Below are 223,871 nucleotides of genomic sequence, written 5' to 3'. Positions count from 1 at the left end.
TAGCCGCCTGGGTGGTCCTGCTGGCCACGTGGCTCGGTTGGCTGGTGGTGCGGAGGTGAGGCACCAGCTCGTCAGGAAGTGTGCCGCCGGTCGGAGGACTGGTCGGCGGGGGTTCTGGGTACCGGGATCCGGTATGGACCAGCACGTACTTGCGCAGCGCTTCGCGACCCTGACCACCGCTCACCTGGCCGATGCCTGTCTGCGGGCCCGGCTTCCCGTCCGGTGTGTGCCGTTGCGCCCGGTCGTTCCGGGGATGCGGCTGGCGGGACGGGTCGTGCCGGCCCGGCATGTCGGTAGTGTCGACGTCTTTCTGGAGGCTCTCGAGGCTGCTGAGCCGGGGGATGTGCTGGTCGCCGACAACGGCGGGCGGCTGGATGAGGCGTGTGTGGGGGATCTGGTGGTGCTGGAGGCGCAGGCCGCCGGGCTGAGTGGTCTGGTCGTCTGGGGGCTGCACCGCGACACCACCGACATCCGGGCGATCGGCCTGCCGCTGTTCAGTCTCGGGGCCACCCCGACCGGGCCACAGCGGCTCGACCCCCGCCCGGCTGACGCCCTGACGGCCGCCACGGTCGGTGAGTGGCCGGTGAGTGGCGAGGATCTGGCGCTGGCCGACGACGACGGCGTCCTGCTGCTGCCCGCCGCGCAGGCCGCCGAGTTGTTCACCCTTGCCGAGACGATCCGCGACACCGAGCGCCGCCAGGCCGACCTGATCCGGGCCGGATCCCCGCTGCGGGCCCAACTCGGCTTCGCCGACTACCTCGCCGCGCGGCGCCGCGACCCCGCCCTGACGTTCCGCGAGCACTTGCGCGCGACGGGCGGGGCCATCGAGGAGTGAGTGTGCTCCGGGCTCAGCCCTTCAGGAACGCCGCCACGGTCGAGCTGAAGAGCTCCGGGTCGTCCAGCCAGGGGTAGTGGCCCGCGCCGGGCTGCACGAACAGCTCGGCCGAGGGGAGCAGCGCTGCGGTCTCGGCGGCGACGGACGGTCGCGGGGCGCCGTCCAACTCGCCTGCCAGCACCAGTACTCGGGCGTCGAGGGCGGCGACGGCGGCCTTGGCCGCGGCCGGGTCGAAGGCGCCCTCCGACGGGTAGAGATCGGCGGCCTCGTCGTTGCCCAGGTCGTCGGTGGAGCGGGCGTGCTCCTGCGCGGTGGTGTCCCAACGGCCGTAGTGGAACGGGGAGATGGCGTCCCACTGCTCGTCGGTGGCGTTGTCCGGGTCGGCCAGGATCGCTTCCATCGCGGCCTGAGCGGCCGGGTACCACGGCTCGGCGGCGCGCAGGGCGCGGGCCTGTGCGCGGTGCTCCTCGGTGAACTGGAGGCCGATTGCCCGCGCACGGGCGGTGACCAGCGTCAGGGTGCGCAGGCGCTGCGGGTACCGGGCGGCGTAGAGGAGCGCGAGGTCGCCGCCGGCCGAGTGCGCGATGACGTCGGCGGTCTCCAGGCCGAGGTGCGCACGCAGGGCCTCGACGTCGTCGACCTGCCGGTCGCAGCGGTACGTCGCCGGGTCGGCGGGGGTCGCGGAGTCACCGGTGCCGCGCAGGTCGAGCAGCACCAGCTGCCGGTGCTCGGACAGCCCGCCCAGGTCGCCGAGATACGCGGAGGCGACCATCGGCCCGCCGGGTACGACGAGCAGGGGCTCGCCCTCGCCCAGGAGGTGGTAGGCGAGTTCGGTGCCGTCGGGCGCGCTGAAGGTGGGCATGGGCGTCATCCTGGACAGGGGCGGACGGTCGGGGCAACCGATTTACCGCCACGGCGGGGCGCCCCCCAAAGAAGGATGAGGGGCGCCCCGCCGTACGCGTCAGCCGGCCGTTGGCGGGCGGCGGTCGAGGATGGTCGAACGATCCGTCATGGGGACTACATATATCGTCAACCGTCATATGCAGTCCAGGGGTCGCGCGAACTCGCCTGCCAAGAGCGGTGATTGAGCCGGCCTTGCCCGCTTTCGTCATCCCCCCAGCAGGGCCGAGACCTCCGCGCCGGTGGGCAGTGACGCTTGGGCGCCGGGGCGGGTGGCCGCGAGGGCACCGGCTGCGCAGCCCTGCCGCAGGGCTTGCGGCAGCGGGAGGCCCGCGCCGAGGGCGAGGGCCAGTGCGCCGCAGAAGGCGTCGCCCGCGCCGACGGTGTCCACGGCCGCGACGGCGAACCCCGGCTCGCGGTAGCTGCGTTGGGCGTCGACCGCCAGTGCCCCGGCTGCGCCGAGCGTGACCACGACCGTGGCCGGGCCGCGCGCACGCAGCGCCGCCGGGTCGGCGCCCAGCCCGGCTGCCTCGCTCTCGTTGACCACCAACACGTCGACACAGCTCAGCAGTTGGCCGAGCAGGCGGTCGGTCTGCGGGCCGGGAGCGGGCAGCGGCGCGGCGTTGAGCACGGCGAGGGCCCCAGCCGCGCGGGCCGCGTGGGCGGCGGCGAGGACGGTGGGCAGCGGCACCTCCAGCTGGAGCAGCACGGTGTCACCGGGCCCGGCGAGCCGCCCGCCGGTGAGCCGCTCCAGAGTCGGTACGTCCAGCCGGGCGTTGGCCCCGGGGGAGAGGGTGATGGTGTTCTCGCCGTCGTCCTGCACCACGATCAGCGCCAACCCCGAGGGAACACCGTCCAGTTGGCCCACCGCGCGGTCGTCGACCCCCTCGGCGGCAAGCCCTGCCCGCAGCTCGATGCCGAACGCGTCGTCGCCGACCAGCCCGACCATCCGCACCCGCCCGCCGAGCCGGGCAGCGGCCACCGCCTGGTTCGCGCCCTTGCCGCCCGCCCCGCGCACCACGTCCGCCCCGGCGACCGTCTCGCCGGGAGCGGCGAGCCGTGGCACCGCCACCGAGAGGTCCATGTTCAGGCTGCCCACCACGATCAGTTCCCCGGCCATCGCTCACCACCGCTGTCCTCGTCGCCGTCCGTCCTCTGCCGCAGCCCAGCGTACGAGTGGCTGGGTGGCGTGAGCCTGTGCCACGATGCGGGCTCGGCGACGGTTTGCACGGATGGGGGACTCGATGAGGGACGGACTGGCGGCGGCTGCCCGCGCGGCGTTCGACGGTGGGCGGGAGCTCAGTGGACGGGAGCTCAGCGGGGTGGAGCGGCTGCGCGGGGGCAGCAAGAAGGGTGTCTACCGGCTGGCGTTCGAGAACGGCCGGACGGCGATCGCGTACCTGTGGAGCGCCGAGGAGAACTTCTGGCCGGGCGGCACCGGCGAGGACTCGGACCCGCTCTCGCACGCCTCCGGCCTCGCACTGTTCGAGGCCGCGCACGCGAAACTGACCGGGCTCGGCCTCCGCACACCCGAGCTGTACCTCGCCGACCGTACCGGCAGCTTCCTCCCCGCAGACCTCGCGATCGTCGAGGACGTGCCCGGCGAGAACCTGGAGGCGCTGCTCGACCGCGATCCGGCCGCCGCCGAGCCGGTGTTGGCGCGGCTCGGTGAGCTGCTCGGGGTGCTGGCGCGGCACACCTCGCCGACCCCGGGCAAGCTCGCCTGGCTGGCCGACTCCCCGACGGGGGAAGGGCGTTCGTGCGAGGCGATGGTGCTCGACCGGGCGTTCGTCGACCTTGCCGAGGCAGCCGGGCGGGACGCCCGGATCGCCGCCGCCCGGCCCCGGCTGGCCGAGAGCCTGCACCGGCTGGCCGAGGCGGTGCGGCCGCGCGCGGAACACGCGGTCGTGCACGGCGAACTGGGGCCTGACCACGTGCTGGTGGACGCCGCCGGGCAGCCGGTGCTGATCGACATCGAAGGGCTGATGCACTTCGACGTCGAGTGGGAGCACGCCTTCCTGCGCATCCGCTTCCACGAGCACCACGCCCGCCTGGTCGACCCCGCCCGCCCCCTGGACGAGGACCGGCTCGCCCTCTACACCCTGGCGATGCGGCTCTCCCTGGTGGCCGGGCCGCTGCGCCTGCTCGACGGTGGCTTCCCCGACCGCGCGCTGATGGCGGAGATCGCCGAGCACAACCTGCGTGAGGCGCTGCTGCTGGTCTGAGCGGCCGCGATCGGTCAGGTCCTAGCGGAGGCGGGCCAGCAAGTGGGCGTCGAGGAAGCCGCGTTCGGAGGTCGGGTCGTGGATCAGCCGGGCGAGGACGAAGAGCCCCGCCTCGGCCAGCAGCCCGGCGAACCGGTCCACCGGCCAGCTGTAGGCGGGCGTCACCTTGTGGTCGAACCGCACCGGCTCGGGGCCGTCGGTCGCGAAGAACGAGGCCAGGAGCAGGCCCCCCGGCGCCAGGACGCGGACCTGTTCGGCGAGCAGCGCGGGCAGTTCCCCGGGAGGGGTGTGAATCGTCGAGTAGTGGGCCAGCACGCCGCCCAGCGTGCGGTCCTCGACCGGCAGGGCCTCCATCCGCGCCTCGTCGAACCGCAGCGCCGGATGGGCCTGCCGGGCGTGGTCGACCATGGCCGGGGAGAGGTCGAGCCCGAAGGCGTCCAGCCCCATCTCGTGCAGCATGGCCGTCAGGTGTCCGGGCCCGCATCCGACGTCGGCCGCCCGCAGGTTCCCCGTCCCGCGCACCAGCTCGGCGAAGCTGCCGAGCATGGCCCGCGCGAACGGCTGCGTCTCCAACCGGTTGGCGAACAGTGAGGCGTACAGCTCGACGACTCCGTCGTAGGCCGCCCTGGTCTCGTCCTGGTGCTCCGTCACGGGGTGGAAGCTAGCATCCACCCCGTCCCAGGGGGCGGTCAGGCCGGGCTGCCGTGTTCGATCTGGTGGATGAGGCGCTTGAGGTGGGCGACCTCGTCCTTGAGGGCCTGGTCGCCGGCGGGGGTGAGGGACGCCCAGGTGCGCGGGCGGCGGCCTTCGTAGCCCTTCTCGATCTCGACCAGCCCGGCCTTCTCCAGGACGGTGAGGTGCTGGCCGAGGTTCCCGGCGGTGAGGTCGAGGGTGGTCCGCAGGAAGCCGAACTCGGCGCGGCGGGCCTGGTGGACGACGGTGAGGATGCCGAGCCGGACGCGTTGGTGGACGACGTCGTCGAGGCCGTTGGCCGGGTGCTGGTCCATGGGGCCCATGAGGTCGGTCATGAGGTGCTGCGGCGCCGAGGCGACTGGGTCAGGGCGAAACCGAGGCTGCCGAGCAGGAGGAACGCCCCGGGGACGGCCAGCCGGGGGAGAGCCGACCAGGGTGAGGTGGCGTCGATGCCCGCCCAGCCGGTGTCGATCGGCGCCAGCTCGACGAGCAGGTAGACCAGGGTGAAGAGCAGCAGGGCACGGTTGCGCTCCAGCCAGGACAGCACCAGCAGCGGCAGCCCGACGCACGCGGCCCCGCCGGTGAGTTGCATGAGGGAGGTCGACAGCCCGCTGCCGGGGGAGACCTGCATGCCCCAGATGTGGACCGGGGCGCCGGGCGCCCCCTCCTGGGTGCCCCAGAACGCGGTGGCGGCCAGCAGGACGGCGATGCCGACCCCGGCCAGGACGTACGGCCGGATCGGTGTGCCGACGCCCCGGTTGCGGGAGCGGCGGGTGTAGAAGTACGCGGTCGCGGCGTAGGCGAGGGTGAGCCCGAGCACCCAGTAGAGCGGCGACCCCTGCTTGGTGAGCGTGCAGCCGATGCCCGCGTCCGCGCCTGTCGAGGCGAGGTCCGGAAGGCAGTTGACGGTCCGGATGCTGAAGGTGAGGCGGCCGACGACGATCGCGCCCAGGGTGAGCGCACCCATGAGCAGCAGCGGGAACCAGGCGTCGCGCTGGGCGGCGCGGACCTTGCGGGTCAGATCGCCGAGCGCGGCCAGGACTTCGTGAGGGGTGCCGTGCGACGGCACCGACGCATCTGTCATGCAGTCAGCTTTGCATTACAGACCAGTCGTGGCAAGAGACTGCGGGAGATCAACCTGAGGACTGGACCCGGTCGAACTGGGCGAGGGCCTCGGCGGGGTCCGGGCTCACGAGGCGTTCCAGACCAGCCGTCGTGATCTCCGCCCACCGGCCGGCCCGTGCCCACATCCGCTCCTCGAAGGCGCGGACGGCCTCGTCCAGATCTCCGGGGCCGGTGGCGATGGACTCGGCGAGTTCGGCGCCCTCCAGCATCGCGAGGTTGGCGCCCGCTCCCAACGGGGGCATCAGATGGGCGGCGTCGCCCAGGAGCGTCACCCCGGAGACGTGCGCCCAGCTGTGGCCGACGGGCAGGACGTGGAAGGGGCGGTGGACGAAAGCGGTGCCGTGGCGGAGGAGTTCGAGGACGGGAGCGGCCCAGCCGTCGAACAGGGCCAGCAGGCTCGACCGCACGGCCTCGGCGTCGGCCAGGTCCAGATCCGCGTGCCAGTCCAGCGGCGCGCGGAACTTGGCGTACACCTTGACGTGGCCGCCGCTGTTGCGTTGGGCGACGACGGCCCGGTTCGCGCCGTACACCGCCACGGAGCCGTCGCCGATCAGCCGGGCGAGGTCGGGGTGGCGGGTGCCGACGTCGTCCAGGGAGGTCTCGACCGAGGTGACGCCGGTGTAGTGCGGCGTCACCGGCGAGACGGCCGGGCGGACCCGGGACCAGGCACCGTCCGCGCCGACCACGAGGTCGAACGTCTCTTCTCGCCCGTCGGCGAAACGGACCAGTACGCCGTCCCGGGCCCCCGGCACCACATGCGTCACGCCCCGGCCCCACTGGACGTCGAGCGGGCCGAGCAGCAGGTCACGGAGTTGCCGACGGTCGATCTCGGGGTTGGCCCGGTCGTCCGGACGGGGTCGCCAGTCGCGCAGGACCGTCCCGTCCGTGTCCAGGATGCGCATGGCCTGCCCCTCGGGGCGGGAGAGCGCCTCGAACTCCGCCAGCAGCCCCGCCTTCTCCAGCGCGAGCTGGCCCAGCCCTTCGTGCAGGTCCAGCGTGCCGCCCGGGGGTCGGGCGTCGGGGGCGGGGTCGCGTTCGAGGACGGTGACGGGGTGGCCGTGGCGGTGCAGGACGCGGGCGAAAGCAAGGCCGCCGGGGCCGCTTCCAACTGCGGCGATACGGTGTCTCATGTCGATACACTGTATTGGTCACTACGATGTATCGCAACAGAACAGAACGGTGTGACCATGACTGTGTGGGACCGGCCGGAGCCGCCGACTCGCCCCGCGCCGCTCGATCGGGAGCGGATCGTCGCCGCCGCCGTCGCGCTGGCGGACGAGGGCGGGCTGGAGGCGGTGTCGGTGCGCAAGGTCGCCGCCCGGCTGGACGCGGGCCCGATGCGGCTGTACGGATACATCTCCACCAAGCAGGAGCTGTTCGACCTCATGACGGACGAGGTCCACGCCGAGATCCTCCCCGAGGAGCAGCCCGGTGGCCCCGGTGACTGGCGGGAGGCGCTGCTCGTCCTCGCCCACCGCACCAGGCTGGCCGCCCTCCGGCACGAGTGGCTGGCCGACCTCCTCGGTGGCCGCCCGACCCTCGGCCCGAACGGCCTCGCCGTGACCGAGGCCAAGCTGGCCGCCCTCGACGGCCTCGCCGACATCGACACTGTCATGCGCGCCGTGGAGACCGTCAGCGCCTACGTCACCGGCGCGATCAGGCGCGAGATCGCGAACCTGCGGGCCGAGCACGCGACGGGCCTGTCCAAGCAGGACTGGCGGCGCGCCTCCGGCCCGCACGTGACGAGGATGTTGGCCACGGGCCGCTTCCCGGCGCTGGCCAAGGCCGTGCACGACGGCACGGACGTGGACGCCGAGGCATCCTTCGCGACCGGCCTGGACTGGGTGCTCGACGCCGTGGCCGCGAAGCTCAGTCGGCCGCCGGCGCGGCACTAGCGGTAGTCGTCCTCGTCGAGCTCGACCACCCGGGCCTGCTCGGCGCGGTCGGCCTCGTTGGCCGTGTCGGGGTCGAGGCCGTTCAGCTTGTCGTCGCGGCGCTGGGAGACGTCGGTGTGCTGCTCGGCGGCGTCGGCCTCGGGGGCCTCGACGTCGAACTCCGCCGGTTCCTCGTCCTCGAAGGTGTCAGGGTCGGTCGGGTCGACGGACATGGGGCCTCCTCGGCGCCGTGCGGCTGCGGACGTACCGGAACGTATCGGTCCCGGAGTCCGGTGCGCCGCAGGCGCGCTGAGGTGCCCTGCGAGGGTGCTGCGCTGATGCGGTGTGTGCTGATGTGGCGTCAGGTGTCAGCTGTCAGGAGCGGACGAGGCGGGCGATCGCGTCGTTGGCTTCCTTGAGCTTGAGGGTCGCCTCGTCGCCGCCTTCGGCGACGGCGCGGCTGACGCAGTGCGCGAGGTGCTCCTCCAGCAGCTGGAGGGCGAAGGACTGCAACGCGCGGGTGCTGGCGGAGACCTGGGTCAGGATGTCGATGCAGTAGGTGTCGCTCTCGACCATCCGCTGCAGGCCCCGGATCTGGCCCTCGATGCGGCGCAGACGCTTGAGGACGTCGTCCTTGTTGTTGGTGTAGCTGACCATGGCCCTCTCCTCTGCCGGGACGCGGGGGCGGCATCCTATGTCACCTTACTGTACCGGGGGGTGGTATCCGAGAGTGCGGAACGCGGTGCGGCTGGGCAAGTGCGGTCAGCGCGCCGAGCGCCAGCAGGCCCGCGCCGATGGCCAGCCCGGCCGCCGTGCCGCCGGGGCCGTCGGAGAGCGCCCCCGCGAGCACCGGGCCCAGGCACTGCCCTAGGGCGAAGGCGGTGGTCAGGCCCGCCAGCGCCGCCGTCCAGAGCGGTTGCGGCAGGCTGTCACGGGCGGCGGCGGTCATCGCGGTGACGACGGAGAGGAAGGCGACGCCGAACAGCAACGCCGACAGCACACCGACCGGCAGCGCCTGGCTGACCAGCGGCAGCGCGGCGCCGAGCGCCGTCACGCCGATCACCAGCGCCCCGCCCCGGCCGCCCGGAAGCCGGGCGAGCACCGGGCTCCAGGCGAGCGCGCCGAGCACGGCGGCCGCACCGAGCAGCACCCAGAAGGTGGTGACCCGGCCGTCGGTGGCCCCGCCCTGGCGTAGGTAGGCCACGATGAAGGTCATGTACGCGATGTACCCGGCGCCGTAGAGCCCGTACGCGGCGAGCAGCGGGAGCAGACCGCGCACCGGCCAGCGGACCGGCGTGCCGGCGGGGGAGCGGCCGGCGGCCTGGGCGGCGCCGGGCAGGCAGGCGGGGGAGACCGCCAGCGCCAGGGCGGCGAGCACCAGCCAGGCGGTGCGCCAGTGGGTGCCGTCCAGGAAGAGCGGCACGGTGAGGCCGGAGACGACGATGCCGAGGCCGCCGCCCGCGAAGTAGAGGCCGAGCAGCAGGGTCGCCCGGCGGGGCGGGGCGTCGGCCCCGAGCCGGGCGGTGAGCGCGCCGCCGACCACCAGGGCCACCGCGCCGCCGACCCCGGCGGCCAGCCGCACGGCCAGCAGGTACGGCACCGAGCTGCCGACGGCGGTCGCGGCGAGCGCGGCGACGGTGACGGCGAGCCCGCCGAGCAGTGCGCGGCGTTCGCCGAGGCGGGCCACCAGCAGGGGTGTGGCGAGTGCGCCGAGCAGGTAGCCGAGGGCGTTCGCCGTGCTCAGCGCGCCTGCGGTGGCGAGTGACCAGTGCAGTGAGCTGCGCATCGCGGGCAGCAGCAGCGCATACGCGAAACGGCCCAAGCCCAGGGACACGGCCGGGACGGCAGCCAGTCCGAGAGCTCGGGCCATCGCCCGCCGCGCCGTGACCGGGGAGGGGTCGGCCGTTTCGGTGGTGGCCATCGCTCCTCCTCGGCATCCCGTCGGGTGGGCCGCCGGGTGGCGTACGGCCGGGCCCGTCGGAGTACGGGGGGACTCCTCCGGGCCCGGCCGGCTTCAGGGGGTCGGGTGTCCGGTCGGGACACCCGGGTGGGGCGTGGGCGTTGGCGTGGGCGTCAGGCGGAGACGAGCCCGGTCAGCTCGTAGCCCGCCTCGTCGACGGCGGCCGCGACCTCGGCCTGCGCCAGCGGCTGCTCGCTGTCGACGGTGACGTGCCCGGTGGCGAGGTCGACGGTCACGTTGGTGACGCCGCTGATCTTGCTGACCTCGGCCGTCACGGACCCGACGCAGTGCCCGCAGGTCATCCCGGTCACCACGAACACCTCGCGGACGCCGGAGACCGCGGCCTCGTCGGCCGGGGCCGTCCCGCAGGAACTGCCGCCGCAGCAGCCACCGGTCGACTCGTCGTTCTCGATCAGGAGGTTCTCGCTCATCTGCTGCTCCCTTGGCGGAGGTGGTACAGGCCCGCGGCCGACCCGCGTTCTTCTACGAAGGTACCATACCCCCCTATGGTTTATCTGACACTGTGTGTGAGAGCTCGGGGACAGTGGGAGCAGGGTGGGGTACGGGCCTCGGCCTCAGCCGAGGACGGGCCCGCAGGTCATGAAGTACGGCAGCGCGGCCGCCGCCAGACCGAGCAGCAGGATGCCGCAGTGCGCGACGGGGTGCAGCGGTGCGCTCGGCCGCAGCAGCCGCCGCAGCCTGGTCAGCACCGCCGCACTGCCGGCCGCGAAGGCGGAGCGCGGCACCCCGCCCGCCGCGACCTCGCACATCGCATCCGCCAGGGCCCGCGCGGAGCTGCTCCGCAGGGCGCGGTCGTCGCAGGCCATCTCCAGCAGCTCGGCGGTGCTCTCGCGGGCCGCGCGCGCCAGCGGCAGCCCGCGGAAGGCGCGGGCGAAGGCCTCGGTGGCGGCGGTGGCGAGGTGGTGGCGGCCGGTCAGGTGGGCCCGCTCGTGCGCCAGAACGGCCTGGAGCTGCGCGGTGCTGAGGGTGCGCAGCGCGCCGCTGGTGAGCACCACCCGGGGGCGGCGGCCGGGCAGGCAGTAGGCGGCGGGGGTGTCGTGGTCGAGCACGACGGCGCGCAGCTCGGGCGCCGGGCGCCCGACCAGGTCGAGGAGTTCGGCGTGCCGACGCCTGCGGCGGCGGGCTGAGGTGGTGACGGCGACGAAGCAGGCGGCCGGCCAGATCGCGGTGAGACCGATCGGCAGCAGCAGCCCGGCGCCCTCCGCGCCGTGGACGGGCGGCTCGCCGTCGGGGCCGTTCAGCCACTCCTCGGCGGCGCCGAGCAGCCCGTGCAGGTGCTGGCCGGAGGCGGTGACGTGGTACCAGGCGAGGGCGAGCGTGACGACGAAGGAGACCATCAGGGCCTGCCAGACCAGGATGGCGGTCTTGGGTGCCCGCAGGGCCCACTTGGCCCGCGCGAGCGGGCCGGGCACCGCGCAGCCGATGAGTGCCGCGTACCCGGCCAGCACGACGGAACCGATCACACCTGCTCGCCGGGCGTGAGGTCGCCGGGGGTGAGGGAGCGCAGGGCCTGGCGCAGGGCCTCCTGCTCGTCCGGGGTGATCCCCTCCACGAAGTGGGCCAGTGCGCTGGAGCGGTTGGCGCTGACGCCGAGTGCGTCCTGCATCAGGGCGGCGGTGTACGACTCGCGGCTGCGGGTGGGCTCGTAGAGCCAGGCGCGGCGCTCCTTCTCCCGGCGCAGCAGGCCCTTGCGGTACAGGATGTCGGCCACGGTCATGACGGTGGTGTAGGCGAGCGGGCGCTGCCGGTTGAGATCGTCGACGACCTCGCGGACGGTCGCCGGACGGCCCCATGTCCACAGGCGGTCCATGATCTCGGCTTCGAGCTCTCCCAGTCGTCGCACTCCCGCTCCCCCCAACGCGTCGCGTACCGCTGTCCGGGCCCATGGTAGCCCGTTCGAGCGATACCGGGGAAGGCGTGGTGAATCCGCCGTCATACCTCAGGGGGGTAAGGTATCAAAGCAGACGATTAGCATCATGCCTGGTCAGAGGCCATGTCTGTGTGCGGACCTGACGAACGTGCAGCGGAGCAGGCCGCCTCGACGGCTGTGCGCCCGCATCCTGACCCGTATGACCACCTTCGCCGAGGCCGATCCGGCCGCCTCCCCGAACGCCCCCGGCGCCGCGGCCGCAGCCGCTCCGCGCCGGGCGCTCGACCCGCAGACCCGCGCCGTGCACCCGGCCGTCCCGCCACTGGAGGGCGGCCGCCCGCTCAGCCCGCCGCTCTACCAGACCTCCGGGTTCGCCTTCGACAGCGCGGACGCGATCGCCGAGGCGATGGCCGGGCCCGAGGGCGCCTACGTCTACACCCGCCGCGCCAACCCCACCACCCGTGCGCTGGAGACCGCGATCGCCGACCTGGAGGGCGGCGCGGCCGCGATCGCCACCGGCTCCGGGATGGGTGCGATCAGCTCCGTGCTGCTCTCGCTGCTGCGCCCCGGTGACCACGTCATCGCCCAACGCTGCCTCTACGGCGGCACGTACGCGATCCTCACCGACCTCGCGGAGCGCTTCGGCATCGAGGTCACCTACATCGCCGCGGAGGACCCGGCGGAGGTCACGGCCGCGCTGCGCCCGCGCTCCCGGCTGCTCTACCTGGAGACCATCGCCAACCCGATGACGCAGGTCAGCGACCTGCCCGCGCTGTTCGCGGCGGGCCGGGCGGCGGGCCTGCTCGGGGTGGTCGACAACTCGCTGGCCTCGCCGCTGCTCTGCCGCCCGATCGAGCACGGCGCCGACATCGTCGTGCACTCCACCACCAAGTACCTGGGCGGGCACTCGGACGTGATCGGCGGCGCGGTGGTCTTCGCCGACCCCGAGCTGCACCGGTCGGTCTGGGCGCGGGCGGTCGAACTCGGCTCCACCGCCGACCCGTTCGCGGCCTGGCTGACGCTGCGCGGCATGCAGACCCTGCCGCTGCGGATGCGCCAGCACTGCGCCAACGCCGCCCACCTCGCCGGGCGGCTGGCCGCGCACCCGGCCGTCGCGGCGGTGCACTGGCCCGGCCTGGCCGGGCATCCGACCCACGAGACCGCCACTCGGGTGCTCGACGGCTACGGGGGCGTACTCGCCTTCGACCTGGCGGGCGGCCGGGAGGCGGGGCGGCGCTTCGTCGAGGGAGTCCGGCTGGCCTCGCTGGCGCTCTCGCTCGGCGGCGTCGAGACGCTCGTGACGCACCCGGCGAGCACCTCCCACCGGGAGTACGGCGAGGCCGAGTTGGCGGCCGCCGGGATAGCCGCCGGCACCGTCAGGGTGGCCGTCGGGGTGGAGCACCCCGAGGACCTCTGGGCGGACTTCGAGCAGGCGCTCGATGGTGTTTCGGTGCGGCTCTGACACAGTATCGAGGCCCGCTAGATTTGGCTTGACCAAAGAAACGGGCCAGCCATATGTTGAATCCGGCCTTGAGGACTTCGGGCAGACACAGACAAGGGGCAGCAATGCACTACTTCGAGGACTTCGAAGCCGGAGACGTGCACGACCTCGGCACGGTCTCGCTCACCGAGCAGGAGATCATCGACTTCGGCACCCGCTGGGACCCGCAGCCGTTCCACACCGACCCCGAGCTGGCCGCCGCCTCCGCGTACGGATCGCTGATCGCCAGCGGCTGGCAGACCGCCTCGATGTTCATGCGGCGCTACGTCGACGGGCTGCTCGCCGACAGCGCCTGCGTCGGCTCGCCCGGCGTCGACGAGATCCGCTACCTGAAGCCCGTCCGCCCGGGGGAGGTGCTCCGGGCCAAGGTCTACATCCTCGGCTCCAAGCCCTCCTTCGGCCGGCCGGACACCGGCATCGTCCAGCCGCGCTGCCAGCTGGAGGCCGAGGACGGCAGCGTCGTCTTCAGCATGATCCTGCACAGCATTTTCGTCCGTCGCACCAGCCGTGCCTTCGGCCGGTCGCTCGACCCGTGTCACCCGTAACCCCCGTACCGCCAGCCGTACTTGTCACGCACCATCACCCGACACAGAGGGGCCTCCCGTGGAAGCCGTATCCCGTACCGCCCAGTGGACCGCCGCTGCGCGCGCCCTGGAATCCGAGCGGGAGAACCCGCTGTTCGTCGACCCGTACGCCCGCACCGTCGCCGCCGGGATCGGCTTCGACCTGCTGGAGCGCTACGCCGGGGCCGGGACGGTGGAGTTCCTCGCCATCCGCACCGCCTACCTGGACGCGGCGATCGGCAAGGCCGTGACGGAGCAGGGCATCCGGCAGATCGTCTTCGTCGCCTCCGGCATGGACACCCGCCCCTTCCGGCTGGAGTGGCCGGACAGCGTCACCGTCTTCGAGCTGGACCGGCCCGCGCTGCTCGCCGCCAAGGCCGGGCTGCTGGCCGAGGCCGAGCTGCCCGCCGGGGTCTCCCGCCACCCCGTCGCCGTCGACCTCGCCGGGGAGTGGGCCGGCTCGCTCGCCGAGGCGGGCTGGCAGGCCGACGTCCCGACGCTCTGGGTCGTCGAGGGGCTGCTCTTCTTCCTGCCCGAGGACGCGGTGCGCCGCCTGCTCGGCACCGTCTGCGAGCTGACCGGCACCGGCAGCGTGCTGCTCGGCGACGTCGCCAGCCGGGTCTCGCTGCAGAACCCGCTGGCCCGCCCCTTCCTGAACGCCCTGAAGGCGGACGACTCGGCCTGGCTCTTCGGCACCGACGAGCCCGAGAAGTTCCTCACCGAGTGCGGCTGGATCGTCCGCGAGGTCAAGCAGCCGGGCGAGCCGGGCGCGGAGTTCGGCCGCTGGCCGTACGCGGTGGTCAACCGCGACGTGCCCCGGGTGCCGCGCTCCTTCCTGTTCACGGCCGACGTCCCGCAGCGCTGATCCCACCACCTCCCGGAGGCACCCCTCATGACCGAGACGATCACCGAATTCCACCAGCGCGTCATCACCGACGCGGGCGCCGCCGTCCGTGGCCTGACCGTCGCCCTCGGCGAGCGGCTCGGCCTCTACCGTGCGCTCAACGGCGCCGGGCGCCTGACCATCGCGCAGTTCGCCGAGAAGGCCGACATCCAGGAGATGTACGCCCGCGAGTGGCTGCACGCCCAGGTCAGCGCCGATTACGTCACCCACGACGCCGAGACCGACACCTTCTGGCTGACCGACACCCAGGCCGCCGTGCTCGGCGACGAGGACAGCCCGGTCTACGCCGCTGCCTTCTTCACCGCGATCAAGGCCCTGTACGCGACCGAGGACCTGCTCGTCGAGGCGTACCGCAACGGCGGCGGCGTCGGCTGGGCCGACCACCACGCGAGCCTCGACTCCGGTATGGGCAGCTACTTCCTGCCCGGCTACCGCGCCAACCTGGTCTCCAAGTGGATCCCCGCCCTGGAGGGCATGGCGGAGCTGCTGGCCGAGGGCGGCAAGGTCGCCGACATCGGCTGCGGGGTCGGCTACTCGACCCTGCTGATGGCCGAGGCCTTCCCGAACGCGACCTTCTACGGCTACGACTACTCCGAGGAGGCGATCTCGCAGGCCAAGGAGGTCGCCGAGAAGGCCGGGATGGGCGACCGCGTCCACTTCGAGGTCGCGCCCGCCGAGGGCTACCCCGGCGAGGACTACGACCTGATCACCTTCTTCAACGTGGTGCACGACCTCGGTGACCCGGAGACGGCCGCCCGCGAGGTCCACCGCGCGCTCGCGCCGAACGGCACCTGGATGATCGTCGAGCCCAACGCCCACGAGGCCGTCGGCGACAACACCACCCCCGCCGGGCGGCTGTTCATGAGCCTCTCCGCCGTGATGTGCCTGCCCGTCGCCGCCGCCCAGCGCGGCCCGTACGCACTGGGCAACCACTCCGGCGAGCACGCCCTGCGCGCGATCGCCGAGAAGGCCGGCTTCACCCGCTGGCGGCGTGCCACCGACTCCGCCGTCAGCGCCGTGTTCGAGGCCCGTCCCTGACCCGGTCGCCCCGCCGACCCGACCACACTTCCCCCGGAGGCACTCATGTCCGCCGCCACGCTCGAAGTCACCGACCGGTTCCGCGAGTTGCTCGACCGGCTGACGCAGAAGTCCATCGACGACTACTACAACCCGTACCAGCGCTTCGTCTGGCCCGACAGCCTGCCCGACGACGCCTGGTGGATGAGCCCGGACCTCATCTCGGTGTACGGCACCCCCCTCTTCGACAGTTACGACGAGCAGACCCTGAAGGCCCTCTCCAAGTGGGAGAGCATCAACTTCTACAGCCTCAACGTGCACGGCATCCGCGAGCTGCTGATCGAGGTCGTGGACCGCATCCACACCCCGCACTTCGACGTCGCCTCGGACTTCTTCCACCACTTCATCGGTGAGGAGAACGAGCACATGTGGTTCTTCGCCGAGTTCTGCAAGCGCTACGGCAAGAAGCTCTACAAGGGCGCGGCGCTGAAGTCGGCACCCACCGAGAAGTTCGAGCCCGAGGTGGAGAACTTCCTCGTCTTCGCCCGCATCCTCTTCTTCGAGGAGATGGTCGACTTCTACAACACCCGGATGTCCCAGGACACTTCGCTCAGCGAGACGATCCGCCAGGTCAACCGCATCCACCACGAGGACGAATCCCGGCACATCGCCTTCGGGCGCGAGCTGGTCTCGCACCTGCACGGGCGGATGAAGGCGGCCGTCAGCGCCGAGCGGCTGCGCGAGGTCGAGGTGTACCTGAAGCGCTACATCGTCTTCAGCCTGCACTCCTTCTACAACCCGCACGTCTACCGCGACGCCGGGCTCGCCAACCCTCTGGAGGTGCGCGAGACGCTGATCGCCGCCGAGGGCCGCCGAGCCGCCGAGCGCAAGGTCATCCGCAAGCCGATGGCCTTCTTCCTCAAGTCCGGCATCTTCGCCGACGACACCCTCCCGGTCTGACGCCGCGTCAACTCCGGTTGCCGAACTGCCGAACCACGAGGTGAACATGAGCCCCAACCCCACCGCCCCACTGGACACCACCATCGAGCGTAACGGCCTCTCCGCCCTCGGCCCCGAGGCGACGGCGCTGCTGCGCCTGCTGGACGACACCTTTGCCGGCTGGGGCATCGACGCCGGTGCGCTCTCGATGACCATGCCGCCGGTGCTGCCCGCCGCCGAGCTGAAGAAGCTCGACTACTACGACAACTTCCCGCACCAGGCGATCCTCGCCGCACCGCTCGACCTCGCCGCCCGCGAGAGCGCGCCGTTCGACGAGGAGGCGGGCGCCTTCCCGCACCAGGCCCTGGAGCCCGCCGCGCTCGGCCTGCCCTCCGCCGCCTGCTACGGCATCTACCTGCACCACGCGGGTACCCAGCTGGCCGCCGACACGCTCGTGACGGTCGTCGGCCGGTGCTTCCGCAAGGAGACGCACTACGAGAACCTGCGGCGCCTGCTCGGCTTCCACATGCGGGAGATCGTCGCGATGGGCTCCCGCGAGCACGTCGAGGAGCACCTGCGGCGCTCCACCGAGAAGATCACCGCGTTCGCCGAGGCGCTGGAGCTGCCGCTGCGCAAGGAGGCCGCCACCGACCCGTTCTACGACCGTGGCGGCGCCCGCCTGCTGCTCCAGCAACTCTCGCCAGTCAAGCACGAGTTCCTCTACGAGGACCTGGCGATTGCCTCCGTCAACGTGCACCGGAACTTCTTCGGCGAGCGCTGCGACATCACCATGGCGGAGACCGGTGACCCGATCTTCACCAGCTGCGTCGCCTTCGGCCTGGAGCGCTGGCTCTCCGCCCTCACCCGGCGGCACGGCAGCTGGGAGGCTGCCACCAGTGCCGTCGCCTGGGCCAGGTCGGCGGTCTGACCATGGAGGAAGGCGCCGTCCCTGACCGCGCCCCGAGCTGGGCCAACCTCGGCATGGACATCGTCTCCGCGCAGCGCGTCCGAAAGATCATCGAGGAGAACGGCGAGCCCTTCCTCGGTCGGATGCTCACCGAACGCGAGCTGGCGGACTGCCGGACAGACGGTGGCCTCCACCTGCTCACCGTCTGTGGCCGGATAGCCGCCAAGGAGGCCGCGTTCAAGACCCTGCGGGTCACCGGCCGGGCGCTTCCGTGGCTCGACATCAAGATCCGCCGTGGCTCCGGCGGCTGGCCGCTGGTGGAGCTCACCGGCCGGGCCGCGGCGCTGGCCGCCGAAGCCGGGATCGAGAGCATCTCGGTGAGCATCAGCCACGACGTGGACTACGCCGTCGCCGTGGGCGCGCCCGTCCTGAGCAGCGCACCGGCGATCTGACGCACCGTCCCCGAGCAGACGCAGACCCATTTATCATCCGCACACCGTCTACGAAGGAGCAACTGTCATGAGCACCGATCTGCAGCAGGTCAAGGCCTGGATCCTCAAGCGTCACCCCGAGCGGGACGACATCGACCCGGACCTCGACCTGATTGAGAACCGACTGATCGACTCGCTGTCGTTCGTCGAGTTCGTCTTCCTGCTGGAGCAGGTCAGTGGCAACCCGATCGACATGGACACCCTGGAGGTCGACGACCTCCGGAGCCTGTCCAGCATCGAGGCCCGGTTCTTCGCCGCGGCCGTCACCGGCTGACCGAGCCCCCCGCCGTTCCGGGCGGTCCTCCGGGGCCGCCCGGCGGCAGCGCCGCCAACCCGACCACCACCCGAAGGGCCCGCACACATGTCACGTCGTCTGTTCACCTCGGAGTCGGTGACCGAGGGTCACCCCGACAAGATCGCCGACCAGATCAGCGACTCGATCCTCGACGCGCTGCTCCAGGGTGACCCGACCTCCCGGGTGGCCGTCGAGACCCTGGTGACCACCGGCCAGGTCCACATCGCCGGCGAGGTCACCACCTCCACCTACGCCGACATCGCCACCCTGGTGCGCGACACCGTCCTGCGGATCGGCTACGACTCGTCGAAGAAGGGCTTCGACGGCGCGTCGTGCGGCGTCTCGGTCTCGATCGGCGCGCAGTCCCCGGACATCGCGCAGGGCGTCGACACCGCCATCGAGTCCCGGCTCGACGGCGCCTCCCAGAGGGACGACTTCGACGACCTCGACAGGCAGGGCGCCGGCGACCAGGGCCTGATGTTCGGCTACGCCTGCGACGACACCCCCGAGCTGATGCCACTGCCGATCACGCTGGCGCACCGCCTCGCCGAGCGCCTCACCCAGGTCCGCAAGGACGGCACCATGCCGTACCTGCGCCCGGACGGCAAGACCCAGGTCACCATCGAGTACGACGGCGACAAGGCCGTCCGCCTCGACACCGTCGTCGTCTCCACCCAGCACGCCGCCGACATCGACCTGGAGACGCTGCTCGCCCCCGACGTCGAGCAGTTCGTCGTCCGGCCGATCGTCGAGGCCCTGGAGCTGGACACCGAGGGCTACCGCCTGCTGGTCAACCCGACCGGCCGCTTCGAGATCGGCGGTCCGATGGGCGACGCCGGGCTCACCGGCCGCAAGATCATCGTCGACACCTACGGCGGCATGGCCCGCCACGGCGGCGGCGCCTTCTCCGGCAAGGACCCGTCCAAGGTCGACCGCTCGGCCGCCTACGCGATGCGCTGGGTTGCCAAGAACATCGTCGCCGCCGGGCTCGCCCGCCGCGCCGAGGTCCAGGTCGCCTACGCCATCGGCAAGGCCGCCCCCGTCGGCCTCTTCGTCGAGACCTTCGGCACCGAGACCGTGCCGGTGCTCGACATCCAGAAGGCCGTGCTGGAGGTCTTCGACCTCCGCCCTGCCGCCATCGTCCGCGACCTCGACCTGCTGCGGCCCATCTACTCCCAGACCTCCGCCTACGGCCACTTCGGCCGCGAGCTGCCGGACTTCACCTGGGAGCGCACCGACCGCGCGGACAAGCTCCGCCAGGCCGTCGGCGCCTGACGCCACGCCCCGGGTGCGGGGAGCCGTCGCCGTAGCGCGGCTCCCCGCACCCCTGCCCGGCCGCTCGCGCCGGGCCGCACGCCGGGCCGAGCGCCGCCGTTCCCGGCCGAGCGCACCCGCTGCCGCCGCTGCACCCGACGCCGCCGTCTTCCGGCCGTGCCGCGATCTCCGAGACTCAACTCTCGCAACTCAACTTCCGCCCGCTGACCGGGCGTTGCAGCGGCATGCCCGGAGGGCCCGGTGGGGCCGGACCCCGGTGGGCGGTCCGACGACACGAACCGAGACGAGGACCAGCATGCGTATAGCCATCACCGGGTCGATCGCCACCGACCATCTCATGGCGTTCCCCGGCCGCTTCGCCGAGCAGTTGATGCCCGACCAGCTGGCGACGGTGTCGCTCTCCTTCCTGGTCGACGACCTCGAAGTACGGCGCGGCGGGGTCGCGGCCAACATCGCACTCGGCCTCGGTCGGCTCGGCCTCGCCCCGGTGCTGGTGGGAGCGGTCGGCCCGGACTTCGGTGCCTACGACGGCTGGCTCCGGCAGCACGGCGTCGACACCGCCTCCGTCCGCGTCTCGACCGAGCGCCAGACAGCGCGCTTCATGTGCACCACGGATCTCGACCGCAACCAGATCGCCTCCTTCTACGCCGGGGCGATGAGTGAGGCCCGGGAGATCGAACTCGCGCCCGTCGCAGCCCGGTCGGGCGGCCTGGATCTCGTCCTGGTCTCGCCCAACGACCCGGCCGCGATGGTGCGGCACACCGAGGAGTGCCGGGCCCTGGGCCGCCCCTTCGCCGCCGACCCCGGGCAGCAGATCGCCCGGATGGACGGCGCCGACCTGCGCTGCCTGGTCGACGGGGCATGGGTGCTCTTCACCAACGAGTACGAGGCCGCCCTGCTCTGCAAGCACACCGACCGCACCCGGGAGGAGATCCTCGACGGCGTCGGCACCTGGATCACCACCCTCGGCGCCGACGGCATCCGGATCGAACGCTCCGGAGAGGAGCCGCTGATGGTCGCCGCAGTGCCGGTGGCCGACCCCGTCGAGCCGACCGGCCTCGGCGACGCCTTCCGGGCCGGCTTCCTGGCCGCCACCGCTTGGGGCCTCGACATGCAGCGGGCAGCGCAACTGGGGTGTGCGTTGGCAGCTGTGACGCTACGTCAGATCGGTCCGCAGGGTGATGAGTTGGACTTCCCGGTGCTGCTAGCGGAGATCCGCGCCGCCTACGGCGACCAGGCGGCCGACGAACTCGCCCCACACCTCGACGCGTTGGTTGGAGAGCAGCGATGAGCCGGAGTGACGCTCTGCGTGAAGCGCTTGCCACGCGTGTGGTGGTTGCTGATGGTGCGATGGGCACCATGTTGCAGGCGCAGGATCCGAGTATGGAGGACTTCGAGCAGCTCGAGGGCTGTAACGAGGTGTTGAATGTGACGCGGCCGGACATTGTGCGGTCGGTGCATGACGCGTATTTCGCGGTGGGCGTGGACTGTGTGGAGACGAACACGTTCGGGGCGAACTTCGCGGCGCTGGGGGAGTACGACATCCCGGGGCGGATCTTCGAGTTGTCGGAGGCGGGGGCGCGGATCGCGCGGGAGGCGGCGGATGCGTTCACTGCGGTGGATGGGCGTGGGCGGTGGGTGCTGGGGTCGATCGGGCCGGGGACGAAGCTGCCGACGCTCGGGCATGCGGAGTATGCGGTGCTGCGGGACGGGTTCGAGGAGAACGCGGCGGGTCTGATCGCGGGTGGCGCGGATGCGTTGCTGGTGGAGACGTCGCAGGACTTGTTGCAGACGAAGGCGGCGATCCTGGGGTCGAAGCGGGCGATCGCCGCGGCGGGGCTTGATCTGCCGGTGTTCGTGCAGGTGACGGTGGAGACGACCGGCACGATGCTGCTGGGCTCGGAGATCGGCGCTGCTTTGACGGCGTTGGAGCCGCTGGGGGTGGACTTCATCGGGCTGAACTGCGCGACGGGTCCGGCGGAGATGAGCGAGCACCTGCGCTACCTCGCCAAGAACGCCCGGATCGGGTTGTCGTGCATGCCGAACGCGGGGTTGCCGTTGCTGGGCAAGAACGGCGCGCATTATCCGTTGTCGCCGGCGGAGCTGGCGGACGCGCATGACACGTTCACCCGCGAGTACGGCCTGTCGCTGGTCGGTGGTTGCTGCGGCACGACGCCGGAGCACCTGCGGGCGGTGGTGGAGCGGGTCCAGGGGCGTCCGGTCGTCGCACGGACCCCGCAGCCGGAGCCGTCGGCGGCGTCGCTGTACCAGGCGGTGCCGTTCCGGCAGGACACCTCCTACCTGGCGATCGGTGAGCGGACGAACGCCAACGGGTCGAAGAAGTTCCGGGACTCGATGCTGGCGGGGGACTGGCAGGCGTGTGTGGAGATCGCCCGGGACCAGATCCGGGACGGCTCGCACCTGCTGGACCTGTGCGTCGATTATGTCGGCCGGGACGGCGTCGCGGACATGCGCGAGGTCGCCGGACGCCTGGCGACCGCCTCCACCTTGCCGATCGTGCTGGACTCCACCGAGGTGGACGTGCTGCGCGCGGGGTTGGAGAAGCTGGGTGGGCGGGCGGTGCTGAACTCGGTGAACTACGAGGACGGCAACGCCGAGGATTCGAGGTTCGCGCGGATCGCCTCACTCGCCAGGGAGCATGGTGCGGGTCTGATCGCGTTGACGATCGACGAGGAGGGGCAGGCCCGCACCGCCGCGAAGAAGGTGGAGATCGCCGAGCGGCTGATCACCGAACTCACTCAGGACTACGGGATCGACGAGGGCTCGATCCTGGTGGACTGCCTGGCGTTCACCCTCGGCACCGGGCAGGAGGAGTCGCGGCGCGACGGCATCGAGACGATCGAGGCGATCCGGGAGCTGAAGGCCCGCCACCCGAAGGTGCAGACGACGCTGGGCCTGTCGAACATTTCGTTCGGACTGTCGCCGGCGGCGCGTCAGGTGATCAACTCGGTGTTCCTGCACGAGTGTGTGCAGGCGGGGCTGGATTCGGCGATCGTGCACGCGTCGAAGATCCTGCCGATCGCCCGCATCCCGCAGGAGCAGCGCGAGGTGGCGCTGGACCTGGTGTATGACCGCCGGGCGGAGGGTTACGACCCGCTGCAGAGGCTGTTGCAGTTGTTCGAGGGCGTGAGCACCGCGTCCAGTGCGGCGTCGAAGGCGGAGGAGCTGGCGGCGCTGCCGCTGGAGGAACGGTTGCAGCGCCGGATCGTGGACGGTGAGCGCAAGGGCCTGGAGGCGGACCTGGACGAGGCCCTCACGACCCGTACGGCGTTGGACATCGTCAACACCACCCTGTTGGCGGGGATGAAGGTGGTGGGTGAGCTGTTCGGGTCGGGGCAGATGCAGCTGCCGTTCGTCCTGCAGTCGGCGGAGGTGATGAAGACGGCGGTGGCGCACCTGGAGCCGCACATGGAGAAGTCCGACGACGAGGGCAAGGGCACCATCGTGCTGGCCACCGTCAAGGGTGACGTCCACGACATCGGCAAGAACCTCGTCGACATCATTCTCTCCAACAACGGCTACACCGTCGTCAACCTCGGCATCAAGCAGCCCGTTTCGGCGATCCTGGACGCGGCGGTCGAGCACCGCGCGGACGTGATCGGCATGTCCGGGCTGCTCGTCAAGTCGACGGTGATCATGAAGGAGAACCTCCAGGAGCTCAACCAGCGCAACCTCGCCGCCGACTACCCCGTCATCCTCGGCGGCGCGGCGCTGACCCGCGCCTACGTCGAACAGGACCTCCACGAAATCTACGAAGGCGAAGTCCGCTACGCCCGCGACGCCTTCGAAGGACTGCGCCTGATGGACGCGTTGATCGCGGTCAAGCGTGGTGTGCCGGGTGCGGTGCTGCCGGAGTTGCGGCAGCGGCGGCACGCGAAGGTGGAGGTCGAGGAGGTGGAGGAGGAGAACCTCGGGCAGATCCGCTCCGATGTGTCGGTGGGTAACCGGGTGCCGGAGCCGCCGTTCTGGGGGGACCGGATCGTCAAGGGGATTCCGTTCGCGGACTACTCCTCCTGGCTGGACGAGGATGCGCTGTTCAAGGGGCAGTGGGGTCTGAAGGCGGCCCGCAGCGGCGGCCCCAGCTACGAGGAGTTGGTGGAGACGGAGGGGCGTCCGCGGTTGCGGATGTGGCTGGACCGGTTGCAGACCGAGGGCTGGCTTGAGGCGGCCGTGGTCTACGGGTACTACCCGGCGGCGTCCAAGGGCGACGACCTGATCGTGTATGCGGAGGACGGCAGTGAGCGGACCAGGTTCACGTTCCCGCGTCAGCGCCGGGGCCGCAGGCTGTGCCTGGCGGACTTCTTCCGTCCGGAGGAGAGCGGCGAGAAGGACGTGCTGGGTCTTCAGGTCGTCACGATGGGCAACCGGATCTCGGAGGCCGCGAACGAGCTGTTCGCGGCCGACGCCTACCGCGACTACCTGGAGCTGCACGGCCTGTCCGTGCAACTCGCCGAAGCCCTCGCGGAGTTCTGGCACGCCCGGGTCCGCTTCGAGCTCGGGTTCGGCAACGAGGACCCGCAGGACGTGAAGGACATGTTCGCGCTCAAGTACCGGGGCGCACGGTTCTCCCTGGGCTACGGGGCCTGCCCCGAACTCGAGGACCGCGCCAAGATCGCCGCCCTGCTGAAGCCCGAACGGATCGGCGTCGTCCTCTCCGAGGAGTTCCAGCTCCACCCCGAGCAGTCCACCGACGCCATCGTCATCCACCACCCCGAAGCCAAGTACTTCAACGCCCGCTGACCTGGCTCGAGCACCATGAAGAGGAGGCGCGTCGTGTCCGACGAAGTCATGAAGGACTACAAATGCCTGCGGGCGCAGCTGAGTTCAGGCGAGCCGACGTACTCCTTCGAGTTCTTCCCGCCGAAGACCCCCGCAGGGGAGGCCTCCCTCTGGCAGACCATCCGCCGGGTCGAGGCGGTCGCCCCCGCCTTCGTCTCCGTGACCTACGGCGCCGGCGGCTCCTCGCGGGGCCGGACGATCGAGACGGTCGAGCGGATCGCCGACGAGACGACGCTGCGCCCGGTTGCGCACCTCACCGCCGTCGGTCACTCGGTCTCGGAACTCCGTTCTTTCATACGCCAGTTGGCTGACTCAGGAATCCGTGACGTCCTTGCTCTGCGCGGCGACCCGCCCGGTGACCCGGGTGGCCCGTGGGCCCGGCACCCGGAGGGCTTCGAGCACGCCGCCGATCTCGTCCGGCTGGTGAAGGAGTGTGGGGACTTCACGGTGGGCGTCGCTGCCTTCCCCGAGCGGCATCCGCGCTCGGGCAGCTGGGACGACGACATCCGACACTTCGTCGACAAGTGCCGCGCGGGGGCCGACTACGCCATCACGCAGATGTTCTTCCGTGCGGAGGACTACCTGCGGCTGCGGGACAGGGTGGCAGCCGCCGGGTGCGACACCCCGATCATCCCGGAGATCATGCCCGCGACCAGCTATGCCCAGATCGCCCGTTTCGCCGAACTGAGCAATGCGACCCTCCCGCCCGAGCTGACGGCCCAACTCGCAGCCGCCGCAGGTGACTCGCAGGCCGGCCACCGGATCGGCGTCGAGCACGCGACCGCGCTGGCGAGCCGCCTGCTGGCGGAGGGCGCGCCCGGACTGCACTTCATCACCCTCAACAGGACGCCCGCCGCCCTGGAGATCTACCGCGATCTGGGCCTGCCTCGCGCTGCCCATCTCGCCTGTCCCGACCGGGCCGCGCTCAGCGCCGCGGCCTGAACACCCCTTCTCGACAATGGAGTTCCCGTTGACCACCGCTTTTGACTACAAGGTTGCCGACATCTCCCTCGCCGCCTTCGGCCGCAAGGAGATCGACCTGGCCGAGCACGAGATGCCCGGTCTGATGTCGATCCGCAAGGAGTACGCGGCGTCGCAGCCGCTCGCGGGCGCCCGGATCGTGGGCTCGCTGCACATGACCATCCAGACCGCAGTGCTGATCGAGACCCTGGTCGCGCTCGGTGCCGAGGTCCGCTGGGTCTCCTGCAACATCTTCTCGACCCAGGACCACGCCGCCGCTGCCATCGCGGCCGCCGGCATCCCCGTCTTCGCCTGGAAGGGGGAGACGCTGGAGGAGTACTGGTGGTGCACCGAGCAGGCCTTCACCTGGCCGAACGGCGAGGGCCCGAACATGATCCTGGACGACGGCGGTGACGCCACCCTGCTCGTCCACAAGGGCCTGGAGTACCAGCAGGCGGGTGCCGTGCCGGACCCGTCGACGGCGGAGAACGAGGAGCTGGCCATCGTGCTGAAGCTCCTCCGGGGCAGCACGATCGACTGGGTCAAGCTCGCCGCCGACATCAAGGGTGTCACGGAGGAGACCACGACGGGTGTGCACCGTCTGTACGAGATGCACCGCGACGGCAAGCTGATGTTCCCGGCGATCAACGTCAACGACGCTGTCACCAAGTCGAAGTTCGACAACAAGTACGGCTGCCGTCACTCGTTGATCGACGGCATCAACCGTGGCACGGACGTGCTGATCGGCGGCAAGGTCGCCGTCGTCTTCGGCTACGGCGACGTGGGCAAGGGCTGTGCGGAGTCGCTGCGCGGCCAGGGTGCCCGGGTCATCGTCACGGAGATCGACCCGATCTGTGCGCTGCAGGCGGCGATGGACGGCTACCAGGTCACGACCCTGGACGAGGTCGTCTCGATCGCGGACATCTTCATCACCACGACGGGCAACAAGGACATCATCCTTGCTGCGGACATGGAGAAGATGAAGCACCAGGCGATCGTCGGCAACATCGGTCACTTCGACAACGAGATCGACATCGCGGGTCTGTCGAAGCTGCCGGGCATCGTGCGCACCGAGGTGAAGCCGCAGGTCCACGAGTGGCGCTTCGCGGATGGTCACACGATCATCATGCTGTCCGAGGGTCGTCTGCTGAACCTGGGCAACGCGACGGGTCACCCGTCGTTCGTGATGTCGAACTCCTTCGCGAACCAGACGATCGCGCAGATCGAGCTGTTCACGAAGACCTCGCAGTACCCGGTCGGCGTCTACGTCCTGCCGAAGCACCTGGACGAGAAGGTGGCCCGTCTGCACCTGGACGCGCTGGGCGTGAAGCTCACCGTCCTGTCCAAGGACCAAGCCACCTACATCGGCGTCCCGGTCGAGGGCCCGTACAAGCCCGAGCAGTACCGCTACTGACGGACAGTCGGACACTCACCAGAAGGAGGTCAGCAGTGATCACCGTCGTCGACACCCGCGACCCACAGCTCCCCGGGCGGTTGCTGCTGACCGAGCGGGACGAGTTGCTGCCGCTGCTGCGGCGCACGCCCCACGCGTACTTCGACCGCCCAACGGCCTGCCCGGGGTGGACCGTCCGCGAGGTGCTGGCGCACTGTGGGGCGGCACTGGTCCGGATCGTGGAGGGCAGGCTGCCCGCCTTCACCCCGGCGCACAACGCGGCCGACGTGCTGGAGCGCGTCGACTGGCCGCTGGAGCGGGTGTTGGACGAGCTGGACGAGGCGATGGTCACGGCCGGCCCGGCGATCGCCGCAGCGGACGGGGAGTTGGACGTCATCGCGCTCGGCGAGTGGGTGCACGCCGGTGACGTCCGCGACGCGCTCGAGGAGCCGGGGGCCTACCAAGGCGCGGGTCTGGAGGACGCGTTGACCCTCCTCGCGACCGCCAGCCGGGTCCGCCTGACACCCAGGGTGCACGCCACCACCCGGCTCGGCGGCATGACCTTCGGCAACCTGGTGGAAGGCCGCCCGCCGGCCGAGTTGGAGACCGACCCGGGTACGTTGATCCGCCTCTACGCGGGCCGCTGTCCCGAGCCGTCCCGCTACCGCCTCTCCGGCGCGACGGCGCCGGAGCTGGTCATCTACCGCTAGGGCCGCGCCCGGCAGGGTCTGCCCCCTCGGCGCAGCTCAGGGGAGGTACCACTCCTGGGAGGTGTTGCCGGGGGTGCAGGTGTTCATGGTGAGCTGGTTGCCTCGCCCGTTGTCGGTGAGGCACGACTGCCCGAGGTAGTCCTTGATGTAGGAGGAGCCCGACACCTTGGCGCCGCTGATGGTGAAGGACGTGGTCCCGGCGCCACCGGCGATGAGCACCATGCCGGTGCCGCCGTAGAAGGGCATGCCGAGCCCGGGGTCGTTCAGGTTGCAGACGTTGAGGCGGTTCCAGTAGTCCGGCTGCGACAGGACCCAGCCGAACTCGGTGTGCCCGCCCATCACCACCTTGACCCCTCCCGCCGGGTCGTCCTGGGCCAGGCCGACCTTGAGCCCGTCGCCGACGTTGGTGATCGCGCCCCAGCCGTCCCCGCCGCACCCGGCGGGGACGGTCTGCACGGGTGGCGGGGTCGAGGTTGGTGAACTGGGCGCCGGCTTGGGGCTGTTCTGGGGTGGGGTGACGACGGGCGGCGAGGAGTGGACCGGGGTCGGGGACGTGACCGGCGCCGGGTTGACGGGGTTCGGTTTGACGGGAGTGGTACCGCCTCCGCCGCCGCCCTGCACGGTGCCGCCGCCGGTCGTACCGCCGCCGGTCGTACCGCCGCCGTGCGCGGCGCCGCCGCCCGTGGTTCCGCCACCCTGGGTGCCGCCGCCGCCCTGGATGATGGTGATGCTGCCACCGGGCTGGGTGCCCGGCGCGGCTGCCGCGCCCGGGGTGGTCGGGCTGAGGGTGGAGGGCGTGATCGCGGCGCTCGTCGTGGGGGAGCCCGAGGTGGGTGTGCTGCTGACGTGCGGGCTGGAGACGGTGACGGCCGGTGGCTGCACGGCTGCGTTCGCGTCGGTCTGGAAGGGGGCGTGATCGATGAGCAGCGCCGATCCGGCGCCGACCGTGATGATGCAGGGGACGAGGATGGGCACCAGGAACCGGCGCCGCGCGTGCCGGGGGCGGGCATGGGCGACGGTCGGGGCGTCGGCTTCGGCCTCGGCTTCCTTCGCCGGCCGGAAGGGCGCGGGGATCGCGAAGCCGACCGCTGCGGCGCGGGCGGCGGCGGCCATCGCGAGGGCGTCGGCGAAGCGGTGTGCCGGGTCCTTGGCGAGCGCGGTGGCGACGAAGTTGCGGACCGGCTCGGGGAAGGTGTCGGGGAGGTCGGGTGCGGGCTCACGGACGTGCTTGAGGACGACTTCGAGCACCGTCTCACCGGTGAACGGGAGCTGTCCGGTGAGCATTTCGTAGCAGACGACGCCGATGGCGTAGAGGTCGGAGGCGCCGGTGACGGCCTTGCCCTCGGCCTGTTCGGGCGCGCAGTAGAGGGCGGTGCCGAGCACCGAATGGGAGGCGGTGATCGTGGTGGCGGCCATCGCCCGTGCGATGCCGAAGTCCGTGACGGTGAGACGGCCGTTGTCACGGAGCATCAGGTTGGCGGGCTTGATGTCGCGGTGCACGATGCCTTGCAGGTGGGCGGCGTGCAGGGCTTCGAGCGCCTGGGCGGCGACGTCGAGCGCCGTGCCGATCGGTGCGGGCCCGGCCGTCGTGAGGATCTCGTTCAGCGCTCTGCCGTCGATGAGTTCCATGACGATGTAGGCGAGCTGCTGACCGGACTCGCCGGGGCTCTCGCCGTAGTCGTGGATGTCGACGATGCCGGGGTGGCTGATCGTGGCGAGCACGCTGGCCTCACGGCGGAAGCGCCGGGCGAAGGTGTCGTCGTTGAGCAGCGAGGGCAGCAGGATCTTGACGGCGACCTGCCGCGCCAGCACGCTGTCGTCGGCCTTCCAGACGTCGCCCATGGCGCCGCTGCCGATCCGCTCGCTGAGCGTGTACCGGCTTCCGAGTACGGTGCCCCGACCCCACATGTCCATCCCCCGAGTTCATGTCCGGCCCGACCGGGCATACGTGCCCAGTCCTAGCCAAGTGTGGACCGGCCGACGGCCGGTGTGGAGACCTTTTCTAGAAAATCTTTCCAGTTTCGGCGATCAAGGGGTACGCCATTCCTGGGCGGTGTTGCCGGGCGTACAGGTGTTCATGGTGAGCCGGTTGCCCGCGCCGTTGTCGGTGAGGCACGACTGCCCGAGGTAGTCCTTGATGTAGACGGCTCCCGACACGTTCGTGGTTTCGATGGTGAGGGAGACGACTCCGGCACCGCCGGCGATCAGTTGGATGCCGTCGCCGCCGTAGTAGGACCAGCCGATCGCGGGATCGCCGAGGTTGCAGGCGTGGAACTGGTGCCAGGAGTCGGGGTGCGAGTGCACCCAGCCGAACTCGGTGTGCCCGCCCATGACCACGGGGACGTCCGCCCCGGGACTGTCGCTCGCCAGGCCGACCTTGAGGCCGTCGCCGACGTTGACGATCGAACCCCAGCCGTCGCCGCCGCAGTTCGCCGGCCGGGCCGGGCCGGGGACGGGTTGGTTCACGGGGGAGGAGGAGTGCGTCGGAGCAGGCGAGTTGACGGGGGCTCCGCCACCGCCCGGCGTGCTGCCGCCGTTTCCGGATCCTGAGCCACCTCCTGAGCCTGAGCCTGAGCCGGTTCCGGTGCCTGAGCCACCCGAACCGGTGCCGGTGCCCGAGCCGCCGCCGTTCGTTCCGCCGTTCGCGCCGCCGGTCTGGGGCGGGTTGGGCGCGCCGTTGCCGCCGCCGACGATGACGGTGTAACCCGGTGCGGGCGTGCCGGCGGCCGGGCTCGACGGAGCGGTGCTGCCTCCGGGCGAGTTGGCCGTCGTGGGTGTGCCGCTGCCGCCGTTGCTGCCGGTGGTCGGGCCGGGGACGGAGGCGGAGACCGAGACGGACGGCGAGGAGCCCGCCTTCGCGTCGGCCTGGAAGGGCGCCCGGTCGACCAGCAGGGCCGTCCCGGCGCCGGCCGTGATCACGCACGGGATGATGAGCGGGACGAGCAGGCGCCGCCGCACCCGCTGCGGGCGGGTCTCGGCAGTATCGGCCGCCTGCTCGGCTTTCGAGGCCTTCGGGGCCTTCAAGGTCGTCGCGGGCCGGAGCGGGATGGTCGCGGGTGTTCCCGCGGCGATGGCGCGGGCGGCGGTGGCCATCGCGAGGGCGTCGGGGAAGCGGTGCTCGGGGTCCTTGGCGAGCGCGACGGCGACGAAGTCGCGTACGGGCTGCGGGAAGGTGTCGGGGAGGTCGGGCGCGGGGTCGCGGACGTGCTTGAGGACGACTTCGAGCACCGTCTCGCCGGTGAACGGGACCTGCCCGGTGAGCATTTCGTAGCAGACGACGCCCATCGCGTAGAGGTCGGAGGCGCCGGTGACGAGCTTGCCCTCGGCCTGCTCGGGGGCGACGTACAGGGCGGTGCCGAGTACGGAGTGCGAGGCGGTGATGGTGGTGGCGGCCATCGCGCGGGCGATTCCGAAGTCGGTGACGGTGAGGCGGCCGTCGTCGCGGAGCATCAGGTTGGCGGGCTTGATGTCGCGGTGCACGATGCCCTGGAGGTGGGCGGCGTGCAGGGCTTCGAGGGCCTGCGCGGCGATGTCGAGCACCGTCTCGGCGGGGGCGGGGCCGTTGGCGGTCAGGAAGTCGTTCAGTGGCCGCCCGTCGATGAGCTCCATGACGATGTAGGCGACCCTGGGGCCGTCCTCACCGCTGTTCTCGCCGTAGTCGTGGATGTCGACGATCCCGGGGTGCCGCAGCGCGGCGAGCACGCTCGCCTCGCGGCGGAACCGCCGGGCGAACATCTCGTCGTCGAGCAGCGCCGGGAGCAGCACCTTGACGGCGACCTGCCGCGCCAGCACGCTGTCGTCGGCCTTCCAGACGTCGCCCATGGCGCCGCCGCCGATCCGCTCGCTGAGCGTGTAGCGGCCTCCGAGCACGGTGCCCCGACCCCACATGTCATCCCCCATGTCATGCCCGAATCAGACCGACCGCAGGCCGTCTGGCGGTGCACCAGTCTGCCAGAGGGGTGTCATGGCGCGTACTTCGGCCTCGAAGCACTGCGGGAGCTGGGACTTGACCCGGTGACAGGCCGGGAGCACCGGCGGCCGTTCTGGAACATCTTTCCAGTTCAGCGGAGTGCTGAGGCGGGGTCGCCGCCCCCGCCGGAGGTGGGTGACAGCCCACGGAGAGCCGCCCACCAGACGCTGTGCGGGGCCGCGACGTGCAGGGTGAGCTCCTGGGCGACCGCGGGGGAGAGCCGGGCCACCAGGCGCAGCTCCAGGTGGTTGAGGGCCGCCTGGTGGCGGCCCCATCGGTGCAGGGCGGCGTCCTGGACGAGCAGGGCCGCGACCTCGGCGCAGTGCAGGGCCGGGTCGAGCACGGCGGCGGTGTGGAGGTGCCGCAGGGCGGTGTCCAGGGTGCTCGCGTGCTGGTCGCGCGGGTCCTGCCCGGCGAGGATGGCGAGGGCGAGGCGGTAGTGGGCCACCGCGTCGCGCGGGTGCGCGGCCAGGTGCTGCTGGAGCGCTTCGGTGGCGGCGGTGTAGTCCTGCGCCCGCAGGGCTGCCGTCCCGGTGGTGAGGTGCTGCACGGCGGTATCGGTATCCATCGACCTGGTCCCCCCGACCTTGTCACGGATCAGTGCCGCCGGATCGGGATTCGTCCGGCGGTCGGTTGAATTAACCCGCCAACTGCCCTCCGGTGCAAGTCGCCTGGCGAGAGCGGAGAGCACGTCTCCGTAACGGGTGCGGCGGGGCGAACCCTGCCGGGCGCGGCACTAGACCCGGACGACCTGGAAGGCCTCCGCGAGCCGGCCGGGCGGCAGGCCGCCGTCGCTGGCGTGCTCGGCCTGCCAGCTGCGCAGCAGGGCCGCGAGGTCGTCCAGGTGGGCGGTCTGCGAGGTGTGCTGGCCGAGGGCGGCGAGCTTGCGGGGGAACTGCTCGGTGACGTCCACCCAGTGGTTGGGGGTCGGGCCGGTCATCAGCCAGAGCTCGGGGACCTCCCAGATCTCCAGCCCCTCCTCCTTGAGCAGGGTGGGGTGGGCGAAGGGGTTGCGGGCGTCGGGGTAGACGGCGCGCAGGGCGGCCTCGCCGGCGGCGCGGTGGTCGGGGTGGAGGTCGGGCATCCGGCCCCAGTTGATCTCGGGGCTGGGGAAGATCATCACCTGCGGGCGGGTCTGCCGGATGACCCGGGCCAGATCCCGGCGGAGGTCCATGCAGGGTTCGAGCCGGCCGTCGGGGTAGGAGAGGAACCTGACATCGTCCACGCCGCATATCTTCGCGGCCATCCGCTGCTCGGCGCGGCGCAGCGGCGAGATGGTCTGGCGGGGGAGGGCCTTGTCGAAGCCGCCGTTGTCGCCGTCGGTGAGGACGCAGTAGACGACCTCGGTGCCCTGGTCGGTCCACTGGAGCACCGTCCCGGCGGCGCAGAACTCGATGTCGTCGGGGTGGGCGGTCACCACGAGTACCCGCTCCGGGCGCTCGGTCGCGGCGAGGCCCGGTGCGTGCGGCGGGGTGGCGGGCGTCATGGGATGTCCTCTCGGGGGTGGTTCGGCACTGCCCGGCCAGCATCACGCGGGCGCGGGAGTGGTCACAACCGGTGACGAAGGCGGGTGCGCGCCATGGCGACGGTGCGCCAACTCCTGGACCGGAAAAATATCATGCCTGTAAAGTAATTTGGCCAGACCAAAACTTGACGGAGTGTCCGGAGCGGGGCCAGAGCGGCGGCCGACGGGCCGTTTCCGGGAGGTGGCGTCCCCACGCCAAGGCGCGCATGCGCCTGCTCCCGGCCGGGTGCGAGCTGCTCCGGGCTGGCAGCATGGCTGGGGCGAAGCGAGCAGACCCGGGCCGGCCCGCCCTGCGGACTTCGTCACCTTCGGTAGCGCCCCGGCCCCGGCGGCCGGCCCCAGCGCGACGACCGGCTCTTCCACCACGACCCCAGGTGAGTGCGCCAGACCCCACTCGCACCCTGCACCGCCACGAGAAGGAGGTCCCACCCGTGACCGCCGCAGCATGGATCACCGCGACCCCGCCCACCCCCAACGGAGAACTCCACGTCGGCCACCTCGCCGGGCCCTACGTCGCGGCCGACGTACTGCGCCGCTTCCTGCGGGCCGACGGCGAGCCCTGCCGCCTCACCTCCGGCCTCGACGACCACGACAGCGTCGTCGAGCTGTGCGCCCTCACCCAGGGCCGCAAGGCCGAGGAGGTCGCCGACGGCTACGGCGAGGCCATCACCGTCGACTGGCGCCGGGCCGGGGTCGAGTTCGACCAGGTCGTCCACCCCCGGGCCGAGCCGGGCCACCTGGCCCAGGTCGGCGCGCTCTTCCGGGAGTTGCACGCCGAGGGCGTGATCGTGCCGCGCAGCCGCCTGCTGCCCCACTGCGCGCCCTGCGACCGCCTGCTGCACGGCGCGTACGTGCGCGGTGGCTGCCCCTCCTGCGGGGCGCCCGCGCAGGGCAACCTCTGCCGCTCCTGCGCCCGGCCCAACGACTGCGGCGACCTGCTCGACCCGCACTGCGTGCTCTGCGGCACCCCTGCCGGGCTGCGCCAGTGCCGCCGCCTCTACCTGCCGCTGGAGAACTTCCGCAAGGAGCTGACGGAGTACTGGGCGAGCGTGCCGATGCCGCCCCGGCTCGCCGTGCTCTGCGACCGCCTCCGCCACGACGGGCTGCCCGAGGCCGCCGTCAGCCACCCCGCCGACTGGGGCGTCGAGGTGCCCGTCGAGGGCTTCGCCGACCAGCGGATCGACCCCCGCTTCGAGCTCGCCGCCGGACGGCTGCGCCAGCAGGAGGACGGTGGACTCGCCGCCGGGCCGGTGGAGTTCTTCGGCTTCGACCGGGCGTACGTGCACCTCGCGCTGATCCCGGCCGTGCTGCTCGCGCGCGGCGCGGCGCTGCCCACCGGCTTCCAGGTCAACGAGCAGTATCGGCTGGACGGCCGCCGCTTCTCCACCGGCGCCCGGCACGCTGTCTGGGCCCTGGACGCGCTCACCGAGGCGGGCTCCGACACGCTGCGCCGGCATGTCCTCTCGGACCGCCCCGACGGCCGCCCGGCCGACTTCCGCCCCGCCGAGCTGGACGCCACCCGCGAGCACCTGCACGCGAGTTGGAACCGCTGGCTGACCGGCCTGTTCAGCGCGCTGCGGGAGGACTGCGACGGCCTGCGGCCGCAGGAGCCGGCCGGTGGCGCGGGCTGGGAGCAGCTCTGTGAACGGCTCGACCGGGCGGTGCAGGACCTGCGCTGCGCGTACGGGCCGGCGGGCTTCGCGCCCCGGCGGGCGGTTGCGCTGCTGGACGAAGTCGTGCGGCTGGCGCAGGACTTCCACGCCGTCAACGCCCACGAGCGGGACCGGCCCAGCGGCGCCTCCCGCTACCGTGCGGCGCTCACCGCCGAGTTGGCGATCGCCTCGGCGCTGACCGCCTGGGCCTGGCCGGTGATGCCCGAGGGCGCGGCCCGGCTGGCCGAGGCGCTCGGGCTGACCCCGGGCGGCCCGGTCTCGGCGGCCGCCCTGACACCGCCGCCGCCCGGCACCCGGCTGGTGCCGCCCACCGGCCCGGTGTTCGGGTTCTGAGACCGGCCCCGCACCACCCCCGCTGTTCCACGTCGGGCGCCCGCTGCCACGGCAGCCGGCGCCCGACGGGCTGTCCCCGTACGTGACCGATCTGCCCCGACGAGCACGAGGAGCGTGTCCAGGTGAGGAACCTGACTGTCCAACCGACGTACGTGTCGTCCCTGCCCGGCGTGAACCGGCCCGCTCCGGCCAGGCCCTCGCTGAGCCGGGGCGGCGCGCGGGTCCGGCGGGTGGCGATGCTGAGCGTGCACACCTCCCCGCTGCACCAGCCGGGCACCGGCGACGCGGGCGGGATGAACGTCTACGTCCTGGAGCTGGCCCGCAGACTGGCCTGCCTCGGCACCGAGGTGGACGTGTTCACCCGCCGCACCTCGCTGGAGCTGCCCGAGGTGGTGGAGGCGGCCCCCGGCGTGCGGGTGCGGCACGTGGCCGCCGGACCGCCGGGCCCGCTCGCCAAGGAACGGCTGCCCGCCCTGCTGCCCGCATTCGCGGAACAGGTGGTCCGGGCCGGGCGGGAGGACGGCCGGGGACGCTACGACGTCGTCCACTCGCACTACTGGCTCTCCGGCCAGGCCGGGCGGGAGATCGCCCAGCGCTGGGACGTGCCGCTGGTGCACACCATGCACACCATGGCGAAGGTCAAGAACGCCGCGCTGGCCGAGGGCGACACCCCCGAGCCGCTGATCCGGGTGCTCGGTGAGATGGGCCTGGCCGACACCGCCGACCGGCTGATCGCCAACACGGCCGCCGAGCAGGGCGAGTTGGTACGCCACTACGGCGCGCAGACCGAGCGGACGGCCGTCGTGCACCCGGGCGTCTGCCTGGACAACTTCCGTCCGCTGGACGGCCGCGCCGCCGCCCGCCGCCGCCTCGGCCTCCCGGCCGGTGCTCTGGTGGTGCTCTTCGCCGGGCGGATACAGCCGCTCAAGGCGCCCGACGTGCTGCTGCACGCCGTCGCCGAACTGCTGCGGCTGCGGCCCGGGTTGCGGGGGCGGCTGTTGGTGCCGGTGATCGGCGGGCTGAGCGGCGCGGGCGCGGCGTACCCCGATCGGTGCCGGCGGCTGGCGGAGGAGCTCGGCGTGGCCGACAGTGTCAGCTTCCGCCCGCCGGTCCGCCAGGCGGACCTGGCCGACTGGTACCGTGCGGCGGACGTGCTCACGGTGCCCTCGCACAGCGAGTCCTTCGGGCTGGTCGCGCTGGAGGCGCAGGCCTGCGGAACTCCCGTGCTGGCGGCGGCGGTCGGCGGTCTCCCGGTGGCCGTCCGGGACGGTGTGACGGGGCTGATGGTGCAGGGTCACGACCCGGCCGCGTACGCGCGCGCGCTCTGTCGGTTCGCCGACGACCCGCGCTGGGTCGGGCAGTTGGGCCTGGCGGCCGTCCGCCACGCCGCAGGCTTCGGCTGGGAGGCCTGCGCCCGCGCCACCGAGCGGGTCTACGCCGAGACCCGGACAGCCCGTTGGGCCGCGCGGCACCTGGTGGGCGCAGCCGCTTCGTAGACTGTGTCAACTCCCCTTCCGCTGGCACATCCACGCCATGGCCGGGGGGCGACGGGCCAGGTGCTGGAGATCGGCCCCGGCGCGGGCAAGGATCGGAGCAGCGCCCGGTACCGACGGCACGAGGCCGGGCACCGCGACCTCCTGGAGGAAGAGCATGCCTGCGTCCCCGTGCGCCAGCCCCGCCCACTCGCCCGCTGCGGGCGACATCCTGTGGCCCCCGCCCGCGCCGCCCGTGCCGTCCAAGGGCTGACCGGCGCCTCCGTGCACCCGCCCGTCCCGTACCGCACCCTCGGAGGACCAGCGTGACGACAGCTGTACGACCCACCCCCACCACCGCCCGGCGGACGACCCCCCACGGTCGGCGCCACGGCCACCCCGTGCTCCGGCAGAGCGCACCGCCGCAGCCCCCGGCCGACGGCGGCCAGGCCCTGGCGGGCGGCCCCGGCTGCGCCCTCCCGCCGCTGCACATCCTCGCCTTCGACCCGCAGGACCTGCCGCCGGGCCGCCGCTCCGGCATCCCGGCGGCCGATCTCGCCGAGCACCACGCCCAGCTCGCCACCCTGCGCCGCGCGGCGGCCGCGGGCGACGCCCGGCTGTTCGGCGTCACCTCGACGGCGGCGACGTTGCTGCTCGTCCGGCACCGCCCCCGGCCGGTGGTGGACCGCCTGCTGACCCGGCTGGAGATCTGGGGTTCGCTGGGCCTCCAGTCCGAGCAGGACAGCTCACTGCTCGGGCTGCTCTACACCCCCGACGCGCCCAACCTGGAGCGCCGGGTGGAGAAGTCCCGCGCGGGCCTGGCCCGGCTGGGCATCAACCGAACCTGGCGGTTCGACGCCGGGGCGCTGTAGCGGCCTCAGGACAGGGGGCCTCAGGCCAGGGCGGTCGGCTGCTTGCGGCAGTCGGGGCACTCGCCGTGGAAGACGATCTCGGTCTCGGCCGTCAGCCAGCCGCGCAGGCCCTTCTTCGGCGGCTCGGGCACGGCGGTCACCACGTTGGCGACCCGGCCGCAGCGGCTGCACAGGGCGTGCTGGTGCGGCTCCCCGGCGAGCTCGAAGACGGCAGGACGGCCGGGGCGTTCGAACTTGCGGACGAGTCCGGTCTCCATGAAGTGCCGCAGCATCTCGTACACCGCCTGGCTGGTCAGTGTCCCCAGCCGGACCCGGGCGAGCTCGGTGATCGACTCGACGTCGAGGTGCTCGCCGGAGGTGAGGATCTGCAGGACCTCCATCCGGGGCCCGGTGACCCGCAGACCCACGTCACGGAGCCGCTGCACGACTGCGTCGCGCTCCGTGGCCACACTCCCGCGCTCCATCAAACCGCCAACTGCTTCGGACGAACGGCCAAAGTCTTTGGCCGAGGTCAAGTTTACGCACCTGGCCGCCCGAGCAGGGGCGACCGCCTCAGTCGAGCCAGCCGAGCTTTGCGGCGCGGACGCCGGCCTCGAAGCGGCTGGTGGTGCCCAGCTCCTGCATCACCTCGGCGAGCACCCGGCTGAGGGTCCGTAGGGAGATGCCGAGCGAGCGGGCGATCCGCTCGTCCTTCATGCCGGCGCCCAGCATCCGGATCGCGGCGTGCTGCTGCTCCGTCAGGCGGTGGCCGCCCCGGCGCTGCTCGGTGTCCCGGCCGAAGACGGCCGAGGTGTGCCAGCAGTACTCGTACAGCGCGAGGTAGGACCGCACCAGGGCCGGGCCCCGGGCCAGCAGGGCGCCGGCCTGGGGCCGCTCGGGGTCGATCGGCAGGAGGGCGAACCGGCGGTCGCTGAGGATCATGTTGAGCGGCACGACGGGGGAGAGCCGCACCTCGACGCCGAGTTCGGTCTGCTGGGCGAAGAAGTCGGCGAGGGCCGGGACGGCGGCGAAGCGCTGCTGGTAGATCGCCCGGACGTGGGCGCCCGAGCCGACCAGGCGGCGGTCGCGCTCCAGGGCCTCGTGCAGGAACTCGCCGGTCGGCAGGGCGCCGGGGTGCATCGAGGCGATCTCGTGCTTGACGGTGTCGGAGAGGTCCTCCAGCGCCTGCGAGATCCGCCGGGGGCTGGTCAGCAGCTCGACCTCGATCTCGGCGTTGGTGGCGCCGCCGCCGCGCATGTAGCGGCCGGCGAGGTCCTCGATCGCGGTGTAGCGCTCCTCCGCGCGCTGCTGGCGGGCGCGCATGTCCTGCTGCTCGTAGGAGAGCATCCGCAGCAGGGCGATCTCGGGGTCGACCACGGCGATGGTGGTCGGTTCGTCGTCGGGGCCGGGCTCGGCGATCAGGCCGAGCTGGAGCAGCTCGACCCAGCAGCTCTGGGCGTCCTGGTCGGTCATCCCGAGGTCGGCGGTGAGTTCCCCGAAGTTGCAGGCCCCACGGGTGCGCAGCTCCTGGTAGAGCTCCAGGGCCTGTTCGGACGAGTTGCCGTTGGCCGTCCTGGACACCCCGAACACCGTCCCCCATGAATTGTCCACGCACTTCCGGCCCCGACCTTTTCACATTCGGGCGGTCGGACCAGGGCGGACGCCGGTGATGTGAGCTGGATCACGTCCGTTTCGCGGTGGTACGGGGGGATTCAGCGGCGGCGGCAGAGCAGGAAGACGCTCTCCGTCCGGGCGTCCAGCGGGTGGCTGTCCCGCAGGCCGATCCGGAAGCCCGCCGCGCGCAGCTCGGCGCAGAGCCGCTCCGGGTCGACGATCCACTTGCGGGTGGCGTGCACCCGCCGCAGGCCGCCGCCGGAGCCGTTCGGGCGGGTGAAGTACGTGATCTCCTCGCGATCAGCCTCGGCGTCGAAGTGCTGACGGGCGATCACCATGTCGTCGGCGGCGCCGTACCGGGGCACCCGGAAGACCCAGTTGCGGGTCGGGTCGGCCGTGAGCCCGGCGGGTCTGTGCACGGTGTAGTCGAGGGCCAGCGTGCCGCCGGGGTGGAGATGGGCGGCGATCTCGGCGAGCAGGGCGGGCCGGGCCGCCGGGCGGACGGCGGAGATCATCGCCCCGGCCAGCATCACGAAGCCGTAGCTGCTGCGGAGTTGGAGCCCCTCCAGCTCGGCGCGGGTGGCGGTCACCGAGTCCCGGGCAAGCGGTCCGCTGCGCAGTGCCCAGGAGCGCAGGCGGCCCAGACAGGACTCGTCGCGGTCCACCGCCTCGACCTGGAAGCCGTGGTGGGCGAACGGCACCGCCAGTCGGCCGGCCCCGCAGCCGAGGTCGAGCACCGGCCCGCCGGTGGCCCGTGCGGCCCGCAGGTACCCGAGGATGTCCGCGCTGTGCGGGCTGAGCAGGAAGTCCTGCAGCCAGCCGGTCTCCTGGTGGGCGGGGGCGACGGACTCCAGGCCGGGCAGCCAGTCGGGCGCACGGTACTCGGGTGCGCGGTACCCGGGCGCGGCGCGGTTGTGCGCGGGGTGGTTGTGCGCTGGGTGTCGGCGGTCCTCGGGCAGGGCGGACGGGACTGCCCCGGACAGGCTGATGGCGGCCATGGCTCCTCCAGGTGTACTCGGAACACCTGGAATCCTTGCCGCCGCGCCCCGGCGGCAGCCAGCGGACGGCGGGGCGGCCACCTGCGATGGCGTGCGGACGCCACCTGACATACTGCCGAACCCGCAGGTGGGAGGGGGTTTCCGGGCCGACCGGCGGAAGGCCGGACGGTCGTACCCCGTCAGGTCCGCGACACTGTGTCAGGTCGATGTCAGGTCGCGCGGCAGCGGGCCGGGGAGGGTCAGACCGCCCGGTGCAGGCGCAGCACGGCCGGGCCGCCGTCCTCGTCGGTGGTCGCGGCGGCCGGTACGGTCTCGGGGGTGAAGCCCTGGCCGGCGTAGAAGGGATACATCGGGTCCTCCGGGCCGTAGACGGCGACCCACTGCTCGGCTGCGCCGCGCTCGCGCTGCTGCCGGGTGACGGCGTCGATCAGCGCGGCGCCGACCTCCTTGTGGTCGGGGCTGGTGCAGAGGGTATAGACCTCTCCCGATCCGACGGTGGTGATGCCGCCCGCGCCGGCGCCTGCGAGTTCACCCTCCGTACGGGCGATTAGCCAGCCGAGCCAGCCGTCGCCCGCGCCGGTCGCGCCTATCTCGGCGGAAATGCGCTCCACCGCGCAGTAACGGGCGATCAGCCGCTCCGTGCGGTACCCGCCGAGGAACTCGGCGTAGTTCTCCCGCCAGGCCCGTGCGAGGAGCATGGAGATCTCTGCTGCCTCGGCCGCGACGGCGGGCCGCAGTTCCAGCATGTCGTCCATCACACATCCCTTGTATTTCGACGCCTGGGCTCTGCGGGCCGCTCGGGTGGCGCCGGGCCGTCGGGAGTCAGTAAAGCGAGTATATTCACCCGGATCAAGATCGACGTGAGAACCGCGATATTTCGATTCCGACTGTTGCCAGTGCCATCGGCCGTGGTCGGAAATGGCGTGCTTTGCGTTTCGCCGGTGTTGCCCTATGTTGCCGCACCGCGAAATTACTAAGGAATATGGTAGATGGATCTGCCGCTATTCCGGCCGGTGCACGCCAAAGGGGCGCGGTACCCCGCGCCCCTTGAGTCGTGCCCTTTGACCGTGCGTAGGCTGGCCCGTGCGTAGGCGGTCCAGTCGGTGCCGTCACCCGGCCTGGTTGTCGGGCAGCGCGGCGAAGCTGCGCAGCCGCAGGCTGTTGGAGACCACGAAGACCGAGGAGAAGGCCATCGCGGCCCCCGCGATCATCGGGTTGAGCAGCCCGGCGGCGGCCAGCGGCAGGGCCGCCACGTTGTAGGCGAAGGCCCAGAACAGGTTGCTCTTGATGGTCGAGAGCGTCTTGCGGGAGAGCCGGATGGCGTCGGCGGCGACCCGCAGGTCACCCCGGACGAGCGTCAGGTCGGCGGCCTCGATCGCCGCGTCCGTGCCGGTGCCCATCGCCAGGCCGAGATCGGCCTGGGCCAGCGCCGCCGCGTCGTTGACGCCGTCGCCGACCATCGCGACCCGGCGGCCCTCGGCCTGCAGCCGCCTGACCACGTCGACCTTGTCGGCGGGCAGCACCTCGGCGATGACCTCCTCGATGCCGACCTCGTCGGCCACCGTCCGGGCCACGGCCGCGTTGTCACCCGTCAGCAGCACCGGCGTGAGCCCCAGGCTGCGCAGCTGCCGGATGGCGGCGGCGGAGGTCGGCTTGACCACGTCCGAGACCACCAGCACCCCGCGCGCCTTCCCGTCCCAGCCGACCGCGACGGCGGTGCGCCCGGCCGCCTCGGCGGCGGCCTTCGCGGCCGTCAGATCAGCGTCCAGCGGCTGGCTCCACTCCTCCAACAACCTTGTGCGGCCGACGAGTACGGCGTGCGTGACGCCCCCCTCGCCCATGACCACGCCCTGCACGCCGAGGCCCTCGACATTGCTGAAGCCGTCCACCTTGGGCAGCTCCCCGACCCGCTGGGTGGCGCCCTTGGCGATCGCCTGGGCGATCGGGTGCTCGGAGGCGTCCTCCAGCGCACCGGCGAGGCGCAGGATCTGCTCCTCGCTCTCCCCGGTCGCCGCGACGACCTCGACCAGCGACATCTGGCCGGTCGTCACCGTGCCGGTCTTGTCCAGCACCACGGTGTCGATGCCCTGGCTCGACTCCAGCACCTCGGGCCCCTTGATCAGGATGCCCAGCTGCGCACCGCGCCCGGTGCCGACCATCAGTGCGGTCGGCGTGGCCAGCCCGAGGGCGCAGGGGCAGGCGATGATCAGGACGGCGACGGCCGCCGTGAACGCCGCGCTGATGCCCGCGCCGGTGCCCAGCCAGAAGCCGAGGGTCGCCACGGCGAGCGCGATGACTACGGGTACGAAGATCCCCGAGACCTTGTCGGCGAGCCGCTGCACCTCCGCCTTGCCGTTCTGCGCGTCCTCCACCAGCCGTGCCATCTGGGCGAGTTGGGTGTCCGAACCGACCCGGGTGGCCCGTACCAGCAGCCGCCCGCCCGCGTTGACCGTCGCCCCGGTGACGCTGTCGCCCGGCGAGACCTCGACCGGCACCGACTCGCCCGTCAGCATGCTCGCGTCGATCGCCGAGGTGCCCTCGGTGATCACCCCGTCGGTCGCGACCTTCTCGCCGGGCCGCACCACGAAGACGTCGCCGACGCTCAACTGCCCGACCGGCACCCGCTCCTCGCGCCCGTCCCGCAGGACGGCCACGTCCTTGGAGCCGAGCTCCAGCAGTGCCCGCAGCGCGGAGCCGGCCTTCCGCTTCGAGCGCACCTCGAAGTACCGCCCGGCCAGGATGAAGGTGGTGACGCCCGCCGCCGCCTCCAGGTAGATGTTGCCCGCGCCGTCGCTGCGCCCGATGGTCAGCTCGAAGGGGTGCCGCATGCCCGGCGTCCCCGCCGTGCCGAGGAAGAGCGCGTACAGCGACCAGCCCATCGCGGCCAGCGTGCCGACCGAGATCAGGGTGTCCATGGTCGCCGCGCCGTGCCGCAGGTTCTTCCAGGCGGCCCGGTGGAACGGCCAGGCCCCGTACGTGACGACGGGCGCGGCCAGGGTGAGCGAGAGCCACTGCCAGTACTCGAACTGGAGCGCCGGGACCATCGCCAGCAGGATCACCGGGACGGACAGCACGATCGAGGTGACCAGCCGCTCGCGCAGCGTCCTGGTCGGGTCCTCGCCCGGACCGTCCGCCGCCGTCTCGGCGGGGGCGCCGTCGGCGGCCGGGGGCGGCGGCAGGAAGGCCTGGTAGCCGATCTTCTCCACCTCGGCGACGAGGTCCGCCGGCGCGACCGTGCCGGCGTAGCTGACCTTGGCCTTCTCGGTGGCGTAGTTGACGGTGGCGGTGACGCCCTCCATCTTGTTCAGCCGCTTCTCGATCCGGGCCGCGCAGGAGGCGCAGGTCATCCCGGCGATCTCCAGCTCGATCTGCTCGCCGCTCGTCCGGTCGGGCAGGGTGGTGTCCTGGGTAGCGGAGCTCATCGCCCCTCCTCACAAGGTGTGGTGGTCGGCTCGGTCAGTGGTGGTGGGCGGTCTCGGACGCCGCCGGGGCCGGGCCGGTCGGCTCGACCGCATGGGCGGTGAAGGAGGCGGTGTGCACGGTGTCGCCGTGCTTGAAGTCCATGAACAGCCGGTAGTCGCCGCCGCTCGGCACGGTCGCGTAGAAGGTGATGCCGGGGCCGGACGGGGTGTGGCCGTCACCGGGAGCGCCCTCGGGGTGCACGTGCAGGTAGGCGAGGTCGCCGTCGCGCAGCGCGACCAGGTGCCCGTACGCGGCGAGGTAGGGCTGGAGGTCGGTGACGGGCTTGCCGTCCTGGCTGACCGTGAGGGTCAGCTTCGATGTCCGCCCGGCCTCCAGCTTGCCGTCCAAGGTGACGGTGTATCCGTTGATTTCCGACACGGTCGAGGCGACCGGGAGAGGCGCGGGCCGGTAGTCACCGGCGGCCGAGAGGTCGGCGCCGAGGGTCATCGCCTTGTCGGCGCCGGCCGGTTCGAAGTCGGTGAACATCCGGTACTGGCCCGGGGTCGGCAGCGTCAGCGGGAAGTGCCAGGTGCCGTCCGCGTCCCTGGTCGGGTGCACGTGCTGGAAGTCGGTGAGGTCCCGGCGGACCACGATCAGGTGCAGGTCCTTGTCGTGGGTCGGGGTGAAGCCGGTGACGGGCTTGCCGTCCGGGCCGTGGATGACGAAGGCGAGATCCTGCGGCTGCCCGGCCGTGAAGCTGCGGGTGACGGGTTCGAGGGTGTAGCCGTGCTGGGAGATCATCAGTCCTCCTGGGACGTCCTCGCTGGTGGGAGCGTTGCCGGCCGGCTCGTCATGGCCGGCGTGGTCGGCCTGGCCCGGCTGGTCGGCCATCTGCATCGCGGCGTGTGCGGCAGGCCGGGCCGTGCCGCCGACCGGGCCGACGGCGTGGCCGATGCCGGCCGCCCCGCCGAGCACGACGGCAAGGCCCAGGGCGAAGGTGGCGAGTTTGGCAGGGGTGTTCAAGGCGGGCTCTCCTCGGTTCTCGGTCCGGCGCGGCTTCTCGGTCCGACGCTGTTTCTCGGTCCGGCGCTGGGTGGGCTTCAGGAACGCAGCAGGCGGGCTATCGCGGCGGAGGCCTCTCTGAGCTTGGCGTCCGCCACCGGGCCGCCGGCCGAGGCGGCCTCCGCGATGCAGTGGTTCATGTGCTCGTCCAGCAGGCCCAGCGCGACGGCCTGCAGCGCCTTCGTGGTCGCCGAGACCTGGGTGAGGATGTCGATGCAGTAGGTGTCGCTCTCGACCATCCGCTGGAGGCCGCGGATCTGTCCTTCGACGCGGCGCAGGCGCTTGGTGTAGTCGCCCTTGGAACCGATGTAGCCGGCCATGCCGTGGCCTCCGATCTTCTCGGCTGATCTCTCGGCGTATGGGTAGAACGTACCCCTGGGGGGTATCAATCGCAAGTACCCCCCAGGGGTTTAGGTCACCGACTTGTGAAGCCGTGCCGAGCCCGTGGATCGAGTGCTATGTTCCTTCGCAGATACCTGGCAGATACCCCCAACCGGTATGGAGTACCTGATGTCTTCTCCCGGCGCACCCGCCAACTCCCGTAACAGGGCCGCGCTCTGGCTCATCGCTGCGGCCCAGTTCATGGTCATCATGGACACCTCGATCATCGGCGTGGCCCTGCCGAAGATGCAGGGTGACCTCGGCTTCACCCAGGGCAACCTCTCCTGGGTCTTCAACGCGTACGTCGTCGCCTTCGGCGGGCTGCTGCTGCTCGGCGGCCGCCTCTCCGACCTCTTCGGCGCCCGCAAGCTCTTCAGCACCGGCTGGGCGATCCTCGCCGTCGGCTCGCTGACCGCCGGTCTCGCCGGGAACGTCACCGTCGAGCTGGTCGGCCGCGCCGTCCAGGGCGCCGGCGCCGCGCTGATCGCGCCCGCCGCGCTGACCCTGCTGATGATGCTCTTCGGGCACGACCCCAAGGAGCTGACCCGCGCCTTCGCCCTGTACGGCGCGGCGGCCCCGGCCGGCGGCACCGCCGGTGTCTTCCTCGGCGGCGCGATCACCGAGTACATCAGCTGGCCCTGGGTCTTCTACATCAACATCCCGGTCGCCGTGATCGCGCTGCTCGCCACGCCCAAGGTGATGCCCGCCGCAGGCCGCCGCAGCGGCCGGGTCGACGTGATCGGCGCGCTCACCGTGACGCTCGGCCTGGCCGCCGCCGTGTACGCCATCGTCCGCGCGCCCGAGGCGGGCTGGGCGTCGGCGCAGACGCTGCTGGTGCTCGCGGCCGCCGTGCTGCTGCTGGTCGTGTTCGTCGCCATCCAGTCCAAGCGGGACGAGCCGCTGATGCGCCTCGCGATCTTCCGCGCGCCGAACCTCGCCGGGGCCAACGTCGCCCAGCTGCTGCTGGCCGGAGCCTGGATCCCGATGTGGTTCTTCCTCAACCTCTACCTCCAGCAGGTGCTCGGCCTCGGCGCCTTCCCGTCCGGCGCGGCGCTGCTGCCGATGACCGTCGCCATCATGCTCATCATGATCACCACGGCGCCGAAGCTGATCGCGAAGTTCGGGCCCAAGCCGCTGATCGTCGCAGGCCTGTTCATCCTCGCCGCCGGGCTCTTCTGGCTCTCCTTCGCCCGCCCCGACGGCAACTTCTGGGTCGACGTGCTGCCCGCCTCGCTGGTCGCCGCGATCGGCATGGCCGTCGCCTTCATCCCCTCCCTCGGCACCGCCATCTCCAGCGCCCGCCCCGAGGAGGGCGGCCTCGCCTCCGGCATCGTCAACACCAGCTACCAGGTCGGCTCCGCGCTCGGCCTCGCCGCGATGACGGCCGTCGCCGCCTCCTACGGCGCGGACAAGCTCGGTGACACCGGCTCGCTCACCGAGGGCTTCTCCGCCGCGTTCGTCGGCGCGGCGGCCATCGCCGTGGTCGGCGGACTGCTCGCCGCCGTCATGCTGCGCACTCCGAAGCCGACGGCCGCCGAGGTCGACGCGGCCTCCGAGCCCGCGACAGTCTGACGCGACCGGCCGGACAGGGGCGCGGGGAACCTGCGCGAGATCGGAAGCGACCGCCCGGTGCCTTCCGTCTTCGCGCAGCTCCCCGCGCCCCTGGTGGTGCACCGGCATCCCCCGGCTAGGGTGGCCCGGGACGGAAGGAGTGGGGGAGTGCGAGGTTTCGGGCAGTTGGAGGCCGAGATCATGGAGCGGCTCTGGGCGTGGGGGCGCCCGGCGAGTGTCCGGGAAGTCGTCGACGACCTCAACCGCACCCGGCCGGTGGCGTACACCACGGTCAACACCGTCGCGGACATCCTCTACACCAAGGGGTGGCTGCGGCGGCACAAGGAGGGGCGGGCCTGGATCTACCAGCCCACCCGCTCGCGCGAGGCCCACAGCGCCGACCTGATGCGCGAGGCGCTCGGCGAGAGTGGCGACGAGCAGGCCGCGCTGCTGCTCTTCGTCGAGAGCATCGACGACGACCAGGCCCGGGTGCTGCGCGCGCTGCTGGACCGGGGGCGGCCGGAGTGAGCGTCCCGCTGCTCCTGCTGGCCTTCGTGCTCGCCGTCGGCTGGGTGCTGCCGGGCCGGCTCGCCGCCACCCGGTGGGCGGCCCGCGCACCCCGGGCCGCGATCGCCAGCTGGGCGGCGCTGATCGCCGCCTGTGCGGTGGGCGTCGCGATGGCGGTGCACTGGGCCGTGACACCCGAGCATCACGGCGAGGCCCCGATGAGCTGGCTGCTGCGGCCGGGCGCCGCGAGCGAAGGCTTGACCGGCCACGGCGAGGCACTGGCGCTCGGGCTGGCCGCGCTGGCCGTCCCGGGTGTCGTGGTGGCGGCCGGCTGGCAGCGTGCGGCGCGGGCCCGAACCCGGCACCGGGAGGCGCTGGAGCTGGTCGCGCGACCCGGCGGCGACGGCTGGTGGGTGCTCGAGGGTGACCGCCCGGCGGCCTGGTGCGTGCCGGGCCGGGGCGGACGGGTCGTGCTGACCCGGGCGGCGGCGGAGCAGCTCTCGCCCGAGCGCCGGGCGGCCGTGCTCGCCCACGAGCGTGCCCATCTGGCCGGGCGCCACCACCTGTTGACGGTGGGCGCCACGGCGCTCGGCCGCGCCCTGCCCTGGCTCCCGGCGGCGAAGGCGGCCGCAGCCCAGGTGCCGCTGCTGGTGGAGATGGCGGCGGACGACGTCGCGCTGCGCCGCTGCGAGCCGAGGCTGCTGGCGGAGGCGCTCTGCGTGGTGGCGGCCGGCCGGGCGCCGGTGGGCGGGCTGGGTGCGGGCGGGCACGCGGTGGTGGCGCGGGTGCAGCGGCTGCTGGCGCCGGGGCGCGGGCTGCCGGTGGCGGCCCGGGGGTTGTGGTGGGTGCTGGCGGTGCTGCTCCCGGCGGTGCCGGTGCTGGTGGGCTGCGGGCCGTAGGACGGGGATTCGCCCGGGGTGGGTGTGCTTTCCGGCGATTCATCTACTAAGTTAATTGGAAGATGGCTCGCCGTCGCTCACAGCCGCACCCTGCTCACACCTGCCCCCTGCCCGAAGGAGCCCGCCCGATGGGAAACCGCCGAAAGCCGAGCCCGCCCGGCCGGGCCCGGCTCGCCGTGGTGACGGTCGCCGTCGCGGGTGGCGGCCTGCTCGCCCCGGCCGCCGCGCAGGCCGAGCCGACCCCCTCGCCGGCCGAGGTCAAGGCCCAGGTCGAGCAGCTCAACGAGCAGGCCGAGGCCTCGATCGAGCAGTACAACGGCCTCCAGGAGAAGCAGCAGCAACTCCAGGGAGAAGCAGGCCGGTTGCAGGACAGAGTGGCGCGCGGGCAGGACGAGATCAACCAGATCCGGACCCGCCTGGGCAGCCTGGCGGCGGAGCAGTACCGCACCGGCGGCCTCGACCCGACCCTGCGGCTGATGCTGACGGCCGACCCGGCCGCCTACCTCGGCGGCGCGGCCCTGCAGAGCCTGGCGGCCGGCTCCCAGGCCGACGCACTGCGCGAACTCGCCGCCCAGCAGCGCCGCCTGGACCAGCAGCGCTCGGAGGCTGCCGAGGCGCTGGCACAGCTGGAGAGCGGCAACACCCGGCTGGCCGCTGAGAAGCAGGGCATCCAGGCCCGGCTCGCCGAGGCCAACGCCCTGCTCGGCCGCCTCTCCGCCGCCGACCGGGCCAAGGTCAACGCCCAGGACGCCGAGGCCCGTTCGTCCCGCTCGGCCACCCGGGAGACGTACACCGGTCCGGCGACCGGCCGCGCGGCGAGTGTGCTCCAGTTCGCCTACGCCCAGCTGGGCAAGCCCTACCGGTGGGGCGCGACCGGTCCGGACTCGTACGACTGCTCCGGCCTGACCGGCGCCGCCTGGCGGGCCGGCGGCGTCGGCCTGCCCCGGGTGTCGCAGGACCAGTGGAACGCCGGGCGGCATGTCGCGCGGGCCGATCTCCAGCCGGGCGACCTAGTGTTCTTCTTCGGAGACCTGCACCACGTCGGCATCTACATCGGTGACGGCCGGATGATCCACGCCCCGCGCACCGGGAAGAACATCGAGATCACCCCGATCGCGTACATGCCGTACATGGGCGCCGTCCGGCCCTGACCGTGCGCGTCGGGCCCGCGCCGCGCCCGTGCCGACTGGTAGATGTGTCAGGGCCCGCCCGACAGCGCCGAGGAGGCCGCCGCCGATGCACGCCGTACTGCATGCACTCTCCATCACCGGGTCGATGACCTGGGAGATCACCTGGGCCCTGGTGCTCGGATTCGTGCTGTCGGCCGTCGTACAGGCCGTCGTGCGCCGGTCCACCGTCGTCCGGCTGCTCGGCGACGACCGGCCCCGGACGCTGGCGATCGCCTCGGCCCTCGGCGCCGCGTCCTCCTCCTGCTCGTACGCGGCCGTGGCACTCGCCCGCTCGCTCTTCCGCAAGGGCGCCGACTTCACCGCTGCGATGGCCTTCGAGATCGCCTCCACCAATCTGGTGGTCGAACTCGGCGTGATCCTGGCCCTGTTGATGGGCTGGCAGTTCACGGCGGCGGAGTTCGTCGGCGGGCCGGTGATGATCGTGGTGCTGGCGGTGCTGTTCCGCCTCCTGCTGCGCGGGCCCCTGCTGCGGCGGGCCCGCGAGCAGGCCGAGCGCGGTCTCGCCGGGTCGATGGAGGGCCACGCGGCGATGGACATGTCGGTGCAGCGGCAGGGCTCGTTCGCCCGGCGGCTGTTCTCGGGCGAGGGCTTCACCTCCGTCGCCCACGTCTTCGTGATGGAGTGGGCCGCGATCCTGCGCGATCTGGTGGTCGGTCTGCTGATCGCCGGGGCGATCGCCGCCTGGGTGCCGGACACCTTCTGGCAGGCCTTCTTCTTCGCCGACCACCCGCTGGCCGCCAAGATCTGGGGCCCGCTGATCGGGCCGCTGGTCGCCGTCGCCTCCTTCGTCTGCTCGATCGGCAACGTGCCGCTGGCGGTGGTGCTCTGGAAGGGCGGCATCAGCTTCGGCGGGGTGGTGGCGTTCATCTTCGCCGACCTGCTGATCCTGCCGATCCTCAACATCTACCGGAAGTACTACGGCCTGCGGATGGCCGCCTTCCTGCTCGGCACCTTCTACCTCGCGATGGTGGTCGCCGGGTACGTGGTGGAGTTCGCCTTCGGCGGCCTCGGCCTGATCCCGGACCAGGCCGACGCGAAGATCCCGACGGAGGGGGTGACGTGGAACTACACCAGTTGGCTCAACATCGCCTTCCTGCTGCTCGCCGCCACCCTGGTGTGGCGCTTCCTGCGGACCGGCGGCCGGGAGATGCTCCGGATGATGGGCGGCTCACCGGAGGCCGACGCTGCGCACGACGCGCACGGCGGTCACCACAGCACCGGCAGCTCCTCCACGCCGTAGACGAGCTGCTGCTCACGGAAGCGCAACTCTTCGACCGGGACGGCCAGTTCGATGCCCGGCAGCCGCCGGAGCAGGGTCTCCAGGGCGATCTGGATCTCGACGTGCGCGAGCCGGTGACCGAGACAGCGGTGGGCGCCGAAGCCGAAGGCGAGGTGCTGGGCGGCGCCCCGGCCGAGGTCGAGATCGTCGGGGGAGGGGAAGGCGGCGGCGTCGCGGTTGGCGGTCGGGAGCATGCAGAGCACGCCCTCCCCGGCACTGATCCGGCGCCCGCCCAGGGTGGTGTCCTCGGTGGCCACCCGGGAGATGCCGCTGTGCGCGACGGAGAGGTAGCGCAGCAGTTCGTCGGTGGCCTGCTTCGTCAACTCCGGCTCGCGCCGCAGCCGCTGCCACTGGTCGGGGTTGCGGAGCAGCGCGAGCACCGAGAGGGCGATCATGTTGGCGGTGGTCTCGTAGCCGGCGAGCAGCAGCAGCTGGCCGATCCCGGCGATCTCCGGCCGGCTCAGCTCGCCCTCGGCGGCGAGCCGCCCGATCAGCCCGGTCTCCGGGCCGACGGCCCCCGCCAGCTCCTCCAGATATCCGAGAAGTTCCTCTGCCGCCCGGCGCTGGTCGCCGAACCGGCCGCCGTGGTCGACCAGCAGCCGGGCCCGTTCGTCGAAGAAGGCGTGGTCCTCGTACGGGACGCCGAGCGCCAGGCAGATCACCCGGGACGGGATCGGCAGGGCGTACTCGGCGACCAGATCGGCGGGGCCCGGTCTGCTCGCCATCCGGTCCGCCAACTCCTCTGCGGTGCACCGGATCTGCGGCCGCAGCGCCTCCACCCGGGCGGTCCGGAAGTCGGCCGAGATCAGCCGTTGCAGCCGGGTGTGGCCGCCCGCGTCCAGCCCGTGCAGGGCCGGGTTGTGGATCATCAGCGCCTTGTAGCCGGCGGTGGGGAAGGGGAAGCCCGGCCGGTGCGGGTCGGCGCTGAACCGCTGGTCGCCGAGCACCGTCCGGACGTCCCGGTACCCGGTGACCAGCCAGGGGTACGAACCGTCCCAGAGGGTGACCCGGCCCACCGGCACCGCCGCGTAGTCGGGCGGCGGGGCGAGCGGGCACTTGCCCCGCAGCGCAGGGAAGGCGGGGAGGGCCGTCCGGGCGGCGGGGGAGGTCAGCGGCGCCGGGGTGGCGTGATTGGCGGTGCCGCTACTGGCGGTGGCGCGACTGGCGGTCAGCGGGATCACTCTCCTGGCGTGGGTGGTGGGTCGGACAGGCCTCGGACCTCCGCCCGCATCGGCCCGTCCGGGCACATGACCACACCGAAGAACGTGCTGCTGGGCAGCTCTCGGTAGAGCAGCCCGTAGGAAGGAAGCAGCAGTTCGAGCAGTGCCACCATCTCGCGGAAGGAGAACTGCTGGCCGAGGCAGGCTCGGGCGCCGAGCCCGAAGGGGTAGAAGCTCCCCTGGCGGGTCGGGCGGCGGCCCGGCTCGATGAACCTCCAGGGGTCGAACTGCTCCGGCGCGGGCCAGAGTTCCGGATCACGATGGGTCAGGTACGGGCAGACCAGCACGTGGCTGCCCGCCTCGACGTGAAAGCCGTCGAGGGTGTCGTCCACTGCCGCGTGGCGCGGGATCAGCCAGACCGCCGGGTGCAGCCGGAGGGTCTCGTTGATCAACGCGTTGATCATCTCGCGGCGCTCGGTCTCCGACCCGGAGCGACACACGGCCACTGCGCGCGTCCGCACCTCGGGGTTCTGTTCGAGTCGGAGGAAGAGCCAGGCCAGCGTCTTCGCGGTGGTCTCGTGACCCGCCACCAGCAGGTTGACCAGCTCGTCGCGGATCAGCCGGTCGGTGTACTCGGGCCTGGTCCTGGCCGCCTCCAGCAGCAGGTGCAGCAGCCCGGTCTGCTCCGGAGCCAGCCCGTCACGGCTCTGCTCGCGCGCGGTGGTGATCGCCCGAGCGCAGGTGGCGTCGATCTGGGCCAGGGCCTGCTCCACCCTCGCCGAGTCGGCCGGCGCGGTCGCGGTGAGGGCCGACAGAGTGGCCACCACGACGTTGATGTTGTCGAGCTCGTGGTGCGTCCGCTCATCGAGGGGCAGGCCGGTGAGCGTCCGCCAGATCGTGTCGAGGGCGAAGAACTGCATGTCACCGGCGACGTCGGTCGCCTCGCCCGTGCGGGCCAGCTCCGCCCAGCGGCGCTCGGTGCGCCGGGCCGCGTCGGCGATCCGCTGCTCCCAGCGGCGGAGCCCGATCTGGGTGAACTGGCTCTGCAGCAGCTTCCGTTGCTGCCGCCAGGGCTCCCCGGCGGCGGAGATCACCCCGTCGCCGAGCAGCACCCCGGCGCGGTGCGACTGCTTGACGTACCCGTCGTTGTGCTGGCCCAGCACGTGCTGCACCTGCTCCGGCCCGGTCACCAGCACGGTACGCCGGGGGCCGAGGGTGAAGGCGCTCAGCGGCCCGAGTTCGCGGGCCCGGGTGAGCAGTTCGACCAACGGGCCGCCGCTCGCCTGCCACTCGGCGACCACCTCGGGGGGCAGCTCCGGCAGGGCGGTGGGCCCCTGCGGTGGGCTCGGCGGGCGCTGTCCGGCGAGGCGGTCGGCTGCCGTGGTCATAGGGGTCTCCCCAGGTAGGCCCCGGTCCGCGCCTCGACATGGCGTGACAGGGCGATGACGTGACTCACCGGATTCTATTCGATACGGTGAGCAACAGGTGATCTTCCCTGGCTCGGTGACCAACTGCCGGGTGGCAGTGACAACGGAGGTAGCGGGTGGGCGGGATGCCCGAGGAGACGGTCGACTACGTGGACGAGGACGACCGCCTGGTCGGCGCCGGGCCGCGCGGAGGGGCCGCCGAGCTCGGCCTGTACTACCGGGTGTCCGCGACCGTCTGCCACGACCCGCAGGGCCGCGTGCTGGCCTACCGGCGGCGGCCCGACGCGGCCGTCTACCCGGGCCACCACGACGTGCTGATCGGCGGCTCCGTCCGCGCGGGGGAGACGTACCGGGAGGCAGCCTCCCGGGAGTTGGCGGAGGAGCTCGGGATCGACGTCGCACCGGGCGAGGTGTTCCGCGCCCGGCACGACTCCCCGGCGGGCCCCTGCTGGCTCGCCGTGCACCGGGTCGAACTCACCGGCGAGCCGCTCCGACCCGACCCGGCCGAGATCGCCTGGTGCGGGTACCTGCCGGTGGCCGGGGTGCTGGCGGGGGAGCTCCGGCCGTTCGTGCCCGCCGGGCGGCGGGCACTTGAGCGGCTGACCCGCAGAGACGGTCGGTAGCAGTACCCGGGGGGAGGCGCGCGCCGGACGGTCCGCGCCGTCAGCGGCCGATTCGCGCAAGCCCCGCGCCCTGTGGGCGGGGGGCCGGCCCCACGTACGTCCCACGGAAGGCACCGATGCTCACCACCCTGCTGCTGCCCGCCCCCCGCGCCACCCGGGAGGGCACCGCCGCGCTGCGCTGCCGCGACCGGCTGGCCCGGCGGGTCGCCGAACGCGTCGGGCCCGACGGGCTGCTGGACGCACCCTGCGAGAGCCGGGTGCTGGAGTCGGCGCTCCTGCTGCACCTGCTCACGGTCGAGGAGGGCCCGGCCGCCGCCCGCGACGGGCTGGTGCGGTATCTGAAGACCACCCTCGACGTCAGCCCGCCGGACGCGATCCAGACCGCCGCCGCCCGTGCCGCGCTGGGGGAGGCCGTCCCCGGCGACCGCTACGCCGTCGCGGCACTGGCCTCCTTCGACCACTTCACTGCCGCCCGCAAGCGGGTGATGTTCGAGACGCTGCTGGCCGAGCTCGGCGCCGCCGACTTCCGGCCCGTGCCGCCCGAGGCCTTCCGGGTGGACGGGCAACAGAGCTGGCTCCGGCTGGAGATGGCCGCACTCAAGGTGATGTCCGCCCACGGAAACGGCCACCCGGAGGCCGTCCGCGCCGAGGACTGGGCGGCCCTCGAACCCGCGCTCGGCCCCGGCCGGGTCTGGGAGGCCAACCACCTCGCCCGGCTGATCGGGCTGATCGCGCTGCGCAGGTGCCCGGGGTACCGCCCGGCCGTCCGCCGGGCGCTCGCCCGGGTCACCGCCGATCTCCGGCCGGACGGCGGGCTGCCGTTCATCACCGGGATGGACGTCTTCGCCACCGCCATCGGCGGGTTGGCGTTGGCGGGCACCACCCGCCCGGCCCGGCTGCTCGCGGAGATGGCCGAAGCGCTGGCCGCCCAGCAGCACCCGGACGGCGGCTTCGGCTTCACCCGGGGCGTGGCGCAGAGCGACGTGGACGACACCTCGTACGCCGTCGAGTTCCTGCGGCACGGTGTGCACCCCGGCTCGGGCCGGGTGGTCGCGGCGGCCGAGAACTACCTGCTGGCCCAGCGCAATCCGGACGGCGGCTTCCCCACCTTCGCCCGTGGCACGCAGTCCGAGATCGCGATGACGGCCGCCGCGGTCAACGCCCTCGCGCCGAACCCGGCCCACCGGGAGGTGGTCGGCCGGGCGGTGCGGTTCATCGCCGGGCACCAGCAGCCGCAGGGCGCGTCGGCACTGCTGGAGCGGAGTTGGAGCCGCAACGTCAGCAACGCGGTCTTCCGGACGGTGCTGGCCTGTGACGCCGCACCGGCCGGCATGGACGGGCTCAAGCAGCACCTGCTGGCCCAGCTCGTCCTCGGGCAGGGCGGCGACGGCGGCTGGGGCCACCAGCCGGGCGACCCGAGCGACCCGATCAGCACGGCGTACGCGGTGATCGCGCTGAGCCGCAGCCCCCGGTATGCCGAGCGGATGAACCGTGCACTCGGCTATCTGATGAACTGCCAGCAGCCGGACGGCGGTTACCGCAGCAGGCCGGACCAGGCCGGGCCGCGCCCGCTGCTGTACGACGCCCCGGCGCTGGCCGACGTCTGCGTCCTGCTGGCGTTCGCGCACGCGATCGGGCCCCGCGACTGAGTGTTGCTCCGGTGCCGCCGCCCGGGTGACGGCGTTCACTCGTTGGGGGCCGGAGGGTAGGTCGGCTTGTGGCGGGCGGCGCGGGCGCGGTTCGATCGCCGTCTGCCCGGCCACGGTCCGGACGGCTCTGGAAGGGAGCAGCCAGTCGTGCGCCAATCGCCCGCCCCCGCTGTCGTGCCGGGAGCCCTGCCAGTGATCGGCCACGCCCGCCAACTGCTCGGGCACCGGCTCGCGTTCCTCGAATCCCTGCGCGAGTACGGCGATGTGGTGACGATCCGGGTCGGGCCGGGCCGGGCCTACGTGGTCAACGACCCCGCCCTGGTGCGCGAGGTGCTGACCAGGCGGGCCGCGGAGTTCGGGCTGAGCCCGCAGTTCCGGGTGATGAAACGAATCATCGGCAACGGCCTGCTCGCCACCGACGGCACCTTCCACCGCCGCCAGCGCAGGCTGATCCTGCCGGCCTTCCACCACTCGCGGATCGCCGGTTACGCGCAGTCCATGAGCTCTCTCGCCGAAGAGCGGCTCGGCCGCTGGCGTGACGGCGAAGTGGTCGACGTGGACCGGGAGTTCGGCGAGCTGGCGACGGAGATTGCCGTCCGCTGCCTGTTCTCCGAGGGCGTCGACCAGGAGGGCGTCGCGGAGGTGGTGACCGCGCTGCCGCACCTGATGAGCTGGGCCGGGAGCCGGGGCCTCGACCCGACCGGGCTGCTGGCCCGGCTGCCGACCCCGCTGAACCGGCGCTTCCGCCGCAGCATGGCCGGCCTCGACGAGCTGCTCGGCGGCATCATCGCGCGCCGCCGCGCCGACGGGCCTGGCCCGGAGGGCGACTTGCTGGCCATGCTGCTCTCGGCGCAGGACGCCGAGACCGGTGCCCGGATGCCGGACCAGCAGGTGCACGACGAGGCGATGTCCTTCCTGGTCGCGGGGACGGAGTCGGTCTCCCGTACGCTCGCCTGGAGCGTCTACCTGCTGGCCCGCAACCCGGAGGTGCGGGAGCGGCTGCAGCACGAGGTCGACACCGAACTCGGCGGCCGGACGGCCGGGTTCGAGGACCTCCCGCGCCTGCGCTACACCCGGATGGTGCTGCACGAGGCCCTCCGGCTCTACCCCCCGGGGTACCTGATCTCGCGGGCCGCGAAGGTCGACACCGAGCTGGGCGGCCGCCGCATCCCGGCGGGCGGCGTGGTGATGTTCTCCTACTACGCCCTCCAGCGTGACCCGGCCCGCTTCCCCGATCCGGAGCGGTGCGACCCGGAGCGCTGGCACCCCGACCGGCCCGAAGCCGCCTCGCAGGAGGCCTTCCTCCCGTTCGGGCTGGGAGCGCACGGTTGCCTGGGGGAGGGCTTTGCCTGGACCGAACTGGCGATCGTGCTCGCCTCGTTGGCGGCCCGCTTCGACCTCGAACCGGTCTCGCCCGAGCCTGTCACCCCGGTGCCGACCTTCTCGCTGACCCTCGACGGGCTGCGGATGTCGGTCCGGGAGCGCCGCGGGCCCGCCCTGCACCACCCCGTGCCCCCTGTCGCCCGCACCCGCACCTGACTGACGGAGACGAGATGTCGTTCGAGGAACTCAAGGCCCTGCTGCTGGAGATCGGCTGCCCCGAGGACTGCATCGAGCCGGACTCGGTCCGCGAAGAGGCGGGGCTCGACTCGCTGGCCGTCGCCGAACTCGTGCTCGTACTGCGGCGGGAGAAGGGCGTGCTGGTCACCGAGGAGGAGATCCACGCCGTCACCACGCTCGGTGAGCTCGCCGAACTCCTCGCCGAACTCCGCGCCGAACTCCCCGGCGAACGCCGGGCGGTGGCCTCTTGAACCCGGCCGAGATCGGCGTCACCGGGGTCGGCCTGCTGACCCCGGCGGGCGACGGCCGCGAGGCGGTCTGGGAGCGGGTCTGCAAGGGGCTGCCCACGGCCACCCTGGTGCCCGGCCCGGGGCCCGCCCATCTCGCCTGCCACGCACCGGCCTTCGACCCCGACCGGCTCGGCCGGGCCCGCGCCCGCAGGCCGGACCGGGCCACCGCGCTCGCCCTGCTCGCCGTCCGCGAAGCGCTGGCCGACGCCGCCCTGGACGCGGCCGACTGGGACGGCGCCCGAGTCGCCGTGGTGGTCGGCTCCGGCCTGGCGGGCGCCCACACCTACGAGACCGAGCACCGCACGCTGCTGACCGGCGGGCCCGAGGAGCTGTCCGCACTGGCCTTCCCCAGCGTCTTCGGCAACTCGCTCTCGGCCCAGCTCTCCATCGAACTCGGCGTCACCGGGGCCTCGTTCACCGTCAACACGGCCTGCGCCTCGGGTGCGACGGCGATCGGCCTGGCCGTCGACCTGCTGCGGCTCGGCCGCTGCGACATCGCCGTCACCGGTGGTTCGGACGCCGCGATCACGCCGTACTACGTCGCCGGGTTCGACCGCGTCCGTGCGCTGTCGCACCGCTTCGACGACCCGTCGGGTGCGCTGCGGCCCTTCGACGCGGGCCGGGACGGGTTCGTGATCGGGGAGGGCGCGGGGGCGCTGGTCCTGGAGCGCGTCCCTGATGCGCGGGCGCGCGGCGCCCGAGTCCGGGCCCGGCTGCTCGGGCACGGTGCCTCCTCGGACGCGCACCACGTCGTGAAGCCCCGGCCGGACGGCGCCGGGCTGCACGCGGCGGTGCGCGCCGCACTGGCCGACGCCGGTGCGGCAGCCGTCGACGTCGCCCACGTCAACCCGCACGGCACCGGCACGCCGCTCGGCGACCTGGTCGAGGCGACCGTGCTGGCCGGGCTGCTGCCGCACGGCCCCTCGGTGAGCGCGACCAAGGCCGTCACCGGCCATCTGCTGGGCGCCGCCGGGGCGGTGGAGGCGGTGCTCACCGTGCTCGCCGTCGAGACCGGCCTGGCCCCGCCGACCGCCAACCTGACCACCCCCGGGCCGGGCATCGACCTCGACCTCCCGACCACGGCCCGCCCCGGCCGCATCCCCCTCGCGCTGTCCACCTCCGTCGGCTTCGGCGGCCAGAACGCCGTACTCGCCATCGCCCCGAGCTGACGCCCGCGCAGGCCCCTGGCGCCCGCCCGCCCCTAGAGAGGCCCCCATGACCCCTGTGATGAAGAGCGAGTCGAGCACCGGGTCGGCCACCTCCCCGGCCGCCGAGTCGGCCGCCGCGCCGCCCGCGCTCTCCGTGCAGGACCGGATCGTGCTGGAGCTGGCCCGTCGCGGACCGGACCCGGCGATGCACCTCGGGCTGGTGCTGCTGCTGGACGGCGAGCCGCCGAGCCTCGGGCGGCTCGCGGAGGAGCTGGCACCCCGGCTGGCGAACCTGCCCGAACTGACCTTCCGGCTCGGCGGCTCGGCCCGCCGCCCGCGCTGGGAGCCGGACCCGGCCTTTGACCTCGCGCGGCACCTGCACGAGCTGCCCGGCCAGCCCGCCATCGACGGCGGCGACGGCACCGACGGCGGCGGGCGGGACGCCGTACTGACGGCGCTGCTCGACCTGCCGCTGCACAGGGACCGACCGCTCTGGGGCATCTGGCTGGTCCGGCGGCCCGGCGGCTTCGCCCTCTGCTACCGCGCGCACCACGCCTTCCAGGACGGTCTGGCCGCCGTCGAGACGGTTGAACGGCTCTTCGGGCCCCCGGCGCGTCAGAAGCAGCCGCGTTCCAGCGCGGCGGCCGAGCCGGACCGGCCGCCGCGTTGGAACGCCGACCTGCTGCGCGAGTTGCTGCCGCCCGTCCGCCGCACCGCCAGGTGGTCGGCGCTGGCGAGCCCGCCGAGCGGCGAGCGCGCCGCGTACACGGCCGACGTCGACCTCGCCCGCCTGCACCGGATCAGCCGGGCGACGCGGGCGAACGTGAACCAGATCTGCCTGGCGGTGCTGGCCGCCGCGCTGCGCGCCTGGCACCCCGCCGACTGGTCGGCCCCGGGGCCGGGTCTGTGCGCGACGCTCGCGGTCAGCGTCCGGGCGGCCGACCACCCCTACCGGCTGCTCGGCAACTGCAGCGGCGTCGCGCGCGTCCCGCTGCCCTGCCCGGAGGCCTCACCGCTCGGGCGGCTGCGGCTCCTCCAGGAGCAGGTGACCTTCGCGCGCTTCGCCGAACTGGGCCGCCGGCACCGGGTGCTGTACCAGCGGATGCCCTACTGGTGCGGCAGCCTCAGCCTGAGCCGCAGCATCGACCCGCGCTTCACGCCGCTCACGCTGGCGGACGTACGCCTGCGCAGGGAGCTGGAGTTCGCGGGGGCGCCGGTCGGCGCCGTACTGCCGCTGCCGGTCTCGGTGCCGGGGCAGCCGCTCTTCGTCGCGTGGACGACGCACCGGCGGCGGCTGTACACGACCTTCCTGGCGGATGCCGGCGTGCCGGGAGCCGGGGCACTGCCGGGTCTGTGGGAGCAGGAGCTCGACGCGCTGGCGGCCGAGGCGGAGGCCGCCCGAATTCCCGGGCCCCGGCAGTAAGTTCAGCCCAGCTCGCTGAGCGGCGGTGCGTACACGGTGCCGAGCGGCTCCGGGCCGACGTACCGCTGGCAGGTGCACGGTGCGGGGGCGTAGCCGGTGGGGTTGCGGTCGGCGTCCCAGCCGGTGGGTGCCTGGACGACCTCGTGGCAGCGGCCCTCGCGGTCGTGCTTGGCGAGGTGGTGCTCACAGCCGCAGACCGGGTCGGCCGGGCGGTCGCGTGCCTCCAGTGCGGCCTGGCGCTTCTCGGTGGCCTCGATGACGGCCATCTTCCGCTGGTGCCTGTCCTGTTGGCCCCGCCGGATGACGTCCCGGGCCCAGCCGCCACCTGTGAGCACAGCCGGTATCAGCGCCCATATCCAGCCGCCCATGCCACTCTCCCCTTGCCCCGTGTCGGACCGATCAGCACGCAGCTTGATCGACACGTAAACGTACCGCACCGGGGACCGGCTGGTCAGCGGGCGTGCGGCAACGATCCGGGCAGGTGACGGCGGGTCAGCTGTTCGTCACCTGCCGGAAAACCATCGTTCAGGGCTCTTCCATGACCATGTGATGTATGCAATGGTACATGTCACACTCCCCACCGTGTGCACGACAGAACGGGCACCCAGCCCGGCTCCCGTCACGTCATGCGGTCCGCACCTCCAGGCTGCGCACCCCATGGCGCAGCCAGACCGGCCGGGAGGCCCCCCACATGAAATCCGCCCCCACGCGGCACGATTTCGCGAGAGTGCTGATAGCACTCCTCGCGTGCTGCCTCGGTTTCGGCCTGTTCGCGCCGGCGGCGCAGGCCAGTGCCCTCGTCCCGCTCTCCGGTGGCAAGGCTCCCAAGCCCGCCCCCGCCGCCCGCCCCGGGCTCGCTCCGCAGCCCGCCGCCGGGACGGTGGCCGCGCTGGCCACGCCCGAGGAGGGCAAGCCGACCAGCAAGGCCGACGCCGCCGCGCACCGCGCCCCGCTCCAGCCTTCGGTCACCCATCAGTCGGCCGCCAAGGCCAACGGTCTGGCCGCCGCTGCTGCGGCCGCCGGCTGCACCGCCGCAGACTTCGGCGGCCGCAGTGGCAGCGCGCTCGTCCAGCAGGTCACGGCCTCCAGCCTGGACTGCATCAACTCCCTGTTCCCGCTGAAGGGTTCGGACGCCCACGCGGTGTTCCAGGAGTCCCAGATGGTCACCGTGGCGAACGCTCTGCGCGACGCCTCGGCCAGCTACCCGGGTGACGACAGCACCTCTGTCGGCCAGCTCGTGCTCTTCCTGCGGGCCGGCTACTTCGTCCAGTGGTACGACGCCGCCGACGTGGGCACCTACGGCACCGCGCTGCAGACCGCCATCCGTGGCGCGCTGGACGCGTTCTTCGCCTCCTCGCACTCCCGCGACGTCACCGAGGCGAACGGCGCGACCCTCGCCGAGGCCGTCACGCTGATCGACAGCGCGCAGCAGAACGCGCGTTACCTGTACGTCGTCAAGCGCCAGCTGGCGAGCTACAACAGCTCGTGGAACACCTCCTGGTCGATGAAGGCCTCGCTCAACAACGTCTACACCGTGCTGTGGCGCGGCCACCAGAACGCGGACTTCCTGCCCGCCGTCCAGGCCGACCCGAGCATCCTCACCGCACTGCACGACTTCCCGGTCACCAACAGTGCGCAGCTCGGCACCGACGTCGACTACCTGGTCTCCAACTCCGGTCTGGAGCTCGGCCGCTTCCTCCAGCACCCGGAGCTGCTCAGCACCGTCCAGCCGCTGGTGAAGGACCTGATGAACCGGTCCTCCAGCACCGGCCCGTCCTCGACCCTCTGGGTCAACTCCGCCAGTGAGGCGTACTCCTACGACCTGGCGAACTGCTCGCTCTACGGCATCTGCGACCTGCCGGCCCAGCTCAAGGCCTCGGTGCTGACCACCAAGTTCGTCTGCAGCCCGAGCATCACGATCATCGCCCAGACGATGACGGCCGACCAGCTGACCGCGACCTGCACCAGCCTGACCGGCGAGGACGCGTTCTTCCACAACATCGTCCGTGACAACGGCCCGGTGGCGAACGACCACAACACCAACATCGAGGTCGTGGTCTTCAACTCCAGCTCGGACTACCAGAAGTACGCGGGCATCATCTACGACATGAGCACCGACAACGGTGGCATGTACCTGGAGGGTGACCCGTCCTCGGTCACCAACCAGCCGCGCTTCGTGGCCTACCACGCCGAGTGGGTACCGGACTTCTCGATCTGGAACCTCAACCACGAGTACACCCACTACCTCGACGGCCGCTTCGACATGGCGGGCGACTTCAACGCCGGTGTCAGCACCCCGACCATCTGGTGGATCGAGGGCTTCGCGGAGTACGAGTCCTACGCCTACCGCAACGTCACCTACACCGACGCGATCACCCAGGCGGGCCTCGGCACCTACAAGCTGAGCACCCTCTTCGGCACCACGTACGAGAACACCGACCAGACCCGGACCTACAACTGGGGCTACCTGGCCGTGCGTTACATGCTCCAGTCGCACCGCGCGGACGTCGACACCATGCTCGGCTACTTCCGGGCTGGCAACTGGGCGGCCGCCCAGACGCTCTTCAACACCACCATCGGCACCCGCTACGACGCCGACTGGGCGACCTTCCTGGCCGCCTGCGCCAAGGGCAACTGCGGCAGCCTCGGCCAGACCAACCAGCCGCCGACGGCCGGTATGGCCGCCGTCGTCAACGGTCTGACGGTCAACTTCACCGACGCCTCGAAGGACTCGGACGGCACCATCGCCTCCCGCGCCTGGGACTTCGGTGACGGCACCACCTCGACCGCCGCCAACCCGTCGAAGACCTACGCGAAGGCGGGCACCTACACCGTCAAGCTGACCGTCACCGACAACCAGGGCGCCACCGCGTCGGCCACCCAGGCCTTCACCGTGGCGGGCACCGCGCAGTGCACCGACCCCGACACCCGGGTGCTCGGCAAGAACTGCAGCCGCAGCAACCTCGCGGCCACCACCGGGAACTACAGCTACATGTACCTGTACCTCCCGGCCGGCGTCTCCACCCTGAAGATCAACTCTTCGGGCGGCACCGGCAACGCGGACCTGTACTACAGCAACAGCGGCTGGGCCACCACGAGCAACTACACCACGGCCTCGGTCCGGACGGGCAACACCGAGTCGCTCACCATCAAGAACCCCCCGGCGGGCGCGACCTACATCAGCCTCTACGCCAAGACGAGCTTCAGCGGAGTCACGCTGACCACGTCCTACTGACCGTAGGCGGCAGACAGTAGAAAGGCGGTGCGGAGGGGCCGAGGCCCCTCCGCACCGCCTTTTCCGACAGCTCTCCCAGCTAGTCAGCCGTGCGGGCGGTGACCAGGCCGGTCTCGTAGGCCGTGATCACCGCCTGGGCGCGGTCGCGGACGCGGAGCTTGGCGAACAGCGCGGTGATGTGGTTCTTCACGGTGGAGACGCTCAAGTCCAGCTCGGCGGCGATCGCGGTGTTGTCCAGGCCGGCGGCGATCAGGCGCCAGATCTCCACCTCGCGGGGCGTCAGCCCCTCGGCCGCAGGTGCGGCGGCGGTGGCGCGGGCGGGCTGCGGGGCCCGGACGTAGGCGGCGATCAGGCTGGTGAGCAGGCGCGGTGCGACAGCCGCCTCACCCGCGTGGACGGTGCGGATCGCGGCCGTCAGCTCCTCCGGCGAGACGTCCTTGGGCAGGAAGCCCGAGGCCCCCGCGCGCAGGGCGGCCACCACGTACTCGTCCAGGTCGAAGGTGCTCAGCGCGAGCACCCGGCAGCCCGGCAGCTCCTCGGTCAGCCGGGCGGTGGCCGCGACACCGTCCAGCACCGGCATCCGGATGTCCATCACCACCACGTCCGGCCGCAGCTCGTGGGCGAGCGTGACGGCCCGCTCGCCGTTCTCCGCCTCGCCCACCACCGCGAAGCCGGGGTCGGGTGTGAGGATCAGTGCGAGGCCGCGCCGGACCAGCGGCTGGTCGTCCGCGATCAGCACGGTGATCCGTTCGGTCATGCTCGGTGCCCCTCGGGTCAGGCGGTGGGTGTGGTCTCGAGTGGGAGTCGCCCGCAGACCAGGTAGCCGCCGGCCGGCAGCGGACCGGCCGTCAGGCTGCCGCCGTGCAGGGCGACGCGTTCGCGCATCCCGAGCAGACCGTACCCGGCCTGCCCGGACACCCCGCCAGGGGGTGGTGCGGCCGGGCCGCCCGCGCCGTCGTCCCGCACCTCCACCAGCAGCTCGTCCGGCCGGTAGGTGAGCTCGACCACCGCCCGAGCCCGGCCGGCGTGCTTGCGGGTGTTGGTGAGGCCCTCCTGGACGATCCGGTACACAGTCAGGCCCTGTGTCGGCTCCAGCGGCCGGGCCTCGCCGACCACCCGCAGGTCGGTCGGCAGCCCGGCCCGGACCGAGTCCTCGACCAACCGGCCGAGCTCGCCGACCCCGGGCTGCGGGGCTTCGGGTGCTTGTGGCGCCGCCGGGGTGCCGGGGCCGCCGCCCGGCGCCGACTCGTCGCCCGCCCGCAGCACACCGAGCAACTGGCGCATCTCGCGCAGCGCGAGGCGGCCGGAGGACTCCAGGGTGACCAGGGCCTCCCGGACCACCTCGGAGTCGCGGTCGAGGTTGGCTCGGGCTCCGCCCGCCATCAGCTGCATGGTGGTGATGTGGTGCGCCACGATGTCGTGCAGCTCGCGGGCGATCCGGCGGCGCTCCTCGGCCAGCGCGCGCTCGGCGAGCAGCCGGCGGTTGGCCTCCAGCTGCTGCTGCCAGCGCCGCGCCGCCACCGCCGCGACGGCCACCAGCGCGGGCGCCACCGAGTTGCTGAGCGCCTCCGGCCAGGTCAGCGCCCGCCCGTGGGTCTGGGTCAGCACCGTCGCCAGGGCTGTCCCGCCAGTGGCTGCGACCCCGACCGCGGGAAGGCAGAACCGGACGGCCGAGTAGAGGGCCACGGCCGGCACCGCTCCGAAGTGGGTCAGCTGCGGCTCCGACAGGTTGAACCCCGCCGAGAGCAGCAGCACCGCGCCGAGTACCGCTGCCGGCCACCGGCGCCGGACCAGCAGCGGCACCGCTGCCAGCATCAGCAGCAGGTAGCCGGACACGCTGACCGGCAGGCCCTCGCGGGAGTTGCCGAGCGAGTACCCCAGCAGGTCGACGGCCGCAACGCCGACGGCCACCAGGGCGTCGGAACGCGTCCACGGAGCCTTGTCCACTGTTCCCGTCTCCCGTTCTTCTTGCTCGGCGTCGGTCCAGTGTCCCAGGGCCCGGGTGGCCCGAGCCGCGCCGGGAGGTGGGGTTCCGACCGGGACCAGGGTCCTGGTCGGCCGCCCGCACCCGGTGCCCGGGGCCTGGCGGCGGATCATCCGTGGCCAGGACGCGAGCAGGGGTGCCCGGCTGATGGTCTTGAAGTGGCCCGGGACGACCCGGTGCCACCCCGTGCAATTGGAGGACCACCGTGATCAGCGCCCTCACCGGGTACGCGACCCGGAACCCCTGGAAAGTCATCCTCGTCTGGGTCGTGCTCGGCTTCACGCTGACCGGCGTGAGCGGGGCACTGATGTACCGCGTCACGCAGAACCAGACCGGCGACTTCCTGCCCCGCAGCTACGACTCGGCGGCCGCGCTGCGGATCGCCGAGGACAGTTTCGGTGTCAAGCCCGACGCCGACGCCGTCACCCTGCTGGTCGCCCGCACCGACGGCGCCCCGCTCGGGGAGGGCGACCAGCAGCGGATCGCCGCCACCGCCGAGAAGCTGGCCCGGCAGCGGGTCGCCACCCCCAGCGCGGCGGACGGCGCCCCGGCCTTCCTCGGCGAGGACTACTCGCAGACCCCCACCCTCACCCCGGTGATGCTCGCCCCCGACGGCCGCTTCCAACTGCTCTCCGCCGGCCTGGTCGGCAACGCCACCGACCCGGCCCTCCAGCGCACCTTCAAGGTCTTCCGTGACTCGGCCCGCACCGAGTTCGGCGCCCAGGGCCTGCGTACGGGCTTCACCGGCGGGCTCGCCGACATGGTGGACGCCACCGACGCGGACGGACTCACCACGAAGATCAGCGGAACGCTGGTGCTGGCTCTGATCGTGCTGCTCAACGTGCTGGTCTTCCGGGGCGTGCTGGCCGCGGTGCTGCCGCTGATCGCCGTCACCCTGATCGGTGGCGCCGCCGCCGGGGCCGTGGTCGGCACCGCGCTGCTCACCGGCATCAAGCTCGACCCGAGTACGCCCTCGCTGATCCAGGTGGTGTTGCTCGGCATCGGCACCGACTACCTGATCTTCCTGCTCTTCCGCTTCCGCGAGCGGCTGCGGGCCCGGCCGGAGGCCGACCGCAAGGAGGTCGCCGCCGAGACGGCCGGCCGGGTCGGCACCGCGATCACCTCGGCCGCGCTGACGATCGTCGCCGCCTTCGCCACCCTCGGGGTGGCCAGCTTCGGACAGTTCCGGGTGCTCGGCCCGGCGATCGCCGTCTCCGTCCTGGTGATGCTGCTAGGCAGCCTCACCCTGATGCCCGCGCTGCTCGCCGCCTGCGGGCGGAAGATGTTCTGGCCCTCCCGCGCGCTGCACCTCGAACCTCGCCCCGGCCTCGCCGCCCGCCTCGGCACCCTGACCAGCCGGCGCCCGGTCGCCGCCGCCCTGGGCTCCTTCGCGCTGCTCGCGCTGCTCGCCGCCGGCCTGATCGGCATCAGGATGGACTACGGCTTCGGCGCGGACGGTCCGAAGACCGCCGCCACCGCGACTGCCGCCGAGATCTCCCGGGCCCTCCCGGCCGGGGTCTCCGACCCCACCACGGTCTACGTGACGGCCGGGGCCGACGGCTCCGCCCTCGATGCGGGCCGGCTCGACGGACTGGGACGGGCGCTCGGTGCGGTCACCGGGGTCGGCCGGGTCGGTGCCACCACCCTCGCCCCGGACCACCGGGCCGCCCGGATCGACCTCTACCTGGCCGCCGACCCGCAGTCCCAGCAGGCCCGCGACGTGGTCGCCGGCCCGCTGCGCGCCGCCGTCGCGGCCCACACCCCCGCCGGGCTCACCGCCCACGTCGGCGGCACGGCCGCGATCTTCGTGGACGTGGCCACCGCCGTCGACCACGACCTGCGGATCGTCTTCCCGGTCGCCGCCGCCCTGATCGCGCTGATCCTCTTCATGCTGCTGCGCAGCCTGCTCGCCCCGGTCGTCCTGCTGGTCTCGGTCGGCCTCTGCTTCGCTGCCACGCTCGGGGCTTCGGCCCTGGTCTTCCAACACGCCGCCGGCCGCCCCGGCGTGGCCTTCACCCTGCCGCTGGTCCTCTTCCTCTTCGTCGTGGCCCTCGGCACCGACTACAACATCCTGATCACCGACCGGATCCGGGAGGAGATGGCCCACCCCGGCCCGGCCCGCGCCGCCGTGGCCCGCGCCGTCCGCCACACGGCCCCCGCCATCGCGACCGCCGGTCTCGTCCTGGCCGGCTCCTTCGCCACCCTCGGTGCCACCCCGGCCAGCCGCCAGGTCGGCTTCGCCACCGCCCTGGGCATCCTGCTCTCCGCGTTCCTCATCTCGATGGTCCTGGTCCCAGCCCTGGCCGCGCTGCTCGGCCGCAGCCTCTGGTGGCCACTGCGGCCGTGCCTCGCGCCGGAGCCGGTGGCTGCCGACCGCTACCGCGAGCCGGTCAGCTCGGGCCGGCAGTAGGCGGTCCTGGCCCGGTCCGGAGGTGGTCGGCTCCGGTCCGGGCCCAGGCCGTCCTGACCGCGCGGCACTAGCCCCGGGGCAGCACCATGGACTGCACCGTCGGCAGGTGGCGCCAGTCGCTGGAGACGATGCTCGCGTGCGCGGCGGCCAACTTCGCCGTCCGGGCGGCGGCCTGGTCGGCCGTCGGGTCGGTCGCGCTGATCGCGGGTGCGACGTTCTGGGCGTCCGTCATCACCAGCAGGTAGTGCCGGGTGTCGTACCAGGAGGTGTCGATCCCGCCGCCGAGGTACGCCGAGGCGTCACCGTCGAAGACCACGAACCACGGCCGGATGCTCGTCTCGCTGTACGCGGCGCGCGGGTCACCGGCGGCGGCGTTGTGCACCACGGGGAAGACCTGTGCCTGCCCCGCCTTCCCGGCCGCCGTCAGGTCGCGCAGGTGGCGGGCGTACTCGACGTCCGTGTGCAGGGAGTCGAACGGGTTGCCCTCCTCCACCGTGCCCGGTATCACGTCGACCAGCACCCGGCCCGAAAGGGCGGACCGGCTGGGCCAGTTGCCCGCCTTGGCGGCGTCGTCCAGGGTCGCGTACGAGCCGCCGCCGGGCTTGGCCAGCAGATCGGCGGGGCGGAAGACCTTGCTGCCCAGGTGGGCGGCGATCACCGAGTCCAGCTGGGTCGGGCCGAGCCCGAGGTTGGCCGAGAAGCCCTGCTTGAGCTCCAACTTCACCACCAGCGGCCCGGCCTGCGGATGCGCACCGAGCCAGACCCGGATGTCGTCGAAGCAGCTCTCCAGGTCCTTGTTCGCCCCGCCGGAGTACAGCTGGGCGGTGCTGCTCGCGTCGACGCAGTTGTTGCTGTTGCCGAGCGGGTTGGCGTGGCTGACCTTCCACTCCTTGGTGAACACGTCCGTCCAGACGTCGAGTTCGACCATGCCGGTGCCGGTGTCGAGGGCCTGCGCGAGGTACGGGAAGGCGGCCGGGTCGTACGTGTTGTGGAGCCCCACGGTGGTCGCCGAGGCGAACGGCAGCGCCCCGGTGCCGCCGGCCGTCGCCTCCTGGGCGGGGAACGCGAACGCGGCTGCGGCCACGGCGAGCAGGGCGGCGGCGAAGGTACGACGGACGGTCAACTGAGTCTCCTGTGGCATGTCGGCTCGGCGCCCCGGATGGCGGCCGCAGACAGCAGCATGCGCCATCCGGGCGGATTCGAAGTGACATGACAAGAAACTCTGCTGACCGATTGTCAGCGGAGCAGCAGGATCGGTCTTACTTCAGTAGCCGGGAGAGCCTGCGGTCGGCCAGGACCTTGCCGCCGGTCTGGCAGGTCGGGCAGTACTGGAGCGAGGACTCAGCGAAGACCACCGAGCGGACGGTGTCCCCGCACCGGGGGCAGGTCTCGCCCGCCCGGCCGTGCACGGCCAGGCCCGCCTTCTTCTCGGCCTTGAGGGTGTCGGCCGCCGCGCCCCGGGCCCGGTCGAGCGCCGCGCCGAGCACCTCGCGGACGGCGGCGTAGAGCCGGGCCAGCTGCTCGGCGTCCAGCGCGGAGGCCAGCGCGTAGGGGGAGAGCCGGGCGGCGTGCAGGATCTCGTCCGAGTAGGCGTTGCCGACCCCCGCGAGCGACGTCTGGTCCGTCAGGAAGTTCTTGAGCCGGTGCCGGGCCGGGCCCGCGAGAGCGGCCAGCAGCTCAAGCGTGAAGGAGTCGGCCAGCGGGTCGGCGCCGAGCCTGGCGACCCCGGGCACGAGCTGTGGGTCGTCGACGACGTACGCGGCCAGGCGCTTGGTGGTGCCCTGCTCGGTGACGTCGAAACCCGAGCCGTCGTCGAGCAGCAGCCGCAGCGCGAGCGGCCCACGGCCCGCCCGCAGCGGCTTAGAGCGGGCGGGGAAGGAGTCGTGCGGCCGGATCCAGCCGGCGCGGGCGAGGTGCAGCACCAGGTGCGGGCCGCCGTCCGTGCTCAGGTCGAGGAACTTGCCGTGTCGCCCGACGCCGCTGACGGGCCGTCCGTACAGCGCGGTCACCGGGGGGTCGAAGGTCTTCAGCACCTGGAACGACAGCACCTCGACCCGCTCGACCGACCGGCCCGCGCAGGCGGCGGCCATCCGCTCGGCCAGGGCTTGGACCTCGGGCAACTCGGGCACACCACCAGTATGCCCAGCGGCCCGGCAGCCGCGCCGCCGTCAGCCGATGGCGCGGGCGAGGCGTTCGACGCCCTCGGTGAGCTGGGCCGGGCTCTGGGCGAAGGCGTAGCAGAGCCGCAGGAAGGAGCCGGGCGGCTCGGCGGCGAAGTACGGCCGTCCGGCGGTGACGGCGACGCCGGCCCGGAGCGCGGCGGCGGTGACGGCGGCCTCGTCCATGCCTTCGGGCAGGCGCAGCCAGAGGTGGTAGCCGCCGAGGCCCGGCCGGTCGGGCGAGGAGTCGGGCAGCAGCTCGGGCAGGGTGCGCCGGAGTGCGGCGACGGTGGTCTGCCGCCGCTCCCGGAGGGCCTCGGCGAGGGTGCGCAGATGGCGCGGCCAGGCGGGGGAGCTGACCAGCTCCAGCGCGGTCTCCTGGAGCGGGCGGGGCACGAAGAAGCTGTCCACCGACTGCACGGCGCGCAGCCGGGCCAGCGCGGGGCCGCGCGCGGTGAGGGCACCGACCCGCAGGCTCGGCGAGGAGGGCTTGGTGAGCGAGCGGACGTGCACCACGACGCCGTCCGGGTCGTCGGCGGCCAGCGGGGCGGGCAGCGGCGGGGCGTCCGCGTGCACCAGGCGGCGGGCGAAGTCGTCCTCGACGACGAACGCCCCGGCCGCGCGGGCGATCCGCAGCACCTCGCGCCGCCGCTCGGGCGCGAGCACGGCGCCGGTCGGGTTCTGGAAGAGCGGCTGGCAGACCAGCACCCGGGCGCGGGTGGCGTCGAAGGCGTCCGCGAGCAGGTCCGTCCGCAGGCCGTCGGCGTCCACCGGCACCGGCACCGGGCGCAGCCCGGCGGCGCGGGCGACGGCCAGCGTGCCCGGGTAGGTGGGGGATTCGACCAGCACGGGTGCGCCGGTCGCGGCGAGCGAGCGCAGCGCGGTGGTGAGGGCGCTCTGGCCGCCGGCGCAGACCAGCACGTCCGAGGTGCTGACGTGGCCGCCGATGTCGCGGGCGAACCAGGCGCGCAGCTCCGGCAGCCCGTCGACCGGCGGGCGCTCCCAGGCGCCGGGGCGGCGTCCGGCGCGGGCGAGCGCGGCGGCGAGGGCGCGTTCGGGCTGGAGCGAGGGGTGCAGGTAGCCGCTGTTGAGGTCGATCACGTCCGGCGGCTGCACCGTGAGGGCGGAGAGCACGCCGGAGCTGTCGGTGCTGCGGGCCGGTGGCTGCCCGGCCTCGGCGCTGAGCGCGACCTCCTGCCAGGAGAGGTCCGCCGGCGCGGCGGCGGAGGCGACCCGCGGCCCGGCCCGGAAGACCCCGGCGCCGGGGCGGGAGACCACGGCGCCCTCGGCGGCCAGGACGGCGATCGCCCGGGAGACCGTCACCGGGCTCACCTGGTGCCGCTCCATCAACGCCCGGCTCGACGGCAACTTCTCACCCACCGAGTAGCGGTTGAGCTCGGCCCTGAGGATGGCTGCCAGCTCGGCCACACTGCTACGCTCACCCATGACAGCACAAGATAGCGCTACTCTGCCGAAGTCGATAGCAGTGCCCCGGACCGACCGCCCCCGTGGTCTCGGCGGCACCGGGCTCGCCGCCCTCGCGGTGCTCTCCTTCTCCTTCAGCTTCCCCGCCGCCTCCTGGGCCCTCCAGGGCTTCGGCCCGTGGACCAGCACCGCCCTGCGCGGCCTGATCGCCGCCGTGACGGCCGCGATCTGCCTGCGGGTCGGCCGGACCCCACTGCCGGAACGCCGCCACTGGCCGGGCCTGCTCGTGGTCGCAGCGGGCTGCGTGCTCGGCTTCCCGCTGTTCACCACCCTCGCCGTCCAGGCCTCCTCCACCTCCCACACCGCCGTGGTGGTCGGCCTGCTCCCGCTCGGCACGGCGACGGTCGCCGCCCTGCGGACGGGCGTCCGCCCGGCCCGCCGGTTCTGGTACGCGGCGCTCGGCGGCGCGGCCGCCGTACTCGTCTTCACCGTGCAGCAGAGCCACGGCGGCTTCTCGCTCGCCGACCTCTACCTGCTCGCCGCACTGCTGGTCTGCGCGGCGGGCTACGCCGAAGGCGGCCGCCTCGCCCGCGAGATGCCGGGCTGGCAGGTCATAGCCTGGGGCGTCCTCGCCGCCCTGCCGGTGATGCTGCCCGCCGCCGCACTCGCCCTCGCCGCCGAACCGGCCCACCCCACCTGGCACGCCGTCACCGGCCTCGCCTACCAGGGCCTGATCTCCCAGTTCGGCGGCTTCGTGCTCTGGTACCGGGGGATGGCCCTGATCGGCATCCCGAAGGCCAGCCAACTCCAGCTCGCCCAACCGCTGCTCACCCTCGTCTGGGCCGTCCTCCTGCTCGGCGAGCCGTTCTCGCTGGCGGCCCCCCTCACCGCCGCCGCCGTCCTCGCCAGCATCGCCATCACCCAGCGGAGCTAGTGGCGAGCCGAGGCTCCGGCACGGCGGTCGCCACGACGCGGCGGCGGCGGGTCGGCAGCAGCAAGGTCGGGTGGGAGATGCTCCACGCCGCGCCCGCGCAGATCAGTGCCTTGATGCGGGCACCGGTCCGGCCGGTGAAAACACTGGAGGTGACCTGGTCGTCCTCGGTCACGCGCTGGAGCATCCCGTCGCGGCGCCCGAGGCTGATGCACTGGGCGGAGTAGCCGATCGTGGTCCCGGGCACCTTGCGGCCGGTCAGGCGGGCGGCGAGGGCGTCGGCGGCCAGCCACGCCATCGGGGTCGCCGTGGCGCAGGACATCCGCAGCGGCTTGCCGCCCGCCCCTTCGGCGAGCGCGGCGTCGCCGACGGCGTACACGTCGGGGTGCGAGACCGAGCGCATGGTGGCGTCGACGACGATCCGCCCGGTGTCGGACACCTCCAGGCTGGTGGCGGCCGCGATCGGGTGCACGGCGAACCCCGCGGTCCAGACGGTCACGTCGGCGGGGATCTCCTCGCCGGTGGCGGTGACCACCCGGTCGGCCTCGACGCGGGTGATGTCGGCCCGCTCGTGGACGGTGACGCCGAGCCGGTCGAAGGCGCCGCGCAGGTGGCGCTGCGCCTTGTCGCTGAGCCAGCCGCCGACGCCGCCCCGGGCGGCGATCGCGACCCTGAGGTGCGGGTGCGCCTCGGCGATCTCGGCGGCCGCCTCGATGCCGGTCAGGCCGCCGCCCGCGACCAGTACGGCCGCGCCCGGCCCCAACTCGCCCAGCCGCGCCCGCAGTCGCAGGGCGGCCTGCTTGCCGGAGACGTCGTGGGCGTGCTCGCCGACCCCGGGGATGCCGTGGTCGGCGTTGGTGCTCCCCAGGGCGTACACCAGGGTGTCGTAGTGGAGGGTCTCGGTGCCGAGCGTCTCGGTGCCGAGCGTCTCGGCGCCGTGCTCGGTGGTGAGGTCGACCGTCCTGCCGTCCACGTCGACCGCAGTGACCCACGCCGTCCGGACCTGCACGCCGGTGCCCGCGTAGAGGTCGCGCAGCGGACGGGCCGGCAGGTCCTGCCCGCTGGCGAGCTGGTGCAGACGGATCCGCTCGACGAAGTCGGGGTCGCTGTTGACCACGGTGATCTCGACGTCGTCGCGGTGCAGCCGCTTGGCCAGGCGGCCGGCGGCGGTGGCTCCGGCGTACCCGGCTCCGAGGACGACAATGCGGTGCTTCATGGCTCGCTCCTATCCGGTTGGGTTCACCTCCTGAACCGGACAGCCCGTCGATCCCTGACAGGAAGCGGCTGTGACGTGGGTCACCAGATCTCCGCGAGGGGCCGGCGCGGCCCGGCGCCCGCCCACCGGCGCGTGATGCGCTCCAACTTGTCGGGGTTGACCTGGATGTTGATCGCCCCGATGCCGTCGGGGGTCGCTCCGAGGCAGATCACGCCGAGCACCTGCTCGCCGGCCGCGATCAGCACGGCGGGCCCGCCGTTGACGACGACGGCATGGAGGGCGACGCTGCCGCCGGTGACGGCCCGCTTGGCGGCGCTCGGCCGGAACAGACCGCGCAGGTACCGGGCGATGCCGAGCGCACCGACGACCGGAGTCCGGCGGGCCTGGACCTTGGCGCCGCCGTCGGCCACGCTGACCGCGTCGTCGGTGAGCAGCCGGATCAGCGGCTCGGTGTCACCGCTGAGGGCCGCGGCGAGGAACTCCTCGACGACCTTCCGCGCGGCGGCCGCGTCGATCTCGGTACGGGCCCGCTCGGTGGTGAGGTGCAGCTTGGCGCGCCGGTGGATCTGCTGGCAGTTCGACTCGGTGAGGTCGAGGATCTCCGCGATCTCGCGGTGCGCGTACCCGAACGCCTCGCGCAGCACGTACACCGCGCGCTCGTTGGGCGTCAGCCGCTCCATCAGGGTGAGCACGGCGATGGAGACCGACTCGCGCTGCTCGACGGTCTCGGCCGGACCGAGCATCAGGTCCCCGGCCAGCACCGGCTCGGGGAGCCACTGCCCCACGTAGGTCTCCCGCCTGGCCCGCGCCGAGGTGAGCTGATTGAGGCACAGGTTGGTGAGCACCTTCGTCAGCCACGCCTCGGGCGTCTGGATCAGGCTCCGGTCCGCCGCGTGCCACCGCAGGTACGTGTCCTGCACCGCGTCCTCGGCGTCACCGGCGGACCCGAGCAGCCGGTAGGCGATCGCCTCCAGACGGCCCCTGGAGCTCTCGAACAGATCGGCCTCGTACGTGCGGAGCGACATCGCGTCATGATCGTCCATCCACGCGGAGCCCGTCCACCCGCCGACCGTGCCCGGGTCAGCTGACGCCGGCCTGCTGGCAGGCGGTGGCCAGCTCGGGGGTGCAGATGTCGGCTGCCTTGTAGAGGCCGCCGCGGATGACGGTGTCGGAGACGGTCTGCTTGGTGACGACGATCGGGGTGAGCAGCATGGAGGGGATCTGGGCGTCGCCGCTCTGCGTCAGGGAGCTGGCGACGGCGGTGATGTCGAGGCCGTTGAGCAGGTAGACGGCGATGTCGGCCGCCGCGTCGGCCTCGGGCTTGTACGGCTTGTAGATGGTGAAGGCCTGGTCGCCGCTGAGCACGCGCCGGATGGCGTCGACGGAGGCGTCCTGGCCGCCGACCGGGATCTTCATCCCGTTGGCCTTGAGGGTGTCGACGATCGAGGCGGCCATGCCGTCGTTGGCGGAGTAGACGGCCTGGATGTTCTCCTTGCCGAGCGCGTGGATGGCCTCGTTCATCTTCTGCGCGGCCACCTCCGGCTTCCAGTCGCCGGACTGCTCGTAGCCGATGGCCTTGACCTTGCCGTCCAGGGAGTGGTGCGCCCCGGTCTTGAACATCGCGGCGTTGGGGTCGCTCTCGGCGCCGTTGATCATGACGACCTGGGCGTCCTGGGCCTTCGGGCCGATGGCTTCGAGCAGGGCGTGGCCCTGGAGTTCGCCGGTGCGCTGGTTGTCGAAGGAGACGTACGCGGCGACGTTCCCGGCGGCGAGCCGGTCGTAGGCGATGACCTTGGCGCCCTGGCGGGCCGCGGCGTCGACCCAGGAGGCGGTGCTCTTGGCGTTGACCGGGTCGAGCAGGATCACCTTGACGCCCTTGGCGAGCAGCGCGTCGAACTGCTCCCGCTGGGTGTGCTCCTCGCCGTTGGCGTTGGCGTAGTCGACGGTGCACTTGGTGCAGAGGCCCGCGATGGACTTCTCGATCAGCGGCTTGTCGAAGGACTCGTACCGGGTGGACGAGGCCTTCTCCGGCAGCAGCAGGCCGATGGTCTTGTTGCCGGTGGCGGAGGCGCCCGGCGTGCTGCCGCCGCCCTGTCCGCAGGCGGCCAGTGCCAGTGCCATCGCCACGGCCGTGCTGCCGACGAGGGTGCGACGCGTCATCGCGTTCATGGTGGGTGGTGCCTCCCTGACTGCGCCGCAACGTTGCGGCTGAGGGGAGGGAGTCAAGCGCCAGCACCGACTTGGCGTCAACAATTAAAGCATTCTCCCGGATACCGCTCCCAAGTCGTTACGTACTAAAAGGCTTTTCCACCCCTGAAGCCGCAAGCTGGGCTGTGACATTGACAACTCTTCAACGCAGTGGAGATGGCTCGCCCAAGGGTGGTCCGACTACGAACCAGATTTCTCGGTGCGCACCACCAGACAGACGCCGCCCACCACGATCGCGCCGCCGACCAGGATCGGCCAGGTCAGCGGCTCGGCCAGGATCAGCCAGCCGAGAAAGACCGCGACCACCGGGTTCACGTACGCGTACGTCGAGACCAGCGGCAGCGGCGCGTGCTGGAGCAGCCAGGCGTACGCGGTGAAGGCGATCAGCGAGCCGAAGACGACCAGGTACGCCAGCGCGACCCAGGAGCGGGTCGAGACGTCGGCGAGGTCCAGCGTCTGCGGCTCGCCGCGCAGGGCGGCCAGAGCGAGGCAGCCGAGGCCGCCCGCGAGCATCTCGTACGCGCTGGCGACCAGGGCGTTGCCCGGCATCGGGAGCTTCGAGGCGGAGAAGGAGCCGCCCGACCACATCACCGTCGCGCCGAGCACCAGCAGCACGCCCGACAGCCGGGTCTCGCCGCTCAGGCCCGGCACCGTCAGCACCGCGAGCCCGGCCAGCCCGACCAGCACTCCGGCGACGGTCGCGCCGGGCGTGCGCTGGCCGGTCAGCCGGCGCAGCACCACCACCCAGAGCGGCACGGCCGCGACCAGCAGCGCCGCCAGCCCGGACGGCACCGAGCGCTCGGCCAGCACCACCAGACCGTTGCCGCCGACCAGCAGCATCAGGCCGACCAGCGCGGCCGAGCCCAGCTCGCGCCGCGTCACCCGGAGCACCCCGGGCCCCTGCCGCCAGGCCAGCAGGCCGGCCAGCAGCAGGCCCGCCGTGACGAACCGGGCCGCCGCCGAGAGGAACGGCGGCATCGTCTCGACCACGACCCGGATGGCCAGGTAGGTCGAGCCCCACACCACGTACACGATGCCGAGCGCCGCCCAGGCGGCCCCGGAGGTCCGGCCCGGACCGGAGGTGATCGCGCTGACGGGCGGTCTGGAGGTGGACTGGTCCGACCCGGCTGTCATCTGTCTCTCCTGTTGTTGGTCCTGTACACAGTCTTGCAGGCCGTATGGCACCACACCGGGGCCGTCCGGCGCGACAGCGGGGACGGTCCCAGTTGGGGCGCCCACCTCCACCGGGTGCTGCCGAGCGGCTGAACCGCCGGGCCTGCGCCGCCCGGCGCGCGCCGACCCGGCGGCCGGAGGTGGTAGACCCGTCCGGTGGAGTGGTTCTCGGCACCCGACTACTGGCTCGGACGGCTGCTCTTCCAGCGGCTGACGGCGGCCGTCTACCTGCTCGGCTTCCTGGCCGCCGCCCGGCAGTTCCGCGCGCTGATCGGCGAGCACGGCATGCTGCCGGTGCCGCGCTTCCTCGCCCGCACACCGCGCCGCGCCGCCCCCTCGCTGTTCCGGCTGCACTACTCCGACCGCGCCTTCGCCGCCGTCAGCTGGACGGGCGCGGCGCTCGCCGCCGCCGTGCTGGCCGGGGCGGCCGAGCTGCTGCCGCTCGGCGCGGCGATGGCGCTCTGGGGGCTGCTCTGGCTGCTCTACCTCTCGATCGTCAACGTCGGCCAGACCTGGTACTCCTTCGGCTGGGAGTCGCTGCTGCTGGAGGCGGGCGTGCTGGCCGCCCTGCTCGGCAACGGGCGGGTCGGGCCGCCGGTGCTGGTGCTCTGGCTGGTGCGCTGGCTGCACTTCCGGGTCGAGTTCGGCGCCGGGATGATCAAGCTGCGCGGTGACAGCTGCTGGCGCCGCCTCACCTGCACCCGCTACCACCACGAGACCCAGCCGATGCCCGGCCCGCTCAGCTGGTTCTTCCACCACCTTCCGGCCCCGCTGCACCGGGTCGAGGTGGCGGCCAACCACGTCGTACAACTGCTCGTCCCGTTCGGCCTGTTCCTGCCGCAGCCCGCCGCGAGCGTGGCCGCCGCCGCGATGGTCGCCACCCAGCTCTGGCTGGTCCTCTCGGGCAACTTCGCCTGGCTCAACTGGCTCACCATCGCGCTCGGCCTCTCCGTCGTCTCGGCCGACGCGGCCGGCACCGTCCTGCCGCTCCCGGCCGCGCCCGCCCGCCACCCCGCCCCGCTCTGGTACGAGGTGACGGTGTGTGCGTTCACCGCCCTGATCGCCGTCCTCAGCTACTGGCCGGCCCGCAACCTGCTCTCCCGCCGCCAGCAGATGAACCGTTCGTTCAACCGCCTGCACCTGGTCAACGCGTACGGCGCATTCGGCTCGGTCAGCCGCGTCCGGCTCGAAGTGGTGGTCGAGGGCAGCGCGGCGTCGGTGCTCTCCGAACACACCGTCTGGCGGGAGTACGGCTTCCGGGGCAAACCCGGAGACCTGTGCCGGATGCCCCGGCAGTACGCCCCCTACCACCTCCGCCTCGACTGGCTGATGTGGTTCGCCGGGATCTCCCCTTCGTACGCCCGGCCCTGGTTCACCGCCTTCGCCGCCCGGCTGCTCGTCAACGACCCGCCGACGCTTCGGCTGTTGAAGCACAACCCCTTCCCGTACGTGCCGCCCGTGCACGTCCGCGCGCGGGTCTACCGCTACCGGTTCACCAGCCCGCGCGTGTTGCGCGAGACCGGCGCGTGGTGGGAGCGCACGCTGGTCCGGGAGTTCCTCGCGCCCGTCACACTCCACCAGCTCGGCCGTCTGCTCGACTCCAGTACGTACCCGGAGGGTCCTTGAACCGAGCCACGGCAGGCCGCAGCGGACAGGTTGCGTGCACCCCTCGAACGCCCACCCGTATCCTGGGCGCGGCCCGCAGCCTTCCCGCCCGCGCCGCCCCAGTAGCCAGTCAAGCCCCTGCCACCCTGCCTGCCTCTCCTGCCACGAAGCGGACTTCACCATGACAGTGAGCTACCTGAACGACACCGACCCCGAGGCAGTCGACCCGGCGGACGGCCCCCGCGAAGCCCTCGGCCGTTTCGCCGAACTCGGCGGCTTCACCCTCACCGTCGAGACCAACCCCTGGTACGCCGCCGCCGAGGCCGTCACCGGCCCCGAGGACGCCCGCTCCGCCTCGACGCTGCTCGCCGAGCTCCGCAGCCTCGACGTCGCCGCGACCCGAGCCGCCGTCACCGCCTTGGCCCCCGAGGGCTCCCTCGGCGATCTCGACACGCTCGTCGCCCTCGGCCTCGTCACCGGCGTGCTCCAGCGCATCCACGGCACCGCCGCGCGCCTGCACCCCGATGCGTACGACGCCGACCTCGACGCGCTCGTCGCCGCCACCGCGGGAAGCCGCTGGCGCAAGGAGCAGGGCGTCAAGCTCTCCTGGCTCCAGCGCCGCGCGCTCCGCGGCCTGGCCAAGCGCCTCACCGTCGGAAAGCGCGGCCGCCGGGCCGACGTGCACGAGGCACTCTCCGCCGCCGTCGCCGAACGCGCCGACTGGACCGCCCTGGCGGGCGCCACCCGCCCGGCCGTCCCCACCGACGCCACCCGCCTCGCCGAGGCCGCCCAGGCCGTCGACGCCCTCGCCCAGGCCGCCCGCGCGCTCGGCCGCCTCCTCCCCGGCCACGACCTGGAGGCCACCCCGCTCGCCGACCTCGCCGACCTCATCGACCGCCTCGCGGCCGACGAGGGCACCCTCTACCGCCTCCCCACCCTCCGCGAACTCCGCGCCACCCTCGCCGGTCACGGACTCGACCCCCTCGTTGCGGAGCTGACTGGCCGTCAGGCCGACCGTGAGACTGCGCTCGCCGCGTACGACCGCGAGTTCGCCCCGGCGGCGGAAGCCCCGGCCCCGGCCCCGGCCGCCGTGCCGGCCCAGGCGGCCAGCCCGGAGGCTGTGCCGGAAGCTGCGCCGGAGCCCGTCGAGGAGGTCGCTGCGGAGGTCGTTGCGGAGCCCGTCGCGGACGCGATCCCCGAGCCCGAGCCCGTCGCTGTCGTGGAGCCGGAGCCGGAGCCGGAGCCGGAGCCGGAACTCGTCGTCGAGCCCGAGATCGTCGTCGTGCCCGAGGCTGTCGTCGAGCCCGTCGCAGTAGCAGTCGCCGCTGTCGAGCCCGAGGCTGAGCCCGAGCCCGAGCTGGTTGCTGTGGTGGCCGACGCTCCTGCGGCCGCCGAGCGGCCCAAGCGCGTACGCCGCCCCAAGAAGCCCGAGATCATCCCGGGCCGCGCGGTCACCGCGTACAGCGCCGCCGAGCTGGCCGCCCTGGTCCGCTGGATCGACACCGACGGAGACACCCGCACCGAGGACGAACTCCTCCGCGCGGCCATGAAGGAGCTCGGCTTCGCCCGCCTGGGCCCCCGCATCAAGGAGGCCCTCAGCGCCGCCATCGCCGACGCCCGCAGCTGACCCCGTCGGGTCCACCCTGCACCACGAGCCGCCCCGCCTCCCTCCCGGAGGCGGGGCGGCTCCGTCGTTTTCCTGACCGCTCCTCAGAACTAGAATAGTTTTCTAGAAAAATGCTTCACGGCGACTGCGTGGCGAACCATACTGGGCGGGAGGGCCCGAGGGTCACGACGTGTCACCATGGAGTTCACCGATGCCGACAGAAGTCACACTCACCCTGACCCCGGCGGAGGCTGCCTCCGGTGTCACCAAGGTCGTCAGCCTGCCGTCGGGCTCGCGGACCGTCCGGTTGCCCCCGGTGCGCGACGCCGACGTGATCCGGGTGGCCACCGAAGAGGGCGAGGTACTGCTCCGCATCCGTGTGTACTCCGGACCGCCCCGGCCGAGCCGGCTCGGCGGCCTCGGCCGGCCGCTCCTCGGCCTGGGCGTCATCGGGTTGAGCATCTTCATCGGTGTGGCACTGTCCGACCACGACAGCTCCTCCTCGTCGGACGCGTATGTGCCTCCCGCCCACACCTACACGACTCCGGCCGCCGCTTACACGCCCCCAGCCCCCGCCTACACGGCACCGACGCCCGCGTATTCGCCCTCTGCCTATACGCCCCCCGCCCAGGCCTACTCGCCTCCCGCATACAGTCCTGCGCCATCGACCGCCAAGCCCCACCTCACCGGCACCTGCCTCAACGGCACCCTCGTGGACTCGACCACCGCGCAGCGGGTGAACGACGTCAGCGAGGTCGCGTGCTCCGCCCCCGACGCCCACTACCAGGTGATCCGGGCCTTCCCTGCAACAGCCGACATGAGCAGGTGCGCAAGCGTTTCCGGCACCCAGTACTCCTTCTCCTCGAAGGAGCTCTTGAACGGCGCGGTCATCTGGTCCTACGTGTACTGCCTGGTCGGTCTCGGTTCCTACGCGCGCTGAGAAGGTGCCCCTGTGAGCTGGTTTCGTCGGAAGCGCCGGCCCCGGTCGCAACCTGGGGAGTGCTCCTTCTGCGGACGATGGACGGACCGTCTGAGCCAGGCCGGCGCATCGTGGAGATGTGACTCGTGCCTGCGCCGCCTGTTCGCCGACGATCGCGAGCCCGATCCCGAGCCGCACCCGAACTGCCCGCTCGGCAAGGTCGGCTGCACGGGCTACCACCGCGACGACGAGCTCTTCGGACTGTGAGCCGTCGCCGTCCCGGGTTGCGCCGGGCGGGTGAGACGGGGTGGCGGGAGGTCGGAAACGGGGTCGGCGAGCCTAGCATCAGGACGTGTACGTCCAATCCTGATGGAGGAAAGATGAGCTCACGGCAGACGGTTCAGATCGCTTCGGCATGCGTGAACGGCGCGCAGCAGAGCCCGCTGGTGACAGCGGTTCAGTCGGGGTCGAGCTTCGAGGTGAAGGGGTATCTCTCCAGCCCGAAGCTCATGCAGAGTTGGACCATGGCGGTGGTCGACTCCGACAGTGCGACCAAGATGGTCCGCTCCATGAGCTTCTCGATGGCGATCGGCGGCAAGCAGCTGGGGCTCGCCCGTGGCAGCGTCGGTGCGCCCGTTCTCCTGAAGTCCTACGACCCGGCCGACTCGAGCCAGCAGTGGTCCACCGTCTTCGGCAGGCGGAGCGGACAGATCAGCCTCGGACTACCTGGCGACCGCCCGACCTGCCTCGATCTCTTCCAGTCGAACACCAGCGACGGGACGCCGCTCAAGCTCTACGACATGAACTGGCCCAGCACGGCGAACCAGGGCTGGAACCTGCGGTTGGTGGAGGACCTGCCCGGCTCCCAGCTGCCGCAGCAGTACGTGATCGTCGACACCGTCATGCGGCTGGCCCAGGACAACCCGCTGGTGCGGGCGAACCTCCTCGCGAACCCCGCGCAGCTGCTCGCCGACGCGGGCTATCCACTCCAGATCGAGCAGCAGCGGTCCTTCAACCGCTTCTTCCGTGAGCGGGAAGGGCTGGTGGCGGCCCTCACCGACGGCGCGTCACCGGAGGCCGTGGCCGGTTGGCAGTGCCGGATCTGCGAGATCGGTGCGTGGACCTTCATGTTCATCCTGGTGAGCATGGGCGCGGCAGCGCTCGCGTTCCTCACCCCGGAGGCGGCTGTCGTCGTCGCGCTCGCGACGTACGCCGGGGTCACGGCCGTACGTGCGCTGGCCTTCATCCAAGTTGTCGTCGCTGTCGGCGAGTTCACCATCGACTCCGTGCTCTCCAAGCTCTGCAGCTGGATGGGCGTCTGCCCGTAGCGCACTCTCCGGGCTCGCTCCGCCGTGGCGTGTGGCACGATGCCGGGATGATCTCCAGCTGGCGCATACCCGCCGTCGTTCCCGCAGGTCGGATGGCGCGGGGCGGGCAGCCGGTGCTCGGCCTTGCCGGCGGCCTGGAGCTGCGGCCCTGGCGCACCGATGACGTCGATGCGCTGGTGGAGGCCGGTCAGGACCCGGCGATCCGGCAGTGGAATCTCCTGGTCGTGGAGACGTCGGAGGAGGCCCGCGCCAGGATCGAGCGCATGCATCGGCGGTGGCAGGACGAGCGCGGGGCGATCTGGGCCGTCGCCCGGCCGGACGGCGGCCGGGCCGTCGGGCTCGTCGGGTTGAACGACATCGATCTCGAAGGCGGCAGCGCCGAAGTCGTCTACTGGCTGCTGCCGTCGGCGCGTGGCGGCGGCGTCGTGGTCGAGGCCACGAAGCGCGTCAGCCGGTGGGCGCTGGACGAACTCGGTCTGCACCGGCTGCGGTTGTGCCACTCGGTGCTCAACCCCGCCTCCTGCCGGGTGGCGGCCAGGGCCGGATACACCGCCGAGGGCACCATGCGCAGCGCGCTGCTGCACGCGGACGGCTGGCACGACCAGCACCTGCACGCCCTCGTCCAGGGCGACGCCTGAACCCCCAGCCTGAGCCTCCGGCCGCTACGCCTGGCTCGGCCAGTGCTGCAGGGTGAGGTGGAGGGCGGCGACGGTCTGCTCCCAGGAGGCCTGGACCGGGCGGGAGTGGGCGAAGCCGTTGGCGGCTTCGAGCGTGACGAAGCCGTGGAAGGTGCTGCGCATCATCCGGGCGGCGTCGGTGAGATCGGGCTCGGCGAGGCCGTAGGCGCGCAGGACGGCATAACAGACCTCGGCGGCCCGTAGGTGGCTGCTGAGGTCCAGGTCGGTGGCGGCGAGGTCGATCCGGACCTGGCCTGCGGCGTAGCGGCCGGGGTGGGCGAGGGCGTAGTCGCGGTAGGCGTCGGCGAAGGCGGTCAGGGCGTCCCGGCCGGAGCGTCCGGCGACGGCCAGGGTGATGCGTTCGGTGGACTCGGTGGCGGCCAGGACGGCGATCCGCGTCCGCAGGTCCTGGAGGTTCCGGATGTGCGAGTAGAGGCTGGCGTCCTTGACGCCGAAGCCGCGCGCGACTGCGGAGACCGTCACGTTGTCGAAGCCGATGGTGTCGGCGAGTTCGGCGGCGGCCAGGACCACCCGCTCGGTTGTCAGACCTGCACGAGCCACGGGTGTGCCTCCTAGGAACCTAGAGCAATTAATGTTTTGCCTAATATACCTAGGCAGGTTAGCGTCGACCACATGAAGCCACTGACCGAGACAGACATCCGGGCGTCGTTCGTCAACTGCTCGAAGGGGGAGGCCCAGCGCCTCGCCGTACCGCGTGACCTGGCCGAGCTCCCCTGGCCGGATCTGGACTTCGTGGGTTGGCGCGACCCGGGCGCGCCCGACCGCAGTTACCTGGTCGCCGAGCGCGACGGCCGCCTGGTGGGCGTGACGCTGCGCTCCGCCAGCCAGAGCCGGGGGTTCCTGCACCGCAGCATGTGCAGTCTCTGCCTGACCACCCACCCCGGCAGCGGGGTCTCGCTGCTGGCCGCCCGCAAGGCCGGCCAGGCCGGTCGGGACGGCAACACCGTCGGCCTGCACATGTGCACCGACCTGGCCTGTTCGCTCTACGTGCGCGGCCTCAAGTCGCCCCAGGCGGGCAACCGGCTGGAGGAGTCGCTCAGCCTGGAGGAGCAGATCGAGCGCACCCGGGAGAAGCTGTTCGGCTTCCTCGACAAGCTCTACGTCTGAGCGGGGTCGGCGGCCGCCGGTCGCAGCCCCAGGTAGCTCCAGCTCACCCCGGGCCGGTCGTGCGGGTCCGCCCGCTCGCTGAGGTGCAGCAGGTCGAGCCCGTGGTCACGGGCCAGTCGCACGGTCTCGTCCGCCGAGACGTCGAACATCCGACGCCCGGCCGGGACGGGGCCGTGCCGCAGCGAGAGGACCAACCGGCCGCCGGGGGCGAGCAGTTCGCGCAGCGCTGCCATCGCCGAGCCGCGCTGCTCCGCGTCCAGGTGCATCCAGACCGCCGTCAGCAGGATCAGGTCGAAGGACCGGCCCGCCTCGCGGAGCGTCCGCAGCCCGGGGAGCGAGTCGTCGACCCATTCGACCGCCTGGTCGGCGTGGATCTGCCGGGCCAGGGCGCGGAGTTCGCCGGTCGGCTCGACGGCGACGACCTGGTGCCCGAGTCGGGCCAGCGCGGCGGCGTCCCGTCCGCTGCCCGCGCCGACATCCAGCACTGCTGAGGGTCGGGTGGGGAACAGGTGCAGCACGTCGCGGTGCACCTCGGCGAGGGTGACGCTCTCGTACTGCTCCGCGAGTGCGTCGGCGGCCTCGGCGTAACCGGCTGTGCTGGCAAGTGTGTTCGGATCGATCATCCGGACAGCCTAGTGCCGCGCCCGGCAGCTCTACTCGCCGATGTCCTCGGACCACAATTCCGGCTGCCGGTCGATGAATTCGGCCATCATCGTGGCGCACTCCGGGTCGTCCAGCACCGTCACCTGCACGCCGTGCTCGGCCAGCCAGTCGTGGCCGCCGACGAACGTCCGGGCCTCGCCCACGACCAACCTGCCGATCCCGAACTGCCGTACCAGGCCCGAGCAGTACCAGCACGGCGAGAGCGTCGTCACCATCGTCGTCCGCCCGTACCCGCGCAGCCGCCCGGCTGCCCGGAAGGCAGCGGTCTCCGCGTGCAGCGACGGATCGCCGTCCTGCACCCGCCGGTTGTGCCCGCGCCCGAGCACCTCGCCGTCCGGCCCGAAGAGCGCCGCACCGATCGGGATGCCGCCCTCCGCCAGCCCGGCTCGGGCCTCCTGGACCGCCACCGCGAGCATCCGCTCAGCCACCGAACGCTCCATCGGAACTCCTCCCACCGACCCGACCGGACCTGCCCCGCCGACCTTTCGGAAGGTACCCCACTCAGGCGGCCCGGACAGCGGCCTGCCGCCGGGTCGTCAGCTGGTGGACGAGTAGGGCGGCGGCCGCGCCGACGACGTAGCAGAGCAGGTCGGCCGGGTTGAAGGTGGTGCCGAGGACGAGCCGGGCGGCGGTGCTGTGCGCGGAGAGCTCGGCGGGTACGGGGCTGAGCTGGGCGAACTCGACGGCCCAGCTCAGCCCGAGGGCGACGGCGGCGGCCGTGCGGGGCCGCACCCGGGGTACGGCGAGCACGACCAGGGTGTGGAGCAGCACGGTGTAGAGGGCGTCCCCGGCGTACTTGGTGAAGTCGCCCCCGGCCGCCGCCCGGAGGGTGAGGGCGGTGGCGATGGTGAGGGCACCGGCGCCCGCTGCGGCGAGCCGTCGGCGGCCCAGGGCGGCTGTTCCTTGGTCGTCCATGATCGTCACCCTAAGACCGACCGGCGAACGGAAAACGCCCGGCCGCCCGTGACGTGGGTGTCACGGGCGGCCGGGGCGGTTGCTGCTACAGCGGTCAGACGTTGACCGAGTGAGCGCGGAGGTACGCGATCGGGTCGATGTCCGAGCCGTAGTTCGGGGTGGTGCGGATCTCGAAGTGCAGGTGCGGGCCGGTCACGTTGCCGGTCGCGCCGGAGAGGCCGATCTGCTGCCCGGCGGTCACCGACTGCCCGGCGGACACGCCGATCGAGGACAGGTGCGCGTACTGGGCGTACTTGCCGTCGGCGAGCTTGATGATGATCTGGTTGCCGTACGCGCCGCCGTTCCCGGCGGAGACGACGGTGCCGTTGCCGACGGCCCGGAGGCTGGTGCCGACGGAGGCGGCGAAGTCGACGCCGGTGTGGTGGCCGCTGGCCCACATGGTGCCGGGCACGCCGTACGCCTCGTTGATGTGCGGGTTGGCCACCGGGGCGGTGAAGCCCGAGGTGCTGGCGACGGCGGCCGGGGCGGGGGCGGCCTTGGCGGCGGTCTGGGTGCTCGCCTTGGTGCTGTACGAGACCGTGGTGGTGGCGGGCTTGGCCGGCTTCGCGGGCTTGGCGGCCTGCGGCGCGGCGGCGGGGGCCGGGGTGGCGGGCTTGGCAGGGGCCGGGGCGGCGGCCGGGGTGGCCTTGGCGCCGACGGTGAGCTGCTGGCCGGCGAAGATCAGGTTCGGGTTGCCGCCGACGACGGTGCGGTTGTCGTCGTAGAGCTTGTGCCAGCCGCCGTCCACGTGCTGGGCGTCGGCGATCTTCGACAGGCTGTCGCCGCCGACCACCTTGTACGTGGCCGGAGCCGCAGTGGCGGGCGCAGCGGCCGGAGCGGCGGCGGCGGGTGCGGCCGCCGGGGTGGCGGCGTGCGTCGGCACCGTGACGGCGTCGGCGCTGGTGCGGAAGGAGTGCGGGGCGGCCGGGGCCTGGTCCGCGTGGGCGGAGGCGGCGCCGATCAGGGGGAGGGCGAGCGCCGAGGCGGCGAGCGCCGTGGTGATGCCGATACGGGTCAGACGAGTACGGCCGTGGTTGCCCAGTGCGGACATGGGTCAGTTCCTCTCCGACGCCGGCGAGGTGAGCTGTCGGGTTCGGGCTGGAGTTGCCCGGCCGCAAGCGCGGCTTCACCCCAAGCCGGCCGGACAGTGTCCGGTCGGCAACTTACCTGGGTCCCCCGCTCCTGCCGTTACAGAGCTCAGTGGTGTCCGACGGGTGCCGGCAGGACTAGGCGTTGCACCCGTTGGGCCTGCTCGGTCAGTGGCCGGGCAGTCGCTGAAGCAAAACTCATTGCCCGTCGGGAAGCAAGGTTGGTGGTCGAACAAGGGCCCAAAGGCCGGGAATTCGATGACGCTGCGAACAGGGGATCAAGCCGTGCGTGTGCGCACCGACCGCGCACGGTGACCACTGCTCGCCGAGCGGTGAGTTCGGCGCCAGGCCGCGCCCGTGTGGTCACGGAGCGCAGCCGTCAGGCGTCCGCGCGGTGACCCTGCTCACTCTTGTTGCGCATGCGTCAATTCAGGAGAGGTCGAAGCCCGTGAGGAAGGCGGCGAGTGCGGCCTCGTCGCCGAAGGTCTCCAGCTGCCCGGGGGAGCGGCGCTGCCAGAGCAGAAGGAGCAGGTCGGAGGCGGTGCCCCGGACGGCTGCCGCGCCCTTGCCGTGCTCGTGGGTGACGGCCCAGGCGCCGTCCACCGCGCGGACGGACCACTCGCCGGGGCCGTCGGTGGCGTGCAGGTGGAACCCGGCCGCGGGGAGTCCGGTGGGCAGCTCGTCGGCGGTGAAGTACGCGAAGAACTCGTCCACGCCGTCCCGGGCGAGCGCCTGCTCGACCGGTTCGTCCCGGCCGGCGGCGGCGAGCGCGTCCCAGCAGTGGACGGCCGTCTCCTGGGCCATCCGCCGCTGGATGAAGCCGACGTCCTTCCTGCTAGCCCAGGTCCAGCGCGGCAACGCGGGGTCGAGCACCTCCAGCGCCGCGGCGCAGGTCTCGACACCCTCGGCGAACCACTCGACGAGCTCGGCGTCGTCCGGGAGCGGCGCATGCTCGAACGTCGACGGGTCGGCGAGCGCCTGCTCGGCCATGGCCGTCCAGAAGCGGTGCACCCGGCCGGTGTGCCGCAGCAGCTCGGCGACCGTCCAGTCGGGGCAGCTGGGCACCTGAAGGTCGAGCCGGCCGGCGGCGGCCTCGGCCATCCGCGCGCCGTCGCGGCGCAGGGCGTGCATGTACTCGGTCTGATCCATGGTCAGTGACGGTAGCCGCCGCCGGGCAGGGGGACCATCGGTATCCCCGGCGGCGCCGTCGTAGGCTGCCGGGTATGCGAGATTTCGGGACGGGGATCAGCTGCCTGCTCAAGGGGCAACGCTGGGTGGCACGGCACGGCCGGTGGTGGGGCTTCGGGATGATCCCGGCGCTGATCACGATGGTCGGGTACGTCGCGGCGCTCGCCGCGCTGGCCGTGTGGTCCGGTGACCTGGCCGACTGGGCGACGCCGTTCGCCGACGGCTGGGGCTCCCCCTGGCAGGGGCTGCTGCGCGGGGTGCTGACGGCGGCGCTGATCGGTGGCGGGGCGCTGCTGGCGGCCGTCACCTTCACGGCGGTGACGCTGCTGGTCGGCCAGCCGTTCTACGAGTCGCTCTGCGCGAAGGTGGACGAGACCGAGGGTGGGGCTCCGGCCGCCCCCGAGGTGCCGCTCTGGCGTGAGCTGCTGGTCTCGGCCAGGGACAGCATGTCCGTGCTGGTGCGGGTGGTGGGCTTCGGGCTGGTGCTGTTCGCCTGTGGCTTCATCCCGGTGCTCGGGCAGACCGTGGTACCTGTGGTCGGGGTAGGCATTTCGGGGTATTTTCTGGCGGTCGAGCTGACGGCGGTCGGTCTCCAGCGGCGCGGTTTCGCCCAGCGTGAGCGGCTGCGGATGCTGCGCGGTCGGCTCGGGCTGACGCTCGGTTTCGGGGCGCCGCTCGTCCTGCTCTTCCTGGTGCCGATGGTGACGGTGCTGCTGATGCCGGGCGCGGTGGCCGGGGCGACGCTGCTGGCGCGCGAGCTGGCGCCCGTACCGACCGAGGGCCCCGAACTCGATGCGGAGGTAGGGGTCGAGGATGAGGATGAGGCGCGGATTTCTAGGTAAATAGTACCAAGCAGGGCAATTTGACACCCGGTCAGCCAATGCGCCATAAAATGCGCATGAGCGCACCGGGTGTTACCGCGAAGGTCGAATCCGTACCCGGGCCGAACCCGGCGGAGCCGGAGTTCTGGCGGCTCCCGGCCGCCGACCAGGCCGCCGAGTTCGCCCGGCTCCGCGCGCTGGAGCGCCCGGCCTTCTGCACCGACCCCCGCACCGGCAAGGGCTTCCATGCGCTCGTCCGGCACGCTGACGTGGTCGAGGCCAGCCGCACCCCGGCCGTCTTCGTCAGCGAGCCCGGCGTCACCACCCCCGAACCCGCCCGCTGGGTCCGGACGCTGTTCGGCGACTCGATGGTCAACCTGGACGACCCGCGCCACGCCGACCTCCGGCGGATCGTCTCCCGCGCCTTCACCCCGCGGCTGATCGCCAAGGTCGAGGACGACATCCGGGAGATCTCCGCCCGGATCGTCGACGACCTCACCGCCCGGCGCCCCGAGGACTTCGTCACCGCCGTCGCCGCCGAACTCCCCTACCAGGTCATCTGCACCATGATGGGCATCCCCGAGCGGCAGCGCCGCGAGATCCTCCGGCAGATCGACCACGCCTCCGAGAACACCGGCGTGGCCCGCAGCCGCCTCCGGGTGCCAGGCCGCGGCCTGCGGGCGCTGGCCCGGATGCAGGGCGTGATCGCCGCCCTCGGCCGCGAGCGCCGCCGCCACCCCGCCGACGACCTGATCTCCGCCCTCGTCACCGCCGACGTGGACGGCCGCCGCCTCGGCTCCCGCGAGCTGGGTGCCTTCTTCTCCCTCCTCCTGGTCGCCGGGGTCGAGACCACCCGCAACGCCCTCGCCCACGGCCTGCACCTGCTCACCACCCACCCCGAGCAGCGGGCCCTGCTCACCGCCGACCTCGACGCCCGGCTCGGCGGGGCGGTCGAGGAGATCCTCCGGTACGCCACGCCGATCATCCAGTTCCGCCGCACCCTCGCCACCGACCACGAGCTCAACGGCGCCCCGCTCGCCAAGGGCGACAAGGTGGTGCTCTTCTTCGGCTCGGCCAACCGCGACGAGGCCGTCTTCCCCGACCCCGACACCTTCGACATCACCCGCTCGCCCAACCCCCACCTCGGCTTCGGCGGCGGCGGCCCGCACTTCTGCCTCGGCGCCCACCTCGCCCGCCAGGAGATGAAGGTGCTGCTGCGCGAACTGCTCACCCGCCTCCCCGACATCCGCTCCACCGGCGAGCCCGTGCTCGTCCCGTCCAGCTTCGACAACCGCGTCCGCTCGCTGCCCTGCGCCTTCTGAGCCACCCCGTTCCGACCCGCCGTGCGCGGCGAGCGCCAGCGGCGAACCGTACGGTTCGGCCGCGCCGGTTGTCCGTTCCGGCGCGGGCCGGGAGCGGGCGGGGCCCGTAGCTTTCCGGGAACACCACGTCCCCCCGGAGAGGCGGCCCCTCGTGTCCGAATGGCTCATCCACGACTACCGCGAGGACGATCTCGCCTCCGTCGTCCACCTCATCGACACCACGGCGGGCAGCGGGCAGGAGTCGGTCTTCTCGCTGGCCGAGTGCATCACCGCCCTGACCTCGCGTCAGCCCGCCGTGGTCGCCGTCAGCCAGGGTGCACCTATCGGCGCGGCCCTGGCCCACCTCGCCGGGGACAGGGCCTGGGTGATGCGGATAGCCATCGCCCCGGGTTGGCGGGGCCGGGGCCTGGCCAGCGCGCTGCTGCGCGAGCTGGAGCGGCGGCTGCTCGACCGGCGGGTCCGCCGGATCGCGTACGTGCTGCCCGAGGAGGAGCTGCTCGGCGAGGGCCTGCGCAACGCCGGCTACACCCGCCGCCCGGCCGTCGCCTACTTCGAGAAGGCCGAGCCGCCGACCGGGCCCGGCGCCAACCTGCTGGCGGAGCTCGGCGGGCGGCTGCTGCCCGGCGACCTCTGGGACAAGGTCGCCGGCATGGAGGCCGAGAAGAACCTGATCGAGCGTCGGATCGTCCGCCCGCTCGCCGAGCCCGAGCGGGCCGCCCGGCACGGCGTCCGGCCGCCGCGCGCCATCGCCCTCTTCGGCCCGCCCGGCACCGGCAAGACCACCTTCGCCCGCGCCGTCGCCTCCCGCCTCGGCTGGCCGTTCGTCGAACTCCTGCCCTCCCGCCTCGCGGACGAGGGCAATCTCGCGGCCGCGCTGCGCACCGCGTTCGCCCGGATCGCCGAACTCGAACGGGTGCTGGTCTTCATAGACGAGGTCGAGGAGATCGCCCCGATGCGCGGCGCCGGGGCCTCCGGCGGGATGCACGGCGTCACCAACGAACTGCTCAAGCTGATCCCGGGCTTCCGCGAGGGGGAGGAACGGCTGCTGGTCTGCGCCACCAACTCCATCCGCTCCCTCGACTCCGCCTTCCTGCGCCACGGCCGCTTCGACTACCTCGTCCCGATCGGCACCCCGGATGCGGCCGCCCGCACCGCCATCTGGTCCCGCTACGCCGCCACCCGCGCCGACGTCGACCTGCCCGCCCTGGTCGCCGCCAGCGAGTACTACACCCCCGCCGACATCGAACACGCCGCCCGGACAGCCGCCCAGGCCGCCTTCGAACGCGACCTCGCCGACGCCACCCCCCACGGCGTAGGCGCCACGACGGCCGACTACCTCGCCGCGATCTCCCACTGCCGCCCGACGGTGACCCCCGAACTGGTCGAGGCCTTCACCGCCGACATCTCCTCCCACGCCCGGGTCTGACGAAGGCTCACCGGGCACCGAGCGTGCGGTCAGGCCGGGTCGCGGAGCAGCTCGGTGGTGGCCAGGTCGAAGCCGAAAGGCGCGGGGACCGGCACCCGGTCACCGAACCGGCCGTTCCAGCGCCGGTGGTAACTGCCGCCGGCCGGGTCGGAGAAGAGCGTGATCTCGCCGTCGCGCGGGTCGATCAGCAGGTACAGCGGGATGTTCATGAGCGGGTAGTCGCGGACCTTGCCGATCAGGTCGTTCTCCGGGTTCGACGGGGAGACGATTTCCACGGCGATCGCCGCCAGCTCCGCCGGGACCTCGTTGCCGCCGCGTTCGACCACCGTGATCGGGATGTACGTCAGGTCCGGGTTGCGCAGCTTGCCGATGTTCGGCGATGCCAGATCGGTGTTCTCGCTCGGCATCAGGTCGGTCGGCCGGTGCGCGTCGAACTGCTCGCGGACGACCAGCAGGTTGCGCTGATGGACGACCGACGGGCCCGCCATCATGATGATCTCGTCGCCGGAAACTTCGATCTTCCAGCCGGATGGTGGAGTCAGCGTCTGGGCGTACTCCAGGAGCTGGGCATGACGGTCGGGGAGCCGGTACTCGGTCATGGCTCCATCCTTCCATCGCGCCGCCGACGGTGTGACGGACCCGCCTGCCCCGGGGCAGGCGGGCCCGTCGGTCCTGGCGGCTACTTCGTCATTGCTGTGGGGCGGGTGCCGACGGCGTCGCGGATCTGTTCGCCGAGGCCGCCGTCGCGGCGGGCGCAGTTGGCGCAGCAGAAGAATTTGCCGGAGACCTCGACGCCGTGGCCGACGATCCGGACCTCGCAGTACTCGCAGCGAGGTGCCAGCTTCTCCATCGCGCACTCGAAGCTGTCGAAGGTGTAGGTGTCGCCCGAGACCGTCCGGATCTCGAAGGACAGCCAGTAGTCGTTCTTGCACACCACACAGACCGCCATGGGCCGTGCCCCGCTCTCTTCAGTCGATGGCCCGGCCTCTGGCGGGCCGGGCGCTTCCGAGTCTTCGGTGGGCCCGGCGCCCCGGCAACAGGCACGCGTCCGAACGGTTAACCGCACGGCCCGCGGGCGGAGACGCGGGCGGACAATGGGAGGGGAGCCTCGGGAAGGGGCTGATCATGATCGTGCGGGTTTGGGAGGCCGAGGTGCAGCCCCGGCGGGCGGAGGAGTTCTGGGCCAGGTTGGTGGGGGAGGCGGTGCCGGGGCTGGCGGGGGTGGACGGGTTCCTCGGGGCGGAGCTGTGGCGGGGGGTGACCGAGGGTGACCATCGGGTCCTGATGGTGACGCGCTGGCGGGACGAGGCGGCCGTCCGGGCCTATGCCGGGCCGATGTGGCGGATCAGGCCGGTCTGGGCGGAGGGGGAGTTCGAGGCCCTGGAGCACCCGCCGCGCGTCTCGCACTTCACGCCGTTGGACGCGGCCGGTTGACGGAGGTGGGGATGCCCCGGTCGGCCTTGACCTGCTTCATCGTGAGGTGCGAGTTCACCTGGGCGATGCCGGGGAGCCCGGACAGCACGTCGGTGATGAAGCGCTCGTACGCCGCGATGTCGGCGACGGCGATCCGCAGCAGGTAGTCCGGGTCGCCGAAGAGGCGGTGGGCCTCGACCACCTCGGGCAGGTCGGCGACCCGGCGCTCGAACTCGGACACGGTCTGCTGGTCCTCGTGCCGCATCACGATGGTCACGAACGGCTGGAAGCCCCGGCCGAGCGCAGCCCCGTCCAGCAGCGCGCGGTAGCCCCGGATGACGCCGTCCTGTTCGAGCTGCCGTACGCGGCGCAGGCAGGGGGAGGGGGTCAGATCCACCCGGGTGGCGAGTTCTGCGTTGGTCAGGCGGCCGTCCTGCTGGAGCTCGTGGAGGATTCTGCGGTCGATGCGGTCCATGGCGCAACATTCTGCCGCAGCGGCGGCCCGGCGAGCACGAAGTGGCCATCGGCTGCTGCCCTCTTCCGGCTACTTTCGGTCACTGCACAGCAAGACCCGAGAGAACGAGGCCATGGACCCGCATTCACTGCTGCTCTTCCTGGGGGTGGACCTGCTCCTGGTCTGCACCCCGGGCCCCGACTGGTTGTACATCGCCGCGCGCGGTCTCGGCCAGGGCCGCCGGGCAGCACTCACCGCCGTCGTGGGCGTCTGCGCCGGGTACGCCGTGCACACCGCGCTCTCCGCCGCCGGGCTGGCCGCCGCGCTGCGCGCCGTACCCGCCGCCCTGCCGGCCCTGCGCTGGACGGGCGCCGCCTACCTGGCCGTGCTCGCCGTCACCATGCTGCTCAGCCTGCGCCGCAGCGGCGGCGTCCTGCCCCAGGCGCGGCCGCAGCCCACCGCGACGGTGCTGCGGCAGAGCCTGCTGACCGCGCTGCTCAACCCGAAGGGCCTGCTGCTCTACCTCTCGCTCGTCCCCCAGTTCGTCGACCCGGCGGCCGGGCTGCCCGTCAGCGGGCAGGTCGCGACCCTCGGGGCACTCAACGTGCTGAGCTGCGCCGTGGTCTACGGCGCGGTGGCGGTGGCCGTGAGCCGGGTCGGCGGCTCGCTGGCCGGCACCCCGAAGGCGGCCCGCCGGATGACCACCGTCTCGGCCGTCCTGCTCCTGCTCGTCGCAGGCGTGACGGCCGGGGCCTGACGGCCGGGGCCTGACCCGCCGCAGCGGGCCAGGCCCCGGACTCCCGGACTCCCGGGGTTACGAGCCCAGCGCCCGGTCGACCAGCGGGCCCGCCGCGCCGGTGTAGGCAGCCGGGTCGCAGAGCGCGGCCAGCTCCTCACGGCTCATGACGCCGGCCAGCTCGGTGGCGTCACGGAGCAGCTCGGCCAGTGGGCGGTGTTCGGCGGCGGAGCGGGCCGAGACCTCGGTGAGCAGCCGCCGCGCGGGGCCGCGCCCGAGCAGCGGGGCGAGGACGGCGGCGAGCCGCTCGGAGACGATCTGCCCGTCGGTGAGCTTGAGGTTGGCCGCCATCCGGTCCGGCCGCACCTCCAGCCCCTCGGTCAGTTCGACGGCCGTGGCCGCCGCGCCGCCGGCCAGCCGCAGGCACTCCCGCAGCAGCAGCCACTCGGCGTGCCAGGCGCCGCCCGAGCGCTCGTCCTCGGCCAGCAGGCACTGGGTCAACCCGGCTGCCATCACCGGGACCTGGAGTGCCGCACTGCGGATCAGCGTCGCCAGCACGGGGTTGCGCTTGTGCGGCATCGCCGAGGAGGTGCCGCGCCCGGCGGCGGTGCCGGCCGGCTCGGCGACCTCGCCGATCTCCGTCCGGGTGAGCGTCTGCACGTCGATCGCGATCTTGCCGAGCGCCCCGGCGGTGAAGCCGAGGGCGGCGCCGAGATCGGCGATCGGGGTGCGCAGGGCGTGCCACGGCAGACCGGGCCGGGCCAGGCCGGTCTCGACGGCGTACGCCTCGACCAGCTGGTCGAGGTAGGCGCCCGGGTCGGTGTGCCCGCCGTCGATCCGGCCGTACTCGAGGTACCCGGCCAGGGTGCCCGCCGCGCCGCCGAGCGAGACCGGCAGCCCGGCCTCGACGACGGCGAGGCGGTGGTCGGCGTCCAGGACGAGCTGGCGCCAGCCGGCCGCCTTCAGGCCGAAGGTGGTCGGCACCGCCTGGAGGGCGAGGGTCCGTCCGGCGACCGCTGTGTTGCGGTGCCGGGCGGCGAGCCGGGCCAGCGCGCCGGCCGTCCGGGCCAGGTCGGTCCGGACGATGCCGAGCACCCGGGAGGCGACCAGCATGGCGCCGGTGTCGAAGATGTCCTGGCTGGTCGAGCCCCGGTGGACGTACTCGGCGGAGCGTTCGTCCTCCGCCGCCACCAGCCGGGTGAAGGCCTGGACGAGGCCGACCACCGGGTTGGCCGTCTCGCGCGAGGCCAGCGCGAGCGCGCGGACGTCGAGCAGTTCGGCCCGTGCCATGCCGCTGATCACCTCGGCCGAGGCCTTCGGCACCGTCCCCAGCCGGGCCTGGGCCCGAGCCAGGGCGGCCTCCGCGTCGAGCATCGCCTGCACCCAGGCGCTGTCGCTGACGGCGGCCTCGGCATCCGTACCGGCCCGGACGGGGGACAGCAGCCCGCTGTCCCCCGCACGGTCGAGTCGGGAGGTCAAACGATCACCCCGGTGAGCTCCTCCTCCGAGTACGGCGGCCGGACGTCCGCCGGGACGTGCGCCACCGGCTGGAGGGCCAGTGCGGCGCGCGCTATCGAGTCCGAGTCGCCGAGGGTGACGGAGTCGACGCCGGGGCGGATGCCCGCCGCGGTGACCCAGTGCACCGCCTCGGTGGGGACGCCGTAGGCGAAGCGGCGCGGGTGCGCCCGGCCCTTGGCGTCGAGCATCCGGTACGGGCGCTCGGTGACGGCCAGGCCGCCGGTCTCGTAGCTGGTGCCGCCGAAGCCGTCGATCCGGAAGGTGGTGGCCTGCTCGGTCTTGAGCAGGTGCAGCAGCAGCGGGTCGGCGGTGCGGCGCAGGTCGGGCTCGGGCAGCCGGGCCTCGATCAGCACCGTCGAGCGGACGGCCGGGCCGGGCACGGCGTCGGAGGCCATCACGTACGTGCCGTCGTTGATGTCGATCCGGATGACGGTCTGCGGGCCGGTGAGCTCCAGCACCCCGGCCTCGATCAGGGCGATCATCTCCTCGATCCGGGAGACCGGCGGGCCGATCGAGAGGAAGGCGTTGAGCGGGGTGTACCAGCCCTCCAGGTCGTCCCGGTGCGAGGTGCCCTCCAGGCCGCCGTGGTCGACGGCGAGCCGGATCTCGTTGCGCAGGTCGCGCAGCACGTCCAGGGCGGCCTTCAGCGGGCCGGTGACGTTGCCCGCGTGGGCCGCCTGGACGTCCCGGGCGAGGTGGTCCAGCAGCCAGGCCCGGAAGTCCGAGCGGTCGGTGAAGACCCGGTCGCCGTACGGGCGGGAGAGCCGCTCCCAGGACCAGCGCTCGTCCGGGGCGATCTCGAACTCGTCGAGCAGCGCGTCGAGTTCCGGGTCGAGGTCGGCCGCGAGGTAGCGCTCCACGAGCTCCTCGGCCTCGGCCGTGCGGCCGTAGGAGACCAGCAGTGCGCGGTAGTAGACGCTCTCCACCTCGCGGGTGATCAGCGGCCAGAGATCCAGGCTGAACTGCACCGGGTCGTCCGAGCCCGTCCGCTTGCGCAGCACCGAGATGTACTCGGCGGTGAGCAGCTTGGGGTAGTAACGCCCGTACGCGCCCTTCTCGTTGTCGCCACGCGCGTGGTACGGCACACCTCGGCGCGAGCTCGCATACAGCTTGGGCTCGAAGCCCGACGGACGGTACGTCAGCCGGCCGCCCGCGCGGACGAAGTGGCCGCCGCGGCCGGCCGTCAGCAGGGCCATGTGGTCGAAGAAGTTCAGGCCGAGGCCCCGGATCAGCACGTTCTCGGCGGGCTTGATGTCGGCCAGGTCGAGGTCGGCCGGGTTGGCGGGGGTGACGTACGTGAGGTGGTGGATGCGCGAGAGCGCCGCCGTCCGCTCCTCGCGCGGGGTGAGCCGGGCCGGCACGTGGCCCTGGGCCAGCACGATGGCGTCCAGCTCGTTGAGCCGGGTGCCGTCCTCCAGCCGGACGCCCTGCGGGCCGCCGGTCACGCCGTGCACGTCGGACATGGCGACGGCGCGACTGCGGTGCACCAGGATCACCACGTGCTCGGGGGCGCGCTCCACGATTCGGAGGAAGCTCGCGTTGAGGTAGCTGCCGTAGAACGCCCGGCTCGGGTAGGTGTTGGGGCCCAGATCGCGCGCCTCGGCCAGCGTGACGTCGTCGGCCTCGCCCCGGCCGCCCGGCTCCAGCAGGCTCTTGGCCCACTCGTGGAGGCTCGGCCCGTGCTCGATCGGGCCGTCGATCTGCACACTGTCGTCCGTGTAGACGGTGATCTGGGAGGCGACGGTGTTCATCAGGAGGTGACGCGACTGTTGCGGCCGCCACACCGCCCCGGCGCCGGGCGCCTCGGGGTCGACCACGTGCACGGTCACCTGGGGGTGGCTGGGGGAGTGCCGCTCGTTGGCGCAGAGCCGCTCGAGGACGGAGAGTCCCCGAGGGCCCGCGCCCACGATGCAGATCTCGATCTGACGCTTGCTCATTGATGCCCTTTCGATCCCGCCGGGTCGGCGTGGTCTCGGCTCGGGAGTTGTGCTGCTGGCTGGAGCATCCCAGCGCTTTCGGGCATGTTTGAGTGCACTATCGCCTGGTTCGTCAGCTCTGCGGCCGGTTCGCCACGAGTTCGTCAGGTCCCGCGCGGTCCTCAGGCCGTGGCGAGCAGTCGGCGGCCGAGCGCCGTCGCCACCCCGACCACCCGGCGGGTCTGCGCGTCGACGGCCGCGATGCTCTCCGCGCAGGCGTCGCCCGGCTCCTCCTCCGGCGTCTGGGTCGACGTCTGGGCCGGGGCCCGGCGCAGGGTCGGGACGATGACGGCGCCCCAGTGGTAGAAGGCGTTGTCCAGCGCGGGCAGCCCGGCCTCGTACCCCGCGTGCGGCCCGGCCGCGCAGACGAACGAGGAGACGACCTTGCCCCGGCAGCAGATCTCGCCCGTGGTGTCGAGGAACCGCCGCAGCTGGGCCGCCGGCTGGCCGAAGCCGCTCGGGGTGCCGAACAGCGCGGCGTCGGCCCACTCCAGGTCGGCCAGCGAGGCGGTCGGGATGTCGGCGGTGGCCTCCGCGTGGGCGGCCCAGGCCGGATCGGCCGCGACCAGCCCGGGGGGCGCCAGCTCCGCGACCCGGCGCAGCCGCACCCGGGCGCCCGCCCGCTCGGCCGCCGTGACGGCGGCCTGGGCGAGCCGGTGGACGCTTCCGTTGGACGAGTAGTAGATGACGGCGACATTGATCACTGCGGCTGCTCCCGGGCTCGGGGCCGCCCGCTCCGGGGGACGGCGGTCATGGTCAGGATGCGAGCGGCTCGCGGCAGCGGCCATCGCGCAGCGCCGACTCAGTCAGCTCGGCGCCCCTGGAGAGCGAAACCGGGCCTGTCCTCACAGCAGTTGCTCGACGACCTCGCGGCAGCCCCCGCACCCCGTGGTGGCCCTGGTCAGGCGGGCGACCTCGGGGAGGTCGGCGGCGCCGGAGCCGGTGATCTCGGCCTTGGTGACGGCGTTGCAGTGGCAGACCACGGCGTCGTCCGGCAGGTCGGCCGGGTGCTGTGCCTCGGCGGGGGCGGCGGTCGGGAAGAGCAGCAGGCGGCGGTCGCGCGGCACCGTGCCCTGGCGGTCGTAGAGCCCGGTGACGGTGCCCAGGGTCGCGCTCTCGCCGACCATCACCGCGCCGATCACCTTGCAGTCCCGGACGACGACCTTCTGGTAGATGTGCCGCCGGGTGTCCTGGTAGACCACCACGTCGATGTCGTCCTCCGTGCCGTCGGCCGAGATGTGGCCCATGCTGGCGAGGTCGATGCCGGTGGTCTTCAGCCGCGTCACCACCCGGCTCTCCAGGTACGGCCGTTCGCCCGGCCGGCCCGCGATCGTCCGGGCCGCCACCCGGGCCTGCTCCCAGGCGGGTTGGACGAGGCCGTGCACCGTGCCCCGGTGTTCGGCGCAGTCGCCGACGGCGAACACCAGCGGGTCGGTGGTGCGCATCGAGTCGTCGACCAGGACGCCCCGCCCCACCGCCAGCCCGGCGGCCGAGGCGAGCCCGGTCTCCGGCCGCATGCCGGTGGCGAGCACGAGCAGGTCACCGGGGACGAACCCGCCGTCCTCGCACTCGACCCCCTGGAAGCGGCTGCGGCCCGCCACCGCCAGCACGGCGGTGTCCAGCCGGACCGTCACGCCGACCGCCCGGGTGGCACCGAGCAGAGCGCGGGCCGCGCCCTCGTCCAACTGACGCTCCATCAGCATCGGCCCGAACTGGAGCACTTCGGCCCGGTGCCCGCGCTGCACCAGGCCGCGCGCCGCCTCCAGGCCGAGCACCCCGCCGCCGAGCACCAGCGCCCGCGCCGGGCGGCCCCGGCTCGCGGCGGCCTCGGCGGCGAGCCGGAGGATCTCGCGGCAGTCGTCCAGCGTCCGCAGGGCGACCACACCGGTGAGCAACTCGCCGTCGTCCCGGGTGAGTTGCTTGACCGGCGGCAGGGCGGCCGAGCCGCCGGTGGCCAGCACGAGCGCGTCGTAGGGGGTGCTGCTGCCGTCGGTGGCGGTCACCCGCCGGGCCGCCCGGTCGATCCCGGTGACGCAGACTCCGGCGCGCACGGTGACGGAGGGGGCGTCGAGGGCGGCGTCCGCCAGCCGGATGCTCTCCTCGTCGGCCTTTCCGGCGATCAGGTTGCTCAGCAGCACCCGGTTGTAGGGGGCGTGCGGCTCGGCGCCGAACACCGTGATGTCCAAGCCGGGCTTCAGGGACAGGAGTTCCGAGACCACCCGGCTGCCGGCCAGGCCGTGGCCGACGACCACCACGCGCGTCATGCGATCCGCTCCAGCCGGACGGCCGAGAGCTTGAACTCCGGCATCTTGGAGACCGGGTCGAGCGCCGCGCCGACGACCGAGTTGGCCCGGCCCCGGCCGCCCCAGTGGAAGGGCATGAAGAGCGTGTCGGGGCGGATCGCCGGGGTGAGCCTGGCGATGCCCTCGGCGCTGCCACGGCGGCTGGTCACCCGCACGTGGTCGCCGTCGGCTATCCCCAACCAGTCGCCGAGATCGGGGTGGAGCTCCACGAAGGGCTCGGGTGCCGCCTCCGTGAGAGTCGGCACCCTGCGCGTCTGCGCGCCGCTCTGGTAGTGCTGCATCACGCGTCCTGTCGTCAGGTGGAGCGGGTAGTCCTCGTCCGGCTCCTCGGTCGAGGGCCGGTGCTCGACAGGGAAGAAGCGGGCCCGGCCGTCCGGGTGCGCGAAGCCGTCCAGGAACATCCGGGGCGTGCTGCCGCCCTCCGCCGGGGCGGGCCAGAAGACACCGTCCTCGGCGTCGATCCGCTCGTAGCTGATGCCCGAGTAGTCGGCCGGTGCGCCGCGCGTCGCCCGCCGCAACTCCTCGAAGACGGCCCGGGGTTCGGCGTCGAACCGGGCCTTGCTGCCGAGCCGCTCCGCCAGCTCGGCGAGCACGTCCAGATCCGTCCGCACCCCGGGCGGCGGCGGGCGCAGCCGTTTGCGGTGCTGCACCCGGCCCTCCAGGTTCGTCATGGTGCCCTCCTCCTCCGCCCACTGGGCGACCGGCAGCACGACGTCGGCGAGCGCGGCCGTCTCGCTCAGCACCAGGTCGAACACCACCAGCAGGTCGAGCGAGCGCAGCCGCTCCTCGACCCGGCGGGCGTTCGGCGCGGAGACCACCGGGTTGCTGCCCAGGACGAACAGCCCGCGCGCGCCCTCCCCGGTGCCGAGCGCGTCCAGCATCTCGTACGCGCTGCGCCCCGGGCCGGGCAGCGAATCGGCGGGGACGCCCCAGATCGCGGCCATCTCCTCGCGGGCCTGCGGGTCGTCGAGTCTGCGGTAGCCGGGCAGCTGGTCGGCCTTCTGGCCGTGTTCGCGGCCGCCCTGGCCGTTGCCCTGGCCGGTCAGGCAGCCGTAGCCGGAGCCGGGGGTGCCGGGCAGGCCGAGGGCGAGCGCCAGGTTGATGACGGCCGAGACGGTGTCGGTGCCCTTGCTGTGCTGTTCCGCGCCGCGCGCGGTGAGGATGATCGCGGAGCCGGCGTTGCCCAGCAGCTGCACGGCCCGGCGCTGCTGCGGCACCGGCACTCCGGTGATCCGCTCGACCCGCTCGGGCCAGTAGTCGGCGACCGTCCGCCGTGCCTGGTCGAAGCCCGTGGTGCGGTTGGCGATGTACGCCTCGTCCAGGTAGCCGAGCGCGATGGCGATGTGCAGCAGGCCGTTGGCCAGCGCCAGGTCGGTGCCGGGCAGGGGTTGCAGGTGCAGGGTGGCCTGTGCGGCGGTGGGGGTGCGGCGCGGGTCGACGACGATCAGCGAGCCGCCCGCCTGCCGCTGGGCGACGAGGTACTGGGCGAGCGGCGGCATCGTCTCGGCGGGGTTGGCGCCGAAGAGCATCAGCGCCCCGGCCCCGGCGAGGTCGGCGATCGGGAAGGGCAGGCCCCGGTCGAGGCCGAAGGCGCGCATCCCGCCCGCCGCGGCCGAGGCCATGCAGAACCGGCCGTTGTAGTCGATCGCGGAGGTGCCGAGCCCGACCCGGGCGAACTTGCCGAGCTGGTAGGCCTTCTCGTTGGTCAGACCGCCGCCGCCGAAGATGGCGACCGCGTCCGGCCCGTGGTCGCGCCGGAGTTCGACGCAGCGCTCGGTCACCAGGCCGAGTGCCTCCTCCCAACCGGCCTCCTGGAGCCTCCCGTGGCGCCGCACCAGCGGCGTGGTCAGCCGGGAGGGCGAGTCGAGCAGCTCGACGGGAGGTCCAGCCCTTCTGGCAGAGCCCGCCCCGGTTGGTGGGGAAGTCCCGGGGCTGCACGGTGACGGCCCCGGCCGCGTCGGTCTCCAGCCACATGCCGCACTGCAGCGCGCAGTACGGGCAGTGCGTGGCAGTGCGGTCGGTCGCCGGGGCCCGCCCGCCCGTAGCCGTGGTTGTGGCTCTGGCCGTGGCCCTGGTCTGTCCTGCCTGGCTCATCGTGTGCCCGCCCGTCGTCGTGCCCGCATCCGCACCGTGAAACTGCCGGTGCGGCGCGGTCGCGGCAACGACGGGCCGGGCACTTCGTCAGCTCGACGGCCGGTCGGTCGGGGCCGGCCCGGTCAGCCCAGGGCGGAGTTGCTGCGGTAGGCGCGGACGTAGTCGACCGCCATGACGGCGGGGAAGACCGTCGTGGCGTCCGGCGGGCCGGGGAAGTCGCCGCCCACGGCCAGGTCGAGGACGAGGTAGAACGGCTGGTCGAAGACCCAGCGCGAGCCCGCCTCGCTCTGCAGCACGGTGTGGTGCACCTGCCCGTCGACCAGGAAGTTCACCCGGTCTACGTGGCGCTCGGCGGCGTACACGTGGTAGTCGTCGCAGAACCGCCCGCCCCCGGGGAGGGAGTACGCGGTGACCCGGTCGAAGCCGCCGGGCCCGTGCAGCGCCGAGTGCACCGTGCCCGGCTCCGCGCCGGTGTTCTCCATGACGTCGATCTCGCCCGCGTTCGGCCAGCCGAGCAGGTCGGTGCGGGTGCCGAGGGCCCAGAAGGCCGGCCAGAGCCCCTCCCCGCAGGGGATCTTGATCCGGGCCTCGATCCGGCCCGTCCCCGCGCTGAAGTGCCCGGCGGTGTTCAGCCGCGCCGAGGTGTACCGACAGGGCCCGTACCAGCAGGGCAGCCCGGCGGCGTCGTCCGCGCGGGCGGTCAGCAGCAGGTGACCCGCGCCGTCCAGGCCGGCATTGGCGGTGCCGGTGGTGTAGTACTCCAGCTCGTTGTTGCCGTGCCCGAGCCCGTCCGTGTCGTGGTTCCAGCGCCACCGGTCGGGCGCGGTCCCGGCCGCGCCCGTGAACTCGTCCGACCAGACCAGCGTCCAGTAGGGGGCCGGGGCCGCCTGGGCGGGCGGAGTGTGCGCGAGCAGCGCCAGGGCGAGCCCCAGCGCACCGAGCGCGGCGGTGCACCGGCGGCGGATCGTCGGCATGGCGGCTCGCTCCCCTTGGTCGGACGTACACCGAGCTGTCTACCCCCGGCGGTGATCCTCCGTTCGCAGGTTGACGATCAATCAGTCGTCCGGCCGTCACCCGTACGACCGATCGGCTCAGTTACACTCCGACGGTATGACGCATGAAGGGTGGGGGGCCCTGCCGGTCGAACCGCTGCCGGTCGAATCGTTCAGCAACCATTACATCGTCTGCGGCGGCAACGCCCTGGCCCACCGGCTCGTCCGCGAGCTGGTCGAACAGTACGAAGTGCCCGTGGTCGTGGTGTTGCCCGAACTGACCCGTGACCACGCTCCGCAGATAGCGGTACTGCCCGGGGTCGCCGCCGTGCTGGAGTACGGCACCGTGACGGCGGCAGCCCTGAGCGCCGCCGGCATCGGGACGGCGCGCGGCATCGCACTGGTCGACGGCTCCGACCAGGACAACATCCACGCCGCCCTCGCGGCCCAGACCCGGAACCCGGGCATCCGGATCGTGCTCCGGATGTTCAACCACCGGCTCGGCGAGCACATCGGGCGGCTGCTGCCGAACTGCGCCGCGCTCTCCGGCTCCGCCACCGCCGCCCCGGCCTTCGCCAACGGCGCGCTCAGCCGACCCAACTCCGTCCGGGTGGGGGACCGTTACCTCTACGTCGCGTACGACGGCGAGATCCAGTCCAGCCAGATCTGCGTGGTCGCCGACCGGATCGACCAGCAGGACATCGGGCGGCTCCGGCTGCTGCCCGAAACCGCGGGCCGGGCCGCCGAGTTCATCGCGCTGGCCCGCCGCACCGCCTCCGACGGCCCGGTCGGCTTCGGTCAGGGCCCGGACGCACTACTGCTCGACACTCCCGGCGGTGTCGCCGCCCTGCAGGCCCTGAGAAACGAGCCACCGATCGCCATCGCCTGGCGGCATAGGGTCAGTTGGGCCCTCCAGGACACCCTGCGGTACTTCACCAGCGCCCGGCTGCGGCTGTTGCTGATCACCGCGCTGGTCGCCGTGCTCGCCTCGGCCGGGGTGATCTGGTACCTCGACGGCCGGTTCGGCTGGGCGGTCTACCTCACCCTGCTCGACATGGCCGGCGCCGCCCAGCCCGACGCACCGGGCGACCCGGGCGGCGGCGGGGTCTGGCAGCGCGTCGCCCAAGTTGTCATCACCTTCTGCGGCATCACCTTCGTGCCGGTCGCCACCGCGATCGTCGTCGACGCCCTGGCCACCGGCCGCCGTGGCCTGCCCAAGGCCCCCGGCGCGGGCACCCGGGACCACGTCGTGGTGGTCGGCCTCGGCAACGTCGGCACCCGTGTCGCCACCCTGATCCGCGAGGCCGGGGTGCCGGTCGTCTGCGTCGAACGCGACCCGCAGGCCCGGGGCGTCGCGGCCGTCCGGGCCCTCGGCCTCCCGGTGCTGGTCGGTGACGCACCGCTGGAGAGCCAGCTGTTACGGGCCCGGGTGCAGCACTGCCGCGCACTGGTCGCCCTCACCGCCGACGACGCGACCAACCTGGAGGCGGCGCTCGAAGCCCGCGCCCTCCGGTCCGAAGTCCGCATCGTGGTCCGGCTGTTCGACGACGACTTCGCCCAGCACGTGTACGCCACCCTCGGTAACGTCGTCTCCCGCTCGGTCTCCTACCTCTCCGCCCCCGCCTTCGCCGCCGCCCTGATGGGCCGTGAGGTGCTCGGCACCCTCTCGGTCTACCGACACGTCCTGATGATCGCCGAACTCGCCGCCGACGAGGGCTCCGGCCTGCTCGGCCGCAACCTCCACGACGTCGAGGACGGCGGCGGCGTCCGGGTGATAGCCGTCCGCCTGGCCCGCCGCCCCGACGACTACCAGTGGAACTACGCCGACCGCTCCCGCCCCCTCACCCTCGGCGACCACATCGTCGTCGCCGCCACCCGCAGCGGCCTCGCCCGCCTCAGCAGCCCCCCACCGGAGGAGCCGGAAGTGGAGGCGGCGGCGTCCTAGGCCGGCCGCGCCCAGCGGCCGGGCCGGTGGCGGAATACTGCAGAGATGTGTCATTGCGGACGGACCTCCGGCAGGCGAGAGTAGCGGGCACGGACGGTCCGGCCGAGACCTTCGTCCGCACCCTCAAGTCCCCCTGCCCCCCGAAGGAACGATGCCCTCATGGAACACCGCAGACTCGGCGTGAACGGCCCCGAGGTCTCCGCTCTCGGCCTCGGGTGCATGGGCATGTCGGGCGTCTATGGCCCCGAGACCGGCGACGCGGACGAGTCCGGCTATGTCGAGGTGATCCATCGCGCACTCGATCTCGGCTGCACCTTTCTCGACACTGCCGACATGTACGGCAGCGGCAGGAACGAGCGCCTGGTCGGCCGTGCCCTGGCGGGCGCGCGCCGTGACGGGGTGGTCCTGGCCACCAAGTTCGGCTTCCACACCGCCACCGACGGCGTCAGCACGATCCGCAACGACGCGGCCTACGTCCGCGAGGCTGTGGACGCCTCACTGACCCGCCTCGGGGTCGAGCACATCGACCTGTACTACATGCACCGCCGCAACCCCGAGGTGCCGGTCGAGGAGTCGGTCGGCGCCATGGCGGAGCTCGTGCAGGCCGGGAAGGTGAGGCACCTGGGGCTGTCCGAGGTCAGTGCCGCGACGCTGCGCGCGGCCCACGCCGTCCATCCGATCTCGGCGCTGCAGAGCGAGTACTCCCTGTTCACCCGTGGCATCGAGGCGGAGATCATCCCGGCGGCGCGCGAACTGGGTATTGCGATCGTCCCGTTCTCCCCGGTCGGCCGGGGGCTGCTCACCGGGACGATCACAACCTTGGACGGCATGTCCCCGGACGACTTCCGCCGCCAGAACCCGCGGTTCCAGGGCGACAACCTCGACGCGAACCTGAAGCTCGTCGCCGAACTGCGCGCGATCGCCGGGGAGAGCGGGCACAGCGCCGTCCAACTCGCCTTGGCCTGGCTGCTGGCCCAGGGCCCGGACATCGTCCCGATCCCCGGGACCAAGCGGATCACCTACCTGGAGGAGAACACGGCCGCCGCCGGGATCGAGCTGACGGCCGGGCAGATCGCCCGCATCGAGGCGGCCGTCCCCGAAAGCGCCGTCATCGGCGAACGGTATGCAGCATCCGGGCGGGCCCACCTCGAACGCTGAGGCGACATCAGCGGTCCGGCAAGCGGGAAGGGGGCGCGGGGCTTGCCCCGCACCCCCTGTGGTCAACGCCTGCGTGCCGTCAACGGTTCTGGAACTCCGGGGGGCGCTTCTCGGCGAAGGCGGCCATGCCCTCCTTCTGGTCCGCGGTGGCGAAGGCGGCGTGGAAGAGGCGGCGTTCGAAGCGGACGCCCTCGGCGAGGGTGGATTCGAAGGCGCGGTTGACCGACTCCTTCATCATCACGGCGGCGGGGGTGGACATGCCGGCGATGGTCTCGGCCACGGCGAGGGCCTCGGTCATCAGGTCGGCGGCGGGGACGATGCGGGAGACCAGGCCGGCGCGCTCGGCCTCCTCCGCGCCCATCATCCGGCCGGTCAGGCACAGCTCCATGGCCTTGGCCTTGCCGACCGCGCGGGTCAGCCGCTGGGAGCCGCCGATGCCGGGGATGACGCCGAGCTTGATCTCGGGCTGGCCGAACTTCGCCGTGTCGGCGGCGAGCAGCACGTCACAGAGCATCGCCAACTCGCAGCCCCCGCCCAGCGCGTAGCCCGAGACGGCGGCGATGACGGGCTTGCGCAGCTGGCCGAGGCGGTCCCAGGGGCCGAGCCAGTCGTCGAGGTAGACCTCGGGGAAGCTGTTGCCCTGCATCTCCTTGATGTCGGCCCCGGCGGCGAACGCCTTCTCCGAGCCGGTGATCACCATCGCGCCGATCTCCCGGTCGCGGTCGAACGCGGTGGCGGCGGCCACCACCTCGTTCATCACCTGCGTGTTCAGCGCGTTGAGCGCCTCCGGCCGGTTGAGCGTGATCAGCCCGACCCGCCCCTTGCGCTCGACCAGAATCGTCGCGTACTCAGCCATGAACCGTGCTCCATCCTTGCCGGACATCTGACGCCGCCTACGATCTACGACAGACGGCCCCTCGCGCCAGTCTCAGCAGCCGAGACGGTGGTCACCCGGCGGCGGAGAGCCGCAGCTCGCCGTCGCCCAGCGGGGCGAAGAAGCGTTCGACCGCCTCGGGTGTGACCTCGGCCAGGGTCGCGGGCGACCAGCGCGGGTTGCGGTCCTTGTCGATGACCTGGGCGCGGATGCCCTCGGGCAGGTCGGGGGTGGTGAGGGCCGTGACCGAGAGGCGGTACTCCTGGTCGAGGGTCTCGGCCAGGGTGGTGTGCGTACGGGCGCGCCGCAGCGCCGCGAGGGTGACCTTGAGCGCGGTGGGCGACTTGCCGAGGATCTGCTCGGCCGCCTCCTTGGCCTCGGGCAGGCCGTACGAGTGGAGCCGGTCGACGATCTCCTCGACGCTGTCGGCCGCGTAGCAGGCGTCGATCCAGTCCCGCTGACCGCTGAGGGTGGAGGCGGGAGCGGCGGCCGTCAGGCCGGGCAGCTCGGCGAGCGGGTCGGCCGCGCCGACGAGGGCGGGCAGGGCGGCGGAGGGTACGAAGTGGTCGGCGAAGCCGCAGTGCAGGGCGTCGGCGGCGTCCATGGTGGCGGCGGTGAGGGCGAGGTGGGTGCCGAGCTCGCCGGGGGCGTGGGCGAGCAGGTGGCTGCCGCCGACGTCGGGCATCAGGCCGATCCTGGTCTCGGGCATGCCGATGGCGGAGCGCTCGGTGACGACCCGGACGCTCCCGTGGGCGGAGAGCCCGACGCCGCCGCCCATCGTGACGCCGTCCATCACCGCCAGGTAGGGCTTGGGGTAGCGGGAGATCAGGTGGTTGAGCCGGTACTCGTCCCGGAAGAACGCGCGGGCGCCCGCCCCGCCCGCCTTGGCGTCGTCGTGCAGCGCTCGGATGTCGGCCCCGGCGCACAGCCCGCGCTCGCCCGCCCCCGTCAGCACGACGGCGGTGACGGCCTCGTCCACGGCCCAGGCGTCGAGCGCCTCCCTGACCGCCTGCACCATGCCGTGGGTGAGCGCGTTCATGGCCTTCGGCCGGTCCAGGACGATCCGCCCGATGGAGCCGTCGATGTGCAGCTGTACGTCGGTGGGCATCGGCCGTTCCCGTCCCTCAGAGGGCATATGCCCGTCGCGTGATCTCCCGGACACCGTACTCGGCCCGCTGCGAGGATCTGCACCCAGAGCCCGTCCACGAACGGAGTTGGGAGACACCTGTGTTCCGGAGCCCACCCGGCGCGCCCCGCCCGCACGTCCCGACGCCCGAGGAGTGGATCGCGAGCTTCGGCCGCCGGTTCGCGATGCTCGCCGAGCCGCCCGCCGAGTGGCGGCTGCTGGTCGGTACCTCCAGCCAGGACGACTTCGTCCGCGAGTTGCAGGTGCAGTACATCGCGGCGAACCGCCGGACGCACGCGATGGTGCTCACGGCCCAACCCCTCCCCGCGAACGCCCGGTACCCGGCGGAGACGACGCTGGCCGGCACGATGGTGAACTTCGCCGACAACGCGAGCCCCCGGCAGGGCCACTTCCGCTGGCAGGACTTCGAGGGGGAGACGACGCCGGCCTCGCTCCTGGTGGACGGGAGCGAGGTCGAGGGGTCGAGGTTCGCGTTCGGGGGCTTCTTCGGCACCATGGTGACGGTCGGCGAGGACGAGCAGATCGTCGTCTGCGGCCGGGAGGAGGCCGAGGACACGGCCCGCTCCCTGGTGCTCGGCACGACGTTGCGCGGCGAGGTCTGGCCGCGTCCCCTGTGGGCTACTTGACGGAGCCTGCGGTGAGGCCGGAGACGACCTGGCGTTCGATGAAGGCGAAGAGGATGACGACGGGGAGGATGGCGACGACTGATCCGGCGAAGAGGTAGTTCCACTGGACGGTGTAGTTGCCGATGAAGTTGTTGATGCCGACGGTGAGGGGTTGGCTGTCGGGGACGGTGGTGAGGCGCAGTCCCATGACGAATTCGTTCCAGGCGGAGATGAAGGTGAAGATCACGGCGGTGACGATGCCGGGCATGGCGAGGGGGATGGTGACGCGGCGTAGTGCGCCGAGTCGGCCGAGGCCGTCGATCTGGGCGGCTTCCTCGAGTTCGACGGGGATGGAGGAGATGTAGGCGGTGAGGATCCAGATTGCGAACGCGAGGTTGAAGGCGGCGTTGCAGATGATCAGGGTCCAGACGGAGTTGAGCATGTGGAACTGGTAGAACTCGCGGTAGAGGCCGACGAGGAGTGAGGTCGGCTGGAACATCTGGGTGACGAGGACGAGCAGCAGGAAGGCGCGGCGTCCGCGGAAGCGCATCCGGGCGGTGTAGTAGGCGGCGGGGAGGGCGACCAGTAGGACGAGGAGGGTGGAGCCGCCGGCGACCAGGAGGGTGACCTGGAGGTTGGTGCCGAGGGTGGAGTCGCGCCAGACGTTGATGAGGTTGGACCAGGCGAAGTGCTTGGGGAGGTAGGTGGCGTCGCGCAGTTCGTCGGCGGGGCGCAGCGCGGTGACGACCATCTCCAGGTAGGGGAGCAGGAAGAGCGCGGCGAGCAGCCAGGCGACCGCGGTGATGACCAGCGTGCGGGGGCTGAACGAACGGGTCCTGGGCGTCAGGGGCTTGGGCGTCAGGGGCTTGGTGGTCATCAGCTCTCCTCGTTCCAGCGGCTGACCTTCAGGAAGGCCAGGACCATGACGACGATCAACGCGAAGTTGACGACGGACATCGCGGCGGATTCGCCGATGTCGGTGTTCATCAGCTGGAACGCGAAGACCGTTGTGGTCGCGGTGGCGCTGTCCGGGCCGCCCTGGGTGGTGCCCCAGATGACGGGGAAGGAGTTGAAGACGTTGATCAGGTTGATGACCAGGCCGACCAGCAGGGCCGGGCGCAGTAGCGGCAGGGTGATCAGCCGGTAGGTCTGCCAGCCGGTGGTGCCGTCGACCTTCGCCGCCTCGTACACCTCGCCCGGGACGGTCTGGAGACCGGCCAGCAGCGTGTAGGTGGTGAAGGGGAGGGACACGAAGACGGCGATCAGGATCATCCAGGGCTTGGCGCCGGACGGGTCGCCGAGCCAGTCCCTGGGGGCGTCGATCAGGCCGAGGTCGGTCATCGCGGTGTTGAGGACACCGGCGGTGCGGTCGAGCATCCACTTGAAGCCGATGGAGGTCATCAGCACGGACGCCGCCCAGGGGGCGATCAGCGCCCAGCGGGTGAGCCGGCGGCCGGGGAACTGCTGGTTGAACAGCTGCGCCAGGGCCAGTGAGAGCACCATGGTGAGGGCCACCACGGCGACCGTCCAGACGACCGTCCAGCCGAGCACGCTGTAGAAGTCGGGTTCGCCGAAGAGCTTGGTGTACTTGTCGAACCCGGCCGAGCCACGGACGAAACCACTGGTGCTGATCCGCAGGAACGAGGTGTGCACCATCTCGTAGACGGGCCAGAGGACCACGAGCAGGATCAGGATCACGGCGGGGGCGATCCAGGGGAGCGGGCCGAGCCGGGCGAGGCCGGAGCGCCGGGGCCCTGGTGCGCCGGTTTTGAGCGACAAGGTCGTGCCTTTCCTTGGGGCTGCGGGAGGTGGGCGGCCGCACCGTCGGGGCCGCCCACCTCCCGCACTGAGAACAGGGACTACTTGTCGGCGGCCGCTGCCTCGGCCTTCTTCTGGAGGTCGCCGAGCACCTTGGCCGGGTCACCGGAGACGGCGGTGCCGCCGCTCTTCTTGATCTCGGCGGAGACGGCGTCCCAGCTGGTGTCGCCCAGCGGGTAGAAGGTGGCGGTGGGCAGCAGGGTGAAGAACGGCGCCAGGTCCTTGTGCTTGCCGTTGCTGTTCATCTCGGCGAGCGTGTCCTTGGTGACGGGCATCAGGTTGTAGAGCTCGTCGAACTTGAGCGTGTTCTCCTTGGAGTACGCGAAGTCGAGGAACTTCTTGATCTCGTCCTTGTGGCCGTTCTTGTTGAAGGCCATCATCCAGTCGGCCACGCCGAGGGTGTTCTTGAGCGGGCCGGTCTTGCCGGGGATGGCGGTGGCGGCGTAGTCGACCTTGCCGTCGGTGGCCTTCTTGATCAGCGAGGGGTGGCCGTTGAGCATGGCGGCCTTGCCGGCGGCGAAGTCCGCGAAGGCGGTCTTGCGGTCGGTGGTGGCCGGGTTCGCGTAGGTGAGGCCCGGGTCGACGAGGTTGGCCTTCAGCCAGCTGAAGGTGTCGATGTCGGCCTGGCTGTTGAGCGTGTACTTGCCGGAGGCGTCGGTGTAGCCGCCGCCGTTGCCGAGCTCCCACATCATCGACTCGCCCTGGGCCTCCTCGGGGCCGAGCGGCAGCGCGTACGGCGTCACACCGGGGACCTTGGCCTTGATCAGCGCGGCGTCGGCCTTGACGTCGTCCCAGGTCTTCGGCGCGTCGGTGATGCCGGCCTGCGCGAAGATCGCCTTGTTGTAGAAGAAGGCACGGGCGGAGGAGACGAACGGGATGCCGTACTGGGTGCCGCTGACCTGGCCGGCCTTGGCGAAGGTGTCGATGAAGTTGGCCTGGGTGGCGGGGGACAGCACGTCGCTCGCGGGGTAGAGCAGCTTGTCGGTGACCTTGTCCGCGTAGCCGCCGGTCTGCAGGATGTCCGGCACGTTGCCGCTCTGGATCATCGTCTTGACCTGCTTGTCGATGTCGTTCCAGTTCACGACCTGCAGATCGACCTTGATGTTCGGGTTGGCGGTCTGGAAGCCCTTGACCACGTCGCCCCAGTACGCCTGCGAGGAGTTGGCCGCCGTGTCGCCGTAGTCGGCCGCGACGAGCTTGAGCGTGACGGGGCCGCCCTTGGAGCCCGCGTCGTCCTTGCTGCTGCCACTGCCGCCGCTGCTGCCGCAGGCGGTGAGGGCGAGCATGCCGACGGCACAGACTGCGGAGAGGTTGAGGAGCTTCTTGTTCATCGTGTACCGCCCTTGACGTGGCCGAGCTGCCTGCGACAGCGCTCCGGCGTGGAGGTGGGGGAGGCCGCGGCACTGCCATCGGCCTGGTGCTCAAAGGTGCGTGACGGTTCGTGAGTTGGGCCGGGCGAGTGTGTGCCCCGGGGACGGACCCAGAGTGCACCTCACGCGAACAGAGGTCTACACCAGTTATTGAAGTGCGGGGGTTCGTTGCACCCCGTGCAACCCCAAAACGGTCAAGGCGCCCATAATGTCGCTTGGTACGTACCAACTCGGCCAACTCCGTCAGATCCGGCCGCACCCCGGACATGCCACCGCCCCCGCTCCCGGAACGGGGGCGAGGGCGGTCTGCGGATGAACGCCGGGCGCGGCGGTCAGAGGTCGGTCATGGCGCCGAGGCCGAGGGTGCGCAGCGTGTGGTCGGCCATCCGGCGGTGGCCGACGGCGTTGGGGTGGGCGGGGTCGTCGAGCCAGGAGAGCGGATCGGCGGCGCCGAAGTGGGCCAGCCAGTGGGCCTCGTGGTCGACCAGGACGGCGCCGGTGTCGGCGGCGATCTCGCGGACGGCCTGGCAGTAGGCGGGCAGTTCGGGGCGGGCCTCGCGGCCGCTCCAACTGGTCAGTACAGGCGTGTGCAGCACGATCCGGGCGTCGGGCGTCCTGGCGATGATGGCGCGCATCGACTCGTGGAACTCGTCGAGCCCGGCCAGCCCCGCGCGGGCGTCGTTGGTGCCCAGCGAGATGGACAGGACGTCGGGGGAGAACCGGCCGATCAGGTGGTCGTACGAGCCGAGCACGTCGACCGCACGCCAGGCCGACACCCCGGAGTTGACCACCAGGTCGGTCAGCCGGTCGAGCTGCCAGCGGACGCGCTCGTGCACGTGCTCCACCCACCCACGGGCGCCGTAGGTGTGCAGCACCGCCTGGGTGATGCTGTCTCCGGTCATCACCCAGGTCATCGGCTCGCTGGACAGCTCGATCACGTCGTCATCCCCCTGCAGGTGGTCGTACGGTTCCGCAACCGGACGATCATAAGCTGCGGCCGTTCGCAGCTCACGGGACGATGCGGCCCGTCACCTCGCCGAAGCCGACGACCGTGCCGTTCGGGCCCGGGGCGGTGGCGGTGATCGTGACGGTGTCCTCGTTCTCCAGGAAGGTGCGGGTGGTGCCGTCGGGGAGCTCGACGGGGTTCTCACCGTTCCAGGTGAGCTCGATCAGGGCGCCTCGGGTCTCGACCTCGGCGCCGCTGACGGTGCCGGAGGCGTAGAGGTCGCCGGGGCGCAGGTTCGCGCCGTTGACCGTCATGTGGGCCAGCTGCTGGGCGGCGGTCCAGTACATGGCGGCGAACGGCGGCCGGGAGATGACGTGGCCGTTGAGGCTGACCTCGAGGGAGATGTCGAGGCCCCAGGCCTCGGCCTCGCGGTCGTCCAGGTAGGGGAGCGGCTCGACGTCGCGGGCCGGCGGTGCGACCCGGGCGGCCTCCAGGGCGTCCAGCGGGACGACCCAGGGGGAGACCGAGGTGGCGAACGACTTGCCGAGGAAGGGGCCGAGCGGGACGTACTCCCAGGCCTGGATGTCGCGCGCGGACCAGTCGTTGAGCAGCAGGACGCCGAAGACGTGCTCGCGGAAGGCCTCCAGCGGCACCGAGCTGCCGAGCGCGGTGCCGGCGCCCACCACGAAGCCGACCTCGGCCTCGATGTCGAGGCGGCGGGACGGGCCGAAGGAGGGTGCCGGGTCGGTGGGGGCCTTGCGCTGGCCGTGCGGGCGGATCACCGGGGTGCCGGAGACCACGACCGTGCCGGCCCGGCCGTGGTAGCCGATCGGCAGGTGCTTCCAGTTGGGCGTCAGCGGCTCGGAGCCGGGGCGGAAGATCTTGCCCAGGTTGGTCGCGTGGTGCTCGGAGGCGTAGAAGTCGACGTAGTCGGCGACCTCGAACGGCAGGTGCAGCTCGACCGAGCCGCGCTCCAGCAGGCAGGGGCTGACGGCGGCGCGGTGGCTCTCGTCGGTCAGCCACTCGGTGAGCGAGGCGCGCACCGAGCTCCAGACCGGGCGCCCGGCCGCCAGCAGCGGGTTGAGGGTGTCGGCGTCGAGCAGGGTGGAGGGCGCCCCGACGGCCCGCGCGGCAGCCCCCGCGTCCAGCACGAAGTCGCCGACCGCAACGCCGATCCGGCGGCGGCCCGGCTGGTCGGGCGCGGTGAAGACGCCGTACGGCAGGTTGTGCAGGCCGTACGGCGAATCCTGCGCGGAGGCGAGCCAGCTGGTCAATGGTTCTCCAGGTGCGGAAGCAGGCCGAGTTCGGCCAGGTCGGCGAGCGGTTCGGCGATGCTACAGGTGCCGAAGGCGGTGAACGAAGCGCGGGCGGCAGTGATCTGAGCATCCGTCAGATCCAGTGCGGCGGCGGCGAGTACCTTGCCCGAGCGCTCGGCGAGCAGCTCGGCGGCCGACGACGGATCGGCGGCGGCGAGCAGCACGTTGAGGAAGCCGTGGTGCTCGAAACCGGTCTGCCCGTCGGTGTGCCGGACGGCGTTGTGCAGCCCGGCCGTGCACTTGTACGGCAGCCCGCGCTCGGCGCAGCCAGTCACGAAGGCGGCCAGCTCGGCGACGGTCGGGAAGGCGTCCGCGGTCAGGCCGCCGGTGCGGTACTTGGCCCGGTAGGGCGTGCCGGCGAGCACGTCCAGGGCGGCCGACAGGCCGTCGCCGCGCGGGAGTTCGACCGATCCGGGGACGCCCGGCGGCAGCTGGGCGTCGAGCGCGGCGACGGCCGCCCGGACGTCCGGGAGGGCCGCGATCTCGACCCCGGCCAGCTCCAGGCCGTGCCCGAGTGCCGGGGCGAGCTGGTCGCTGCCCCCCGGCAGGACCAGCGCGACCCGCAGCCCGGGGGCGGCGAGCTGCGCGAGCTCGCCGAGGCGGCCCGCCCCGCAGAGGAACGGGCCGACGAACTCCGCGTACCGGGAGGCCCGGTGGGCCAGGTGCGCGGGCACGGCCTGCGGCAGCGGCAGGTCTCCCGGCGGGAAGACCGCCGCGTCGTCGAACAGGCCCCGGAAGAGCCCGAGGGGCAGGGCGGTGCTCACCGCTGCGGCCCCCGCCCCGACCAGGTCCAGGCGTAGCCCGGGTCCTCGCTCGAAGTGGCGCCCTCGCCGAGCTCCAGCGGCTTGAAGGTGTCCACCATGACGGCGAGTTCGTCGAAGAACTCCGCACCGATCGACCGCTCGTACGCCCCCGGCTGCGGGCCGTGGGTGTGCCCGCCCGGGTGCAGCGAGATCGAGCCCTGGGCGATGCCCGAACCCCGGCGCGCCTCGTAGTTGCCGCCGCAGTAGAACATCACCTCGTCGCTGTCCACGTTGGAGTGGTAGTACGGCACCGGGATGGACAGCGGGTGGTAGTCCACCTTGCGCGGCACGAAGTTGCAGATCACGAAGTTGTTGCCCTCGAAGACCTGGTGGGCCGGCGGCGGCTGGTGGATCCGGCCGGTGATCGGCTCGTAGTCGCTGATGTTGAGCACGTACGGGTAGAGGCAGCCGTCCCAGCCGACCACGTCGAACGGGTGGTGCGGCACGGTGTACCGGGTGCCGACCACACCGCCGGGGCCGGAGCCCCGGTGCTTGACGAGGATGTCCACGTCCTCGCCCTCGACCAGCAGCGGGCCGACCGGGCCGCGCAGGTCCCGCTCGCAGTACGGCGCGTGCTCCAGGAGCTGGCCGTACTTGGAGAGGAAGCGGCGGGCCGGGGTGATGTGGCTGTTGGCCTCGATGCAGTACGCGCGCAGCGGGGCGTCGCCCCCCGGCACCCAGCGGTGGGTGGTGGCCCGGGGGATGACCACGTAGTCGCCCTGGCCGACCTCCAGCGAGCCGAAGACCGTCTCCAGCACAGCCTCGCCCGACTCGACGTAGACGCACTCGTCACCGAGCCCGTTGCGGTAGAGCTCGCTCGGGGCGCCCGCCGCGACGTAGCTGATCCGCACGTCCCCGTTGCCGAGCAGCAGCCGGCGGCCGGTGACGGCGTCGGTGCTCTTCCACAGCTCGGCCGGGAAGAGCTCGTGCAGCTTGAGGTGCCGGGGCAGCAGCGGCAGGTTCGGCGTGGTCGCCTGCTCCGGCAGCTCCCAGACCCGGGCGTCCACGACCGAGGACGGGATGCCACGGTGGTAGAGCAGCGAGGAGTCCGAGAAGAACCCCTCCTCGCCCATCAGCTCCTCGTAGTACAGCCCACCCTCGGGAGTGCGGTGCTGCGTGTGCCGCTTGGGCGGGATGCTGCCCAGCTGGCGGTAGTGCGCCATGGTCGACCTCTCCTCGGTCTGGCTGGCCGGCTGTCAGAGGTTGCCGCGCCGGTCCTGCTCGCGCTCCAGCGACTCGAACAGCGCCTTGAAGTTGCCCTTGCCGAAACCGAGTGAACCATGCCGCTCGATGAACTCGAAGAACACCGTCGGCCGGTCGCCCTGGGGCTTGGTGAAGATCTGCAGCAGGTAGCCGTCCTCGTCGCGGTCGACCAGGATCGCGCGCTTCTTCAGCTCCTCGACCGGCACCCGCACCTCGCCGATGCGCTTGCGCAGCTCCGGGTCGTCGTAGTACGAGTCGGGGGTGTTGAGGAACTCCACGCCGTTGGCGCGCAGGATGTCGACGGTGGTGAGGATGTCGTTGGTGGCGAGCGCCATGTGCTGGCAGCCGGGGCCGCCGTAGAACTCCAGGTACTCGTCGATCTGCGACTTCTTCTTCGCGATCGCGGGCTCGTTCAGCGGGAACTTGACCCGGTGGTTGCCGCTCGCGACGACCTTGCTCATCAGGGCGGAGTACTCGGTGGCGATGTCGTCGCCGACGAACTCGGCCATGTTCACGAAGCCCATGACGCGGTTGTAGAAGCTGACCCACTCGTCCATCTTGCCGATCTCGACGTTGCCGACGGCGTGGTCGAGGGCCTGGAACAGCCGCTTGGGCGCACCGGCCGGGCGCGTCACCTTCGTCTCGGCGACGACGTAGCCCGGCAGGTAGGGGCCGTGGTAGCGGGACCGGTCGATCAGGGTGTGGCGGGTCTCGCCGTAGGTGCCGATCGCGGCGCGGCGCACGGTGCCGTTCTCGTCGGAGACGTCGTTCGGCTCCTCCAGGATGCGGGCGCCCTGGGCGCGGGCGTGCTCGATGCACTTGTCGACGTCCGGCACCTCCAGCGCCAGGTCGACGACGCCGTCGCCGTGGCGGCGGTGGTGGTCCAGCAGCTCGCTGTCCGGGGAGACCCCGCCCTTGATCACGAAGCGGCAGGAGCCGGAGCGCAGCACGAAGGCCTTGCGGTCACGGCGGCCGGTCTCCGGGCCCGAGTAGGCGACCAGGTCCATGCCGAAGACGGTCTGGTAGTAGTGCGAGGTCTGGGTGGCGTTGCCCACCACGAACACGATCGCGTCCTGCGCGATGACCGGGAAGGGGTCACCGGCGGCGTCGTGCTCGACCAGGCCCACCAGGCGGCGCAGCTGCTCCGCGTCGAGGCCGGCTTCGAGCTCCTCGGGGGTCAGTTCAACGGCGTTGGTGGTCATCGGTGGTCCCTCCACGTTGAGGCTTCCGCGGTGCCCTGGGGTAGGTGACGCGGTTGAGTGCTGAGCTTGGCCCTGTCGGACTGATTGGGCAACAGCTGGCTTCTGGACTGCTCAATGTGTACAAGGTGAGCAGGTCGGGCCGGTTGGGGCTGGTCATAATGTCCAGTGATCCTCCCCGGTGTGTGCGAACTGCCCGAACCATCTGGTGAACCATTCGGCGGCCAGTTCGCCGACCGCCTCCAGGGCCCGCGGCTCCTCGAAGAGGTGACCGGCGCCGGGCACGACGGCGAGGCTGTTCTCGCAGCGCAGCTGCGCGCGGGCCTCCCGGTTGAGCTCCAGCACCCCCACGTCCGCCCCGCCGACGATCAGCAGGGTCGGGGCCCGGACGTGCGCCAGCCAGGGCCCGGCCAGATCCGGGCGGCCGCCCCGGGAGACCACTGCCGCGACCGGCGAACCGGGCTCCGCCGCCGCCCGCAGCGCGGCGGCCGCGCCGGTGCTCGCCCCGAAGCAGCCGACCGGGCCGTCGAGGTCGCCCAGGCCGTCCAGGCTTCGGAAGGCGGCGCCGAGCCGCTCGGCGAGCAGCTCGACGTCGAAGACCTTGCGGCGGTCCGGCTCCTCGGCGGGCGTCAGCAGGTCCAGCAGCAGGGTGGCTAGGCCCGCCCGCTGGAGCGTGGCGGCGACCTCGCGGTTGCGCGGGCTGCGCCTGCTGCTGCCGCTGCCGTGCGCGAACACCACCGTACCGGAGGCATTCTGAGGCACCGTCAGATCAGCGGGGAGGGCGATGCCGCCTGGGACCTCGACCGTGACGGCCCGGGTGGTGGGGGCGGGGGCGCTGTGGGCCAGGCAGGCGAGCACCTCGGCGTCGGAGGTCTGGCCGAAGTCGGCGTAGAACTGGCCGATCGCCCAGAACCGGGCCGGGGTCAGCGGGCAGACCAGCTCGTCCGCCGCCCCCGCCATCGTCCGCTCCCAGTCGGAGGGCGCCACGGGCACGGCCAGCACCACCCGGCCCGCCCCCCGGGCTCGGACGATCCGGCAGGCCGCCAGCGCCGTCGAACCCGTGGCGAGCCCGTCGTCGACCACGATCACCGTACGGCCGCGCAGCTCGACGGCCGGCCGGCCCCGGCGGTACCGCCCGGCCCGGCGGGCCAGCTCGGTGCGCTCGCTCCGCTCCACCTCGGCGAACTGCGCGGACGTCACGCCTGCACCCCGGATCACCCGCTCGTTGCGGACCAGTGCGTCGCCCTCGCCGATCGCCCCCATGGCCAGCTCCGGCTGCCCGGGGCAGCCGAGCTTGCGGACGACGCAGATGTCCAGCGGCGCGGCGAGCACTTCGGCGACCTCGGCGGCCACCGGCACCCCGCCACGCGGCAGCCCCACCACGACGGCGTCGCTGCCGCGCAGGTGGGTGAGCTCGGCGGCGAGGCGGCGGCCCGCGTCGGCGCGGTCGGTGAAGTTCATGGCGCACGTTCCTTCGGAGAGTGCCCCTCCTGTCTCCACGGTACTGACACGACGGTCTCCGGGCGGGCGTGGGCTGGGGCGTGTGGGACATGGACGTGACCGGACGCCCGTGTGTCCGGGACGTCGGGCGGCCGACTGTTGGGAGCCGAAGCACTTTCGAGTACGAAGGAGGCCGCAGTGCCTGCCAAGCGAAACAACCGCGACTCCCACGGGCTGTTCACCCTGGGGGAGCCGGTCACCGGGTGGACGGTGACGACCGCGTTGCCGGTCACCTACGAGGTGACCTTCACTCCGGGGGTGCTCTCCCCGGCCAACCCGGCGCTGGCCGCCGCCGGGGCCTTCCCGGGCCGCCGGCTGGTGGTGGTCGAGGCCACCGTCCACGAGCTGTACGGCGACCGCCTCCGGGCGTACTTCGAGGCCCGGGGGCTCGCGTACGAGCTCTGTGTGCTGCCCGCGCACGAGCAGGTCAAGACGATGGACTCGGTCTTCCGGGTCGCCGAGGCGATGGAGCGCTTCGGGCTCGCCCGGCGGGGTGAACCCGTCATCGCGATGGGCGGCGGCGTGCTGATGGACGTCGTCGGCCTGGCGTGCAGCCTCTACCGGCGGTCGACCCCGTTCGTCCGGGTGCCGACCACGCTGATCGGCCTGGTGGACGCCGGCGTCGGCGCCAAGACCGGCGTCAACTTCGGCAGCCACAAGAACCGGCTCGGCACCTACCACCCCGCCGCCGCCACCCTGCTCGACCCGGCGTTCCTCGCCACGCTCGACCCGCGCCACCTGAGCAACGGCCTGGCGGAGATCCTCAAGATCGCCCTGATCAAGGACCGCCGCCTGTTCGACCTGCTGGAGCGGCACGGCGAGGAGCTGATCGCCCAGCGCTTCCAGGGGCCGACCCCGGCCGCCGAAGTGCTCGTCCGGGCCGTGCACGGGATGCTCCAGGAGCTCCAGCCCAACCTGTGGGAGCACCGGTTGGAGCGCTCGATGGACTACGGCCACTCGTTCAGCCCGACCGTGGAGATGCGGGCGCTGCCCGAGCTGCTGCACGGAGAGGCGGTCTGCGTCGACATGGCGCTGACCACGGTGCTCGCCCAGCGGAGGGGACTGGTCGAGCCCGGCGAACGGGACCGCATCCTCGCCCTGATGCGGCGGCTGGGGCTGCCCGTCTGGCACCCGCTGATGGAGCCGGAGACGCTCGGTGAAGCCCTCACCGACACCGTCCGCCACCGCGACGGCAGGCAGCGGCTGCCGCTGCCCGTCGGGATCGGCGGCGGCTGCTTCGCCGACGACCTCACCGCGAGCGAACTCGCGGCGAGCGCCGATGAGTTGCGGGAGCTGTCATGCGCCACGCGGTGATCGTCGCCGACACCCGGCAGCCCGCCGACGTGCACGGCGTGCACGGTACCCGGGGCCTGACCCAGTGGGCCTGCCTGGCCCGCCGGGCCGGGCTCCGGGGCGGCTGGGAGGCCGTCGAGTGGGCCCGGATCCCGCCCGGCGGCGTCAGTGGGGAGCACCTGCACACCCGCACCGAAGAGGTCTACGTCCTGCTCGGGGGGCAGGGCGAGATCACCCTCGACGGCAGGCCCACCCGGGTCACGGCCGGGGACGCCGTCCTCACCGGGCTCGGCACCACCCACGGCCTGCGCAACACCGGTACCGAAGCCCTGGAATGGCTGGTGATCGAGATGCCCGCCGCACCCAACGCCCCCGCCCCTGCCCCCGTGCTGCGGCACGCCGTCATCACCAACCTGCGGAGGGTCGGCCCGGTCGACCCCGGGGTGGTCTTCACCGGCCCGCTGCGGCGGCTCGAGGTCGTCCGGCTCGCCCCCGGCGAGAAGGCCGTTCTGGAGACCGACGGCGTCGAGCACACCGTCTTCGTGACCACCGGCTCCGGCCGGGCCGCCACCGGAGACGTCCGCGTCCCGCTGATGCCCGGCCGGGCGCTCACCCTGCCGCTCGGCACCGGCGCCGCACTGACCGCCGGGCTCGACGGCCTCGAGTACGTCCATGCCGTACTCGCCGTCACGGAAAGGGAGTCGACATGATCGTCGCCGACATCGCGCACGCCGTGGTGCACCTCGGGCCGGGCACCCAGCGGATCCGCACCCGGTGCCTGGCCCGCCGGGGCATGCTGCACAGCGAGTGCGAGGCGGTCGACCACGTCCGCCTCAGCCCCGGCGCCTGCTACGAGCTCACCGGCCGCAGTGGCACCGAGGCCGCCTGGTACGTCCTCCGGGGCCCCGTCGCCCTGATCGACTGCCCCGTCCAGCCCCAGCGCACCCTCACCGAGGGCGACCTCCTGCTGGCCCCCGACGGCGCAGCCGTCCACCTGCACGGCGGTCCGCTTGGCGCGGAGCTGCTCTGTCTCACCGTCCTGCCGGCCGGGGTCAGCAGCGAACTGCCGCCGCGAAAGCCCGACTTGAACGGGAGTGGCCGCCCCTGCGGTGGTTGATGTGAGGGAGGATCGGGATGGCTTCGTACGATCTCGACCGTGAGCTGCAAGCGGGCAGCGTCCACTTCCCCGTGCGGGTCCGGAGCGGCGTGACCGGGTGGGACGAACTCGCGCGTGAGCTGGCCGGGTTGGAGGCCGACCTGTACGTGATCGTGACCGACCGGGCCGTCCCCGAGGGGCTGGCCCGGCGGGTCGGGGGGCTGCGGTTGCGGGTGCCCGGCGGGGCGACGCTGCAGACCGTGGAGCGGCTGGCCGAACGGATCGTCCAAGGCGGTGCCACCCGCCGGACGGTCCTAGTGGCGGTGGGAGGCGAGGAGCTCGGAGCGGCCGCCGGGGTGCTGGCCGCGCTGCTGTTCCAGGGGGTGCGGCTGGTCCGGGTGCCGACCTCGCTGGGGGCGCTCTGCGGGGAGGCGCTTTCGCTCAGCCGACGGCTCCCGGCAGAGATGCTGGGACTGCACCACGCCCCCACCCTGGTCTGGGGCCAGCTCGACCTGCTCGCCGAGGAGCCGGCTGACGAGCTGCGGGCCGGTCTGACGACGGTCGTGCGGCACGTACTGGCCGTCTGCCCCGCCCACTACGACCGGCTCGCCGCCGTCCTGAACCCCGAGGCGGCGTACGGGCCGCGCGAGCTGGCCGCGTTCGTCGCGCTGTGCGTCGACGCCCGCGCAGCCGTCGTCGCGTACGACCCGTTGGAGCGCGGCCCGGCCAGGGCGTTGGCGTACGGGCGCAGCCTCGGCCGCGCCGTGCGGGCGCTCACCGGCGAGGCCCTGCGCCCCGGCTGCGCCGACGCTCTCGGCCTGCTCGCCGCCGCCCGCATTGCGGCCCACCTGGGCCTGCTCGATGCGGCGGACGAGCGGGCCCACCAGGAGCTGCTGCTGCGCGCCGGCCTGCCCGTCGCACTGCCGGTCGTCCTGCCCGCCGGGGTGGACCCGGCGGCGCTGCCCGCCGCCGTCCGGGCCGCGTTGGCGGTGGGCGGCGAGGACGGGCTGCTGCTGCTCGCCGGGCTCGGCCGCCCGCACGTCGCGGACGGCAGCCTGCTCACCCGGGTCGGCGCCGACACCCTGCGGGCCGGGCTGGAGGTCCTGCGCCCGGGACAGCAGGGCGGTGTCCCGGGCCGTGTCCCGGGTGCGGTCCCGGGAAGCCGGACCGCGCCGGTCCTGGCTCCGGCCGACCGCTGAGGGGCCGAGGACAGGACCGGGCTCCCGTGCGACCGGGACAGCGGGCGGGCGACCGTGGTGGAGAAGCAACGGACCAGCGAGGAGCACCAGATGTCCAGCACCGCGATCACCGCCCTCCACCGGGGCCGCGCCGTCGACCCGGGCTCGGTGCTCACCGGCCCGCTGTGCGGCGTCGGACTCTCCTGGCTGGAGCCGGGGATGAGCATCTGGCTCGACGCCGACGACGTCGAGCACACCGTCTACGTCACCGCCGGCGGCGGCTACGCCACCACCGAGGACGAGGGCGTCGAGGAGGAGGACGTCGTCGACGTCCCGCTCGCCGAGGGCACCGCCCTCACCCTGCCGCTCGGCGGCCAGGCCACCCTGGTCGCCGGCGAGGAGGGCCTGGAGTACTTCCACGCCGTCCTGACCGTCACCCGAGGAGGTGCACGATGATCGTCACCACCGCCACCGCGTCCGCCATGGTCGTCCTCGGCCGGGGCAGCGAACGCACCCGCGTCCTCTGTCTGGCCCGTCGCGACCTCCTGCACAGCGACTGCGAGGCCTTCGAGCACGTCCGGCTCAGCCCCGGTGCCCAGCACCGCCGGGCCGCCCGCCCGGGGACGGAGACCGCCTGGTTCGTGCTGCGCGGCCCGGTCGTCGCCGAGCAGAGCCCCGACCCCGTCCAGCACCTGGCCGACGCCGGTGACCTGCTGCTCGTCGGCGGTGGACAGGACCTCGACCTGCAGGCCGGCCCGCTCGGCGCCGAGCTGCTCTGTCTCACCCTGGCCACCGCCCCGGCCCACCGGGCCGGCGCCCGGCAGCCCCGCACCCGAAGGACCACCCGGCCATGACCGTCGCCACGACCACCGGAGCCACCTCCCCGATCCCGATGATGACCGCACTGCGGATCGAGGCCCCGCACCGCGTCCGCCTCGCCGAGGTGCCGCGCCCGGTGCCCGCACCCGGCAGTGTGCTGGTCCGCATCGCCCTGGTCGGCCTCTGCGGCACCGATCTGGAGCTGCTGCACGGCACCGCCTCCTACCTGATCGACGGCCGCGCCCGCTACCCGCTGGTGATCGGCCACGAGTGGACGGGCACCGTCGTCACCGGCGGCGCCGAATTCGCCGCCGGGGAGAGGGTGGTGGGCCACACGATGCTGCACTGCGGCTACTGCCGGATGTGCCTGCGCGGCCGCCGCGCGCTCTGCGAGCGGCTCCGCGAGGTCGGCCTCTACGGTCACCAGGGCGCCGCCGCCGAGTACCTGGTGATGCCCGAAGGTTCGCTCTCCCGGGTGCCCGACGCGGTGTCGGACGAGGCCGCCGCCCTGGTCGAGCCCGCCGTCACCGTGGTCGGCGGCCTGGAGCAGGCCCGCTGTCGGCTCGCCGACCGCGTGGCGGTGATCGGCACCGGCACCATGGGCCTGCTCGCCGTCCAACTCGCCGCCCGCCTGGGCAGGTTCGTCGACGCGATCGGGATCGACCAGGCCGGCCTCGACCTCGCCCTCCGGTGCGGCGCCCGCCAGGCGCTGCGGCCGGAGGAGGCGCGGCCCGGCAACTACTCGCTGGTCGTCGAGGCCAGCGGAGCGCCCACCGCCTTCCGGCACGGGCTCGACCTGCTGGAGTCCGGGGGCCGGCTCGCCGTGATCGGCGTCGCGGGCCGGCCCGTCGAGGGCTTCGTCCCGGGCGAGTTGGCGCTGCGCGGGCTGGAGGTGATCGGCGTCCGGCACGGACTCGACCACTACGACCGGACGCTGCGCCTCTTCGAGGACGGCGTGCTCGACGCCGGCCCGCTGATCGCCGGGGTGTTCCGGCACACCTTCGGGCCGAAGACCTTCGACCTGCTGCAGAGCGGTCGCAGCGGCCCGCCCAAGATCCTCATCGACTTCGGAGGTCTCCGATGATCCTCGTACCCGCAGCCATTCCCGAGCGGGCGCCGTGCTTCCGGCGGCTGATCGACCCGCAGATGTTCCCGCAGGCCCAGGGCGGGGTGACGATCGAGGCGCTGCCCGCCGGGGCGGTGGCCGAGGAGGCCACCGGCGCCGAGTCGGTGACGGTGCTGCTGGCGGGCCGGGCCGGCTGGGGCGGGCGGGTGCTCGCCCCCGGCTCGGGCCTCTACCACCCGCCGGGCAGCCGGTACGGGCTGAGCGCCGGGGTCTCCCCGGCGGTGGTGCTCACCGTGCACGCCCGGCCCGCGCTGGCCCCGGTGGAGGACGCGGTGTCGGTGCCGCTGGCCCGCCGCCGCGAGCGCGGCACGCTCAACCGGGCGGGCGGCTTCGCCGGGATGTCGGTGCACTGGATGGCCACCACCGGGACGGTCGGCTCGCGCCAACTGGCTCTCGCCACCTCGACGTTCACCCCGGACGGCAGCCACGACCTGCACCGGCACCCGGACGCGGACGAGTTCTTCCTCGTGCTGTCCGGCGGCGGTGACCACCTCACCCAGGGCGGCCGCGTCCGGCTCGCCCAGGGCGATCTGGCGTACGTGCCGGCCGGGGAGTGGCACGGCTTCCGGACCAGGCGGGGTGTCACCACCGTCGCGCTGTACGGCTACCTCGGAGCGGGCAGTCTGGAGCAGGCCGGGTACCAGGTGCAGGAGGCCGCCTGATGGCCGCCGTCGTCACCGGTGCCAGCTCGGGGATCGGCCGGGCCACGGCCGTCGCGCTCGCGGCGGCCGGGCACACCGTCGCGATCGGCTACCGCACCGACCGGGCCGGCGCCGAGCGCACCGCCGAACTCGCCGGTCAGGGCCTGGTGTTCGCACTGGACCTGGCCGACCCGGCCGCCGCCGCCGAGGCGGTCGGCCGGGCCGCCGACCGGCTCGGCAGACTCGACGTGCTCGTCAACTGCGCCGGGGTGAACCGCCGTTCGTCCGTCCTGACGGAGACGCTCGCCGACTGGCAGCGCATCCTCACCGTCGACCTCACCGGCCCGTTCGCCTGCGCCCAGGAGGCGGCTCGCCGGATGGTCGCCCAGGGCACCGGCGGGCGGATCGTCAACGTCACCTCGGTGCACGAGTACGTGCCGATCCTCGGCGGCGCCGCCTACTGCGCGGCCAAGGGCGGCCTCGGCGAGCTGACCAAGGTGCTGGCCCTGGAGCTGGCCCCGCACGGGATCACGGTCAACGCCGTCAGCCCGGGGGAGACGGCGACACCGATGAACGGCGTGGCCGACGGGCAGGACGCCGCCGCCATCGCCCGCCCGGCCATCCCCGTCGGCCGCCCGGGGCGGGCGGCCGAGGTCGCCGCCGCCGTCGTCCACCTCGCCGCCCCCGAGGCGGCCTACACCACCGGCATCACCCTCACCGTCGACGGCGGCCTCGCCCTGACGGCCGCCGTCGCCAACCAGCAGTACGCCGCCTACCGACACCCCCAGGAGTGAAGCCATGACCGGCATCCCCGGCGCGCTCGCCGTGCACCACGTCGCGTACACCGTGCCCGACCTGGACCAGGCCGTCGACTTCTTCACCGAGGTGCTCGGCGCCCGACTCCTCTACCGGATAGGCCCGGTGGAGGACACCGAGGGCGACTGGATGGCCCGCCAGCTCGGCGTCGACCGGGCCGCCTCGGCCCAGATCGCGATGCTGCGGCTCGGCCCGGTCACCAACCTGGAGCTCTTCGAGTACCGCGCCCCCGGCCAGCGCCGCACCCTGCCCCGCAACAGCGACTGGGGCGGCCACCACCTCGCCATCGCGGTCGAGGACGTCGACGCCGCCGTGGCGTACCTGCGGGCGCAGCCGGGCGTCGAGGTGCTCGGCGAGCCGCAGACCATCACCGACGGCGGCCCGATCGACGGCGACCGCTGGGTGTACTTCCGCACCCCCTGGGGCCTGCAACTGGAGGTGCTGGCGATGCCGCCCGGCATGCCGTACGAGCGCACGACCGACGCCCGCCTCTACTCGCCCACCATGCCCTGGAGTTGACCATGTCCACCGCAGCCAGTGCCATCACCGCCACCGCCGCCGTGGTCAGGAGCGCGGGTGCGCCGTTCACCCTGGAGACCGTACGCCTGGACGCGCCGCGCCCGGACGAGGTGCTGGTCAGGGTGCTCGCGGCCGGGGTCTGCCACACCGACCTGAGCGTCCGGGCCGGTCTCACCCCCGGGCCGCTGCCCGCCGTGCTCGGCCACGAAGGCGCCGGGGTGGTCGAGGCGGTCGGCAGCGCGGTGACGCGGGTGCGCCCCGGGCAGCGGGTGGTGCTGACCTTCGACTCCTGCGGCGGCTGCCCGTCCTGCCACGCCGGGCTCCCGGTGCGCTGCGACCACTGGCCGGAGCTCAACCTCTTCGGCGGCAGCCGCCTGGACGGCTCGGCCACCCTGCGGGCTGCCGACGGCACGCCGTTGCACGGGCACTTCTTCGGTCAGTCCTCCTTCGCGACGTACGCGCTCGCCACCGAACGCAACGCCGTCCCGGTGCCGGACGACGTGTCGCCCGAGCTGCTCGCGCCGCTCGGCTGCGGGGTGCAGACCGGCGCCGGTGCGGTGCTGCTGGTGCTGCGGCCCGAACCGGGTGACACCCTGGCCGTCTTCGGGGCGGGCGCGGTCGGCCTCGCCGCCGTGCTGGCGGCGCGGCTCACGCCCGCCACGGCCGTCGTCGCGGTGGACGTGCAACCCGCCCGGCTCGCGCTCGCGCTGGAGCTCGGCGCGACGGCCGTGGTCGACGCCCGCACGGAGGACCCGGTCGCCGCGATCGCCGCCCTGACCGGCGGTCGGGGCGCCGAACGCACCCTGGAGACCAGCGGCAACCTGCGCGCGCTGCGGCAGGCCGTCGACTCGCTCGCCGTCGGCGGCACCTGCGGGGTGGTCGGCGCCCCGCCGGCGGGCAGCGAGGTCGCCCTCGACGTCCCCGCGCTGCTCGGCCGGGCGCCCAGGATCGTCGGTGTCAACCAGGGATCGGCCGTCCCCGCGCGCTTCCTGCCCGCGCTGGCCGCCCTGCACCGGGCGGGGCGGCTGCCGGTCGACCGACTGGTCCGGGTCTACCCCTTCGCCGAGATCGAGCGGGCGGCCGAGGCGGCCCGCTCCGGCGAGGTGGTCAAGCCCGTCCTGCTGATGCCGTGAGCCCGTCTGATGCCGTGAGCCCGTCGGGGCCGATTCGGTCCGGGGCCGCCCGACCCCCGTGCGGGCGGCCCCCGACCTCCTTCCCGGAGCGGCTCGGGTGCACCGAGCCTGACAGAAGCCGCTTTCCGACCGCTTACCGACCGCTTACCTCGCGGCCCGGGGGCTGGTCAGTGCCGGGCGAAGTCCTCCAGCGAGACGGTGAACTCCTGGGCCTCGGCCCTGTACCGCACGCAGTACTGGCGCGGGTACCAGCCCGGCTGCTGCCAGGCCGACGGCTGCTTGATGTCCGAGCACTCGGACTGCGCCGAGCCCGCCTCGGCCTGGTGCAGCGCCCGCAGGGTGACCATCGGCTCCAGGAAGGTGATCCGGGCGTCGTACGCGCCGTAGATCATCGTCCGGACGAACGGGACGCCGTGCCACTCGGGGGCGGTCGGGTCCTGGAGGTGGTTGCCCATGGCGGTCTCGGCGATGCCCTTGTCGACGTAGTCGGCCGGGAGGTACTCGGTCGCGATCGGCTCGGTCGCGGTCTTGAAGTCCTCGCAGTTGATCAGGATGCCGCACCGGCCGGCCCGGATGGCGTCCCGCTCGCTCTTCGGTCGCAGGTAGAAGTGGACGTCGAAGTGCGGCGTGTCGAAGACCCCGGGCGGTCCGTGCCCCATCGGGCTCCAGTTGACCAGCGCCCACTCCAGCGGCATGCCGGGCAGCGACAGCAGCGCGGGCGGCAGGTCGAGGACGTGCTCGTGCCCGCCCGTGCACTCCTTCATGTCGTCGATCGTGCCGTCGCCGTCGACGTCGAAGCAGTGGTGCCGGTCTGTCGGCTCCGTCGGCAGGTTGTCGAGCGCGCTGCGGGTGAACACCGCCCCGACCGCGACCGGCCGCTTGCCGTCCAGCTCCGCGTACGTCCGCAGGGTGCCCGAGCCGAGCGGCTGCGCGGCGCCGTACGAGATGCCGTCCGGAGCGGCCGGAGCGGGCGCGGCCCGAGTGGGGGAGGCCAGCGGCAGGAGGAGGGCGGCGAGTGCGAGCGTGCAGGCCCGTCGGATCGTCAGTGCCATGGCAGAACCTCTCAGTTCGTCCCGGTTCACCCCCGCCTGTCAGCATGTCACACTAAGTCATAAATCCATCACTGGTAGTGTCGGCCAGGTGGATGACCAGCAGAGTGACACCCGGCCGGTACGTGTACTGATCGTCGACGATCACCCGCTGTTCCGGGAGGGGCTCAAAGCCGCGCTGGAGAGTGCCGACGGCGTGTTGGTGGTCGGCGAGGCGGAGACCGTCGCGGCCGTCGCGGATGCTGTCGACCAGTGCCTGCCGGACGTGGTCGTGATGGACCTCTCGCTGCCCGACGGCTCCGGCCTCGACGCGGCCAGGCAGCTCGCGGGGCGGGTGCCGACCGCGCCCGTCCTGATGCTCACCATGGCCGACGACGACGGCAGCCTGCTCGCCGCCCTCCAGGCCGGGGCACGCGGCTACCTGGTCAAGGGCGCCGGGCGCGACGAGGTGCTGCACGCCGTCCGCACCGTCGCGGCGGGCGGCGCCGTCTTCGGCGCCGAGATCGCCACCCGGATCACCTCCCTGCTGGCCGGCACCCGGCTGCGCGAGGCCGGGCAGCTCTTCCCCTCGCTCACCGCCCGGGAGGCCGAGGTGCTCGGGCTGGTCGCCCGGGGCTTCGACAACCACCGGATCGCCCGCGAGCTTTTCGTCGCCGAGAAGACCGTCCGCAACCACGTCACGCACATCTTCGAGAAGCTCCACGTCGCCACCCGCGCCGAGGCCGTCGCCCGAGCCCGCGACATGGGCCTCGGCGACAGCTGAGCCCGATTGTCACGGACCGGGACAGGACCTCCAACCCTCGCCCCTGGGACAGCGGGCGACGCACGATGGGCCCGCCACGAGGTCCCAGGAGGGTCGCCATGAGCCAGACCGCCCCGCCCCGCGCTCCCGTCGCCGCCGCCGCGCGCGCCACCCCCGCCGGCCGGGCCCGACAGCGGTGGGCGCTGGCCGCCTGCGGGCTGAGCCTGCTGAGCGGCCTGGCCTGGGCCGTGATGGCCGTGGCCCACCCCCACGCCAGCTACCTGTACTTCTACTACGGGGGTCAGCTCGGCCTCGCCCAGTGCTTCGCGCTGCTCGGGGCCGCGATGCTGATCGCCCGGAAGGCGGGCCTGCTCGGCGTCCTCTTCCTGGCCGCCGGCCTGCTGAAGTCGCTCGGCCTGGCGATCGCGCTGGCGGCGCTGCTGACCGGGGCCGGCGGAGCGGTCCTCGACGCGACCGCCGCCGTCCGCACCGCGTTCGAGCTCGTCAACACCTTCCTGGTCATGGCCTACTCCCTCTGGCTGCCCGACTGGCAGCTGCCTCGGGGCCCGGCGAGGATGTTCGCCGTGGTCACCGGCCTCGCCGCGGTGCCGCTGGGCTACTTCGGGGCGGTCGGCGGCCGATTCTGGTTCGACCTTCCCAACCCCATGACGGGCGGGGCCTGGGACAGCATCGAGAACGGGCTCAGCAAGGTCCTCGGTGACCCGCAGGCGTACATCAGCACCGGGCTGCACATCTTCACCGGCATCATCGCCGTCAACCTGCTGGTCGCGCTGGTCCGGTGGTACCGCTCGCCCGGTCCGCACCCGCGGATGGCCGCGCTGCTGCTGCCGTACGTGGCCTGGGCCGTCACGGTCACCCTCCCGTGGTACCTGGAGGTCCGGACCGAGTGGGTCCTGAACCTCCTGCCGCTGATCGGCCCTGCCGTCGCCGTCCCCTGCCTGGTGCTGGCCTACCAGCGGGACAGGTCGCTGTCGCTGGACAGGTCCACGCTCCGCTGGCTCGGCGCCTGCACCTTCAGCGCCTCGCTGTACCTCGTGGTCTTCGCCGCCGTGTACGTGGTGCACGAGCTCTCCCCGGGGATCAGCCGGGGGGCGGCCTGGTGGTGGAGCGTGATGGGCGCCCTGGCCGTCGGCATCCTGCTGCGCCCGGCCGCCGCCCGGGTCTTCCGGGCCGTCGACCGGTACTACTACGGCGACCGCGCCCGGCCCTACCAGGTCGCCCGAAGCCTCGCCGAGCACCTGCGGCAGACCGTCGACCCCGCCGACACGCCGACCCTGCTCTGCGAGACCGTCGTCGGCTCGCTCGGGATGCCTGCCGCCGCCGTCCGGGTCGAGAGCCGGACGGGGCTGCGGCAGCTCGCCGCGCTCGGAGCCCACGACCGCGAGGGCGAGAGCTTCCCGCTCACGTACGAGGGCGTGCCCATCGGCGACCTGCACGTCTCGCCCCGCACCGGGCAGCCCGCACTGGACCGGCAGGACCGCGAGGTGCTCCAGCTGCTCGCCGACCAGGCCTCGCCCGCGATCGCCTCGCTGCGCCTCTACGAGGACCTCCAGGCCAGCCGGAAGCAGCTCGTGCTCGCCCGCGAGGAGGAGCGGCGGCGCCTGCGGCACGACCTGCACGACGGCCTCGGCCCGGCGCTCTCCGGGCTGCGCCTCCAGGTGGACGCGGTGGTGGCCGGGGTGCCCGGCGGCTCGGCCGCCGCAGCGCCGCTCGCGGGCGTCTCGGCCGGGATCGGCCAGGCGATCAGCGAGCTGCGGCGGATCACCGACGGCCTCTCGCCCGCCGCCCTGGGCAGCGAGGGCCTGGCCGGCGCGCTGCGGCAGCTGGCCGACCGCCTGAACGCCAGCACCGTCCGGATCTCCCTCGATGTCACCCCCAACCCGCTGCCGCCGCTCCCGGCGGCCGTCGAGGTGGCGATCTACCGGATCAGCGGCGAGGCGCTCAACAACGTCGTCCGCCACTCCGGTGCCACGGACGTCCGGCTGGTGGTCCGGGTGGACGACCAGGACGTCACGGTCGAGGCGCAGGACAACGGCGCGGGCTTCCCGGTGCACGCCGACGGCGTGGGCGTCGGCCTGCGGTCGATGGCCGAGCGCGCGGAGGAGCTCGGCGGCCGCTTCAGCGCCGCGAACGACCTCCAGGGCGCCGTCGTCCGCGCGGTCTTCCCCCGGCCCGCCTAGGGCCTGTCTGGCGTAACCGGGTGTCCCGGGAGAAGTTGGGACGACGGGCTCATGTGGTCGGGACGGTGCCGGGGCGATAGTCGAGGCATCGAACGGTTCCCCAAGTTTGGAGACACGATGGGATCGATATCCGCACGGAAGGGCGTGGCGGTCGCCGGTGCGCTGGCCGTGGCCGGAGCGGCAGTGCGTTGGGTGCGCTGCCAGCTCGGAGCGCCGGTCTCGCTGTCGGGCGGCGGCGCGGGCAGTGACCCGAAGCCGGTCCAGGGGCAGCCCTCAGCCCCGGTGATGCAGTTCGGTGAGACGCCGCCGCCCAAGCACTGAGCCCTTTACTTCCCCCCTGAAGGCCCGGCCGGTACGGAATCTCCGTACCGGCCGGGCCGTTGTGTGCAGTCGCTACATCGGGCCCATGCCGCCCATCCCGGTGACGTCCATGACGGCGCCGGGGGCGACGGTGAAGGGCCGCATCATGCCGTCGTCCTCGTGGTCGAGGATGTGGCAGTGGTACATGAACCTGCCGGTGGCGCCGGTGAACTGGCCGGCCACCCGGACGAGTTCGCCGGGCCAGATCTTGATGACGTCCTTCCAGCCCTGGTCGGCGGGGACGATCGGGGTTTCGGCGTCCCAGGTGACGGGCTTGCCGATGGTCGTGCCGCCTTCGGCCTGCTGGAAGGCCGAGACGTCGCAGGCGGCCCTGGTCAGGGCCTGGAAGCGGATCAGGTGGATGTGCACCGGGTGCAGGGCGATGCTCAGGTTGATGATCGTCCACTGCTCCCAGGAGTCCTGCCGGACACGCCAGTTGAGCGTGTCGTTGAAGTCGGCGGAGAGCCTGCGATAGGTCCGGACGGGGCCGGTGCCCTGCTGCACCTGGACGTAGCCGTCCCGCACCGTCCCGGCCGGCGGCACCTCGGAGTCCGGCACCTCCGCCATCTCCCAGAGCTGGAACACCCCGGCGGGCGAGCGGCCGAGCATCAGCACCCGGTGGTTGTGCTCGGGCAGCGTCTGGTGGGAGAGCCGCTGGTACGACTGCGCCAGCACGGCGGGCAGGGTGAACGGGTCGGGGTCGGGCTCCGCGTCCGGCGCGACCCGGAACTCCAGCACCTCGGGGTCGGGCAGCCGGTTGGCCGGGTTGGGCACGCCGACCGGGTCGGTGTCGCCGATCGGCTGGCCGTCGTAGGGCTGCGGGGCGGAGTTGACCAGGCGCAGCGTGCGGCCCCCCAGCGCGCGGAAGTCGACCAGCAGGTCGGCCCGTTCGGCGGGGGAGAGGGTCAGGCCCTGCGGGGAGAGCGGGGTCGGTGCGCCGAGCAGGCCGCTGTCGGTGCCGATCTGCCAGGCCGCGTCGGGCACCCGCTGCCCGGTCTCGTCCACCAGGTGCAGGCGGTAGGCGCGGGAGCTGGAGGTGTTCAGCAGGCGGAAGCGGTACCAGCGCTGCCGGACGTCGTGGTGCGGCCAGATGCCGCCGTTGACGAGGGTGTAGCGGCCGGCGAAGGGCAGCGGCCCGACGGTCTTGAACAGCAGCTGCCCGGTCGGGGTGCCGTCCGGCGCGGTGGCCAGATTCCGGTCGCAGAGCACCAGCGGCACCTCGAACTCGTCGCTCGGCAGCCCGAGCCCGTCCTCCTCCTCGTCCCGGACGAGGTAGAGGCCGGCCAGCCCGGCGTTGACGTTGAGCCGGGTGATGCCCATCGCGTGGTCGTGGTACCAGAGGGCCGTCGCGGGCTGGTCGTTCGGGTACTCGGAGAGCTGCGACTCCCCGGCCAGGATCGCGTTGTCCGTCCAGCCGTCGTGGCCGGCGCCGGTCACCGCGCCGTGCAGGTGGGTGACGGCCCAGGCGGGCAGGGCGGCGGCCTTCGGGTCGAGCAGCGCCGGGTCGATGCCCGGCACGTTCTCGGCGGGCGGCGCGGTGATCGCCGGGAGCCTGCCGACCTGCGCCGGGTAGGGGGTGGTGATCCCGTTCTCCCAGGCGACGCGCAGCCGCTGCCCGCGCCGGACTTCGACGGTCGGGCCGGGGAAGCTGCCCTCGTACGTCCACATCGGGGTGGGCGGCAGCTCGGAGTGCAGCTGCACCTCGGCGGAGGTCAGCCGGACGGTCAGCTCGGGGCCGGGCCGCAGGGTCGGCGGGATGCGCAGCGGGTCGGCGAACTTGGTGAGGTCGGCAGGGTCGGTAGGTGCGGTCATGACAGGCTCCCTGAAAGGTGGCAGTAACCCCCTCAGGATCGGCGGGCCGACGTCCCGGGTGCATGGGGTCACGGTCCCGGAGCCGCGCACGCCGAAGGGCGCGGTACCGGCGTACCGCGCCCCCCGACGAGCCTGCCGGCAGCCGCCGCTACGGCTGCATCTCGTACGCGCCCGAGAGCGCCTCGACCTGGGCCCAGACCCGGGCCGCGCGGTCGGTGTCCGCGACGGGGCGGCGGACGTTGGCGAGCGCCCAGGCGGCCTGCTCCTCGGTGGTCGAGGTCTTGCCGTGCAGCTCCGTCGCGTGGGCGGAGAAGTCCCGGACCAGGATGTCGAAGACGTGGTCCAGCAGGTCGGCGTCCAGGCCGGTCAGCTCGGCCTGCTCCAGCACCAGCTGGCCGTAGACGACCAGCGCGAAGAGCTGGCCGATCTCCAGCAGGAAGTCGAGGTCGGCCTGCTGCGCCTCGCTCGGTGCGTGGGTGAGCAGCAGGGTGCAGAGGCCGTCGGCCTGCTCGCGGAAGCGGGCGACGTTCGGCAGGTGGGCGTGCTTGTCGTACGCGGTGCGCCAGTCGTGGAAGCGGATCGCGCCGAGGCCGCGGGCCGGGCCCTGCTGGAAGAGGAAGGTGTCGTCGGTGGCGTCCAGCCGGCTCGGTACGGCCGGGTACTCGGCCGGGGCGAACAGGTAGTTGGCCATGAACTTGAGGATCAGTGCCAGGTTGACGTGCACCGTGCCCTCGAGCTTGGGCAGGCCCCGGATGTCGCGCGCGGCCTTGTCGAAGTAGGTGTCCGCCTCGAAGCCCTTGGCCGCGATGACGTCCCACATCAGGTCGATGACCTTCTCGCCCTCGGTGGTGACCTTCATCTTGGTCATCGGGTTGAAGAGCAGGTAGCGGCGGTCCTCGGGCGAGGCGGTGCGGAAGTAGTCCACGGCCCGGTCGCTGAACAGCTTCATCGCCGTCAGGCGGGTGTAGGCATCCGTCAACTCCCGCCGCACGTGCGGGAAGTCGGTGACCTTCTGGCCGTAGAGCTCGCGGTTGTGGGCGTGCGTGACGGCCTCGTACATCGCGTGCTCGCAGATGCCGATGGAGGCGGTGCAGAGGTTGAACTTGCCGACGTTGACGGTGTTCAGCGCGGCGTCGAAGGCGGGCTTGCCGGTGTGCAGCACGTCCTCGGCGCGGACGGGGTAGTCGTCCAGGCGGAACTCGCTGACGTACATCTGCGCGTTCACGACGTTCTTCACCAGGTGGTACGCCTCGTGCCGGCTGTCGGCGGCGAAGAAGACGTAGCCCTCGGGGCCATCGACGTCCGAGCGGCGGCCGAAGACCGAGACCAGGCCGGCCACGTTGCCGTTGCCGATGTAGTACTTCGAGCCGTTGGCCGTGAAGGTCATCTTGCCGTCGGCGCCCTCGCCGGCCGGGGTGAGGATCATGTCGGTCGAGTAGATGTCGGCGCCGTGGCTGCGCTCGGACAGCCCGAAGGCCATCACGTGACCCTCCGACAGGAGCTTGGCGGCGCGAGCCCTGACGGCCTCGTTCTCGCTCTGCCAGACCGGGCCGAGGCCCAGGATGGTGACCTGCCAGGTGTACCAGTAGCCCAGGCCGTAGAAGCCGAGGATCTCGTTCAGCTCGGCGATCCGCGCGGTGTCCCAGCGCTTCTGGGGGTCGGCGGAGGAGGGCGTCAGGAACTCGGCGAACAGGCCCTCCTTCGCGGCGAACTCCAGGAAGTCCCCGTACCAGGCGCGGTCGATGTAGGTGTCGATCAGCGCCTTCTTGCCCCGGGACTCGAACCAGTCGACGGTGGCGCGCAGCAGGCGGCGGGTGGTGTCGTCGAACTGCGCGGGGTCGTAGGTGCGCGGGTTGAAGAGCAACGTAACTCCTGGGGAGAGAGGGTCAGTTGGATTGTTCGGCCGAGGTGGCGAGGCGGCGCAGGGTGGCGAGCACGTCGTCCAGCCAGGCCAGCGTCATCCGCTCGTACTCGATGCCGCCGCGGAGAACGACGTGCTGCAACTCCTGCTGCGCGTCGAGGTGTTCGAGATCGGGGAAGTCGCGCTGCTCGCCGCTGAGATAGCGGGTCAGCAGGGCGGCGTGGGCCTCCCGGTGCCGCTCGACCTCGGAGATCAGGGCGCCCGGGTCGTCGAAGGCGGCCGCCCGGATCTTGACGGCCAGCTCGTGCCGCACGGTCTCCGGCTCCACGGGCTCGCGCAGCCAGCCGGCCAGCGCCTCCCGGCCCGGCCCGGCGGCCTCGTAGACCTTCTTGTCCGGCCGCCCGCCCTGCGCGATCTCCTCGACCGCGACCCAGCCGTCGGCCTCCATCCGGCGCAGCACGCGGTAGATCTGCTGGTGTGTCGCCGTCCAGAACCGCCCGATCGACCGGTCGAACCGCCGCGCCAGCTCGTACCCGGAGCCGGGCTGTTCCAGCAGGGAGACGAGGATCGCGTGTTCGAGGGCCATACCGGCATCCTCCTATGCAACGAGTTGCATAGGCAATGACAGGCGGTGAGATGCGAGTCACTTCACACGTGTGACCGTCAGCGATAGTTGGCGGAGGCCACAGGCGTGCGCGCAGATGACCGGGTGGCTTGGCAGCGCTAGTTGGCGGTTCCTGTCAGCGGTAGTTGGCGGACGTTCTTCGTATTGATTACGAACCGTAGTCACTTGACCGGGTAGGAGTGGCGAGCGCTTTGGCGTGATCGTCCCAGAGCGTGTCGTTGACCGTGTCCGCGGGCTCACTCCCGAAGGTTCTTCGACCAGTCACCCTTGAAACGATAAGCACGGCCGTCACCGGCCTGCTTCAGCCCGTCCGGGACGACGTCCCCGTGGTACGGATACTGTTCCGTCACCGCCGCCAGCAGGAACTCCAGGAAGCCGCCCTCGAACAGGTCCCACTCCCGCATCGAGTGGAACTTGGCAGCGACCAGCCACCGGTCCGGGTCCGGGCCACGCATCAGCCAGAAGAAATGGTCCGAGTTGTAGTTGTTGCCCCACTTCAGCAAGCCTCCCTCGGCCGGGAACAGCGGATACGGGCACTCGTCGAAGTCCCCGTCCCGGTAGACCTCGGCCAGCCAGGCGCAGTATCCGTAGGGCTCCGTCGTGTTGTACAGGAACCCCTCAAAGCCGAGCGGCTGCCCGATCTGGGGACTGGGCGCTTCCGATGGTGTGTAGATGTGTAGCTCGTCCATGATGCTGACCATCCCGTACCGGTCGGCGAACGCCCGGTAGTCCGCGGGCAGCTGGAAACCGAGCGCCTCGGGCCCCAGCTCCCACGGGACCGGGACCACGCCGTCCGCAGGCGGCGGCCCGATCACCGCGCCGAGCCGGTCCAGCATCTCCTCGATGTTCACGTCCACGCCTGTCAGCCGCCCCTTCTTGCCGGAGGCTATCCGTTTCCGGTGACACCGGAGGCAGTAGGGCCCAGCCCCGCAGTGTCCTGGCACCCGAGCTGTCTACTCGGGTTCTTCTCCTTCTGCGGGAATCGTCCAACGCAGCAGGGTGGTGGTGCCGCGCTGTTCGAGAGTGACTGCGTAGACCTGATTCCAGGCTCGTTCGCCGTGGTGGCGCATGGAGTGGTCGCCGGGATCCCAGCCCAGGCCCAGGACCTGACATCCGCCGATCTCAATCTGTCCGGCGAGCAGGGGGTGAGTCTGGCCGGCCCGGTCGAGGAGGTGGAAGTGGGTGTGCGCGTCCACGGAGACCACCAGGCCGATTCGGGGCCCATCCGCCAACCAGCTCTGGAGCTGACTGGCGAACTCGTGGGCTTCGCGTAGGGGGAGGTCGAGGCGCCCGTAGGGCCCCTCGACCTCGTACTGGGGTGTCCGTTCGCCGCCGAAGCGGGCGTGGGCCTCGTCCTCGTACTTCCCCCAGTACGTGACGTCGGCGAGTCCGTCTATCGACTCACCCGGCAGCCCGACGAACGAGTCGAGGGCGCGGGCGTCCCCGAGGACCATGCCGCACCGGTCGATCGGCAGGTCACCGAGTCGGATCGGCTCTCCGTCGGGGTCGCCCGGCCAGGGCACGCCGAGGTCGACCTCCAGGACCGTGACGACCGGCCCGTCGTACGACTCCCCCGTTTCGGCGCGCACCTTCAGCGGCCGGTCGGCAGCGGCCGGCACCGCGACCGCCTCGCAGGACCAATCCCGGCTCGGGCCGTCCGCAGGCTCGTGCAGGTGGCCGCCACCTTGCTTCGCCGCGGCCAGTGCCCGCACGGACAACGGGTCGCCGAGCTCGGACCAGTGATCGATCCAGCCAGCCATGCCCAGGACCAGCACACCGGATGGCGCGGTGACGACTCCCAGGTCGACAGAGGTTTCACTCATCCGCTGATTCAACCAAGGCGGACTGTCACTGACAGCGACGGGAACCCTGATCGCCAACTATCGCTGACAACCGCCAACTATCGCCGACAGTCACAACACGGACGGCCTCGGGCGGCCCTGTGCGGCAAGGTGGTGCCGTGACTGGTGATGCGGAGATCCTTCGGTGGCGGATGCACGCGCAGTTCGGGCCGTCCGGGGGCGGGGTGGCGGAGATCGCCCGGCGGGTGGTCGGGGTGCAGGCGCAGGACGCGGGGGCGGTGCGGCTGGGGCTGCGGGCGCGCGGGCTGCGGGACGAGGAGGCGGTGGGGCGGGCGGCTGCGGCGGGGGAGGCGGTGAGCAGCTGGCTGATGCGCGGCACGCTGCACCTCGTCGCGGCGGCGGACCTGCGGCCGATGGTGGCGCTGTTCGGGGAGCGCAACGCGGCGGCGTACGCGGGCCGGAGGCGGCAACTCGGGCTGACGGAGGAGGTCTGCCGCCGGGCTCTGGCGGCGCTGCCGGAGGTGCTCGCGGACGGGCCGCTCGGCCGCGCGCAGCTGATCGCGGAGCTGAACGAGCGCGGCGCCGGGGTCGACCCGAAGGGGCAGGCCCCGGCGCACCTGGTGATGCTCGCGGCGGCCCGGGGCCTGCTCCACCGGGGTGCGGACGTGGGCCCGCGCGAGCCCGGGTACGTGCTGACCGGGCCGGGCGCGGCGGAGCCTATGGAGCTCGGGGAGCTGGTGGAGCGGTACGTCGCCGCGTTCGGCCCGGCCGGGCCGGAGGACTTCGCGGGGTGGTCGGCACTGCCGCTGACGCGGGCGCGCCGGGAGTTCGAGCGGGCCGCGCTGCGGGAGGTCGCGCCCGGCCAGTACGTCGCGGCGGGCACGGCGGGTGCGGCGGAGCCTCCGCCCGGACCGCCGCTGGTCCGGCTGCTCGGTGCGTACGACGGCTACCTGCTCGGCTACCGCGACCGGGCGCTGATGCTGGACCAGCGGTTCGCCAAGCGGATCAACGCCGGGGGCGGGCAGATCCGGCCCGCCGTGGTGGCGGACGGGCGGGTGCTGGGCACCTGGCGGCGGGCGGGCGCCGAGCTGGTGGTCGAGCCGTTCGCCCCGCTCCCCGCTCCGGTGCGGTCCGCGCTGGCGGCGGAGGCGGCCGAGCTGGGCTGCTTCCTGGGCTCCGGCTCGACCCTGCGGGTGGCCGCGCCCTGACGGACCCGAGGCTCCGCGCAAACCCGTGCCACAAAAGGGGACGAAGTGTTATTTATGGCACAGAATGGGTAGTGGGCATGCGCCTGCCACGTTACTGAGGTTGAGGAGGTGGTCCCGGTGTCGACCCAGCTTCCGATGAGCATGGAGCACCACCCGGACATCATCGAACTGCGTGACCGGGCCGAGCGAGCGGTGTCAACACCGCGGGCGCAGGCCGTCGAGGCGCTGGCCATCAGCGCCGGTCTCTTCCTGGCTGTCTCACCCTGGGTGGTCGGCTACACCGCCTTCTCCACCCTGACCGTCTGCAACCTGATCCTCGGTCTCGCCTACACCGTCCTGATGGCCGGGTACGGCTCCGCCTACGAGCGCACCCACGCTCGGGCCTGGGCTGCCACGCTGATCGGCGCCTGGACCGTCATCGCTCCGTGGGCCATCAACGGCGGAGCGCACGTGCGGCGGACCATCCTGACGAACACGATCACCGGCGGAGTGATGGTCTGCCTCGCCATGGCCGCCGTCGGGATGACGATGACGATGGCCGGCCTCCGTCGCTCCCGGGCGGGCGGATAGCCGCTCCGGGCCGAGCGGAAGACAGGCGCTACCCCTTCTGAGGCCGCGTCATCCGCAGGACGTCGAGTGCGTCGTCCAACTGGGCCGCTGTCAGCAGGCCTTGGTCCAGGTACCCGCGCTCCAGCACCACCTGCCGGATGGTCTTCCGCTCGGCCAGTGCCTGCTTCGCCACCGTCGCGGCCTCCTCGTAGCCGATGAACCGGTTCAGTGGGGTGACGACGGAGGGCGAGGACTCGGCGTACTCGCGGGCCCGCTCCACGTTGGCGGTGATGCCGTCGACCGTGCGGTCGGCCAGCAGCCGGGCGGCGGCGGCGAGCAGGCGGACGGACTCCAGCACGTTGCGCGCGATCACCGGCAGCATCACGTTGAGCTCGAAGTTGCCGCTCGCCCCCGCGAGGGTCACCGTCGCGTCGTTGCCGACGACCTGGGCGGCGACCATCAGGACAACCTCCGGCAGCACCGGGTTGACCTTGCCGGGCATGATCGAGGAGCCGGGCTGGAGATCCGGCAGGTTGATCTCGCCGAGGCCGGTGCGGGGGCCGGAGCCCATCCAGCGCAGGTCGTTGGCGATCTTCGTGAAGCCGACCGCGACGGTGCGCAGCTGCCCGCTCAGCTCCACCAGGCCGTCCCGGGCGCCCTGCGCCTCGAAGTGGTCCCGAGCCTCGGTCAGCGGCAGGCCCGTCGTCGCCGCGACCTCGGCGATCACGGCGGCGGAGAAGCCGGGCGGGGTGTTGATGCCGGTGCCGACGGCGGTGCCGCCCAGCGGCAGCTCGGCGACCCGGGGCAGCGTGCTCCGCAGCCGCTCGACGCCGTACCGGACCTGCGCCGCGTACCCGCCGAACTCCTGCCCGAGCGTGACGGGCGTGGCGTCCATCAGGTGCGTACGCCCCGACTTCACCACCTCGGCGAACTCCGCCGCCTTGGCCTCCAGCGCCTCGGCGAGGTGCTCCAGCGCCGGGACGAGTTCACCCGTGACGGCCGCCGTGGCGGCGATGTGGATCGAGGAGGGGAAGACGTCGTTCGAGGACTGGCTCGCGTTGACGTGATCGTTCGGGTGCACCGGGCGGCCGAGCCGCTCGGTGGCGAGCGTCGCGATCACCTCGTTGGCGTTCATGTTGGACGAGGTGCCCGAGCCGGTCTGGAAGACGTCGACCGGGAACTCCTCGTCCCAACGGCCCGCCGCGACCTCCTCGGCCGCCGACCGGATGGCCTCCGCGGTCTCCGCGTCCAGCACCCCGAGCCGGCCGTTGACCACCGCGGCCGCTGCCTTGATCCGGGCCAGCGCCGCGATGTGGGCGGGCTCCAGCCGCTGCCCCGAGACGGGGAAGTTCTGCACGGCCCGCTGCGTCTGGGCCTGCCACTTCGCCCGGACGGGCACCCGCACCTCGCCCATCGAGTCGTGCTCGACCCGGTACTCCTGCTCGTCGCTCATGATCGGTCGCACCTCCTGAGCACCAGAGCCGCGCAGCCGTCACGGCTATTCCCGCCCTGGGCCGGCCGGGTGCCCGGAGGTCAGACCGGCTTGGCCTCGGAGCTCGGGCTGCCGCTCGGGTCGGCCGGCCGGACGGTGTGGGTGGTGACGGCCGGAGGAAGGCCCAGGCCCGCGCGGACGGCCTTGGTGAGGGCGTCGTCCGGGTGGTCGATCGCCTCACCGATCTCGGCGATCAGAGTGGCGTTGTCGGTGGAGCGGTAGGCCGACTGCCAGTGCGGCAGGGACTGCCGCAGGTCCGCCAGCAGGCCCGCGACCGGATCGGCCGAGCCGTGGCTCCAGCTCGCCTCCGACAGCTGCCGGATCTCCTCGGCGAGCCCGTCGGCGACCAGCTCCGCCCAGGCGCGGTACGCCTGCGGATGGTCGGAGACCCGCCCGTCCGGCTGCTTGTCGAGTGCGATCTCCACGTGGTGCAGCGCCTGGAGGTAGGCCAGCTGCTCGCCGGTCAGCGTCGATCCGTCCCGCCGGAGACTGCCCGTCAGCCGGGCGTCGCCGCTGACGAAGATGCAGGTCGCCGTGTGGACGTCCAGCTGCTTCCAGCTCGTCTCGTCCGGGTAGAAGAAGTGCAGGTCGACGCTGTCGGGCAGCGCCTCGCGGTCCATCGCGTACGAGTCGACGAGGTCGGCGCAGCCCTTGTCGGCCTGCTTGATCAGCTCGGCCTTCCCGGGGTAGCCGACGGAGCCGATCGCGGCCGAGCCGAAGACCTCGCCGTCGTGCGCGAGCGAGCAGGGCTGCGTGGTCACCTGGGTGACGCTGGTCGGGTCGTGGTCGAGCCGGTCGAAGCAGTCACCCGGCCTGAGCTCGAAGACACTGACCGACCCGGCGGGGCCGCCGGCCGGCCCGAGCGGGTCGAACCGGTGGGAGCCGGTGCCCGGGTGGGCGATCAGCAGGCCGGCGGTGAGCACCACGCCTACCACCGGCCAGACCACGCCTGCCACGATGCCGGCGATCGCCATGCCCCGGCCCTTCTGGTTGCGCTGCGGGATCTGCCGGAGCGCGGCGATGCCGAAGGCGATGGCGGCGACCCACAGGAAGCAGGCGATGCCGAGCAGGCCGGTGACGAGCGAGGTGATGGCGTACCCGTTGTAGCCGGTGGGCGGACCGGGCGGCGCCTGCCAGTACGGGTACCCGGCCGGCTGCGGGTAGCCCGGGGCCACCGGGTATCCGCCGGGGGCCGGGTACCCGGCGGGTATCGAGTCGGCGGGCACGGCGCCGAGCTGCTCGCCGCCGGGGGGCGGGGTGCGGACGGCCCACGGGTCGTCGGAGGCCGGCTGCGGCGCCACGGCGGGCTTGTCCAGGCTGAAGGCCGGCGCGGGGCCGGGCTGCCCGCCCTGCCCGTCCGCGTCCTCGTCCGACGGCATCGAGATCCCCTCCCAGGGTGCGTGGCCACCGCACACAGCTGTTCGGCAGACGCGCGACTCTAACCGATCGTGGCCGGGCTGCGCCTCTGCGTTTCGCCGTTCGTCGTGCCGTTCGTCGTGCCGTGGGGAGGGCGGGGCGCGGGGCTCAGAACCGCTGGTTCACCAGCGCCTGACGGTCGGTGGTCGCGACCGCCGTGTTGATCAGGGCAACCACCCCGAAGACCAGGGACAGCGTGTGCCGGTCGATCACCCAGAGGCCGACGGTGGCGCTCGCGAACACCAGGAACTTGACCGTCAGGACACCCGACAGCGGCACCTGGAAGCGGGCCTTGGGTGCGGCGAACATCCCCCAGACCACCGCCGCCAGCACCGGCGTGCCGAGCCCCAGCAGCAGGTGGACGCCCACGTTGCTGCCGGTGCTGAAGCCCCACCAGCAGAGCGCGGCCAGGGCGGCGACCTCCAGGATGAAGGCCAGCCCCTCGTTGAAGATGTGCAGTGGCTTCGGAAGTCTCATGAGTCCATGGTTCCCGCCAACGCCGCTGTGACACCACTCATTTGATTCGCCGACAGATCCGGCCGGTCGTGGCGCCCGGCGGCGGCCCCGGCCGGACGGCAGGATGGCCCCATGACGGAGAACACGGACGCGGCCGCCCGCTACGAGGAGATCGCCGAGGAGCTGGCGCCGCGCGGCGCCCGGCGGTCACAGATGTTCGGCATGCCCTGCCTCAAGGACCCGGCCGGAAAGGCCTTCGCGGGCCTCCACCAGGGCGAGCTGGTCTGCCGCCTGGGCCGCGACGCCCCGGCCTTCGAGGAGGCGATGCGCCTCCCGGGTGCCCACCTCTTCGACCCGGCCGGTGGCCGCCCGATGAAGGACTGGGTCTGTGTGCCGCACGCCTCGGCCGCCCACTGGGACAACCTCGCCGAAGCAGCCCTCGCGGCCAAGCGGTAGCCCCGAGCGGCAGCCCCGGGGGTAGCCCTCAGGCAGGTTCGCCGGGGTCGTGGGTGATCACGTCTCCCGGCTGGCACTGCAGGACCTCGCAGATCCTCGACAGCGTCGAGAAGCGGATGGCCTTGGCCCGGTCGTTCTTGAGCACGGAGAGGTTGACGACGGTGATGCCCACCTGAGCGGACAGCTCGGTCAGTGTCATGCCGCGCTCGGCGAGCAGGCGGTCGAGGTGGACCCGGATCGCGTGCGGTTCCTCTTCGGGCATCAGATGGTCCCTTCGAGGTCCTCTCGCATGCGCACACCCTCGCGCATGATCTTCCCCATGATCACCGCGGCGAGGCCGGGGAGGACGAGCACCAGTGGTCCGGAGAGCGTCGGCCCGGAGCCTACCGTCGGCGCCATGCTCCCGACGAGCCAGGACTGCGACCAGCCGACGACGAGGGCGGCCAGCGGCGTGCCGGCGGTGATGAACCAGCCGAGCACGGAGAGCCGCTGCGCCACCGCGTCGGTGAACGGCCCCTGCAGCAGAACGGCCTTGAGCAGCCGGGAGAAGAGCAGCAGCGCGAGCGCACCGAACAGCAGCCAGGGCAGCTCGCCGCCGAGGTCGGCGACGCGCTGCCCCGCCGACGGACTCTCCTGGCAGAGCCGTGTCGCAGTGCTGGACATCGTCACGCCCGTGCCCGCCGACAGCTGGTCCGCCAGGGTGGCGTTGCGCCAGAAGTCGGTCTGCGCGCAGACTGCCCCGTCGTCGAGCAGGTGTGCGCCGGCCGTGCCGACGAAAGTCAGCCCGCTGAGCACTGCCAGCGCAAAGGTCACCGAGGCCAGAGCCCTCGTGAGTCGCGTGTTCATTGCTTCCCTCCCCATCGACTTTCGATATGCCGAAGGTACAGGGGCATATCGATATTCGACAAGTCGGGCCCTGGTCGGGGTTGCGGTCGGGGTTGCGGTCGGGGTTGCGGTCGCGGGGTGGCGCGGGTCAGCCGTGGTACTTGGCGACGATCTTGGAGAAGGCGTACGCGGACTGGCCGATCCCGCTGCAGCTGTCGCCGGCGGACTCGCCGGAGCCGCACGGGCGGTCGCGGTTGACGGCCCAGAAGGTGAACCGGGCCAGGTGGTGGGTGGTGGCGTAGTTGAGCATGGTGGTGAAGTCCGCGGTGGAGACCGACTCGTCGGCCTCGTCGGTGGCGCCGTTCATCGAGGAGATCCCGATGTGGCGGTAGGCGGTCGCCGAGTCGTAGCCGTACGCGGAGGCCACCACGCCCTTGAGGCCGTCGGCCGCCTTGGTGGTCACCGAGCCCATCGAGCCGCTGTGGCTGCCGAAGTCGAACGGCATGATCGTCCAGCCGTCGACGGCGACGCCGGTCGCTGCGCCCTTCTTCACCAGGTCGGTGCCGCTGGAGTCCGGGCCGGTGGGGGTGGTGCCGAAGGTGACGTACGCCTTGATGCCGGGGTTGGCGGCCTTCACGGTCTTCAGCGCGCTGACCACCCGCTGGCGCACCGTCGCGCTCGCCACCTCGGTGTTCTCGATGTCTATGTCGATCGCCTTGAGCCTGTAGGCGTCGATCACCTTCTGGTACGCGCCGGCCAGGGCGGACGCCGAACTGCACTTCTCGCCCAGCTTGTTGCCGCTCCAGCCGCCGAAGGAGACCACCACGTCGCCACCGGCCGCCCGGATGCTGTTGATCGCGGACTGGTCGCTGCCGCCGGTCAGCGCCCGGGTGCCGTCCCACTTGGGGTTGCAGCCGCCGTCGCTGAGCATGAAGGCGAGCGTCAGCTGCTTGGCGCCGCTTGCCGCCATGATGTCCGTCGGCTTCTGCGGGTTGCCCCAACCGAGGTACTCGTACGGGGCGTTGAGGCCGACCGGGTCCGTGGTGGCGGCCTGGCCGACCGGGGCGAGGGCGAGGCCGCCCGCCGCCAGGGCGGCGGTGGTGGCGAGGGTGAGCAGCGGGCGGAGCAGGGTGCGAGAGGTCATGGTTCACCGGTCCGTGGGGAGTTGGGGGGTACGGAGGGTGGTGCATGGCGCCACGTTAGGAAAGTTTCCTAACTGCTGCGGACATGCGGAAGAGAGAACCAGTTGGCCGTGCCCGCGTCAAGAGCCCCGGCACGAAGAGGTGTGGGCAGCGTCTCGTACCCGGCCGGGGGCCCGGTGCGCGATACTCGTCGCCGCGGCCCACCGGCCGCCGCTCCGCCCGCGCGATCCCTTCCGCGCACATCCGTTCCGAGGAGTCCCGCCATGGCAACCACCCCTGCCCGCCTCGACCCGGCCGACCTGCTCGCCGTCGGTGACCTGCTCACCGACGAGGAGCGGCTGATCCGTGACACCGTCCGGAAGTTCGCCGACGAGCGGATCCGGCCGTACGTCGGCGAGTGGTTCGAGCAGGGCGTCTTCCCGGCTCGTGAACTCGCCCCCGAGCTGGGCGCGTTGGGCGTGCTCGGGATGCACCTCGACGGCTACGGCTGCACCGGCTCCTCGGCCGTCGCCTACGGCGTGGCCTGCATGGAGCTGGAGGCCGCCGACTCCGGGCTGCGCAGCTTCGTCTCCGTCCAGGGCTCGCTGGCGATGCGGTCGATCCACGCGTACGGCTCGGAGGAGCAGAAGCAGCAGTGGCTGCCGGAGCTGGCCGCCGGGCGGGCGATCGGCTGCTTCGCGCTGACCGAGCCGGATTTCGGCTCCGACCCGGCCAACATGCTGACCAGGGCCCGCCGCAAGGGCACCGACTGGGTGCTCTCCGGCACCAAGATGTGGATCACCAACGGCAGCATCTCCGACGTCGCGGTGGTCTGGGCGCAGACCGAGGGCGGCGTCCGGGGCTTCGTGGTGCCGCGCGGTACGCCCGGCCTGACCGCGCGTGACGTGCACGGCAAGCTCTCCCTGCGGGCCTCCGTCACCAGCGAGTTGGCCTTCGACGAGGTGGTGCTGCCGGCCGACGCCGTGCTGCCGGGGGTCGAGGGTCTGCGCGGGCCGCTCTCCTCGCTCGGCGAGGCCCGGTACGGCATCCTCTGGGGCACCGTCGGCGCCGCCCGCGACTGCTACACCACAGCGTTGGACTACGCGAAGACCCGCATCCAGTTCGACCGGCCGATCGCGGGCTTCCAGCTGACGCAGGCCAAGCTGGTCGACATGATGCTGGAGGTCGAGAAGTCCTACCTGGTCGCCCTGCGGGTCGGCCGCCTCAAGGACGCCGGGCAGTGCCGCCCCGCGCACATCAGCTTCGGCAAGCTCAACAACGTCCGGACGGCGCTGGAGATCGCCCGCTCGGCCCGGACGATCCTCGGCGCGAACGGCATCACCACCGAGTACCCGGTGTTGCGGCACGCCAACAACCTGGAGTCCGTCCTCACCTACGAGGGCACGTCCGAGATCCACACCCTCGTGCTGGGCGAGGCCATCACGGGCGAGTCGGCCTACCGCTGAGCCACCGCTCCGGACCACGCGCGGGCGGTGAGGGGCGGGCGTACGGTGAGAATGTGAACCCGTGACCCATCCCGTGACCCGATTCGGTGGTCCGGAGCGCCTCTGGGGGCAGGTATGCCGACGGAGAAGAACAACGACCCGGTGACAAGTACGGACCAGCTGGAGCGGGCTCGTGCCAAGGCGGGAATGTTGGTGGTGCTGGGCAGTGACGTGGCGATCGCGGTGGCTGCGGTGCTGGGCGTCTTCTGGCTCCGGCTGAGCGGCGACACCACGAACGGCACCGAGATCGCCGCCGTCCTGACCAGTGCTTTCACGGCCATCGGCACCATGACCACGGCCTACTTCGGCATCAAGTCGATGTCGAACACGGCGCTCTCCATGCATCGGAGGGAGCCGGACGCCGTCAGGCCGGTGCCGACGTCGGTGCCTGTGCCGCCGGAGCCCGCCGGGCCGGTGGGCCCTGGGCCGGGCAGCCCCGCCCCGGGCCCGAGCGACTCAGGCCTGACCGGCCCCGGCCCCGGTCCGGGCACGGTCGGGTAGTGCCGACCAGTCCTGCCAGCTGATCTCACGGCCGATCAGGGCGGCCTGCTCGAACGGCCACTCCTCGGACAGCCAGCGCGGGACGAGCGCGTCGAGGGTGCGCTCCAGGTCGGTGCCGACCTGCCCGTCCACCACCCACCAGGAGATCTCGGCGTCGAAGCCGGTCTTCTCCGGCGGGTCGATGTAGACGCAGCCGAGCAGCTCGGTGCCCGCGTTGTCGAACAGCGCGTAGTTGAAGGACTTGTGGGCCTCGATCTCGTCCGCGTGCCGCACCAGGTCGTCGTAGTCCTGCTGGTACGTCATGCTGGCCGGCGGCCAGCCCCAGGCCTCGCCGTAGATGGACCAGAGCCGCTCCCGCGACCCCATCACCGCCGGGTAGTCGAGCTCGGTGTCGGCCCCCGAGATCGGGCGCAGGTGGTGACCGTCGCCGACGGCGACACGGACGGGGTGGACGAAGTCAGCAGGGAGCCAGTTCATGGCCCGGAGATTAGCCGAGCGCTCCCCGGGCCGCACCGGGTTATTGCATCGGGTTATTGCACCGGGTTATTGCAGGTCCGGCGCCCCGAGCAGATCCAGCTCCCCGACGACCTCGTCGCCGGTCATCTCGCCGGTCGGCCGGAAGCCGAGTCGGCGGTAGAACGGCTCCGGGCCGTTGTCGGCGACGTGCCAGGAGGTGGTGAGCCGCTCCCAGCCGCGTCGGCGCAGCTCCTCGGCGACCTGCTCGACCGCGAACCGGCCGACCCCGCGCCCCTGGTGCTCGGCCCCGACGTTCAGCCGCCACAGCCCGGCCCGGGAGACCCCGGGCGGGTCGGCCTCGAAGGGCACCCCGATGAACGCCATCACGAAGCCGACGATCTCCTCGCCGTCCATGACCAGCCGGGGCCAGGCCGTCTCCCCGAACGCGTACGCCAGCCCGAGCGAGTGCCCGACCGGGTGCACCAGGCCCTCCTGGTCGGGACGTACGGAGAGTTCGAGGGCGGCCTCGATGTTGTCGGTGGTGATCTCCACCAGGCGGAATCCTGAGTTCATCCGAAGACCCTACCGGCCGCCGGGTCGGGGCGGCAGCAGGGTTCTGATGAGCTGATCCGCGGCCAGGCGCCTGCGCTCGCTGTCGGCGATCTGCGCTGTGAGGAGCTGAATCCGATCGTTCAGCTGTCTGACCGTGGCCGCGTTCTCCTCCGAGCGGGCCCAGGCGAAGTAGAGCTCGGCGCGCCTGTCGTTCAGCGTGCTCTCCTCCTGGGTCAGGCCGAGCTTCTCCTCCCGCATCAGGAGCAGCTCCTGGTTCAGGTGGAAGATCCGCTGGTTGAGATCGTTCCGCTCCTGCTCCAGCGCGGTGATCTCGCGGCGCAGCCTGTCCTTGTCGCTGCGCTCCTGGGCGAGCTGCTGCGCCAGGCGGTCGATCGCGTCCTTGACCCCGTCGCGGACCGCGATGGCGGCCAGGAGTTCGTGGCTGGTCGCCGTCTCCTGGTCACCGATCTCGGACAGCTGCTCCTGCACCTCCCCCTTTGCAGCCTCGAGTTCGAGGAGGGTGGCGGAGGACGGCAGTGCACGGGCGTCGCGGGCCGGGGGCCGGACACGCGGCGGGGGCTGCCGGAGGCTGCCGTACGTTCGCCGGTACTCGATCTGCAGCCGGGAGACCTCCTCCCAGCGTGAGCGCCAACGCCTGAGCCGCTCGTCCGTGTCGTCCAGTGGCTGACCGGTCTCGTGTTCGTAGAGGGCCCGGACGATGGCGAGCAGGTTGTCCCGCTTCGGCAGGTACTTCCCGCTGATGGCATCGCTGATCACGGAGGCCGCCAGACCCGTCTCCTTGGCGATGTCGCCCCGGAGGGTGGGCCTGCCGCAGCCGTTCCACAGGCCGGTCAGCTCCTGGGCGAAAGCGATGCGTGCCGTGGGGTAGTCCTCTGGCAGGCTGCGAGCTGCTTCCGTGGGCAGGTCGGCCATCGGCGCTCCTCTGACGATGTGTGAGATACACCGTAGGCCGTGGGCCGGCAGCCCGGACGGGCTTCGGGAATGTCGCCGAGCCACGATGCTGCGCCGGTCGCGGGACCGGTCGCGGGACCGGTCGCCGGACAGTGCCGGACGCCACCGGGTGCGCCCGGACAGTGGCGGCATCCGGCAACGGCCGCTCTCGGCCGGGTCGGTACGGGTCCGTCCGCAGATCCTTCCGAGCAGGTCGGAGCGGTGCTGCACTTGGTGGCATGGACGACTACGAGACCACCGCGTACACCCCTTGCCCGCCGCCGGAACCCGTCCGGCCGCCCGGACACGATCGGTGGCTCGACCTGGTCGGTCTGGTGGCGCTGATCATCCTGGCGACGGTGGTTTTCACCGTCGCCGGGCCGACCGGTCTCACCTCGGTGACCGGTGTCGGGGCGGGCCTGTTCGCCACCTGGCGCTCCGCCCGGCGCCCCTGACCGGCGACTACTCCGCCTCTGCGGCGGCCTCGTCTGCGGCCTTGGTCAGGGCGGCGAGGACGGCGCGCAGGCCGTCGAGGGTCGCGGGGTCGGTGACCAGGCCGTCGGTGATCTTGGGGCCGGCGACCGGGATCGGCATCGACTCCGGGAGGATGCGGGCGCCCATCACCTCCAGGGTCTCCTTGAGCCAGGCCTGGGCGCGGTCGCCGCCGGTGATGCCGGGGGAGGCCGTGACGATCGCGGTGGGCTTGTCGGTGAGCTCACCGCCGCCGACGATCCACTCCAGGCCGTTCTTCAGCACGCCAGAAGTGCCGTGCGCGTACTCGGGGCTGACGATCAGTACGCCGTCCGACTCCTCGATCTGCCGCCGCAGCTCCAGCACCGACTCCGGCGGGGCGGACTGCTCGACGTCCTGGTTGAAGAACGGCAGCAGGCCGAGCCCCTCGTAGAGGGTCACCGAGTCGGGCGCCTCGCAGAGCGCGACGGCCGTCCGGGCGACGGCCTTGTTCAGGGACTTGGCCCGCAGGCTGCCGCAGATGGCGAGGAAACGGCGGGGAGTGGTGTCAGCGTCGGGCTGCGGCATCGGTACCTCCGGGGTCGGTGCTGGGACAGGTGGGGTGGAGGAGCAGGAACTCCCTCCCCGGTGTGCCGAACAGCCGCCATGGGGGCTGGAATTCCCCCGCGAGGGCAGCCGCGGCGGGGTGCGGCGTGCTGTACGGCGTGCTGTTCGGCGTGCCGTCCGGGCGCAGCCGTCCGACGGCCGGGCGGGCCACGGCTGCGGCGACGCCCGGCTCGACCGGGAGATCGGTGACCGTCCAGGTGTCCGGGCCGTCGCCGACGGTGTGCCGGACGGTGACGGGCCCGGCCGAGCCGGGCGAGACGCAGACCGCCCGCAGATCGGTCACGATGCCGACGCCGCTCGCCTTCGTCACCGCCTCCTTGCGCACCCAGATGCGGTAGAAGGCGGTCAACTGTTCACCGGGCGGCAGGTGTTCGAGATGGGCGGCCTCGGCGGGGGAGAGGTAGTGCCGGGCGAGCGTGGCGAGATCGGCCGGCCGGACGGTCTCGATGTCGACCCCGACCGGGCCGCCCGGGGCGACGGCGATCAGGGCGTGCCGGGCGGCGCCCGAGAAGCTGAAGCTCAGTGAGGTCTGCGGCGACGCGACCCGGGGCGGGCCGTGCTCGGGGCTCCCGCAGCCGGGGCACACCTGATGTCCCAACTCGATCACCCCGGGCGGCACCCCGAGATGCCGGGCGAGCACCCGCCGGGTCGCCGCTCGCCCGGCGGCGAACCGCGCCGCGTCCTCGGGCCGGACGTACCGGGCCATCCGGGCCCGCTCGTCGGGGGCGAGCAGTGCGATGTCGGCCGGCTCGGGCGTCGGGCCGATGGGCAGCGCCCAGACAGCGACGTCGAGCGGCGGCGGCAGCTGGTCGGGGCCGGGGGCGGGTAACACCTCCGGGGCGGGGGCCGTCACGACGGGACACCCAGCGGGAGGTGCCGGGCCAGCTCGGTGGAGGCGGCGATCTGCCGGGCCACCGCGGCGCGGTGGCGGCGCAGGTAGAAGTGGTCGCCGTCGTAGAGGTGCAGGCCGAGGTACTGCCGCGCCTCCACCGCCCAGTCGGCCAGCCGCTCGGGGCCGACCACCTGGTCCCGGTCGCCGCCGAAGACGGAGAGCGGGACCCGCAGCGGCGGCCCCGAGCGGTCGGGCCGCCAGGTGTCGACCAGCTTGAAGTCGCTGCGGAAGATCGGGCCGAACATCCGCCAGAGGCTCGCGTTCTCGAGCAGCTCGGCGGGGGTGCCGCCGACCGCCCGCAGCCAGGCGCGGAGGTCCTCGTCCGAGAGCTCGTGCCGGGGCTCGCGCACCGGCTGGCCCAGCCGGTCCGACTCGTCCGGCAGACCGCAGGCGGAGAGCCCGAGCCAGACCGGCTCGGGCCCCGCCGTGTCGGCCAGCCGCCGGGTCAGCTCGTACGAGAGCAGCGCGCCCATGCTGTGGCCGAAGAACGCGAACGGGCGGTCCAGCCACGGCAGCAGGTCGTGGTGCAGGTAGTCGACCAGCTCGCCGCTGCTGTCGATCGGCTGCTCGCCGACGAGTTGGGCCCGACCGGGGGCGTCGACCAGGCACACCTCCCAGTCAGCGGGGAACTCCCACTCCCAGTCCCGGAAGAGCAGGTGGGAGCCTCCCGCGTGGTGGAACAGGAACAGCCTGAGTGCGGCGCCCGGCACCGGCCTCGGGCACGTCACCGTGCCCCGCACCATGGCACGGCGGCGGGTCGGTCCGGTCTTCAGCTGGGCCATGGTCGTCCGTCTCGTCCTTGTCCGTCGTGCCTGTTGCCGGAGGGCCCTGCTACTGGGCCGATGCGGTCTCCTGCTCGGGGGCGGCCTGGGCACTCGCGTGCAGGTCGCGGGTGCGGATGAAGACGAAGGCGATCAGCGCGCCCACGGCGGCGACCACCGCGCAGATCGCCATCACGTTCGTCAGCCCGTGCACGAAGGCCGACCGGGCGGCCGCCGCGACCACGTCGCCGAGACCGGCGGGGGCCGCCTGCGCCGCACCCGAACTCCCCTGCGTGGCAGCGAGCTTGCCGAGGCCGTCGGCTGCCGTACCCGCCTGGGCGCCAGCCGTCGAGTGCACGAAGGAGTCGACCACCTGGTGGTGGAAGAGCGCACCGAAGCCCGCGATGCCGATGGCGACACCGACCTGCTGGAAGGTCTCGCCCATGCCCGAGGCCATCCCGGCCTTCTCCGGCGGCACGACACCGATCGTCACGGCCGCCCGGGGCGGGTTGAACAGGCCCATGCCGATACCGGTGACGATCATGCTGGGCAGCAGGGCCGTCCAGTCGCTCCCCGGCTCCACCAGCGTGACCAGGCCCATCCCGCCCGCGATGAACGCGATCGACAGACCCACCAGCACGCCCGGCGGCACACTGTGCAGCAGACCGCCGGTGAGCGCGGCCACCACGAAGAGCGTCAGCATCATCGGCATGAACCGCAGGCCGGTCTCCCAGGGCGAGTAGCCCAGCACGTTCTGCACGTAGCTGATCTGGAGGAAGACCGCCGCCAGGCTGGTCGCGTTGGAGAGCAGCGTGGCCAGGCAGATGCCCGCGAAGGTGGGGATGCGCAGCAGTGAGAGATCCAGCATCGCCGCCGCCGCACGGCGCCGCTCGACCACGACGAAGACGCCGAGCAGCACGACGCCGCCGACGAAGGCCGCCACGATCGGGGCACTGCCCCAGCCGGAGGACTCACCGCGCAGGAAGCCCAGCACCAGCAGCGCCAGCGCGAGGCCGAACGTCACCATGCCCGCCCAGTCCGCCCGGTGGCTCTGCGGGTTGCTCGACTCCCGCAGCTTCGCCGCGCCGACGAAGAGCGCCACCGCGCCGATCGGGACGTTGACCAGGAAGATCCAGCGCCAGCTCAGCGAGTCGGTGAGGAAGCCGCCGACCAGCGGGCCGAAGGCGAGCGCCAGCCCGGCGATGCCGCCGAACACGCCGAAGGCCTTGCCCCGGTCCTTGCCCTGGAACTCACCCGCGATCAGGGCGGGCCCGACCGAGAACAGCACAGCGGCGCCCACGCCCTGGGCGCCGCGCGCCAGGTTGAGCTCCAGCACGTTCTGCGCCAGGCCGGCGACCAGCGAGGAGAGCGTGAAGATCGCCAGGCCGGTGTTGAACACCCGCTTGCGGCCCAGCCGGTCGGCGAGCGTGCCGCCGGTCAGCAGGAAGGCCGCGAGGGTGAGGGTGTAGGAGTCGATCACCCACTGCAGGTCGGAGAAGTCCGCCCCCAGCGAGGTCCGCAGATGCGGGAGCGCGACGTTGACCACCGTCACGTCCAGCATCAGCATGAACATCGCGGCGCAGACCAGGGTGAGTGTCCAGGTCTGGGCGCCGCTGCCCGCGCTGGTGTCTGCGGTCTTGCCCGCGCCGCTCGGCTGCTCGGCAGGCCGGGTCTCGGCTGCTGCTTCGGCTGACATTGCTGTCTCCTCGTTGTCGTGCTCGGTCTGTCGGGCCTCGCCGGGTGCGTGGCTCACCGCTTGGCCCAGGCCTTGGTGCGGGTGTCGTACGTGCCCTTGGCGGCCCCGCTGATGCCGCCGACCCGGATCAGCGCCCGGCCGTCGGCGGCCACCGCCGCGCAGTACTCCGCGCCGGTCGCGGGCTCGTACCAGTGCCGCAGGGTGATCTCGCCACCGGCCTCGGCCAGCGCCAAGTCGTTGGCGGTGGTGTGGAGTTCGATCGAGCCGAGCGCGGTCGGCACGATGACGCCGACCTGCTCCGGGTGCCGCCCGTCCAGTACCACGGTGCGCAGCAGGCAGTCCAGGGTGATGCTCGGCAGGACGAAGCGGTCGAACGGGCCGGCCTCCGGCGGTACGGTGAGCCGGAGTTCGGCCGAACCGCCGTCACTCTCCAGGCGCGGGCGCTGCAACGCGCTGAACACGCCGCCGAGTTCGACCGGGGTGCCGGGCAGCTCGTACGTGTTCGGCGCGGCCGTGCCGCCGGGCGGCGGGGCCGGGCACCACGGCGCGGGCGTCAGGGTGCGGCCCAGGTGGACGACCATCCGGGTGTGCTCACGCTCGGGCACCGGCCCGGCGGCCGGGCTGGTGATCCGGACCCGCACCTGGTCGCCCTCGCGGGTGGCGATCACGTGCAACCGCCGGGGCCAGCGGTTCTCGGGGGCCCGGATGAACTGGGAGAGCGTCACGTCGGTGATCCGCACCGGGGTCAGCCCGGGGGCCAGCAGGCAGGCCGCCTCGGCTGCCATCTCCAGGATGAACGTTCCCGGGACGGTCGGCCGCAGGTCGACCAAGTGGTCGCGCAGGTAAGGGTGTTGGTCGAGATCGACGTCGATCGCCCAGACCGTCTCGCCGTCGAGCTGTGCGGGTTGCTCTGGCTGCGTGGTCAGGAAGGCGTACGGGCCGGACCTCGGGAGGGTGTGCTGGGCCGGTTCGGCGGGGGCTTGGAGGCAGGCCGCCCGGAAGCCGGGGGCGCGGCGCTGGAGCGTCGACCAGTCCGCCTCGCCGATCCAGGTGGTCGCCAGGCCGTGGCTGCCTCGGGCCGCCAGCTCGCGGCGGAAGAACTCCCGGCCCTGGCGGTCGGTCAGCTGCCCGATCTCGCCCTGCCGGGCGAGGAAGGCGCCGCCGGGGGTGTCGGCGGAGGCCATGCCGGATTCGACCCAAAGGCCCGAGCAGAGTGCGACCTCGTCGCGGCCCTCGACGGCGCGGGCGCGGGCCGCGGCCAGCAGCAGGAACTCGTTGCCCGCGCCGTAGTCGGGCTCGCCCCGAAGGCCGGTGAAGGCCGACACCGAGCTGACGCTGCACCAGAGTGCGGGCTCCCGACCGGCCAGCGCCGTACGGAGGTTGGCGTACCCGAGCACCTTGACGTCGCGGACCGTCCGGTAGTCGGTGAGCTTCTTGCGGGCGAGAACGGCGCTGCGGGCCAGCCCGGCGCCGTGGATCACCACGTCCAACTGCCCCTCGGTGGCGTGTATCTCCGCCACCAGCTGCTGCACGGCGCCCGCGTCCAGGACGTCGCACTGCCGGTAGTGGACGTTGCCGACGCCGCACACCTTCTCCAACTCGGAGACGGTGGCTTCTCGTTCGGCCTGCTGGAGGCTGCGGTCGTAGCGGCGGCTGAGGGCGGCCAGGTTCTCCGCCGGGTAGCGGGCCATCAGCACCCGCAGGGCCTCCGCCCTCGGCACCCGGGGGCCGGCCCCCGGCTCGGGCGCGGTGGCCGGGCTGGTGCCGAGCAGCCAGACACTGCGCGGTTCGCAGGCTGCGACCACCTCGCCGACCAGGTGTGCGGTGAGGCCACGGGCCCCGCCAGTGGCCAGGATCACCGGCCGCTCGGGCAGAGTGGGCACCGCATCGGCCGGGCCCGGCTCGACCGGCACCAGCAGCAGCTCCGACCGATGGCCGGCCGCGCGGTAGGCCAGCGGGACGAAGCGGTGCAGTGCCGACTCCTCGGCCAGCTCCGCCAGCCCGGCCGCGGCGTCCTGGGCGGAGGTCACCACCGCGAACACCAGGGTGCCGGTCAACTCCTGGGCCAGACTGCGGACCAGACCGCCGTAGACACCCACGTGCGGGGCCGGCACGCCGCCCTCGAAGGCGCCGAGCAGCAGCACGGCGAAGCAGCCCTCGTCCTCCAGTGCGGTGGCGCAGGACTGCGCGGCGACGAAGGCGAGGTCGTTCAGCGCGAGGGTGTCGGCGGTGCTCGCCGGGGCCTGGACCAGCACCCGGACCTGGCCGTAGCTCCGGTCGCTGTCGGCGATCACCCGGGCGAGATCGGCCGCGTCGTCCAGGTAGCGCACGGCGTGCCGGGCGCCCGGGTCACGCGGCGCCCCGCCGGGGGCCACCAGCAGGCAGCCGTCCGGGAGTTCGACCCCGGCCAGAGCGGCGGGGTCGTCGGTGAGCAGCAGGCTGCCGGCGGGGATCGCCGCGACGGCCGGACGCACCGGGCGGGCCGCTGCCGGGCGCAGCGTGAGCGTGTGCCGAGAGAGGACGCTGTCGAGGCCGTCGGGGTCGGTGACGGTCGCGGCGGCCGTGTCGGTGGTCGCGGCGGCGGTCATGTCGGTGGTCGTGTCGGTGGCTCGCTCGGGTGTGACGACGAGTGCCGGGGTGTGGCCGTCCTCGGCCGGGCGCAGGGCGGTCCGCAGAGCGGGGGAGCGCAGCGCGGCGAGCAGCGCGACGGCGCCCTCGGCGCCTCGGAAGGTCCGGTCGCCGGGGCTGGGCGGCGTGGCGTCGTCTGCCTTCGCGGCACCGGCACCGGCACCGGCCAGGTCGAGGCGGGCCAGTACGGGCAGGCCGCGCTCCTCGGCGATGCTCCGCCGGGTCAGTACGAAGCCGAGCGCGCCCTCGGCGACCTCCCGGCCGTCCGGGCTCGGCACGAACCGCGCGGCCGCGTTGACGCCCATCACCACGGCGAGGTCGAGATCGCCGTCCCGCAGGTAGCGGAAGGCCGTCGCCAGCGCCGAGTTGACCGAGTCCAGGCCCGAGTCGAGGGTCATGTTCGGGCCGTGCAGGTCGAGCCGTTGGGCGACCCGGGCGGCGATGATGTTGGGCATCAGGCCGGGGTACGAGTCCTCGTTGGCCGGGCGGACCATCGCGCGGATCGGGTCGGCGAGCAGCTCGGGCGGCAGCCCGGCGGGGCCGGTGAGCTTGCTGGTCAGGTCGTCGAGGTAGCAGCGCAGGTCGTAGCCGATCGCCGAGCGGGTCGGGCCGGTGTGGCCGACGAGCACGCCGGTGCGGGCGGCGAGCGCCTTGTCCCGGACCCAGTCGCCCGCGAGCAGGTCGGCGCAGCGCATCGCCATCAGCTGGCTGCGGTCCACGGCTGCGAGCGCGGCGGGGGCGAGGCGGGCCTCGACCGGGGTCGGCGCCGGGTACTCCTCGCCGAAGGTGGCGGGCCAGCCTGCCGGTGCACCGGCCAGCCAGTCGGTGAGGCTCTCCTCGTCCGGGCCCCCGGGCAGGTGCCAGCCCTGCGCCACGACGACGACCGGATCGTCCGCGACGGCCTTCCGGCGCTGTGGTGTCGGCACCGGCGCCGGGCGGTCGGCGAGGATGAGGTGGCCGTTGGTGCCGCCGAAGCCCATCGCGGAGACGCCGACCAGGCGTCGCCGCTCCGGCGCGGACGGCCACGGCAGGTCCGCCGTCGGCACCCGGATGCCCTCTGGGACACCTGCCGGAAGGGCGTCGAACTGCTGCTGCGCGGGGATGGTCTGGTGGCGCAACCCGAGCAGCGCGTGCACGGCCGACACCGCACCGGCCGCCCAACCGGAGTGGCCCACCAGCGACTTGTTGGAGGTCATGGTCCAGGTCTTGCCGGGCCCGGCGCTCTGCGCGAGGGCCGTCATCTCCGTCCGGTCGCCGGTCGGCGTACCGGTCGCGTGGGCGACGATCCAGTCGACGTCCTCGGGCGTCACCTCGGCAGCCGTCCAGGCGCGGTCCAGAGCGATCTGCTGGCCGGAGGCGTTGGGTGCGTAGATCGCCTTGCCACGGCCGTCCGAGGAGGCCCCGAACCCGGCGACGAAGCCGAGGATCTGGTCACCGTCCGCCAGTGCGCGGGCGTGCGTCTTGAGTGCGAGCACGGCCGCGCCGTCACTGAACAGCACGCCGTCCGCGCCCTTGTCCAGGGCCCGCACCCGGCCCGAGCGCGACAGGCCCTTCAACTTCGAGAACAGCACCACGCTCTGCGCGTTCAGCGCGAACGCGCCGCCGCAGAGCGCGACGTCGGCCTCGCCCGTGCGCAGGGCACGCACCCCGAGGTCGATCGTGTAGAGCGAGGAGGAGCAGGCCGTGTCGACCACCACGATCTCGGCCGAGTCCGGCAGCTCCGGCACCGCCATCCGGGCGATCCGGTACGGCAGCACGTCCACCGGGGAGGCCCCGCCGAGTGGGTAGAGCTTGTCCAGCCCCGGCGGCACCTCGACTCCGGCCTCGGCGAACAGCCCGCGCACGCCGGTCGTGACGAGGCTCTGCTCCAGGTGCTGGCTGCCGTCGGGAGTCAGCCCGACGGCGAAGAACTGCCGGTCCTCCGGGCGGACGGTGACGCCCTCGGTGGCCTGGAGGAAGGAGTGCCGCAGCCAGAGCGCGGTGAACTCCTCGGCGTCGAACCGTCCTTCCGCAAGCTCCGCCCGGAGGCGGGGGTGCGGCTCGAAGCCGGTCATGAAGCCCGAGACCCGGGCGTACGTCCGGTCCTCCGCCGCGAGGTCGGCCGACCACATGGTGTCCAGGTCGAGCCGCTCGCCGGGCCCGCCGAAGACCGGCTCGCTGCCGCACAGCAGCTCCCAGAACGCCTCCGGCGAGCTGGCCCCCGGCACCGCGAGGCCCATCCCGACCACGACCACGGCATCCTCGTCGACCGCGCCCGTCTGGTCGGGCACACCCGCCGGCTCGGACACGGCGATCAGCTGGCCGTTGAGACCGTCGGCTGCCGGGCCGGCCAGGAGGGCCGCCAGTTGGGCTGCCCCCTCGGAGCTGCCTACGACGGTGTTCACCCGCAGGCCGGTCCGGTTCAACTCGGTGGTCAACGAGCCGAGTTCGCCGTCCGCTTCGTTCACCAGGCCGACCAGCACGCCCCCATCCGAGCCGTACGCCGCAGCGACGGCAGCGCCCAACTCCTTGAGCTCACCGGCCGATCCGGCCACCACGACGACCGCGCCCGGTCGACCGTGCCGGTCGACGATCTGCGCCAGCTCCTCGGCCGTGGAAGCCCGTACGACGTGCGCACCGGCGGCGGCGAGGTGACGGGTGACGGCCTCGCCTTCGGGCAGGCGGCCGCCGCTGACCACGATGGTCCGGCTGGATGGGTCGGGGGACATGCTGCTCCCTGGTCGTCGATCGGAGATCGGTTGGCTGGTGATGCCGCTGCTGCTACCGGGCCTCGGCGAGCGTGTTGGTGATGAGTTCGGCGAGTTCGGTGAGGGTGGGTTGGGCGATGAAGCGGACGTCGTCGGCGTGGTCGAGGAGGCCGAAGTGGGCGGTGACCTTGCCGAGCATTTCGGCGCGCTTGAGGGAGTCGATGCCGAGGTCGGCTTCGAGGTCGGCGTCGCCGGTGATGGCTTCGACGGGGTAGCCGAGGGTGGTGGCATACAGCTCGCGCAGCTCCTCCAGGACGGAACCGTTGTCGGCGGCGGGAGTTGCGGCAGCGGGGGCGGCGACGACGGCGGGGGCCTGGACTCCGCCGGCGAGGGTGTTGGTGATGAGTTCGGCGAGTTCGGTGAGGGTGGGTTGGGCGATGAAGCGGACGTCGTCGGCGTGGTCGAGGAGGCCGAAGTGGGCGGTGACCTTGCCGAGCATTTCGGCGCGCTTGAGGGAGTCGATGCCGAGGTCGGCTTCGAGGTCGGCGTCGCCGGTGATGGCTTCGACGGGGTAGCCGAGAGTGGTCGCATACAGCTCGCGCAACTCTTCCAGCACAGAGCCGCTGTCGGCGGCCGGAGTCGCAGCGGCGGGGGCAGCGACCGCGACCGTGACCGGGGCGACGGCGGGCGTGGCGGCGGATGCGATGGCAGCTGCAGCGGCGGGTGCGCCGACGGTGCCCGAGACGGTCACGTCCGGGACGCTGCGGCGGACGAGCCCGGCGAGCCCGGCCTTGCCGCACTCGACGAAGTGCCGGGCGCCGTCCGCGTGCAGCTCCCGGACGGCCGCCAGGAAGCGGACAGGGGAGGTGAGTTGGCGGGCCAGCAGAGCCTTCAGGTCGGCACTGTCGGTGAGGTAGGCCTCGGCGACGGGGGAGTAGACGGCCAGCCGCAGCGGGCGCTGGCGGATCGCGCCGATCTCGGCGGTGAAGGCCTCGGCGGCGAGCGCGAGCAGCGGGCTGTGGAACGGGAAGGGCGCATTGAGCCTGGTTGCCTGCACGCCCAGGGCTTCGGCCAGCCGGGCGACCTTGGCGACGGCCTCGTCAGTGCCGGAGACCACCGTCTGCTGCGGGGCGTTGGAGACCGCTACGGCCAGGCCGGGGGCGTCCACGGCGCCGACCAGGTGGGCGGTGCGCGAGGCGGTGAGCTCCAGGGCGACCATGCCGCCGGGGAGTGGGAAGTGCGTGCTGAGGGCTCGTGAGCGGTGGCACACCAGCCGGGCTCCGTCGGCGAGTTCGAAGGCGCCGGCGACGGTGAGGGCGGCGATCTCGCCCATGCTGTGGCCGACCACGAGCTGGGCGGCCTGCTCCCGGGTGGCGATCCGGAAGCTGCCGACCCCGGCCGCGAAGACGGCGAGCTGGAGCGCGAAGGAGTCGGATCGGACGAGCTCGGCCGCGCTCGGTCCGTCCGGGCTGGTCAGGTGGGCGGCGACGCCGCCGTGCCCGAACTCGCCGGCCACCTGGTCGGCGATCCGCAGCACCTCGGCGACCTCCGGCGAGCTGTCGCCCGCGAAGATGCCGGGGCGGTAGCCGCCCTGGCCGGGCAGAAGATGAACAGTCTCAGCCACCATCACACTCGTCCTCGTCCCTCGTCGGATTGATCGGCGGTACCTGCCTTGCGTGCGCGGGTGCCGCACTAGCAGTGCTTGGCGTGCTCACCAGGCGACCGGCAGTTCGCGCACCCCGTAGAGCACCATGTCGTGGCGGAACGGCAGCTCCTCCAGCGCCCGTTCGAGCCGCAGCTCCGGCAGTCGCTCGAACAGTCCGGCGAACACCGTGGTCAGCTCCACCCGGGCGAGGGTGAGGCCGATGCACTTGTGGAAGCCGTGGCCGAAGGCGACGTGCGACTGCGGCGAGGTGCGGTGGATGTCGAACGAGTCCGGCGCGTCGAAGACGCTCTCGTCACGGTTGGCGGCGTTGAGCATCACGATCACGCCGTCCCCGGCCTTGATCTGCTGTCCGCCGACGGTGAGGTCGGCCGTCGCCGCGCGGGGCAGGCCCGCGTGGTTGATGGAGAGGAAGCGCAGCAGCTCCTCGACGGCCTGCGGGTAGAGCGAGGGGTCGGCCTGGAGGTCGGCGAGCTGGTCGCGGTGGTCCAGCAGGGTGGCCGCGCCGAGGCCGATCATCTGGGCCATGGTGTCGTAGCCGGAGAGCAGCAGCAGCGCGGCCAGCCCGACGAACTCGGCGTGGTCGAGTCGACCCGCCTCCTCCTGGGTGACCAGGCGGCCGAGCATGTCCTCGGTCGGGTGCTGCTTCCGCTCGGTGACCAACTTGTCGAAGTACGCCATGAGTTCGCGCGCAGCGGTCTCGGCCTGCTCGGGCGTGCTGCTGCGGTCGAGGATGGTGTCGGTGAGCGTGACGAAGATGCCGTGGTCCTCGTACGGCACGTTGAGCAGCTCGCACATCACGGTCGCGGCCATCGGGAAGGCCAACTGCCGTACCAGGTCACCGGATCGGCCCTTGGCCTGCATGTCGTCGAGCAGCCCGTCGAGGATCACCTTCATCCGGGGCCGGAGCGCCTCCATCTGGCTGACCAGGAACTCGCGGGTGACGAGCCGCCGCAGCCGGGTGTGGTCGGGCGCGTCCTGGTTGAGGAAGAAGCCGGGCGGCAGCGGGGTGTCGCCGTTGATGTAGGTCGGGTAACCGGGGGTCTTCGGGTCGGAGCTGAACCGCAGGTCGGTCAGCACCGCGCGGGCGTCCTCGTGCCGGGTGACCACCCAGACCAGCTCGCCGCGCGGCGTGCGGACCTGGAACACCGGCTGTTCGGCGCCGAGTTCGCGGTACTGCGGCGGCGGGTCGAGCGGGTGGGTGCGGGGCATCGGGAACTCGGGGGTCACGGTCGCGTTCATGGCGGTGCTCTCCACTGGTTCTGAGGACTAGTTCTGGGGGCGGTCGGCGTCGCCGGGAGGGGCCGGGAGGAACCCGGTCTCGACGAAGTACCGCAGGTAGCGGTCGAACAGCGTGCGGTCGACAGGGGCGCACTCGATCCCCGAACCGGCCAGTGCCGCCCGGAGGTTGTCCGCGCGGAACTCTGGCTTGCTGCCTGCGAAGCCGACCTCCTCGGCCGGCTGGTCCTTGCCGAAGAGCGGGAGGTAGAAGCGCATCTCGTTCTCGTCGCCGCGCTCCAGCGCCGCACTCAGCTCCTGGTACCAGGCGCGGTACTCCAGCCGGCGCAGCGGGTAGCCGAACCCGACGATGAGGTCGAAGACCTCGTTCATGCTCACCGGCCGGGCGCCGGGCAGGTTGAGCACCGGCTCGGGGCGCGGGCCGGCGAGGGCGGTGTGCACCACGGTCGCGGCGCAGTAGTCGACGGGGACGAGATCGAGCACCAGGTCGAAGTCGAGGTAGGCGCCGAGCTGGATGCAGCCCTTGATCAGGTGGTTGATGAAGGTGTCGGTGGAGCACGCCCCGGTGCTCTGGGCGCCGGTGATCGCCCCGGGCCGGTAGACCTGGGTGGGGATGCCGCGCTCGCGGGCCGCCGTCATCAGGCTGTCGGCCACCCACTTGGACTGCCGGTAGCCGCCGACCACGTCCTGGGGGTCGGAGAGCGTCTCCTCCGCCCAGACCCGGACGCCGAGGTGGCCCGGGTAGACGCCGGTGGTGGAGATGAAGTGCACCGGCTTGACGCGGTGCTTGCAGGCCAGCCGCAGCACCTCCAGCGCGCCGAACACGTTGACCGGCTTGATCTTCGGGTACGGCACGATCCAGCTGGAGATCGCCGCGTTGTGGATGATCATCTCCACCCCGGCGGCCAGCGCGTGGTAACTCTCCCGGGAGAGGCCCAGGTACGGCCGCCCGGTGTCGCCCGGCACGCCGGCGATCCGCAGCTCGTCGCCGTCGCGTCGCAGACCGTACTCCGCCAGGTTGGCCAGCACCCGCTGCCCCGCCTGCGCGGGGTCGTCGGCGCGGACGAGCACGGAGACCTTCGCCGTCGAGCGGTCCAGCAGTTCGCGCAGCAGGAAGGCGCCGGTGTAGCCGGTGCCGCCGGTGAGCAGCACGCTGCGGTACGGTCCGGTGGCGGGCGGCAGGGCGCCGGCCTCCGGGTGGACGTCGTCGGGGAGGACGGCGTCGGCCGTCATCTCCTCGGCGCTGACGCCGCGCGGGTTGCCCGCGCCGGTGACCGCCGGGTCGGCCTGCGAGCTGACCATCCGGGCGAGTTGGGCGACGGTCGGGTCCTCGAACATCCGCCGCAGGTCGAGCCGGACGTCGTAGACCTCGCGGACCTGGGCGGCCATCTGCAGCACGGTGAGCGAGTCACCGCCCAGGTCGAAGAAGCTGGTCTCCACCCCGACCTTCGGCAGACCGAGCAAGTCCTGCCAGATCCGCGCGAGTTGGGTCTCCACGGTCGAGCGCGGGGCGACGTAGGCGGTGTCGCCGCTCTCGTCCCCGGTCAGTGCGGGCAGACTGCCCCGGTCGACCTTGCCGTTGGGCAGCTTGGGCAGCTCGGGCAGCACCACGAAGTGCGCCGGGACCATGGCCTCGGGCAGGTGGGTGCGGGCGTAGGCCCGCAGGGTGGAGCGGAATCCGGCGGCCCAGGAGGAGGTCAGCGGGTCGTTGGCGAGTTGGCGTGTCGCGCTCATGCGGCGTCCCCGGCGGTGTCGGCGGTGTCGGAGTGGGCGGAGTCGGTGGACGCCTCGAAGGCGACGTCGAAGGTGTCGAGGCGGCCGTCCGGTGCGACGGTGACGTAGACCTGCCGTTCGGCTTCGGCGGCCAGCTCGTACATCTCCTCCGGGTGCACCCCGGCGCTCTCGTCGACCTCCCAGAGCAGGCGCTCCAACTCCCAAGCAGTGGTGCGGCCTTCGGACTCGGCGAGGGCGCGGACGGCAGCGGAGTTGCGGAGCAGACGGGCGTTCGACAGGCCCGTGACGGTCAGGCTCCCGGGCTCCGCCGCCAGCAGCTTGCGCAGACCCGCGACGCCGTCCTCCAGCGCCTCCCAGGCGAGCCGCCGCTCGGCGGCCGGGGCTGCGGGCTCCCCGATCAGCAGGGTGACGTCGTACCGGAAGAGCGAGAGCTCGTTGGCGGCCCGGCCGCGCTTCAACTCCAGCCGCACCGCGCCGATCTCGGGCAGCTCGGCGGCGAGTGCGCGGAAGAAGGCGGGGGAGAGGCAGAGTTCGCGTTCGTCCGCCAGCTGCCGGGCGATCAGCGAGTTGATCTCCTCGACGGTGTTCAGGGCGGAGGCCCGGTGCAGCTGCACCTCGGTGTGGAACTCGGACAGCATCTCGACCGAGCGGACGTCACCGACGAAGACCGCACCGCCGGGGCGCACCGCCCGCACGGCGTCCCGCAGCACCTGCCGCAGGTAGTCGGTGCCGGGGAAGTACTGCGCGACCGAGTTGATCACGACGGTGTCCAGCCGGCCCGGCTCCAGCGTCGCGAGGTACTCCGGGCCGGACTGCACCAGCCGGACGTACTCGGGCAGCGGGCGGCCCAGGCACCCGGCGGCGGCGGTCAGCGCCGCGGCGGAGATGTCCAGGCCGTGGTATTCGCCGACCTGTTCGGCCAATGAGCGCAGCACCAGGCCGACGCCGACGCCGACGTCCGCGACGGCGGTCGGCCGCAAGGCGCGCACGCGGTCGACGGTGTGGCCGAGCCACTCGCGCATCTGCGGCTCGGGGATCGGCTCGCCGGTGTAGCTGGAGAGCCAGCCCGCGAACTCCGAGCGCTCCTCCTCCGGCGTGGTGTACGCGCCCTCCCACACCTCGCTCCAGCGGCGTACGTGCGCCTCCTGCACGGAGGAGTCGCCCAGTGACTCGGCGGGCGACACGTAGGCCACCAGCTCGGTGCCGTGGGCGCCCTCGACGGCGATCACCGCGACGGCGTCGAGCTGGGCGTGCCGGGAGAGCACGCTCTCCACCTCGTCCGGCTCGACCCGGTGGCCGAGGATCTTGACCTGGCGGTCGACCCGGCCGAGGAACTCCAATAGCCCGTCGGCGCGTTGGCGTACCCGGTCGCCGGTGCGGTAGAAGACGCCGGGGCCGGGGACGCCGGGGACGAAGCGTTCGGCGGTCAGTTCGGGGCGGCCGAGGTACCCGGCCGCGACGCCGTCGCCGCCGATCCACAGCTCGCCGGACACCCCGACGGGCACCGGGCGGCCGTGCGAATCCACCACCCTTACCTCGGTGTTGGCGATCGGGCGGCCGATCGGGATGGTCCCCGCCTCGGCGTCGCGCCCGGCCTCCAGGGCGTGCACCGTCGACCAGATGGTGGTCTCGGTCGGGCCGTACATGTTGAAGACGCCGACCCCGGGCAGGCCCGCCAGCAGGCGCTGGGCCAGCCCGGAGGGGAAGGCCTCGCCGCCGATCAGCAGGGCGCGCAGCCCGCGCAGGGCCTGCAGCGCCTCGGGCTCGGCGGCCACGGCGGTCAGCAGCGAGGGTGTGCCCTGCACCAGCGTGACGCCGTGCCGGCTGCACAACTCGGCGAAGGAGTGGCCGTGTTCGGCGGCCTCGACCTCGTGTGCGTCGCGCAGCCGGTCGACCCAGGTGAGGCTCTCCAGGACGTCCTCCGGGGCGACGCCGAAGTCGACCAGGCAGGCGATCTCGTCGATCCCGGCCTGGGAGAGCTGCCGGACGAGGTCGGCGCAGGTGTCGGGGGAGCCGAAGAGGCCGGAGGATTCGAAGTACCGGTCGATGGCCATGTCGACCACCGCGTCCAGGTACTCCTCCGCGCCCATCTCCGGGAACTCCTGCCCGGTGGTGGCGAAGAGCGTGCGCCAGAGTTCGGTGGAGCTGCGCAGGTAGTCGCGGAAGGGGTCGCGGGCGCGGGCGCGGGCCTGCTCGGTGTCGTCCGACATGAAGGTGTGCACCATGGCGGTGACGTGGCCGGGCCCCTGGTGCCCGGCCTCGGCGCGGGCCCGGCGGTAGGCGGCGATCTTCTCGGCCAGCTCCACCGGGTCCTGCCCGAGCAGGTGGGTGAGCAGGTTGACGCCCGTCGCCCCGGCCTTCTCGAAGGTCTGCACGGTGCCGACGGAGGTGAGCCAGATCGGCGGCTCGGCCTGCACCGGCGAGGGGAAGATCCGGACGTCCACCATCTCGCCGCTGCCGCCGACCCGCTGGACGGGCTCGCCCCGCCACAACTTGCGGAACTCCGCGAGCTGTTCGGTCATCAGCTCCTTGCGTCCGGCGAAGTTCTCCGGGCGCAGCACGAAGTCGTTGGAGTTCCAGCCCGCCGCGAAGGCGAGCCCGACCCGGCCGTTCGAGAGGTTGTCGACGAGCGACCACTCCTCGGCGATCCGCACCGCGTCGTGCAGCGGCGAGACCACGCTGCCGCAGCGGATCGCGATCCGCTCGGTGACGGCTGCCAGGGCGGCGGACATCACCGAGGGGTTCGGGTAGAGGCCGCCGAACTGGTTGAAGTGCCGCTCCGGGGTCCAGACCGCCTCGAACCCGTGCTGGTCGGCGTACCGGGTGGCGTCCAGCACGAGCTGGTACCCGGCCCGGTTCGACCCGGCGGAGGCGGCGAAGAAGAACAGACTGAAGCCGACCGCCTTGTCGGCCGAACCCTCCTGCGGGACGAGGTTGTTGATGATCCGCTCGCCGGCCACCACGACCTTCGCCCCGTGGGTGAGCGGCCAGAGCAGCTCCAGGACGGAGATGTCGAAGGACACGCTGGTCACCGCGAGCACCACGTCCGCCGGACCGCAGCCGATCCGGTCGTCCATCCCGGCGAAGAAGTTGACGGCGTTGCGGTGCCGCAGGGCGGTGCCCTTGGGCTTCCCGGTGGAGCCCGAGGTGTAGATGACGTACGCGGTGTCCTCGCCGGTCACCTCGATGCCGAGCGGGCTCCCGGGCAGGGTGGCGATCGCCTCGGCCTCGACGGCCAGGTCGACGACGACGGGCGCGGTGATGCCCTCGGGGGCGCCCGGTCCGCGTACCAGGCAGCTGATCGCGGCGTCGGCGGCGATGTTCTCCAGCCGTCCGCGCGGGAAGGACGGGTCCATCGGTACGTACGCCGCACCGGTCTTGAGGACGGCGAGCAGGGCCACCACCAGCTCGGCGCCGCGCCGGAGGCTGACGCCGACCAGATCGCCCCGGCCGACCCCGGTGGCGGCCAGGCGGTGCGCGAGCTGGTTGGCTCGGGCGTCCAACTCCCGGTAGTCGAGCTCCTGGTGGCGGTGGGCGACGGCGGTGGCGGCCGGGGTTGCCAGTGCCTGGCGCTCGATCAGCCCGTGCACGGTGGCGGCCCGGTCGTACGGCCGCGCGGTGTCGTTCCAGTGCGCGAGCCGGGCCCGCTCGTCGGGGCCGAGCAGCTCGACGGCGGCGATCGGGGTCTCGGGGTGCTCGGCCACGGCGGCGAGCGCACGCTCGTAGTAGCCGGCCAGCCGGGTGCAGAACTCCTCGGGCAGGACGGCGAGATCGCAGTCCAGCCAGAGCTGGAGGGTGCCCTGCTCGGGGTCGATCAGGAAGTTCACCGCGAGCGGGTAGTTGGTCTCCGCGATGCCGACGGTCACCGTCATCAGGGTGTCCGCCGCGCGGTGCCGGTCGCGGTGGAAGTCCATGAAGTTGACGTAGGAGTCCAACCGCAGCTCCGCGCCCAGGTCGTGCTGCATCTGGGCGAACGGGTAGCGGCGGTGCGGGGCCGAGTCGCGCTCGTGCTCGAAGGCCAGCCGGGCGGTGTCCAGCAGGGTCGCCCCGGCCAGATCGGCGCGCAGCGGCAGGGTGTTGAGGAAGACGCCGATGGTCTCGTCGCCGCCCGCCTCCTCCAGCCGCGCGTTGGCGACCACGCCGGTGAGCACTTCGTCGCTGCCGCCGACCAGCCGTAGCACGGCCAGGTGGGCGGTGGTGAGCAGTGACTTGAGCGGCAGGCCCGCGCGCTGCGCGAGGGTGCGCAGGGTGCCGGCCAGCTCCACCGGCAGCGGCACGTCGTACCGGCGGTTGGCAGCGGGCCCGTCGGCGGCGCGGGTGGGCAGTTCGGTCGGTTCGGCGCCGCGCAGCAGGTCGTGCCAGTAGGCGCGGGAGCTCTCGTCCGCCACGGCCCGCAGCTCGGCGGCGACGAAGTCCCGGTAGGTGGAGGGGACTTCGGGGAGGCCGAGCGGGCCACCGGCGAGCCGGGCCCGGTAGTGGTCGACGACCTCCTCCAGCATCCGCATGTCGCTCCACCCGTCGAGCACGACGTGGTGCTCGATCACCGAGAGGTGGAAGACCTGCGGCCCGGCGGGGTGCACGACGAAGCGCAGCAGCGGCGCCACCTCGGGGTCGAAGGTGGTGTACTTCGCGCGCTCGACCCAGGCGGTCAGCTCGGTGAGCTGCTCGGCCTCGCCGAGGGCGCCGAGGTCGTCCGCGGTCTCCAGCGGCACCCGGACGTCGCGGTGGACCAGTTGGAGCGGCGTGGAGTAGCTGGTCAGGTCGAAGGAGCAGCGCAGCAGCGGGTGGCGGCGGGCGGTGTCGTCGAGGGCGTCCTGAAGGGCCGTCAGGTCGAGGGCGGTCGCGACCCGGACGCTGGTCACCACGCGGTAGACCGCGGACTCCTCGGTGATCGCGGCGTGGTAGAGCATGCCGGTCTGCATGGCGCTGAGCGGGAAGGCGTCGTCCAGGCCCTCGGGCAGCTGGGCCAGGTCGGCAGCGGGCACCAGCTCGAACGGCCGGGACTTGGCGGCGGTCGCACCGCTCGCGTCCAGGGGGCGGATGACCCGGGCGAGTTCCCGGATGGACGGCCCCTGGAAGAGCTCGGAGACGGCGAAGGTCCAGCCCTGCCGCTCGGTCTCGGTGCGCACCCGGATGGCGTGCATCGAGTCGCCGCCGAGCGCGAAGAAGGAGTCGTCGACCCCGGCCTCGGGCAGCTCCAGCACGGCGCACCAGGCGGTGTGCAGCAGTGTCTCGGCGGCGGTCGTGGGCCGGGCGCCGGTGGCCGGGCGGGTGGCCTGCGGGGCGGGCAGGGCCTTGCGGTCGAGTTTGCCGTTGGGCAGCAGCGGCAGCGCCGCCAGGGCGACGACGTGTCCGGGCACCATGTACGCGGGCAGTTGCGCGCGCAGCCGCTCCGCCAGGTCGGCCGGGGCCTTCGGCACCACGTACGCAACCAACTGCGGCTGGCCGTCCGGCCCGTGGGGTGCGGTGACGACCGCCTGAGTGATCTCGGGGTGGGCCAGCAGGGCGGATTCGATCTCGCCGGGCTCGATCCGGAAGCCGTGCACCTTCACCTGGTGGTCGAGTCGCCCGTGGTAGAGCAGCACGCCGTCGGGCCGCCGCACGGCGAGGTCGCCGGTGCGGTAGAGCAGGCCCGGCCCGAAGTGGTTCGGGACGAACCGCTCGGCGGTGAGCTCCGGCCGGTTGAGGTAGCCGAGCGCGACCTGGGTGCCGCCGATGTGGAGCTCGCCGGGCAGGCCGTCCGGCACGGGGTGGCCGGCCCGGTCGAGCACGTACAGGCCGGTGTTGGCGACGGCGCGGCCGATCGGCACCGGGCCCTGGGCGTCGGCGGGGCTGCACGGCCAGTAGGTGACGTCGACGGAGGCCTCGGTCGGCCCGTAGAGGTTGTGCAGCTCGATGCCGTCGTGCTGCCGGAAGAACCGGCCGACGGTCTCCGGGCGCAGGGCCTCGCCGCTGCAGAACACCCGCTTGAGGGTGGGTAGTTCGGCGGCAGACGGTTCGGCGAGGAAGAGGTCGAGCATCGAGGGCACGAAGTGCGCGGTGGTGACGGCGTGCTTGCGGATTGTCTCGGCGAGCGCACGCGGGTCACGCTGGGCGCCCGGCGCGGCCAGGTGCAGGGAGGCGCCGGTGAGCAGCGGCCAGAAGAACTCCCACACCGACACGTCGAAGGTGAACGGGGTCTTCTGCAGCACCCTGTCCTCGGCGGTGAGCCGGTACTCCTCCTGCATCCACAGCAGGCGGTTGACCACGCCCCGGTGCGGCACGGCGACGCCCTTGGGCAGGCCGGTCGAGCCGGAGGTGTAGATGACGTACGCCGCGTCCTCGGGGACCGCCCCGGCGCGGACCCGCTCGGCGGGCGGCAGCTCGGGCAGCGTGGTGTCGACCGAGATCAGCGCGGCGCCCGTGCCGGCCAGCCGCCCGGCCAGGTCGGTGCGGGTCAGCACCGTCCGGACTCCGGCGTCCTCGATCTGGAACGCCAGCCGGGCGGTGGGCAGTTCGGGGTCGAGCGGCAGGTAGGCGGCGCCCGCCAGCTGGACGGCCAGCAGCTCGATCACCAGCTCCAGCGAGCGCTCGCCGTGCACGCCGACCACGTCGCCGCGGCCGACACCGCGCTCGCGCAGATAGGCCGCCAGCCGGTTGGCCTGTTCGATCAGTTGGCGGTAGGTCAGGCCGTAGCCCTCGACCGAGGCGGCGACCGCGTCCGGGGTGTGCAGGGCCTGGGCCTCGACCAGTTCGTGCAGACAGTGGCTGAGGTCGTAGTCGCGGGCCTGCGCGGTGGCCTCGGCGGTGAGCCGGCCCCGCTCGGCCGGGCTGAGCAGGTCGAGTTCGCCGATCGGCAGGCCGGTCGCACCCGGCTCGGCGATCGCCTCCAGGAAGGCGGTGAAGCGGCCCTGGTGGGCGTCGAGCGCCGCCGGATCGTGCCGCGCGGCGGTCGCGTCGAAGGAGAGCCGCAGCTCCGATCCGTCGGTGCCGCCGAAGAACTCGAGCGCGAGATCGCGGACGGGCCCAGAGGAGAGCTGGTGCACGGCGCCCTGGTGCCCGCCGAAGACGATCCGGCCGTCGAAGGAGACGACGTTGACGACGACCCCGGCGGCCTCGCCCGCGCCCTCGGAGCGGCGCAGCTCGCGCTGCAGCTCCTCGCCCCGGTAGCGCTGGTGGCTGAGCAGCTCGCTGACCTTCGCCGAGACCTGCGGGATCAGCTCGTCGAGCCCGGCGGACGGGTCGACCTCCAGCCGCAGCGGCAGGACGTTGGCGAGCATCGCCGGTGTGGTCAGCGAGGCGCGGGTGGTCCGGGCCCGGACGGGGAGGCCGATGACGACCGTCTCCTGCTGGGTAACCCGGTGCAGGTAGGCGGCCGTCGCGGCCAGCACCACGGCGGACCAGTGGGTGCGGTGCTCGGCCGCGATCCTCCCCATCTGGTCGACGCGGGAGGAGAGTTGGAGCCGCTCCGGCGATCCGTCGCGCAGCTGCGGGTCGGCCAGGCTGATCCGCTCCGGCACCCCCGAGACCACCGAGAGCCAGTGCGCGCGGTCTGCCTCGTACTGGTCGGAGCCCCGGTACTCGGCCTCCTCGGTCAGCAGTTCGGCCAGCGTGCCCGGGGTGCGTGCGGGCACCGGGGCGCCCTGAGCCAGCGCGGAGTAGATCTCGGCGAGCCGCCGCCAGTAGAGCACCTGGCCGAAGCCGTCCAGCACGATGTGGTGGTACTGGAACCAGAAGAGGGAGTGCTCGGGTGCGAGCCGCAGCAGCGCGTGGCCGAACAGCGGCCCGGTGGTCAGCTCGACCGGCACGGCGAGCCGCGCGCGCATCCAACTCTGCGCTTCGGCAGCCGGATCGGCCTGCCCGGTGAAGTCCACCGTCTCCAGCGGTGCGGCCGTGGGGCCCGGGATCTGGGTGGCCACGCCGTCGGCGTCGGCGGTGAACCGCACTCTCAGCGTCTCGGACTCGTCGACCGCCCGCTGCACCGCCTCGGCCAGCGCCCGGCCGTCGAGCGCCCCGCGGATCTCGACGTAGCCGCCGCAGTTGTGCAGGGCACCGCTGGAGTCGAGTTGGTGCGCGATCCAGACTTCCTGCTGGGCGACGGACAGCGGCAAAGGCTGCCCCGCGAAGGCATGCACGAGTCACTCCTCATCTGGTGGCACTGATTTCGGAATTCGGTGTCCGCAAGGCGGCGGACGGGAGGGGACTCCCCGACTCCCGGCCGACGGCGCGAATTGCGTTCACGGCAGGCCGAAGCCCGCCGCCCGATCGGGCAGCGGGGTCGCTCACCTGCGCTCGGAAACCCCCGTCTCGGGTCCGTGGCGTCGTAGGTCCGTGTGGCGTCCTGCCGATGGAGTTCTTGGTCCGTGGGGTTCTCGGTCCGTGGTTCAACCTACGGTCAGGGACGGTGCCGAGGAACAGATCGGGCCCGACCTGACAGACACGACGGGGATGTGTCGGAACTCCCGGTGCCCGAAGCCCTCCCCACGGCCCCTCCGCCTACCGTCGCCCCGTAGCGTAGGCAGCCATGACGACGCCGACACTGCTCGCCACCCGCCGCTGCTACAACGCCTTCCACCCCGTGCACGCCGCCTACTACTTCGCGCCCGAACACGACGAGCAGTACGCCGGCCTCGGCCTGGAGCCCGGCCCGATGGCCTACCTGGCGGGGCGCTCGGCGCCGCTCGGGGCCGTCAGTGCCGGGGCCGTCACCGCGCTGTTCTACTCCTTCCGGCCGAGCCTGGTCGGGGCGAAGCTGCCCGTCGCCTGGCAGCGCACCTCACCGGCGGCGGTGCTGGAGGCCCGGCTGCGGATCGCCGACGCCTGCCTGCGCCGCCTGCTCGGCCCCGAGGCGCTCGCCTCCCGCGAGATGGCCGAGGCCGCCACGCTCGCCCTGGCCGCCGCCGAGGCCTGCGGCAGACCTGGCCGCCCGCTCGCCGCCGCCAACGCCGACCTGCCGGTACCCGGGCCCGCACACCTGAAGCTCTGGCACGCGGCGACCGTGCTGCGCGAGCACCGGGGCGACGGCCACCTGATCGCCCTCGGCCAGGCCGGGTTGGACGGCATCGAGGCACTCGTCAGCCACACCGCCACCGGCACGGCCTGGAAGCCGCACTTCCTCCGGGCCACCCGGGGCTGGACGGTGCAGGACTGGGCCGCTGCCCAGGGCCGCCTGCGCGAACGCGGCCTGCTCGACGAGGACGGCGAACTGACTGCCGTCGGGATGGAGTTGCGCCGCGAGCTGGAGGCCGAGACCGACCGCCTCGGCCTCGCCCCGTACGCCCATCTCGGCGCCGACGCGACCAAGCGGCTGACCGATCTGGCCGGGGGCTTCACCCGGACCGTCCTGGCCGGCGGTGGCCTGCCGCTGCACGACATGGGCAAGGGCTGACCGCGACCCGCCGGGCCCACCCGCAGACCGACCTCCGAGGAGCCACCCCCGCATGCCAGTCCCCGCCGTCGGCGACCAGCCGGCCGCCACCGAGGCACCGCCCGAAGCCGCCCCGAGCCGCGCCACCGTCGTCCTGCTCGGCGGCCTGGTCGCGCTCGGGCCGCTCACCACCGACCTCTACCTGCCGGCGTTGCCCGCGCTCACCCACGACCTGGGCTCCACCGCGCCCGCCGTCCAACTCACCCTCACCTCCTCGCTGATCGGAATGGGCCTCGGCCAGCTGGTCTTCGGCCCGCTCAGCGACCGGATCGGCCGCCGCCGCCCGCTCGTCCTGGGCCTGGCCGTCTACGCCCTGGCCACCGTGCTCTGCGCCGTCGCGCCGTCGGTGCCCGTCCTGGTGGCAGGGCGGGCCCTCCAGGGGCTGGCCGGAGCCGCCGGGCTGGTGATCGGCCGGGCCGTCGCCCGCGACCGTTACGCGGGCCCGGCGATGATCCGCTTCCTCGCCACCCTCGGCGTGATATCGGGCCTCGCGCCGATCCTCGCCCCCGTGGTCGGCGCCCAGTTGCTGCGGTTCACCTCCTGGCGCGGCACCTTCGGCGTGCTGGCCCTGCTCGGGGCGCTGCTCACCGTCGGCGCGCTGTTCGCCCTCCCCGAATCCCTCCCGCCGTCCCGCCGCCACGCCCAGGGGCTGGGCAGCACCGTCCGGGCGATCGGCGGCCTGCTGGGCGACCGGGCCTTCCTCGGCTATTTGCTCACCAGCACCTTCGCGTTCGGCGCGCTGTTCGCGTACGTGGGCGGCTCCTCGGTGGCGCTGCAGAGCGTCTACGGGATCTCCCCGCAGACCTTCAGCCTGCTGTTCGCCACCAACTCCCTTGCCGTGGTCGGCTTCACCCAGCTCAACGGGAGAGTGCTGGTCCAACGCTTCGACGGGCACCGGCTGATGCTCGTCGGCCTGGGCTGCGCGGGCGCCGCCGGGCTCGCCCTGGTGCTCTGCACCGCCGTCTGGGACACCGGCCTGGCGGGCGTCTGGCCCGCGCTCTTCCTGCTGATGGCCTCGATGGGAGTCATCCTCCCCAACTCCTCCGGCGCCGCCCTCACCATGGCCCCCCACGCGGCGGGCTCCGCCTCCGGCCTGATCGGGCTCGGCACCTTCCTGTGCGGCGCCGTCGTCGCCCCGCTCAGCAGCGCGGGCGGGGAGCCGTCGGCGGTGCTGCTGGGCGTGGTGGTGCTCAGCTGCGCGGTGCTGGCCTTCGCGGCGTTCGCCGTACTGTGCCGCCCGACCCCGGCGGGACCGGCTCGATGACCGGGACCGTCACCGACGCCACCGGGCCACGGACGACGGTGGACGCGAGCCGGACGCGCCTCGGTCGCTACCGACCGCGTGCGAGCAGGCGGTCGTGGGCGTAGCTGCTGAAGGTGGGGCCTGCGGCGGTGGCGACGGGGTCGGCGGTGGTGCCGCCGGGCTTGAGCGTGCCGGAGACCGTGTAGTAGGTGTAACGGCCGATGGCGCCATGGGTGTTGGCGCAGCTCGGGCTGGTGCAGAAGGAGGTCGAGCCGGGGGTGACCAGGCCCTGGGCCTGACCCTTGTAGACGGCCTGGGCGGCGTCCGCCTGGCTGCGGTGGTCGAAGACGCCGACCGCGACGGTCACGGCGCTGCTGCCGGAGGCGTACGTCGCGCGCAGCATGCTCTGGCAGCTCTGGGCGGCGAGGGTGTCGCCGAGGCCGCCGGTGGTGGCCTTGTAGCACGGCGTGGTGGTGACCGTGGTGATCCGCGTCCAGGTGCGGCCGCCGACTGTGAGGGTGTGGTCCGCGAAGAGGACGGCCGGGTCCAGCGATGCAGTGTCCGTGGCGGCGGAGGAGATGACCGTCAGCGGGTCGGGCGGTGCGCTGCTGGACGGCGCGACCGGGCCCGGAGCGGGGGTGGCGGGCGCCGACGCGGGCCGGGAGGCCGAGTTGCTCGCGCCGGGCTTGGGGACTCCGGCCGAACCCGATGCCGTCGCTGATGCTGTCGCCGAGGCCGAAGGCGACTCGGAGGCGGCATTGGAGGTGGAGGCGGACGGGGATGCCGAGTCGGTGGCGGTGAAGCCCCGCGACGAGTTGTCACCGGCCGTCGAGGCCGGGCCCGGTGCGGCCAGGGTGGCGGTGCCTGTGGCGGCCGTGCCGCCCTTCCTGTCGGCGCCCTTGCCGGCGAAGTTCACCGCCGTCGCGGTGATCCCGCCGATGACCAGGGTGGCGCCCACCACGGCGCCGACCACCCGCCGTTGCTTGCGTCGGCGGGAGTCCTGCTCGTTCCGGTCGGCGAGCGCCGCCCAGTCGGGTTCGGAGCCGCCCCCGGCCGCACTGCCCCATCCGTGTCCGCCCTGCGGCCCCTCGCTCATGGGAAGTGATCCTAGTGTCGGGCGGTGCCGGATGGACGGCCGGGTGCCCGGCCCGCCTGAGGCGGACCGGGCACCCGGGACGAGCGGGGAGATCAGGCGATGGAGAAGTCGTCGCCGAAGACGTTGCCCTGGCCGAACCAGCCGTGCAGGTAGACGGTGACGGTGCCCGAGGCGCCCGTGGTGAACGGGACGCTCAGCTTCGTCCAGCCGGTGGACGAGGTCCAGGTGCTGGCGGTCGCGCCGCCGCTGACGCCGACGAAGGCGTAGCTGCCCTGCACCCAACCGGTCAGCGTGTACTTGGTGTTGGGCGCGAGGGTGACGGTCTGGTCGCACTCACCGGTCTGCCCGGCAGTGGCCGCCGCCTGCAGGGCGTGGGCGCCGCTGTGCACCGGGCTGCTCACCACGGCGCCGCCGGTCTGGCAGGTCCAGGGGCCCAGGCTGCCGGTCTCCAGACCGCCGTTGACCAGGCCGGTGGCGGCCGTACCCGTGACGGTCAGGGTGTAGGTGGTGGTGCGGGTGCCGGAGGTGGCGGTGCCGGTGACGGTCAGCGGGTAGCTGCCGGGGGCCGTGGTGGCGGTGGTGGCGATGGTCAGGGTGGCGTTGGTGCCTGCCGTGACGGAACCGGGGTTGACGGTTGCGGTGACGCCGGTGGGTGCGCCGGTGACGGTGAGGGTGACGGGCTGGGCGTTGCCGGAGGTGACGGCGGTGGCCAGGGTCGCGGTGGTGCCGGAGCCCGCCGTGACGCTGCCTGCGGCGGGGGAGGCGCTCAGTGAGAAGTCGTTGACCGGGGTGCCGCTGCCGCTGGTGAACGGCTCGAAGGTGTGGCTGAAGTCCCAGGTGCCCTGGCTGACGCCGGAGCAGGCGTCGTTGCCGGCGGTGCCGACGCAGCCGCCGTTGTCACGCTGGAGGGCCCAGAACGAGAGGGTGTTGACGCCCTTGCTGGTGGCCCAGTTGTAGACGCTGGTGGCGTCGGCGGTGCTGAAGGTCTCGGCGGCACCGAAGTCGTCGATGCCGATCATCTCGATGATGCCGATCGAACTCCACAGCTGCGCGGCGGTCTTGCTCGGGTAGAGCTTCGCCAGCTGGTTGTAGAGGCCGGTGGTGGCGGTCTGGGTGTCGGTCGCCATGTTGTGCGTGGCGTTGTCGTAGTAGTCGAAGGTCATCTGGTTGACGACGTCGATGCGGGCGTTGTTCTGCACCGCGTTCTTCAGCACGTTCAGCCCGCTGGAGGCCAGCCCGCTGGTGGTGGTGGGCAGCGTGTACGAGAACTGGATCGAGCGCCCGTTGGTGGCGGCCCAGTCCTCCACGACCTTGATCGCCTTGTTGCGGCGGTCGATCCCGGCGGTGTTGGTGAGCGAGTTGTCCTCGATGTCGAGGTCGATCCGGCTGATGTCGTACGTGGTGATGATGTTCTCGAAGACACCGGCGATCGAGTTGACGTCGGTGCAGCTGTCGGCGATCTCGGTGCCGCCGTTGTCGGCGGTGTAGCCGCCGAAGGACGGGATGACGTCGCCGCCGTTGGCCCGGATCTTGGCGATGTCGGCGCCGAAGCTGGAGGTGGCGATCGGCATGCCGGTGTCGCCGTTCCAGTACGCGGTGCAGGAGCCCTTGGTGGCCGCCTGGACGAAGGCCATGGTCAGGTACTTGGCGCCGGACTGCTGGGCCAGAGTGGCGGGGCTGTCGCCTGTCCAGGCCTCGAAGTACGGGGCGAAGACGTGCTGCGGCAGCGCGGTCGCGGCGTGCGCGGTGCCGCCGCCGACCACGGCCAGGCCGAGGGCGGCGGCCAGCGTGACTCCGCTGGTCAGCAGCGACTGGATGGATCTGTGAAGGCGCATGAGTGCTCCAACAGACGTGTGTGTGAAAGCCGTTCGCCCGGATTTGGGCATGACGGGGCCTGACTCGGGTGCTGGGGTGGTACGGCGGTGCGACAGCACAGCCGGCCGGTGTTCACACCCCCACAGTGCAGCTCCGGTCGGAAGGACAACGCCTATGGTTGGTCTGGACCACTCGTCTGTCAAGAGTCCTAACAGTTCGTCAACGCTCTTGTCCGCCAGCTGGGACGGCTTCCGGGGTTGCCATTTCATTTGCGGCCGGATGCCGCGATCGGCCATGATCGAGCACGTGTGCGACAGCTGCGGGGGCGGCCGGATGCGCCGTCGAAGCACGGCGAGCCGGGCGACCGCCATCCGGGGCCCGCGCCAACTCGGCCACCGCACCCAGGTGTTCACGCAGCCTCGGCCGGTGCCGGTCGTCAGCAGGTGCCCGCTCACACCCAGCAGCGCGGGCTCGGACTCCGTCCGGCGCAGCGCCTCCAGCACCACCCGACGCCGCTCCGGATCGTCCAGGTACTCATTCACCTGCCCCATCAGCCAGGCCGCCCCCTCCAGCCCGTACTGCCCGGTCGGCGTCAGCCCGGCCGCCCGGAACTCCTCCGGCACACTCGCCGGGTCGTGCAGGTACGCCGTGGTGAAGACCGGCGCCTCCGCAGTCGGCGCCAGCAGCCCGCTCTCGACGCAGGCGTCCGTGACGGCCCGCAGCCCCGGATCGAAGTACGCTCCCGCCCGAAGCGTGTCGTGCAGCCCCGCGAACCGGTTGATGGTGGCCGCCACCACCAGCCCGCCGGGCCGCACCGCACGCCGCGCCTCCGCCAACGCGGTCAGCCGGTCGGCCCGCTCGGGCAGGTGGTAGAGCGGCCCGAGCAGCAGCACCACGTCGTACGACCCGTCCGCCACGTCCAGCGCACGGGTGTCGCCGAGCCGGGCGGTGACCCCGGGCAGCCCGGCGGCCTGGGCGACATGCAGGGGGACGGGGTCCACCAGCTCGACCAGGTGCCCGTCCTCGGCGAGCCGGCCCGCGTGGGCCCCCGGGCCGCCGCCCACGTCGAGCACGCGCTGCGGGCCGTCGCCCAGTAGGCGGCGCAGCACGTCCTGGGTCCGCCAGAACTCCAGTCGGTCGTGGCCGCTGAACAGCCTGCGCTGCTCCTTGCCCCGGTTGTAGTAGTCGAGGACGTCCTCGCGCAGTAGGTGGGGTGAGCCGATCTCGTCCGTGTCCATGGCGGACAGCCTGGTGCCCGTGCGGTCGCCGGGACAGCCGATTTCGGTGTGGGCGCGGTCGCGTTGGGTGACGAAGGGGGTGGGTGGTCGGTGACACCAGCCACAAGGGTTTCCAAGCAACTACGCACGATCGTAGACACCGCGCCGGGGTCGCAGGCCGTGCGCCAGGCGGTTCGCGGAAGTGAAGGCGGCTGGCGCGACTACGACGCGGCGTCGTAGTGGGGGTGGTTGATGCGGGGTGGGGGCCGCGTTAACACTGGGTCGAGTCGCAAGGCGCTCCGCCCTGTCGGCGCCGGTCTTCGAGCCGGGCCGGCCATCGGGGGAGCGCGAATCGTCCGGCACCCGTACGTGGCCCGTCTCCACGGGCTCGTACCGCTGGGTGCCCACGGCCATCGGCACAGCACCGGCAGTTGGCGGCCTCACGCCGCCGTACTGCTGTGCGCCCATGGCCGGACCAACCCGACCGAGGCCAGCTCGGTCCAGGAAGGCCACACTTCATGCGTAGCTCCCTCATTGCCGCCATGCGCCGACGGTCCACCCTCGTGGTGGCGTCCGCCGGTCTGGCGACTGCCTGTGCCGCCTCCGTCGTGGCGGTGGCACTGCCCGAGGACAACGCTTCCGCTGCGGTCGTCGCCGCCCAGGCCCCCGCCGCCGCCCCCGCTGCTCCGGCCGCCCCCGCTGCTCCGGCCGCCCCGGCAGCTCCCGCTGCGCCGGCTGCTCCCGCCGCCCCGGCCGCCGAGAAGCCCGCTCCGGCGGAGCAGCCGCAGGCCGCCTCGCGTTCCGAGGAGCGCCCGGCGCTGGCCGCCGACACCAGCCCGAGCGGCGTCAAGGCGCTGGCGAAGAGCATCGTGCCCGCCGACCAGTACGCCGCCTTCAGCAACATCATCAGCCACGAGAGCGGCTGGAACATCAAGGCGACCAACGCCTCCTCCGGCGCCTACGGCCTGGCCCAGGCCCTGCCGGGCTCCAAGATGGCCTCGACCGGCTCGGACTGGCGCACCAACCCCGAGACCCAGATCAAGTGGGCCCTGAACTACATGAACGAGCGCTACGGCAGCCCGAACGGCGCCTGGACGTTCTGGCAGAACCACCACTGGTACTAAAAAAAACCAACAGAAGGGCCCCGCAGCTGAGCAGCAGCTGCGGGGCCCTTCTGCGTCTGGTGCTAGGCGGTCGTGTACAGGCCCGTCTCACGGTCGCGCTGGATGGTGCCGGCCTTGCGCAGCTGCTCCAGGTCGCGGCGGACCGTGCGGGGGTCGGGCTGCTCGTAGTAGGTCTCGCGGGCGCGGTGCCAGTCCCAGGAGCCGCCGCCCTGCCGCATCGCCAGCAGGAGCTGGTTTCGGCGTTCGATGGCTGAGGTGGGTGCGAGGGGGAGTTCGTCGGTCATGCGCACATTATCTCCCAGGCTCCCGGCTGGGGAGTGCGCCCCGGATCAGCTCAGGCCGTTGGCCTTCAGCCAGTCCTTGGCGACGGCCGACGGGTCCTCCTTGTCGATGGCGACGCGCTTCATCAGCGCCGTCAGCCCGGCCGTGTCGAGCTTGCCGGAGACGGCGTTCAGGGCGGCGGTCGTCGTCGCGTCCACCCCGGCCTTGTTGACCAGCGGGGTGATGTTCTGCGAGCTGAAGAGGTTCTTCGGGTCCTCCAGGGTGACCAGCTTCAGCTGGACGATCTTCGGGTCGGTGGTGAAGACGTTGCCGACGTCGATCGCGCTGTCCTTCAGCGCGTTGGCGGTGGTGTCACCGGTCGGCTTCCACTCCTTGAAGGTCAGCCCGTAGACGTCCTTGAACTGCTGCTCCCGGCGGGACTTGAACTCCGGCGGCCCGCCGATGGTGAGCGGCCCGGCGCCCGTGAGGTCGGCGATCGACTTGAGGTGCTTGGCGTCGGCCGTCGCCTGCGAGACGGTGAGCGAGTCCTTGTCCTCGGCGGCGGCCGAGTCCAGGACGGCCAGCGTGGCGGGCAGCTTCTGCTGCAGTGCGGCGTTGACCGCCTGGGTGCCGGCCGCGGTGTTCTTGGCGTCCAGGTAGCCGAGCAGCGCGCCGTTGTACTCGGGCAGCACGGTCAGGTTGCCGCTCTCCAGCTGGCCGTAGAGCACCTCGCGGCTGCCGATGTTGAACTTCTCGGTCACCTTGACGCCCTTGGCCTTGAGCGCCTGCGAGTAGATGGAGGCGAGCAGTACGTTCTCGGGGAAGTTCGCCGAGCCGACCACCACGGTCTTGCCGGAGGCGGCGGAGCTGCCGGTGCCGCCCGAGGCGGCCAGCGGGTCCTTCCCGCTGGAGGAGCCGCACGCCGCCGCGCCGAGCAGCAGCGCGGCGGCGGTGACGGCGGTGACAGGGCGGAACACACGCGAGGTCATGGGAGTCCTTCGGCAGTAGTCAGTAGCGGCAGGAGCATTGGGTTCAGGAGGTGGAGCGGTCAACGCCTGCGGGCGGCGGCGCGCTGGGCCCGCAAGCCCGGCGGCAGCCCGTACCGCAGCAGCGCCGCGAAGCACAGTTGGGCCGCGACGGCGAGCAGCACCACGAGCAGTGCCCCGCCCGCCGTGGCGGGGAAGTCCCGGGTGGCCAGCCCGTCGATGACGTACCGGCCGAGCCCGCCCAGGCCGACGTACGCGGCGACCGTCGCGGTGGCGATCACCTGCACGGTCGCGTTGCGCAGCCCGGCGAGCAGGGTGGGCAGACCGGCGGGAAGGCAGACCTGGAACAGGACTTGACGGTGCGTCAGGCCGATGCCGCGAGCCGCGTCGCGCAGCTCCGGGTCGGTGCCCCGGATGCCCTCGACGGTCGCCACCAGCAGCGGCGGCGCGGCCAGGGCGACCAACGGGACGAGTACGGCGGTGTCGCCGACCCCGGCGAGCAGCACCGTCAGGGTGACCAGCCCGAGGGTGGGCAGGGCGCGAGCGACACCGGTCAGGGTCGTCACGGCGACGGCGCCGCGACCGGTGTAGCCGATCAGCAGGCCGAGCGGGACGGCGATCAGCGCGGACCAGAAGAGCGCCTCGCCGCAGAAGACCAGGTGCTCCCAGACCCGGTGGACGATCGAGTCCGGGCCGCTCTGCCGGGCGGGCGCGGTGAAGAAGGTGTTCAGCCAGTCGAGCCAGTTCACTGTGCCGCGCCCTTCTCCCGGACGGCCCACGGTGCGAGCAGTCGCCGGGCCAGCACCAGCAGCAGGTCGGTGACCAGCGCGAGGGCGGCGACCAGCACGATCCCGGCCAGGATCGGCGTGGTGAAGGTGAGCTGGAAGCCGTTGAGGAAGAGCTCGCCGAGCCCGCCGAGGCCGACCAGCGCGCCGACGGCGGCCAGCGAGATGCTGGACACCGCTGCGACCCGGAGGCCGGAGATCAGGTACGGCAGGGCGGCGGGCAGCTCGACGGCCGCCAGCCGGTGCCACGGGCCGTACCCCATCGCGGTGGCCGCCTGCCGGACGGACTCCGGCACCGAGCGCAGCCCGTCGACCGTCGTCGGCAGCAGCACCGCGAGGGCGTAGAAGGTCAGCGGGATCATCACCGTCGCCCGGGTGGCGAGCCCGGTGTACGGGATCAGGAGGACGAAGAGCGCCAGCGACGGCAGTGCGTACGCCACGTTGAGGACCACCGACACCGGCTGGTAGAGCCGGGGCAGCCGGGCGCAGACCAGGCCGAGCGGCACCGCGACCAGCAGTGCGATCAGGACGGGGACCAGGGCGATCACCGCATGGGTGCGCGTGAGGTCGAGCAGGTAGCCCAGGCGGTCGCCGATCCAGTACCAGCGGACGAGCGGTTCACCGTCCACTGGGGCTCACCGGCCGGTCCTCGGCCAGGGCCGCGAGCACGGCGGCGCGGTCGGCGACGCCGACGGCCCGGCCGTCCGTGTCGACGGCGACGGCCAGCCCGCTCGGGGAGAGCACGGCCGCGTCCAGGGCGGTGCGCAGGGTGTCGGTGTCCGGTCGGAAGCCGGGTGCGGGGTGGGCGGTGCCCGTGCCGTCCCGCCAGCCGGTCGGGCGGCCGTGCTCGTCCTGCTCCAGCCGCCAGCCCACTGGTACGGAGGTCAGCGGCTGGACGGCCACCCCGGCGGCCGGGCGCAGGCCGAGGCCGCGCAGGCCCCGGTCGCGGCCCAGGAAGGCGGCCACGCCTTCGTCGCTGGGTGCGGTCAGCAGGGTGTGTGGATCGGCGAGTTGGGCGATCCGGCCGTGCTCGCGCAGCACCACGATCTGGTCCCCGAGCCGGACGGCCTCCTCGATGTCGTGCGTGACGAACAGCACGGTCTTGTTCAACTCGCTCTGCAGGCGCAGCAGTTCCTCCTGGAGCCCGGCGCGTACCACCGGGTCGACCGCACTGAACGGCTCGTCCATCAGCAGAACCGGCGGGTCTGCGGCCAACGCCCTTGCCACGCCCACGCGTTGCTGCTGGCCCCCGGACAGCTGGAAGGGGTAGCGGTGGGCCGTCTCCGGAGCCAGACCGACCAGCTCCAGCAGCTCGGCAGCCCGCGCTCGGGCCCGCTTGCGGTCCCAGCCGAGCAGCCGTGGCACCGTCGCCACGTTGTCGATCACCCGGCGGTGCGGGAACAGACCCGCCTGCTGGATCACGTACCCGATGCCGCGCCGCAGCTTGGCGGCCGGCAGCCCGGCGACGTCGGCGTCGTCCAGCAGCACCCGCCCCGAGGTCGGCTCGACCATCCGGTTCACCATCCGCAGGATGGTCGTCTTGCCGCACCCCGAGGGCCCGACCAGCACCGTTATTCGCCCGGCGGGTACGTCCAGGTCGAGCCCCTCGACGGCGATCGTGCCGTCGGGGTGGCGCTTGGCTGCGCCGTCGAATCTGATCACGGGAACGATCCTAAACTTCGGCGCCTCGCGCCGTCCGGAGCTTATGGTCTGACAGTGTGTCGGGCCTGAACCCGGGACCGCCTCCGGCTACCCCAAGAACCCCCAAGCTAAACCTCATTCTCAGGCGGTAGGCAGCCCCTCCGTAGGCAGCCCCTCCGCCGCCCAGGCGACGAAGCCGCCCGCCAGGTCGGTCGCCCCGGAGAGACCCAGCTCGCGCAGACTCGCCGCGGCCAGACTGGACGCGTAGCCCTCCGAGCAGACCACGATCACCGGCACCTCGTACCCCGTCGCCTCCGGGATGCGGTGACTGCCCGCCGGGTCCAGCCGCCACTCCAGGACGTTGCGCTCGATCACCAGGGCGCCCGGGATCGAACCCTCCCGGCCGCGCTGCTCCTGCGGGCGGATGTCCACCAGCAGCGCCCCCGCCGCAGCGGCCTCGTACGCCTCCCGAGGCCGGGGGCGGTGCACGCCCACCCGGGACCGCGCCACCAGATCGTCCACCGTCGTCACCACTGCTCCGGTCCTTCCGTCGAGGTGCGGACCAGGCCGGCGGCCCGCAGTTCGTAGCGTGACATCTCGTTCAGCGGCGGCGAGTACGCGTGCAGCGTGACGGCCGGCCCGGCCGCCGTGTTGCGGATGTCGTGCAGATAGTCGGGCCCGAACTCCCGCGCCACCCCCGGGCCGACCCGGCGGGTCAGCAGGCCCTCCTCGGCTGCGCCGAACGAGAGCTCCTCCAGCTCGCCCAGCGCCACCACGAACGCGCCGCGCGAACCACCGTGGTCGTGGAAGCCGGTCGACTGCCCCGGCAGCCAGCTGATCAGCCACACCTCGTAGTCGTCGGCGAGCGCGATCCGCTCGTACCACCGCTCGCCGGCGGCGAGCCGGACGCGGTGCAGCCAGCCCTCCGGACGCTCGGCCAGCTCCTGGACGATCTGCCGCAGCGTGGCGGGGTCCAGGGCGGTGCGAGACGTGGGGGCGGGCGCGAGATCAACAGTCATGGGGCATCCTCGGACAGCTGGGAGGAGGCCGCCGTACGGCACGGCGAGAGGCGCGGACGGCAGCCGGGGACGGCGTGCACGCGGGGGCGCGGATCAGACCCTGGCAGGAGTCACAGGGCGGGGTGATCCGTCAGCAGGCACACATCGCGCTCGCCTGGCGTCGCAGATCGACGTGCAGGCGGCAGACCAGAGCGGTGCCGGTGTCCATGTGCCGATCGTGACCGAGAGCAACCCCGCACGTCAAGCACCGCCCACGGGCTGGTCACCGCGCGCCTTCCGCCGAGGCCGCCCCCGGCCCCATGATGAGGGTCGATCAGAATCGGGGGACCACTTTGAGTATCAGCTTCCTGTTGACGTCACTCGCCATCATTGCGACACCCGGGACGGGCGCCCTCTACACCGTGGCCGCAGGCCTCGCGCGCGGCACCCGCGCCAGCGTGATCGCGGCTCTCGGGTGCACGCTCGGCATCGTGCCGCACATGCTCGCCGCCGTCACCGGCCTCGCGGCGCTGCTCAACGCGAGCGCGACGGCCTTCCAGACGATCAAGTACGCCGGGGTCGCCTACCTGCTCTACATGGCCTGGGGGACCCTGCGGGACAAGGGGGTGCTCGCCGTCGACGAGGACGTCCCCGAGCTGCCCGCGTTCAAGGTGATCACCACCGGCATCGCGATCAACCTGCTGAACCCGAAGCTCACGATCTTCTTCTTCGCCTTCCTGCCGCAGTTCGTGCACACCGACCGCTCGGACTCCTGGCTGCCGATGATCCAGCTCAGCGGGGTCTTCATGGCACTGACCTTCGCCGTCTTCGTGCTGTACGGGCGCTTCGCCGCCGCCTTCCGCGACCGGGTGGCGGCCCGTCCCTCGGTCGTCACCGGCATGCGCCGGGTCTTCGCCGGGGCCTTCGCCGCGATGGCGGCGGTGCTGGCCTTCGAGGTCTGACGACGGACGCACCACGGTCCCCCGGCAGGCGCCGGGGGACCGTGGTGCGTCGGGGCTCCGAGGAGGGCGACGGGCGGCGGGGAGAGCCGTCCGGGCCCGTCGGCTCAGTTGTTCTGGGTGGCGTCCGTCTCCGCCTGGGCGGCGGCGCTCTCGGCGCTGTCCACCTTCTGCTGCATGTCCTGGACCTGCTGCGCGTCCTCCGAGCTGGTGGCGGCGGGCTGCTTGGCCTGGTTCGGGCCGCTCGCGTTCGGGCCGCAGGCCGTCAGCAGCAGCCCGGCACCCAGTACGAGGGTCGCGAGGCCGGCCGCCGCCCGGCGTGCACCGGTCACTTCCCGGCCTCTGCGGCGCCCTGGGTGACGCACCAGCTCGCCACGGACTTCAGGTCGTTCTGCCGGGTCTCCAGCGTGGGCAGCAGGCTCTTGCGGAAGGTCAGCCGGTCGTTGAGGTAGGTGTAGACCTCGGTGTGCCCGGCGGCCTTGGCGTCCGCCACCCGCTGCTCTAGTCGGGCGACCGAACCGGGGACGGTCGCGTCGCCGCCCAGGCGCTTGAGCGACTCGGCGACGCGGGCCTCGGTCTTCGGCAGCCGCTTGCAGATCGCCTTCGCGCCGTCCCCCTTCGGGGCCGACTTGGGTGCGGCGCTGGGGCTGGCCGTACCGGTCGCGGCCTGCGCGGGGGCGGCGGCGAGCAGTGCGCCGGCCAGGGCGATGGCCGCGGTCATGGCTGCGGTCCGACGGTTCGGGAGCATGGCTGTGTCTCCTTCGATGCCAACTCGGTCGGACCGGAATCGGCCCGACGGAGCAGGACGGTAGACCGCCTCCTTGTGGATTCCCTGTGACGCGGTGCCCGCGCCCCTCGCAGCGGGTCGGCCCACGGCCTCAGAGCCAGTCGCGCCGCAGCGGGAGCATGAGCGTCGGGGTGTCCGGGCGGGTCAGGGGCAGCCGCACCTCGAAGCGCGCGCCGCCGCCGGGGGCGTCGCCGACGGTGACGGACCCCTGGTGGAGAGCAGCCTGCTGCGCCACCAGGGTGAGGCCGAGCCCCGAGCCGGGGCTGCCGGGGCCGTGGTGGAAGCGGAGGAAGACCGCCTCCCGCTGGTCGGCGGGCACGCCCGGCCCGTGGTCGTCCACGGTGAGTACGGCCCGGTCGCCCTCCGTCCGCAGCCGGACGGCGACGCTCGCGGGCTCGCCGGGCCGGTGCCCGTGCACCACCGCGTTGCCGAGTAGGTTGGCCAGCAGGATGCGCAGGCCCGCGTCCCAGCCGAAGACCCGCACCTCGCCCGGCAGTTCGGCTTCGAGAGTCGCCTCCGGGTGGCGGCGGCGGGCCTCGGTGGCGGCGGCGTCCACCAGGTCGGCGAGATCGAGCGGGCTGAAGGCCGACACCTCGACGAGGTCGCCCTGGGCGAGCATCCGCAGCGCGGTGAGCAGCTCCAGCAGGCGGGCGTGGTCGCGTTGCAGGTCCCGTACCACCTCGGCGCGTTCCTCGGCCGGGAGGTCGGGGTGGGCGGCCAGCACGTCCAGATCCGTCCGCATGCTCATCAGGGGGGTGCGGAGCTCGTGCGAGGCGGCGGAGGAGAACGACCGCGCGGTGTCCAGGGCCTGCGTCGTACGCGCCGCCTGCTCGTCGTAGCGGGCGAGCAACTGGCTGATGGAGCGCGAGAGTTCGTCGACCTCGGTGATCCTGGTCGGGGTGCTGGCGAAGGCCGCCGCACCGGCGCGCGGGTCGAGCTCGGCGGCCCGGCGGCTGAGGCGGCGTACGGAGGCGGTCGCCCGCCCGGCCAGGCCGTACGCGAGCAGGCCGGAGACGGGGGCGGCAACGAGGGCGACGAAGACCACCCGGCGGCGGACGGCTGCCAGCTGGGGGTCGGTGGCGGAGGCGGGGGCGAACAGCCGCAGGGTGCCGGGTGCGGCGCCGCTCACGGGCACCACCAGCACCCGCCAGCTGTGGCCCCGGTCCTGGAAGGTGACCGGGCCGTTCGGCGTCCGGTCGGGCAGCCGGGCGGTGTCGGTGGGCTGCGGGCCGCCGGTCAGGACGACGGTGCCGTCGGCCGCCTGCACCTGGATGCCCGCGTCGAGCACGTCGTCGAGGACCTTGCGGTGCTGATTCTGCTCGACCTTGGGGCGGCCGTTGTGATCGGCGGCGAGCAGGGTGCGGATGCCGGGCAGGACGGCGGAGGCGCGGTCCTGGAGCCGGGTGTCCTGCTGGCTGTGCAGGTCGCGGCTGACCAGCCCGAGCACCACCAGCCCGGCGGTGATCACCAGCAGCGGCACCACGACGGTGACCGAGAGCGCTATCCGGGTGGCGAGCTTCACCGGGCGCCCTCGGGAAGGCTCTCGGGGAGCCGCTCGGGGGGCCTCTCGGGGAGCCTCAGGACGAAGCCGACGCCCCGGACGGTGTGGATCAGTCGTGGCTGCCCGCCCGCCTCCAGCTTGCGGCGCAGGTAGCTGACGAAGGTGTCGACGGCGTCCGTGCGGACCTCGAAGTCGTAGCCCCAGACCCGCTCCAGCAGCTGATCCCGGGTGAGCACGATCCCGGCGTTCCGCACCAGCTGCACGAGCAGCTCGAACTCCCTGCGGGTCAGCCGTAGCTCGACACCGTCCCGGTGGACCTCCCGGGTCGCCGGGTCGATCAGCAGCGGGCCCGCACGCAGCACGTCGGTGGGCGCCTGGGCGGGCCGCCGCCGCAGCAGGGCCTGGAGCCGGAGCACCAGCTCCTCCAGCGCGAAGGGCTTCACCAGGTAGTCGTCGGCCCCGGCCTGGAGCCCGGCCACCCGGTCGGCGACCTCGTCGAGCGCCGAGAGCATCAGAACGGGTGTCTCGTCGCCCCGGGCGCGCAGCAGACGGCAGACCTCGGTGCCGGTGAGCCCCGGCATCGACACGTCCAGCACCACGACGTCCGGCTCCTCGGCGGTGAGCACCCGCAGCGCCTCGGGGCCGTCCGCCGCGAGCAGCACGCGGTAGCCGCTGAGCCGCAGGCCGCGCTCCAGCGACCGCCGGATGGCGGCGTCGTCGTCCGCGACCAGCACGCGTCCCGTGCCCGCCCTGCTCTCCATGCCGCCTCCTGGCCTGCCGGGTCCTGCCGGGTCCTGCTGTCCGGGGTGGTCCCGGGTGGTCCGGCGCGATCGGGACCGAGGGTACCTGGATGCCGGCACGGAACCGGTGGGGTCCGGAACCGGTGGGGTCCGGAACCGGTGGGGTCCGGAACCGCTCGGGCCCGGTCGGCGTCCTGGTCGGTAGAGCGGCCGCGACCGGTGCGGGCGGTGGAGGGCAGGAGAGAGCACCATGGGCATCGTCAGCTGGATCGTCCTCGGCCTGATCGCCGGGGCGATCGCCAAGATCCTGCTCCCCGGCCGCGACCCGGGCGGCCTGATCGTCACCACCCTGATCGGCATCGCGGGCTCGTTCGTCGGCGGCTGGCTCTCGTCGACCTTCCTGCACCGGCCGGTCGGCAAGGACTTCTTCGACGCGGCGACCTGGGGCTCCGCCATCGTCGGGTCCTTCGTGCTGCTGGTCGCCTACCGGCTGCTCTTCGGCAACTCCCGTAGGTAGTACCGTCGTTCGGGTATGACACTGGGGGCCGCAGCGCTGCTGCGGCCCCCAGTGCTGTTACGCCGTGTCGTTACGCGGCGGTGGTCAGGAGATGGTGGTCAGGAGATGGTGACCGCCGTGTCGTCCACGACGAAGCTGGTCTGGAGCGAGGGGTCCTCGACGCCGGTGAACTTGAGGGTCACCGTCTGGCCGGCCAGTGCGGAGAGGTCGTAGGTCCGCAGCTGGTAGCCGGCGGCGGCGTTGACGTTGGTGAAGGTCGCCAGGGTGGTGGAGTTGGCCGTGACGGTGAGCTTGTCGTAGGCCGTGCTGCCGCTCTCGGCGGTGTCGATGTGCAGCCAGAAGCTGAACGACGCCTTGCAGCCGGACGGGATCTTCACGGACTGGCTGAGGGAGTCCGTGTGGGAGCTGCCGTAGCCGTCCAGCCAAGCCTTCCAGCTGCCGGAGTGGGCGGCCTGGCCGGTGGAGTTGTCGAGCACGCCGGCGGTCGCCGTCCAGGGGGCGGGGCTGCCGGTCTCGAAGCCCTGGTTGCCGAGGAGCTGGACCGGCGGGCAGCCGGTGCCCCCGCCGGTGACCGTCCAGCTGAAGCTGGTCGAGCCGGAGGCGTTGGTGGTGTCCGTGGCCGTCACCGTGACGCTATAGGTGCCCGAGGTGGTCGGGGTGCCGGTGATCAGGCCGGTGGCGGAGTTGATGCTGAGCCCTGCGGGCAGGCCGCTGGCGCTGTAGCTGAGCGTCTGGCCGGTCGAGGAGTCGCTCGCGGTGATCTGCAGGCTGACCGAACTACCGGGCGCCGTCGACTGGTTGCTCGGGTTGTTGACGGTGACGGTGTTGCCCGTCGAGCCGCCCGAGGTGAAGGCGGTGGTGCCGTTCGGGGTGCCGAGGCCGGTCGGGCCGTCGTAGCCGGTGCCCGCCGTGCAGAGGTAGGACGGCGAGCAGCTGCCGTTCGAGCCGCTGGTCACGTCGAAGAGCGCGCTGGTGTGCGCGTACGGGTACGAGGCGGGGTCGGTGCCCGCGCCGGGGGTGCCGGCCAGCGCGTACACGGCGGCGATGATCGGGGAGGAGGCGCTGGTGCCGCCGTAGACGGCCCAGCCGGAGCCGCCGTAGGTCTGGTAGACCGCGACGCCGGTGGCCGGGTCGGCGACGGCGGAGACGTCGGCGACGGTCCGCATGTTGCAGCCGCTGTCGGCCTGCCAGGTGGGCTTGGCGTCGTTGGCGGAGCAGCCGGAGCCGGCGCCGTTGCCACCCGAGCTTGAGCCCCACACGCTCTCCGTCCAACCGCGGCTGTTGGAGCTGCGGTTGAGGGTGGTGCCGCCGACGGCGGTGACGTACTTCGAGGCGGCCGGGTACTCGACGCCGTAGCCCGAGTCACCGGAGGAGACGGTGATCGCGACGCCCGGGTGGTTGAAGTACGAGGTGTCGTACCCGGGGTCGCTGGAGGACTCGCCGCCACCGTAGCTGTTGGAGACGTACTTGGCGCCCTTGGCGACCGCCGTGTTGACGGCGGCGCCGAGGTTCTCCATGGTCGCGCTGTCGGCCTCGACCAGCATGATGTGGCAGCTTGGGCAGACGGCGCTCACCATGTCGACGTCGAGCGAGATCTCGCCCGCCCAGCCGCTGTCGGCGGCGGGGTAGCTGGTGCCGCCGCGCTGGTCGAGCTTCTGGAAGCAGCCGTTGGCGGTGGTGCAGGCGGGAAGGCCGTACTGGGAGCGGTACGCCGCGAGGTCGGACTCGGCGTTCGGGTCGTCGTTGGCGTCGACGATGGCGACGGTCTGGCCGGCGCCGCTGGAGGGCAGCTTGTAGGCCGAGACGAGGTCGGTCGGGCCGAGGCCGGAGGGGGTCGCGTTCGGCGCGAGCACCAGGGGCTGGACGAGGTCGGTGCGGGCCAGCGCCAGACAGGCCATCTGGCCGGGGTGGCTGGGGGCGGCGCAGACCCGCTTGGTGGCCACCTTGCCCGCGTGCGCCGATGTGGCGTCAGCTGCGGTTGCGCCGGTGGTGGTTGTGGCGAGCAGGCCGGTGGCGGCCATCGCCAGGGCGGGCAGTACGGCGACGAGCCGGCGCAGCCTGGGCGGCCGGGTGTCACTGGGGGTGTGGGTGCGCAATGGTCAACCCTCCGTGGGGGGCGGGCCGTTGGCGCCGGTCTGGGTACGCCGGTGCGGGTGGGCCCGGTGCTTGGCGGATCTCGGCACGTGCGGGTGGGGCGCGGCGGGTGGCCGCGGACCGGTGTGTCGGAGTGCGCGCTGTGCTGTTGGCGGCGGGGTCGGCGCAGGCGAGGGCCGCTTGATGGCATGGGCATGACAGCAAAATGCCCGCACGGTTCCGGCGGGTACCGGACCGTGCGGGCAGAACGTTACTGGCGGGTTCGGGCGGGCGGCAAGGGTGGGGTGGAAGGCTTTGCCAGCCCTTGCCGGTCTGCGGCTCCCTGGCCTACGACAGGTGCGAGACCAGGGAGTTGGCGGTGTGTGTGCTGCGAGAGGTGCGGGAGGTGCCGGGGCCCGGGGGTGGTGCTCAGGCCGCGCGGAGGCCGTTCAGGAGGAGGGCCCAGACGCTCTCGAAGTCGCTCTCCGCGCGCGGGGAGGACCACTCGTGGGAGTGGACGGGGTCGTGGAAGTGGGCGGTGGCCTGGAAGATCGCGCGGGCGGCGGTGCCGACGTGGGTCGGCCTGAACTCGCCCTGGTGGATGCCGTCCTGGACGATCCTGCCGATCTGCTCGATCAGCGTCTCCAGGTGCGCCTCGACGATGGCGCTGGTCTCGCCGACGAGCGTCAGGTAGGTGGCGAACAGCTCCGGGTCGTCCAGGGCCTTGTGGCGCTTCGCGGCGAAGAGCGTCGCCAGCCAGCGGTGCAGCCGTTCGGCGGCAGGGCCGCGCTCGGCGGCGATCGCCGCGAGGGCCAGGTGCGCCTGGTCGAGCCAGCGCTGGGTGACGGCCTCGCGCAGCGCGGCCTTGCTGGGGAAGTGGCGGTAGACGCTGCCGTGGCTGACGCCCAGGACGCGGGCGATGTCCACGACGGTGGCTTTGGCCGGGCCGAACCGCCGCAGGACGTCCTCCGCCGCGATCAGGATCTGCTCGGGGGTGAGAGTGCTGTCCGTGGTCACGGGGTGGTACGTCCTAACTGGAGCGGCGGGTCGGCTGGGCTGCGGGTCTGTGGGCTGCGGCTTTCTTCGGGAGGCTCAGTGCTCGCTGTCGAGGTGGGCCATCTGTGCGGCAGCGTACCTGTCCCCGGCGGCGGACCCGGCCGGGACGGCGGCCTCGATCGCGGCGAGGTCGGCCGAGGTCAGGGCGATGTCTAGGGCACCCAGGGCCTCGGTGAGGCGGTCCCGCCGACGGGCCCCGACCAGCGGGACGATGTCCTCGCCGCGCGAGGCGACCCAGGCGATGGCGACCTGCGCGACGCTCGCGCCCTTCGCCTCGGCTATCACCCGCAGGGCCTCGACCAGGCTGAGGTTGTGGGCGAGGTTGTCGCCCTGGAAGCGCGGGCTGAAGCCCCGGAAGTCCGTCGCGGCGACTTCGCGGTCGTTGCTCCAGTGGCCGCTGAGCAGGCCGCGCGAGAGGACGCCGTACGCGGTGATGCCGATGCCCAGCTCGCGGGCGGCGGGCAGGACGGCGGTCTCCAGGCTGCGGGAGATCAGCGAGTACTCGATCTGGAGGTCGCTGATCGGGTGCACGGCGGCGGCGCGGCGCAGGGTGTCGGCGCCGACCTCGGAGAGGCCGATGTGGCGGACGTAGCCGGCCTTGACCAGGTCGGCGATGGCGCCGACGGTCTCCTCGACCGGGACGCTCGGGTCGAGCCGGGCCGGGCGGTAGACGTCGATGTGGTCGGTGCGCAGGCGGCGCAGGGTGTAGGCGAGCGCGGTCTTGGTGGCGGCCGGGCTGGTGTCGTAGCCGAGCCAACTGCCGTCCGGGCCGCGCTGGGCGCCGAACTTGACGCTGATCTGGACGTCCTCGCGGTTGCGGCCGCGCAGCGCGTCGTGGATCAGCAGCTCGTTGTGGCCCATGCCGTAGAAGTCGCCGGTGTCGAGCAGGGTGACGCCGGCGTCGAGCGCGGCGTGGATGGTGGCGATGCTCTCGGCCTCGTCGGCGGGGCCGTAGAGGTCTGACATGCCCATGCAGCCGAGGCCGATGGCGGAGGTGGTCGGGCCGGTGCTGCCGAGGGTGGTGCGGGCGGGGCGGGTGCTCATGGCTTGGGCTCCTGGGGGCGTTGCGATTTCAGAGAGGTGCTGACAGGTATTGACTATGGCATGTCGGATGACAGATTTCAATATCTGTCATCCGACATCTGAAATCCGATACCTGACAGTCAACCGCCCGTCACCCAAACCAGGCCGTCACCCGCGCCCTCACCCGCCTCACCCCCCGCACGCCCCGCTCCGGTCGCAGTACGGCCCGTCCTCGCTGGCCCCACACCCGCACAACATCGCCCGCGTCGTCTCCCGCACCTCGCCCTCGCCACCCGTGATCCGCAGCTCGCCCCGCATCAGCAGCCGCCCGTCCGTCGTCCGCACCACACTCGTCGGCCGCGCGGGCTGCTCCACGCCCCCGTCGGCCGCGCCCCCACTCGCGAGCCGGTAAGTCAGCGCACCCGTCGGACAGCGCCGCACCACCTCCGCCACCGCCTCCGGCGCAGCGGCCCCAGGCGTGATCCAGGGTCGCCGCCCGGTGTCGAACACCTCCGGAAGCCCGCGCACGCACTCCGCCGCGTGCCGGCACACCGCCGAGTCGAAGGTGACGGCCACCCCGGCCGCCTCGTACGTCTTCGCCGTCCCGCTCGTCATCGGGCCCTCACTCCCTGCCTCACGCCCTGCGTCAGTCGCTGCCTCGCGCCCTGCGTCAGTCGCTGACATCGCTGCGGTTCTCGTACGCGAGGTCGGTGAACTCCGGGTGGCGGAGCATCCACGCCTTGATGAAGGGGCAGGTCGCCAGCACCGGGAGCCCTCGGGTGCGGGCGTCCTCCAGGGCGGTGCGGGCGAGTGCGGCGCCGATGCCCTGGCCCTCGAAGGCGCGCTCGACGACGGTGTGCGGGTACACGACCAGCGAGGCGCTGCGGATGTACTCGGCGAAGCCTGCGAGTTCGCCGTCGACCCGGGCCTCGAAGCGGTTGTTGGCGGTGGCGTCCTCGATCGTGACTGCCATGTCGATCTCCGAATCTCTCGTCGCACGTTCGTCAGGTCGGTTGCGCGGGCGCCGACCGTCATACCCGGTCGAACTGGTGCAGAACCGGCTCGGGCTCATCATCGAGTGAACGTCCGCCGAACCCCTGGTGCGCCACGCCAGCCGGGGCGCCCTGGGCTGACCGGGCGTCACCCGTGGGCGCCGCTGGGCGCGGTATTGGTGATTCATGGTGCCGATGCTGGGGCTGAGGTTCATGGTGGGGACAGGGCACGTTCAGGTCGGAACACCCGCAAGGGCGACGCCCGGTGGACAGCCGCCCCGGCCGCCCACCGAGGCGACGTAGTATCAGGCCACCTCGCAGGGGAACGAACGAATCTTCTAGGCTCGCCTCGGCTTCCCTGCACCCGTGCCCCCCAGCATCGACGCACCGAGGCCACCGTCCCGGAGCCCCGGGACGAGCCGGGGCACCGGACCGAGCGAGGAGGACGCAGTGTTGCCCAGCCCGAGGTCGCACCACCCGGCGTTGCCCGACGGAGTAGCCAGCTGTCGCACCTGGACCGGCCACGCTGCCGGGCCCGCCGACACCGCCCCGTCGCTCACCCGGATCACCCGCTCCACGCACTACACGCGCCCCACCCGCTCCGCCCGCTTCACCCCGACCGCCGGGGCACTCCCCGGCTCGTCGTTCGGCAACTCGCTGAGTACCGGCAGCGTCCGGGGAGGTGTGCGTTGAGCTCTCATACAACCGCCGGGCCAGCTGCCCCCGTCGCCTCACCCATTCCCGCAGCCTCTCCAGCTACCCCGGAGCAGGAGAATCCCGAGCCCGCCGCAGCCACCCCGGCCGCCACAACTCCCGCCACAACGACGGCCACCACCGCGACCGCAGCCGCGATGACCGCAGCCGCCGCCACCGCGGCGCTGCCCGGTCTCCCGTCGGCCCTGACCTCGCGGGCCCGCACGCTCGCCGCCGCCGTCCGCAGCCGTTGCGGCGATCTGGTCGCGCTGGAGTCGCCCTCCGGCGACGCCCCCCGGCTGGACGCGCTGGCCGAGGAGCTGGCCGCAGGGTTCCGCGCGACCGGTGCGCAGGTGCGCCGCGAGCCCGGCCCGGCCGGTGACCACCTGGTGCTGGAGTGGGCCGGGCAGGAGGAGCACCTGCCGCACCTGCTGATGGTCGGCCACCATGACACCGTCTGGCCCGCCGGCATGATCAACGACTGGCCGGTCGAGGAGCACGACGGGCTGCTCAGTGGCCCGGGGGTGCTGGACATGAAGGCAGGCCTGGCCCTGCTGGAGGGCGCCTTCGCTCTGCTCGCCGACCTCGGCCAGCGCCCGCACCGGACGGTGCGGCTGGTGGTGGTCGCGGACGAGGAGATCGGCAGCCCGGACGGGCGCCGCGTGGTCGAGCGCCAACTCCCGGGCGCTGCCGCCGTGTTGGGCCTGGAGCCGCCGCACCCGGACGGCCGCGTCAAGACGGCCCGCCGGGGCAGTACGCGCGTGCGGCTCACCGTCACCGGCCGGGAGGCGCACTCCGGCAACGCGGCCGGCCAGGGCATCTCGGCCGTGGACGAACTCGTCGACCAGCTGGTCGCGGTGCGCGGCCTCGCGGGGCTGCCGGGTACGGAGCTGAACGCCGGGCGGATCACCGGTGGCAGCCGGGCGAACGTGGTCGCAGGCCGTGCGGAGGCGGAGCTGGGGCTCAGATTCTCGACCGCCGAGGCGCAGCGCCGCACGCTCGACACCCTGGCCCACCTCACCGCGCTGCGGCCAGGGGCCCGGGTGCGTACGGAGGTGCTCTCCAGTCGTCCGGCCTGGCCCGAGCGGTCGGGCAATCCGCTGCTGCGGCACGTCCGTTCGCTGGCGGCGGTGCTCGGGCAGCAGCTGGACGGCGCTCCGGCGGGCGGTGCGGGTGACACCAACCTGGCCGGTGCGCGGGGTCTGCCGACGCTGGACGGCCTCGGCGCCGTCGGCGCGGGCGCCCACGCTCGAACGGAGCACATCGACACCACCCAGCTGGCGCCCCGGATCGCGCTGCTCGCGGCGCTGCTCGCGGTGCCGCTGCCCCGCCTGCGCGAGCGCACGTAGCCACAGCCACAGCCGCAGTCACAGTCACACTCATAGTCACAAGCACAACAGGGGTGCGGGGAACCGCGCCCCTGTTGTGCTTGCCGCTGCGTGGAGTGGCGGGCCTTGTCAATCAAGGGTCCGAGTGCGCACAATGGAACCGACCGAACGGTCAGTCGGGAGGCGGGTGTGGTGGAAGCAGTGGCAACGAGCACGGTGGCCGGGGTGGTGGACGACCCGGAGGCGTACTTCGAGAGTGTCGTCGCGGCCGAGCAGCGGATCGAACCGCGTGACTGGATGCCCGACGCCTACCGAGCGACGCTGATCCGCCAGATCGCCCAGCACGCGCACTCCGAGATCATCGGCATGCAGCCGGAGGGCAACTGGCTCACCCGGGCGCCCTCGCTGCGCCGCAAGGCGATCCTGCTGGCGAAGGCCCAGGACGAGGCGGGGCACGGGCTCTACCTCTACGCCGCCGCCGAGACGCTCGGGGTCGACCGCGCGGAGCTCACCGAGAAGCTGATCTCCGGGCGGCAGAAGTACTCCTCGATCTTCAACTACCCGACGCTCACGTACGCCGACGTCGGCGTGATCGGCTGGCTGGTCGACGGCGCGGCGATCTGCAACCAGGTGCCGCTCTGCCGGTGCAGCTACGGGCCGTACGCCCGTGCGATGGTGCGGATCTGCAAGGAGGAGTCGTTCCACCAGCGCCAGGGCTACGAGCTGCTGATGACGCTGATGCGCGGCACCGAGGCGCAGCGGGCGATGGTGCAGGACGCGGTGGACCGCTGGTGGTGGCCCTCACTGATGATGTTCGGGCCGTCGGACGGCGACTCGCCGAACACCGCGCAGTCGATGGCCTGGCGGATCAAGCGGCACACCAACGACGAGCTGCGACAGCGATTTGTCGACATGACGGTGCCGCAGGCCGAGCACCTCGGCGTCACCCTCCCCGACCCGGCGCTGAGCTGGAACGAGGAGCGCGGCGGTTGGGACTTCGGCGAGCCCGACTGGTCGGAGCTCAAGCAGGTGATCAAGGGCCAGGGGCCGTGCAACGCGCAGCGCGTCGAGCGCCGCCGGGCCGCCCACGAGGACGGAGCCTGGGTGCGCGAAGCAGCCACGGCGTACGCGGAGAAGAGGCGGAAGTGACGGAGTCCAAGGCCGGTTGGCCGCTGTACGAGGTGTTCGTGCGCCCTCGGCGCGGGTTGAACCACGTGCACGTCGGCTCCCTGCACGCCGCCGACGACCGGATGGCGCTGCTCGCCGCGCGCGATCTCTACACCCGCCGCAACGAGGGCGTCAGCCTCTGGGTCGTCCCCTCCACCGCGATCACCGCCTCCGCGCCGGACGAGCACGACCCGTTCTTCGCGCCCAGCGGCGACAAGGTCTACCGGCACCCGACCTTCTACGACATCCCCGAGGACGTCCCGCACATCTGACGGGAACGCACACCGGGACACCAACTTCGACGGGGAACGACATGTCCGACGATCACGTGTACCTCTCCCTCACGGAGGCGTCCGGCGAGCCCGAGGGTGAGGCCCGCTGGGCCTACGGCACCGGCTTCTCCGACCCGCTGCTCGGCGTCGACACGGCGATCCCAGCCGGGGTCGACGGCCAGGACCTGGCCGCGTACTGCCTCATGCTCGGCGACGACGCGCTGATCCTCTCCCAGCGGCTGATCGAGTGGTGCACCCGCGCCCCCGAGCTGGAGGAGGAGGTCGCGCTCAGCAACCTCGGGCTCGACCTGCTCGGCCAGGCCCGCCAACTGCTCACCCGGGCCGGGCAGGCCGACGGCACCGGGCGCGGTGAGGACGACTTCGCGTACTGGCGCGAGGAGAGCGACTTCCGCAACGTCCGGATGGTCGAGACGCCGAACGGGGACTTCGCGTACTCCGTCGCCCGGCTGCTGCTCTTCGCCACCGCCCGGCACGCCCTCTACGAGCAGCTCGCCTCCTTCGCCGACCCGGTGGTCGCCGCCGTCGCGGCGCGCGGGGTCAAGGAGCTGGCGTACCACCGCGAGTACGCCACGGCCTGGACGCTGCGGCTCGGGGACGGCACGCCGTACTCCGCCGAGCGGATGCAGGCCGGGCTGGCGGCCGTCTGGCCGCTGCTGGACGAGCTGTTCACCGCCCACCCGGTGGAGACCAGGCTCGGCGTCGACCCGGCGGTGCTCCGCGAGCCGGTGCTGGCCGAGCTGGCCGCCGTCGTCGCCGAGGCCGGGCTCAGCCTGCCCGGCACCGCGCCGCTGGCCCGGATCGGCGGCCGCGCAGGGCGGGACGGCGTGCACACCGAGTACCTCGGCCCGCTGCTCGCCGAGCTCCAGGTGCTCGCCCGCGCCCACCCGGGAGCGACGTGGTGACCGCGACCAGCGCCTGGGAGGTCGCGGCGGCCGTCCTCGACCCGGAGCTCCCGATGCTCACGCTGGCCGAGCTGGGTGTGCTGGCCGAGGTCGAGGAGAGCGGCGGCGCCGTGACGGCCTGGCTCACCCCGACCTACTCGGGCTGCCCGGCGATCGCCGAGATGGCCGCCGACGTCGACGGCCGGCTGCGCGCGGCGGGCTACGCCGACGTCCGGGTACGGCTGCGGCTGGACCCGCCGTGGAGCACCGACAGCATCACCGGGGACGGTCGGCGCAAGCTCGCCGAGGCGGGCATCGCACCTCCGGGCCCCGCAGCGTCCCCCGCGAGCGGGCTGCTCAGGCTCGGGCCGACCCGGCACGTGGTGAGCTGCCCGCAGTGCGGCAGTCAGGACACCGAGGAGCTCTCCCGCTTCGGCTCCACCGCCTGCAAGGCGCTCTGGCGCTGCCGTGCCTGCCGGGAACCCTTCGAACGGATCAAGGAGATCTGACTTGAGCGCCACCGCCGTGCGTCGGCCGACCTTCCACCAGCTGCGGATCGAGTCCGTCGAGCCGCTCTGCGAGGACGCGGTCGCCGTGACCTTCGAGGTGCCGCCGGCGCTCGCCGACGACTTCGCCTTCCGGCCCGGCCAGACGCTGACCCTGCGACGGATCGTGGACGGCGCCGACGAGCGGCGCTCGTACTCGATCTGCGCGCCGGTCGGAGAGGCGCTGCGGATCGGCATCCGGGAGGTGCCCGGCGGGCTGTTCTCGCGCTGGCTGGTCCACGAGGCCCGCGCGGGGGAGAGCGTCGAGGTGCTGCCGCCCTCCGGGCTGTTCAGCCCGGAACTCGGCACCCCGGCCGAGCACGTGCTGATCGCGGCGGGCTCCGGCATCACGCCGATGCTCTCGATCGCCGCCTCCGTGCTGGCCGCCGACGAGGGCTCGCACGTCACCCTGGTCTACGGCAACCGCCGCAGCGACACAGTGATGTTCGCGGACGAGCTGGCAGACCTGAAGGACCGCTACCTCGGACGCTTCCAGCTCCTGCACGTGCTCTCCCGGGAGACCCGCGACGCCGAACTCCTCAGCGGCCGCCTCGACCCGGAGCGCGTCCGGGCGCTGCTCACCGCGCTGGTGGACACCGCCGAGGTCGACCACTGGTGGCTCTGCGGCCCCTTCGGGATGGTCACCGGCACCAAGCAGCTCCTCGCCGACCTGGGGGTTCCCGGCGAACGGGTGCACCAGGAGCTGTTCCACGCCGAGGACGAGCCGGTCGCCGACCGCGTCGAGCAGCCGCTGGACGGCGAACTGAGCGAGGTGACCGTCGTCCTGGACGGCCGTTCCGGCACGCTCGCCCTGCCGCGCGACCGCTCGATCCTGGACGGCGCCCAGCGCTCCCGCCCCGACCTCCCGTTCGCCTGCAAGGGAGGGGTCTGCGGCACCTGCCGCGCGCTCGTCACCGACGGCGAGGTCGAGATGCGGCGCAACTTCGCCCTGGAGGAGAAGGAGCTCGCCGCCGGCTACGTCCTGACCTGCCAGGCCCGCCCGATCACCGACCGCGTCACGGTCGACTACGACCGGTAGGCCGAGGGCCCGCCCCGGGTCAGCCGACTGCGTACGCGGGTTCGCCGAGCAGGTGCGAGATCGCGATGGCTGCGCTGCGGCCTGCGCGGTTGGCGCCGATGGTGGAGGCGGAGGGGCCGTAGCCGACCAGGTGGATGCGGGGGTCGGCGGCGGCCTGGGTGCCGTCCATCCGGATGCCGCCGCCGGGGCCGCGCAGGCCGAGCGGGGCGAGGTGGGTGATCTCGGGGCGGAAGCCGGTCGCCCAGATCACCGCGTCGACGGGGAGTTCCTGCTCGCCCCAGGCGATGCCGTGTTCGGTGAGGCGGTCGAACATCGGGCGGCGCTCCAGGGCGCCGAGCTCCTTGGCGCGGCGGAAGGCGACGGACGGGCCGAGGCCGGTCACGCTCACCACGCTCCGCACGGGCAGGCCCTCGCGGACGCGCTGTTCGACCATGGCCACGGCCTCCCGGCCGGCCTCCGGGCTGAACGGGCCGTCCCGGAAGACCGGCGGGGTGCGGGTGACCCAGACCGTCTCGGCGACGGCGGCGACCTCCGAGAGCACCTGAACCGCCGAGGCGCCCCCGCCGACCACGACGACCCGCTGCCCGGCGAACTCCTCGGGGCCCCGGTAGTCGGCGTAGTGCAGCTGCCGTCCGGCGAAGTGCCCGGGGTAGTGGGGGAGGAAGGGCCGCGTCCAGGTGCCGGTGGCGTTGACCAGCGCCCGCGCCGACCAGCTGCCCGCGTCCGACTCGATCAGCAGCCGCCCGTCGGGGCGGGAGCTCACCGACCGGACGTGCACCGGCCGGACGACCGGCAGGGCGTGCCTGGCCTCGTACGCGGCGAAGTAGCCCGGCACCACCTCGCGGGCGGGGGCCTGCGGGTCGGGGGCGGGCAGCTCGAAGTCGGGGAGGTCGTGGAAGCCGTGCACGGTGGCCATCCGCAGCGAGGGCGAGCGGTGCGCCCAGGCACCGCCCGGTGCGGCGTCCGCGTCCAGCACGACGAACCCGTCGTAGGGGGCGAAGCCGCGCCGCCGCAGGTGGTAGGCGGCGGACAGGCCCGCCTGCCCGGCGCCGATCACCACGACGTCCACGTCACTCATTGCACGGTCAACAGTCACGACCGTGGAACATGCAGCCAGGAAGGGATGTTCCCCGGCTCAGCCCGCCGGGGCGATCACCACGGCCGTGCCGTACGCGCAGATCTCCGTCCCGAGATCCGCCGCCTCCGTGACGTCGAAACGCATCATCAGCACCGCGTTGCCGCCACGAGCCTTGGTCTGCTCGACCAGCCGCTCCATCGCCTGGTTGCGGCTCTCCACCAGCGTCTTGGTCAGGCCGCGCAGTTCGCCGCCCAGCATCGACTTCAGCGAGGCGCCGATCTGCGTCCCGATGTGGCGGCTGCGTACCGTCAGACCGAACACTTCGCCGATCACCCGCTCGACCCGGTAACCGGGCACGTCGTTGGTCGTGACCACCAGTACGTCGGCCTGCGGGCCCTGCCCGCCGCCGTACTCATCCAGGTTGCTCATCGCACTATCGTGCTGGCCCCAGCGGGCCGGAGGCCAGGGGCCACGCCGGGCTGCGGCGAAGAACCTGGCACGCACCGGTGAACCGGAGAGGGTAAAAGCCGTACGGTAGGGCGCATGGGCGAGCGAAGCGATCATCCACAGGGGCCGGGCGCGGCGGAGGACTCCGGCGCGCAGGAGATCGAGGCGACGGTGGTGCTCGGCATCCGCATCTCCGACTGGCCCGCACTGCGCGCGGCCGCGCAGGCGGCCGTCGAGGAGCTGGACTTCGTCGGCATCGACGCGGCCGGGCAGCGTGAGGCGATGCTGCGGGAGGTCACCGAGGACCCGAACGCGGCCCTCGGCGCGCTGCTCCACCCAGACAGGCTGACCGCCGCCATCCCCGGCATCGAAGCGCTCGGCGGCACCCTGGAGATCAGCGCCACCGACGACTTCGCCCCCGATTTCGCCGAGCTCTTCCCGCTCGACGCCGAGATCGAGGACGGTGGGGCGGTCGGCGACTGGATGCTCACCCCGCGCACCGCCTGCCTCCTGCACACCCAGCTGATCACCCTCGCCGACGCCGCGTACGACGACCTGGAGGAGCACGAGGGCGACCCGGTCACCGACGAGGACGAGCAGGAGTGGGCGGTGCTCGCCCGGCTGCCCCACCGCACGTGGGGGATGCACCGGGCCTGGCGCCGCTCGTTGGCCCGCACCTTCGACGACCTCGCCGACGACCTCGCGCTCGGCGAGTGGCCGCTGCCGCGCTGCCTCGCCGAGGAGGTGGCCCTGCGGTTCGCGCTGGCGGACGCCCGGGAGCTGCTCGGCGCCCAGCCGCAGGCCGTCGCCGACATGATGGGCGAGCTGCCCGTCGACCTCTACGACTACGACTGGGACGGCTGCGAGGACGAGCTCTTCGGCGTCTACGGCCCCGAGGACGCCGACGCCGACCCGGAGGCCGACAGCACCGCCCGGACGGAGGAGCTGCTCGGCGCGACCCACCCCGAGGGCTGGTTCCTCAACTACGAGGACGCCGAGGAGCGCGACCCGTCCCGCGGCTACCGCCGGTGACCCGGCCGTCGGTGACCCGACCGCCGGTGATCACACCGTCGGCAGCTCCTGGCATCCTGATGGCGTGACTTCCCAGGACAGCCCCAGCCCGTTCGAGGCCCCCAGCACTCCCGCCGCCAGCACTCCCGCCGTCGTGAACGAGCGCGATGCCAACCCGCAGTACGTGCTGCCGCTCCTGGTACGCCTGGAGCGGGCCACGCCCCCGGCCCGTACGGACGCGCTGGAGACCTCGGCGCGCGCGGTGCTGACGCTGCTCGCCGACCCCCGGGTGACCGAGCCGGACGGGGAGTGGGCCGAGCGCGTCACCGCGTGGGAGGACGCCCGCATCCGCAAGGTGGTCCGGCGGGCCCGGGGCGGCGAGTGGCGCAAGGCCGGGGAGCTGCCCGGCATCACGGTGCAGGGGGCCGAGGCGGAGGTGCGGGTCTTCCCGCCCGTGCCGCTGGACGGCTGGCCGAAGGAGCTGGCCAAGCTCCAGGTCTCCGGCACCGACCTGGACGACCCCGCCGAGCCGCCCGCCCCGGCCGCCGGGGTGCCGGTGCTCTGGCTCAACCCCGAGCTGGAGATGAGCGCGGGCAAGACCATGGCGCAGACCGGCCACGCGGCCCAGCTCGCCTGGTGGCGACTGGACGACACCCAGCGCAAGGAGTGGGCCGAGGCCGGCTTCCCGCTCGCCGTCCGCACCGCGACCCTCGCCGCCTGGGCCGAGCTGACGGCCAGTGACCTCCCGCTCGTCCGCGACGCCGGCTTCACCGAGATCGCCCCCGGGCTGACTGTTGCACTCGAAGGCGGCGAACGCTACTGCCCCGTTGGACGCCTGCGACGCCCGTGAACGCAGCACGCTGACCTCGACACGGCAGCGCAGCGGGCGAGGAGCGCGCGTTCCGGGAATCAGGCCGCGACGAGTTCCCGTTCGCGGTCCGGCGTCCTGACCTTGGGCTTCTTCGTCGGCAGCGAGAGCCGGAAGACCTTGTGCCACGCGGAGAACACCTGCTTGGGCAGCGGCCCGGTGACGTACTCCAGCTCGTACTTCTCGAACAGCGCGCGCACCTTCACCGCGACTTCGGCATACCGGTTGCTCGGCAGGTCCGGGAACAGGTGGTGCTCGATCTGGTGGGACAAGTTGCCGGTCATGAAGTGCATGGCCCTGCTGCCGCTGATGTTCGCCGATCCCATCATCTGGCGCAGGTACCACTGGCCGCGTGTCTCGCCATTGATCGACCGGCGCTCGAAGACCTGTACGCCCTCGGGGAAGTGCCCGCACATGATCACCGAGTGGGTCCAGATGTTGCGGACCACGTTCGCGGTGAACGTGGCGGCGAGCGTGGTGAGGAACGACGGGCCCGACAGCAGCGGGTGGATCACGTAGTCCTTGAGCACCTGCTTGCGGATCTTGCGGCCCACGGCCTTGGCCTGCGCTCGGAACTCCGGGGTCCTGCGGCGGTGCTTCTGCAGGTTCTTGCCGAGCTCCAGGTCGTACGCTGCGATGCCGTACTCGAAGAAGCAGGCGTTGATGAAGTTCCACAGCGGCTGGCCGAGGTGGAGCGGGTGCCACTTCTGGTCCTCGTCGACGCGCATGATGCCGTAGCCGAGGTCGTTGTCCTTGCCGATCACGTTGGTGTACGTGTGGTGCAGCTCGTTGTGCGAGTGCTTCCACTGCTCGGACGGCGAGACGTGATCCCACTCCCAGGTGGTGGAGTGGATCTTCGGGTCCCGCATCCAGTCCCACTGGCCGTGCAGGATGTTGTGGCCGATCTCCATGTTGTCCATGATCTTCGCCACCGACAGACCGGCGGTGCCGAGCAGCCACGCGGGTGGGAAGATCGAGAACAGCAGCACGCCCCTGCTGGCCAGCTCGAGCTTGCGCTGCGCCGAGATGACCTTGCGGATGTAGGCGGCGTCCTTCTCGCCACGGCCGGCGATCACGTCGTCGCGGATCGCGTCCAGCTCTCGGCCGAGCTCCTCGATCTGCTCCGCGGTCAGGTGGGCGGTGGGGTCAATGGCGGTCAAGGTGCGTCTACCGTTCGATGTCGCAGGGGCCCGCCGCGGCGGACACGCAGGTCTGGATGAGGACGCCCGGCTCGGCCTCGGTGATCTCGCCGGTGCGCAGGTCGCGGACGGCGCCCGCCTTGAGCGGCGTGACGCAGCCGAAGCAGATGCCCATGCGGCACCCGGAGGGCATGAGCACGCCGGCTTCCTCGCCGATGTCCAGCAACGGCGTGGCGCCGTCCGCGTCGACGGTCCTGCCGGTGACGCTGAACGTGACCTCGCCACCGCCGCCACCACCGCCACCGTCGCCGGCCACGACGGTGCGGGGGCGGAAGCGTTCGGTGTGCAGGCGCTCCTGGAGGCCGTGCTCGGCCCAGTGCTCCTCTGCGGCGTCGAGCAGGCCCGCTGGCCCGCAGGCCCAGGTCTCGCGCTCGGCCCAGTCGGGCACGAGTTCGCCGAGACGGGCGATGTCGAGCCTGCCGTCCGTGTCGGTGTGCACCTCGGTGAGGCGCAGCTTCTCGTCCGCGACCAGGTCGTGCAGTTCGTTGCGGAAGATCACGTCCTGCGGCTGTGGCGCGCAGTGGACCATGACGACGTCGTCGAACTCGACGTCGCGCAGCATGCCCATCACGGGCGTGATGCCGCTGCCGGCCGTCAGGTAGAGCACCTTGGCGGGCTTGGCCTGCGGCAGCACGAAGTCACCGGCCGGCTGGTCGAGCTGGACCAGCGTGCCCGGTGTCGCCCTGCGGACCAAGTGGTTGCTGACCTTGCCGCCCGGGACCGCCTTCACGGTGATCGTGACGCGGCCGTCCTGCCGGTCCGTCGGCGAGGTGATGGAGTAGGCACGCCACAGGCGCCTCCCGTCGACGTCGACCCCGATCCGCACGTACTGACCGGCCGTGTGGCCGCGCCAACCCCCTCCCGGCCTGATCACGATGGTCGCGGCGTCACCCGTCTCGGGGTGCACGGCCTCGATGCGCCCACGCAGGTCGGCGCCCGCACGCAGCGGGCTGACCAGATCGAGGTAGTCCGACGGCAGCAGCGGCGTCGTGACCATCTCCAGCAGTTTCCATGCCCTGCTGCGGAGGGCTGCACTCGTCATGACCCCAGCTTGCTGCGCCTCACGGCGTAAAGTCCTGACCGTAGGACGTAAATCTGGTCGGCTGAATTGTTCGCAGGGAACAGAAACGTGAGCCATGCAATCCGGAGGGCCAGCGAGCTGGTCCTGGACGAGACGACGGTCACGGCGGTTCGGGCCGCGCTGGCGGCCACCGCCGACGAGGTCGTCGAGGCGATCATCGACGAGGTCCCTCCCTACGCCAACGCCCTTTCGGGCCGTATGGGCGGCACCATCCGCCGAGCCGTCCGCACCGCCCTGGGGCACTACCTGGACCTCGCGAGCGGGAACGCCGTGGGTGGCGACGCCGGTGACGCAGCCTACGAGCTGGGCCGCGGCGAGGTGCGCGACGGCCGTTCGATGGACGCCCTGCTCAGCGCCTACCGCGTCGGCGCCCGGGTGGCCTGGCGGTGCCTGGCGGCGGGTGCCGTGCCCGCAGGTCTGCCCGCCGCCGAGGTCGCCAAGTTCGCCGAGCTGACCTTCGCCTACATCGACGAGCTCTCCGCCGCGAGCGCCGCGGGCCACGCCGACGAACTGGCCGCCCGGGGCAGGGCCCACGAGCGCCACCTGGAACACCTGGCCCGTGACCTCCTCGCCGGCGCGAGCCCGGACGTGCTGCTGGCCTCTGCCCAGCGGGCCGGGTGGCAGCCCCCGGTTTCGCTGACCGTGGTCCTGCTGCCCACCGCCCAGGCCCGGCCTGCGTACCGCGCGCTCGATCCGAGCACTCTCGTCCTCGACGATCTGCCGGACGCCACCGGCGTGCTGCTCGTCCCCGACGCCGACCGGTCACACCTCTTGCGGCAGCTGACCGACCGCTCCGCCGTGGTCGGCCCGGCACGGCCTTGGACCCGTGCGTCCGCCTCGTACGCACGAGCCGTACGCGCGCGCTCCCTCTCCTCCGACATTCGCGACACCGAGGACCACCTGCCCGAGCTGGTGCTGAGCGCCGACATGGACGCGTTCGCAGACCTGCGTGCCCGAGCCCTCGCACCGTTGCGGAGCTTGCCTGTCACGACCGCACGGCGGCTGGAGGAGACGTTGCGGGCGTGGCTGCTGTACCAGGGCAGGCGGGACGAGGTGGCGGCGGCCTTGTTCGTCCATCCGCAGACAGTCCGGTACCGGATGTCGCAGCTGCGGGAGCTGTTTCCGGATCTCGCATCGCCGCACCGGGTCCTCGAACTGACCCTGGCGGTGGGTCTTCGGGCCGGCTGACGCGTACTTGCCCGGTTCGGGTCGGCCAGGCATCGCGTCCACGGCCTGGAGATCGCGCCCGGCAGCTGCACCGTCGTCGGTCAGGCGCGGGCGGCCAGGGCCTCGGGCCGGAGCGTGGCCAGCCGTTGCAGGCAGCTGCGCCGCTGGACGAGCGATATCCCGGTGACCGCCGTGCCGAGGGCCAGCCAGCCGACCGGTCCGGCGGTCATCACGGCGCCGGTCAGCAGCAGCGGGCCGAGGGACTTCTGCACGGACTGGGACATCCCGGCCACGCCCAGGTAGGAGGCCCGTGCCTGCGGTGGGGCGAGGCTGACCGCGAGCTCCCAGGAGCTGACCGAGCGCATCAGCTCCGCCAGGGTGACCAGCACCGCTGCCAGCAGTAGGGCGATCGACGCCGTCCAGGCCCCGCCGCCGGTGCTGGTCGCCAGCACCAGGCAGCAGGCGAGCAGCGACACCCCGTACAGGGCGACCGCCCCGGCGGCCCGGCGTGGGCCCTCCGCCCTTGCCGACACCCGGAGTTGGAGCACCACGACCAGCACGGTGTTGAGCGCCAGGAAGGCCGGTACGAAGATGTGCGGCGCGGTGGTGTGGTTGACCAGCCAGAGCGGGAGGCCGACGTTCAGCACCGAGTCGTCCAGGCACATCGGTATGTCGAGCAGGACGAAGAGCAGGTATCCCCGGTCCCGCCACGGGCTGTGTGCGGGCTCGGCCGCCGGAGCCGTTCCGGTCGGGGCCGGCTCGGCGGTGGGAGCCGCCACCCTGGGCTCCGCAGTGCGCCACACCAGGGCTGCGGCCAGCACGAACGACAGGGCGTCGGCGATGATCAGCGCCCGGTAGGCGTCCCGGGTGCCGATGGCGAGGCCGATCGCCGCGATCCCCGCCCCCAGCGCGGTGCCGGCGTTCGCCACGGTGCGGAAGAGCGCCTGGTACGTGCCGCGCTTCTCGCCGGCCACCCGGGTGGCGAACAGCATCTCCAGGGTCTTGGCCGCCCGTTCGCCGAGGCAGGTGACGGCGACCACGAGCAGCAGGGCGTCGAAGCTGCTGAACACCAGCAGCAGGCCCATCGTCACCAGCCGCAGCAGGTGGGACCCGATCAGCAGCCCGCGCACCGGCATCCGTTCGGCCAGCCACCCCGCGATCGGCGATCCGGCGATCCCCGCCACCGCCGCGACGCCCAGCAGGAGACCCACCTGTTGGGCGTCCAGGTGCGTCACATAGGTGAAGTACAGCACCGAGGCCGCCGCCCACACCCCGGACCCGGTCCGGTCCAGGAACTGCGCGAGCAGCATGATCCGCGCATCCCGCCCACCTGGCGGCCTGCGCAGTTGTGCTATCAGTCCGTCGTCCCGCCACTGCATGTCCGGCCCCCGGTTCCCTGAAGATCAAGGACCAGACTGCCCCAATTTAATCTCGACGTCAAGATACTTGATATCGACATACCTGGTGCAGAGGTGGGCTCAGCCGCCCCAGCCGACCGACGCCGCGCCGACCGGTTCGACGTGCAGCGTCGGGTTGTCGCTCTGGGCGAGGCAGAGGAAGCGGGTGCCGGTCAGGGCGGCCCGGTGCGAGTGCTCCGCGACGATGTCCAGGACGATCCAGGCCTCCCGGGGGCAGGCCGCGGCGAAGCGGTCGTAGCCGTCGAGGACCAGGACCAGGCCCGTCGCCGTCGGCGAGGCGCCGTACTCGAACGCGAGGACGTCCCGCAGGCAGTCGTTGAGCGCGTCCAGGTTGCGGCCGTAGTAGGCGGGGAAGTGCAGCGCCGCCGCGATGTCCCGGTGCAGGTCGCCGGGAGTCGCCCAGGTGCCGGCCGGGAGACGGACGACCTGGTAGCCGGCCTCGGTCAGCCGGGCGACGGCCGGGCCCGCCGCACGGACGAGCGTCACCGGGCCGTTCCGCATCAGGCGGTAGCCGGGGTCGGTCGGGGAGACGTCGGGAGGGAAGGCGGCCATACCCCGGGACTGTAGACCCTCAGGCCGGATAGGCGTGGGTCTGCGCCGCCTTGACGGAGGCCCAGACGGGGGTGCCGGGGGCGAGGTCGAGCTCGGCGGCGGAGGCGGGGGTCAGGTCGGCGGCCAGCGGGAGGGCGCCAGTCAGGTCGACCCGGACCTGGTCGCCGTGCAGGTCGAGACCGGCGACCTCCAGCTGCCAGACGTTGCGGGCGCTGGAGTCGGGGCGGCTGCGCTGGAGCACGACGGCGGCCGGGGGGAAGGCGACGAACGCCGGGCCGGACAGCTCCTCGGTGGTGGTCAGCTCCACGCCGTCCGCGAGCCGGACGAGGTGCCCGTCCGCCGTGCCCTGGTAGAGGTTGAGGCCGACCAGGCGGGCGATGTAGTCGGTGCGCGGGTGGCGGGCGATCTCGGCGGGCGTCCCGGCCTGCACCTGGGTGCCGTCCTCGATCACCACCAGCCGGTCGGCCAGCACCATCGCGTCCAGCGGATCGTGCGTCACCAGCACGGCCACCGCCTCGAACTCGGCCAGGTGCCGCCGCAGCTGCGCCCGCACCTCCAGCCGGGTGCGGGCGTCCAGCGCAGCGAGCGGCTCGTCCAGCAGCAGCAGCCGGGGCCGGACGGCGAGCGCGCGGGCCAGCGCGACGCGCTGGGCCTGGCCGCCGGAGAGTGCGCCGGGCCGGGCGTCGGCATGATCGGCCAGGCCCATCCGCTCCAGCCAGGGCAGCGCGGTCGCCCGTGCGGGGCCACGGCGCAGGCCCTGGCAGCGCAGGCCGAAGGCGACGTTGTCGAGGGCGCTCAGATGCGGGAAGAGCAGGTAGTCCTGGAAGACCACGCCGACCGGGCGGTGCTCGGCGGGCGTGTGCAGACCGGCGGCCGGGTCCTCCAGCGGGGCGCCGTCGAGGCGCAGGTGGCCGGAGGAGAGCGGCAGCAGCCCGGCGAGGGCGCGCAGCGCGGTGGACTTGCCCGCGCCGTTCGGCCCGAGCAGCGCGATGACCTCGCCGGGGGCGGCGGTCAGCGCCAGGTCCAGCCGGAAGGCGGCGCGCTCCACCCGGAGCAGGGCGTCGAGTGTCATGGCGTGCTGCTCCCGGTGGACATCCAGCGTTCGCGCAGCCCGCCGAGGACCGCGATCGAGACGGCGAGCAGGACGAGGCTGAGGGCGATCGCCGCCTCCGGGTCGGACTCCATGGCGAGGTAGACCGCGAGCGGCATGGTCTGGGTCTGCCCGGGGAAGTTCCCGGCGAAGGTGATGGTCGCGCCGAACTCGCCGAGCGCGCGGGCCCAGGCGAGCACCGCGCCCGCCCCGATGCCGGGCGCGATCAGCGGCAGGGTGACGCGCCGGAAGGCCGTCAGCCGGGAGGCCCCGAGGGTCGCGGCGGCCTCCTCGTAGCGGGGGTCGGCGGCGCGCAGCGCGCCCTCGACGCTGATCACCAGGAAGGGCATCGCGACGAACGCCTCGGCGATCACCACGCCCGAGGTGTGGAACGGCAGGGTGATGCCGAAGGCGGAGTCGAGCCAGCGCCCGACGATGCCGTTGCGCCCGAGCACCAGCAGCAGGGCCACGCCGCCGACCACGGGCGGCAGCACCAGCGGCAGGGTGACGAGCGCCCGGATGATCCGGCGGCCGGGGAAGTGGGTCCGGGCGAGCAGCCAGGCGAGCGGCACCCCGAGCACCAGCGAGACGCCGGTGGCGGCCGTCGCGCAGACCAGCGAGAGCCGCAGCGCGTCCCAGACCTCGGTGCTGGAGAGCTGGCCGGCGAGCGAACTCCACGGAGCCCGGACGAGGAGCCCGACCAGCGGCAGTACGAGGAAGGCCAGCCCGAGCAGGGCGGGCAGCAGCAGCGCGTACGGGATGCGGGGTGCACGCCGCCGCCGGGCCCTGGTGGTGACGGGCCCGGCGGCGGTGGGTGGCTGAGGCTTGGTCACGGGGCCTGGAAGCCCGCGGCGGTCAGCACCTGCTTGCCCTCGGCCGACTCGACGTAGGCGACGAAGGCGGCGGCACCGGCCGCGTTCGGGGCCTTGGCGAGCGGGGCGATCGGGTAGTCGTTCACGGCCTTGGCGGCCTCGGGGAACTCCACGCCGTCGATCTTCGCAGCATCGGCCTGCACATCGGTCTTGTACACGAGGGAGGCGTCGACCTCGCCCAGCTCGACCTTGGTGAGCGCGCCCTTGACGTCCTGCTCCAGCGTGACGGGGGTCAGGTCGACCGCGCCCGCCTTGAGGGCGGTGACGGCGGCGGCGCCGCACGGCACCTCCTTCGCGCACAGGGCGACCTTCAGCCCGGCGCCCGCGAGGTCCTTGAGGGCGGCGATGTGCTTCGGGTTGCCCTTGGGCACGGCGATCTCGAGGGTGTTGCGGACGAAGACCTTGGGGTCGGTGGCGCCCTTGGCGTCGGTGACGGTCTTCATGGTGGCGGGGCTCGCGGCGGCGAAGACGTCGGCCGGGGCGCCGGAGTTGATGCTCTGGGCGAGCGCCGAGCTGCCGCCGAAGTTGAAGGTGACCTTCACGCCCGGGTTGGCGGCCTCGAACTTCTTGCCGAGGGCGGTGAAGCTCTCCTTGAGCGACGCGGCGGCGAAGACCGTCACGGTGCCGGAGACCTTCGACGTCGCGGTGGCCGCCGTCGACGGCGCCGAGCTGTCGGCCGCCGCAGGCTTCGAGCCGCTGCTGCCGCAGGCGGTGAGGCCGCCCGCCAGCGCGAGGACGGCGACGGCGGCGACGGCGGAGCGACGCGTGGTGGTGGTCATGAGGTGTTCCCCTCCTGCCGCGCCGGGTCGGGCGCGGGGGCTACGGTGGTGAGGCGATCATCATGCCGCATGTGCGGGACGAATGTCCGCTGTCACATCGCACAGGCCAGGGTGGGGAGGTTCGGATGCCCGCATGTGCGATGCGTTGAAGCAGGTCGGGCGGGGTGTGCGCCGGTGGTGCCGGCCCCCCGGGTCAGACCTCCAGCTCTGCCTCTATCCGGGCGAGCTGGTGGCGCGCCATCGCGAGGTTGGCCCGGGACTTGTCGAGCGCAAGGTAGAGGAACAGCCCCTTGCCGCTGCGCCCGGTGAGCGGCCGGATCAGGTGGTACTGGCTGGTGAGCGTGATCAGGATGTCCTCGATGCCGTCCTTGAGGCCGAGCATGTCCATCGTCCGCATCTTGGCGCGCATCACGTCGGTGTTCCCGGCGGCCGCGACGGTGAGGTCGAGCCCGCTGGCGCTGTCGAGGGTGCCGAGGGCCATCCCGCTGTTGTAGTCCACCAGGGCGGCGCCGATCGCGCCCTCGATGCTGCTGATCGTCTGCCGGAGCGCGGCGTCCACGTCTGCCATGTCGGTTCTCCTCATATAGGGGTGCGGTCGGTCGTGCAGTCGTACGGTCGGCGGCGGGTGACGGCGGGGGCCGTCACTCCACCTCCTTGGGGTCCTTGGGGCCGAGCGCCCCGTCCAGCAGGGCGCCGATCCGCTCGGCGGAGCGCCGCCCCTCCAGGTGCAGGCGGCCGACGTTGACGTCCGGGTAGGAGAGCGCCGTCAGCACGCAGACGGCGCCCGCCGCGTACGTCGCGACGTAGCCGTGCTCGCCCCGGACGAGCGACTCGCGGAACTCGCCCTGGCCGGTGGCGTCGGCCAGGCGCTGCGCCACGCCGAGGGCGGCGGCCGTCAGCGCGGCCAGGCCCGAGGGCTCGGTGTCGTGGGTGTTGTGGGCCAGCAGCAGGCCGTCCACGCTGGCGACCAGACCGCCCGCCAGGTGCGGCACCCGCTGCCGGAGCGAACGGAGTTCGGCCAGCAGTTCCGCCTCCAGTGAGACCAGCTGCCGTCGTCCGACGCGCTGCTTGAGCGCCCGCCTCATGGCCACGAGGGCGGCGCTGCGGGCGGAGCTGCGGGCGGAGAGGAAGTCAAAGTCGGGCCTCCAGTGCGGTGAGGACCCGCGTCAGCAGGGCGACGTCCGGGTCGTGGGCGGTCGGCGGCGGGGGCGCCGAGGGGCGGCTGTGCCGTGCGCGGCTCGCCCCCGGCGCCCGCCGGGGCAGCAGCGGTGCCCCGGCCCCGGGCGGTACGAGGGTGAGCTGTCCGGCCGGGGGGAGCCGGCCGTCGGGGGTCTCGATCAGCCCGGCGGCGGCCAGTCGGCGGACTTCGGCGGTGGTGGCGAAGGCCGAGCGGCCCAGCAGCAGGGCGAGGTCCACGGGCGTCCGGCGGCAGTCGGCCAGCGCCAGCAGCTCGCGCCCGCGCGGGCCGATCCGGGGCCGCCCCCGCCGGTCGCTGCGGCCGGGCGGCCGGGTGAGGGGGCGGGGCGGCGGCGTCACAGCGGCGGGTATCAGGGGAGCGGTGTCGACCTGCGGCCACGGCCAGATCCCGGCCAGCAGGCTCCGGCGGCGTACGGTCTCGCGGTGCAGCGCCCGCGCGCCGACCCGGCTGACCGGGCCGAGCCAGTGCCGTACGCCGGGTTCGAAGGACACCGCCGAGGGGTGCGCGGAGAGCGCGAAGTAGGCGGCGTCGTAGAGCGCCCCGAGGTGGCAGATCTCCAACTCACCCCGGGTCAGCAGGCCCTGCTCGACCAGGACCCGGCCGACCCGGTGGTCGGCGCCGTGCACCAGCAGGGTCTGCCGCCAGGCCGGGTGACTGATCCGGCCGCCGGTGGTGAGGACGGCGGCCATCCCGGGGGCGAGCGGGCTCTCGGCGTGCACGACGGCGCCCTCGGCGAGGTAGACCGTGCCGCACTCGCTGCGCAGCGCGCCGGTCGCGCCGGAGCGGGCCAGCTCCTCGACGAGCGTGCCGCAGCCGTCGGCGTCGCGTTGCGGAGCTGCATGGGAGGGGGCCGGGGCGGGGAGCGTCATCCGAGGACCAGCTCCTCGGCCAGGGCCTGGAGGCGGAGCCGGGCCACCGCCAGGTTGCCGTGGGTGCGGTCCAGCCAGAGGTGCAGCAGCAGCCTGCTGTCGAAGGCGGTGTCGACGAAGCGGAGCAGGTGGTAGCTGCGGCCGGAGGTGACGATCAGGTCCTGCAGCGGCATCCGGGCGTCCTCCGGATCGGCGAAGGTCGGGTTGTCGGCGGCGGCGCGGGCCAGGTCGGTGGCCTCGGCGGCGCCGGTCTCGTGGTCGCCGCTGGGGCTGTCGCCCAGATGGCCGAGGGAGAGCCCGCTGCTCCAGTCGGTGAGGCTCACCCCGCGCGCACCGGTGATCGCCATCGCCTCGCTCAGGCAGTCGTCGATTCCGGGCACACGGGCTCCTTCGGGCGGACGGGGGCATCGTCACGTCGAGTGGCGTCTCCGGCACGGAAGGCTACTGGGGGTGGTGGTCCGATGAAAATGTCGTCGTCATATTCAGGTGTTCGACCGCTGTTTTGAGCCAGCCGACGTCGGGCGGGCTGGGCGGCATTCGCGTGCCGACAGCTGGCGTTCCGTCAACTCCCATGATCTGCACACGGGTTGTCAGGTTGGCCGGATAGAGCACTCGCCCCGGCGCACAGGCGGCTCCAGGGGGTGGTGCCGGGGAATTCCCTGCGTATGCGCCCTGTCCAGCTGATGATCAGTCAGTTAGCTTGTGGCGCAGGCACACCAGTTCCTATTCGGGAGACGACGCATGCCGACCACTCGAACTCCTGGGCCCTCCGGCCTGCCCCTGATCGGCTCTCTGCTCGACCTCGCCCGTGACCCGCTCCGGACGATGGTCGAAGCCCAGCGCGAGCACGGCGACGTGGTCCGCTTCACCGTCGGGCCGCCCGGTCTGCGGACCGAGTTCTATGTGGTCTTCTCGCCGGACGGCGTGCAGCAGGTGCTCGCCGGGCAGGCGGCTAACTTCCGCAAGGAGAACGTGCTCTACGAGGAGATCCGGCTCAGCATCGGCAACGGCCTGCTCACCGCGCAGGACGCCGACTACCAGCGTCAACGCCGCCTGATCCAGCCGCTGTTCACCCGCCGCCGGGTCGACGGCTACGGTGCGGCCGTCGCGATCGAGTCGGCAGCGCTGATCGAGCGCTGGGCGGCGGTGCCGGACGGCGTGGTGGAGGCGGTCGGCGAGATGTCCAGGTTCGCGCTGCGCACCGTGGCGCGGATCCTGTTCGGCACCGACGTGGAGGCGGCGGCCGAGGCGGTGCGGGTCAACTTCCCGATCCTGGGGGAGTACATCGTCGGCCGGGGTTTCGCGCCGCTGCGGGTGCCGCGCCAGTGGCCGACCCCCGGTAACCGCAAGGCGGTTGCGGCCCAGAACGAGCTCTACCGGGTCTGCGACGAGATCGTCGCCCGGCGTCGCGCGGCCGGCACAGCTGAGGATGCGACCGGCGACCTGCTCGGCCTGCTCACCGAGGCCCGGACGGAGGACGGCGAGCAGTTGGACGCGACCGAACTCCGCGATCAGGTCCTGATCTTCCTGCTCGCCGGGCACGAGACCACCGCGACCTCGCTGGCCTTCGCGCTGCACCTGCTCGGCAAGCACCCCGAGCAGCAGCGGCGGGCCCGCGAGGAGGTCGACGCGGTGCTCGGTGACCGGCTCCCGGAGGTCGGCGACTTGGCCCGACTGACCTATCTGGAGCAGGTGTTGAAGGAAGCGATGCGGCTCTACCCGGCCGCCGGGCTGCTCGGCCGCCGAGCCGTCGCCGACTGCGAGGTGGACGGCCACCGCATCCCCGCCGGGACGGACGTGCTGATCTCGCCGTGGGTCACTCACCGCCATCCGGGCCACTGGGACGACCCGGAGGCGTTCGACCCCGACCGTTTCACCCCCGAGCGCGAGGCCGCCCGGCACCGCTACGCCTGGTACCCCTTCGGCGGCGGCCCCCGGGCCTGCATCGGCCAGTACTTCTCGATGCTCGAATCCGTCCTGAGCCTGGCCGCCGTCCTGCGGGCCTTCGAGGTCGAGGCGGTCGACACCGACGTCCCGATCAGCCAGGGCCTCACCCTCCAGGCCGATGGCCCGGCCCGAATCCGCCTCACCCCCAGGGCAGGCCGGACGGGCCCGGCGGGCTGCTAGAACGGGCCGTCAGGGCCACGGCACAGGCGCCAACCATTCGAGCACAGCTGCGGCGAGGAGTGGGCAGCTTTTCACATCTTCGGTGGGGCGGTTGGGGGCACTGGATAGCGTCACGGCATCCGAGACCGAAACGCACGCCCGGTCGGCATACAGCCGTTGGCATATGACCAACCACCGGGGCGCACGGTCGAAGACAGCCCGGGGGCGGAGTCCTCCGAGCCCGACCGGTCACCCGGAGGCCCCACATCATGGGAACCCTGAACCACTTCAGCTTCGGCTGGCTCACCCCCGCCATCTCGTACGTGATGGCCTGCGTGGGCGCCGCGCTCGGCCTGCGCTGCACCCTGCGCGCCCTCTCCGCGACCGGCCCCTCCCGGCGCAACTGGCTGCTCACCGCCGCCGCCGCGATCGGCTCCGGCATCTGGACCATGCACTTCATCGCGATGTTCGGCTTCACCGTCGACGGCACCGAACTGCGCTACGACGTGCCGCTCACCCTGCTCAGCCTGGTGATGGCGATCGTCGTGGTCGGCGTCGGGGTCTTCGTGGTCGGCTACGGCAGACACCGCGGCCGGGCCCTGCTGCTCGGCGGCCTGACCACCGGGCTGGGCGTCGCCGCGATGCACTACACCGGCATGGCCGCCGTCCGTCTGCACGGCGCTCTCGGCTACAGCCCCGGCGCCGTCGTGCTCTCGGTGCTGATCGCCGTCGGCGCCGCCACCGCCGCGCTCTGGGCCGCCGTGACCATCCGCAACCTCTTCGCGGCCGCCGCCGCCTCACTCCTGATGGGCGTCGCGGTCAGCAGCATGCACTACACCGGAATGGCGGCCGTCCACGTCCATCTGCACCCCGACCGCACCGGCCTCGGCGGCGCCACCCCGATGCAGTTCGTCTTCCCGCTGGCCGTCGCGCTCGGCTCCTTCCTCTTCCTCGCCTCCGCCTTCGTCGCCCTCTCCCCGACGGCCCAGGAGCACGCCGCCTACCGCGAAGCGGGCGAGATCACCGTCGAGGAGCTCGACCGCGCCGCCTGAGGCTCCGCCGGTAACCATGCACCACCGGCGGCGCGGCGAGGCCGACCCGGCCGCCGACCCCGAGAACCCGAGAAAGGGCATCACACTCATGCGAGTACGCCGCGGCACCCCCCGCAGCGCACCGACGGCGACCCCGAGCGCCGCGCGCGGCCCCGTCCGCCCCGGCGCCACCGGCCAGCGCCGGGGTGCCCACGCCGGCCCGCCCGGGAGACCGGCGGCCCGGCCGATGCCGCGCCGGGCGGGCTCCCCGGCGGGCCCGGCGGCCCGGCCTGGCCGAGGCCACGCACCGTACGCGCCAAGATCGTTGCCCTGCTGATGGTGCCGGTGGTCTCCGTGATGGCCCTCTGGGCCTTCGCCACCGTCACCACCGCGCAGAACGTCTGGGAGCTGCTCCGCCTCCAGGACACCGACCGCACCGTGCTCGCCCCCGTCGACGCCACCCTCGCCGGGCTCCAGGCCGAACGGGCCGCCGCCGGACAGCTGTTGGCGGGCTCCGGGGCCGTCCGGGAGAGCGCCCTGCGCGACGCGGCCGCCGCCACCGACCGGGCACTCGCGCCGCTCGTCCTCGGCGACCGGTACAACCGCGCCGACGCCCAGGGGCTCGGCGCCGAGACCGCCACCCGGATCGACGCCCTCGACGCGGCCGTCACCGCGCTGCCCGCCCTGCGCACCCGCATCCTCGCCCGCGCGGTCGGCTGGGACGAGGCGTACGCCGCGTACAACGCCGCCGTCGACCGGGCGTTCGAGGTCAAGGGCGCCACCACCCAGCTCCAGGACCACCAGGCGGCCTCCGACGCCCGGGTGCTGCTCGAACTCTCGCGCTCCCGCGAGCTGTTGGCCCGCGAGGACGCGACACTGCGCACCGGCCAGAGCGCCGGGGCCCTCACCGACCCGCAGCTGCGCGACTTCGCCGCCGCAGTCGCCGCCCGGCGGCTCTTCGAGCAGACCGCCGCCCCCGACCTGCGCCCCGCCGACCGGGCCGCCCTGGCGGCCGTCATCGGCGGCGCCGACCACCGCGATCTCGCCCGCGCCGAGGACGCCGTCGCCACCGCCGACAGCGGCGCGCTCGCTGCCACCGCCGTCAGCGCCGACCAGTGGTCGGCCGCCGCCGACAGCGTTGCCCGCGCCCTGCGCGCCGTCGAGACCGAGGCCGGCACGGCCGCCGTCCAGCGCGCACAGCCGTACGCGCTGGGGCTGTTCACGCCTGGCGGCACGGCCGTGCTGCTCGGGCTGGTCGCCGTGATCGCCTCGCTGCTGATATCGGTGCAGATCGGCAGCGGGCTGGTCACCGAGCTGATCGCCCTGCGGAACAGTGCACTTGAGCTCGCCGGACGTAAACTCCCCGCCACCATGCGGCGGTTGCGCGCAGGCGAGGAGATCGACGTGGAGACCGAGGCGCCGCTGCGCCCGCACGGGGACGACGAGATCGGGCAGGTGCACGGCGCCCTCGACTCCGTGCAGCGGGCCGCCGTCACGGCCGCCGTCGAGCGCGCCGAGGTGCTCTCCGGCGTCTCCGGTGTCTTCGTCAACCTGGCCAGGCGCAGCCAGGTCCTGGTGCACCGCCAACTCACCCTGCTGGACGCGATGGAGCGCCGCACCGAGGACCCGGCCGAGCTGGAGGACCTCTTCCGGCTCGACCACCTGACCACCCGGATGCGGCGGCACGCCGAGGGCCTGATCATCCTCTCCGGCGCCGTCCCCGGACGGGCCTGGCGCAGGCCCGTCCCGCTGATGGACGTCGTCCGGGCCGCCGTCGCCGAGGTCGAGGAGTACGCCCGGGTCGAGGTGCACCGGCTGCCGTACGCCGCCGTGGCGGGCCCGGCCGTCGCCGACCTCACCCACCTCGTCGCCGAACTCGTCGAGAACGCCACCGGCTTCTCGCCCCCGCACACCAAGGTGCACATCCGGGGCGAACTGGTCGGCAACGGCTACGCCCTGGAGATCGAGGACCGGGGGCTCGGGATGGGCGCCGAGGCGCTCGCCGACGCCAACCAGCGGATCGAGGCCGCCCAGCAGGTCGACCTGTTCGACAGCGACCGGCTCGGCCTGTTCGTGGTCAGCCGCCTGGCCCGCCGCCAGGACGTCCGGGTCGCCCTGCGGCCCTCCGCGTACGGCGGCACCACCGCCGTCGTGCTTCTGCCCAACGCCCTGCTGGAGACGCGCGAGGCGGAGCAGCGGCAACCGATGCCGGAGCTGGCGGCCGTCGGCGCTCCGGCAGCGGCCCCGGCCCCGGCTGCCACGGCGGTGGCGGTGGCGCGGCCGGGTGCGGCCCGGCCCTTCGGCGCCGGGGGCGGGCACCCGGGCGTGCTGCGCCCGACGCCGTTCGCGGTGCCCCGGCTCCCGGCACCCCCGACTGTGCCCCCGACTGTCTTGCCGGCCGTACCACCAGCTGCTCCGCTCGGGCCGGTGGCAGAACCTGGCCCCGACGGTGAACTCCCGCGCCGCGTACGGCAGGCGAGCCTCGCGCCGCAGCTGCGGGAGGCCCCGGCCCGGCCGTCGGGCGGCGGGGCGCCGCAGACGGGACGCAACCCGGAGGAGGCCCGCGCCGCGATGTCCGCGTACCAGCAGGGCTGGGCCCGGGGCAAGAGTCGCCGCCCGGCCCGACCGACCCCAGAGGAAGGAACGCACCGATGACCGGCAGCACCCACCACGTAGGTGAACTCAACTGGCTGCTCGACGAACTGGTCTCGCGGGTGGCGCAGATCAGATTCGCGGTGATGCTCTCCGCCGACGGTCTGGCGATGGGCACCTCGGCTGGTCTGGGCCGGGAGGACGGCGAGCACCTGGCGGCTCTCGCCTCCGGCTTCCACAGCCTCGCCAAGGGGGCCGGTCGGCACTTCGACGCAGGTGAAGTCCGGCAGACGATGGTCGAGTTGGAGCAGGGCTTCCTCTTCGTCGCAGCTGCGGGGGAGGGCACCTGCCTGTCCGTCTTCTCCGGCGCGGAGGCCGATCTCGGGTTGATCGCCTACGAGATGGCCCGGCTGGTGCGCCGGGTCGGGGAACACCTGCACAACCCGCCGCGCGCCGCGGCAGGGGGGTGAGCCGGGTGCCCTACCCGCCACGCCACTACCTGCCGGACTCCGCCTTCGGCTACCCGCCGCCGCCCCAGGAGCCCGCCCGCTGGTACGACGACGCGGCCGGGCCGATGGTCCGCCCGTACGCGATGACCAAGGGCCGGACCCGGCCGGTGGGGCAGGAGTTCGACCTGATCGCGCTGGTGGTCAGCGATGTCGCCGACAGCGCCGAGCCAGGCGTCGGGCCCGAGCAGGGCCTGATCCTCGACCTGTGCCGGAACAACGCGCTCTCGGTCGCCGAGATCGCCGCCGAGACCGACCTGCCGCTGGGTGTGGTCCGGGTGCTGCTCGGCGACCTGCTGGCCGCCGAGTACATCCGGGTCAGCCGCCCCGTGCCGCCCGCCATGCTCCCCGACGAACACATCCTCCGTGAGGTCATCAATGGACTCCGCGCTCTCTGACGCGTCCGACAGCCCCGTCCTGGCCCTGAAGATCCTGGTCGCCGGCGGCTTCGGCGTCGGCAAGACGACGCTGGTCGGCTCCGTCAGCGAGATCCGTCCGCTCCGTACCGAGGAGCAACTCACCGCCGTGGGCAGGGGAGTTGACGACATCGGCGGCGTCGAGCAGAAGACCACCACCACGGTGGCGATGGACTTCGGCCGGATCACCATCCGGGAGGGGCTCTCCGTCTATCTCTTCGGCACGCCGGGCCAGGACCGCTTCTGGTTCCTCTGGGACGAGCTGGCCCAAGGGGCGCTCGGCGCCGTCGTGCTGGCCGACACCCGGCGGCTGACCGACTGCTTCCCCGCCGTCGACTTCTTCGAGCACCGGGGCATCCCCTTCGTGGTCGCCGTCAACCGGTTCGCCGGGGCCCGGGACTTCCGTCCGGAGGAGGTCTCCCAGGCGCTCGACCTGGACGGTGACACACCGGTGCTGGTGTGCGACGCCCGGCAGCGTGCCTCCGGCAAGGAAGTGCTGGTCAGCCTGGTCGAGCACGCCGGCCGCGTGCACGCGGCCCGGCTGCTGGCGCGGGCGGCGCCCTGACGCCGACTCCCCGTTGTTCGCAGGCCGCCTGACAGACTGTCACCGTTGTTTCCAAGGATACCTGCGGGCCATCCGGCCGACCGCCCGGTGTTACCTCGCCGTCTTCCTGCCGTTCGCATTTCGTCTCTCTGGCCTTGTGCTGGGCCGGATTTGCTGGGCGCCGCACGGGTGCGTGATCACGTCAGGGGTGATCCCCCGCACGCGCACCGGACCGGTTCGGCGAAGGGCACGCGAGATGACCAAGGGCAGCAGACCGTTCGGGCGGGGCTTCGGGGTGGTGGTGGCGGCGATCCCGCTGCTGGCCCTCGTCGCCTGCAGCAGCTCCCCGGCGGCCGGGGGCGGCAGCGCGGGTGGTGGCGGTGACGTCGTCGTGATGACCTGGGCCCCCTCGGACACCGGCACCGACGACCGCCCCGGCGTCACCGCCCTCGCCGAGGCGATCGGCCGGGACGTCGCCGACCACGGCGGCCTGCACGGCCGCAAGCTGCGGGTCCTCACCTGCAACGAGCACAACAGCGCGGACGGCGTCGGGGCCTGTGTGCGGCAGGCGATCGACAGCAAGGCCGTCGCGGTGATCGGCTCCTACAGCCAGTACGGCGACACCTTCATGCCCGCGCTGGAGACGGCCGGCATCCCCTACCTCGGCGGATACGGGCTCTCCGGGCCGGAGTTCAGCAGCCCGTTCTCCTACCCCGTCGCGGGCGGCACACCGAGCCTGATCGCGGGCAGCGGCCGTCAGCTCGTCGCCGCAGGGTGCCGCAGTGTCGCGATGATCCGCCCGGACACCCGGGCCGGTGACACCCTGGCCCGCTACCTGGACGGCGCCCTCAAACCCGACGGCGTCGCGCTCACGGACGTCAAGGTCACCGACAGGACCGCCGACTTCGGCGACATCGCCCGCAAGGCGGTCGGCGGTGACCGGTCGGGCAACTGCGTCACCGACGCCCTCGGCCCCGAGCAGACCCTCAAACTCCTCGACGCCTACCGCAAGTTGTCCCCCTCGCGCACCCAACTCGCCTCCGTCATCGGCAGTATCCAGCAGTCCGTGGTCGACTCGACGGGCGGCGCCGACGGCCCGCTGAACGGCGCCTTCGCCACCGGCTGGTACCCGCCGGAGACCGCCCAGGTCTGGGACGGACTCCGCTCCGTCGCCGGAGCCGACAAGCGCATCGCCACCTCCGACCTCGCCGTCCAGACCACCTGGGTCGCCTACCAGGTGCTCCTCCAGGCCGCAGACCGCCTCAACTCGGCCGGTACCGCCCTCACCGCGAAGTCGCTCCGCATCCTGCTCGACAGCGGCGACACCCTGGAGACCGGCGGCGCCACCCCGCCCCTCACCTGGGGCCTCACCGAAATGCTCCCCAGCGCCGACACCCCCCGCCTCACCGACACCTGGGTCACCTTCCAGGAGGTCAAGGCCGGCCGCCTCGTCCAGCAGCAGAGCGGCTTCGTGGACGTCCGCTGGGCCCTCACCAACGGCAAGCCCCCGCAGTGAGGCGGTAGTCCGCCGGCCGCGAGCTCCGCTGCTCCCGACGATCTCGCGTGACATGCCTCTCAGCACGACATGTCGCCCGAGGTTCTGCGCCAGAATGTTCGCCATGCCAGACGAGAGCCTCACCCCGCGCCGGATCGCTGACGACTACGTGGCCCGTGTGATGGCTCACGACCCCTCCGTCGCCGCCTGGTTGGGCGAGCGGGTGGGCGAGGACCGGCAGCCGGAGTTGTCACCGCAGTGGTTCGAAGCGGGCGCCGAACTGGCCCGCGATGCCCTGACGGCGCTGGACGCGGCGACGGCGGCGACCGCAGCGGGCGGACCGGGCGGACCGGGCTGGTCCGATCCGGCGGAGGCCGACTGCGCGCGACTGCTGCGTGAGCGGCTGACGGCCGAGCTGGCCTGCCACGAGGCCGGCGACCACCTGTGGTCGGTGCGCGCGATCCACCCCCCGTTCGAGTCGCTGCGGAGGATCTTCACGCTCTCGCCCACCGAGACCGAGGCCGACTGGGCGAACGCGGCCGCCCGGCTGCGGGCTCTGCCCGGAGCACTGGACGGCTACCGCCGGACGCTGCGCGAGGGGATCGGGCGCGGCCTGCTGTCGGCGCCGCGCCAGGTCGAGGCGGCGATGCGCCAGCTGACCGCCTGGACCGGGGAGCAGAGCGGCGGGCCCAGCTGGTTCACCGGCTTCGTCGCGGACGGGCCCGGACACCAGCGCGCCGAGCTGGACCGCGACGCCCTCGCGGCCACCGCCGCGGTCGCGGAGTTCCGTGACTGGCTGCGCACCGAGTACGCCCCGCGGACCCTCGATGTCCCGGACGCGGTGGGGCGGGAGACGTACCTGCGCTCCGCCCGCCGGGCCACCGGCGCCGACCTGGACGTGGCGGAGGCGTACGCGTGGGCCTGGAGCGAGTTCCACCGCACGCTCGCCGAGATGCGGGTGGCGGCCGAGGCGGTGCTGCCCGGTGCCACCGTGCTGGAGACCATGGCCCACCTGAACACCCACGGCCACGCGATCGAGGGCGAGGAGGGCATCCGGGCCTGGCTGCAGGAGCTGATCGAGCAGGCGATCGAGGACCTGGACGGCACCCACTTCGACATCGCCGGGCCGCTGCGCCGGGTGGAGACCCACATCGCGCCGCCCGGCGGCTCGGTCGCCCCGCACTACGCGGGCCCCAGCCTCGACTTCAGCCGACCGGGACGCACCTACCTGCCTGCGCTGGGCCGCACCGTCTTCCCGACCTGGCAGCTGGTCAGCACCTGGTACCACGAGGGCGTGCCGGGCCACCACCTGCAGATCGCCTCCTGGACGGCCGGCCTCAGCCGCTACCAGGTGACGTTGGGCAAGATCAGCGCCAACGTCGAGGGCTGGGCCCTGTACGCCGAGCGGTTGATGGACGAGCTGGGCTTCCTCACCGACCCGGCCAACCGACTCGGCTACCTGGACAAGCAGATGCTGCGGATCATCCGGGTGATCATCGACATCGGCATGCACCTGCGGCTGGAGATCCCGGCCGACTCGCCGTTCCACCCGGGCGAGCGGTGGACCCCGGAGCTGGGCACCGCGTTCATGGCCGCCTACCACGGCAGCCCGGCCGCCCGCCGCGACGGCGAGATCGAGCGCTACCTCGGCTGGCCGGGCCAGGCGATCGGCTACAAGCTCGGTGAGCGCGCCTGGCTGCTCGGCCGTGCGGAGGCCCAGCGGCGCCGGGGCGCGGGCTTCGACCTCAAGGCCTGGCACATGGCGGCACTCTCCCAGGGCTCACTCGGCCTGGACGACCTGGCGGAGAGCCTGGCCGTCCTCTGACGCACGCTCAGCGCTCGCCGGTGGGGCTCAGGAGCTGCCCGGGGCTGCTCCCGGCCTCACGCAGCACCGCCCACCGCCTTGACCTGCGGAAGCGGTGTGGCAGACTGCGCCGATGCCTACCGAAGCGAACACGAACAACGCCGCCGCCGCAGGCACTTGGACCCTTGGTGACCTGACGGTCAACCGGATCGGGTTCGGTGCGATGCGGCTGACGGGCAGCGGGGCGTTCGACGCCGGTGTGCCGAGTGACCGGGAGCGGGTGATCGGTGTGTTGCGCCGCGCGGTCGAGCTCGGCGTGAACCACATCGACACGGCGTCGTTCTACTTCTCCGCGCTGCGCTCCGCGAACGAACTGATCAACCGTGCCCTGGCGCCGTACTCGGACGAGCTGGTGATCGTCACGAAGGTCGGCCCGAGCCGGGACCAGTCCGGTGAGTGGATGGACTGGCCGACGCCGGAGCAGCTGCGCGGCCAGGTCGAGGAGAACCTGCGCCAGCTGGGCCGTGACCACCTGGACGTGGTGAACCTGCGCCGGCTGCGCC

Annotated in this window: 208 protein-coding genes, 1 pseudogene and 1 riboswitch (2 of these 210 cut by a window edge); of the genes and pseudogenes, 93 read left to right on the top strand and 116 right to left on the bottom strand. The window is 72.7% G+C overall.

The genetic code is table 11. From position 1 onward, the window contains the following. Nucleotides 1–59, top strand: the 3' portion of a protein-coding gene (locus ACR68M_RS06090) for a hypothetical protein (protein ID WP_441249392.1). It extends 358 nt beyond the left edge of the window; the window shows 59 of its 417 coding nt (coding positions 359–417); its start codon lies beyond the left edge, outside the window; it ends in the stop codon at nucleotides 57–59. 74 nt (nucleotides 60–133) lie between these two features. Beyond that, a complete protein-coding gene (locus ACR68M_RS06085) occupies nucleotides 134–835 on the top strand; it encodes an RraA family protein (RefSeq protein WP_441249391.1) in 702 nt (233 codons plus the stop codon). Nucleotides 836–848: 13 nt separating this feature from the next. Here the strand turns inward: ACR68M_RS06085 and ACR68M_RS06080 are convergent, their stop codons facing one another. Both ACR68M_RS06080 and ACR68M_RS06075 read right to left on the bottom strand, forming a co-directional pair. After that, nucleotides 849–1,697: an alpha/beta fold hydrolase gene (locus ACR68M_RS06080; RefSeq protein ID WP_441249390.1), complete on the bottom strand. Its 849-nt coding sequence runs from the start codon at nucleotides 1,695–1,697 to the stop codon at nucleotides 849–851. A 246-nt stretch (nucleotides 1,698–1,943) separates the two neighbouring features. After that, nucleotides 1,944–2,855, bottom strand: a complete 912-nt coding sequence (locus ACR68M_RS06075) for a ribokinase (RefSeq protein WP_441249389.1) — start codon at nucleotides 2,853–2,855, stop codon at nucleotides 1,944–1,946. A 124-nt stretch (nucleotides 2,856–2,979) separates the two neighbouring features. Between ACR68M_RS06075 and ACR68M_RS06070 the strand changes: the two genes are divergently transcribed. Continuing rightward, nucleotides 2,980–3,960, top strand: coding sequence for a phosphotransferase family protein (locus tag ACR68M_RS06070; RefSeq protein WP_441249388.1), 981 nt, complete (start codon nucleotides 2,980–2,982; stop codon nucleotides 3,958–3,960). Between the two features lie 21 nt (nucleotides 3,961–3,981). On the opposite strand, the gene ACR68M_RS06065 is transcribed toward ACR68M_RS06070, so the two are convergent. From ACR68M_RS06065 to ACR68M_RS06050, 4 genes are read right to left on the bottom strand one after another with little or no spacing between them, the layout of a single operon-like run. Then, nucleotides 3,982–4,611 carry a class I SAM-dependent methyltransferase gene (locus tag ACR68M_RS06065; RefSeq protein ID WP_441249387.1) on the bottom strand — a complete coding sequence of 210 codons (630 nt, stop codon included), beginning with the start codon at nucleotides 4,609–4,611 and terminating at the stop codon, nucleotides 3,982–3,984. Nucleotides 4,612–4,649: 38 nt separating this feature from the next. Next, nucleotides 4,650–4,967, bottom strand: a complete 318-nt coding sequence (locus tag ACR68M_RS06060) for a winged helix-turn-helix domain-containing protein (RefSeq protein ID WP_441249386.1) — start codon at nucleotides 4,965–4,967, stop codon at nucleotides 4,650–4,652. 17 nt (nucleotides 4,968–4,984) lie between these two features. Beyond that, on the bottom strand, nucleotides 4,985–5,737 hold the full coding sequence (locus ACR68M_RS06055; protein WP_441249385.1) for a hypothetical protein: 753 nt from the start codon (nucleotides 5,735–5,737) through the stop codon (nucleotides 4,985–4,987). Between the two features lie 49 nt (nucleotides 5,738–5,786). Next, a complete protein-coding gene (locus tag ACR68M_RS06050) occupies nucleotides 5,787–6,908 on the bottom strand; it encodes an FAD-dependent oxidoreductase (RefSeq protein WP_441249384.1) in 1,122 nt (373 codons plus the stop codon). Nucleotides 6,909–6,965: 57 nt separating this feature from the next. Between ACR68M_RS06050 and ACR68M_RS06045 the strand changes: the two genes are divergently transcribed. Next, nucleotides 6,966–7,673, top strand: a complete 708-nt coding sequence (locus ACR68M_RS06045; RefSeq protein WP_441249383.1) for a TetR/AcrR family transcriptional regulator — start codon at nucleotides 6,966–6,968, stop codon at nucleotides 7,671–7,673. Here the strand turns inward: ACR68M_RS06045 and ACR68M_RS06040 are convergent. From ACR68M_RS06040 to ACR68M_RS06015, 6 genes are all read right to left on the bottom strand, one after another. Continuing rightward, nucleotides 7,670–7,885, bottom strand: a complete 216-nt coding sequence (locus tag ACR68M_RS06040) for a hypothetical protein (RefSeq protein ID WP_441249382.1) — start codon at nucleotides 7,883–7,885, stop codon at nucleotides 7,670–7,672. The two genes, ACR68M_RS06045 and ACR68M_RS06040, sit on opposite strands and share 4 nt — an antisense overlap. A gap of 142 nt (nucleotides 7,886–8,027) precedes the next feature. After that, complete coding sequence (locus tag ACR68M_RS06035) at nucleotides 8,028–8,348, bottom strand: metal-sensitive transcriptional regulator (protein ID WP_441251519.1); 321 nt, start codon at nucleotides 8,346–8,348, stop codon at nucleotides 8,028–8,030. A 1-nt stretch (nucleotide 8,349) separates the two neighbouring features. Continuing rightward, nucleotides 8,350–9,573, bottom strand: a complete 1,224-nt coding sequence (locus ACR68M_RS06030; protein ID WP_441249381.1) for a YbfB/YjiJ family MFS transporter — start codon at nucleotides 9,571–9,573, stop codon at nucleotides 8,350–8,352. Nucleotides 9,574–9,725: 152 nt separating this feature from the next. Then, nucleotides 9,726–10,043: a heavy-metal-associated domain-containing protein gene (locus ACR68M_RS06025; RefSeq protein ID WP_441249380.1), complete on the bottom strand. Its 318-nt coding sequence runs from the start codon at nucleotides 10,041–10,043 to the stop codon at nucleotides 9,726–9,728. 144 nt (nucleotides 10,044–10,187) lie between these two features. Next, complete coding sequence (locus ACR68M_RS06020) at nucleotides 10,188–11,096, bottom strand: M56 family metallopeptidase (RefSeq protein ID WP_441249379.1); 909 nt, start codon at nucleotides 11,094–11,096, stop codon at nucleotides 10,188–10,190. Further along, nucleotides 11,093–11,476 carry a BlaI/MecI/CopY family transcriptional regulator gene (locus ACR68M_RS06015; RefSeq protein WP_441249378.1) on the bottom strand — a complete coding sequence of 128 codons (384 nt, stop codon included), beginning with the start codon at nucleotides 11,474–11,476 and terminating at the stop codon, nucleotides 11,093–11,095. The genes ACR68M_RS06020 and ACR68M_RS06015 overlap by 4 nt, the downstream gene beginning before the upstream one ends. A 226-nt stretch (nucleotides 11,477–11,702) precedes the next feature. Between ACR68M_RS06015 and ACR68M_RS06010 the strand changes: the two genes are divergently transcribed. From ACR68M_RS06010 to ACR68M_RS05945, 14 genes are all read left to right on the top strand, one after another. Further along, on the top strand, nucleotides 11,703–12,965 hold the full coding sequence (locus ACR68M_RS06010; RefSeq protein ID WP_441249377.1) for a trans-sulfuration enzyme family protein: 1,263 nt from the start codon (nucleotides 11,703–11,705) through the stop codon (nucleotides 12,963–12,965). A 104-nt stretch (nucleotides 12,966–13,069) separates the two neighbouring features. Next, nucleotides 13,070–13,549 (top strand): MaoC family dehydratase, encoded by a 480-nt coding sequence (locus ACR68M_RS06005; RefSeq protein WP_441249376.1) that lies wholly within the window; start codon nucleotides 13,070–13,072, stop codon nucleotides 13,547–13,549. A 58-nt stretch (nucleotides 13,550–13,607) separates the two neighbouring features. Further along, nucleotides 13,608–14,432, top strand: coding sequence for an SAM-dependent methyltransferase (locus tag ACR68M_RS06000; RefSeq protein ID WP_441249375.1), 825 nt, complete (start codon nucleotides 13,608–13,610; stop codon nucleotides 14,430–14,432). 27 nt (nucleotides 14,433–14,459) lie between these two features. Next, nucleotides 14,460–15,509, top strand: coding sequence for a class I SAM-dependent methyltransferase (locus ACR68M_RS05995; RefSeq protein ID WP_441249374.1), 1,050 nt, complete (start codon nucleotides 14,460–14,462; stop codon nucleotides 15,507–15,509). 45 nt (nucleotides 15,510–15,554) lie between these two features. After that, entirely contained in the window at nucleotides 15,555–16,448 is an 894-nt protein-coding gene (locus ACR68M_RS05990; RefSeq protein ID WP_441249373.1) for a diiron oxygenase, read from the top strand. A gap of 46 nt (nucleotides 16,449–16,494) precedes the next feature. Then, complete coding sequence (locus tag ACR68M_RS05985; protein WP_441249372.1) at nucleotides 16,495–17,355, top strand: hypothetical protein; 861 nt, start codon at nucleotides 16,495–16,497, stop codon at nucleotides 17,353–17,355. Nucleotides 17,356–17,357: 2 nt separating this feature from the next. Then, nucleotides 17,358–17,786, top strand: a complete 429-nt coding sequence (gene acpS, locus ACR68M_RS05980) for a holo-ACP synthase (protein ID WP_441249371.1) — start codon at nucleotides 17,358–17,360, stop codon at nucleotides 17,784–17,786. Between the two features lie 67 nt (nucleotides 17,787–17,853). Continuing rightward, nucleotides 17,854–18,099, top strand: a complete 246-nt coding sequence (locus ACR68M_RS05975) for an acyl carrier protein (RefSeq protein WP_441249370.1) — start codon at nucleotides 17,854–17,856, stop codon at nucleotides 18,097–18,099. Between the two features lie 87 nt (nucleotides 18,100–18,186). Next, a complete protein-coding gene (gene metK / locus ACR68M_RS05970) occupies nucleotides 18,187–19,395 on the top strand; it encodes a methionine adenosyltransferase (protein WP_441249369.1) in 1,209 nt (402 codons plus the stop codon). A gap of 295 nt (nucleotides 19,396–19,690) precedes the next feature. After that, the gene (locus ACR68M_RS05965) at nucleotides 19,691–20,686 is read left to right on the top strand and encodes a carbohydrate kinase family protein (protein WP_441249368.1); all 996 of its coding nucleotides are present in this window, start codon (nucleotides 19,691–19,693) and stop codon (nucleotides 20,684–20,686) included. Next, nucleotides 20,683–24,156 carry a methionine synthase gene (gene metH / locus ACR68M_RS05960; protein ID WP_441249367.1) on the top strand — a complete coding sequence of 1,158 codons (3,474 nt, stop codon included), beginning with the start codon at nucleotides 20,683–20,685 and terminating at the stop codon, nucleotides 24,154–24,156. Before ACR68M_RS05965 ends, metH begins: the two co-directional genes overlap by 4 nt. A gap of 48 nt (nucleotides 24,157–24,204) precedes the next feature. Beyond that, entirely contained in the window at nucleotides 24,205–25,137 is a 933-nt protein-coding gene (gene metF / locus ACR68M_RS05955; RefSeq protein ID WP_441251518.1) for a methylenetetrahydrofolate reductase [NAD(P)H], read from the top strand. A gap of 16 nt (nucleotides 25,138–25,153) precedes the next feature. Next, the gene (ahcY, locus tag ACR68M_RS05950) at nucleotides 25,154–26,569 is read left to right on the top strand and encodes an adenosylhomocysteinase (RefSeq protein WP_441249366.1); all 1,416 of its coding nucleotides are present in this window, start codon (nucleotides 25,154–25,156) and stop codon (nucleotides 26,567–26,569) included. Nucleotides 26,570–26,604: 35 nt separating this feature from the next. Further along, nucleotides 26,605–27,258 carry a maleylpyruvate isomerase family mycothiol-dependent enzyme gene (locus ACR68M_RS05945; RefSeq protein WP_441249365.1) on the top strand — a complete coding sequence of 218 codons (654 nt, stop codon included), beginning with the start codon at nucleotides 26,605–26,607 and terminating at the stop codon, nucleotides 27,256–27,258. Between the two features lie 36 nt (nucleotides 27,259–27,294). Here the strand turns inward: ACR68M_RS05945 and ACR68M_RS05940 are convergent, their stop codons facing one another. From ACR68M_RS05940 to ACR68M_RS05925, 4 genes are all read right to left on the bottom strand, one after another. Continuing rightward, on the bottom strand, nucleotides 27,295–29,172 hold the full coding sequence (locus ACR68M_RS05940) for a serine/threonine-protein kinase (protein ID WP_441249364.1): 1,878 nt from the start codon (nucleotides 29,170–29,172) through the stop codon (nucleotides 27,295–27,297). A 114-nt stretch (nucleotides 29,173–29,286) separates the two neighbouring features. Beyond that, entirely contained in the window at nucleotides 29,287–31,146 is a 1,860-nt protein-coding gene (locus ACR68M_RS05935; RefSeq protein ID WP_441249363.1) for a protein kinase domain-containing protein, read from the bottom strand. Between the two features lie 173 nt (nucleotides 31,147–31,319). Next, on the bottom strand, nucleotides 31,320–31,796 hold the full coding sequence (locus tag ACR68M_RS05930; protein ID WP_441249362.1) for a hypothetical protein: 477 nt from the start codon (nucleotides 31,794–31,796) through the stop codon (nucleotides 31,320–31,322). A gap of 168 nt (nucleotides 31,797–31,964) precedes the next feature. Then, nucleotides 31,965–32,714 carry a PIG-L deacetylase family protein gene (locus ACR68M_RS05925; RefSeq protein WP_441249361.1) on the bottom strand — a complete coding sequence of 250 codons (750 nt, stop codon included), beginning with the start codon at nucleotides 32,712–32,714 and terminating at the stop codon, nucleotides 31,965–31,967. A gap of 470 nt (nucleotides 32,715–33,184) precedes the next feature. On the opposite strand from ACR68M_RS05925, the gene ACR68M_RS05920 reads away from it, so the two are divergent. The 3 genes from ACR68M_RS05920 (at nucleotide 33,185) to ACR68M_RS05910 (ending at nucleotide 37,103) form a co-directional block, all read left to right on the top strand. After that, nucleotides 33,185–34,759, top strand: a complete 1,575-nt coding sequence (locus ACR68M_RS05920) for a class I tRNA ligase family protein (protein WP_441249360.1) — start codon at nucleotides 33,185–33,187, stop codon at nucleotides 34,757–34,759. A gap of 131 nt (nucleotides 34,760–34,890) precedes the next feature. Beyond that, nucleotides 34,891–36,255: a D-inositol-3-phosphate glycosyltransferase gene (gene mshA, locus ACR68M_RS05915; RefSeq protein WP_441251517.1), complete on the top strand. Its 1,365-nt coding sequence runs from the start codon at nucleotides 34,891–34,893 to the stop codon at nucleotides 36,253–36,255. A gap of 302 nt (nucleotides 36,256–36,557) precedes the next feature. Beyond that, nucleotides 36,558–37,103, top strand: coding sequence for a hypothetical protein (locus ACR68M_RS05910; protein ID WP_441249359.1), 546 nt, complete (start codon nucleotides 36,558–36,560; stop codon nucleotides 37,101–37,103). A gap of 20 nt (nucleotides 37,104–37,123) precedes the next feature. On the opposite strand, the gene ACR68M_RS05905 is transcribed toward ACR68M_RS05910, so the two are convergent. The 7 genes from ACR68M_RS05905 to ACR68M_RS05875 form a co-directional block, all read right to left on the bottom strand. Continuing rightward, nucleotides 37,124–37,552 carry a Fur family transcriptional regulator gene (locus tag ACR68M_RS05905; RefSeq protein ID WP_441249358.1) on the bottom strand — a complete coding sequence of 143 codons (429 nt, stop codon included), beginning with the start codon at nucleotides 37,550–37,552 and terminating at the stop codon, nucleotides 37,124–37,126. 103 nt (nucleotides 37,553–37,655) lie between these two features. Beyond that, on the bottom strand, nucleotides 37,656–38,663 hold the full coding sequence (locus tag ACR68M_RS05900; RefSeq protein ID WP_441249357.1) for a LuxR C-terminal-related transcriptional regulator: 1,008 nt from the start codon (nucleotides 38,661–38,663) through the stop codon (nucleotides 37,656–37,658). Nucleotides 38,664–38,794: 131 nt separating this feature from the next. Further along, on the bottom strand, nucleotides 38,795–39,694 hold the full coding sequence (locus ACR68M_RS05895; RefSeq protein WP_441249356.1) for a class I SAM-dependent methyltransferase: 900 nt from the start codon (nucleotides 39,692–39,694) through the stop codon (nucleotides 38,795–38,797). A gap of 239 nt (nucleotides 39,695–39,933) precedes the next feature. Continuing rightward, nucleotides 39,934–40,449 carry a GNAT family N-acetyltransferase gene (locus tag ACR68M_RS05890; RefSeq protein WP_441249355.1) on the bottom strand — a complete coding sequence of 172 codons (516 nt, stop codon included), beginning with the start codon at nucleotides 40,447–40,449 and terminating at the stop codon, nucleotides 39,934–39,936. A 354-nt stretch (nucleotides 40,450–40,803) separates the two neighbouring features. Continuing rightward, on the bottom strand, nucleotides 40,804–43,116 hold the full coding sequence (locus ACR68M_RS05885; protein ID WP_441249354.1) for a heavy metal translocating P-type ATPase: 2,313 nt from the start codon (nucleotides 43,114–43,116) through the stop codon (nucleotides 40,804–40,806). A 34-nt stretch (nucleotides 43,117–43,150) separates the two neighbouring features. Then, the gene (locus ACR68M_RS05880; protein WP_441249353.1) at nucleotides 43,151–44,119 is read right to left on the bottom strand and encodes a hypothetical protein; all 969 of its coding nucleotides are present in this window, start codon (nucleotides 44,117–44,119) and stop codon (nucleotides 43,151–43,153) included. A gap of 77 nt (nucleotides 44,120–44,196) precedes the next feature. After that, the gene (locus ACR68M_RS05875) at nucleotides 44,197–44,478 is read right to left on the bottom strand and encodes a metal-sensitive transcriptional regulator (protein WP_441249352.1); all 282 of its coding nucleotides are present in this window, start codon (nucleotides 44,476–44,478) and stop codon (nucleotides 44,197–44,199) included. Between the two features lie 190 nt (nucleotides 44,479–44,668). Here ACR68M_RS05875 and ACR68M_RS05870 point away from each other — a divergent pair, with 190 nt between their 5' ends. The 5 genes from ACR68M_RS05870 (at nucleotide 44,669) to ACR68M_RS05850 (ending at nucleotide 49,926) form a co-directional block, all read left to right on the top strand. Then, entirely contained in the window at nucleotides 44,669–46,111 is a 1,443-nt protein-coding gene (locus ACR68M_RS05870) for an MFS transporter (protein WP_441249351.1), read from the top strand. Nucleotides 46,112–46,258: 147 nt separating this feature from the next. Continuing rightward, nucleotides 46,259–46,618: a BlaI/MecI/CopY family transcriptional regulator gene (locus ACR68M_RS05865; RefSeq protein ID WP_441249350.1), complete on the top strand. Its 360-nt coding sequence runs from the start codon at nucleotides 46,259–46,261 to the stop codon at nucleotides 46,616–46,618. Beyond that, nucleotides 46,615–47,496, top strand: a complete 882-nt coding sequence (locus ACR68M_RS05860) for a M56 family metallopeptidase (protein WP_441249349.1) — start codon at nucleotides 46,615–46,617, stop codon at nucleotides 47,494–47,496. Before ACR68M_RS05865 ends, ACR68M_RS05860 begins: the two co-directional genes overlap by 4 nt. Nucleotides 47,497–47,624: 128 nt before the next feature. Next, nucleotides 47,625–48,647, top strand: coding sequence for an NlpC/P60 family protein (locus tag ACR68M_RS05855; protein WP_441249348.1), 1,023 nt, complete (start codon nucleotides 47,625–47,627; stop codon nucleotides 48,645–48,647). An 85-nt stretch (nucleotides 48,648–48,732) separates the two neighbouring features. Continuing rightward, complete coding sequence (locus ACR68M_RS05850; protein WP_441249347.1) at nucleotides 48,733–49,926, top strand: permease; 1,194 nt, start codon at nucleotides 48,733–48,735, stop codon at nucleotides 49,924–49,926. Here ACR68M_RS05850 and ACR68M_RS05845 read toward each other — a convergent pair. Both ACR68M_RS05845 and ACR68M_RS05840 read right to left on the bottom strand, forming a co-directional pair. Continuing rightward, on the bottom strand, nucleotides 49,893–51,146 hold the full coding sequence (locus ACR68M_RS05845; protein ID WP_441249346.1) for a cytochrome P450: 1,254 nt from the start codon (nucleotides 51,144–51,146) through the stop codon (nucleotides 49,893–49,895). The genes ACR68M_RS05850 and ACR68M_RS05845 overlap by 34 nt on opposite strands. Next, on the bottom strand, nucleotides 51,143–52,513 hold the full coding sequence (locus ACR68M_RS05840; protein WP_441249345.1) for a cytochrome P450: 1,371 nt from the start codon (nucleotides 52,511–52,513) through the stop codon (nucleotides 51,143–51,145). Before ACR68M_RS05840 ends, ACR68M_RS05845 begins: the two co-directional genes overlap by 4 nt. A gap of 164 nt (nucleotides 52,514–52,677) precedes the next feature. Here ACR68M_RS05840 and ACR68M_RS05835 point away from each other — a divergent pair, with 164 nt between their 5' ends. The 6 genes from ACR68M_RS05835 (at nucleotide 52,678) to ACR68M_RS05810 (ending at nucleotide 59,245) form a co-directional block, all read left to right on the top strand. Continuing rightward, nucleotides 52,678–53,175 (top strand): NUDIX domain-containing protein, encoded by a 498-nt coding sequence (locus ACR68M_RS05835; protein ID WP_441249344.1) that lies wholly within the window; start codon nucleotides 52,678–52,680, stop codon nucleotides 53,173–53,175. Between the two features lie 116 nt (nucleotides 53,176–53,291). Then, nucleotides 53,292–54,824 (top strand): prenyltransferase/squalene oxidase repeat-containing protein, encoded by a 1,533-nt coding sequence (locus tag ACR68M_RS05830; protein ID WP_441249343.1) that lies wholly within the window; start codon nucleotides 53,292–53,294, stop codon nucleotides 54,822–54,824. Between the two features lie 147 nt (nucleotides 54,825–54,971). Next, a complete protein-coding gene (locus tag ACR68M_RS05825) occupies nucleotides 54,972–56,363 on the top strand; it encodes a cytochrome P450 (protein ID WP_441249342.1) in 1,392 nt (463 codons plus the stop codon). A 14-nt stretch (nucleotides 56,364–56,377) separates the two neighbouring features. Continuing rightward, nucleotides 56,378–56,635: an acyl carrier protein gene (locus tag ACR68M_RS05820; RefSeq protein WP_441249341.1), complete on the top strand. Its 258-nt coding sequence runs from the start codon at nucleotides 56,378–56,380 to the stop codon at nucleotides 56,633–56,635. After that, entirely contained in the window at nucleotides 56,632–57,843 is a 1,212-nt protein-coding gene (locus ACR68M_RS05815; RefSeq protein WP_441249340.1) for a beta-ketoacyl-[acyl-carrier-protein] synthase family protein, read from the top strand. The genes ACR68M_RS05820 and ACR68M_RS05815 overlap by 4 nt, the downstream gene beginning before the upstream one ends. A 46-nt stretch (nucleotides 57,844–57,889) precedes the next feature. Beyond that, a complete protein-coding gene (locus tag ACR68M_RS05810; protein WP_441249339.1) occupies nucleotides 57,890–59,245 on the top strand; it encodes a wax ester/triacylglycerol synthase domain-containing protein in 1,356 nt (451 codons plus the stop codon). 2 nt (nucleotides 59,246–59,247) lie between these two features. Here the strand turns inward: ACR68M_RS05810 and ACR68M_RS05805 are convergent, their stop codons facing one another. After that, the gene (locus ACR68M_RS05805; RefSeq protein WP_441249338.1) at nucleotides 59,248–59,613 is read right to left on the bottom strand and encodes a hypothetical protein; all 366 of its coding nucleotides are present in this window, start codon (nucleotides 59,611–59,613) and stop codon (nucleotides 59,248–59,250) included. Nucleotides 59,614–59,936: 323 nt separating this feature from the next. On the opposite strand from ACR68M_RS05805, the gene ACR68M_RS05800 reads away from it, so the two are divergent. Further along, nucleotides 59,937–62,480 (top strand): collagenase, encoded by a 2,544-nt coding sequence (locus ACR68M_RS05800; protein WP_441249337.1) that lies wholly within the window; start codon nucleotides 59,937–59,939, stop codon nucleotides 62,478–62,480. 79 nt (nucleotides 62,481–62,559) lie between these two features. On the opposite strand, the gene ACR68M_RS05795 is transcribed toward ACR68M_RS05800, so the two are convergent. Together ACR68M_RS05795 and ACR68M_RS05790 are read right to left on the bottom strand one after the other, a co-directional pair. Beyond that, a complete protein-coding gene (locus ACR68M_RS05795; RefSeq protein ID WP_441249336.1) occupies nucleotides 62,560–63,237 on the bottom strand; it encodes a response regulator in 678 nt (225 codons plus the stop codon). Nucleotides 63,238–63,254: 17 nt separating this feature from the next. Then, nucleotides 63,255–64,427 carry a sensor histidine kinase gene (locus ACR68M_RS05790; protein WP_441249335.1) on the bottom strand — a complete coding sequence of 391 codons (1,173 nt, stop codon included), beginning with the start codon at nucleotides 64,425–64,427 and terminating at the stop codon, nucleotides 63,255–63,257. A gap of 242 nt (nucleotides 64,428–64,669) precedes the next feature. Here ACR68M_RS05790 and ACR68M_RS05785 point away from each other — a divergent pair, with 242 nt between their 5' ends. Then, nucleotides 64,670–66,874, top strand: a complete 2,205-nt coding sequence (locus ACR68M_RS05785; protein WP_441249334.1) for an MMPL family transporter — start codon at nucleotides 64,670–64,672, stop codon at nucleotides 66,872–66,874. 67 nt (nucleotides 66,875–66,941) lie between these two features. Here ACR68M_RS05785 and ACR68M_RS05780 read toward each other — a convergent pair whose 3' ends face one another. The 3 genes from ACR68M_RS05780 to ACR68M_RS05770 form a co-directional block, all read right to left on the bottom strand. Beyond that, on the bottom strand, nucleotides 66,942–68,015 hold the full coding sequence (locus ACR68M_RS05780; RefSeq protein ID WP_441249333.1) for a phosphatidylinositol-specific phospholipase C domain-containing protein: 1,074 nt from the start codon (nucleotides 68,013–68,015) through the stop codon (nucleotides 66,942–66,944). Between the two features lie 118 nt (nucleotides 68,016–68,133). Next, nucleotides 68,134–69,003, bottom strand: a complete 870-nt coding sequence (locus ACR68M_RS05775) for an Fpg/Nei family DNA glycosylase (protein ID WP_441249332.1) — start codon at nucleotides 69,001–69,003, stop codon at nucleotides 68,134–68,136. Nucleotides 69,004–69,042: 39 nt separating this feature from the next. Then, on the bottom strand, nucleotides 69,043–70,479 hold the full coding sequence (locus ACR68M_RS05770) for a PLP-dependent aminotransferase family protein (protein WP_441249331.1): 1,437 nt from the start codon (nucleotides 70,477–70,479) through the stop codon (nucleotides 69,043–69,045). Between ACR68M_RS05770 and ACR68M_RS05765 the strand changes: the two genes are divergently transcribed. Beyond that, on the top strand, nucleotides 70,478–71,392 hold the full coding sequence (locus tag ACR68M_RS05765) for a DMT family transporter (RefSeq protein WP_441249330.1): 915 nt from the start codon (nucleotides 70,478–70,480) through the stop codon (nucleotides 71,390–71,392). The two genes, ACR68M_RS05770 and ACR68M_RS05765, sit on opposite strands and share 2 nt — an antisense overlap. Here the strand turns inward: ACR68M_RS05765 and ACR68M_RS05760 are convergent. The 4 genes from ACR68M_RS05760 to ACR68M_RS05745 all read right to left on the bottom strand — a co-directional run bounded on the left by ACR68M_RS05760 (nucleotide 71,376) and on the right by ACR68M_RS05745 (nucleotide 75,947). Continuing rightward, entirely contained in the window at nucleotides 71,376–72,605 is a 1,230-nt protein-coding gene (locus ACR68M_RS05760) for an NAD(P)/FAD-dependent oxidoreductase (protein ID WP_441249329.1), read from the bottom strand. The two genes, ACR68M_RS05765 and ACR68M_RS05760, sit on opposite strands and share 17 nt — an antisense overlap. Before the next feature lie 80 nt (nucleotides 72,606–72,685). Continuing rightward, complete coding sequence (locus tag ACR68M_RS05755) at nucleotides 72,686–73,630, bottom strand: RNA polymerase sigma-70 factor (RefSeq protein ID WP_441249328.1); 945 nt, start codon at nucleotides 73,628–73,630, stop codon at nucleotides 72,686–72,688. A gap of 55 nt (nucleotides 73,631–73,685) precedes the next feature. Next, entirely contained in the window at nucleotides 73,686–74,774 is a 1,089-nt protein-coding gene (locus ACR68M_RS05750; protein ID WP_441249327.1) for a sugar ABC transporter substrate-binding protein, read from the bottom strand. 219 nt (nucleotides 74,775–74,993) lie between these two features. Next, nucleotides 74,994–75,947 (bottom strand): EamA family transporter, encoded by a 954-nt coding sequence (locus ACR68M_RS05745; RefSeq protein ID WP_441249326.1) that lies wholly within the window; start codon nucleotides 75,945–75,947, stop codon nucleotides 74,994–74,996. A gap of 195 nt (nucleotides 75,948–76,142) precedes the next feature. Between ACR68M_RS05745 and ACR68M_RS05740 the strand changes: the two genes are divergently transcribed. From ACR68M_RS05740 to ACR68M_RS05720, 5 genes are all read left to right on the top strand, one after another. Next, nucleotides 76,143–77,612 (top strand): lipase maturation factor family protein, encoded by a 1,470-nt coding sequence (locus tag ACR68M_RS05740; RefSeq protein ID WP_441249325.1) that lies wholly within the window; start codon nucleotides 76,143–76,145, stop codon nucleotides 77,610–77,612. Nucleotides 77,613–77,772: 160 nt separating this feature from the next. Next, complete coding sequence (locus tag ACR68M_RS05735; RefSeq protein ID WP_441249324.1) at nucleotides 77,773–79,218, top strand: hypothetical protein; 1,446 nt, start codon at nucleotides 77,773–77,775, stop codon at nucleotides 79,216–79,218. Between the two features lie 190 nt (nucleotides 79,219–79,408). After that, complete coding sequence (locus ACR68M_RS05730) at nucleotides 79,409–80,137, top strand: LppU/SCO3897 family protein (RefSeq protein WP_441249323.1); 729 nt, start codon at nucleotides 79,409–79,411, stop codon at nucleotides 80,135–80,137. A gap of 548 nt (nucleotides 80,138–80,685) precedes the next feature. After that, complete coding sequence (locus tag ACR68M_RS05725; protein WP_441249322.1) at nucleotides 80,686–81,444, top strand: RICIN domain-containing protein; 759 nt, start codon at nucleotides 80,686–80,688, stop codon at nucleotides 81,442–81,444. 47 nt (nucleotides 81,445–81,491) lie between these two features. After that, on the top strand, nucleotides 81,492–82,082 hold the full coding sequence (locus tag ACR68M_RS05720; RefSeq protein WP_441249321.1) for a GNAT family N-acetyltransferase: 591 nt from the start codon (nucleotides 81,492–81,494) through the stop codon (nucleotides 82,080–82,082). A gap of 24 nt (nucleotides 82,083–82,106) precedes the next feature. Here the strand turns inward: ACR68M_RS05720 and ACR68M_RS05715 are convergent, their stop codons facing one another. Next, nucleotides 82,107–82,682 (bottom strand): TetR/AcrR family transcriptional regulator, encoded by a 576-nt coding sequence (locus ACR68M_RS05715; protein ID WP_441249320.1) that lies wholly within the window; start codon nucleotides 82,680–82,682, stop codon nucleotides 82,107–82,109. 72 nt (nucleotides 82,683–82,754) lie between these two features. Here ACR68M_RS05715 and ACR68M_RS05710 point away from each other — a divergent pair, with 72 nt between their 5' ends. Next, a complete protein-coding gene (locus ACR68M_RS05710) occupies nucleotides 82,755–83,249 on the top strand; it encodes an FBP domain-containing protein (RefSeq protein WP_441249319.1) in 495 nt (164 codons plus the stop codon). On the opposite strand, the gene ACR68M_RS05705 is transcribed toward ACR68M_RS05710, so the two are convergent. The 5 genes from ACR68M_RS05705 to ACR68M_RS05685 form a co-directional block, all read right to left on the bottom strand. Then, entirely contained in the window at nucleotides 83,240–83,872 is a 633-nt protein-coding gene (locus tag ACR68M_RS05705) for a class I SAM-dependent methyltransferase (protein WP_441249318.1), read from the bottom strand. The genes ACR68M_RS05710 and ACR68M_RS05705 overlap by 10 nt on opposite strands. Before the next feature lie 30 nt (nucleotides 83,873–83,902). Then, nucleotides 83,903–84,352, bottom strand: coding sequence for a nucleoside deaminase (locus tag ACR68M_RS05700; protein ID WP_441249317.1), 450 nt, complete (start codon nucleotides 84,350–84,352; stop codon nucleotides 83,903–83,905). Between the two features lie 61 nt (nucleotides 84,353–84,413). Next, entirely contained in the window at nucleotides 84,414–84,827 is a 414-nt protein-coding gene (locus ACR68M_RS05695) for a DUF2809 domain-containing protein (RefSeq protein ID WP_441249316.1), read from the bottom strand. A 94-nt stretch (nucleotides 84,828–84,921) separates the two neighbouring features. After that, nucleotides 84,922–85,917, bottom strand: coding sequence for a M23 family metallopeptidase (locus tag ACR68M_RS05690; RefSeq protein WP_441249315.1), 996 nt, complete (start codon nucleotides 85,915–85,917; stop codon nucleotides 84,922–84,924). A 3-nt stretch (nucleotides 85,918–85,920) separates the two neighbouring features. Further along, nucleotides 85,921–86,079, bottom strand: a riboswitch (cyclic di-AMP (ydaO/yuaA leader). A 304-nt stretch (nucleotides 86,080–86,383) separates the two neighbouring features. Then, a complete protein-coding gene (locus ACR68M_RS05685; protein WP_441249314.1) occupies nucleotides 86,384–87,103 on the bottom strand; it encodes a maleylpyruvate isomerase family mycothiol-dependent enzyme in 720 nt (239 codons plus the stop codon). A gap of 74 nt (nucleotides 87,104–87,177) precedes the next feature. On the opposite strand from ACR68M_RS05685, the gene ACR68M_RS05680 reads away from it, so the two are divergent. The 3 genes from ACR68M_RS05680 to ACR68M_RS05670 all read left to right on the top strand — a co-directional run bounded on the left by ACR68M_RS05680 (nucleotide 87,178) and on the right by ACR68M_RS05670 (nucleotide 90,711). Next, on the top strand, nucleotides 87,178–87,984 hold the full coding sequence (locus tag ACR68M_RS05680; RefSeq protein WP_441249313.1) for an EI24 domain-containing protein: 807 nt from the start codon (nucleotides 87,178–87,180) through the stop codon (nucleotides 87,982–87,984). Nucleotides 87,985–88,040: 56 nt separating this feature from the next. Further along, nucleotides 88,041–89,285: a cytochrome P450 gene (locus ACR68M_RS05675; RefSeq protein ID WP_441249312.1), complete on the top strand. Its 1,245-nt coding sequence runs from the start codon at nucleotides 88,041–88,043 to the stop codon at nucleotides 89,283–89,285. Between the two features lie 151 nt (nucleotides 89,286–89,436). Next, nucleotides 89,437–90,711 carry an ATP-binding protein gene (locus tag ACR68M_RS05670; protein WP_441249311.1) on the top strand — a complete coding sequence of 425 codons (1,275 nt, stop codon included), beginning with the start codon at nucleotides 89,437–89,439 and terminating at the stop codon, nucleotides 90,709–90,711. Between the two features lie 29 nt (nucleotides 90,712–90,740). Here ACR68M_RS05670 and ACR68M_RS05665 read toward each other — a convergent pair whose 3' ends face one another. Next, complete coding sequence (locus tag ACR68M_RS05665) at nucleotides 90,741–91,310, bottom strand: Uma2 family endonuclease (RefSeq protein WP_441249310.1); 570 nt, start codon at nucleotides 91,308–91,310, stop codon at nucleotides 90,741–90,743. Nucleotides 91,311–91,390: 80 nt separating this feature from the next. Beyond that, complete coding sequence (locus tag ACR68M_RS05660) at nucleotides 91,391–91,648, bottom strand: Prokaryotic metallothionein (RefSeq protein WP_441249309.1); 258 nt, start codon at nucleotides 91,646–91,648, stop codon at nucleotides 91,391–91,393. Between the two features lie 188 nt (nucleotides 91,649–91,836). On the opposite strand from ACR68M_RS05660, the gene ACR68M_RS05655 reads away from it, so the two are divergent. Then, a complete protein-coding gene (locus ACR68M_RS05655) occupies nucleotides 91,837–92,145 on the top strand; it encodes an antibiotic biosynthesis monooxygenase family protein (RefSeq protein ID WP_441249308.1) in 309 nt (102 codons plus the stop codon). On the opposite strand, the gene ACR68M_RS05650 is transcribed toward ACR68M_RS05655, so the two are convergent. Then, nucleotides 92,120–92,599: an Lrp/AsnC family transcriptional regulator gene (locus ACR68M_RS05650; RefSeq protein ID WP_441249307.1), complete on the bottom strand. Its 480-nt coding sequence runs from the start codon at nucleotides 92,597–92,599 to the stop codon at nucleotides 92,120–92,122. The genes ACR68M_RS05655 and ACR68M_RS05650 overlap by 26 nt on opposite strands. A gap of 112 nt (nucleotides 92,600–92,711) precedes the next feature. Between ACR68M_RS05650 and ACR68M_RS05645 the strand changes: the two genes are divergently transcribed. Beyond that, nucleotides 92,712–93,335, top strand: coding sequence for a LysE family translocator (locus ACR68M_RS05645; RefSeq protein WP_441249306.1), 624 nt, complete (start codon nucleotides 92,712–92,714; stop codon nucleotides 93,333–93,335). A gap of 57 nt (nucleotides 93,336–93,392) precedes the next feature. Here ACR68M_RS05645 and ACR68M_RS05640 read toward each other — a convergent pair whose 3' ends face one another. From ACR68M_RS05640 to ACR68M_RS05615, 6 genes and pseudogenes are all read right to left on the bottom strand, one after another. Beyond that, nucleotides 93,393–94,793 (bottom strand): class-II fumarase/aspartase family protein, encoded by a 1,401-nt coding sequence (locus ACR68M_RS05640; protein WP_441249305.1) that lies wholly within the window; start codon nucleotides 94,791–94,793, stop codon nucleotides 93,393–93,395. Further along, nucleotides 94,790–96,769 (bottom strand): FAD/NAD(P)-binding protein, encoded by a 1,980-nt coding sequence (locus ACR68M_RS05635; protein WP_441249304.1) that lies wholly within the window; start codon nucleotides 96,767–96,769, stop codon nucleotides 94,790–94,792. The genes ACR68M_RS05640 and ACR68M_RS05635 overlap by 4 nt, the downstream gene beginning before the upstream one ends. Before the next feature lie 161 nt (nucleotides 96,770–96,930). After that, nucleotides 96,931–97,512: a flavodoxin family protein gene (locus tag ACR68M_RS05630; protein WP_441249303.1), complete on the bottom strand. Its 582-nt coding sequence runs from the start codon at nucleotides 97,510–97,512 to the stop codon at nucleotides 96,931–96,933. 141 nt (nucleotides 97,513–97,653) lie between these two features. Further along, nucleotides 97,654–99,072: an FAD-dependent oxidoreductase gene (locus ACR68M_RS05625; protein WP_441249302.1), complete on the bottom strand. Its 1,419-nt coding sequence runs from the start codon at nucleotides 99,070–99,072 to the stop codon at nucleotides 97,654–97,656. Next, nucleotides 99,069–101,085, bottom strand: a pseudogene (locus tag ACR68M_RS05620) (molybdopterin oxidoreductase family protein). Before ACR68M_RS05620 ends, ACR68M_RS05625 begins: the two are co-directional and overlap by 4 nt. A 242-nt stretch (nucleotides 101,086–101,327) precedes the next feature. Beyond that, nucleotides 101,328–102,179, bottom strand: coding sequence for a glycoside hydrolase family 16 protein (locus ACR68M_RS05615; RefSeq protein WP_441249301.1), 852 nt, complete (start codon nucleotides 102,177–102,179; stop codon nucleotides 101,328–101,330). Nucleotides 102,180–102,315: 136 nt separating this feature from the next. Here ACR68M_RS05615 and ACR68M_RS05610 point away from each other — a divergent pair, with 136 nt between their 5' ends. Beyond that, complete coding sequence (locus tag ACR68M_RS05610; RefSeq protein ID WP_441249300.1) at nucleotides 102,316–104,142, top strand: NAD-binding protein; 1,827 nt, start codon at nucleotides 102,316–102,318, stop codon at nucleotides 104,140–104,142. Nucleotides 104,143–104,301: 159 nt separating this feature from the next. Continuing rightward, nucleotides 104,302–105,300: an aldo/keto reductase gene (locus tag ACR68M_RS05605; protein WP_441249299.1), complete on the top strand. Its 999-nt coding sequence runs from the start codon at nucleotides 104,302–104,304 to the stop codon at nucleotides 105,298–105,300. A gap of 79 nt (nucleotides 105,301–105,379) precedes the next feature. Here the strand turns inward: ACR68M_RS05605 and ACR68M_RS05600 are convergent, their stop codons facing one another. Continuing rightward, on the bottom strand, nucleotides 105,380–106,156 hold the full coding sequence (locus ACR68M_RS05600; RefSeq protein ID WP_441249298.1) for an enoyl-CoA hydratase: 777 nt from the start codon (nucleotides 106,154–106,156) through the stop codon (nucleotides 105,380–105,382). A 91-nt stretch (nucleotides 106,157–106,247) separates the two neighbouring features. Continuing rightward, nucleotides 106,248–107,282 (bottom strand): enoyl-CoA hydratase/isomerase family protein, encoded by a 1,035-nt coding sequence (locus ACR68M_RS05595; protein ID WP_441249297.1) that lies wholly within the window; start codon nucleotides 107,280–107,282, stop codon nucleotides 106,248–106,250. Nucleotides 107,283–107,401: 119 nt separating this feature from the next. Between ACR68M_RS05595 and ACR68M_RS05590 the strand changes: the two genes are divergently transcribed. After that, on the top strand, nucleotides 107,402–107,947 hold the full coding sequence (locus ACR68M_RS05590; protein WP_441249296.1) for a hypothetical protein: 546 nt from the start codon (nucleotides 107,402–107,404) through the stop codon (nucleotides 107,945–107,947). Here ACR68M_RS05590 and ACR68M_RS05585 read toward each other — a convergent pair. The 9 genes from ACR68M_RS05585 to ACR68M_RS05545 all read right to left on the bottom strand — a co-directional run bounded on the left by ACR68M_RS05585 (nucleotide 107,940) and on the right by ACR68M_RS05545 (nucleotide 118,042). Next, complete coding sequence (locus ACR68M_RS05585) at nucleotides 107,940–108,803, bottom strand: carbohydrate ABC transporter permease (RefSeq protein WP_441249295.1); 864 nt, start codon at nucleotides 108,801–108,803, stop codon at nucleotides 107,940–107,942. The genes ACR68M_RS05590 and ACR68M_RS05585 overlap by 8 nt on opposite strands. Beyond that, on the bottom strand, nucleotides 108,803–109,705 hold the full coding sequence (locus ACR68M_RS05580) for a carbohydrate ABC transporter permease (RefSeq protein WP_441249294.1): 903 nt from the start codon (nucleotides 109,703–109,705) through the stop codon (nucleotides 108,803–108,805). The genes ACR68M_RS05585 and ACR68M_RS05580 overlap by 1 nt, the downstream gene beginning before the upstream one ends. An 80-nt stretch (nucleotides 109,706–109,785) precedes the next feature. Next, entirely contained in the window at nucleotides 109,786–111,075 is a 1,290-nt protein-coding gene (locus ACR68M_RS05575; RefSeq protein ID WP_441249293.1) for an extracellular solute-binding protein, read from the bottom strand. 371 nt (nucleotides 111,076–111,446) lie between these two features. After that, a complete protein-coding gene (locus tag ACR68M_RS05570; protein ID WP_441249292.1) occupies nucleotides 111,447–112,052 on the bottom strand; it encodes an SGNH/GDSL hydrolase family protein in 606 nt (201 codons plus the stop codon). Between the two features lie 70 nt (nucleotides 112,053–112,122). After that, nucleotides 112,123–113,334, bottom strand: a complete 1,212-nt coding sequence (gene fahA / locus ACR68M_RS05565) for a fumarylacetoacetase (protein ID WP_441249291.1) — start codon at nucleotides 113,332–113,334, stop codon at nucleotides 112,123–112,125. Beyond that, entirely contained in the window at nucleotides 113,331–114,140 is an 810-nt protein-coding gene (locus ACR68M_RS05560; protein WP_441249290.1) for a hypothetical protein, read from the bottom strand. The genes fahA and ACR68M_RS05560 overlap by 4 nt, the downstream gene beginning before the upstream one ends. Then, the gene (locus tag ACR68M_RS05555) at nucleotides 114,137–115,342 is read right to left on the bottom strand and encodes a homogentisate 1,2-dioxygenase (RefSeq protein ID WP_441249289.1); all 1,206 of its coding nucleotides are present in this window, start codon (nucleotides 115,340–115,342) and stop codon (nucleotides 114,137–114,139) included. The genes ACR68M_RS05560 and ACR68M_RS05555 overlap by 4 nt, the downstream gene beginning before the upstream one ends. A 33-nt stretch (nucleotides 115,343–115,375) precedes the next feature. Next, nucleotides 115,376–116,512 (bottom strand): 4-hydroxyphenylpyruvate dioxygenase, encoded by a 1,137-nt coding sequence (gene hppD, locus ACR68M_RS05550; protein WP_441251516.1) that lies wholly within the window; start codon nucleotides 116,510–116,512, stop codon nucleotides 115,376–115,378. A gap of 225 nt (nucleotides 116,513–116,737) precedes the next feature. Then, the gene (locus tag ACR68M_RS05545) at nucleotides 116,738–118,042 is read right to left on the bottom strand and encodes a phosphoribosyltransferase family protein (RefSeq protein WP_441249288.1); all 1,305 of its coding nucleotides are present in this window, start codon (nucleotides 118,040–118,042) and stop codon (nucleotides 116,738–116,740) included. A gap of 177 nt (nucleotides 118,043–118,219) precedes the next feature. On the opposite strand from ACR68M_RS05545, the gene ACR68M_RS05540 reads away from it, so the two are divergent. The 11 genes from ACR68M_RS05540 to ACR68M_RS05490 all read left to right on the top strand — a co-directional run bounded on the left by ACR68M_RS05540 (nucleotide 118,220) and on the right by ACR68M_RS05490 (nucleotide 126,702). Further along, on the top strand, nucleotides 118,220–119,395 hold the full coding sequence (locus ACR68M_RS05540; protein ID WP_441249287.1) for a sedoheptulose 7-phosphate cyclase: 1,176 nt from the start codon (nucleotides 118,220–118,222) through the stop codon (nucleotides 119,393–119,395). Beyond that, a complete protein-coding gene (locus ACR68M_RS05535; protein WP_441249286.1) occupies nucleotides 119,380–120,084 on the top strand; it encodes a cupin domain-containing protein in 705 nt (234 codons plus the stop codon). The genes ACR68M_RS05540 and ACR68M_RS05535 overlap by 16 nt, the downstream gene beginning before the upstream one ends. Further along, nucleotides 120,081–120,491, top strand: a complete 411-nt coding sequence (locus ACR68M_RS05530) for a hypothetical protein (protein ID WP_441249285.1) — start codon at nucleotides 120,081–120,083, stop codon at nucleotides 120,489–120,491. Before ACR68M_RS05535 ends, ACR68M_RS05530 begins: the two co-directional genes overlap by 4 nt. A 17-nt stretch (nucleotides 120,492–120,508) precedes the next feature. Next, nucleotides 120,509–121,669: a 3-dehydroquinate synthase family protein gene (locus ACR68M_RS05525; protein ID WP_441249284.1), complete on the top strand. Its 1,161-nt coding sequence runs from the start codon at nucleotides 120,509–120,511 to the stop codon at nucleotides 121,667–121,669. A gap of 90 nt (nucleotides 121,670–121,759) precedes the next feature. Then, nucleotides 121,760–122,104, top strand: coding sequence for a hypothetical protein (locus tag ACR68M_RS05520; protein ID WP_441249283.1), 345 nt, complete (start codon nucleotides 121,760–121,762; stop codon nucleotides 122,102–122,104). Next, nucleotides 122,101–122,502: a hypothetical protein gene (locus ACR68M_RS05515; RefSeq protein ID WP_441249282.1), complete on the top strand. Its 402-nt coding sequence runs from the start codon at nucleotides 122,101–122,103 to the stop codon at nucleotides 122,500–122,502. The genes ACR68M_RS05520 and ACR68M_RS05515 overlap by 4 nt, the downstream gene beginning before the upstream one ends. Next, nucleotides 122,499–123,551 (top strand): zinc-dependent alcohol dehydrogenase, encoded by a 1,053-nt coding sequence (locus ACR68M_RS05510; RefSeq protein WP_441249281.1) that lies wholly within the window; start codon nucleotides 122,499–122,501, stop codon nucleotides 123,549–123,551. The genes ACR68M_RS05515 and ACR68M_RS05510 overlap by 4 nt, the downstream gene beginning before the upstream one ends. Continuing rightward, entirely contained in the window at nucleotides 123,548–124,255 is a 708-nt protein-coding gene (locus tag ACR68M_RS05505; protein WP_441249280.1) for a cupin domain-containing protein, read from the top strand. The genes ACR68M_RS05510 and ACR68M_RS05505 overlap by 4 nt, the downstream gene beginning before the upstream one ends. Continuing rightward, entirely contained in the window at nucleotides 124,255–125,028 is a 774-nt protein-coding gene (locus ACR68M_RS05500; protein WP_441249279.1) for an SDR family oxidoreductase, read from the top strand. Before ACR68M_RS05505 ends, ACR68M_RS05500 begins: the two co-directional genes overlap by 1 nt. 4 nt (nucleotides 125,029–125,032) lie before the next feature. Further along, nucleotides 125,033–125,569 (top strand): VOC family protein, encoded by a 537-nt coding sequence (locus tag ACR68M_RS05495; RefSeq protein WP_441249278.1) that lies wholly within the window; start codon nucleotides 125,033–125,035, stop codon nucleotides 125,567–125,569. 2 nt (nucleotides 125,570–125,571) lie between these two features. Further along, entirely contained in the window at nucleotides 125,572–126,702 is a 1,131-nt protein-coding gene (locus ACR68M_RS05490; RefSeq protein WP_441249277.1) for an NAD(P)-dependent alcohol dehydrogenase, read from the top strand. Nucleotides 126,703–126,869: 167 nt separating this feature from the next. On the opposite strand, the gene ACR68M_RS05485 is transcribed toward ACR68M_RS05490, so the two are convergent. Next, a complete protein-coding gene (locus ACR68M_RS05485) occupies nucleotides 126,870–127,754 on the bottom strand; it encodes a hypothetical protein (protein ID WP_441249276.1) in 885 nt (294 codons plus the stop codon). Between the two features lie 88 nt (nucleotides 127,755–127,842). Between ACR68M_RS05485 and ACR68M_RS05480 the strand changes: the two genes are divergently transcribed. From ACR68M_RS05480 to ACR68M_RS05470, 3 genes are all read left to right on the top strand, one after another. Next, nucleotides 127,843–128,514, top strand: a complete 672-nt coding sequence (locus ACR68M_RS05480) for a response regulator (RefSeq protein WP_441249275.1) — start codon at nucleotides 127,843–127,845, stop codon at nucleotides 128,512–128,514. A 98-nt stretch (nucleotides 128,515–128,612) separates the two neighbouring features. Continuing rightward, entirely contained in the window at nucleotides 128,613–130,694 is a 2,082-nt protein-coding gene (locus ACR68M_RS05475; protein ID WP_441249274.1) for a sensor histidine kinase, read from the top strand. 117 nt (nucleotides 130,695–130,811) lie between these two features. Then, nucleotides 130,812–131,015 (top strand): hypothetical protein, encoded by a 204-nt coding sequence (locus ACR68M_RS05470; protein WP_441249273.1) that lies wholly within the window; start codon nucleotides 130,812–130,814, stop codon nucleotides 131,013–131,015. A gap of 72 nt (nucleotides 131,016–131,087) precedes the next feature. On the opposite strand, the gene ACR68M_RS05465 is transcribed toward ACR68M_RS05470, so the two are convergent. From ACR68M_RS05465 to ACR68M_RS05445, 5 genes are all read right to left on the bottom strand, one after another. Beyond that, nucleotides 131,088–132,866 carry a multicopper oxidase family protein gene (locus ACR68M_RS05465; protein WP_441249272.1) on the bottom strand — a complete coding sequence of 593 codons (1,779 nt, stop codon included), beginning with the start codon at nucleotides 132,864–132,866 and terminating at the stop codon, nucleotides 131,088–131,090. 148 nt (nucleotides 132,867–133,014) lie between these two features. Beyond that, the gene (locus tag ACR68M_RS05460; RefSeq protein ID WP_441249271.1) at nucleotides 133,015–134,730 is read right to left on the bottom strand and encodes an acyl-CoA dehydrogenase; all 1,716 of its coding nucleotides are present in this window, start codon (nucleotides 134,728–134,730) and stop codon (nucleotides 133,015–133,017) included. Nucleotides 134,731–134,752: 22 nt separating this feature from the next. Continuing rightward, the gene (locus tag ACR68M_RS05455) at nucleotides 134,753–135,313 is read right to left on the bottom strand and encodes a PadR family transcriptional regulator (RefSeq protein WP_441249270.1); all 561 of its coding nucleotides are present in this window, start codon (nucleotides 135,311–135,313) and stop codon (nucleotides 134,753–134,755) included. Between the two features lie 275 nt (nucleotides 135,314–135,588). Further along, complete coding sequence (locus tag ACR68M_RS05450) at nucleotides 135,589–136,209, bottom strand: hypothetical protein (protein ID WP_441249269.1); 621 nt, start codon at nucleotides 136,207–136,209, stop codon at nucleotides 135,589–135,591. A gap of 96 nt (nucleotides 136,210–136,305) precedes the next feature. Further along, nucleotides 136,306–137,175 carry a hypothetical protein gene (locus ACR68M_RS05445; RefSeq protein ID WP_441249268.1) on the bottom strand — a complete coding sequence of 290 codons (870 nt, stop codon included), beginning with the start codon at nucleotides 137,173–137,175 and terminating at the stop codon, nucleotides 136,306–136,308. 137 nt (nucleotides 137,176–137,312) lie between these two features. Here ACR68M_RS05445 and ACR68M_RS05440 point away from each other — a divergent pair, with 137 nt between their 5' ends. Further along, a complete protein-coding gene (locus ACR68M_RS05440; protein WP_441249267.1) occupies nucleotides 137,313–138,362 on the top strand; it encodes a winged helix DNA-binding domain-containing protein in 1,050 nt (349 codons plus the stop codon). A 117-nt stretch (nucleotides 138,363–138,479) separates the two neighbouring features. Then, nucleotides 138,480–138,932 (top strand): SPW repeat protein, encoded by a 453-nt coding sequence (locus tag ACR68M_RS05435; RefSeq protein WP_441249266.1) that lies wholly within the window; start codon nucleotides 138,480–138,482, stop codon nucleotides 138,930–138,932. Between the two features lie 28 nt (nucleotides 138,933–138,960). On the opposite strand, the gene ACR68M_RS05430 is transcribed toward ACR68M_RS05435, so the two are convergent. The 3 genes from ACR68M_RS05430 to ACR68M_RS05420 form a co-directional block, all read right to left on the bottom strand. Continuing rightward, the gene (locus tag ACR68M_RS05430) at nucleotides 138,961–140,364 is read right to left on the bottom strand and encodes a class II fumarate hydratase (protein ID WP_441249265.1); all 1,404 of its coding nucleotides are present in this window, start codon (nucleotides 140,362–140,364) and stop codon (nucleotides 138,961–138,963) included. Between the two features lie 80 nt (nucleotides 140,365–140,444). Further along, nucleotides 140,445–141,782, bottom strand: coding sequence for a DUF4190 domain-containing protein (locus tag ACR68M_RS05425; RefSeq protein ID WP_441249264.1), 1,338 nt, complete (start codon nucleotides 141,780–141,782; stop codon nucleotides 140,445–140,447). 145 nt (nucleotides 141,783–141,927) lie between these two features. Then, the gene (locus ACR68M_RS05420; RefSeq protein WP_441249263.1) at nucleotides 141,928–142,296 is read right to left on the bottom strand and encodes a YrdB family protein; all 369 of its coding nucleotides are present in this window, start codon (nucleotides 142,294–142,296) and stop codon (nucleotides 141,928–141,930) included. Nucleotides 142,297–142,407: 111 nt separating this feature from the next. Between ACR68M_RS05420 and ACR68M_RS05415 the strand changes: the two genes are divergently transcribed. Next, nucleotides 142,408–142,731: a hypothetical protein gene (locus ACR68M_RS05415; protein ID WP_441249262.1), complete on the top strand. Its 324-nt coding sequence runs from the start codon at nucleotides 142,408–142,410 to the stop codon at nucleotides 142,729–142,731. 28 nt (nucleotides 142,732–142,759) lie between these two features. Here the strand turns inward: ACR68M_RS05415 and ACR68M_RS05410 are convergent, their stop codons facing one another. The 3 genes from ACR68M_RS05410 to ACR68M_RS05400 form a co-directional block, all read right to left on the bottom strand. Next, complete coding sequence (locus ACR68M_RS05410; protein WP_441249261.1) at nucleotides 142,760–142,993, bottom strand: helix-turn-helix domain-containing protein; 234 nt, start codon at nucleotides 142,991–142,993, stop codon at nucleotides 142,760–142,762. Further along, nucleotides 142,993–143,577, bottom strand: a complete 585-nt coding sequence (locus tag ACR68M_RS05405) for a DUF2975 domain-containing protein (RefSeq protein ID WP_441249260.1) — start codon at nucleotides 143,575–143,577, stop codon at nucleotides 142,993–142,995. Before ACR68M_RS05405 ends, ACR68M_RS05410 begins: the two co-directional genes overlap by 1 nt. Before the next feature lie 127 nt (nucleotides 143,578–143,704). Then, complete coding sequence (locus ACR68M_RS05400) at nucleotides 143,705–144,700, bottom strand: chitinase (protein ID WP_441249259.1); 996 nt, start codon at nucleotides 144,698–144,700, stop codon at nucleotides 143,705–143,707. Between the two features lie 261 nt (nucleotides 144,701–144,961). Between ACR68M_RS05400 and ACR68M_RS05395 the strand changes: the two genes are divergently transcribed. Beyond that, nucleotides 144,962–146,143 carry an acyl-CoA dehydrogenase family protein gene (locus ACR68M_RS05395; RefSeq protein WP_441249258.1) on the top strand — a complete coding sequence of 394 codons (1,182 nt, stop codon included), beginning with the start codon at nucleotides 144,962–144,964 and terminating at the stop codon, nucleotides 146,141–146,143. Between the two features lie 114 nt (nucleotides 146,144–146,257). Beyond that, on the top strand, nucleotides 146,258–146,683 hold the full coding sequence (locus tag ACR68M_RS05390) for a hypothetical protein (protein ID WP_441249257.1): 426 nt from the start codon (nucleotides 146,258–146,260) through the stop codon (nucleotides 146,681–146,683). On the opposite strand, the gene ACR68M_RS05385 is transcribed toward ACR68M_RS05390, so the two are convergent. The 3 genes from ACR68M_RS05385 to ACR68M_RS05375 form a co-directional block, all read right to left on the bottom strand. Then, on the bottom strand, nucleotides 146,639–147,160 hold the full coding sequence (locus ACR68M_RS05385) for an N-acetyltransferase (RefSeq protein ID WP_441249256.1): 522 nt from the start codon (nucleotides 147,158–147,160) through the stop codon (nucleotides 146,639–146,641). The genes ACR68M_RS05390 and ACR68M_RS05385 overlap by 45 nt on opposite strands. A 66-nt stretch (nucleotides 147,161–147,226) precedes the next feature. Then, nucleotides 147,227–147,712: a GNAT family N-acetyltransferase gene (locus ACR68M_RS05380; protein ID WP_441249255.1), complete on the bottom strand. Its 486-nt coding sequence runs from the start codon at nucleotides 147,710–147,712 to the stop codon at nucleotides 147,227–147,229. A gap of 9 nt (nucleotides 147,713–147,721) precedes the next feature. Next, complete coding sequence (locus ACR68M_RS05375) at nucleotides 147,722–148,624, bottom strand: hypothetical protein (RefSeq protein ID WP_441249254.1); 903 nt, start codon at nucleotides 148,622–148,624, stop codon at nucleotides 147,722–147,724. 257 nt (nucleotides 148,625–148,881) lie between these two features. Here ACR68M_RS05375 and ACR68M_RS05370 point away from each other — a divergent pair, with 257 nt between their 5' ends. After that, a complete protein-coding gene (locus ACR68M_RS05370; RefSeq protein ID WP_441249253.1) occupies nucleotides 148,882–149,097 on the top strand; it encodes a hypothetical protein in 216 nt (71 codons plus the stop codon). A gap of 7 nt (nucleotides 149,098–149,104) precedes the next feature. On the opposite strand, the gene ACR68M_RS05365 is transcribed toward ACR68M_RS05370, so the two are convergent. From ACR68M_RS05365 to ACR68M_RS05325, 9 genes are all read right to left on the bottom strand, one after another. Continuing rightward, entirely contained in the window at nucleotides 149,105–149,680 is a 576-nt protein-coding gene (locus tag ACR68M_RS05365) for an NADPH-dependent FMN reductase (RefSeq protein ID WP_441249252.1), read from the bottom strand. Beyond that, entirely contained in the window at nucleotides 149,661–150,572 is a 912-nt protein-coding gene (locus tag ACR68M_RS05360; RefSeq protein WP_441249251.1) for a 4'-phosphopantetheinyl transferase family protein, read from the bottom strand. The genes ACR68M_RS05365 and ACR68M_RS05360 overlap by 20 nt, the downstream gene beginning before the upstream one ends. Further along, nucleotides 150,569–151,393: a thioesterase II family protein gene (locus ACR68M_RS05355; protein ID WP_441249250.1), complete on the bottom strand. Its 825-nt coding sequence runs from the start codon at nucleotides 151,391–151,393 to the stop codon at nucleotides 150,569–150,571. The genes ACR68M_RS05360 and ACR68M_RS05355 overlap by 4 nt, the downstream gene beginning before the upstream one ends. 49 nt (nucleotides 151,394–151,442) lie before the next feature. Beyond that, nucleotides 151,443–153,068 carry an MFS transporter gene (locus ACR68M_RS05350; RefSeq protein ID WP_441249249.1) on the bottom strand — a complete coding sequence of 542 codons (1,626 nt, stop codon included), beginning with the start codon at nucleotides 153,066–153,068 and terminating at the stop codon, nucleotides 151,443–151,445. A gap of 53 nt (nucleotides 153,069–153,121) precedes the next feature. Beyond that, nucleotides 153,122–158,404: an SDR family NAD(P)-dependent oxidoreductase gene (locus tag ACR68M_RS05345; RefSeq protein ID WP_441249248.1), complete on the bottom strand. Its 5,283-nt coding sequence runs from the start codon at nucleotides 158,402–158,404 to the stop codon at nucleotides 153,122–153,124. 52 nt (nucleotides 158,405–158,456) lie between these two features. After that, nucleotides 158,457–160,010 (bottom strand): acyltransferase domain-containing protein, encoded by a 1,554-nt coding sequence (locus ACR68M_RS05340; RefSeq protein ID WP_441249247.1) that lies wholly within the window; start codon nucleotides 160,008–160,010, stop codon nucleotides 158,457–158,459. An 84-nt stretch (nucleotides 160,011–160,094) separates the two neighbouring features. Beyond that, nucleotides 160,095–161,288 (bottom strand): cytochrome P450, encoded by a 1,194-nt coding sequence (locus ACR68M_RS05335; protein WP_441249246.1) that lies wholly within the window; start codon nucleotides 161,286–161,288, stop codon nucleotides 160,095–160,097. Nucleotides 161,289–161,315: 27 nt separating this feature from the next. Continuing rightward, nucleotides 161,316–163,019: a thioester reductase domain-containing protein gene (locus ACR68M_RS05330; protein ID WP_441249245.1), complete on the bottom strand. Its 1,704-nt coding sequence runs from the start codon at nucleotides 163,017–163,019 to the stop codon at nucleotides 161,316–161,318. After that, nucleotides 163,016–171,133 (bottom strand): amino acid adenylation domain-containing protein, encoded by an 8,118-nt coding sequence (locus ACR68M_RS05325; protein ID WP_441249244.1) that lies wholly within the window; start codon nucleotides 171,131–171,133, stop codon nucleotides 163,016–163,018. The genes ACR68M_RS05330 and ACR68M_RS05325 overlap by 4 nt, the downstream gene beginning before the upstream one ends. 389 nt (nucleotides 171,134–171,522) lie before the next feature. Here ACR68M_RS05325 and ACR68M_RS05320 point away from each other — a divergent pair, with 389 nt between their 5' ends. Further along, entirely contained in the window at nucleotides 171,523–172,386 is an 864-nt protein-coding gene (locus tag ACR68M_RS05320; RefSeq protein WP_441249243.1) for an SCO6745 family protein, read from the top strand. 52 nt (nucleotides 172,387–172,438) lie between these two features. Next, entirely contained in the window at nucleotides 172,439–173,689 is a 1,251-nt protein-coding gene (locus tag ACR68M_RS05315; protein ID WP_441249242.1) for a multidrug effflux MFS transporter, read from the top strand. Between the two features lie 67 nt (nucleotides 173,690–173,756). On the opposite strand, the gene ACR68M_RS05310 is transcribed toward ACR68M_RS05315, so the two are convergent. Both ACR68M_RS05310 and ACR68M_RS05305 read right to left on the bottom strand, forming a co-directional pair. Beyond that, on the bottom strand, nucleotides 173,757–174,764 hold the full coding sequence (locus tag ACR68M_RS05310) for a hypothetical protein (protein WP_441249241.1): 1,008 nt from the start codon (nucleotides 174,762–174,764) through the stop codon (nucleotides 173,757–173,759). A gap of 92 nt (nucleotides 174,765–174,856) precedes the next feature. Further along, nucleotides 174,857–177,817, bottom strand: a complete 2,961-nt coding sequence (locus tag ACR68M_RS05305; RefSeq protein ID WP_441249240.1) for a methyltransferase domain-containing protein — start codon at nucleotides 177,815–177,817, stop codon at nucleotides 174,857–174,859. Nucleotides 177,818–178,314: 497 nt separating this feature from the next. Between ACR68M_RS05305 and ACR68M_RS05300 the strand changes: the two genes are divergently transcribed. Beyond that, nucleotides 178,315–178,920, top strand: coding sequence for a transglycosylase SLT domain-containing protein (locus tag ACR68M_RS05300; RefSeq protein ID WP_441249239.1), 606 nt, complete (start codon nucleotides 178,315–178,317; stop codon nucleotides 178,918–178,920). Between the two features lie 62 nt (nucleotides 178,921–178,982). On the opposite strand, the gene ACR68M_RS05295 is transcribed toward ACR68M_RS05300, so the two are convergent. The 7 genes from ACR68M_RS05295 to ACR68M_RS05265 all read right to left on the bottom strand — a co-directional run bounded on the left by ACR68M_RS05295 (nucleotide 178,983) and on the right by ACR68M_RS05265 (nucleotide 183,612). Next, a complete protein-coding gene (locus ACR68M_RS05295; RefSeq protein ID WP_441249238.1) occupies nucleotides 178,983–179,204 on the bottom strand; it encodes a hypothetical protein in 222 nt (73 codons plus the stop codon). A gap of 45 nt (nucleotides 179,205–179,249) precedes the next feature. Continuing rightward, nucleotides 179,250–180,170, bottom strand: coding sequence for an ABC transporter substrate-binding protein (locus ACR68M_RS05290; RefSeq protein WP_441249237.1), 921 nt, complete (start codon nucleotides 180,168–180,170; stop codon nucleotides 179,250–179,252). Between the two features lie 59 nt (nucleotides 180,171–180,229). Then, the gene (locus tag ACR68M_RS05285) at nucleotides 180,230–180,916 is read right to left on the bottom strand and encodes an ABC transporter permease (RefSeq protein WP_441249236.1); all 687 of its coding nucleotides are present in this window, start codon (nucleotides 180,914–180,916) and stop codon (nucleotides 180,230–180,232) included. After that, complete coding sequence (locus ACR68M_RS05280) at nucleotides 180,913–181,581, bottom strand: ABC transporter permease (protein WP_441249235.1); 669 nt, start codon at nucleotides 181,579–181,581, stop codon at nucleotides 180,913–180,915. Before ACR68M_RS05280 ends, ACR68M_RS05285 begins: the two co-directional genes overlap by 4 nt. Continuing rightward, nucleotides 181,571–182,614: an ABC transporter ATP-binding protein gene (locus ACR68M_RS05275; protein WP_441249234.1), complete on the bottom strand. Its 1,044-nt coding sequence runs from the start codon at nucleotides 182,612–182,614 to the stop codon at nucleotides 181,571–181,573. Before ACR68M_RS05275 ends, ACR68M_RS05280 begins: the two co-directional genes overlap by 11 nt. 120 nt (nucleotides 182,615–182,734) lie before the next feature. Further along, nucleotides 182,735–183,127 carry a rhodanese-like domain-containing protein gene (locus ACR68M_RS05270; protein ID WP_441249233.1) on the bottom strand — a complete coding sequence of 131 codons (393 nt, stop codon included), beginning with the start codon at nucleotides 183,125–183,127 and terminating at the stop codon, nucleotides 182,735–182,737. After that, nucleotides 183,121–183,612: a cysteine dioxygenase gene (locus ACR68M_RS05265; RefSeq protein WP_441249232.1), complete on the bottom strand. Its 492-nt coding sequence runs from the start codon at nucleotides 183,610–183,612 to the stop codon at nucleotides 183,121–183,123. The genes ACR68M_RS05270 and ACR68M_RS05265 overlap by 7 nt, the downstream gene beginning before the upstream one ends. Nucleotides 183,613–183,944: 332 nt before the next feature. Between ACR68M_RS05265 and ACR68M_RS05260 the strand changes: the two genes are divergently transcribed. Then, entirely contained in the window at nucleotides 183,945–184,553 is a 609-nt protein-coding gene (locus ACR68M_RS05260) for a LysE family translocator (protein WP_441249231.1), read from the top strand. Nucleotides 184,554–184,657: 104 nt separating this feature from the next. Here the strand turns inward: ACR68M_RS05260 and ACR68M_RS05255 are convergent, their stop codons facing one another. The 4 genes from ACR68M_RS05255 to ACR68M_RS05240 form a co-directional block, all read right to left on the bottom strand. After that, the gene (locus ACR68M_RS05255) at nucleotides 184,658–184,882 is read right to left on the bottom strand and encodes a hypothetical protein (protein ID WP_441249230.1); all 225 of its coding nucleotides are present in this window, start codon (nucleotides 184,880–184,882) and stop codon (nucleotides 184,658–184,660) included. Next, nucleotides 184,879–185,298 carry a hypothetical protein gene (locus ACR68M_RS05250; protein ID WP_441249229.1) on the bottom strand — a complete coding sequence of 140 codons (420 nt, stop codon included), beginning with the start codon at nucleotides 185,296–185,298 and terminating at the stop codon, nucleotides 184,879–184,881. Before ACR68M_RS05250 ends, ACR68M_RS05255 begins: the two co-directional genes overlap by 4 nt. Nucleotides 185,299–185,428: 130 nt before the next feature. After that, complete coding sequence (locus tag ACR68M_RS05245) at nucleotides 185,429–186,859, bottom strand: sensor histidine kinase (protein ID WP_441249228.1); 1,431 nt, start codon at nucleotides 186,857–186,859, stop codon at nucleotides 185,429–185,431. Then, the gene (locus ACR68M_RS05240; protein WP_441249227.1) at nucleotides 186,856–187,599 is read right to left on the bottom strand and encodes a response regulator transcription factor; all 744 of its coding nucleotides are present in this window, start codon (nucleotides 187,597–187,599) and stop codon (nucleotides 186,856–186,858) included. The genes ACR68M_RS05245 and ACR68M_RS05240 overlap by 4 nt, the downstream gene beginning before the upstream one ends. Before the next feature lie 229 nt (nucleotides 187,600–187,828). Here ACR68M_RS05240 and ACR68M_RS05235 point away from each other — a divergent pair, with 229 nt between their 5' ends. Continuing rightward, nucleotides 187,829–188,095: a GlsB/YeaQ/YmgE family stress response membrane protein gene (locus ACR68M_RS05235; RefSeq protein WP_441249226.1), complete on the top strand. Its 267-nt coding sequence runs from the start codon at nucleotides 187,829–187,831 to the stop codon at nucleotides 188,093–188,095. Between the two features lie 98 nt (nucleotides 188,096–188,193). On the opposite strand, the gene ACR68M_RS05230 is transcribed toward ACR68M_RS05235, so the two are convergent. From ACR68M_RS05230 to ACR68M_RS05210, 5 genes are all read right to left on the bottom strand, one after another. Beyond that, nucleotides 188,194–190,191: a putative Ig domain-containing protein gene (locus tag ACR68M_RS05230; protein ID WP_441249225.1), complete on the bottom strand. Its 1,998-nt coding sequence runs from the start codon at nucleotides 190,189–190,191 to the stop codon at nucleotides 188,194–188,196. Between the two features lie 406 nt (nucleotides 190,192–190,597). Next, nucleotides 190,598–191,185 carry a TetR family transcriptional regulator gene (locus ACR68M_RS05225; protein ID WP_441249224.1) on the bottom strand — a complete coding sequence of 196 codons (588 nt, stop codon included), beginning with the start codon at nucleotides 191,183–191,185 and terminating at the stop codon, nucleotides 190,598–190,600. Nucleotides 191,186–191,260: 75 nt separating this feature from the next. Then, the gene (locus ACR68M_RS05220) at nucleotides 191,261–192,268 is read right to left on the bottom strand and encodes an aldo/keto reductase (protein WP_441249223.1); all 1,008 of its coding nucleotides are present in this window, start codon (nucleotides 192,266–192,268) and stop codon (nucleotides 191,261–191,263) included. Between the two features lie 168 nt (nucleotides 192,269–192,436). After that, nucleotides 192,437–192,862 carry a (4Fe-4S)-binding protein gene (locus ACR68M_RS05215; RefSeq protein WP_441249222.1) on the bottom strand — a complete coding sequence of 142 codons (426 nt, stop codon included), beginning with the start codon at nucleotides 192,860–192,862 and terminating at the stop codon, nucleotides 192,437–192,439. Between the two features lie 55 nt (nucleotides 192,863–192,917). Continuing rightward, nucleotides 192,918–193,220: a GNAT family N-acetyltransferase gene (locus ACR68M_RS05210; RefSeq protein ID WP_441249221.1), complete on the bottom strand. Its 303-nt coding sequence runs from the start codon at nucleotides 193,218–193,220 to the stop codon at nucleotides 192,918–192,920. Between the two features lie 502 nt (nucleotides 193,221–193,722). Between ACR68M_RS05210 and ACR68M_RS05205 the strand changes: the two genes are divergently transcribed. The 7 genes from ACR68M_RS05205 to paaE all read left to right on the top strand — a co-directional run bounded on the left by ACR68M_RS05205 (nucleotide 193,723) and on the right by paaE (nucleotide 199,185). Next, nucleotides 193,723–193,932 (top strand): hypothetical protein, encoded by a 210-nt coding sequence (locus ACR68M_RS05205; protein ID WP_441249220.1) that lies wholly within the window; start codon nucleotides 193,723–193,725, stop codon nucleotides 193,930–193,932. Continuing rightward, nucleotides 193,929–195,281 carry a M20/M25/M40 family metallo-hydrolase gene (locus ACR68M_RS05200; RefSeq protein ID WP_441249219.1) on the top strand — a complete coding sequence of 451 codons (1,353 nt, stop codon included), beginning with the start codon at nucleotides 193,929–193,931 and terminating at the stop codon, nucleotides 195,279–195,281. The genes ACR68M_RS05205 and ACR68M_RS05200 overlap by 4 nt, the downstream gene beginning before the upstream one ends. Before the next feature lie 195 nt (nucleotides 195,282–195,476). Next, nucleotides 195,477–196,409 (top strand): 1,2-phenylacetyl-CoA epoxidase subunit PaaA, encoded by a 933-nt coding sequence (gene paaA, locus ACR68M_RS05195; protein WP_441251515.1) that lies wholly within the window; start codon nucleotides 195,477–195,479, stop codon nucleotides 196,407–196,409. Continuing rightward, nucleotides 196,406–196,699 (top strand): 1,2-phenylacetyl-CoA epoxidase subunit PaaB, encoded by a 294-nt coding sequence (paaB, locus tag ACR68M_RS05190; RefSeq protein WP_441249218.1) that lies wholly within the window; start codon nucleotides 196,406–196,408, stop codon nucleotides 196,697–196,699. Before paaA ends, paaB begins: the two co-directional genes overlap by 4 nt. A 41-nt stretch (nucleotides 196,700–196,740) precedes the next feature. Beyond that, nucleotides 196,741–197,622: a 1,2-phenylacetyl-CoA epoxidase subunit PaaC gene (gene paaC, locus ACR68M_RS05185; RefSeq protein ID WP_441249217.1), complete on the top strand. Its 882-nt coding sequence runs from the start codon at nucleotides 196,741–196,743 to the stop codon at nucleotides 197,620–197,622. Between the two features lie 53 nt (nucleotides 197,623–197,675). Continuing rightward, the gene (gene paaD, locus ACR68M_RS05180; protein ID WP_441251514.1) at nucleotides 197,676–198,110 is read left to right on the top strand and encodes a 1,2-phenylacetyl-CoA epoxidase subunit PaaD; all 435 of its coding nucleotides are present in this window, start codon (nucleotides 197,676–197,678) and stop codon (nucleotides 198,108–198,110) included. A gap of 1 nt (nucleotide 198,111) precedes the next feature. Further along, nucleotides 198,112–199,185: a 1,2-phenylacetyl-CoA epoxidase subunit PaaE gene (gene paaE / locus ACR68M_RS05175; RefSeq protein WP_441249216.1), complete on the top strand. Its 1,074-nt coding sequence runs from the start codon at nucleotides 198,112–198,114 to the stop codon at nucleotides 199,183–199,185. A gap of 19 nt (nucleotides 199,186–199,204) precedes the next feature. On the opposite strand, the gene ACR68M_RS05170 is transcribed toward paaE, so the two are convergent. Both ACR68M_RS05170 and ACR68M_RS05165 read right to left on the bottom strand, forming a co-directional pair. Then, on the bottom strand, nucleotides 199,205–200,263 hold the full coding sequence (locus tag ACR68M_RS05170; protein WP_441249215.1) for an FAD-dependent oxidoreductase: 1,059 nt from the start codon (nucleotides 200,261–200,263) through the stop codon (nucleotides 199,205–199,207). A gap of 57 nt (nucleotides 200,264–200,320) precedes the next feature. After that, nucleotides 200,321–200,692 carry a YbjQ family protein gene (locus ACR68M_RS05165; RefSeq protein WP_441249214.1) on the bottom strand — a complete coding sequence of 124 codons (372 nt, stop codon included), beginning with the start codon at nucleotides 200,690–200,692 and terminating at the stop codon, nucleotides 200,321–200,323. A 114-nt stretch (nucleotides 200,693–200,806) separates the two neighbouring features. Here ACR68M_RS05165 and ACR68M_RS05160 point away from each other — a divergent pair, with 114 nt between their 5' ends. Both ACR68M_RS05160 and ACR68M_RS05155 read left to right on the top strand, forming a co-directional pair. Next, nucleotides 200,807–201,742 carry a hypothetical protein gene (locus ACR68M_RS05160; protein ID WP_441249213.1) on the top strand — a complete coding sequence of 312 codons (936 nt, stop codon included), beginning with the start codon at nucleotides 200,807–200,809 and terminating at the stop codon, nucleotides 201,740–201,742. 64 nt (nucleotides 201,743–201,806) lie between these two features. After that, a complete protein-coding gene (locus tag ACR68M_RS05155) occupies nucleotides 201,807–202,571 on the top strand; it encodes a peptidyl-tRNA hydrolase (protein ID WP_441249212.1) in 765 nt (254 codons plus the stop codon). A 59-nt stretch (nucleotides 202,572–202,630) separates the two neighbouring features. On the opposite strand, the gene ACR68M_RS05150 is transcribed toward ACR68M_RS05155, so the two are convergent. Beyond that, entirely contained in the window at nucleotides 202,631–203,749 is a 1,119-nt protein-coding gene (locus ACR68M_RS05150; RefSeq protein WP_441249211.1) for a fatty acid desaturase family protein, read from the bottom strand. Between the two features lie 7 nt (nucleotides 203,750–203,756). Next, nucleotides 203,757–204,830: a ferredoxin reductase gene (locus ACR68M_RS05145; protein ID WP_441249210.1), complete on the bottom strand. Its 1,074-nt coding sequence runs from the start codon at nucleotides 204,828–204,830 to the stop codon at nucleotides 203,757–203,759. A gap of 87 nt (nucleotides 204,831–204,917) precedes the next feature. On the opposite strand from ACR68M_RS05145, the gene ACR68M_RS05140 reads away from it, so the two are divergent. Then, a complete protein-coding gene (locus tag ACR68M_RS05140) occupies nucleotides 204,918–206,057 on the top strand; it encodes a PucR family transcriptional regulator (protein ID WP_441249209.1) in 1,140 nt (379 codons plus the stop codon). An 80-nt stretch (nucleotides 206,058–206,137) separates the two neighbouring features. On the opposite strand, the gene ACR68M_RS05135 is transcribed toward ACR68M_RS05140, so the two are convergent. From ACR68M_RS05135 to ACR68M_RS05095, 9 genes are all read right to left on the bottom strand, one after another. Further along, entirely contained in the window at nucleotides 206,138–207,415 is a 1,278-nt protein-coding gene (locus ACR68M_RS05135; RefSeq protein WP_441249208.1) for an MFS transporter, read from the bottom strand. 99 nt (nucleotides 207,416–207,514) lie between these two features. Continuing rightward, entirely contained in the window at nucleotides 207,515–208,006 is a 492-nt protein-coding gene (locus ACR68M_RS05130; protein WP_441249207.1) for a barstar family protein, read from the bottom strand. A gap of 19 nt (nucleotides 208,007–208,025) precedes the next feature. Then, a complete protein-coding gene (locus tag ACR68M_RS05125; RefSeq protein ID WP_441249206.1) occupies nucleotides 208,026–209,078 on the bottom strand; it encodes an ABC transporter ATP-binding protein in 1,053 nt (350 codons plus the stop codon). Beyond that, nucleotides 209,075–209,929, bottom strand: a complete 855-nt coding sequence (locus tag ACR68M_RS05120) for an ABC transporter permease (protein WP_441249205.1) — start codon at nucleotides 209,927–209,929, stop codon at nucleotides 209,075–209,077. Before ACR68M_RS05120 ends, ACR68M_RS05125 begins: the two co-directional genes overlap by 4 nt. Continuing rightward, nucleotides 209,926–210,747 carry a molybdate ABC transporter substrate-binding protein gene (gene modA, locus ACR68M_RS05115; protein ID WP_441249204.1) on the bottom strand — a complete coding sequence of 274 codons (822 nt, stop codon included), beginning with the start codon at nucleotides 210,745–210,747 and terminating at the stop codon, nucleotides 209,926–209,928. Before modA ends, ACR68M_RS05120 begins: the two co-directional genes overlap by 4 nt. Nucleotides 210,748–210,940: 193 nt before the next feature. Beyond that, nucleotides 210,941–211,315: a hypothetical protein gene (locus ACR68M_RS05110; RefSeq protein WP_441249203.1), complete on the bottom strand. Its 375-nt coding sequence runs from the start codon at nucleotides 211,313–211,315 to the stop codon at nucleotides 210,941–210,943. Between the two features lie 73 nt (nucleotides 211,316–211,388). Beyond that, nucleotides 211,389–211,832 carry a roadblock/LC7 domain-containing protein gene (locus tag ACR68M_RS05105; protein ID WP_441249202.1) on the bottom strand — a complete coding sequence of 148 codons (444 nt, stop codon included), beginning with the start codon at nucleotides 211,830–211,832 and terminating at the stop codon, nucleotides 211,389–211,391. A gap of 46 nt (nucleotides 211,833–211,878) precedes the next feature. Then, a complete protein-coding gene (locus tag ACR68M_RS05100) occupies nucleotides 211,879–212,814 on the bottom strand; it encodes a transcriptional regulator (protein ID WP_441249201.1) in 936 nt (311 codons plus the stop codon). Then, nucleotides 212,811–213,194, bottom strand: a complete 384-nt coding sequence (locus ACR68M_RS05095) for a hypothetical protein (RefSeq protein ID WP_441249200.1) — start codon at nucleotides 213,192–213,194, stop codon at nucleotides 212,811–212,813. Before ACR68M_RS05095 ends, ACR68M_RS05100 begins: the two co-directional genes overlap by 4 nt. Nucleotides 213,195–213,555: 361 nt before the next feature. Here ACR68M_RS05095 and ACR68M_RS05090 point away from each other — a divergent pair, with 361 nt between their 5' ends. From ACR68M_RS05090 to ACR68M_RS05050, 9 genes are all read left to right on the top strand, one after another. Continuing rightward, nucleotides 213,556–214,941 carry a cytochrome P450 gene (locus tag ACR68M_RS05090; protein ID WP_441249199.1) on the top strand — a complete coding sequence of 462 codons (1,386 nt, stop codon included), beginning with the start codon at nucleotides 213,556–213,558 and terminating at the stop codon, nucleotides 214,939–214,941. A 248-nt stretch (nucleotides 214,942–215,189) separates the two neighbouring features. Beyond that, the gene (locus ACR68M_RS05085) at nucleotides 215,190–215,972 is read left to right on the top strand and encodes an MHYT domain-containing protein (RefSeq protein WP_441249198.1); all 783 of its coding nucleotides are present in this window, start codon (nucleotides 215,190–215,192) and stop codon (nucleotides 215,970–215,972) included. Between the two features lie 315 nt (nucleotides 215,973–216,287). Next, nucleotides 216,288–218,606, top strand: coding sequence for a sensor histidine kinase (locus ACR68M_RS05080; RefSeq protein WP_441249197.1), 2,319 nt, complete (start codon nucleotides 216,288–216,290; stop codon nucleotides 218,604–218,606). Beyond that, on the top strand, nucleotides 218,603–219,013 hold the full coding sequence (locus ACR68M_RS05075) for a roadblock/LC7 domain-containing protein (RefSeq protein WP_441249196.1): 411 nt from the start codon (nucleotides 218,603–218,605) through the stop codon (nucleotides 219,011–219,013). The genes ACR68M_RS05080 and ACR68M_RS05075 overlap by 4 nt, the downstream gene beginning before the upstream one ends. 104 nt (nucleotides 219,014–219,117) lie before the next feature. Further along, nucleotides 219,118–219,447, top strand: coding sequence for a DUF742 domain-containing protein (locus ACR68M_RS05070; RefSeq protein ID WP_441251513.1), 330 nt, complete (start codon nucleotides 219,118–219,120; stop codon nucleotides 219,445–219,447). Then, nucleotides 219,428–220,030: a GTP-binding protein gene (locus ACR68M_RS05065; protein ID WP_441249195.1), complete on the top strand. Its 603-nt coding sequence runs from the start codon at nucleotides 219,428–219,430 to the stop codon at nucleotides 220,028–220,030. Before ACR68M_RS05070 ends, ACR68M_RS05065 begins: the two co-directional genes overlap by 20 nt. Before the next feature lie 235 nt (nucleotides 220,031–220,265). Then, nucleotides 220,266–221,525 carry an ABC transporter substrate-binding protein gene (locus ACR68M_RS05060; protein ID WP_441249194.1) on the top strand — a complete coding sequence of 420 codons (1,260 nt, stop codon included), beginning with the start codon at nucleotides 220,266–220,268 and terminating at the stop codon, nucleotides 221,523–221,525. A gap of 103 nt (nucleotides 221,526–221,628) precedes the next feature. Further along, complete coding sequence (locus ACR68M_RS05055) at nucleotides 221,629–223,329, top strand: DUF885 domain-containing protein (protein WP_441249193.1); 1,701 nt, start codon at nucleotides 221,629–221,631, stop codon at nucleotides 223,327–223,329. A 112-nt stretch (nucleotides 223,330–223,441) separates the two neighbouring features. After that, nucleotides 223,442–223,871, top strand: the 5' portion of a protein-coding gene (locus ACR68M_RS05050; protein ID WP_441249192.1) for an oxidoreductase. 467 nt of this gene lie beyond the right edge of the window; only the first 430 of its 897 coding nucleotides appear in the window; the start codon lies at nucleotides 223,442–223,444; its stop codon lies off the right edge, out of view.

This window comes from Kitasatospora sp. McL0602 (genome assembly GCF_052076145.1).
GTDB lineage: Bacteria > Actinomycetota > Actinomycetes > Streptomycetales > Streptomycetaceae > Kitasatospora.
Note: the sequence above shows the minus strand (reverse complement) of the source record. Positions and strands in the feature narration are given on the sequence as shown.

Bases quoted from the DNA above. Each gene is read 5' to 3' on its own strand.
- ACR68M_RS05515 (WP_441249282.1), top strand. From the start codon at position 122,101: ATGATCGTCACCACCGCCACCGCGTCCGCCATGGTCGTCCTCGGCCGG.
- ACR68M_RS05990 (WP_441249373.1), top strand. From the start codon at position 15,555: ATGTCCGCCGCCACGCTCGAAGTCACCGACCGGTTCCGCGAGTTGCTC.
- ACR68M_RS05615 (WP_441249301.1), bottom strand. From the start codon at position 102,179: ATGCCGACGATCCGCCGCCGGTGCACCGCCGCGCTCGGTGCGCTGGGG.
- paaC (WP_441249217.1), top strand. From the start codon at position 196,741: ATGTCCGACGATCACGTGTACCTCTCCCTCACGGAGGCGTCCGGCGAG.
- ACR68M_RS05545 (WP_441249288.1), bottom strand. From the start codon at position 118,042: ATGAACTTCACCGACCGCGCCGACGCGGGCCGCCGCCTCGCCGCCGAG.
- ACR68M_RS05875 (WP_441249352.1), bottom strand. From the start codon at position 44,478: ATGGCCGGCTACATCGGTTCCAAGGGCGACTACACCAAGCGCCTGCGC.
- ACR68M_RS05070 (WP_441251513.1), top strand. From the start codon at position 219,118: ATGGTCCGCCCGTACGCGATGACCAAGGGCCGGACCCGGCCGGTGGGG.
- ACR68M_RS05530 (WP_441249285.1), top strand. From the start codon at position 120,081: ATGATCGTCGCCGACATCGCGCACGCCGTGGTGCACCTCGGGCCGGGC.
- ACR68M_RS06005 (WP_441249376.1), top strand. From the start codon at position 13,070: ATGCACTACTTCGAGGACTTCGAAGCCGGAGACGTGCACGACCTCGGC.
- ACR68M_RS05425 (WP_441249264.1), bottom strand. From the start codon at position 141,782: ATGCCGTCGGACGAGGACGCGGACGGGCAGGGCGGGCAGCCCGGCCCC.
- ACR68M_RS05930 (WP_441249362.1), bottom strand. From the start codon at position 31,796: ATGGATACCGATACCGCCGTGCAGCACCTCACCACCGGGACGGCAGCC.
- ACR68M_RS05895 (WP_441249356.1), bottom strand. From the start codon at position 39,694: ATGGCCGCCATCAGCCTGTCCGGGGCAGTCCCGTCCGCCCTGCCCGAG.
- ACR68M_RS05110 (WP_441249203.1), bottom strand. From the start codon at position 211,315: ATGGCAGACGTGGACGCCGCGCTCCGGCAGACGATCAGCAGCATCGAG.
- ACR68M_RS05065 (WP_441249195.1), top strand. From the start codon at position 219,428: ATGGACTCCGCGCTCTCTGACGCGTCCGACAGCCCCGTCCTGGCCCTG.
- ACR68M_RS05610 (WP_441249300.1), top strand. From the start codon at position 102,316: ATGACGCATGAAGGGTGGGGGGCCCTGCCGGTCGAACCGCTGCCGGTC.
- ACR68M_RS05975 (WP_441249370.1), top strand. From the start codon at position 17,854: ATGAGCACCGATCTGCAGCAGGTCAAGGCCTGGATCCTCAAGCGTCAC.
- ACR68M_RS05055 (WP_441249193.1), top strand. From the start codon at position 221,629: ATGCCAGACGAGAGCCTCACCCCGCGCCGGATCGCTGACGACTACGTG.
- ACR68M_RS05160 (WP_441249213.1), top strand. From the start codon at position 200,807: ATGGGCGAGCGAAGCGATCATCCACAGGGGCCGGGCGCGGCGGAGGAC.
- metK (WP_441249369.1), top strand. From the start codon at position 18,187: ATGTCACGTCGTCTGTTCACCTCGGAGTCGGTGACCGAGGGTCACCCC.
- ACR68M_RS05370 (WP_441249253.1), top strand. From the start codon at position 148,882: ATGGACGACTACGAGACCACCGCGTACACCCCTTGCCCGCCGCCGGAA.
- ACR68M_RS05555 (WP_441249289.1), bottom strand. From the start codon at position 115,342: ATGGCGCACTACCGCCAGCTGGGCAGCATCCCGCCCAAGCGGCACACG.
- ACR68M_RS05495 (WP_441249278.1), top strand. From the start codon at position 125,033: ATGACCGGCATCCCCGGCGCGCTCGCCGTGCACCACGTCGCGTACACC.
- ACR68M_RS05510 (WP_441249281.1), top strand. From the start codon at position 122,499: ATGACCGTCGCCACGACCACCGGAGCCACCTCCCCGATCCCGATGATG.
- ACR68M_RS06080 (WP_441249390.1), bottom strand. From the start codon at position 1,697: ATGCCCACCTTCAGCGCGCCCGACGGCACCGAACTCGCCTACCACCTC.
- ACR68M_RS05685 (WP_441249314.1), bottom strand. From the start codon at position 87,103: ATGGATCAGACCGAGTACATGCACGCCCTGCGCCGCGACGGCGCGCGG.
- ACR68M_RS05085 (WP_441249198.1), top strand. From the start codon at position 215,190: ATGGGAACCCTGAACCACTTCAGCTTCGGCTGGCTCACCCCCGCCATC.
- ACR68M_RS05695 (WP_441249316.1), bottom strand. From the start codon at position 84,827: ATGGACGACCAAGGAACAGCCGCCCTGGGCCGCCGACGGCTCGCCGCA.
- ACR68M_RS05330 (WP_441249245.1), bottom strand. From the start codon at position 163,019: ATGAGCGCGACACGCCAACTCGCCAACGACCCGCTGACCTCCTCCTGG.
- ACR68M_RS05310 (WP_441249241.1), bottom strand. From the start codon at position 174,764: ATGAGCGAGGGGCCGCAGGGCGGACACGGATGGGGCAGTGCGGCCGGG.
- ACR68M_RS05605 (WP_441249299.1), top strand. From the start codon at position 104,302: ATGGAACACCGCAGACTCGGCGTGAACGGCCCCGAGGTCTCCGCTCTC.
- ACR68M_RS05650 (WP_441249307.1), bottom strand. From the start codon at position 92,599: ATGGACCGCATCGACCGCAGAATCCTCCACGAGCTCCAGCAGGACGGC.
- ACR68M_RS05800 (WP_441249337.1), top strand. From the start codon at position 59,937: ATGAAATCCGCCCCCACGCGGCACGATTTCGCGAGAGTGCTGATAGCA.
- ACR68M_RS05375 (WP_441249254.1), bottom strand. From the start codon at position 148,624: ATGGCCGACCTGCCCACGGAAGCAGCTCGCAGCCTGCCAGAGGACTAC.
- ACR68M_RS05390 (WP_441249257.1), top strand. From the start codon at position 146,258: ATGCCGACGGAGAAGAACAACGACCCGGTGACAAGTACGGACCAGCTG.
- ACR68M_RS05060 (WP_441249194.1), top strand. From the start codon at position 220,266: ATGACCAAGGGCAGCAGACCGTTCGGGCGGGGCTTCGGGGTGGTGGTG.
- ACR68M_RS05755 (WP_441249328.1), bottom strand. From the start codon at position 73,630: ATGTCGCTCCGCACGTACGAGGCCGATCTGTTCGAGAGCTCCAGGGGC.
- ACR68M_RS05770 (WP_441249331.1), bottom strand. From the start codon at position 70,479: ATGGGTGAGCGTAGCAGTGTGGCCGAGCTGGCAGCCATCCTCAGGGCC.
- ACR68M_RS06045 (WP_441249383.1), top strand. From the start codon at position 6,966: ATGACTGTGTGGGACCGGCCGGAGCCGCCGACTCGCCCCGCGCCGCTC.
- ACR68M_RS05575 (WP_441249293.1), bottom strand. From the start codon at position 111,075: ATGAACAAGAAGCTCCTCAACCTCTCCGCAGTCTGTGCCGTCGGCATG.
- ACR68M_RS05600 (WP_441249298.1), bottom strand. From the start codon at position 106,156: ATGGCTGAGTACGCGACGATTCTGGTCGAGCGCAAGGGGCGGGTCGGG.
- ACR68M_RS05925 (WP_441249361.1), bottom strand. From the start codon at position 32,714: ATGACGCCCGCCACCCCGCCGCACGCACCGGGCCTCGCCGCGACCGAG.
- ACR68M_RS05300 (WP_441249239.1), top strand. From the start codon at position 178,315: ATGCGTAGCTCCCTCATTGCCGCCATGCGCCGACGGTCCACCCTCGTG.
- ACR68M_RS06075 (WP_441249389.1), bottom strand. From the start codon at position 2,855: ATGGCCGGGGAACTGATCGTGGTGGGCAGCCTGAACATGGACCTCTCG.
- ACR68M_RS05890 (WP_441249355.1), bottom strand. From the start codon at position 40,449: ATGGACGACATGCTGGAACTGCGGCCCGCCGTCGCGGCCGAGGCAGCA.
- ACR68M_RS05130 (WP_441249207.1), bottom strand. From the start codon at position 208,006: ATGGCCGCCTTCCCTCCCGACGTCTCCCCGACCGACCCCGGCTACCGC.
- ACR68M_RS05535 (WP_441249286.1), top strand. From the start codon at position 119,380: ATGCGCCACGCGGTGATCGTCGCCGACACCCGGCAGCCCGCCGACGTG.
- ACR68M_RS05525 (WP_441249284.1), top strand. From the start codon at position 120,509: ATGGCTTCGTACGATCTCGACCGTGAGCTGCAAGCGGGCAGCGTCCAC.
- ACR68M_RS05485 (WP_441249276.1), bottom strand. From the start codon at position 127,754: ATGGCACTGACGATCCGACGGGCCTGCACGCTCGCACTCGCCGCCCTC.
- ACR68M_RS05355 (WP_441249250.1), bottom strand. From the start codon at position 151,393: ATGGCCCAGCTGAAGACCGGACCGACCCGCCGCCGTGCCATGGTGCGG.
- ACR68M_RS05680 (WP_441249313.1), top strand. From the start codon at position 87,178: ATGCGAGATTTCGGGACGGGGATCAGCTGCCTGCTCAAGGGGCAACGC.
- ACR68M_RS05210 (WP_441249221.1), bottom strand. From the start codon at position 193,220: ATGGCAGTCACGATCGAGGACGCCACCGCCAACAACCGCTTCGAGGCC.
- ACR68M_RS06050 (WP_441249384.1), bottom strand. From the start codon at position 6,908: ATGAGACACCGTATCGCCGCAGTTGGAAGCGGCCCCGGCGGCCTTGCT.
- ACR68M_RS06030 (WP_441249381.1), bottom strand. From the start codon at position 9,573: ATGGCCACCACCGAAACGGCCGACCCCTCCCCGGTCACGGCGCGGCGG.
- ACR68M_RS05690 (WP_441249315.1), bottom strand. From the start codon at position 85,917: ATGTCCGCACTGGGCAACCACGGCCGTACTCGTCTGACCCGTATCGGC.
- ACR68M_RS05730 (WP_441249323.1), top strand. From the start codon at position 79,409: ATGCCGACAGAAGTCACACTCACCCTGACCCCGGCGGAGGCTGCCTCC.
- ACR68M_RS05835 (WP_441249344.1), top strand. From the start codon at position 52,678: ATGCCCGAGGAGACGGTCGACTACGTGGACGAGGACGACCGCCTGGTC.
- modA (WP_441249204.1), bottom strand. From the start codon at position 210,747: ATGACCACCACCACGCGTCGCTCCGCCGTCGCCGCCGTCGCCGTCCTC.
- ACR68M_RS05805 (WP_441249338.1), bottom strand. From the start codon at position 59,613: ATGGGCGGCTGGATATGGGCGCTGATACCGGCTGTGCTCACAGGTGGC.
- ACR68M_RS05885 (WP_441249354.1), bottom strand. From the start codon at position 43,116: ATGAGCTCCGCTACCCAGGACACCACCCTGCCCGACCGGACGAGCGGC.
- ACR68M_RS05655 (WP_441249308.1), top strand. From the start codon at position 91,837: ATGATCGTGCGGGTTTGGGAGGCCGAGGTGCAGCCCCGGCGGGCGGAG.
- ACR68M_RS05780 (WP_441249333.1), bottom strand. From the start codon at position 68,015: ATGCCACAGGAGACTCAGTTGACCGTCCGTCGTACCTTCGCCGCCGCC.
- ACR68M_RS06040 (WP_441249382.1), bottom strand. From the start codon at position 7,885: ATGTCCGTCGACCCGACCGACCCTGACACCTTCGAGGACGAGGAACCG.
- ACR68M_RS05430 (WP_441249265.1), bottom strand. From the start codon at position 140,364: ATGAGCGACGAGCAGGAGTACCGGGTCGAGCACGACTCGATGGGCGAG.
- ACR68M_RS05820 (WP_441249341.1), top strand. From the start codon at position 56,378: ATGTCGTTCGAGGAACTCAAGGCCCTGCTGCTGGAGATCGGCTGCCCC.
- ACR68M_RS05665 (WP_441249310.1), bottom strand. From the start codon at position 91,310: ATGACCGAGTACCGGCTCCCCGACCGTCATGCCCAGCTCCTGGAGTAC.
- ACR68M_RS05165 (WP_441249214.1), bottom strand. From the start codon at position 200,692: ATGAGCAACCTGGATGAGTACGGCGGCGGGCAGGGCCCGCAGGCCGAC.
- ACR68M_RS05830 (WP_441249343.1), top strand. From the start codon at position 53,292: ATGCTCACCACCCTGCTGCTGCCCGCCCCCCGCGCCACCCGGGAGGGC.
- ACR68M_RS05415 (WP_441249262.1), top strand. From the start codon at position 142,408: ATGACGGAGAACACGGACGCGGCCGCCCGCTACGAGGAGATCGCCGAG.
- ACR68M_RS05445 (WP_441249268.1), bottom strand. From the start codon at position 137,175: ATGAGTGAAACCTCTGTCGACCTGGGAGTCGTCACCGCGCCATCCGGT.
- ACR68M_RS05675 (WP_441249312.1), top strand. From the start codon at position 88,041: ATGAGCGCACCGGGTGTTACCGCGAAGGTCGAATCCGTACCCGGGCCG.
- ACR68M_RS05500 (WP_441249279.1), top strand. From the start codon at position 124,255: ATGGCCGCCGTCGTCACCGGTGCCAGCTCGGGGATCGGCCGGGCCACG.
- ACR68M_RS06070 (WP_441249388.1), top strand. From the start codon at position 2,980: ATGAGGGACGGACTGGCGGCGGCTGCCCGCGCGGCGTTCGACGGTGGG.
- ACR68M_RS05490 (WP_441249277.1), top strand. From the start codon at position 125,572: ATGTCCACCGCAGCCAGTGCCATCACCGCCACCGCCGCCGTGGTCAGG.
- ACR68M_RS06060 (WP_441249386.1), bottom strand. From the start codon at position 4,967: ATGGACCAGCACCCGGCCAACGGCCTCGACGACGTCGTCCACCAACGC.
- ACR68M_RS05340 (WP_441249247.1), bottom strand. From the start codon at position 160,010: ATGGTGGCTGAGACTGTTCATCTTCTGCCCGGCCAGGGCGGCTACCGC.
- ACR68M_RS05090 (WP_441249199.1), top strand. From the start codon at position 213,556: ATGCCGACCACTCGAACTCCTGGGCCCTCCGGCCTGCCCCTGATCGGC.
- ACR68M_RS05735 (WP_441249324.1), top strand. From the start codon at position 77,773: ATGACAGTGAGCTACCTGAACGACACCGACCCCGAGGCAGTCGACCCG.
- ACR68M_RS05585 (WP_441249295.1), bottom strand. From the start codon at position 108,803: ATGACCACCAAGCCCCTGACGCCCAAGCCCCTGACGCCCAGGACCCGT.
- ACR68M_RS05135 (WP_441249208.1), bottom strand. From the start codon at position 207,415: ATGCAGTGGCGGGACGACGGACTGATAGCACAACTGCGCAGGCCGCCA.
- ACR68M_RS05395 (WP_441249258.1), top strand. From the start codon at position 144,962: ATGGCAACCACCCCTGCCCGCCTCGACCCGGCCGACCTGCTCGCCGTC.
- ACR68M_RS05935 (WP_441249363.1), bottom strand. From the start codon at position 31,146: ATGTGGGGTCGGGGCACCGTGCTCGGAGGCCGCTACACGCTCAGCGAG.
- ACR68M_RS05170 (WP_441249215.1), bottom strand. From the start codon at position 200,263: ATGAGTGACGTGGACGTCGTGGTGATCGGCGCCGGGCAGGCGGGCCTG.
- ACR68M_RS05840 (WP_441249345.1), bottom strand. From the start codon at position 52,513: ATGACCACGGCAGCCGACCGCCTCGCCGGACAGCGCCCGCCGAGCCCA.
- ACR68M_RS05595 (WP_441249297.1), bottom strand. From the start codon at position 107,282: ATGCCCACCGACGTACAGCTGCACATCGACGGCTCCATCGGGCGGATC.
- ahcY (WP_441249366.1), top strand. From the start codon at position 25,154: ATGGAGTTCCCGTTGACCACCGCTTTTGACTACAAGGTTGCCGACATC.
- ACR68M_RS05265 (WP_441249232.1), bottom strand. From the start codon at position 183,612: ATGACTGTTGATCTCGCGCCCGCCCCCACGTCTCGCACCGCCCTGGAC.
- ACR68M_RS05320 (WP_441249243.1), top strand. From the start codon at position 171,523: ATGACGACGCCGACACTGCTCGCCACCCGCCGCTGCTACAACGCCTTC.
- ACR68M_RS05475 (WP_441249274.1), top strand. From the start codon at position 128,613: ATGAGCCAGACCGCCCCGCCCCGCGCTCCCGTCGCCGCCGCCGCGCGC.
- ACR68M_RS05700 (WP_441249317.1), bottom strand. From the start codon at position 84,352: ATGGAGCGTTCGGTGGCTGAGCGGATGCTCGCGGTGGCGGTCCAGGAG.
- ACR68M_RS05855 (WP_441249348.1), top strand. From the start codon at position 47,625: ATGGGAAACCGCCGAAAGCCGAGCCCGCCCGGCCGGGCCCGGCTCGCC.
- ACR68M_RS05305 (WP_441249240.1), bottom strand. From the start codon at position 177,817: ATGGACACGGACGAGATCGGCTCACCCCACCTACTGCGCGAGGACGTC.
- ACR68M_RS05100 (WP_441249201.1), bottom strand. From the start codon at position 212,814: ATGACGCTCCCCGCCCCGGCCCCCTCCCATGCAGCTCCGCAACGCGAC.
- ACR68M_RS05870 (WP_441249351.1), top strand. From the start codon at position 44,669: ATGTCTTCTCCCGGCGCACCCGCCAACTCCCGTAACAGGGCCGCGCTC.
- ACR68M_RS05385 (WP_441249256.1), bottom strand. From the start codon at position 147,160: ATGAACTGGCTCCCTGCTGACTTCGTCCACCCCGTCCGTGTCGCCGTC.
- ACR68M_RS05705 (WP_441249318.1), bottom strand. From the start codon at position 83,872: ATGATCGATCCGAACACACTTGCCAGCACAGCCGGTTACGCCGAGGCC.
- ACR68M_RS05345 (WP_441249248.1), bottom strand. From the start codon at position 158,404: ATGTCCCCCGACCCATCCAGCCGGACCATCGTGGTCAGCGGCGGCCGC.
- ACR68M_RS05295 (WP_441249238.1), bottom strand. From the start codon at position 179,204: ATGACCGACGAACTCCCCCTCGCACCCACCTCAGCCATCGAACGCCGA.
- ACR68M_RS05750 (WP_441249327.1), bottom strand. From the start codon at position 74,774: ATGAACGCGATGACGCGTCGCACCCTCGTCGGCAGCACGGCCGTGGCG.
- ACR68M_RS06055 (WP_441249385.1), bottom strand. From the start codon at position 5,737: ATGACAGATGCGTCGGTGCCGTCGCACGGCACCCCTCACGAAGTCCTG.
- ACR68M_RS05400 (WP_441249259.1), bottom strand. From the start codon at position 144,700: ATGACCTCTCGCACCCTGCTCCGCCCGCTGCTCACCCTCGCCACCACC.
- acpS (WP_441249371.1), top strand. From the start codon at position 17,358: ATGGAGGAAGGCGCCGTCCCTGACCGCGCCCCGAGCTGGGCCAACCTC.
- ACR68M_RS05995 (WP_441249374.1), top strand. From the start codon at position 14,460: ATGACCGAGACGATCACCGAATTCCACCAGCGCGTCATCACCGACGCG.
- ACR68M_RS05335 (WP_441249246.1), bottom strand. From the start codon at position 161,288: ATGAACGCGACCGTGACCCCCGAGTTCCCGATGCCCCGCACCCACCCG.
- ACR68M_RS05455 (WP_441249270.1), bottom strand. From the start codon at position 135,313: ATGGCCCTCGAACACGCGATCCTCGTCTCCCTGCTGGAACAGCCCGGC.
- metF (WP_441251518.1), top strand. From the start codon at position 24,205: ATGAAGGACTACAAATGCCTGCGGGCGCAGCTGAGTTCAGGCGAGCCG.
- ACR68M_RS05765 (WP_441249330.1), top strand. From the start codon at position 70,478: ATGACAGCACAAGATAGCGCTACTCTGCCGAAGTCGATAGCAGTGCCC.
- ACR68M_RS05625 (WP_441249302.1), bottom strand. From the start codon at position 99,072: ATGACGCGCGTGGTGGTCGTCGGCCACGGCCTGGCCGGCAGCCGGGTG.
- metH (WP_441249367.1), top strand. From the start codon at position 20,683: ATGAGCCGGAGTGACGCTCTGCGTGAAGCGCTTGCCACGCGTGTGGTG.
- ACR68M_RS05940 (WP_441249364.1), bottom strand. From the start codon at position 29,172: ATGGACATGTGGGGTCGGGGCACCGTACTCGGAAGCCGGTACACGCTC.
- ACR68M_RS05420 (WP_441249263.1), bottom strand. From the start codon at position 142,296: ATGAGACTTCCGAAGCCACTGCACATCTTCAACGAGGGGCTGGCCTTC.
- ACR68M_RS05810 (WP_441249339.1), top strand. From the start codon at position 57,890: ATGACCCCTGTGATGAAGAGCGAGTCGAGCACCGGGTCGGCCACCTCC.
- ACR68M_RS05350 (WP_441249249.1), bottom strand. From the start codon at position 153,068: ATGTCAGCCGAAGCAGCAGCCGAGACCCGGCCTGCCGAGCAGCCGAGC.
- ACR68M_RS05365 (WP_441249252.1), bottom strand. From the start codon at position 149,680: ATGCCGCAGCCCGACGCTGACACCACTCCCCGCCGTTTCCTCGCCATC.
- ACR68M_RS05410 (WP_441249261.1), bottom strand. From the start codon at position 142,993: ATGCCCGAAGAGGAACCGCACGCGATCCGGGTCCACCTCGACCGCCTG.
- ACR68M_RS05645 (WP_441249306.1), top strand. From the start codon at position 92,712: ATGGACCCGCATTCACTGCTGCTCTTCCTGGGGGTGGACCTGCTCCTG.
- ACR68M_RS05850 (WP_441249347.1), top strand. From the start codon at position 48,733: ATGCACGCCGTACTGCATGCACTCTCCATCACCGGGTCGATGACCTGG.
- ACR68M_RS05635 (WP_441249304.1), bottom strand. From the start codon at position 96,769: ATGAGCAAGCGTCAGATCGAGATCTGCATCGTGGGCGCGGGCCCTCGG.
- ACR68M_RS05105 (WP_441249202.1), bottom strand. From the start codon at position 211,832: ATGAGGCGGGCGCTCAAGCAGCGCGTCGGACGACGGCAGCTGGTCTCA.
- ACR68M_RS05965 (WP_441249368.1), top strand. From the start codon at position 19,691: ATGCGTATAGCCATCACCGGGTCGATCGCCACCGACCATCTCATGGCG.
- ACR68M_RS05710 (WP_441249319.1), top strand. From the start codon at position 82,755: ATGAAGCCACTGACCGAGACAGACATCCGGGCGTCGTTCGTCAACTGC.
- ACR68M_RS05380 (WP_441249255.1), bottom strand. From the start codon at position 147,712: ATGAACTCAGGATTCCGCCTGGTGGAGATCACCACCGACAACATCGAG.
- ACR68M_RS05760 (WP_441249329.1), bottom strand. From the start codon at position 72,605: ATGAAGCACCGCATTGTCGTCCTCGGAGCCGGGTACGCCGGAGCCACC.
- ACR68M_RS05125 (WP_441249206.1), bottom strand. From the start codon at position 209,078: ATGACACTCGACGCCCTGCTCCGGGTGGAGCGCGCCGCCTTCCGGCTG.
- ACR68M_RS05795 (WP_441249336.1), bottom strand. From the start codon at position 63,237: ATGACCGAACGGATCACCGTGCTGATCGCGGACGACCAGCCGCTGGTC.
- ACR68M_RS05215 (WP_441249222.1), bottom strand. From the start codon at position 192,862: ATGACGAGCGGGACGGCGAAGACGTACGAGGCGGCCGGGGTGGCCGTC.
- ACR68M_RS05315 (WP_441249242.1), top strand. From the start codon at position 172,439: ATGCCAGTCCCCGCCGTCGGCGACCAGCCGGCCGCCACCGAGGCACCG.
- ACR68M_RS05465 (WP_441249272.1), bottom strand. From the start codon at position 132,866: ATGACCGCACCTACCGACCCTGCCGACCTCACCAAGTTCGCCGACCCG.
- ACR68M_RS05240 (WP_441249227.1), bottom strand. From the start codon at position 187,599: ATGGAGAGCAGGGCGGGCACGGGACGCGTGCTGGTCGCGGACGACGAC.
- ACR68M_RS05985 (WP_441249372.1), top strand. From the start codon at position 16,495: ATGAGCCCCAACCCCACCGCCCCACTGGACACCACCATCGAGCGTAAC.
- paaD (WP_441251514.1), top strand. From the start codon at position 197,676: ATGCTCACGCTGGCCGAGCTGGGTGTGCTGGCCGAGGTCGAGGAGAGC.
- ACR68M_RS05290 (WP_441249237.1), bottom strand. From the start codon at position 180,170: ATGACCTCGCGTGTGTTCCGCCCTGTCACCGCCGTCACCGCCGCCGCG.
- ACR68M_RS05470 (WP_441249273.1), top strand. From the start codon at position 130,812: ATGGGATCGATATCCGCACGGAAGGGCGTGGCGGTCGCCGGTGCGCTG.
- ACR68M_RS06085 (WP_441249391.1), top strand. From the start codon at position 134: ATGGACCAGCACGTACTTGCGCAGCGCTTCGCGACCCTGACCACCGCT.
- ACR68M_RS06010 (WP_441249377.1), top strand. From the start codon at position 11,703: ATGACCACCTTCGCCGAGGCCGATCCGGCCGCCTCCCCGAACGCCCCC.
- ACR68M_RS05720 (WP_441249321.1), top strand. From the start codon at position 81,492: ATGATCTCCAGCTGGCGCATACCCGCCGTCGTTCCCGCAGGTCGGATG.
- ACR68M_RS05725 (WP_441249322.1), top strand. From the start codon at position 80,686: ATGAGCTTCTCGATGGCGATCGGCGGCAAGCAGCTGGGGCTCGCCCGT.
- ACR68M_RS05235 (WP_441249226.1), top strand. From the start codon at position 187,829: ATGGGCATCGTCAGCTGGATCGTCCTCGGCCTGATCGCCGGGGCGATC.
- ACR68M_RS05145 (WP_441249210.1), bottom strand. From the start codon at position 204,830: ATGACGAGTGCAGCCCTCCGCAGCAGGGCATGGAAACTGCTGGAGATG.
- ACR68M_RS05250 (WP_441249229.1), bottom strand. From the start codon at position 185,298: ATGCTCCCGAACCGTCGGACCGCAGCCATGACCGCGGCCATCGCCCTG.
- ACR68M_RS06025 (WP_441249380.1), bottom strand. From the start codon at position 10,043: ATGAGCGAGAACCTCCTGATCGAGAACGACGAGTCGACCGGTGGCTGC.
- ACR68M_RS05520 (WP_441249283.1), top strand. From the start codon at position 121,760: ATGTCCAGCACCGCGATCACCGCCCTCCACCGGGGCCGCGCCGTCGAC.
- ACR68M_RS05745 (WP_441249326.1), bottom strand. From the start codon at position 75,947: ATGACAGCCGGGTCGGACCAGTCCACCTCCAGACCGCCCGTCAGCGCG.
- ACR68M_RS05405 (WP_441249260.1), bottom strand. From the start codon at position 143,577: ATGAACACGCGACTCACGAGGGCTCTGGCCTCGGTGACCTTTGCGCTG.
- ACR68M_RS05080 (WP_441249197.1), top strand. From the start codon at position 216,288: ATGGTGCCGGTGGTCTCCGTGATGGCCCTCTGGGCCTTCGCCACCGTC.
- ACR68M_RS05505 (WP_441249280.1), top strand. From the start codon at position 123,548: ATGATCCTCGTACCCGCAGCCATTCCCGAGCGGGCGCCGTGCTTCCGG.
- ACR68M_RS05220 (WP_441249223.1), bottom strand. From the start codon at position 192,268: ATGAGCACCCGCCCCGCCCGCACCACCCTCGGCAGCACCGGCCCGACC.
- ACR68M_RS05075 (WP_441249196.1), top strand. From the start codon at position 218,603: ATGACCGGCAGCACCCACCACGTAGGTGAACTCAACTGGCTGCTCGAC.